The sequence below is a fragment of the Bradyrhizobium sp. CW1 genome (assembly GCF_023100665.1).
GTDB classification, from domain to species: Bacteria; Pseudomonadota; Alphaproteobacteria; order Rhizobiales; family Xanthobacteraceae; genus Bradyrhizobium; species Bradyrhizobium canariense_D.
Genome location: NZ_CP064684.1, coordinates 7797390 through 8028075 on the forward strand (window position 1 = coordinate 7797390; position 230686 = coordinate 8028075).

Annotated in this window: 197 protein-coding genes and 4 pseudogenes (2 of these 201 only partly in view); 94 read left to right on the forward strand and 107 right to left on the reverse strand. The window is 64.2% G+C overall.

Annotation, left to right across the window (positions count from 1 at the left end; all coding sequences use genetic code 11):
- The 8 genes from phoB to IVB54_RS37350 all read right to left on the reverse strand — a co-directional run.
- On the reverse strand, positions 1-190 hold the 5' portion of the coding sequence (phoB, locus tag IVB54_RS37315; protein ID WP_007597871.1) for a phosphate regulon transcriptional regulator PhoB. 518 nt of this gene lie to the left of the window's left edge; the window shows 190 of its 708 coding nt (coding positions 1-190); its start codon is at positions 188-190; the stop codon falls past the left edge of the window.
- 22 nt (positions 191-212) lie between these two features.
- The gene (gene phoU / locus IVB54_RS37320; protein ID WP_018456067.1) at positions 213-929 is read right to left on the reverse strand and encodes a phosphate signaling complex protein PhoU; all 717 of its coding nucleotides are present in this window, start codon (positions 927-929) and stop codon (positions 213-215) included.
- Positions 930-939: 10 nt separating this feature from the next.
- The gene (pstB, locus tag IVB54_RS37325; RefSeq protein ID WP_018456066.1) at positions 940-1761 is read right to left on the reverse strand and encodes a phosphate ABC transporter ATP-binding protein PstB; all 822 of its coding nucleotides are present in this window, start codon (positions 1759-1761) and stop codon (positions 940-942) included.
- A complete protein-coding gene (gene pstA, locus IVB54_RS37330) occupies positions 1758-2603 on the reverse strand; it encodes a phosphate ABC transporter permease PstA (protein WP_018456065.1) in 846 nt (281 codons plus the stop codon). Before pstA ends, pstB begins: the two co-directional genes overlap by 4 nt.
- Positions 2604-2607: 4 nt before the next feature.
- Positions 2608-3597, reverse strand: coding sequence for a phosphate ABC transporter permease subunit PstC (gene pstC / locus IVB54_RS37335; protein ID WP_018456064.1), 990 nt, complete (start codon positions 3595-3597; stop codon positions 2608-2610).
- 98 nt (positions 3598-3695) lie between these two features.
- Positions 3696-4709 carry a phosphate ABC transporter substrate-binding protein PstS gene (pstS, locus tag IVB54_RS37340; RefSeq protein ID WP_026233076.1) on the reverse strand — a complete coding sequence of 338 codons (1014 nt, stop codon included), beginning with the start codon at positions 4707-4709 and terminating at the stop codon, positions 3696-3698.
- A 143-nt stretch (positions 4710-4852) separates the two neighbouring features.
- Positions 4853-6151 (reverse strand): ATP-binding protein, encoded by a 1299-nt coding sequence (locus tag IVB54_RS37345; protein ID WP_018456062.1) that lies wholly within the window; start codon positions 6149-6151, stop codon positions 4853-4855.
- A 33-nt stretch (positions 6152-6184) separates the two neighbouring features.
- Positions 6185-7240, reverse strand: coding sequence for a lysylphosphatidylglycerol synthase domain-containing protein (locus IVB54_RS37350; RefSeq protein WP_018456061.1), 1056 nt, complete (start codon positions 7238-7240; stop codon positions 6185-6187).
- Between the two features lie 332 nt (positions 7241-7572).
- On the opposite strand from IVB54_RS37350, the gene IVB54_RS37355 reads away from it, so the two are divergent.
- The gene (locus IVB54_RS37355) at positions 7573-7722 is read left to right on the forward strand and encodes a hypothetical protein (RefSeq protein ID WP_018456059.1); all 150 of its coding nucleotides are present in this window, start codon (positions 7573-7575) and stop codon (positions 7720-7722) included.
- Between the two features lie 27 nt (positions 7723-7749).
- Here the strand turns inward: IVB54_RS37355 and IVB54_RS37360 are convergent, their stop codons facing one another.
- From IVB54_RS37360 to IVB54_RS37375, 4 genes are all read right to left on the reverse strand, one after another.
- The gene (locus IVB54_RS37360) at positions 7750-8682 is read right to left on the reverse strand and encodes a haloalkane dehalogenase (RefSeq protein WP_018456058.1); all 933 of its coding nucleotides are present in this window, start codon (positions 8680-8682) and stop codon (positions 7750-7752) included.
- A complete protein-coding gene (locus IVB54_RS37365) occupies positions 8679-9269 on the reverse strand; it encodes a TetR/AcrR family transcriptional regulator (protein WP_018456057.1) in 591 nt (196 codons plus the stop codon). The genes IVB54_RS37360 and IVB54_RS37365 overlap by 4 nt, the downstream gene beginning before the upstream one ends.
- Before the next feature lie 120 nt (positions 9270-9389).
- Positions 9390-9686, reverse strand: coding sequence for a membrane protein (locus tag IVB54_RS37370; protein ID WP_018456056.1), 297 nt, complete (start codon positions 9684-9686; stop codon positions 9390-9392).
- A gap of 2 nt (positions 9687-9688) precedes the next feature.
- A complete protein-coding gene (locus IVB54_RS37375; RefSeq protein WP_018456055.1) occupies positions 9689-11083 on the reverse strand; it encodes an OmpA family protein in 1395 nt (464 codons plus the stop codon).
- A gap of 164 nt (positions 11084-11247) precedes the next feature.
- On the opposite strand from IVB54_RS37375, the gene IVB54_RS37380 reads away from it, so the two are divergent.
- Together IVB54_RS37380 and IVB54_RS37385 are read left to right on the forward strand one after the other, a co-directional pair.
- On the forward strand, positions 11248-12306 hold the full coding sequence (locus IVB54_RS37380) for a polysaccharide deacetylase family protein (RefSeq protein WP_018456054.1): 1059 nt from the start codon (positions 11248-11250) through the stop codon (positions 12304-12306).
- 124 nt (positions 12307-12430) lie between these two features.
- Positions 12431-13231 (forward strand): SDR family oxidoreductase, encoded by an 801-nt coding sequence (locus IVB54_RS37385; protein ID WP_018456053.1) that lies wholly within the window; start codon positions 12431-12433, stop codon positions 13229-13231.
- Between the two features lie 110 nt (positions 13232-13341).
- Here the strand turns inward: IVB54_RS37385 and boxB are convergent, their stop codons facing one another.
- The 4 genes from boxB to IVB54_RS37405 form a co-directional block, all read right to left on the reverse strand.
- The gene (gene boxB, locus IVB54_RS37390; protein ID WP_026233075.1) at positions 13342-14778 is read right to left on the reverse strand and encodes a benzoyl-CoA 2,3-epoxidase subunit BoxB; all 1437 of its coding nucleotides are present in this window, start codon (positions 14776-14778) and stop codon (positions 13342-13344) included.
- A 123-nt stretch (positions 14779-14901) separates the two neighbouring features.
- Positions 14902-16590, reverse strand: a complete 1689-nt coding sequence (gene boxC, locus IVB54_RS37395) for a 2,3-epoxybenzoyl-CoA dihydrolase (RefSeq protein WP_247295966.1) — start codon at positions 16588-16590, stop codon at positions 14902-14904.
- A 72-nt stretch (positions 16591-16662) separates the two neighbouring features.
- The gene (locus IVB54_RS37400; RefSeq protein ID WP_018456050.1) at positions 16663-17484 is read right to left on the reverse strand and encodes an alpha/beta hydrolase; all 822 of its coding nucleotides are present in this window, start codon (positions 17482-17484) and stop codon (positions 16663-16665) included.
- Positions 17485-17536: 52 nt separating this feature from the next.
- Complete coding sequence (locus tag IVB54_RS37405) at positions 17537-19078, reverse strand: benzoate-CoA ligase family protein (protein WP_247295964.1); 1542 nt, start codon at positions 19076-19078, stop codon at positions 17537-17539.
- A 140-nt stretch (positions 19079-19218) separates the two neighbouring features.
- Between IVB54_RS37405 and IVB54_RS37410 the strand changes: the two are divergent.
- Positions 19219-20139, forward strand: a pseudogene (locus IVB54_RS37410) (helix-turn-helix transcriptional regulator); the annotation flags it as partial.
- A gap of 12 nt (positions 20140-20151) precedes the next feature.
- Entirely contained in the window at positions 20152-20544 is a 393-nt protein-coding gene (locus IVB54_RS37415; RefSeq protein WP_247364241.1) for a group II truncated hemoglobin, read from the forward strand.
- Positions 20545-20634: 90 nt separating this feature from the next.
- Here the strand turns inward: IVB54_RS37415 and IVB54_RS37420 are convergent, their stop codons facing one another.
- Positions 20635-21420: an IclR family transcriptional regulator C-terminal domain-containing protein gene (locus tag IVB54_RS37420; RefSeq protein WP_018456046.1), complete on the reverse strand. Its 786-nt coding sequence runs from the start codon at positions 21418-21420 to the stop codon at positions 20635-20637.
- 112 nt (positions 21421-21532) lie between these two features.
- Between IVB54_RS37420 and IVB54_RS37425 the strand changes: the two genes are divergently transcribed.
- From IVB54_RS37425 to IVB54_RS37435, 3 genes are all read left to right on the forward strand, one after another.
- The gene (locus IVB54_RS37425; protein ID WP_204513152.1) at positions 21533-22891 is read left to right on the forward strand and encodes an aromatic ring-hydroxylating dioxygenase subunit alpha; all 1359 of its coding nucleotides are present in this window, start codon (positions 21533-21535) and stop codon (positions 22889-22891) included.
- Positions 22892-23084: 193 nt separating this feature from the next.
- Positions 23085-24521, forward strand: a complete 1437-nt coding sequence (locus IVB54_RS37430; protein ID WP_247776991.1) for a glutamine synthetase family protein — start codon at positions 23085-23087, stop codon at positions 24519-24521.
- A gap of 293 nt (positions 24522-24814) precedes the next feature.
- Positions 24815-25180: a hypothetical protein gene (locus tag IVB54_RS37435; protein WP_039799580.1), complete on the forward strand. Its 366-nt coding sequence runs from the start codon at positions 24815-24817 to the stop codon at positions 25178-25180.
- A gap of 166 nt (positions 25181-25346) precedes the next feature.
- On the opposite strand, the gene IVB54_RS37440 is transcribed toward IVB54_RS37435, so the two are convergent.
- The 7 genes from IVB54_RS37440 to IVB54_RS37470 all read right to left on the reverse strand — a co-directional run bounded on the left by IVB54_RS37440 (position 25347) and on the right by IVB54_RS37470 (position 30672).
- Positions 25347-26060 (reverse strand): ABC transporter ATP-binding protein, encoded by a 714-nt coding sequence (locus tag IVB54_RS37440; RefSeq protein ID WP_018456043.1) that lies wholly within the window; start codon positions 26058-26060, stop codon positions 25347-25349.
- Complete coding sequence (locus IVB54_RS37445; RefSeq protein ID WP_018456042.1) at positions 26053-26820, reverse strand: ABC transporter ATP-binding protein; 768 nt, start codon at positions 26818-26820, stop codon at positions 26053-26055. Before IVB54_RS37445 ends, IVB54_RS37440 begins: the two co-directional genes overlap by 8 nt.
- A complete protein-coding gene (locus IVB54_RS37450; RefSeq protein ID WP_018456041.1) occupies positions 26813-27757 on the reverse strand; it encodes a branched-chain amino acid ABC transporter permease in 945 nt (314 codons plus the stop codon). The genes IVB54_RS37445 and IVB54_RS37450 overlap by 8 nt, the downstream gene beginning before the upstream one ends.
- A complete protein-coding gene (locus tag IVB54_RS37455) occupies positions 27754-28671 on the reverse strand; it encodes a branched-chain amino acid ABC transporter permease (RefSeq protein ID WP_007615745.1) in 918 nt (305 codons plus the stop codon). Before IVB54_RS37455 ends, IVB54_RS37450 begins: the two co-directional genes overlap by 4 nt.
- A gap of 309 nt (positions 28672-28980) precedes the next feature.
- Positions 28981-29199: a hypothetical protein gene (locus tag IVB54_RS37460; RefSeq protein WP_026233073.1), complete on the reverse strand. Its 219-nt coding sequence runs from the start codon at positions 29197-29199 to the stop codon at positions 28981-28983.
- A gap of 1 nt (position 29200) precedes the next feature.
- On the reverse strand, positions 29201-29860 hold the full coding sequence (locus tag IVB54_RS37465; RefSeq protein ID WP_018456038.1) for an acyl-homoserine-lactone synthase: 660 nt from the start codon (positions 29858-29860) through the stop codon (positions 29201-29203).
- Between the two features lie 83 nt (positions 29861-29943).
- Positions 29944-30672 (reverse strand): LuxR family transcriptional regulator, encoded by a 729-nt coding sequence (locus IVB54_RS37470; RefSeq protein ID WP_018456037.1) that lies wholly within the window; start codon positions 30670-30672, stop codon positions 29944-29946.
- A gap of 167 nt (positions 30673-30839) precedes the next feature.
- Between IVB54_RS37470 and IVB54_RS37475 the strand changes: the two genes are divergently transcribed.
- The 10 genes from IVB54_RS37475 (at position 30840) to IVB54_RS37520 (ending at position 40874) form a co-directional block, all read left to right on the forward strand.
- Entirely contained in the window at positions 30840-31016 is a 177-nt protein-coding gene (locus IVB54_RS37475; RefSeq protein ID WP_018456036.1) for a hypothetical protein, read from the forward strand.
- Positions 31017-31348: 332 nt separating this feature from the next.
- Entirely contained in the window at positions 31349-32287 is a 939-nt protein-coding gene (locus IVB54_RS37480; protein WP_018456035.1) for a LysR family transcriptional regulator, read from the forward strand.
- 143 nt (positions 32288-32430) lie between these two features.
- Complete coding sequence (locus IVB54_RS37485) at positions 32431-33309, forward strand: shikimate dehydrogenase (RefSeq protein WP_018456034.1); 879 nt, start codon at positions 32431-32433, stop codon at positions 33307-33309.
- A 55-nt stretch (positions 33310-33364) separates the two neighbouring features.
- On the forward strand, positions 33365-34495 hold the full coding sequence (locus IVB54_RS37490) for an ABC transporter substrate-binding protein (protein WP_247776992.1): 1131 nt from the start codon (positions 33365-33367) through the stop codon (positions 34493-34495).
- A gap of 97 nt (positions 34496-34592) precedes the next feature.
- The gene (locus IVB54_RS37495; RefSeq protein WP_018456032.1) at positions 34593-35468 is read left to right on the forward strand and encodes a branched-chain amino acid ABC transporter permease; all 876 of its coding nucleotides are present in this window, start codon (positions 34593-34595) and stop codon (positions 35466-35468) included.
- Positions 35465-36463 carry a branched-chain amino acid ABC transporter permease gene (locus IVB54_RS37500; protein ID WP_018456031.1) on the forward strand — a complete coding sequence of 333 codons (999 nt, stop codon included), beginning with the start codon at positions 35465-35467 and terminating at the stop codon, positions 36461-36463. Before IVB54_RS37495 ends, IVB54_RS37500 begins: the two co-directional genes overlap by 4 nt.
- A complete protein-coding gene (locus tag IVB54_RS37505; RefSeq protein WP_018456030.1) occupies positions 36460-37203 on the forward strand; it encodes an ABC transporter ATP-binding protein in 744 nt (247 codons plus the stop codon). The genes IVB54_RS37500 and IVB54_RS37505 overlap by 4 nt, the downstream gene beginning before the upstream one ends.
- Before the next feature lie 10 nt (positions 37204-37213).
- Positions 37214-37951 (forward strand): ABC transporter ATP-binding protein, encoded by a 738-nt coding sequence (locus IVB54_RS37510; protein WP_018456029.1) that lies wholly within the window; start codon positions 37214-37216, stop codon positions 37949-37951.
- Positions 37948-39006, forward strand: a complete 1059-nt coding sequence (locus tag IVB54_RS37515; RefSeq protein ID WP_018456028.1) for a Gfo/Idh/MocA family oxidoreductase — start codon at positions 37948-37950, stop codon at positions 39004-39006. Before IVB54_RS37510 ends, IVB54_RS37515 begins: the two co-directional genes overlap by 4 nt.
- Complete coding sequence (locus IVB54_RS37520) at positions 39003-40874, forward strand: sugar phosphate isomerase/epimerase and 4-hydroxyphenylpyruvate domain-containing protein (protein WP_018456027.1); 1872 nt, start codon at positions 39003-39005, stop codon at positions 40872-40874. The genes IVB54_RS37515 and IVB54_RS37520 overlap by 4 nt, the downstream gene beginning before the upstream one ends.
- A 169-nt stretch (positions 40875-41043) precedes the next feature.
- Here the strand turns inward: IVB54_RS37520 and IVB54_RS37525 are convergent, their stop codons facing one another.
- Positions 41044-42216, reverse strand: a complete 1173-nt coding sequence (locus IVB54_RS37525) for an ABC transporter substrate-binding protein (RefSeq protein WP_018456026.1) — start codon at positions 42214-42216, stop codon at positions 41044-41046.
- Positions 42217-42512: 296 nt separating this feature from the next.
- Between IVB54_RS37525 and IVB54_RS37530 the strand changes: the two genes are divergently transcribed.
- Complete coding sequence (locus IVB54_RS37530) at positions 42513-43775, forward strand: NAD(P)/FAD-dependent oxidoreductase (protein WP_018456025.1); 1263 nt, start codon at positions 42513-42515, stop codon at positions 43773-43775.
- Positions 43776-43939: 164 nt separating this feature from the next.
- On the opposite strand, the gene IVB54_RS37535 is transcribed toward IVB54_RS37530, so the two are convergent.
- Both IVB54_RS37535 and IVB54_RS37540 read right to left on the reverse strand, forming a co-directional pair.
- The gene (locus IVB54_RS37535; RefSeq protein ID WP_018456024.1) at positions 43940-45151 is read right to left on the reverse strand and encodes an ABC transporter substrate-binding protein; all 1212 of its coding nucleotides are present in this window, start codon (positions 45149-45151) and stop codon (positions 43940-43942) included.
- A gap of 44 nt (positions 45152-45195) precedes the next feature.
- Positions 45196-46416 carry a cytochrome P450 gene (locus IVB54_RS37540; protein WP_018456023.1) on the reverse strand — a complete coding sequence of 407 codons (1221 nt, stop codon included), beginning with the start codon at positions 46414-46416 and terminating at the stop codon, positions 45196-45198.
- A gap of 83 nt (positions 46417-46499) precedes the next feature.
- Between IVB54_RS37540 and IVB54_RS37545 the strand changes: the two genes are divergently transcribed.
- Entirely contained in the window at positions 46500-47006 is a 507-nt protein-coding gene (locus tag IVB54_RS37545) for a MarR family transcriptional regulator (RefSeq protein WP_018456022.1), read from the forward strand.
- A 359-nt stretch (positions 47007-47365) separates the two neighbouring features.
- On the opposite strand, the gene IVB54_RS37550 is transcribed toward IVB54_RS37545, so the two are convergent.
- Positions 47366-49216: a feruloyl-CoA synthase gene (locus tag IVB54_RS37550; protein WP_085357700.1), complete on the reverse strand. Its 1851-nt coding sequence runs from the start codon at positions 49214-49216 to the stop codon at positions 47366-47368.
- Between the two features lie 368 nt (positions 49217-49584).
- On the opposite strand from IVB54_RS37550, the gene atzF reads away from it, so the two are divergent.
- Complete coding sequence (gene atzF, locus IVB54_RS37555; protein ID WP_026233071.1) at positions 49585-51402, forward strand: allophanate hydrolase; 1818 nt, start codon at positions 49585-49587, stop codon at positions 51400-51402.
- A gap of 110 nt (positions 51403-51512) precedes the next feature.
- On the opposite strand, the gene IVB54_RS37560 is transcribed toward atzF, so the two are convergent.
- The 10 genes from IVB54_RS37560 to ugpB all read right to left on the reverse strand — a co-directional run bounded on the left by IVB54_RS37560 (position 51513) and on the right by ugpB (position 62539).
- The gene (locus IVB54_RS37560; RefSeq protein ID WP_018456019.1) at positions 51513-52235 is read right to left on the reverse strand and encodes a GntR family transcriptional regulator; all 723 of its coding nucleotides are present in this window, start codon (positions 52233-52235) and stop codon (positions 51513-51515) included.
- A gap of 4 nt (positions 52236-52239) precedes the next feature.
- Positions 52240-52632 (reverse strand): oxalurate catabolism protein HpxZ, encoded by a 393-nt coding sequence (gene hpxZ / locus IVB54_RS37565; RefSeq protein ID WP_018456018.1) that lies wholly within the window; start codon positions 52630-52632, stop codon positions 52240-52242.
- A gap of 1 nt (position 52633) precedes the next feature.
- Complete coding sequence (locus IVB54_RS37570) at positions 52634-54031, reverse strand: AtzE family amidohydrolase (protein WP_018456017.1); 1398 nt, start codon at positions 54029-54031, stop codon at positions 52634-52636.
- Between the two features lie 7 nt (positions 54032-54038).
- A complete protein-coding gene (locus tag IVB54_RS37575; RefSeq protein WP_018456016.1) occupies positions 54039-54218 on the reverse strand; it encodes a DUF4089 domain-containing protein in 180 nt (59 codons plus the stop codon).
- Positions 54218-55981 (reverse strand): ABC transporter ATP-binding protein, encoded by a 1764-nt coding sequence (locus tag IVB54_RS37580; RefSeq protein WP_247295952.1) that lies wholly within the window; start codon positions 55979-55981, stop codon positions 54218-54220. The genes IVB54_RS37575 and IVB54_RS37580 overlap by 1 nt, the downstream gene beginning before the upstream one ends.
- 103 nt (positions 55982-56084) lie before the next feature.
- Entirely contained in the window at positions 56085-56984 is a 900-nt protein-coding gene (locus IVB54_RS37585; protein ID WP_018456014.1) for an ABC transporter permease, read from the reverse strand.
- A gap of 2 nt (positions 56985-56986) precedes the next feature.
- Positions 56987-58000, reverse strand: a complete 1014-nt coding sequence (locus tag IVB54_RS37590; RefSeq protein ID WP_018456013.1) for an ABC transporter permease — start codon at positions 57998-58000, stop codon at positions 56987-56989.
- Positions 58001-58213: 213 nt separating this feature from the next.
- A complete protein-coding gene (locus tag IVB54_RS37595) occupies positions 58214-59836 on the reverse strand; it encodes an ABC transporter substrate-binding protein (protein ID WP_018456012.1) in 1623 nt (540 codons plus the stop codon).
- 260 nt (positions 59837-60096) lie between these two features.
- On the reverse strand, positions 60097-61044 hold the full coding sequence (locus tag IVB54_RS37600; protein WP_247338302.1) for an aminoglycoside 3'-phosphotransferase/choline kinase family protein: 948 nt from the start codon (positions 61042-61044) through the stop codon (positions 60097-60099).
- Between the two features lie 154 nt (positions 61045-61198).
- Positions 61199-62539 carry a sn-glycerol-3-phosphate ABC transporter substrate-binding protein UgpB gene (ugpB, locus tag IVB54_RS37605; protein ID WP_026233069.1) on the reverse strand — a complete coding sequence of 447 codons (1341 nt, stop codon included), beginning with the start codon at positions 62537-62539 and terminating at the stop codon, positions 61199-61201.
- Between the two features lie 186 nt (positions 62540-62725).
- Here ugpB and IVB54_RS37610 point away from each other — a divergent pair, with 186 nt between their 5' ends.
- The 10 genes from IVB54_RS37610 (at position 62726) to IVB54_RS37655 (ending at position 73835) form a co-directional block, all read left to right on the forward strand.
- Positions 62726-63721, forward strand: coding sequence for a TRAP transporter substrate-binding protein (locus IVB54_RS37610; RefSeq protein ID WP_026233068.1), 996 nt, complete (start codon positions 62726-62728; stop codon positions 63719-63721).
- A 54-nt stretch (positions 63722-63775) separates the two neighbouring features.
- Positions 63776-65806 carry an ATP-binding protein gene (locus tag IVB54_RS37615; protein WP_018456008.1) on the forward strand — a complete coding sequence of 677 codons (2031 nt, stop codon included), beginning with the start codon at positions 63776-63778 and terminating at the stop codon, positions 65804-65806.
- Positions 65776-67521 (forward strand): DUF3369 domain-containing protein, encoded by a 1746-nt coding sequence (locus tag IVB54_RS37620; protein ID WP_018456007.1) that lies wholly within the window; start codon positions 65776-65778, stop codon positions 67519-67521. The genes IVB54_RS37615 and IVB54_RS37620 overlap by 31 nt, the downstream gene beginning before the upstream one ends.
- 10 nt (positions 67522-67531) lie before the next feature.
- Positions 67532-68266: a response regulator gene (locus IVB54_RS37625; protein ID WP_018456006.1), complete on the forward strand. Its 735-nt coding sequence runs from the start codon at positions 67532-67534 to the stop codon at positions 68264-68266.
- 411 nt (positions 68267-68677) lie between these two features.
- Positions 68678-69289 (forward strand): sigma-70 family RNA polymerase sigma factor, encoded by a 612-nt coding sequence (locus tag IVB54_RS37630; protein ID WP_018456005.1) that lies wholly within the window; start codon positions 68678-68680, stop codon positions 69287-69289.
- A 312-nt stretch (positions 69290-69601) separates the two neighbouring features.
- Entirely contained in the window at positions 69602-70300 is a 699-nt protein-coding gene (locus IVB54_RS37635) for a cytochrome c biogenesis CcdA family protein (RefSeq protein ID WP_018456004.1), read from the forward strand.
- A 31-nt stretch (positions 70301-70331) separates the two neighbouring features.
- Positions 70332-70895: a thioredoxin family protein gene (locus IVB54_RS37640; RefSeq protein WP_018456003.1), complete on the forward strand. Its 564-nt coding sequence runs from the start codon at positions 70332-70334 to the stop codon at positions 70893-70895.
- 84 nt (positions 70896-70979) lie between these two features.
- The gene (locus IVB54_RS37645; RefSeq protein ID WP_018456002.1) at positions 70980-71954 is read left to right on the forward strand and encodes a hypothetical protein; all 975 of its coding nucleotides are present in this window, start codon (positions 70980-70982) and stop codon (positions 71952-71954) included.
- Positions 71955-72150: 196 nt separating this feature from the next.
- A complete protein-coding gene (locus tag IVB54_RS37650; RefSeq protein ID WP_018456001.1) occupies positions 72151-72744 on the forward strand; it encodes a L,D-transpeptidase in 594 nt (197 codons plus the stop codon).
- A 53-nt stretch (positions 72745-72797) separates the two neighbouring features.
- Positions 72798-73835, forward strand: coding sequence for an amino acid ABC transporter substrate-binding protein (locus tag IVB54_RS37655; protein WP_026233067.1), 1038 nt, complete (start codon positions 72798-72800; stop codon positions 73833-73835).
- A 192-nt stretch (positions 73836-74027) separates the two neighbouring features.
- On the opposite strand, the gene IVB54_RS37660 is transcribed toward IVB54_RS37655, so the two are convergent.
- Both IVB54_RS37660 and IVB54_RS37665 read right to left on the reverse strand, forming a co-directional pair.
- Positions 74028-75167 (reverse strand): acyl-CoA dehydrogenase family protein, encoded by a 1140-nt coding sequence (locus IVB54_RS37660; protein ID WP_018455999.1) that lies wholly within the window; start codon positions 75165-75167, stop codon positions 74028-74030.
- A 148-nt stretch (positions 75168-75315) separates the two neighbouring features.
- Entirely contained in the window at positions 75316-76530 is a 1215-nt protein-coding gene (locus tag IVB54_RS37665) for an acyl-CoA dehydrogenase family protein (RefSeq protein WP_085349645.1), read from the reverse strand.
- Positions 76531-76666: 136 nt separating this feature from the next.
- Between IVB54_RS37665 and IVB54_RS37670 the strand changes: the two genes are divergently transcribed.
- Both IVB54_RS37670 and IVB54_RS37675 read left to right on the forward strand, forming a co-directional pair.
- Complete coding sequence (locus tag IVB54_RS37670; protein ID WP_247776993.1) at positions 76667-77212, forward strand: carboxymuconolactone decarboxylase family protein; 546 nt, start codon at positions 76667-76669, stop codon at positions 77210-77212.
- Positions 77213-77303: 91 nt separating this feature from the next.
- A complete protein-coding gene (locus tag IVB54_RS37675) occupies positions 77304-77798 on the forward strand; it encodes a VOC family protein (RefSeq protein ID WP_018455996.1) in 495 nt (164 codons plus the stop codon).
- Here IVB54_RS37675 and IVB54_RS37680 read toward each other — a convergent pair.
- The gene (locus IVB54_RS37680; protein ID WP_018455995.1) at positions 77795-78307 is read right to left on the reverse strand and encodes a DUF2938 domain-containing protein; all 513 of its coding nucleotides are present in this window, start codon (positions 78305-78307) and stop codon (positions 77795-77797) included. The genes IVB54_RS37675 and IVB54_RS37680 overlap by 4 nt on opposite strands.
- Positions 78300-79172 (reverse strand): class I SAM-dependent methyltransferase, encoded by an 873-nt coding sequence (locus IVB54_RS37685; RefSeq protein WP_026233066.1) that lies wholly within the window; start codon positions 79170-79172, stop codon positions 78300-78302. The genes IVB54_RS37680 and IVB54_RS37685 overlap by 8 nt, the downstream gene beginning before the upstream one ends.
- A gap of 80 nt (positions 79173-79252) precedes the next feature.
- On the opposite strand from IVB54_RS37685, the gene IVB54_RS37690 reads away from it, so the two are divergent.
- The gene (locus tag IVB54_RS37690; protein ID WP_026233065.1) at positions 79253-79690 is read left to right on the forward strand and encodes a helix-turn-helix domain-containing protein; all 438 of its coding nucleotides are present in this window, start codon (positions 79253-79255) and stop codon (positions 79688-79690) included.
- Here the strand turns inward: IVB54_RS37690 and IVB54_RS37695 are convergent.
- Together IVB54_RS37695 and IVB54_RS37700 are read right to left on the reverse strand one after the other, a co-directional pair.
- Positions 79682-80926: an MFS transporter gene (locus tag IVB54_RS37695; protein WP_018455992.1), complete on the reverse strand. Its 1245-nt coding sequence runs from the start codon at positions 80924-80926 to the stop codon at positions 79682-79684. The genes IVB54_RS37690 and IVB54_RS37695 overlap by 9 nt on opposite strands.
- A gap of 174 nt (positions 80927-81100) precedes the next feature.
- Complete coding sequence (locus tag IVB54_RS37700) at positions 81101-82348, reverse strand: MFS transporter (RefSeq protein ID WP_018455991.1); 1248 nt, start codon at positions 82346-82348, stop codon at positions 81101-81103.
- Between the two features lie 207 nt (positions 82349-82555).
- Here IVB54_RS37700 and IVB54_RS37705 point away from each other — a divergent pair, with 207 nt between their 5' ends.
- Positions 82556-84622, forward strand: coding sequence for a prolyl oligopeptidase family serine peptidase (locus tag IVB54_RS37705; protein ID WP_026233064.1), 2067 nt, complete (start codon positions 82556-82558; stop codon positions 84620-84622).
- 116 nt (positions 84623-84738) lie between these two features.
- On the opposite strand, the gene IVB54_RS37710 is transcribed toward IVB54_RS37705, so the two are convergent.
- Positions 84739-85410 carry a DUF938 domain-containing protein gene (locus tag IVB54_RS37710; RefSeq protein ID WP_018455989.1) on the reverse strand — a complete coding sequence of 224 codons (672 nt, stop codon included), beginning with the start codon at positions 85408-85410 and terminating at the stop codon, positions 84739-84741.
- Between the two features lie 258 nt (positions 85411-85668).
- On the opposite strand from IVB54_RS37710, the gene soxX reads away from it, so the two are divergent.
- The 10 genes from soxX to IVB54_RS37760 all read left to right on the forward strand — a co-directional run bounded on the left by soxX (position 85669) and on the right by IVB54_RS37760 (position 93216).
- Complete coding sequence (gene soxX, locus IVB54_RS37715) at positions 85669-86022, forward strand: sulfur oxidation c-type cytochrome SoxX (protein WP_018455988.1); 354 nt, start codon at positions 85669-85671, stop codon at positions 86020-86022.
- Positions 86023-86060: 38 nt separating this feature from the next.
- Positions 86061-86552 carry a thiosulfate oxidation carrier protein SoxY gene (soxY, locus tag IVB54_RS37720; protein WP_018455987.1) on the forward strand — a complete coding sequence of 164 codons (492 nt, stop codon included), beginning with the start codon at positions 86061-86063 and terminating at the stop codon, positions 86550-86552.
- 15 nt (positions 86553-86567) lie between these two features.
- Positions 86568-86879, forward strand: coding sequence for a thiosulfate oxidation carrier complex protein SoxZ (gene soxZ, locus IVB54_RS37725; RefSeq protein WP_018455986.1), 312 nt, complete (start codon positions 86568-86570; stop codon positions 86877-86879).
- Positions 86879-87742, forward strand: coding sequence for a sulfur oxidation c-type cytochrome SoxA (gene soxA, locus IVB54_RS37730; protein WP_018455985.1), 864 nt, complete (start codon positions 86879-86881; stop codon positions 87740-87742). The genes soxZ and soxA overlap by 1 nt, the downstream gene beginning before the upstream one ends.
- Positions 87739-88056, forward strand: coding sequence for a hypothetical protein (locus IVB54_RS37735; RefSeq protein WP_018455984.1), 318 nt, complete (start codon positions 87739-87741; stop codon positions 88054-88056). The genes soxA and IVB54_RS37735 overlap by 4 nt, the downstream gene beginning before the upstream one ends.
- Positions 88057-88111: 55 nt before the next feature.
- Positions 88112-89863, forward strand: coding sequence for a thiosulfohydrolase SoxB (gene soxB / locus IVB54_RS37740; RefSeq protein WP_018455983.1), 1752 nt, complete (start codon positions 88112-88114; stop codon positions 89861-89863).
- Complete coding sequence (locus IVB54_RS37745; RefSeq protein ID WP_018455982.1) at positions 89860-90318, forward strand: hypothetical protein; 459 nt, start codon at positions 89860-89862, stop codon at positions 90316-90318. The genes soxB and IVB54_RS37745 overlap by 4 nt, the downstream gene beginning before the upstream one ends.
- Positions 90319-90588: 270 nt before the next feature.
- Entirely contained in the window at positions 90589-91626 is a 1038-nt protein-coding gene (locus tag IVB54_RS37750) for an MBL fold metallo-hydrolase (protein ID WP_018455981.1), read from the forward strand.
- Between the two features lie 76 nt (positions 91627-91702).
- Positions 91703-91876, forward strand: a complete 174-nt coding sequence (locus IVB54_RS37755; protein ID WP_018455980.1) for a hypothetical protein — start codon at positions 91703-91705, stop codon at positions 91874-91876.
- 131 nt (positions 91877-92007) lie between these two features.
- A complete protein-coding gene (locus tag IVB54_RS37760; RefSeq protein WP_247776994.1) occupies positions 92008-93216 on the forward strand; it encodes an MFS transporter in 1209 nt (402 codons plus the stop codon).
- A gap of 187 nt (positions 93217-93403) precedes the next feature.
- On the opposite strand, the gene IVB54_RS37765 is transcribed toward IVB54_RS37760, so the two are convergent.
- A complete protein-coding gene (locus IVB54_RS37765; RefSeq protein ID WP_247776995.1) occupies positions 93404-94762 on the reverse strand; it encodes an MFS transporter in 1359 nt (452 codons plus the stop codon).
- Between the two features lie 145 nt (positions 94763-94907).
- On the opposite strand from IVB54_RS37765, the gene IVB54_RS37770 reads away from it, so the two are divergent.
- From IVB54_RS37770 to IVB54_RS37785, 4 genes are read left to right on the forward strand one after another with little or no spacing between them, the layout of a single operon-like run.
- The gene (locus IVB54_RS37770; protein WP_018455977.1) at positions 94908-95561 is read left to right on the forward strand and encodes an ABC transporter ATP-binding protein; all 654 of its coding nucleotides are present in this window, start codon (positions 94908-94910) and stop codon (positions 95559-95561) included.
- Positions 95558-98020: an ABC transporter permease gene (locus IVB54_RS37775; RefSeq protein WP_018455976.1), complete on the forward strand. Its 2463-nt coding sequence runs from the start codon at positions 95558-95560 to the stop codon at positions 98018-98020. The genes IVB54_RS37770 and IVB54_RS37775 overlap by 4 nt, the downstream gene beginning before the upstream one ends.
- A complete protein-coding gene (locus tag IVB54_RS37780; protein ID WP_247295944.1) occupies positions 98010-99092 on the forward strand; it encodes a lipocalin-like domain-containing protein in 1083 nt (360 codons plus the stop codon). Before IVB54_RS37775 ends, IVB54_RS37780 begins: the two co-directional genes overlap by 11 nt.
- 27 nt (positions 99093-99119) lie before the next feature.
- On the forward strand, positions 99120-99506 hold the full coding sequence (locus IVB54_RS37785; protein ID WP_018455974.1) for an MAPEG family protein: 387 nt from the start codon (positions 99120-99122) through the stop codon (positions 99504-99506).
- 161 nt (positions 99507-99667) lie between these two features.
- Here the strand turns inward: IVB54_RS37785 and IVB54_RS37790 are convergent, their stop codons facing one another.
- The 3 genes from IVB54_RS37790 to IVB54_RS37800 form a co-directional block, all read right to left on the reverse strand.
- A complete protein-coding gene (locus IVB54_RS37790; protein WP_026233063.1) occupies positions 99668-100861 on the reverse strand; it encodes an ABC transporter substrate-binding protein in 1194 nt (397 codons plus the stop codon).
- Positions 100862-101167: 306 nt separating this feature from the next.
- A complete protein-coding gene (locus IVB54_RS37795; RefSeq protein WP_018455972.1) occupies positions 101168-104332 on the reverse strand; it encodes a multidrug efflux RND transporter permease subunit in 3165 nt (1054 codons plus the stop codon).
- On the reverse strand, positions 104329-105534 hold the full coding sequence (locus tag IVB54_RS37800) for an efflux RND transporter periplasmic adaptor subunit (protein WP_018455971.1): 1206 nt from the start codon (positions 105532-105534) through the stop codon (positions 104329-104331). The genes IVB54_RS37795 and IVB54_RS37800 overlap by 4 nt, the downstream gene beginning before the upstream one ends.
- 279 nt (positions 105535-105813) lie before the next feature.
- Between IVB54_RS37800 and IVB54_RS37805 the strand changes: the two genes are divergently transcribed.
- The 7 genes from IVB54_RS37805 to IVB54_RS37835 all read left to right on the forward strand — a co-directional run bounded on the left by IVB54_RS37805 (position 105814) and on the right by IVB54_RS37835 (position 114184).
- Entirely contained in the window at positions 105814-106968 is a 1155-nt protein-coding gene (locus IVB54_RS37805) for an iron-containing alcohol dehydrogenase (RefSeq protein ID WP_018455970.1), read from the forward strand.
- Between the two features lie 18 nt (positions 106969-106986).
- The gene (locus tag IVB54_RS37810) at positions 106987-108537 is read left to right on the forward strand and encodes an AMP-binding protein (protein WP_247295941.1); all 1551 of its coding nucleotides are present in this window, start codon (positions 106987-106989) and stop codon (positions 108535-108537) included.
- Positions 108538-108709: 172 nt separating this feature from the next.
- Complete coding sequence (locus IVB54_RS37815; protein WP_085361917.1) at positions 108710-110308, forward strand: ABC transporter substrate-binding protein; 1599 nt, start codon at positions 108710-108712, stop codon at positions 110306-110308.
- 35 nt (positions 110309-110343) lie between these two features.
- On the forward strand, positions 110344-111291 hold the full coding sequence (locus IVB54_RS37820; protein ID WP_018455967.1) for an ABC transporter permease: 948 nt from the start codon (positions 110344-110346) through the stop codon (positions 111289-111291).
- Positions 111292-111300: 9 nt separating this feature from the next.
- The gene (locus tag IVB54_RS37825; RefSeq protein WP_018455966.1) at positions 111301-112194 is read left to right on the forward strand and encodes an ABC transporter permease; all 894 of its coding nucleotides are present in this window, start codon (positions 111301-111303) and stop codon (positions 112192-112194) included.
- Positions 112194-113201: an ABC transporter ATP-binding protein gene (locus IVB54_RS37830; protein ID WP_018455965.1), complete on the forward strand. Its 1008-nt coding sequence runs from the start codon at positions 112194-112196 to the stop codon at positions 113199-113201. The genes IVB54_RS37825 and IVB54_RS37830 overlap by 1 nt, the downstream gene beginning before the upstream one ends.
- Positions 113198-114184 (forward strand): dipeptide ABC transporter ATP-binding protein, encoded by a 987-nt coding sequence (locus tag IVB54_RS37835; RefSeq protein WP_018455964.1) that lies wholly within the window; start codon positions 113198-113200, stop codon positions 114182-114184. Before IVB54_RS37830 ends, IVB54_RS37835 begins: the two co-directional genes overlap by 4 nt.
- Before the next feature lie 50 nt (positions 114185-114234).
- Here the strand turns inward: IVB54_RS37835 and IVB54_RS37840 are convergent, their stop codons facing one another.
- The 7 genes from IVB54_RS37840 to IVB54_RS37870 all read right to left on the reverse strand — a co-directional run bounded on the left by IVB54_RS37840 (position 114235) and on the right by IVB54_RS37870 (position 123003).
- Positions 114235-116208 carry an acetyl-CoA carboxylase biotin carboxylase subunit gene (locus IVB54_RS37840; protein WP_018455963.1) on the reverse strand — a complete coding sequence of 658 codons (1974 nt, stop codon included), beginning with the start codon at positions 116206-116208 and terminating at the stop codon, positions 114235-114237.
- Positions 116205-117821, reverse strand: a complete 1617-nt coding sequence (locus IVB54_RS37845; RefSeq protein ID WP_018455962.1) for a carboxyl transferase domain-containing protein — start codon at positions 117819-117821, stop codon at positions 116205-116207. The genes IVB54_RS37840 and IVB54_RS37845 overlap by 4 nt, the downstream gene beginning before the upstream one ends.
- 113 nt (positions 117822-117934) lie before the next feature.
- The gene (locus tag IVB54_RS37850; protein WP_018455961.1) at positions 117935-118801 is read right to left on the reverse strand and encodes a 3-keto-5-aminohexanoate cleavage protein; all 867 of its coding nucleotides are present in this window, start codon (positions 118799-118801) and stop codon (positions 117935-117937) included.
- 199 nt (positions 118802-119000) lie between these two features.
- Positions 119001-119801 carry an AraC family transcriptional regulator gene (locus IVB54_RS37855; protein WP_018455960.1) on the reverse strand — a complete coding sequence of 267 codons (801 nt, stop codon included), beginning with the start codon at positions 119799-119801 and terminating at the stop codon, positions 119001-119003.
- Between the two features lie 170 nt (positions 119802-119971).
- Positions 119972-120628: a glutathione S-transferase family protein gene (locus IVB54_RS37860; RefSeq protein WP_018455959.1), complete on the reverse strand. Its 657-nt coding sequence runs from the start codon at positions 120626-120628 to the stop codon at positions 119972-119974.
- On the reverse strand, positions 120625-121791 hold the full coding sequence (locus IVB54_RS37865) for an acyl-CoA dehydrogenase family protein (protein ID WP_247776996.1): 1167 nt from the start codon (positions 121789-121791) through the stop codon (positions 120625-120627). The genes IVB54_RS37860 and IVB54_RS37865 overlap by 4 nt, the downstream gene beginning before the upstream one ends.
- Before the next feature lie 75 nt (positions 121792-121866).
- Complete coding sequence (locus tag IVB54_RS37870) at positions 121867-123003, reverse strand: acyl-CoA dehydrogenase family protein (RefSeq protein ID WP_247776997.1); 1137 nt, start codon at positions 123001-123003, stop codon at positions 121867-121869.
- Between the two features lie 262 nt (positions 123004-123265).
- Between IVB54_RS37870 and IVB54_RS37875 the strand changes: the two genes are divergently transcribed.
- Both IVB54_RS37875 and IVB54_RS37880 read left to right on the forward strand, forming a co-directional pair.
- Positions 123266-124816 (forward strand): long-chain fatty acid--CoA ligase, encoded by a 1551-nt coding sequence (locus IVB54_RS37875; RefSeq protein ID WP_026233060.1) that lies wholly within the window; start codon positions 123266-123268, stop codon positions 124814-124816.
- Positions 124817-124889: 73 nt separating this feature from the next.
- Positions 124890-126110 (forward strand): ABC transporter substrate-binding protein, encoded by a 1221-nt coding sequence (locus IVB54_RS37880; protein WP_247295930.1) that lies wholly within the window; start codon positions 124890-124892, stop codon positions 126108-126110.
- Positions 126111-126160: 50 nt separating this feature from the next.
- On the opposite strand, the gene IVB54_RS37885 is transcribed toward IVB54_RS37880, so the two are convergent.
- Together IVB54_RS37885 and IVB54_RS37890 are read right to left on the reverse strand one after the other, a co-directional pair.
- Positions 126161-127672 carry a glycosyltransferase family 2 protein gene (locus IVB54_RS37885; protein WP_018455954.1) on the reverse strand — a complete coding sequence of 504 codons (1512 nt, stop codon included), beginning with the start codon at positions 127670-127672 and terminating at the stop codon, positions 126161-126163.
- 47 nt (positions 127673-127719) lie between these two features.
- Positions 127720-128491 (reverse strand): annotated as a pseudogene (locus IVB54_RS37890) (helix-turn-helix transcriptional regulator).
- Positions 128492-128674: 183 nt separating this feature from the next.
- Between IVB54_RS37890 and IVB54_RS37895 the strand changes: the two are divergent.
- The 5 genes and pseudogenes from IVB54_RS37895 (at position 128675) to IVB54_RS37915 (ending at position 136194) form a co-directional block, all read left to right on the forward strand.
- Positions 128675-130935 (forward strand): annotated as a pseudogene (locus IVB54_RS37895) (marine proteobacterial sortase target protein).
- Positions 130936-131124: 189 nt separating this feature from the next.
- Positions 131125-131694: a class GN sortase gene (locus IVB54_RS37900; protein WP_085361925.1), complete on the forward strand. Its 570-nt coding sequence runs from the start codon at positions 131125-131127 to the stop codon at positions 131692-131694.
- A 151-nt stretch (positions 131695-131845) separates the two neighbouring features.
- Entirely contained in the window at positions 131846-132826 is a 981-nt protein-coding gene (locus IVB54_RS37905) for a glycosyltransferase family 2 protein (protein WP_085361926.1), read from the forward strand.
- A 159-nt stretch (positions 132827-132985) separates the two neighbouring features.
- On the forward strand, positions 132986-135205 hold the full coding sequence (locus IVB54_RS37910; RefSeq protein ID WP_026233059.1) for an acetate--CoA ligase family protein: 2220 nt from the start codon (positions 132986-132988) through the stop codon (positions 135203-135205).
- A 158-nt stretch (positions 135206-135363) separates the two neighbouring features.
- Positions 135364-136194, forward strand: a complete 831-nt coding sequence (locus IVB54_RS37915; RefSeq protein WP_018455949.1) for an MlaD family protein — start codon at positions 135364-135366, stop codon at positions 136192-136194.
- A gap of 3 nt (positions 136195-136197) precedes the next feature.
- Here the strand turns inward: IVB54_RS37915 and IVB54_RS37920 are convergent, their stop codons facing one another.
- From IVB54_RS37920 to urtA, 9 genes are all read right to left on the reverse strand, one after another.
- Positions 136198-139317: an autotransporter domain-containing protein gene (locus tag IVB54_RS37920; protein ID WP_247295926.1), complete on the reverse strand. Its 3120-nt coding sequence runs from the start codon at positions 139315-139317 to the stop codon at positions 136198-136200.
- Between the two features lie 303 nt (positions 139318-139620).
- The gene (locus tag IVB54_RS37925; RefSeq protein ID WP_018455947.1) at positions 139621-140661 is read right to left on the reverse strand and encodes an aliphatic amidase; all 1041 of its coding nucleotides are present in this window, start codon (positions 140659-140661) and stop codon (positions 139621-139623) included.
- A gap of 40 nt (positions 140662-140701) precedes the next feature.
- Positions 140702-141076, reverse strand: coding sequence for a zinc ribbon domain-containing protein (locus IVB54_RS37930; protein WP_018455946.1), 375 nt, complete (start codon positions 141074-141076; stop codon positions 140702-140704).
- A gap of 90 nt (positions 141077-141166) precedes the next feature.
- Positions 141167-142396, reverse strand: a complete 1230-nt coding sequence (fmdA, locus tag IVB54_RS37935; RefSeq protein WP_007598072.1) for a formamidase — start codon at positions 142394-142396, stop codon at positions 141167-141169.
- 27 nt (positions 142397-142423) lie between these two features.
- Positions 142424-143113: an urea ABC transporter ATP-binding subunit UrtE gene (urtE, locus tag IVB54_RS37940; protein WP_018455945.1), complete on the reverse strand. Its 690-nt coding sequence runs from the start codon at positions 143111-143113 to the stop codon at positions 142424-142426.
- Positions 143114-143124: 11 nt separating this feature from the next.
- The gene (urtD, locus tag IVB54_RS37945; protein ID WP_018455944.1) at positions 143125-143880 is read right to left on the reverse strand and encodes an urea ABC transporter ATP-binding protein UrtD; all 756 of its coding nucleotides are present in this window, start codon (positions 143878-143880) and stop codon (positions 143125-143127) included.
- Between the two features lie 118 nt (positions 143881-143998).
- Positions 143999-145138 carry an urea ABC transporter permease subunit UrtC gene (gene urtC, locus IVB54_RS37950; protein WP_018455943.1) on the reverse strand — a complete coding sequence of 380 codons (1140 nt, stop codon included), beginning with the start codon at positions 145136-145138 and terminating at the stop codon, positions 143999-144001.
- Positions 145139-145155: 17 nt separating this feature from the next.
- Entirely contained in the window at positions 145156-146082 is a 927-nt protein-coding gene (urtB, locus tag IVB54_RS37955) for an urea ABC transporter permease subunit UrtB (protein ID WP_247776998.1), read from the reverse strand.
- 148 nt (positions 146083-146230) lie between these two features.
- Positions 146231-147490, reverse strand: a complete 1260-nt coding sequence (gene urtA, locus IVB54_RS37960) for an urea ABC transporter substrate-binding protein (protein WP_018455941.1) — start codon at positions 147488-147490, stop codon at positions 146231-146233.
- 175 nt (positions 147491-147665) lie between these two features.
- Between urtA and IVB54_RS37965 the strand changes: the two genes are divergently transcribed.
- Both IVB54_RS37965 and IVB54_RS37970 read left to right on the forward strand, forming a co-directional pair.
- Positions 147666-151037, forward strand: coding sequence for an ATP-binding protein (locus IVB54_RS37965; protein ID WP_018455940.1), 3372 nt, complete (start codon positions 147666-147668; stop codon positions 151035-151037).
- The gene (locus IVB54_RS37970; protein WP_247375822.1) at positions 151021-151950 is read left to right on the forward strand and encodes a response regulator; all 930 of its coding nucleotides are present in this window, start codon (positions 151021-151023) and stop codon (positions 151948-151950) included. Before IVB54_RS37965 ends, IVB54_RS37970 begins: the two co-directional genes overlap by 17 nt.
- A 213-nt stretch (positions 151951-152163) precedes the next feature.
- Here the strand turns inward: IVB54_RS37970 and IVB54_RS37975 are convergent, their stop codons facing one another.
- Complete coding sequence (locus tag IVB54_RS37975; protein WP_204513110.1) at positions 152164-153666, reverse strand: NAD(P)/FAD-dependent oxidoreductase; 1503 nt, start codon at positions 153664-153666, stop codon at positions 152164-152166.
- Positions 153667-153791: 125 nt separating this feature from the next.
- Positions 153792-154550 (reverse strand): trypsin-like serine protease, encoded by a 759-nt coding sequence (locus IVB54_RS37980; protein WP_018455937.1) that lies wholly within the window; start codon positions 154548-154550, stop codon positions 153792-153794.
- Positions 154551-154661: 111 nt separating this feature from the next.
- Between IVB54_RS37980 and IVB54_RS37985 the strand changes: the two genes are divergently transcribed.
- On the forward strand, positions 154662-155297 hold the full coding sequence (locus IVB54_RS37985; protein WP_018455936.1) for an HAD-IA family hydrolase: 636 nt from the start codon (positions 154662-154664) through the stop codon (positions 155295-155297).
- A gap of 41 nt (positions 155298-155338) precedes the next feature.
- On the opposite strand, the gene mtnA is transcribed toward IVB54_RS37985, so the two are convergent.
- The 3 genes from mtnA to IVB54_RS38000 form a co-directional block, all read right to left on the reverse strand.
- Positions 155339-156448, reverse strand: a complete 1110-nt coding sequence (mtnA, locus tag IVB54_RS37990) for an S-methyl-5-thioribose-1-phosphate isomerase (protein ID WP_018455935.1) — start codon at positions 156446-156448, stop codon at positions 155339-155341.
- A gap of 18 nt (positions 156449-156466) precedes the next feature.
- Complete coding sequence (locus IVB54_RS37995) at positions 156467-157342, reverse strand: S-methyl-5'-thioadenosine phosphorylase (protein WP_018455934.1); 876 nt, start codon at positions 157340-157342, stop codon at positions 156467-156469.
- 124 nt (positions 157343-157466) lie between these two features.
- Positions 157467-157739: a phosphopantetheine-binding protein gene (locus IVB54_RS38000; RefSeq protein ID WP_018455933.1), complete on the reverse strand. Its 273-nt coding sequence runs from the start codon at positions 157737-157739 to the stop codon at positions 157467-157469.
- 356 nt (positions 157740-158095) lie between these two features.
- On the opposite strand from IVB54_RS38000, the gene IVB54_RS38005 reads away from it, so the two are divergent.
- The 7 genes from IVB54_RS38005 (at position 158096) to IVB54_RS38035 (ending at position 167688) form a co-directional block, all read left to right on the forward strand.
- Positions 158096-159313: an acyl-CoA dehydrogenase family protein gene (locus IVB54_RS38005; protein WP_026233057.1), complete on the forward strand. Its 1218-nt coding sequence runs from the start codon at positions 158096-158098 to the stop codon at positions 159311-159313.
- A gap of 64 nt (positions 159314-159377) precedes the next feature.
- A complete protein-coding gene (locus IVB54_RS38010) occupies positions 159378-160358 on the forward strand; it encodes an amino acid--[acyl-carrier-protein] ligase (RefSeq protein ID WP_018455931.1) in 981 nt (326 codons plus the stop codon).
- A gap of 37 nt (positions 160359-160395) precedes the next feature.
- Positions 160396-161271 carry a hypothetical protein gene (locus IVB54_RS38015; RefSeq protein ID WP_026233056.1) on the forward strand — a complete coding sequence of 292 codons (876 nt, stop codon included), beginning with the start codon at positions 160396-160398 and terminating at the stop codon, positions 161269-161271.
- Between the two features lie 226 nt (positions 161272-161497).
- Positions 161498-164365, forward strand: a complete 2868-nt coding sequence (locus IVB54_RS38020) for a PAS-domain containing protein (protein ID WP_018455929.1) — start codon at positions 161498-161500, stop codon at positions 164363-164365.
- A gap of 192 nt (positions 164366-164557) precedes the next feature.
- Positions 164558-165535, forward strand: coding sequence for a tripartite tricarboxylate transporter substrate binding protein (locus tag IVB54_RS38025; RefSeq protein WP_018455928.1), 978 nt, complete (start codon positions 164558-164560; stop codon positions 165533-165535).
- Between the two features lie 154 nt (positions 165536-165689).
- The gene (locus IVB54_RS38030) at positions 165690-166175 is read left to right on the forward strand and encodes a tripartite tricarboxylate transporter TctB family protein (RefSeq protein WP_085349786.1); all 486 of its coding nucleotides are present in this window, start codon (positions 165690-165692) and stop codon (positions 166173-166175) included.
- Between the two features lie 4 nt (positions 166176-166179).
- The gene (locus tag IVB54_RS38035; RefSeq protein ID WP_247364267.1) at positions 166180-167688 is read left to right on the forward strand and encodes a tripartite tricarboxylate transporter permease; all 1509 of its coding nucleotides are present in this window, start codon (positions 166180-166182) and stop codon (positions 167686-167688) included.
- A 16-nt stretch (positions 167689-167704) separates the two neighbouring features.
- Here IVB54_RS38035 and IVB54_RS38040 read toward each other — a convergent pair whose 3' ends face one another.
- Positions 167705-169399, reverse strand: coding sequence for a bifunctional diguanylate cyclase/phosphodiesterase (locus tag IVB54_RS38040; protein ID WP_026233055.1), 1695 nt, complete (start codon positions 169397-169399; stop codon positions 167705-167707).
- A 220-nt stretch (positions 169400-169619) separates the two neighbouring features.
- On the opposite strand from IVB54_RS38040, the gene IVB54_RS38045 reads away from it, so the two are divergent.
- Positions 169620-169880, forward strand: coding sequence for a hypothetical protein (locus IVB54_RS38045; protein WP_026233054.1), 261 nt, complete (start codon positions 169620-169622; stop codon positions 169878-169880).
- Between the two features lies 1 nt (position 169881).
- On the opposite strand, the gene IVB54_RS38050 is transcribed toward IVB54_RS38045, so the two are convergent.
- The 3 genes from IVB54_RS38050 to mtgA form a co-directional block, all read right to left on the reverse strand.
- Positions 169882-170523 (reverse strand): hypothetical protein, encoded by a 642-nt coding sequence (locus IVB54_RS38050; protein WP_026233053.1) that lies wholly within the window; start codon positions 170521-170523, stop codon positions 169882-169884.
- A gap of 143 nt (positions 170524-170666) precedes the next feature.
- Positions 170667-170849 (reverse strand): 50S ribosomal protein L32, encoded by a 183-nt coding sequence (gene rpmF / locus IVB54_RS38055; RefSeq protein WP_007598106.1) that lies wholly within the window; start codon positions 170847-170849, stop codon positions 170667-170669.
- Between the two features lie 168 nt (positions 170850-171017).
- On the reverse strand, positions 171018-171692 hold the full coding sequence (mtgA, locus tag IVB54_RS38060; protein WP_018455922.1) for a monofunctional biosynthetic peptidoglycan transglycosylase: 675 nt from the start codon (positions 171690-171692) through the stop codon (positions 171018-171020).
- 160 nt (positions 171693-171852) lie between these two features.
- Between mtgA and IVB54_RS38065 the strand changes: the two genes are divergently transcribed.
- Both IVB54_RS38065 and IVB54_RS38070 read left to right on the forward strand, forming a co-directional pair.
- Positions 171853-172776, forward strand: coding sequence for a polyprenyl synthetase family protein (locus IVB54_RS38065; protein WP_085361935.1), 924 nt, complete (start codon positions 171853-171855; stop codon positions 172774-172776).
- Positions 172777-172783: 7 nt separating this feature from the next.
- Positions 172784-173476: a DUF1345 domain-containing protein gene (locus IVB54_RS38070; protein ID WP_018455920.1), complete on the forward strand. Its 693-nt coding sequence runs from the start codon at positions 172784-172786 to the stop codon at positions 173474-173476.
- Positions 173477-173492: 16 nt separating this feature from the next.
- Here IVB54_RS38070 and IVB54_RS38075 read toward each other — a convergent pair whose 3' ends face one another.
- On the reverse strand, positions 173493-175319 hold the full coding sequence (locus IVB54_RS38075) for a caspase family protein (protein ID WP_247295918.1): 1827 nt from the start codon (positions 175317-175319) through the stop codon (positions 173493-173495).
- 178 nt (positions 175320-175497) lie between these two features.
- Positions 175498-175926, reverse strand: a complete 429-nt coding sequence (locus IVB54_RS38080; protein ID WP_018455918.1) for a GFA family protein — start codon at positions 175924-175926, stop codon at positions 175498-175500.
- A 91-nt stretch (positions 175927-176017) separates the two neighbouring features.
- Between IVB54_RS38080 and IVB54_RS38085 the strand changes: the two genes are divergently transcribed.
- The 3 genes from IVB54_RS38085 to IVB54_RS38095 all read left to right on the forward strand — a co-directional run bounded on the left by IVB54_RS38085 (position 176018) and on the right by IVB54_RS38095 (position 179110).
- Positions 176018-176392 carry a nuclear transport factor 2 family protein gene (locus IVB54_RS38085; RefSeq protein ID WP_007598116.1) on the forward strand — a complete coding sequence of 125 codons (375 nt, stop codon included), beginning with the start codon at positions 176018-176020 and terminating at the stop codon, positions 176390-176392.
- A gap of 191 nt (positions 176393-176583) precedes the next feature.
- Positions 176584-177453 (forward strand): class A beta-lactamase, encoded by an 870-nt coding sequence (gene bla, locus IVB54_RS38090; protein WP_026233052.1) that lies wholly within the window; start codon positions 176584-176586, stop codon positions 177451-177453.
- Between the two features lie 49 nt (positions 177454-177502).
- Complete coding sequence (locus tag IVB54_RS38095; protein WP_018455916.1) at positions 177503-179110, forward strand: Na+/H+ antiporter; 1608 nt, start codon at positions 177503-177505, stop codon at positions 179108-179110.
- Between the two features lie 26 nt (positions 179111-179136).
- Here IVB54_RS38095 and IVB54_RS38100 read toward each other — a convergent pair whose 3' ends face one another.
- The 6 genes from IVB54_RS38100 to IVB54_RS38125 form a co-directional block, all read right to left on the reverse strand.
- The gene (locus tag IVB54_RS38100; protein WP_018455915.1) at positions 179137-179958 is read right to left on the reverse strand and encodes an N-acetylmuramoyl-L-alanine amidase; all 822 of its coding nucleotides are present in this window, start codon (positions 179956-179958) and stop codon (positions 179137-179139) included.
- Positions 179959-179961: 3 nt separating this feature from the next.
- On the reverse strand, positions 179962-181299 hold the full coding sequence (locus IVB54_RS38105) for a Rieske 2Fe-2S domain-containing protein (protein ID WP_018455914.1): 1338 nt from the start codon (positions 181297-181299) through the stop codon (positions 179962-179964).
- Between the two features lie 86 nt (positions 181300-181385).
- On the reverse strand, positions 181386-182282 hold the full coding sequence (locus IVB54_RS38110) for a TauD/TfdA family dioxygenase (RefSeq protein WP_204513101.1): 897 nt from the start codon (positions 182280-182282) through the stop codon (positions 181386-181388).
- A gap of 147 nt (positions 182283-182429) precedes the next feature.
- A complete protein-coding gene (gene ispG, locus IVB54_RS38115; RefSeq protein ID WP_018455912.1) occupies positions 182430-183713 on the reverse strand; it encodes a flavodoxin-dependent (E)-4-hydroxy-3-methylbut-2-enyl-diphosphate synthase in 1284 nt (427 codons plus the stop codon).
- A 12-nt stretch (positions 183714-183725) separates the two neighbouring features.
- Positions 183726-184679, reverse strand: a complete 954-nt coding sequence (locus IVB54_RS38120) for a DMT family transporter (protein ID WP_026233051.1) — start codon at positions 184677-184679, stop codon at positions 183726-183728.
- 35 nt (positions 184680-184714) lie between these two features.
- Positions 184715-185209: a transcriptional repressor gene (locus IVB54_RS38125; RefSeq protein WP_018455910.1), complete on the reverse strand. Its 495-nt coding sequence runs from the start codon at positions 185207-185209 to the stop codon at positions 184715-184717.
- Positions 185210-185366: 157 nt separating this feature from the next.
- Between IVB54_RS38125 and IVB54_RS38130 the strand changes: the two genes are divergently transcribed.
- The 3 genes from IVB54_RS38130 to IVB54_RS38140 are packed head-to-tail and all read left to right on the forward strand — an operon-like array spanning position 185367 to position 188578.
- Entirely contained in the window at positions 185367-185849 is a 483-nt protein-coding gene (locus IVB54_RS38130; protein ID WP_026233050.1) for a MarR family transcriptional regulator, read from the forward strand.
- The gene (locus IVB54_RS38135) at positions 185842-187017 is read left to right on the forward strand and encodes an HlyD family secretion protein (protein ID WP_018455908.1); all 1176 of its coding nucleotides are present in this window, start codon (positions 185842-185844) and stop codon (positions 187015-187017) included. Before IVB54_RS38130 ends, IVB54_RS38135 begins: the two co-directional genes overlap by 8 nt.
- Positions 187018-187021: 4 nt before the next feature.
- On the forward strand, positions 187022-188578 hold the full coding sequence (locus IVB54_RS38140) for an MDR family MFS transporter (RefSeq protein WP_018455907.1): 1557 nt from the start codon (positions 187022-187024) through the stop codon (positions 188576-188578).
- A gap of 38 nt (positions 188579-188616) precedes the next feature.
- Here the strand turns inward: IVB54_RS38140 and IVB54_RS38145 are convergent, their stop codons facing one another.
- From IVB54_RS38145 to pcaF, 6 genes are all read right to left on the reverse strand, one after another.
- A complete protein-coding gene (locus IVB54_RS38145; RefSeq protein WP_018455906.1) occupies positions 188617-189711 on the reverse strand; it encodes a phosphotransferase in 1095 nt (364 codons plus the stop codon).
- Positions 189712-189759: 48 nt separating this feature from the next.
- Positions 189760-191451, reverse strand: a complete 1692-nt coding sequence (locus IVB54_RS38150) for a methyl-accepting chemotaxis protein (protein ID WP_018455905.1) — start codon at positions 191449-191451, stop codon at positions 189760-189762.
- 208 nt (positions 191452-191659) lie between these two features.
- A complete protein-coding gene (gene pcaG, locus IVB54_RS38155; protein WP_018455904.1) occupies positions 191660-192250 on the reverse strand; it encodes a protocatechuate 3,4-dioxygenase subunit alpha in 591 nt (196 codons plus the stop codon).
- Positions 192251-192952, reverse strand: a complete 702-nt coding sequence (pcaH, locus tag IVB54_RS38160; RefSeq protein WP_018455903.1) for a protocatechuate 3,4-dioxygenase subunit beta — start codon at positions 192950-192952, stop codon at positions 192251-192253.
- Between the two features lie 91 nt (positions 192953-193043).
- Positions 193044-193937 (reverse strand): dioxygenase, encoded by an 894-nt coding sequence (locus tag IVB54_RS38165; RefSeq protein WP_018455902.1) that lies wholly within the window; start codon positions 193935-193937, stop codon positions 193044-193046.
- 192 nt (positions 193938-194129) lie between these two features.
- Complete coding sequence (gene pcaF / locus IVB54_RS38170) at positions 194130-195338, reverse strand: 3-oxoadipyl-CoA thiolase (RefSeq protein WP_018455901.1); 1209 nt, start codon at positions 195336-195338, stop codon at positions 194130-194132.
- Positions 195339-195554: 216 nt separating this feature from the next.
- Here pcaF and mutS point away from each other — a divergent pair, with 216 nt between their 5' ends.
- Positions 195555-198293 (forward strand): DNA mismatch repair protein MutS, encoded by a 2739-nt coding sequence (mutS, locus tag IVB54_RS38175; protein WP_026233049.1) that lies wholly within the window; start codon positions 195555-195557, stop codon positions 198291-198293.
- A gap of 103 nt (positions 198294-198396) precedes the next feature.
- On the opposite strand, the gene IVB54_RS38180 is transcribed toward mutS, so the two are convergent.
- The 6 genes from IVB54_RS38180 to IVB54_RS38205 all read right to left on the reverse strand — a co-directional run bounded on the left by IVB54_RS38180 (position 198397) and on the right by IVB54_RS38205 (position 204723).
- Positions 198397-200073 carry a PAS domain-containing methyl-accepting chemotaxis protein gene (locus IVB54_RS38180; protein WP_247777568.1) on the reverse strand — a complete coding sequence of 559 codons (1677 nt, stop codon included), beginning with the start codon at positions 200071-200073 and terminating at the stop codon, positions 198397-198399.
- 358 nt (positions 200074-200431) lie between these two features.
- The gene (locus IVB54_RS38185) at positions 200432-201241 is read right to left on the reverse strand and encodes a hypothetical protein (protein WP_018455898.1); all 810 of its coding nucleotides are present in this window, start codon (positions 201239-201241) and stop codon (positions 200432-200434) included.
- Positions 201242-201308: 67 nt separating this feature from the next.
- Complete coding sequence (locus IVB54_RS38190) at positions 201309-201818, reverse strand: OsmC family protein (RefSeq protein WP_018455897.1); 510 nt, start codon at positions 201816-201818, stop codon at positions 201309-201311.
- 69 nt (positions 201819-201887) lie between these two features.
- Complete coding sequence (locus tag IVB54_RS38195) at positions 201888-202673, reverse strand: ABC transporter ATP-binding protein (protein ID WP_247776999.1); 786 nt, start codon at positions 202671-202673, stop codon at positions 201888-201890.
- A 4-nt stretch (positions 202674-202677) separates the two neighbouring features.
- Positions 202678-203520, reverse strand: coding sequence for an ABC transporter permease (locus tag IVB54_RS38200; protein WP_247295993.1), 843 nt, complete (start codon positions 203518-203520; stop codon positions 202678-202680).
- A 231-nt stretch (positions 203521-203751) separates the two neighbouring features.
- Complete coding sequence (locus IVB54_RS38205) at positions 203752-204723, reverse strand: aliphatic sulfonate ABC transporter substrate-binding protein (protein ID WP_247295914.1); 972 nt, start codon at positions 204721-204723, stop codon at positions 203752-203754.
- A 187-nt stretch (positions 204724-204910) separates the two neighbouring features.
- On the opposite strand from IVB54_RS38205, the gene IVB54_RS38210 reads away from it, so the two are divergent.
- Positions 204911-207700, forward strand: a complete 2790-nt coding sequence (locus IVB54_RS38210) for a [protein-PII] uridylyltransferase (protein ID WP_085361945.1) — start codon at positions 204911-204913, stop codon at positions 207698-207700.
- A 24-nt stretch (positions 207701-207724) separates the two neighbouring features.
- On the opposite strand, the gene IVB54_RS38215 is transcribed toward IVB54_RS38210, so the two are convergent.
- Complete coding sequence (locus IVB54_RS38215) at positions 207725-208624, reverse strand: LysR family transcriptional regulator (RefSeq protein WP_018455891.1); 900 nt, start codon at positions 208622-208624, stop codon at positions 207725-207727.
- 189 nt (positions 208625-208813) lie between these two features.
- Between IVB54_RS38215 and IVB54_RS38220 the strand changes: the two genes are divergently transcribed.
- Positions 208814-209182 carry a nuclear transport factor 2 family protein gene (locus tag IVB54_RS38220; protein WP_247295911.1) on the forward strand — a complete coding sequence of 123 codons (369 nt, stop codon included), beginning with the start codon at positions 208814-208816 and terminating at the stop codon, positions 209180-209182.
- A gap of 94 nt (positions 209183-209276) precedes the next feature.
- On the opposite strand, the gene IVB54_RS38225 is transcribed toward IVB54_RS38220, so the two are convergent.
- The gene (locus tag IVB54_RS38225) at positions 209277-209807 is read right to left on the reverse strand and encodes a methylated-DNA--[protein]-cysteine S-methyltransferase (RefSeq protein WP_018455889.1); all 531 of its coding nucleotides are present in this window, start codon (positions 209805-209807) and stop codon (positions 209277-209279) included.
- A gap of 90 nt (positions 209808-209897) precedes the next feature.
- Between IVB54_RS38225 and IVB54_RS38230 the strand changes: the two genes are divergently transcribed.
- The 3 genes from IVB54_RS38230 to IVB54_RS38240 all read left to right on the forward strand — a co-directional run bounded on the left by IVB54_RS38230 (position 209898) and on the right by IVB54_RS38240 (position 213080).
- Complete coding sequence (locus tag IVB54_RS38230) at positions 209898-210260, forward strand: DUF1304 domain-containing protein (protein ID WP_231189569.1); 363 nt, start codon at positions 209898-209900, stop codon at positions 210258-210260.
- A gap of 135 nt (positions 210261-210395) precedes the next feature.
- Positions 210396-211622: an ABC transporter substrate-binding protein gene (locus tag IVB54_RS38235; RefSeq protein WP_026233046.1), complete on the forward strand. Its 1227-nt coding sequence runs from the start codon at positions 210396-210398 to the stop codon at positions 211620-211622.
- 231 nt (positions 211623-211853) lie between these two features.
- Positions 211854-213080, forward strand: a complete 1227-nt coding sequence (locus IVB54_RS38240; protein ID WP_085385519.1) for an ABC transporter substrate-binding protein — start codon at positions 211854-211856, stop codon at positions 213078-213080.
- 84 nt (positions 213081-213164) lie between these two features.
- Here the strand turns inward: IVB54_RS38240 and IVB54_RS38245 are convergent, their stop codons facing one another.
- Entirely contained in the window at positions 213165-213590 is a 426-nt protein-coding gene (locus tag IVB54_RS38245; RefSeq protein WP_018455884.1) for a DUF1330 domain-containing protein, read from the reverse strand.
- A 167-nt stretch (positions 213591-213757) separates the two neighbouring features.
- On the opposite strand from IVB54_RS38245, the gene IVB54_RS38250 reads away from it, so the two are divergent.
- Both IVB54_RS38250 and IVB54_RS38255 read left to right on the forward strand, forming a co-directional pair.
- Entirely contained in the window at positions 213758-215971 is a 2214-nt protein-coding gene (locus IVB54_RS38250; RefSeq protein WP_018455883.1) for a penicillin-binding protein 1A, read from the forward strand.
- 355 nt (positions 215972-216326) lie between these two features.
- The gene (locus tag IVB54_RS38255; RefSeq protein WP_247295909.1) at positions 216327-216986 is read left to right on the forward strand and encodes a hypothetical protein; all 660 of its coding nucleotides are present in this window, start codon (positions 216327-216329) and stop codon (positions 216984-216986) included.
- A gap of 175 nt (positions 216987-217161) precedes the next feature.
- On the opposite strand, the gene IVB54_RS38260 is transcribed toward IVB54_RS38255, so the two are convergent.
- From IVB54_RS38260 to IVB54_RS38275, 4 genes are all read right to left on the reverse strand, one after another.
- Positions 217162-218001 carry a SprT family zinc-dependent metalloprotease gene (locus tag IVB54_RS38260; RefSeq protein ID WP_026233044.1) on the reverse strand — a complete coding sequence of 280 codons (840 nt, stop codon included), beginning with the start codon at positions 217999-218001 and terminating at the stop codon, positions 217162-217164.
- A 217-nt stretch (positions 218002-218218) separates the two neighbouring features.
- The gene (gene phaZ / locus IVB54_RS38265) at positions 218219-219547 is read right to left on the reverse strand and encodes a polyhydroxyalkanoate depolymerase (protein ID WP_018455880.1); all 1329 of its coding nucleotides are present in this window, start codon (positions 219545-219547) and stop codon (positions 218219-218221) included.
- 121 nt (positions 219548-219668) lie between these two features.
- Complete coding sequence (locus IVB54_RS38270; RefSeq protein ID WP_247777000.1) at positions 219669-220487, reverse strand: ABC transporter permease; 819 nt, start codon at positions 220485-220487, stop codon at positions 219669-219671.
- Positions 220488-220596: 109 nt separating this feature from the next.
- On the reverse strand, positions 220597-221400 hold the full coding sequence (locus IVB54_RS38275; RefSeq protein ID WP_085349757.1) for an ABC transporter ATP-binding protein: 804 nt from the start codon (positions 221398-221400) through the stop codon (positions 220597-220599).
- Positions 221401-221505: 105 nt separating this feature from the next.
- Between IVB54_RS38275 and IVB54_RS38280 the strand changes: the two genes are divergently transcribed.
- Both IVB54_RS38280 and IVB54_RS38285 read left to right on the forward strand, forming a co-directional pair.
- Positions 221506-222816, forward strand: coding sequence for an ActS/PrrB/RegB family redox-sensitive histidine kinase (locus IVB54_RS38280; protein WP_018455877.1), 1311 nt, complete (start codon positions 221506-221508; stop codon positions 222814-222816).
- 103 nt (positions 222817-222919) lie between these two features.
- Positions 222920-223474 (forward strand): ActR/PrrA/RegA family redox response regulator transcription factor, encoded by a 555-nt coding sequence (locus IVB54_RS38285; protein WP_007598178.1) that lies wholly within the window; start codon positions 222920-222922, stop codon positions 223472-223474.
- Positions 223475-223594: 120 nt separating this feature from the next.
- Here IVB54_RS38285 and IVB54_RS38290 read toward each other — a convergent pair whose 3' ends face one another.
- A complete protein-coding gene (locus IVB54_RS38290; protein ID WP_018455876.1) occupies positions 223595-224083 on the reverse strand; it encodes an MmcB family DNA repair protein in 489 nt (162 codons plus the stop codon).
- 259 nt (positions 224084-224342) lie between these two features.
- On the opposite strand from IVB54_RS38290, the gene IVB54_RS38295 reads away from it, so the two are divergent.
- The gene (locus IVB54_RS38295) at positions 224343-226040 is read left to right on the forward strand and encodes an alpha-amylase family protein (RefSeq protein WP_018455875.1); all 1698 of its coding nucleotides are present in this window, start codon (positions 224343-224345) and stop codon (positions 226038-226040) included.
- Positions 226041-226198: 158 nt separating this feature from the next.
- On the opposite strand, the gene IVB54_RS38300 is transcribed toward IVB54_RS38295, so the two are convergent.
- On the reverse strand, positions 226199-227797 hold the full coding sequence (locus tag IVB54_RS38300; protein WP_018455874.1) for an alpha-amylase family glycosyl hydrolase: 1599 nt from the start codon (positions 227795-227797) through the stop codon (positions 226199-226201).
- Between the two features lie 171 nt (positions 227798-227968).
- On the opposite strand from IVB54_RS38300, the gene IVB54_RS38305 reads away from it, so the two are divergent.
- Complete coding sequence (locus tag IVB54_RS38305; RefSeq protein ID WP_018455873.1) at positions 227969-228649, forward strand: MBL fold metallo-hydrolase; 681 nt, start codon at positions 227969-227971, stop codon at positions 228647-228649.
- A 118-nt stretch (positions 228650-228767) separates the two neighbouring features.
- On the opposite strand, the gene IVB54_RS38310 is transcribed toward IVB54_RS38305, so the two are convergent.
- Both IVB54_RS38310 and IVB54_RS38315 read right to left on the reverse strand, forming a co-directional pair.
- The gene (locus IVB54_RS38310; RefSeq protein WP_026233043.1) at positions 228768-229934 is read right to left on the reverse strand and encodes a PHB depolymerase family esterase; all 1167 of its coding nucleotides are present in this window, start codon (positions 229932-229934) and stop codon (positions 228768-228770) included.
- Between the two features lie 147 nt (positions 229935-230081).
- Positions 230082-230686, reverse strand: a pseudogene (locus IVB54_RS38315) (MFS transporter) (it continues 801 nt past the right edge of the window).

Consider the following 230686-nt stretch of genomic DNA (forward strand, 5'->3'; position numbering starts at 1 on the left):
ATTCGATGCCTGACAGGCCCGGCAGCATCCAGTCGAGCACGATCAGATCGGGGATGTGCTCCTTGAGGCGGGTGTCGGCGTCGTCGCCGCGCATCACCGTCTCGACGTCATAGCCGTCGCCTTCGAGGTTGTAGCGGAGAAGCTCGGTCAGGGCTTCCTCGTCCTCAACCACCATAATGCGTGCGCCCATCGGGTCGTCGCTCCTTAAGTCTTCAGGTGTTCGGTACCGTGTTGGCAAAGGTCGTCATGTCGCCCTTCGGCCGCTTGTCGGTGATCGCCTGGCCCTCGATCATGTAGAACACGGTCTCGGCGATATTGGTGGCGTGGTCGCCGATCCGCTCGATGTTCTTGGCGCAGAACATCAGATGGATGCAGAACGAGATATTGCGCGGATCCTCCATCATGTAGGTGAGGAGTTCGCGGAACAGCGAGGTGCAGATGGCGTCGACTTCCTCGTCGCCCTTCCACACCGCCATCGCCGCCGGCAAATCATGCGCGGCATAGGCGTCCAGCACCGACTTGACCTGCTGCTGCACGAGGTCGGTCATGTGCTCGAGGCCGCGGAACAGCTTGAGCGGATGGAAGTCCGTCTCCAGCGCCGCGACGCGCTTGCCCATGTTCTTGGCGAGGTCGCCGATGCGCTCGAGATCGGTCGCGACGCGCATGGCGCCGACGATCTCGCGCAGATCGACCGCCATCGGCTGGCGGCGGGCGATGGTGAGCACCGCACGCTCCTCGATGCGCTTCTGCAGCGCGTCGAGCTCGGTGTCGATGGCGACGACGCGCTGGCCGAGCGGGACGTCGCGGCGGATCAGCGCGTCGACGGACTCGACGATCATGCGCTCGGCGATGCCGCCCATCTCGGCGACCAGGCGAGTGAGTTCCTGGAGGTCGGTGTCGAAAGCCTTTGCGGTATGTTCAGAACCCATGTCGCGTCTCCTAGCCGAACCGGCCGGTGATGTAATCCTGCGTGCGCCGATCTGACGGCGACGTGAAGATCTTGCTGGTGTCGTCGAACTCTATCAGCTCGCCGAGATACATGAAGGCGGTCTTGTCGGAGACGCGCGCCGCCTGTTGCATGTTGTGGGTGACGATAGCGATCGTGTAATCCTCGGACAGCTCCTGGATCAGCTCCTCGACCTTGGCGGTCGAGATCGGGTCGAGCGCCGAACAGGGTTCGTCGAACAGGATCACCTCGGGCCGCACCGCGACGGTGCGGGCGATGCAGAGGCGCTGCTGCTGGCCGCCGGAGAGCGACAGGCCGGAGGCGTTGAGCTTGTCCTTGACCTCGTTCCACAGCGCGCCGCCGCGCAGCGCCTTCTCGACGCGGCCGTCCATCTCGGACTTCGAGATCTTCTCATAGAGACGGATGCCGAACGCGATGTTCTCGTAGATCGTCATCGGGAACGGCGTCGGCTTCTGGAACACCATGCCGACGCGGGCGCGCAGCAAATTGAGGTCCAGCCTGGGGTCGAGAATGTTGGTCTGATCGAGCATGAGCTGACCGGTGGCGCGCTGGCCGGGATAGAGGTCGTACATCCGGTTGAAGATGCGCAGCAGGGTCGACTTGCCGCAGCCCGACGGACCGATGAACGCCGTAACGCGGTTGGCGCCGAGCGTCAGGTTGATGTTCTTCAGCGCATGGTGCTCGCCGTAATAGAAGTCCAGGTTACGCACGGTCACCTTGGGGGGCGCCTCGGGCAGCACCGCCGCGTGCGGCAGTCCACCGGACGCGCTCATCGACACGGAAAGATCACTCATTTTGCGGTCCTCTCGGCGCCAAGGATGCGCGCGAAAATATTAAGGGCAAGAACGGTCAGGGTGATGAGCAGCGCCCCGCTCCAGGCCAACTGCTTCCAATAGGCATAGGGGCTCTGCACGAAGTTGTTGATGGTCACAGGCAGGTTCGCCATCGTCTTGTTCAGGCCGAGGCTGAAGAACTGGTTCGATAGCGCGGTGAACAGCAGCGGCGCGGTTTCACCGGCGACGCGAGCGGTCGCGAGCAGCACGCCGGTGATGAGACCCGATCGGGCAGCACGATAAGCGATCCGCTTGATCACCAGCGAACGCGGCAGGCCGAGCGCCGAGGCCGCCTCGCGCAACGCGTTCGGCACCAGCAGCAGCATGTCCTCGGTCGTGCGCAGCACCACCGGGATCACGATGACCGCGAGGGCGAGCGAGCCTGCGATCGCCGAGAAGCCGCGCATCGGCACCACCACGGCGCCGTAGATGAACAGGCCGATGATGATCGAGGGCGCCGAGAGCAGGATGTCGTTGATGAAGCGGATCACCGAGGTCAGCCGGTCATTGCGGCCGTATTCGGCGAGATAGGTGCCGGCGAACATACCGAGCGGCGCGCCGATGCCGACGCCGATCACGGTCATGATCAGCGAGCCGACGATGGCGTTGAGCAGACCGCCCTCGTTCGATCCCGGTGGCGGCGTGTTCTCGGTGAACAGCTGGACATTGAGTCCCGCCAGCCCGTTGTAGAGCAGCGTGATCAGGATCAGCGCGAGCCAGGTGACGCCGAAGGCGGTTGCGGCGATGCAGAGCCCGCGGACGACGATGTCCTTGCGGCGTCGGCGTGAATAGATCGGATTCATGGCGCTAATTCCCCGCCTTCTTTTCCAGCCGCATCAGCATCAGCCGCGCCGCTGCGAGCACGAAGAAGGTCAGAACGAACAGCAGGAGGCCGAGCAGGATCAGGCCGGATTGGTGCAGGCCGTCGCTCTCGGCGAACTCGGATGCGATCGCCGCCGAGATCGTGGTGCCCGGCGCAAAGATCGATGACGAGATCCGGAACGAGTTGCCGATGATGAAGGTCACCGCCATGGTCTCGCCGAGCGCGCGGCCCAGCGCCAGCATGATGCCGCCGATGACGCCGACCCGGGTGTAGGGGATCACCACGCTGCGGACGACTTCCCATGTGGTGCAGCCGACGCCGTAGGCGGCTTCCTTCAGGACCGGAGGCACCGTCTTGAACACGTCGACCGAGATCGAGGTGATGAAGGGCAGCACCATGATGGCAAGGATCAGCGCGGCATTGAACAGGCTGAGATAGGACGGGGGACCTGCGAAGATCGCGCCCAGCACGGGAACGCCGTCGAAGATCTTGATCATGAAGGGCTGGAACGTGTTGGCCAGGAACGGACCCAACACGAAGAAGCCCCACATGCCGTAGATGATCGAGGGAATACCGGCGAGCAGCTCGATTGCCATGCCGATCGGGCGGCGCAGCCATTGCGGGCAGAGCTCGGTGAGGAAGATCGCAATGCCGAGACCCACGGGAATGGCGATCAGCATCGCGATGAAGGAGGTGACGAGCGTGCCGTACATCGGCCCGAGCGCGCCGAGCACCGGCGGATCTGCGGAGGGCGCCCAGCGCTGCGTCCACAGGAAGGAGACGCCGTATTCTTTCATCGCCGGGAAAGCGCCGACGATCAGCGAAATGATGATGCCGCCGAGGATCAGAAGCACCGAGATCGCGGAGAGCCGCGTAATCCAGTAGAAGGTAACGTCGCCGAGCTTGAACGCGCTCAAGGCCTTGGCGCGGTCATACGGTCCGGCGTCGTCGATTACATCGCTCTGAACGGCCATCTCTGCCACGCCGATCCCCTGTACCAAATAGTATACGTTTTTTGTTGGTCCGTGCCCCGGATGCAGCGCAGCGCATCCGGGGCACGAGCGTCGCGAACCTAGCTCTTGATGTCGGCAGCCCAGGTCTTCTCGATCAGCTGAACGACCGGATCCGGCATCGGGATGTAGTCGAGCTCTTCAGCCGCCTTGCCGCCGCTCTTGAAGGCCCAGCGGAAGAACTTGATGGCTTCCTGCGAGGCCGCCTTGTCGGTGGCGTCCTTGTGCATGAGGATGAAGGTCGCCGCCGTGATCGGCCAGGATTTCTCGCCGGGCTGGTCGGTCAGGATGACGTAGTAGCCGGGAGCCTTGGCCCAGTCGGCGTTGGAGGCGGCCGCCTGGAAGGCTTCGACGGTGGGCTGCACAGGCTTGCCGGCCTTGTTGATGAGACCGGTGTAGGTCAGCTTGTTCTGCTTGGCATAGGCGTACTCGACATAGCCAATCGAGTTCTTGGTCTGGCTGATGTTGCCGGACACGCCTTCATTGCCCTTGGCGCCGACGCCGACCGGCCACTCGACCGCGGTACCCTCACCGACCTTGCTCTTCCAATCCGCGCTGGCCTTGGCGAGGTAGTTGGTGAAGTTGAAGGTGGTGCCCGAACCGTCCGAACGGCGGACCACGGTGATGGCCTCCGAGGGCAGCTTCACGTTCGGGTTGAGCTTCTTGATCGCGGCGTCGTCCCATTTGGTGATCTTGCCGAGATAGATGCTGGCCAGCGTCTCGCCGTCGAACACCAGTTCACCGGGCTTCACGCCCTCGATGTTGACGACGGGCACGATGGCACCCATCACCATCGGCCACTGGACGAGGCCGTCCTTCTCGAGCTGCTCGGCCTTGAGCGGCGCATCGCTGGCGCCGAAGGTCACGGTCTTGGCCTGGATCTGCTTAATGCCGCCGCCGGAGCCGATCGACTGGTAGTTCAGACCGTTGCCGGTCTCCTTCTTGTAGGCGTCGGCCCATTTGGAATAGATCGGGAACGGGAACGTCGCGCCGGCTCCGGTGATGTCGGCAGCAAAGGCCGCCGTCGTCGATGCGGCGACAATGCCAGCAGCGACGAGTGTTTTGAGGAAATTCATGCTGGTCTCCATACAGGGGAGCGAAGCGCCATCCGCGCCCGATCGCGCTCCCCGTGCCGCCCCTTTAGGAGCGGACAGCTGAGCTTTTACGAAGGTTTGGTGACAGTCGGATGACAGTGTTAAGCAGCTGAAATCGCTGGAATTTAGCTCAGAGCCGCAGGCTTGCCCTGGGGAAAACAGGCGGTGAAAGTGGCGCCCTGTTTGGGCACGCTTTCGATCAAAAGCCGGCCGCGATGACGGTTAAGAATATGTTTCACCAGCGACAATCCCAGGCCGGTGCCGCCCTGCGAGCGGCTGTCGCCGACATCGACCCGGTAGAAGCGCTCGGTCAGCCGCGGCAGGTGCTCCGGCGCGATGCCGGGGCCGAAATCCCGGACCAGCACCCGGATTTCCTGAGTTCCATCAGGGGCCGCGCCTGATATCAGCGACACGATAATGCGTCCACCGGAGGCGCCGTATTTGAGCGCGTTCTCGATCAAATTCTCGAACAGGCGGAGCAACTCCTCGCGGTCCCCCGCGATCAGCACCGGGGTCTCGGGCAGCTGGGTCTCGACCTCGACCTGGCGTTCCCGCGCCAGCGGCTCGAGCCCATCGGCGACCTGCAAGATGATCGGCAGCAGGTCGACCAGGGTGTCGGGCCGCACATGGGCCGACAGCTCCACCCGCGACAGCGACAAGAGATCGTCGATCAGGCGCGCCATCCGGGTGGCTTGGTTGTGCATGATGCCGAGGAAGCGCTCGCGCGCCTTGGGATCGTCCTTGGCCTGGCCCTGGAGCGTGTCGATGAAGCCGGACAGCGCGGCCAGCGGCGTGCGCAGCTCGTGGCTGGCATTGGCGACGAAATCGGCCCGCATTTCCTCGACCCGGCGCAGCGGCGTCTGGTCGTGAAAGGTCATCAGCATGCATTTGTCGGCGCCGCCAAAGGTGGTCGGCACCGGCACCGGCGTGATGGTCAGCTCCATCCAGCGATCGACCGGGACATGGTCGAGATAGGTCGCGCGCCGCGGCTCGGTGGTCGCGATCGACTCGCGCAGCGCCGTGATGATCTCGGGCGAGCGCAGCGCGAACTGGGCGAGCTCATTCCGGCGCAGTGCCGGCGCGAGCTGGGCGGCTGCGGCGTTGAGATGGATGACGCGGCCGGCGCGGTCGAGCAGCACCGCGGGATCGGGCATGCCGGCGACCACTGCGGCGACCGCCGCGCTCTCGACCGGGTTGACGCGGCGGGTCTCTTCGCGCGAGGCGGCGGTATCGTGCAGGCGCCACGGGATCAGCGCTGCGGCCGCGATGCAGAGGAACACCGCAATCGCATGCAGCGCCGATAATTCCCCCAGCGAGACCACCACGGATAGCGCGAGCGCCGCGGCGATCAGGATGACGGTCGAGTGCCGCAGCCGGTCGGACCAGGGCGGGGAGGAGGGAGAAGTTGGGGCGTCGATCGCCATCGGGGCGGGCTTCTCCAAAAGGCCTTGCGCCGGTCAGGCGCCGCTGTCGCTGCGCTTTCTCACGTAAGCGGCTTCAGGCGCGGGGCCGGGGTCGAGCTTGAGCGCAGCCTGCTGCAGGCGCTTCGATCGTGCGCCGATGATAACTTCGCGAAACGTCAGCAAGATTACAGATATGACAAAAGGGGACAGATAATAGAGGACGCGGAACAGCAGCATCCCGCCCAGCAGCTCCTCGCGGTCCATCTGCCAGAGCCCGACCAGCATCGCCGCGTCGAACACGCCAAGGCCTCCGGGCGAATGGCTGGCAAAGCCGAGCAGCGTGGCCGAGACGAAGATCACCGCGACCACCACGAAACCGAGATTGGGCTCGTCAGGGACCAGCACGTACATCGCGAGCGCGCAGAAGCCGAGATCGATGATGCCGATCGCGATCTGGAGCAGCGTCAGCGGGCCGCCCGGCAGCATCACGGTCCAGGGCCCGCGGCCGACCATGCGCGGCTGGGTCCAGACCCAGACCACGTAAGCGACCAGTCCGACGATGATCATCATCGCCAGCATCCGGTTCAGCCAGGGCGGAAGCATGTCGATCGAGGCCGCGGCTTCCGGATGATAGGAGATGCCGAGGCCCAGCACCGCGGCATTGCCGAGCCAGAAGGTCAGGCCGGCGAGGAAGCAGATCTTTGCGACGTCGATCGCGTTCAGGCCATAGGCGGAATAGATGCGGTAGCGCACCGCGCCGCCGGTGAAGACGCTGGCGCCGACATTGTGGCCGATCGAATAGCTGGTGAAGGCAGCGAGCGCGTTAATCCGATAGGGCACGTGGGGATGGCCGATCGCGCGCACGGCGAACAGGTCGTAGAAGGTCAGCGTGAAATAGCCCGCAGCGACGAACAGCGCCGCCATCGCGATCTGGCTCGGCTCGGTGCTCTTGATCGCTTCGAGGACTTCGTTGACATCGATGCCGCGCAGCATGTGGTAGAGCACATAGCAAGCGATGCCGATGACCGCGACGCTGATCACAACTCCAAGCTTATGCAGGATTTGCTTCTGGCGCAGAAACGACATCGCCCTGCGTATGGCTTCCAGCATCTAAACCTCGAACAACGCTTCAGCGGCCAGGGTGGCCGGCGAACAGGCGGACGACACGCAGGCACCCGACGAATCCTCGCCGGCGGCTCCGGCATCGCGCATGCCCCCTGCCCCTCCACTAGCGCGTTTTGGGGCGGAGTGGAATTCGACAATTCGAACAAAAAGTCGTGGCTTCAAGGTTTTAGGCAGGTTGCGGGCTCCTGATGCACGGTTTGGCGCTTTCGGCGGCAAGCCTGACGCGAATCTCCATGGCCATCCTGGCGCAGACGCCATGAAGTTTTGATGATTTCGGCCGTACAATGTTCCGTCACGGCTTAAGTCGAAATCAATCTATGGGCGGGATTTCGCTGTTGAAAGAGGGTCGCGCCGCGCGCGGCCGCTGCGGCGCGCACGATTACGTGGCCGACGGCTCGCGCTCGATCATCCGGTTGCACTGCGACATCACAGACGTCATTGCGGCCGCCCGCCAGCGGCCGCGATGAGCACGTCGTTCGGAGGTAGCGTTCTGCTCAGGCCGCAAGCTGCGGGCGCACTGCCTCGATGCCCGCGATCCAGCCGGCGACGGAGCGCCCGATCGCCTCGGGGTGATCCTCCTGGAGGAAATGCAGGCCGGCGCCGAGACGAACCAGCGCGCAGTGCTTCAGGGAGGCTGCAAACCGTTCGGCAAATTCCGGTGAGACCAGAGCTCCGGGCTCGCCGGTGAACAGGAGCTTTGGATAGAACGACGCGGCCAGCGCTGCATGCGCGGACTGCAGAGCCTGATAAACGTCAGCGGGCTCGCCTGCGATCGGCAGTTCGCGCGGAAGTGCAAGAACGGGCCGGCGGCTCTCTGGTGTTGGAAACGGCGCGCGATAGGGCGCCATCTCGTCATCGCTGAGCTTGCGGACCATGCCGCCGGGTAGCACGCGCTCGACGAAGGCATTCGCCTCGAGGATCATCGCCTCGCCCTCGCCCGGCGTCCTGAATTTACGGAAGGCCGCCCGCGCCGCCTCGGCATGCTCCTGCTCTGCGGCAACCTCGGTGTCGTGGAAGTCCTGCCAGGTCGGCATCGGACGAATGAATTCCATGAAGGCAAGGCCGCGCACGAAATCCGGCCGGCGCGCCGCAAGATGAAATGCGAGCGCCGTGCCCCAATCCTGCGCGACCAGATAGGCCGACGTAATGCCGCGCTGTTCGATGAAGGCATCGAGATAGCGGACGTGGTCGAAGAAGCGATAGGCGATGTTGGGCTTGCCGGACTGACCGAAGCCGATGTTGTCGGGCGCGAGGCAATGCGCGACCGGTGACACCAGGGGCATGATGTTGCGCCAGATGTGCGAGGACGTCGGATTGCCGTGCAGGAAGAGCGCGACCGGCGCGTTCTGCGCGCCTGCCTCACGATAGGCCATGCCGCTTCCGAGGACGGACGCTTTGCGAAGCTTGATGTCGATCTGCTTGGTCATGTCAGCTCCTTGAACACGGTTTGGAATGCGATGCTCTTGAAACGTTCGAGCGCTTTGGGATTGCGGTCGACCTTCATGCGCAGGATCGCGCCCTGCCAGGACGCGAGCAGGAAGTCTGCGAGCTCCTCGGGCTCGAAATCGGATGCGATCTCGCCGCTGGTTTGGGCATCCCTGATGCAGGCGGCGAACGGCATGCGCCATTCAGCAAAGATGGCCGCAAGGCGCGCGCGCAGCATCTCGCTGCTGCCGGTCGCCTCCAGACTGAGATCGCCGATCAGACAGCCGCGGCCGTAGCCGTCCGCTTCGAGCCGGCCAATGATGATGTCCAGGTAGCGCTTCAGCCGAGCCCGCGGGGTCAGCGAGGTGTCGTCGAGCGCCTCGGCGACCAGCCCCCTTGTGATCTCGAAGTAGCGGTCGAGCACCTCGGAGGCGAACGCTTCCTTGGAGCGGAAATGATTGGTGAAGGACCCCTGCGGCGCGCCCGCAGCAGTGGTGACGTCGCGCACGCTGGTGCCGTGATAGCCGGTCCGAAACATGACCTTCAGGCCGGCGTCGAGAATGGCGTCTTTGAGCGAGGGCTTGGGCATGGCGTTATAATACGTACGTACGTATTATTGTCAAGCGCGCTTTGTCGCCCTGGAAATCTGATGGCAGCGCAAGTTGATGAGCGCGATAGCGGGCGCGCGTTTGCCTCTCAGCTCAGCCGCTCAGGCCGGTGGCATGCTGCGCGCGACCACACGGTCGCGCAGCCAGGCGCCGATGCCGCCGCCGACGAGGTAGCAGGCGAACATGACCAGGCCGAGGTCGAGCCAGTAGCCGAAGCGACCGGGGACCACATGCGCGAACGAGGCCGCGACCAGGCCGGCAACAAGCACGGCGAGCCAGCGCGCGGTCACCTTCGAGGTGCCGTTGCCGCGTTGGACCACCGAGATCCAGCCCATGCAGAAGCCGAGCAGCAGCGAGCCGATCAGCCAGCCCAGATGGAACGAGACGAGATAGGGCATCGTCACCTCACCAGAAATTCGATGCGGCGGTTCTGCGCCTTGGCGTCTTCGCTGTCATTGCCGGCGACGGGCTGCGTGCTGCCGTAGCCGACCGCGGTGAACCGGTTGCCAGGCAAGCCGGCCTTGACCAGGTAGTCGATCACCGCCTTCGCGCGCTTCTCCGACAGTGCCTGGTTGAAGGAATCCTCGCCGTCGGCATCGGTATGCCCGGCGACCTCGATATTGGTGGTGGGACATCGCAATGCCGTCTCGATCAGATGATCAAGAATGCCGGCGGAATCCGGATCGATCTCGGCGCGCTTCGCCCCGAAGCGAATCTTGGCCTTGGCCAAGAGCTCGGAGAACAATTGCTGGCACACGGTGCCGTCGACCGGCCCGGCCGCGGGTTTCACCGTGATTTCCGGCTTGTACTGCCAGTTTTTCGGAAAATCCTTGCCGAGGCCTGCGCGGATGTCGTTGGCGGCACCTTCATAGAGCGCATCGCCCGACAGCTTCACCTCGCGGTCGGACACGACGAGCGTGCCGGTCGACAGTCGCGACAGCGCGCCGAGCGCTGCGACCACGGCGGGGCTGAAGGAGCCGGGCGCGCCGACGCTGGCCTTGAGATTGTCGACAACCTTTTCGTTGAAGAATTTCCGCGACGCGCTGGTGGCGATGGCCGCGTGGACATTGTTGTCGGGAACATAGCCGGTCAGCGTCACCGTCGCGGCCACCGGATCCTTGTAAGCCTGGAACACGTAAGGCGGCGCCTTGACATCGTTGGCGGCGATCGAAAAGCCCTCGGGCAGGTTTTTAAGGGCCGCTGCGACCGCTTCGCGGCCGCCGAGATCGCGCGCCATCCCTGACAGAGTGACTTTGGTGTCTGTGATCGTGATCTTGCCGTCCTTGAGCTTGCCGATCTGGTCGAGCAGCAGCATCGCAGCCGCCTCGAACCGCGGCGGTGCGCCGCGGGCCAAACCCATCTGATCGGCCACCTCGGTGCCGCCGACCTCCTTGCGGGCCGCCTCGGTCAGGCGGCCCTTCATCGACGGCAGGGGCGCGGAGCCTGACAGCGTCACCCGCACCACGTCGCGCTCGGCGTTCCAGACGAAGGGCTTTGCCTCGGGCACGAGGCGGGTCCGGTCGTCGACCAGGCGCACGCCGGGGACGGTCTCGACCGCCACAACAGCGTCGCGGCGCCCCTCCTCAGAAAACGCGTCCGCAGCCAGGCTGACGTCGCGGCCATCCACCGCGATCCGGGTCTTGTCCAGAACGGTATCCTTTAGCGCCGCCGAGCTGCGGGCGGAAAGGTCCGCCTCGACCGGCAAAGTGTTATTCCAGGCCGCAAATCCCCACATGACGGCCAAGGGGATCAGCCCCGGCCACCATTTGCTGGCCCACCTGAAAAGCTTGTGCATTCGACGACCCGAACTCTGGAACCGGAGACAAAACAAACCCTTGGCAGGCTGTCAAACCGGAAATGACGCCCTTCCGAAGGCCGGGCCTGGACAATTGGAATAACTTTTTCTTCAAGGGTTCTTCCGTAAGTTGAAAGCGGAATGCCAAAGTCCGCCAGCGGGTCATGAAACAACTCCGTAACAACGTCATCCGCGCCGGGCTGGAAGCACTCTATTTCAGCGGCGCCCACCACCTGTTGCGTCCGCTTTTGTCGGGCGTCGGCGCCATATTCATGCTGCATCACGTGCGGCCGGCCCGCGGCGCGGCGTTCCAGCCGAACCGGCATCTCGAAGTCACCCCCGAATTCCTGCGTGCCACACTGCGCCACCTGCGCGCGCGCGAGATCGACATCGTCAGCATGGACGAGCTGCACGAGCGGCTGGTGCGGCGCCGGTTCGACCGCCGCTTCGCCGCCTTCACGCTCGACGATGGCTATCGCGACAATCTCGATTTTGCGCTGCCGGTTCTGCGCGAATTTGACGCGCCCTTGGCGGTCTATGTCGCCAGCGATTTCGCGGAGGGGACGGGCCGGCTGTGGTGGGAGGCGCTGGAGGCCGTGATCGCCAAGACCGAGCAGATCGAGGTGACGATCGGCAATGCCGCGCTGCGGCTCGATGCGACGACGCCAGCCGCCAAGCAGGTGGCGTTCGATCGCCTGCACGACTGGTTGCGCGCACTGCCCGGCGAGCACGATCTCAAGCGCGAGATCGAGGCGCTCTGCACGAAGTACGGCGTCGACATGGCCGCGCTGTGCCGCAGCCTCTGCCTGTCCTGGGACGAGGTGAAGACATTTGCCGCCGATCCCCTGGTCACGATCGGCGCGCATTCCGTCAGCCATTGCAATCTCGCCAAGCAAAGCGAAGCGATCGCCACGCAGGAGATGGCCGTGAGCCGCGCGCGGATCGAGCAGGCGCTCGGCCGCAACGTTCAACATCTGGCCTATCCCTATGGCGATCGCGAGGCGGCGGGCGAGCGTGAATTCGTGCTCGCTGCATCCGCCGGCTTCAAGACCGCGGTGACGACGCGGCCCGGCATGCTGTTCGCCGAAGACGCCGGCCGCATGACGGCGCTGCCACGGGTCTCGCTCAACGGCAATTACCAGGACACGCGGATTCTGCCGGTGCTGACCTCGGGCGCCGCGACCGCGATGTGGAACGGCTTCCGCAGGATCGCGGCGGCTTAATCTCTCCGTCTTGGCTGCCCGAACTCGGACGTCGCATGGCGAAAGCCAGGACGACGATGCGGCACTTTCCTTGACTCCCCTCCCTACCCCGCTCAAAACGTCGCCAAACACCAAGGGAGGCACCATGTTCAACGATCTGTTCTCGCTCAAAGGCCGCGTCGCGCTGGTGACCGGTGGTTCGCGCGGCATCGGCAAGATGATCGCGGCGGGATTTCTCAGCGCGGGAGCCGCGAAGGTCTACATCACCGCGCGCAAGGCAGGACCTTGCGAGGCCACCGCGAGAGAGCTGTCAGGCCGATATGACGGTGAGTGCATCGCGCTGCCGATCGACATCTCGACCGTCGACGGCTGCGACAGGCTCGCTCGCGAAATCATCAAGCTGGAGCCGAAGCTCAACATCCTCGTCAACAATGCAGGGGCTGCCTGGGGCGCGGAGTTCGACGAATTCCCCGAAAGCGGCTGGGACAAGGTGATGGACCTCAACGTCAAGTCGCTGTTCTTCCTGACCAAGGCGCTGGCCAAGCCGCTGCGCGCGGCGGCTTCGCATGAGCGGCCCGCCAAGGTCATCAACATCGCCTCGGTTGACGGCATTTTCGTCAATCCCGGCGAGACCTACTCCTATGCCGCGAGCAAGGCCGCGGTGATCCATTTGACGCGGCGCATGGCGACGAAACTGATCAAGGACAACGTCAACGTCACCGCGATCGCGCCCGGCGCGTTCAAGTCCGACATGAACCGGGCTGCGCGCGACCATTCGGACGAGGTCGCCAAGCGCATTCCGGCGCGGCGGATCGGAACCGACGAGGACATGGCCGGCGTGGCGATCTATCTCGCCTCGCGCGCGGGTGACTACGTGGTCGGCAACACCATCGCGGTGGATGGCGGCGTGGTGTACGCGAACGCGGGGCTGGAGATCGCGGGGTAGGCGGGGGCGCGTCAGCACGACGCCCTCACCTCACACTCCGGTGTAGTCCCGGCCTTCGCCGGGACGACAGGTGAGTATGTAGCGCGGCCGTCGCGCCTCGCTGGCGGCCCTTACGACTCGATCCTCACATATTCGAAATCGCCGGGCTTGTTGTCGATGCCGACTTTCGGCGGTGAGATCCAGGAGGCGAACTGGCCGGTCTCGGTGACGGGCTGCATCAGCGAGGTGATGAAGTCGCCGTCCGCGGTCGAGGGCAGCCATTCGTCCTTGCGCTTCGCCCAGGTGGCATCGTCGATCAAAATGCCGTCGGGCGTCGCGTGGATGCCCTTGAACTCGCCGATATGGCGGTGGAAGGCGACGTTGGGCAGCTTGAGCTGAAACTGGTAGCCCGCGGTCGAGATCACCTTGTTCCAGCGCAGCATGCCCTTGACGCAATCCTGGCTGTAATCGTCGCGCAGGCGCATGTTGAGCGCGGTCAGCGCCGGCTCGTCGACGAGCTTGATCTCACCGTCGATGAACTTCAGCACCGGATAGGTGGCGTTCTTGAGCTGATGATCGTCGTCGATCTGGGTCTCGTGATAGCGACCCTTGATGCCGGTGTTGAAGGCGTTCGCCGCGTTGGTCGAGACTTCCGAGCCAAACAGATCGAGCGACAGCGTATAGTGCAGGTTCAGCTTCTTCTGAATGGTCGGCAGGTCGATCACGCCGAGCGCGCGGACCTTCGCGATGTCGGTGGGATCGGTGATGCCGGCTTCGCGCATCGCATCGCAGGTGCGCTGCACGACGCGGGTGATGCCGGTCTCGCCGACGAACATGTGGTGCGCTTCTTCCGTCAGCATGAAGCGGCAGGTGCGCGACAGGGGATCGAAGCCGGACTGCGCAAGCGAGTGCAGCTGCATCTTGCCGTCGCGGTCGGTGAAGTAGGTGAACATGAAGAAGGACAGCCAGTCCGGCGTCGCCTCGTTGAAGGCGCCCAGCATGCGCGGCGAGTCGGCGTCGCCCGAGCGGCGGCGCAACAAATCGTCGGCCTCTTCACGTCCGTCGCGACCAAAGTACTTTTGCAGCAGGTACACCATCGCCCAGAGGTGACGGCCTTCCTCGACATTGACCTGGAACAGATTGCGCATGTCGTACAGCGAGGGCGCGGTCTTGCCGAGATGGCGCTGCTGCTCGACGGAGGCGGGCTCGGTGTCGCCCTGGATCACGATCAGACGGCGCAGCATGGCGCGATACTCGCCCGGGACTTCCTGCCAGGCCGGCTCGCCAAAATGCTCGCCGAACGGCACGACGCGGTTCTCTTCCTGGGGAGCAAGGAGAATGCCCCAGCGATACTCGGGCATCCGCACATAGTCGAACTTGGCCCAGCCGCGCGGATCGACCGAATAGGCGGTGCGCAAGTACACCAGCGATTCCTGGAAGCCTTCCGGCCCCATGTCTTTCCACCAGTCCATGTAGCCGGGATGCCAGCCTTCCAGCGCCTTGAGCACCTGGCGGTCTTCGGCCAAATTGACGTTGTTCGGAATCTTGGTCGAGTAGTCGACGTTCATGATGTTCATGGAAGACCTCCCGTGTGGGACTAGTTCATTAAATCGCGGGCATCGAATTGTGGGATCGCGAATAGCGAGGCGAATGACGTCTCTATTCGCTATTCGCCACTCTCCATTCGCGCTCTACACTCGCGTCATATCGAATTTCGGCTTCTGGCCGCTGCCGTAGCGGCGCAGCGCGCCTTCCTCGCCGACCGCGTTGGGGCGCTGGAAGATCCAGTTCTGCCACGCGGTGAGGCGCGAGAAGATCTTCGATTCCATCGTCTCGGGGCCGACGAAGCGCAGGTTGGCTTCCATGCCGGTGAGGCTGTCGGGCGAGAAGCTGGCGCGCTCCTCCAGGAACACGCGGACCTCGTCGTCCCAGTCGATGTCGTCGAGTGCGAAGGTGACGAGACCGAGCTCTTCGGCCTGCTCGGCGTCCAGCGCGGTGCCCGTCGTGGCTTCCGCGCGTTCCACATCGGACGGATCGGCCTGGAAGCGCGACTGAAGCCGCGTCAGGCCATGGCTCATCGGATACGGGCCAAAATTCATCGCTGACAGTTCGATCGACGGCGGCGGGCGGTTGTCGCCCTGGCGCGTGCCGATCAGCATGTAGGAACGGTCGGCGGCGAAGACGAGCTCGGCGAGCGTGCCGGCGAAGCAGGAGCCGGGCTCGACCAGCGTCACCAGCGTGCGCGAGGTGACGTCGATGCGCTTCAAGACACGCTTCCAGTAGTGCCTGATTTCGTTGACCAGCCAGTGCGCCTTGTTGGCTTCGAGGAAGGCGTCGCAGGCGAGCACATGGGCGCGGTCGCCGTGACTCTTGAACACCAGCATCGCGATCTCGAGCTCGTTGATACGCAGATGCAGGATGGCGTCGTCGAGTTCGCGCGCGACCTGGAGCGGCCAGAACGCGACACCCTGCGCCATCATCCCGTCGATATCGGCGGGCGGCGCGGCTTCAGGCGCCTTGATCGAGATCGTGGCGATGCGGGCGGCGCGGTCGACGTCGACGGTGACAAAGCCGTAGCGGATGCTCGTCTCATCGATGATGCGCTTGAGCGGCGTCAGCGCGATGCCCTTGCCGCTGCCCTTGCGCTTCGAGGCCTGGGCGAATTCCCTGGCGCGCTCGGCAACCTTGCCTTCGAGCTTGCTGTTCGGCGCGATCTCGTCGACCAGGCGCCATTGCACGGCGCGCTTGCCCTTCACGCCTTCTTCGATGGTGCAGAAGAAATCGGCGTGATCGCGGCGCACCTTGCGCTTGTCGACCACACGCGTGAGGCCGCCGGTGCCCGGCAGCACCGCCAGCAGCGGCACTTCGGGCAAGGCGACGGCGGACGCGCCGTCATCGGCAAGCATGATGTAGTCGGTGGCGAGCGCGAGCTCATAGCCGCCGCCGGCGGCCGAGCCGTTCACGACGGTGATAAAGCGCTGGCCGGAATTCTCCGACGAGTCTTCCATGCCGTTGCGGGTCTCGTTGGTGAACTTGCAGAAATTGACCTTGTGGGCATGCGTCGAGCCGGCGAGCATGCGGATGTTGGCGCCGGCGCAGAACACGCGGTTCTTGGCCGAGCGCATCACCACGACCTTCACCTCGGGGTGCTCGAAGCGCAGGCGCTGGACCGCGTCGGCAAGCTCGATGTCGACGCCGAGATCGTAGGAATTGAGCTTGAGCAGATAGCCCTCGAACAGGCCGCCATTCTCGTCGACGTCCATGGTCAGGGTGGCGACGTCACCGTCAACCGCGAGCTTCCAGTGCCGGTAGCGGGACGGCTCGGTCTGGAAATCGATGAATGTCGCGCCGCCTGCGAGGCGCCGATCTTCCTCGGCCATGGGCCACCCTTGAGTTCGTCTTGGTTTACCGTTAGATGCACAATAATGCATATTGTTGCGCGCGTCTAGACTTTAACGGCCCATACATGCATTTTGTTGCATGTCCTCTCCTAGGGCCGCTGCTGCAAATTGCTCAATCGCGTGAAGCGTCGCTCCCGGAGCTTCGCGATGCGGAGAATGCGCCGCGCCTGACATGACTTTCAAATCGACCGGGCAATAGCATTCGTGCTGCGCGATCTCGGCCTGACGCAGCGTCCCGTATTGGTCGTCCACGCCTTGAAGGATCAGGACGGGAACGCGGATATAAGCGAGATATTCCGAGATATCCCAGTCGCGGAATTTGGGATCGAGCCAGGCGGCGTTCCAGCCGTAGAAGGCGTTGTCGACGTCCGTGTGCCAGCGCGCGAGCTTTGCCTTCAGGTCGGTGGTCTCAAATGCCGTCTTGATGTCCGCAATCGACTTCACCGAGATGTCCTCGACGATGAAATGCGGCGCGATCAGTACGAGGCCGTTCAGGCGATGATCCTGATGCGCGCCGGCATAGATCGTCGCGATCGACGCGCCGTCGGAATGGCCGAGCAGCAGGCCACGCCTGAAGCCGATCGCGTCGAGGATCTTCGGCAGCACGTCGAGTGCCTCGCGCTGCATGTAGTCGAGCGGCCGCGGCAGCGCGACCTTGCTCGACTGGCCGTAGCCCGCGCGCGAATAGACGAAGATGCCGGCGGAGGTCGCCTCTCGCAGCTTCTCGGGGAAGTCACCCCAGAGCCCGACCGAGCCGAGGCCTTCATGCAGCATGACGATGGTCGGTGCATCGGCGGATTGCGGCGCCAGCCATTTGTATTCGAGGCTGGCGTCGCCGATGCTGAGGAAGCCGGTGGGGGCGAGGTTGGTCATGCTCTGTCGCTCTTCTCTCTCCGTCGTCAAGCCCGGCCATGACGACCTGTTGTCAATTCGCCCCGTCCCGCAGCTTGAACCGCTGGATCTTCCCCGTCGCCGTCTTCGGCAAGGAATCCACCACGTCGATCCAGCGCGGATATTTCCACGGGCCGATCTTCTGCTTGACGTGATCCTTAAGCATCTCCTGCAGGCCCGCCGTCGTCGCGCCGGGGCGCAGCACGACGAAGGCCTTGGGCTTCAGCAGACCTTCCGGATCGGCTTCGGGCACGACGGCAGCTTCCAGCACGGCGGGATGCGTGATCAGCGCGCTCTCGACCTCGAAGGGCGAGACCCAGATGCCAGAGACCTTGAACATGTCGTCGGCGCGGCCGCAGAAGGTATAGCGGCCCTCGGAATCCCTGACATATTTGTCGCCGGTGCGGGTCCACGGCCCCTCGAACGTGCGGCGGCTCTTGTGGCGCTGGTTCCAGTACCCCTCGCCGGCGGAGGGCGCATCGACCAGGAGCTCGCCGACCTCGCCGTCGGCGACATCCTGTCCGGCCTCGTTGACAAGCCGCACCGCATAGCCGGGCACCGGTTTGCCGGAGGAGCCGTATTTGATGTCGCCGGGCGCGTTCGACAGGAAGATGTGCAACAGCTCGGTCGAGCCGACGCCGTCGAGAATATCGACGCCGAAGCGCGCCCTCCAGCTGTTGCCGACGGACTCCGGGAGCGCCTCGCCGGCCGAGGTGCAGATGCGGAGCGACTTGCCGCCGCGCTCGCTCTTCATCGCTTCGTCGTTGAGCATCGCCGCGAACAGGGTCGGCACGCCGTAGAAGATCGAGGGATTGTAGCGGTTCATCAGGTCGAACATGCGTGCGGGCGTCGGCCGTTCGCTGTTGAGCACCACGCTGGCGCCGACCGACATCGGAAAGGTCAACGCATTGCCGAGGCCATATGCGAAGAACAGCTTTGCCGCGGAAAGACAAACGTCGTTCTCGCGAATGCCGAGCACCTGCTTCGCATAAGTGTCCGCGGTCGCCTGCATGTTCGAATGGATGTGCCGCACGCCCTTGGGCATGCCGGTCGAACCTGAGGAATACAGCCAGAATGCCGGTTCGTCGGAATGGGTGGCGGCGGTGGTGAACTGATCGCTCTCGTCCGCAATCTCCTCGGCGAGCTGCTTGTGGCCGTTCTGTTTGGCGCCGGAGACCACGACATGCTCCAGATCCGGCATGCGGCCGACGACGTCCTTGATGACGGGATAGAGCGCTTCCGAGACGAACAGCACGCGCGCGCGGCAATCGGCGAGGATGTAGGCGTATTGATCTGATGTCAGCAGCGTGTTGAGCGGCACCGGCACGATGCCGGCGCGGATCGCGCCCAGAAACACGATCGGGAAGTCGACCGTATCCAGCATGATCATGGCCACGCGCTCTTCGCGGCGGCCCCCGAGCCGGCGCAGCATGTTGGCGGCGCGCCGCGTTTCGCGCTGGAGCTCGCCATAGGTGAGGCGTGAGACGGTGTCGTCGAAGGCGAGCTTGTTGCCGCGTCCCTCCTCGACGTTCCGGTCGAGCAGCCAGGTCACCGCGTTATAGGATCCCTCGCTCACGGACTTCTCCCCTGAATTTAGAATTATAATTCATAGAAAGACACCGCCTCGGCTTGCTGTCAATGCCAGCAGGCACTATGTTTCATTAATACGCGCCGCAGGACCTCTTTAAAAGAAGACATCCGCTCAAGCAGGCCCATGATCCGCAGTCCATGACCGACAGTCCCGACGCCGAATCCCGATTTCTCGAACAGCTCGGCCAGCGCGTGCGCACCATGCGCGCGCTGCGCGGCATGTCGCGCAAGGTGCTCGCTAAGGTATCAGGAATATCGGAGCGCTACATCGCGCAGCTCGAAAGCGGCAAGGGCAACGTCTCCATCGTGCTGCTGCGCCGCGTCTCCGACGCGATGGGCGCGCATCTCGAAGACCTGCTTCCCTCGGCCGATCCGACCCCGGACTGGCAGATGTTTCGCGATCTCCTGCGCAAGGCGACGCCGGCGCAGGTCGCACAAGCAAAAGATCTGCTCGCAGGCGGCAGCGCCTCCGCGCCGCGGGGCGCGCCGTTCTGCGGCATCGCGCTAATCGGCCTGCGCGGCGCCGGCAAATCGACGCTTGGGCGGATGCTGGCGAAGAAGGTCGGCTGGAGCTTTGTCGAGCTCAACAAGGAGATCGAGCAGCAGAACGGGCTGTCGGTCGCCGAGATCATCGCGCTCTACGGCCAGGAAGGCTTTCGCCGCATGGAGCAGGCGGCGCTGCAGCAGCTGCTCGCGCGCAACGAGCTGATGGTGCTGGCGACCGGCGGCGGCATCGTCTCCGAACCTCTGACCTTCGACCAGATCCTGTCGTCGTTCTACACGATCTGGCTGAAGGCCGAGCCCGAGGAGCACATGGCCCGCGTCCGCCGCCAGGGCGATTTGCGCCCGATGGCCGACGACCGCTCCGCGATGGCGGAGCTGCGCAACATCCTCTTGAGCCGCGAGCCGCTATATGCGCGCGCGACGGCGGTGGTCGACACGGCGGGGCTGTCCGTCGATGCCGCCGCGGCGCGCCTGGTTGATGCGGTCCGGCCGGTGCTGCAGAACGAAGCGCGCAGCTTCGGGCTGCGCAGCGTCGCGCTGTAGGTCCGAACTCCCATGACCGAGAGCGACGTCGCAATCGCCATGTTCGAGCGGATCGGCGGCAGCGCCACGATCGATCGACTGGTCGATCGCTTCTACGACCGGATGGATACGCTGCCGGAGGCGAAGATCATCCGCGCGATGCATGCGGACGACCTCGGCCTGATCAGGGATGTGCTGAAGCGCTATCTCACCGAATGGACCGGCGGCCCGAAACTCTATTCGGTCGAGAAGGGCCACCCGCGGCTGCGCCAGCGCCACATCGGCTTTGCCATCGGCGATGCCGAGCGCGACGCGTGGATGCTCTGCATGCGCGGTGCGCTGGAGGAGACGGTTTTGGACGCCGCAGCGCGGCAGGACCTCGACAAGGCGTTGTCCGGCCTCGCCGACTGGATGCGCAACCGCTAGTGATTTTTGCACGGGCGCGTAGCCCGGATGAGCGAAGCGACATCCGGGTCTTCACGATGACTTTCCCGGGTATCGCTTCGCTCACCCGGGCTACAAGAGTTGCGACCGCAACGCCTCCGCGCCCTCACGCAACAGCGGCAAAAATCGCTCGATCAATTCCTGCGCCGGCACGCGATCGACGTGCGCGCCCATGTTAATGGCGGCGACGATCACGCCGTCGTAGCGGCGGACGGGGACCGAGATCGAGCGGAAATGCGGCTCGGCCTCGCGGTCCACCAGCGAATAGCCCTGCGCGCGATCGGCGACGGTGCGCGCGAGCAGCACCTTGGGATCGGTTACCGTCTGCGGCGTCAGCGCTTCGCGCTTCGTCGCCGTCAGGCGCGCAGCAAGCTCGGCATCGTCGAGTTGACCGAGCATGGCGCGGCCGACCGAAGTGCAGAAGGCCGGAAGCCGGTAGCCGATTTCCAATCCGCCCGAGAACATCCGCGCCGGACTGCTGCGCGCGATGAACACGACCTCATCGCCGTCGAGCACCGCGAGCGAGGAGATTTCGTTGGCCGCTGTCGCGACGCGGTCGAGCACCGGTTGCAGGACCGTGACGAGTTGGCTCGACCGCAGATACGACGCGGCGAGTGTCAGCACATGTGGCGTCAGCGAGAACAGCTTCCCGTCGCCACTGACGAAGCCGCCGCGCTGGAGCGTGAACAGCATGCGCCGCGCGGTGGCGCGGGGAAGCTCAGCGGCACGGGCGAGATCGCTCAGCGTCATCGGGCCGGCCGTGATGCCGAAGCATTGCAGCAGGCGCAGCCCGCGATCGAGGCTCTCGACGAAATCCGTCGCGCGTTCGTCGCTCTCGCTTCGCTTCAGCTTGGGCATGGTGTCGGGTCATTCGTGCAAAATAGTGCTTGCTGCCGCGTCAAGGCATGCCATAATTCGCCCATTCGTTCAATAGGCGAACAAACGCCATTCCATAAAGGATGCACTCGCCATGATGAGCCAGGAGCAGAACGACCTGATCACCCGCACCGGTGCGAAGGACCCCTGCGGGAAGCTGATGCGAAGCTACTGGCAGCCGGCGGCGCTGGTGGACGAGCTCGACGGCGATCGACCGATCCGTCCCGTCAGATTGCTCGGCGAAAGCCTGGTGCTGTTCCGCGACGAGACGGGGCGTTACGGCCTGATCGATCGCCACTGTGCGCATCGCGGCGCCGATCTCGCCTTCGGACGGCTCGAGCATGGCGGCCTGCGTTGCGCCTTCCATGGCTGGCTGTTCGACGCCACCGGGCAATGCATCGAGACGCCGGCGGAGCCGAAGGACTCAAAGCTCTGCCAGAACATCCGTCAGCGCTCTTACCCTGTGGTGGAGAAGAGCGGCATCCTCTGGGCTTATCTCGGCGAGGGCGAGCCGCCGGCATTTCCCGAGCTCGACTGCTTCGTCGCGCCCGGCACGCACACCTTCGCGTTCAAAGGCCACATGGCCTGCAACTGGCTCCAGGCGCTCGAAGTCGGCATCGACCCCGCGCACGCCTCCTATCTGCATCGCTTTTTCGAGGACGAGGACACCTCGACGGCCTACGGCAAGCAGTTCCGCGGCACATCGGCAGGCAGCGACTTGCCGATGACGAAGATTTTGCGCGAATACGACCGCCCGATCATCAATGTCGAGCACACCGAATACGGCCTGCGGCTGATCGCGCTGCGCGAGATCGACGAGGAGCGCACCCATGTGCGCGTCACCAACCAGCTCTTTCCGCACGGCTTCGTCATCCCCATGAGCACGGAGATGACGATCACACAGTGGCACGTGCCGGTCGACGACGAGAACTGCTACTGGTACGCGATCTTCACCAGTTATTCGAACCCCGTGGACAAGCAGAAGATGCGCGACCAGCGGCTCGAGCTCTATGAGCTGCCGGATTACAAATCGCGCAAGAACGGGACGAACGATTACGGCTTCGATCCGCACGAGCAGCAGACGGCGACCTATACCGGCATGGGCACCGACATCAACGTCCACGACCAGTGGGCGGTGGAATCGATGGGCGCGATCCAGGACCGCACCCGGGAGCACCTCGGCACGAGCGACAAGGCGATCGTGCAGTACCGGCGCCTGCTGCGGCAGGAGATCGAGAAGGTCGCAGGCGGCGAGAAGCCGATGCTGCATCTCGACGAGGCCACCGCACGTTCGATCCAGGGTCCGGCGACCATGGACGGCATCGGGCCGACCCGAGGCTGGGAGATCTACTGGATGGAAGTCGACGTCAAGCGCCGCCGCAGCGCGCCGTGGACGGCGCCGGTGCCGAAGGAGATCGCGGACAACGTGCATCGCCTGACGGCGGCGGAGTGATAATGCAGTTCGCCGCTAGCGAGGCGAGACGGCGGCTCCACATTCTCCGCTGTCATGCTCCGCGAAAGCGGGGCATCCAGTACGTCGCGGCCTCTCGTGAACACACGGACGTCTCTGGAATACTGGATCGTCCGCCTTCGCGGACGATGACAGTGTGCGCTATACTCTCGCCGAGCAAGAAGGAACTGCCAAAGTGACTTTCGTCGCGCGTCATGCGCTGTGGTCGGATGAGCAGAAGGACGCCGCATTGCGCGTGCGGCGCATCGTCGACGAGAAGAATCTCGAGGTCATCCGCCTCGCCTTCCCGGACCAGCACGGCATTTTGCGCGGCAAGACCATCGTCGCCTCCGAGGCGATCGCCTCGCTGGAGAGCGGCTGCTCCATCACCACCACCATGCTCGCCAAGGACACCTCGCACCGCACGGTGTTTCCGGTGTTCACGTCAGGCGGCGGCTTCGGCATGAAGGAGATGGAGGGCGCGGCCGACGTGCTGATGGTCGCCGATCCCACGACGTTTCGCGTTTTGCCATGGGCGCCAACCACGGGCTGGGTTCTCTGCGACCTCTATTTCAACGACGGCCGTCCCGTGCCGTTCGCGACGCGCGGGCTCTATCGCAAGGTGCTCGACGAGCTCGCAAGTCGCGGCCATGATTTCGTGGCAGGCCTCGAGGTCGAATTCCACATCTTCAAGCTCGACGATCCGCATATGCGCCCGGAGGATGCCGGCCAGCCCGGCACACCGCCTTCGGTGAGCCTGCTCAGCCACGGCTATCAATACCTCACCGAGCAGCGCTTCGACCAGATGGAGCCGGTGCTGGAGATCTTGCGGCGTGACATCGTCGCGCTCGGTCTGCCCTTGCGCTCGGTCGAGGTGGAGTTCGGGCCGAGCCAGTGCGAATTCACCTTCGCCCCGAAGAAAGGCATTGAGCCCGCGGACAACATGGTGCTGTTTCGCTCTGCCGTGAAGCAGATCGCGCACCGCCAGGGCTATCACGCCACGTTCATGTGCCGGCCGAAGCTGCCGAACCTGTTCGCGAGCGGCTGGCATCTGCACCAATCGGTGGTCTCGCGCGCGAGCGGCGAGAACCAGTTCATGGCCAAAGACGGCGGCGAGCCGCTCAGCGCGTTCGCCCGCGCCTGGCTTGCGGGCCTGCTCGACCACGCCCGCGCGTCGACCGTGTTCACCACCCCGACCATCAATGGCTACAAGCGCTACCGCTCCTATTCGCTGGCGCCGGACCGCGCGATCTGGGGCCGCGACAATCGCGGCGTGATGATCCGCGTGCTCGGCGACGCCGGCGACGCCGCCACGCGCCTGGAAAACCGCATCGGCGAGCCCGCCGCCAATCCCTATCTCTACATGGCCTCGCAGATCCTCTCCGGCCTCGACGGGGTCGACCGCAAGCTCGATCCCGGCCCGTCGGCCGACACGCCTTACGAAACCAAGGCGCCGCTGTTGCCGAAATCGCTGCGCGACGCGGTCAGCGCGCTGAAGGACGATCCGTTCTTCCGCGAAAAGCTCGGGCCTGAGTTCGTCGATTATTACACCCACATCAAGAATGCCGAGATCGACCGCTTCCTGTCCGAGGTGACCGACTGGGAGCACCGCGAATATTTCGAGGTGTTTTGAGCCAGACACGCCCTCACCTCCCCGTGAGGCGACTTCGTCCGCTCAGTTCCGACGACATTTCACCGCTCCCGACGAAGCCATTTTCCAAGGCCCACGAAAACCGCCGGAAAGACGGGCGATGTAGATTTGCTCCGTGATCAACAAAGGAGTTCGGTCATGTGGGGTCATCTGTTCAGTTTGATCTATCGCCTGTCCTGCCGCGCCACTCTGATTGAGATCGGGGCGGGTCGCTCGTCGCGATAGAGGCCCAGCGGATTTAGGTAAGAGCGATTGACTAGCGAACGGAGGGTGTCATGCGAAAGCTGATCCTGATCGCGGCAATGTCGCTGCTGGCAAGCCAGGCCTATGCCGGCGGACCACGGAGCCTTAGCCTTGCGGCGACAAATGCGAGCCAGCAGACCGCCGAGCCGGGAACGACAGCAGCCACGCCGCCACAAGCTCCGGCGGCAGCACCCACGAATGTCCAGACGGCGACCACGGCCGCAGCTTCAACGTCTCCGGCAGCGACTGCGACGACAACCGCGATCGCTCCGGCCGCAACTCAGTCCAGTGCCGCGCCGATTGCCAGCACAAGAGAAATGACCAAGCCGAAACGTCGCCAGCCATCCACCGAGGCCCGCGTGATTCGCGAACTGCATCGGCACGGGATTTACTGGTGATTGCCAATGTCGTCCTGGCGAAAGCCAGGACCCATTACCCCAGGGAAAAGTTGTCGCACGCGGCTGCTAACCGCCAATCTTCGCCAAACTGAATTCGGTGGCTATGGGTCCTGGCTTTCGCCAGGACGATAACGTATGAGCGGCGCCCAGCATCGCGCCCTCACCCTCAAATCCCTAGATATTTGTGCTGCAGATCCGGCTCAGCCAACAGCTCGTCCGAGGTGCCGCTCCATACCGTCTTGCCGCGCTCGATGATGGTGTGGCGGTCGCAGATGCGGGCGAGGTGGTCGACGTTCTTGTCGACGACCAGGATCGACTGTCCCCGGCTCTTGAGCAGCGACAGGCAGCTCCAGATCTCTTCGCGGATCAGAGGCGCCAGGCCTTCGGTCGCTTCATCCAGGATGAGCAGCTTCGGGTTGGTCATCAGCGCGCGGCCGATGGCGAGCATCTGCTGCTCGCCGCCGGAGAGCTGGTTGCCCATATTGGAAGCGCGCTCGGCCAGGCGAGGAAACATCACGTAGATCGCCGCCAGCGTCCAGGGATTGCTGCTGCCGAAACGATCGGCCGCTGCCGCGACAAGGTTTTCGCGCACGGTGAGGTTCGGGAAGATCTGCCGCCCCTCGGGGACGAGGCCGACACCGAGTTGCGCGATCCTGTAGGACGGCTGCGTCCGCACTTCCGAGCCCGCAAAGCGGATGCTGCCGGCGCGCGCCGGCGTCAGGCCCATGATGGATCGGATGGTCGTGGTTTTGCCCATGCCGTTGCGACCCATCAGCGAGACCATCTCGCCTGATTTGACCGACAGGGACAAGCCGAACAGCACCTGGGACAGGCCGTAGCAGGTCTCGATGCCGTCGACCTCGAGCAGCGTGTCATCCATGGTGCGTCACCACATGGGCCTCGCCGAGATAGGCGCGCTTGACGTCCTCGTTCGCCCGAATCGCGGCCGGATCGCCGGAGGCGATGACGCGGCCATAGACCAGCACGGAGATGCGGTCGGCGAGCGCAAACACCGCCGGCATGTCGTGTTCGACCAGGACGATCGAGACCTCCTTGCGCAGCTCCTGGAGCAGCTGCACCATGCGCTGGGATTCGGTGACGCCGAGTCCCGCCATCGGCTCGTCGAGCAGCAAAAGTTTCGGCTTGCTTGCCAGCGCAACCGCCAGCTCGATCTGGCGACGCTCGCCATGACTGAGCCTGGACACCAGGACATCGGCACGATGGACGAGACCGACGCGATCGAGCGCGGCATGCGCGGCATCGCGCAGGCCCTTCTCCTTGCGTGCATCGGCGAAGAAGCGGAACGAGGTGCCGGCATGCGCTTGCGCCGCGAGCGCGACATTGTCGGCGGCGGTGAAATCGAGCAGCAGCGAGGTGATCTGGAAAGAACGTGCCAGGCCCAGCGCGCAGCGGCGATAGGCCGGCAGATAGGTGATGTCGCGCCCCGCCAGCGAGACGCTGCCGGAATGCGGCTCCAGATGCCCTGTGAGCTGGCTGATCAGCGTGGTCTTGCCGGCGCCGTTCGGGCCGATGATGGCGTGCAGCTCGCCTGCCGCAACGTCGAGCGAGACGTTGTCCGTCGCAATGATGCCGCCGAAGCGGCGCACCAGCCTGTCGACGCGGAGCAGCGGCTCAGCCACGATTGAGCCTCCCGAGCAGGCCCATGATGCCGCCGCGGCCGAACAGCACGATCAGCAGCAGCAGCGGACCCATGATCAGCGCCCAGTATTCGGTGAGCTGCGACAAGAACTCTTCCAGCAACAAATACACCACCGCGCCGATGACCGGACCGAACAGCGTGCCCATGCCCCCGAGGATCACCATCACCATGAGGTCGCCGGAACGGGTCCAGTACATCGCGGCCGGGCTGACGAAATCGGTGTTGTTGGCGAGCAGCGCGCCGGCGAGGCCGCACATCATGCCCGAGATGACGAAGCAGACCAGCTGGTAGCGTTTCGAGGGAAAGCCGATCGCCTGCATGCGCTGCTCGTTGGAGCGCAGGCCCTGCAGGACGAGGCCAAAGCGCGAATTGACGATGCGCCAGATCAGGAAGACCACGCCGAACAGGCAGGCGAGGCAGAGATAATAGAATTGCGTGCGGTTCGACAGATTAATCAGCCCGGAGAAGTCGCTGCGCTTGTAGACGGTGAGGCCGTCATCGCCGCCATAACGCGCCAGCCCCGAGGCGACGTAATAGGCCATCTGCGCGAACGCCAGCGTGATCATGATGAAATAGACGCCGCGGGTGCGCAAAGACAGCGCGCCGATCACCAACGCATAAAGCGCGGAGGCCGCAAGCGCGACCGGAAACTGGATGAAGCCCGAGCCCACGCCTTCCTGCGCCAGCATGCCGACCGCATAGCCGCCGATGCCGAGATAGGCGGCGTGGCCAAAACTCATCATGCCGCCAAAACCCATGATGAGGTTGAGGCTCGCGGCCGCCAGGGCCAGGATGACGATGCGGGTGAGCAGCGTCAGGATGAAGATGTTGCCGGATGCTTGCGAATAGAGCGGCAGCAGCACGAGACCCGTCAGCAGCAGGACCGTGACGACCTTGCTCACAGTGAAAGCCTTCATCGGCGGTTGGCCGGAAACAGCCCCTCCGGACGCACCACCAGCACGATAGCCATCAGCAGATAGATCAGCATGGAGGACAGCGCGGGCGCGGCGGTGGAGGCCGCGGCGCCGCTCAGCACCTGCCGCAGCAGATTGGGCAGGAAGGCGCGGCCGAGGGTGTCGATCATGCCGACGAAGATCGCGGCCAGGAACGCGCCGCGGATCGAACCGATACCGCCGATCACGATGATGACGAAGGCGAGGATCAGAATGTTCTCGCCCATGCCGATCTGCACGGTGAGGATCGGCGCCTGCATCAAGCCGGCAAGGCCCGCGAGCGCGGCACCGAGACCGAACACCAGGGTGTAGAGCAGCTTGATGTTGATGCCGAGCGCACCGATCATCTCGCGATTGGAGGCGCCGGCCCGGATCAGCATGCCGATGCGGGTGCGCATCACGCCGAGATAGAGCAGCAGCGCAACCAGCAGCGCCACGACGATGATGGCGAGGCGATAAGCGGGATAGTGAATGCCCGGCAGGATCGGCACCGGCACGGTGAGCCAGGCCGGCAGCGGCAGCGCAAGGCCGGCCGGCCCCCAGATCAGCCGCACGGCCTCGTTGAAGAACAGGATCAGGCCGAAGGTCGCGAGCACGTGGTCAAGATGGTCTCGTCCGTAGAGATGCCGCAGCGCGGTCATCTCGAGCACGATGCCGAGCACGAGCGTCGCGCCGAGCGCCAATAGCGCACCGAGCAGGAAGCTGCCGGTCCAGGCTGCGAAGGTCGCGGCGAAATAGGCGCCCATCATGTACAGCGAGCCGTGCGCGAGGTTGACGAGATCCATGATCCCGAACACCAGCGTCAGGCCGGCGGCGAGCAGGAACAGCAGCAGGCCAAACTGCAATCCGTTCAAGAACTGTTCGACGACGAGCAGCATCAAAACTCTTTCAGGCGCACGCAGGTTCGCGCCGATGTTCGAACACGGTCGCCATCAGTGAAAGAGCTCCCCCTGCCTGGACAAGGCGGAAAAATGGGTAATGGCAGTATCGTTCCGAGGCAAGAGCGATTCGACACCCAACATGCACTTTGTTGCATGCCGATGCATCCGATCGGTCCTGGCCCTGCAATCGGTCTTGCAAGAAGACTGCCGCGCAGGATGGGTCAACCTGCCGCACCCAAACGGATCACCCTCCCTCCGTTGCGGGAGAGAGGGTGTGAATTCGTCGCAACGTGTGGATGGAGACGCCTAGTGCGACGTCATCTGCCGGCGAAGGTCATCCGGCTCGGCAAGCACGCTGTTGGCCGTCGAGGCCTCCAGCGCCGCCATCCGGAACAGATAGGCGAGCGTCGCCAATCCGGTGTCTTCCGCCATCTGCGCGAGTTCGAGCGCCATGTCGGACATGTAGCCCAGATTTTCGTCCTTGATCTGCGCCATGATCTGGCTGTCCCGCATCATGTTCGACATCTCAGGCGCTCTTTCGTTGCGCGGCAGCGAGGCCGCAGAGGTTGGCAAGGGCGATGCAATTGATACGCGGACCGTCCTGTTGGACGATGGAAGGCACGCCGATGCGATCATGCAGGGCATCGAGCGTCTCGCGGAGAATGTCGATCGTCGCCGCCATGGTCCATGCGTTCTCCACCAGTGCCGGCAGACCGAGCGGGGTCACGACGAAGCCGGCCTCATGAAAGCGCGGCAACCACCAGGTTTCCATGATCGCGCTGACCTGCGCGATCCCCTGACCGAGGCAGAACTCCTGCACGGCCGCCATCAGTTGCAGGTTGAGCGCGCCGTCGCGGCGATCGCGCACGACGAAGTAGCGCGACCATTCCCAGACCAGAGGATCCACCGGGTAGCCGCGCACCGCTGCCAGATGGGGAAAGACCTCGCTCATCATCGAAGGCTTGGTGGTCGGGTAGAGCCGGTGACCGCCGATGACGCGGCGTCCCTCCAGCGCAAGCAGATAAACGGTGTCCTCGTCGTCATAGGAATCGATTTCGCGGCAATCCGGCCTGCGCAGCGTCTCCCAGCGCCGCTCTTCGACGAAGATGTCGTGCCGCAGCCGAAAATGCTGATCGAGTACATCTTCGTAAAGGTGGCGATTTACTGCAGAAATGGCGTGAATCATGAAAACCCCCATTCATCCTCAATGGAGGGCACCCTCTGCGAAAAGAGGATGGTTCGGTATTGGGAAATTTCCCAGTACGTCGCTTAGGGATTGATGATCTTGTTGCGAATCGCCAGTGCTACCGCATGCGTACGGTTGACGGCTCCGAGCTTGCGCCCGGCGGTTGCAAGATGCTCTTCGGCGGTGCGCTGCGTGATGTGCAGGATCTCGCCGATTTCCCAGGCCGATTTGCCCTGCGAGGCCCAGGCGATCACCTCGCGCTCGCGCGGGGTGAGGCGTGCCGAGGGATACGGCGCTGGATCGAGCAGACGGCGAATGTGGTCGAAGCCATACATCGCCATCAGGTGCAGTGCCGGCTTGCTGCGGGGATTGAGGTCGAGATGGACGCCCCCGAGCGACACCGCGGCCTCGTAGCCGGTGAGTCCGTGGATCGGCACAATGAAGCCGCGCGTCATGCGAAAATCGGTGGCGCGGTTCATCACCTCGGCCGCGTTCGGCTCGAGCTCCGCATCATAGGGTGCTTCCGACCATTCGAACGGGTTGACTGACTGGCGGCACAACCGCACCACCGGGTCGAAACGGTCGTAGTTATTTTCGGTGTAGAGACCAAACCAGCCCGCGGGCCAGCGCTTGGCGAGCACCATCTGTGCAAACTGTTGGTCGGGATTGGGCAACCCCGTCACGATGATAGTTTCAAAACCGAAGCGACCAAAGGCCGATTCGAGCGCATTCATGGCGTCGGGCACCTTGCGATAGGCCCCAAGCCCCTCGATGAAGTCGAGCGCTTCCCGGCCATAATCCACGGCGGACATCGGTGCGTTTCCTGACCCTCGCTGTGCGATATAGCACGTCTTGGGGCACTGCCTCAATTCACGGATTCCGTAGTTTCCCGGTATCCCATTGACCCCGAAGGCTTAATCTACTTGTGGAAGAAGGGACGTCAAGATACACCTACAATGTCTGAAGCGGGGAAACCACGATGGAAGACGAGGACATCGCCCTCAACAGCGTGCTCGGCCTGGAACTCAACCGCGTATTTTTCGCCGTCCGCGAAACGGCAAACAAGCAGAAGATCATCGAGTTCGCACGCGGGGTGCTGCAAAGCGAGCGCAGCAAGCCGGCAGAGAGCGCCACGCCGGACGGACCGGCGAGCTAGCACGCAATTGCTGTGAGCGCACGAACGGTCCGTTCGGCGCCATGCCTTCCTCTGATCTGAACCGAACAACCGAACGCGAATGTTTCCTTCCTTCTCCCCTTGTGGGAGAAGTGGCATAGGCGGCCTTCGGCCGCCGTTCTTAAAACAAAACGCCGACGCTTCGCATCGGCTATGGCGCCGGATGAGGGGTTGTTTCCACGCGTTCAAATGCGCGAGGCTCGTGCGTGGAGAGAACCCCTCACCCGCCTCGCGCTATCGCGGCGATCCGCCCTCTCCCACAAGGGAAGAGGGAAAGGCAGCGCCGACCACGATTACCTTCGGATGCCCAGGACATGATGACGCTGCGCCAGGTTGAAGTGATCCGTGCCGTGATGGTGACGGGCACGATCGGCGGCGCGGCGAAGCTGCTGAACGTTTCGGCGCCGGGCATCAGCCGCCTGGTGAAATATACCGAGCGCTCGCTCGGCATCCGCTTCTTCCAGCGCCAGAACGGCCGCTATTTCCCGACGCCGGAAGCCGAGAACATCTTCGAGCAGATCAACGGCGTCTACAAGAAGGTCGACGACCTCTCCGAGATCATCTCCAAGATCGGGCGCGGCGGATTGTCGGAATTGCGCATCGGCTCGGTGCCGAGCATTTCGCAAGTCATGGTGCCGCGCGCGATCGAGCGGGTCCGGCGGCGCTATCCGGATTTGGGCATCGACATCAACATCCTCAAGCTCGAGGAAGCCATCGACTATCTCATGCTCGGCCGCGGCGAGTGCGTGGCGATGAGCTATCGCCTGGAGCATTCCGGGCTCGACTTCATGCCGCTCGCCTCGGGCGAGCTCTATTGCATCGTGCCGCCGGGCCACGAGCTCGCCGGCCGCAAGCAGGTCTCCGCCGCCGAGATCACGCGCTATCCGCTGATCGGCATCGATCCCAATGATCCCTACGGGCGGATCATGGCCGAGATCTTCGCGCGCCACCGCCTCGAGTACAACATCACCATCCGCGCCCGCTTCGGCACCACGGTCTGCGCGCTGGTGAAGGCGGGGCTCGGCATCGCCATCATCGACCAGTTCACGGTGGCCCATGGGGGCTATCCCGGCATCGAGCTGATCAAGATCACCGAGCCGACGCGATTCGACACCTATATCGCGGTGAAGCGCGGCGCGCCGCTGTCGCTTCATGTCGAGTATTTCATCGAGTCCCTGCGCGCGGAGATGCGCGCGGTCGAGCCGTCGCGGGGCAAAGGCAGGGCCGCGCCGCCACGGGCGCGGAAGAGATAACATTATGTTAGGTTTGCAGCACAAAAGGGTAATTGTGTTAGGCCGAGGAAAGGCTATCGTTCCTGGGGGAAGCCCCTTGGAATTGGGCGGATCTCCCCGCTAAAGGCCGGGATCAAACGCTCCCAACGAGACGATAGCGAACCATGTCAAAGCGCGGACCCGCCGCACCCAAAAAGCTCCTGACCGGCCTGATCGGCGCACCCATCGCGCATTCTGCCTCCCCTGCCATGCATGAGCGCGCCGCGGAGGGGCTTGGGCTGCGCGGCCATTACCAGCTCATCGAGGTCGCCGGCGCCGACGCGGGCGGGCTCCGCATGATGCTCGAGGGCGTGCGGCGGCTCGGCTTTGCCGGCGTCAACGTCACTTTTCCCTACAAGGAGGCGGTGGTCCCGCTGCTCGATGAACTGGCACCGGGTGCCGCCGCCATGGGGGCGGTCAACACCGTCGTCGTCAGGAACGGCCGGCTGATCGGCCACAACACCGACACGACGGGCTTTGCGCGCGCCGTCGCGCCGCTGCTGGCGGCCTCTGGAAACGCAGTCGCCGTGATCGGCACCGGCGGCGTCGGCAAGGCGATCGCGTTTGCCCTGGCGAGCCTTGACGTGACCGACATCCGTATCTTCGACAGCGAGCCGGCACGCGCCGAAAAACTCGCCGCGCTGCTCGACAAACAGGGTGGCGCCAGGGTCGCCGCAAGCGTCGAGGCCGCGCTCGACGGCGCAACGGGCCTCGTCAACGGCACGCCGGTCGGCATGCTGCCGAACCGGGAAACGCCGGTCGCGCCGACGCTGCTACGTCAAAACCTGTGGGTCGCCGACGCCGTCTATTCGCCGCTGATCACGCCGCTGCTGGCGGCTGCCCAAGCCAAGGGCGCGCGGATCATGACCGGACGGGAGCTTGCGATCTACCAGGCCGCCGACGCTTTCGAACTGTTCACTGGCCTTGCCCCATCCACCGAGATCATGGGAGAGGCATTCGACGAGGTGATGGCGGCACGAAGCTCGGCCTATCACGCAGCGTAACCGAAACGGCCGGACACAAGGCCGCGGACACCATCACGAAACAGGAGGAGAAACCATGAAATCGACTTTGCTGGCGGGCGCCCTGCTTGCCTTCGCGACTGCAACCAGCGTGCACGCCCAGGCGATCAAGCTCGCCGACGTCGCCGAGCTTTCCGGGGGCGGCGCCACCGTCGGCACCAACTGGAAGAACGGCATCGACCTCGCGATCGAGGAGATCAACGCCAAGGGCGGCGTGCTCGGCCGCAAGCTCGAAGTCACTCATGCGGATTCGCAATCCAACCCGGGCGTCGCGCGCGCGCAGGTGCAGAAGGCGCTCGACGCCGAGCCCTATGTGCTGCTCGGACCCGGCTATTCCGGCTCGGTGAAGGTGACCGCGCCGCTGGCGGCCGAAGCCGGCATCGCGCAGATCATGGGTGGCGAAGCCGCCGAGCTGACGCAAGGCGGAAACAAATTCCTGTTCCGCACCTCGTTCGGCCAGCAATCCTCGATGCCGAAGGTCGCCAAATACATTCACGACGACATGAAGGCGAAGTCGGTCGCCGTGGTCTGGGTCAACAATGACTTTGGCCGCGGCGGCCGCGATGTCGTCGTCAAGGAGCTCGACCGTCTCGGCTCCAAGGTCGTCGCCGATCTCTCCACCGAGGCGGGCCAGGCCGATTTCGCCGCCGACGTCGGCAAGATCAAGGCCGCCAATCCCGACGCCGTATTCGTCTATTTGAACGAGGAAGAGAGCGCACGCATCCTCAAGGAGCTGAAGCGCCAGGGCGTCACCGCACCGCTGATGGGCGAGACCACGCTGATCGGCCAGAAGGTGATCGAGCTTGCGGGCGATGCCGCCAACGGCGCGCGCGGCCATGTCGGTCTCACCACCGACGCGCCGGTCGACCTGATCAAGGCGTTTCGCGACAAGTTCGCGAACAAGTACAATTACGTGCCCGACCATAACGGGCTGAAAGGCTATCTCGCGGTCTACATGGTGAAGGCCACCACCGACAAGATGGGCAAGGTCGATTCCAAGGCGTTCGCCGACACCCTGCATGGCCTGACCATCAAGGCCGCCGACGAGCCGGGCATCTTGATGGACGTCACCTTCAGCGAGACCGGCGACATCGACCGCCAGAGCTTTCTGGTCGAGGTGGTCGAAGGCAAGCAAGTCGTGAAGCAGGTGCTGCCGAAGGTGAAGTGAGGTCTTGCCCTTCTGCCTCGCCCCGCCCTTCGCGGGGAGAGGGAGAAGGACGAGCGAGGAGAGCGGGGAGACAGAGCGCGAGCGCCGAGAGGGGAAAATGTCCAATCTGTTCGATCTTCTGGTCGCTGGACTTGCCACCGGCGCGATCTATGCGCTGGTCGCGGTCGGCTTCACGCTGCTGTGGCAGACCTCGCAGACCATCAATTTCGCACAAGGCGAGTTCGTGATGCTGCCGGCGTTCCTGATGCTGGCGGCGATGCATGCCGGCGCGCCGTTCTGGCTCGCGATCATCCTCGGCATCCTGCTTTCGATGCTCCTGCTCGGCCTCGCCTTCAAGATGCTGCTGGTGGATCCGATGTTGCGCCATGGCGTGCTGCCGCTCGCGATCGCGACCATGGCGCTCGCGATCGGTCTCAAGGAGGCCGTAAAGCAGTTCTTCAGCGCCGAAGCCTCACCCTTCCCCTCGATCGTGCCGACCGGCGACGTCTCCATCCTTGGCCATGCCGTCTCGCTGCAAAGCATCGGCGTCCTCGTCCTCGCCATCCTTGCCGTCTTCGGCTTGACTGCGCTTCTCAACCGCACCTCGCTCGGCCACCAGATGCAGGCGGCGGCGCAGAACCCGACGGTGGCGCGCATCATCGGCGTCCCGGTCGAGCGCATGATTCTCCTGACTTTCCTGATCAACGCGTTCCTGGTCGCTCTCGCCTCGCTGTTGATCACGCCGATCTACCTCGCGAAATTCACGTCGGGCGAGGTACTGGGCCAGGCCGCCTTCATCGCCGCGATCGTCGGCGGGTTCAACCAGGTGCGCGGCGCGATCGCAGGCGGCCTCCTGATCGGCGTGCTCGACAATCTCGCGGCCGCCTATGTTTCAACGCAGTACCGCGCCGCCGTGCCTATGATCTTCCTGATCGCCGTCATCCTGTTCCGACCGCAGGGCTTGCTCGGCCGTGCCGAGGAGCGCACCGTATGAGCGGCTTCGCCAAACCTCTCAAGATCGCGTTCGGCCTCATCGTGGTCGCTGCGCTGATCGTTGTCCCCATGAACTTCAACCGCTATGGCCTGTTCATCCTGAGCCAGTGGGCGGTGATGGCCATCGCCGCAATGGGCCTCAACCTCACACTCGGTTATGCCGGCCAGGTCTCGCTGGCGCAGGGCGCCTTCGTCGGCATCGGCGCTTACGCCGCGGCGATCATGACCACGCATGGCTGGCCGCTGCCGGCGGCGATCGTCGTCGCGATCGGCTTGAGCTTCGCGGTCGGCTGGGTGCTCGGCTATCCCGCGCTGCGGGTGCAGCATCACTACCTCGCCTTCGTCACGCTCGCCTTCTCCACGCTGGCCTTCCTGGTATTTCGCAACGAGAGCTGGCTCACCGGCGGCATCTACGGCATCTCCAATATTCCGCGTCCGCACATTTTCGGCATCGCGACCAACAAGCCGCTGCCGTTCTACTATGTCTGTCTCGGCTCGCTCGCTATCGTGTCGCTCGCGGTGTGGTGGCTGATCCGCTCGCCGTGGGGCCGCGCCTTCATGGCGCTGCGCGAAAACCCGCTGCGGGCGCAGTCGCTGGGCGTCGACACGCGGCGCTATACGCTGATGGCGTTCGCGATCGGCTCGGCGCTCGGCGGCGTCGCGGGGGCGCTCTATGCGCCGCTGACGCAATATATCGATCCCGTGCCGTTCAACCTGTCGCTCTCGCTCGACCTCCTGATGATGGTGATCGTCGGCGGCGCCGGATTCTTCCTGGGTCCGTTCCTCGGCGCGATGATCGCGGTGCTGTTGCCGGAGTGGCTGCGCTTCACCGAGGGCTATTATCTGATGCTCTACGCGATCGCGGTGATGGGGCTGCTGATCTGGTCGCCGACCGGCATTTTGGGAATCCTCGACCGCTATCTCGCCGAACGCCGCACCAAGGCGGCCTCCGCCCAGCGCGCCGTCGCAAAGTCCCGGCTGGAGACAGTGCAATGAGCGCGGTCCTCGAAGTCACCGACATCAAGAAGAATTTTGGCGGCATCAGCGCCGTCGGCGGCGTCTCTTTCGACGTCCGCGAGGGCGAGATCCTCGGCCTGATCGGCCCGAACGGCTGCGGCAAGTCGACCCTGTTCAACTGCATTCTCGGCCAGCTCACGCCGAGCGGCGGCGAGGTCAAGCTCGACGGCAAGGTCGTCACGGGCTTGCGACCCGCCGAGCTCAACAAGCTCGGGGTCAGCCGCACCTTCCAGCTCCTGCAGGTGTTCCCCAAACTCTCGGTGCGCGAGAACCTGATCCTCGCAGGCCAGGAGCACCAAGGCAGCATGGCCTCGCGCCTGGTCGGCCGCTCCGATGCCGGACTGACGGAGGCCGCCAACCAGATGATCGGCTTTTTCAAGCTCGATCATCTCGCCGACGAGCCGGCCGGCGGGCTCTCCTACGGCCAGCAAAAACTGCTCGACGCCGCCATGGCCTTCATGGGCGGACCGCGCCTGGTGCTGCTCGACGAGCCAGCCGGCGGCGTCAACCCGTCGATGTTGACGGATCTGAAGGAGCGGCTGGTGGCGATCAACCGCGAGAAGAACGCCACCTTCGTCGTGATCGAGCACAACATGGAATTCGTGATGTCGCTGTGTTCCCGCGTGATGGTGATGGCGGAGGGCAAGGTGCTGGCGATGGGACGACCGGACGAGGTGCGAAAGAACCCCGCCGTGATCGAAGCCTATCTCGGACATTGAGGAACCAGCCATGAGCGATCCGATCCTCTCGGTTCACAATCTCGTCGGCGGCTACGGCAAGATGACGATCCTGAACGGCACCACTTTCGCCGTGCCGCAGGCCACCATCACCACCATCATCGGCCCGAACGGCGCCGGCAAGTCCACCGTGTTCAAGGCGATCTTCGGCCTGCTCAAGCTGCGTGAGGGCAAGATCAACTTCGCCGGCCGCGACGTCACCCATTTGAGCCAGCGCGCGCTGCTCAATGCCGGCATCTGCTACGTGCCGCAGGGCCGCAACATCTTTCCCGAGCTGTCGGTGCGCCACAATATCGAGCTCGGAGGCGTTTCGGCGGGCAAGGGCATCGACCTGCAGAGCCGGATCGAGGCCGCGCTCGACCTGTTCCCGGCGCTGCGGCGGAAATCGACGCAGCAGGCCTCCACGCTATCCGGCGGCGAGCAGAAACAGCTCGAAATCGCCCGCTCGCTGCTGCTCGAACCGAAGCTCGTTCTGATCGACGAGCCCTCAATCGGCCTGTCGCCACTGATGGTGCAGCAGACTTTCGACATCCTGAAGAGCTTGCGCGACCGCGGTGTCACCATTCTGATGATCGAGCAGAACGCCCGCTCGGCGCTGGAGATTTCCGACATCGGGATCGTGCTCGAGCTCGGCCAGACCCGCATGGTCGACAAGGCGGAGCGCATCTTGAACGACCCGCGGATCGGCCAGCTCTTCCTCGGCGGCGCCATGGAGGAGAGCGCAGCATGAGCGCGCCAAGGCGCATCGCCGTTGCCGGCGCCGGCCTGATCGGCCGCCGCCATATCGAATTGATCAACGCTTCACCAGACTGCGTGCTGGCGGGCATCGCCGACCCTTCGCCTGCCGCAAAAGAGTTCGCGCAGACGCGCACCACACCCTGGCATTCGGATCACCGCACGTTGCTGGCGCAGGAAAAGCCTGATGGCCTGATCATCGCCTCACCGAACGCGCTGCACTTCCAGATGGTGCTCGACTGTGCCCAAGCCGGCGTGCCCGCGCTGATCGAGAAGCCGGTGACCGATACGGTCGCGGCCGCGCAGCGCCTGTGCGCGGCGATCAGGCGGACCGGCGTGCCGATGCTAGTCGGCCATCACCGCCGGCACAATCCGATCATCAAGGCCGCACGCGAGACGGTGGCGACCGGCAAACTCGGCCAACTCACGGCTGTGGTCGGACTGTGGCTCCTGAAGAAGCCCGACGATTACTTTGATGTGGCGTGGCGGCGCGAGCATGGGGGCGGCCCGCTGCTCATCAACCTGATCCACGACATCGACAATCTCCGATTCATCTGCGGCGAGATCACCGAGGTGCAGGCGTTGACGTCGAACAAGGTTCGCGGTTTCGCCGTCGAGGACACCGCCGCGTTGCTGCTGCGCTTCGCCAACGGCGCACTGGGAACGGCGACCGTGTCGGACGCAACGCCGGCGCCATGGAGCTGGGAGCTGACCTCGGGCGAGAACACTGCGTACCCGAAGCGGGATCAGCCCTGTTACATCCTCTCCGGCACCGCGGGCTCGCTGTCCGTGCCGAATATGGAGCTTTGGTCCTACGCGCGAGAGCCCGGCTGGCACGCGCCGCTGTCGCGCGAGACCATCACGCCGCCGGCATTCGATCCATTGGCCGAGCAGCTCCGGCATTTCCTCGCCGTGATCGCGGGCCATGAACAACCACTGATCGCGGTCGAAGACGCAATGGGCACACTTGCGGTCGTCGAAGCCGTCAGCGAAGCGGCACGCACGGGCCAGAAGATATCGCCGGGCCAAATCATGGAGCAGGCAGCATGACCAAACGCTCGATCGCAACGGTCTCACTCTCCGGCGCTCTCGACGAAAAGCTCCGCGCCATCGCATCCGCCGGATTCGACGCGGTCGAGATTTTCGAGAACGATCTGCTGTCGTTCGGCGCAGGTCCGCGCGACATCGCAAAGCTCTGCGGGGACCTCAATCTCGAGATCTGTGCGTTTCAGCCGTTCCGCGATTTCGAAGGCATGCCGGAGCCGCAGCGTTCGCGAAACTTTGCCCGCGCCGAACGCAAGTTCGACCTGATGCAGGAGCTCGGCACCGATCTGCTGCTGATCTGCTCCAACGTGTCGCCGGCCGCGCTCGGCGGCATCGACCGCGCCGCGGATGATTTTCGCGAGCTTGGCGAGCGCGCGGCCAAACGGTCTTTGCGCGTCGGCTACGAGGCATTGGCCTGGGGACGCCACGTCAACGATTACCGCGATGCCTGGGAGATCGTGCGGCGCGCCGATCACCCCGCGATCGGTGTCATCCTCGACAGCTTTCACGCACTGGCCCCCGGCTTTCCGGTCCGCGCGATGCCCTCGATCCCCGGCGACAAGATCTTCCTGGTCCAGCTTGCAGATGCGCCGAAGCTCGAGCTCGACATCTTGTCGTGGAGCCGGCACTTCCGCTCCTTCCCCGGCCAGGGCGACCTGCCGGTCGGCGAGTTCATGGCGGCGATCGCGGCGACCGGCTATGCCGGGCCGCTGTCGCTGGAGATCTTCAACGACCAATTCCGTGCCGGCTCGGCCGTGCAGACCGCGGTCGACGGCCTGCGTTCGCTGATCCTGCTGGAGGACCAGCTTGCACCGGATTGGCCAAAGCTCATCGGCGAACCCTTGGCGCCCAAGCCCAAAAGTCGCGGCACGGGATTCATCGAGTTTGCCGTCAACGAGACCAAGGCCGGCGAACTCGCCCGCCTGCTCGCGCAGCTCGGTTTCCGCAAGACCGGCAAGCATCGCAGCAAGGCGGTGGAGCGCTGGTCGCAAGGCAAGGTCGAGCTCGTCGTCAACTCCGAGACCGACGGCTTTGCGCATTCGCACTACGTGACGCATGGCCCCGGCGTCTGCGCCATCGCGCTCGATATCGACAATGCCGGCCTCGTTATGCAGCGCGCCGAAACACTGAAAGCGCGCACCTTCTATCAGCCGGTCGGGCCGGGCGAGCTCGAGATTCCCGCGATCCACGGCGTCGGCGGCAGCCTGCTTTACTTCCTGGACCAGGCCGGCAAGAACTGGGACACGGATTTCGAACAGGTACCGAGCGACGCTCGCGCGGACGCCCTGCTGGCCGTCGATCACATCGCGCAGTCGATGCCCTATGACGAGATGCTGTCGTGGCTGCTGTTCTACACCGGCATCCTCGACCTCAAGCGGCTGCCGCAGATGGAGATCGCCGATCCCAGGGGCCTCGTGCAAAGCCAGGCCGTCATCAACGGCGACCAGAGCCTGCGCTTCGTGCTCAACGGCTCATCCGCCAACCGCACGCTGCCGGCCCGCTTCATCTCGGAGTTTTTCGGCTCGGGCGTGCAGCACGTCGCATTTACGTGCCGGGATATCTTTGCGGCAGTCGCGGAGATGCGCAAGCGCGGCGCGGATTTCCTGGATATCCCGGATAATTACTACGACGACGTCGAAGCCAAATACGACCTCGCACCCGAGCTGATGAGGCAGCTGCGCGCCAACCACATTCTCTACGACCGCGAGGGCGACGGAGAGTTTTTCCAGGTCTACACCCACATCTTCGACGAGCGGTTTTTCTTCGAGATCGTGGAGCGGCGGGATTATCAGGGCTTCGGCGCGGCCAATGCCGGGATCAGGCTTGCCGCGCAAGCGCGCGAGGTGCGGCCCGCGAGCATGCCGCGCGTGTAGCTTACTTTCCCTCTCTCCTTGTGGGAGAGGGTGGCTTGCCGCAAAGCGGCGAGACGGGTGAGGGGTTCTCTCCGCGAGACCTTACTTTTGAATACGCGGAAACAAACCCCTCATCCGGCGCTTCGCGCCACCTTCTCCCACAAGGGGAGAAGGGGTATCGTGCTTGTGGCTACTTCATCGCGCATTTGTCGTGGAAGCGATCCTGGTCGTTCTCGACGATGGTCGCGACCGTCTTCAGCGAGAGCTGGCCTTCGCCGTCCTTGACCACGTCCTGGAGGTAGAAGTTCTGCACCGGGATGTGGTTCTTGCCGTACTTGAACGGGCCGCGCAGCGACTTGAAGTTGGCCTTCTCCATCTCGGCCTTCATCGCGTCCTTCTTGCTGGTGTCGCCCTTCACCGCGACCACGGCGCTGTTGATGAGCTGGGCCGCGTCGTAGGCTTGCGCGCCGTAATAGGTCGGACGCAGCCCGGGGTACTTCTTGCGATAGTCGGCGACGAAGCGCTTGTTCTGCTCGTTGGGCAGATCATTCACCCATTCCTGCGCACCGGGCACCCCGAGCGCGTTCTCCTTTTGCAGCGGCAGCGACAGCTCGTCGACGGTGAAAGCCGTGTAGAGCGGCATCGTGCTCTTCAGCCCGGCCTGCGCATATTGGTTGAGGAACTGCACGCCGGCTGCACCGGGATAGAACACGAAGATCGACTCGGCACCCGAGGCCCGCGCCTTGGAGAGCTCGGCGGAGAAGTCGAGCTGGCTCGGCCAGACCGTGTATTCCTCGCCCTTGACCTCGCCCTTGAACGTGCTCTTCACGCCCGCCAGCATGTCCTTGCCGGCGGCGTAGTTCGGGCCGATCAGGAACACGCTCTTGACGCCCTTCTGGTTCATGTAGAGGCCCATGGCGGCCGGCGTCTGGTCGTTCTGCCAGGAGGTCGAGAACACGTAAGGCGAGCAGAGCTCGCCCGCGAGCTGCGACGGACCGGCATTGGCCGAGATCAGGAAGGTCTGCGAGTCCACGGCGGTCTTGAGCGAGGCCAGCAGCACGTTCGACCAGATGTAGCCGACGATGAAGTCGACCTTGTCGGACTGCACCAGCTTCTCGGTCTTCTGCTTGCCGACGTCGGGCTTCTGCCCGTCGTCCTCGTAAATCACCTCGACCGGCTTGCCGTCCATCTTGCGGCCGATGTGATCCAGCGCGAGCTCGAACGAATTGCGCATGTCGTTGCCGATCACGGCGGTCGGGCCGCTGAAGGTCGAAACGAAGCCGATCTTGATGGTGTCGCCGGCGGATGCCGGGCCTGCCAGCACCAGCGCCGCTGCGCCCGCCAGCCAGAATGCCGTCCTCATAACCACTCCCCTCCATATTATTATGCCCGGAAGCAGGGTGATTGCCGCCCCGGGGTCATCTCTATTGAACGCAAAATCTGTCGCGCCGCCAATGGTTCAGCGCCCGCCCTGCACCATATTTCGCCCCGAACGGCGATAGCAAGAAATATAATTCTACTTACTTCGGCTAAGGCTGCGGCGCTTTCTCGCGGGCGCGATACATCCGGCCTATGCCTCGATTGACGACGGCTATTGGACCGCGGCGCCTGATCAGCGTTTAGATGAGGATAGAGCCGCGAGATTCGGAGGGGCGCATCATGACCACGACACCGCACCGCGTCGTCATCGTCGGAGCCGGTTTCGGCGGGCTGGAGGCGACCCACCGGCTCGCCGGCAGCCCGGTCGAGATCACGCTGATCGACCGCCGCAACCATCATTTGTTCCAGCCGCTGCTCTATCAGGTCGCCACCGCCTCGCTCGCCACCAGCGAGATCGCCTGGCCGGTCCGGCACCTGATGCGCGACCGGCGCGATGTGACGACGCTGTTTGCGACGGTCAGCGGCGTCGATGCCGACAGGCGCTGCGTGCTGATCGACGACGGCAGCGAGGTGCCTTACGACACGCTGGTGCTCGCCACCGGCGCGCGTCACGCCTATTTCGGCCACGACGAATGGGAGCAATGGGCGCCGGGTCTTAAAACACTGGAGGACGCGACCACGCTGCGCCGTCATATCCTGGTGGCGTTCGAGCGCGCCGAGCGTGAGACCGATCCGGCCAAACGCGCGGCACGATTGACTTTCGTCATCGTCGGCGCCGGCCCCACCGGCGTCGAACTCGCCGGCACCATCGCCGAGATGGCGCACCACACCTTGCCAGCCGACTTCCGCAACATCGACACCAACAAGGCGCGCGTCGTGCTGATCGAGGCGGGTCCGCGGGTGCTGGCAGGCTTTCCAGATGATCTCTCGGCCTATGCCCAGGCCTCGCTGGAGAAGATCGGCGTCGAGGTCGTGCTCGGCCAAGCCGTCACTGAGATCAACCGCGAGGGCGTGGTGTTCGGCGGCAAGCTGCTCGAAGCCAAGACACGAATCTGGGCCGCCGGCGTGCGCGCCTCGCCCGCGGCGGAATGGCTGGGCGCACCGGCCGATCGCGCCGGGCGCGTCCAAGTGGAGGCCGATCTTACGATCCCCGGTCATCCCGAGATCTTTGCAATTGGCGACACCGTTTTGATCAACGCCTGGGACGGCAAGCCTGTGCCCGGCATCGCGCCGGCCGCCAAGCAGCAGGGCCGTCACGTGGCCGAGACCATCAAGGCCCGGCTGCGCCAGGAGCCGACAGGCCCGTTCCGCTACAAGCACTCCGGCAGCCTCGCGCAGATCGGCAAGCGGCTCGCGGTGATCGACTTCGGCCGCATCAAGCTGCGCGGCACCATCGCGTGGTGGATCTGGGGCATCGCCCATATCTACTTCCTGATCGGCTTGCGCCATCGCCTCAGCGTCGCCCTGAGCTGGCTCTGGATCTACGCCCGCGACCAGCGCGCTGCGCGGCTGATCACGCAGGGATCGAGCAAGGTGGTGTAGGGCTTCTTCTTCCTCTCCTCGTTCTTACGGCGAGAGGGTTGGGGTGAGGGGCCTCTCCGCGAACGAGATATTGGTGAGACCTGTACCCCCTCACCCGGATCGCAAGAGCGATCCGACCTCTCCCCGCGAGCGGGGAGAGGTTAAGTGAGGCGCGATCGCCGCCCCTACTTCACCAGCTCGCACCCACCTTCCGCGAGCGGTCGAAACGCCTGCTCCGCAGAGATCGTCGAAACCAGCTTGTAATAGTCATACGGATATTTCGACTCCTCCGGCTTCTTCACCTCGAACAGATACATCGGATGCACGACGCGGCCGTCCTGGCGGATCGTGGTGTCGCCGAACAGCTTGTCCTTGCCCTTGAACTTTTTCATCTCGGGCACGGCATCCTTGGCATTGTCGCTGCCCGTGACGGCGACCGCGTTGAGATAAGCGAGCGTGGAGGCATAGACCCCGGCCTGGTTGCCGCTCGGCATCTTGCCGTTCATGCCGGGCCGCGCCGCGAAGCGCTTGGCGAAGGCGCGGGTGTCGTCGTTCATGTCCCAGTAGAAGGCCTCCATGAGCTGGAGCCCTTGCGCGACCTTGATGCCCATGCCGTGGACGTCGTTGATGAAGAGCAGGAAGGCGACGAGTTTTTGTCCGCCCTGCTGTATCCCGAACTCGGCCGCCTGCTTCACCGCGTTGATGGTGTCGCCGCCGGCATTGGCGAGCCCGATCACTTGGGCCTTCGAGCCCTGCGCCTGCAACAGGAAGGACGCGAAGTCGGACGTGCCGAGCGGATGCTTGGAGGAGCCCAACATCTTGCCGCCATGCGCCTCGATGTATTTCTGGGCTTCCGCCTCGATGCCCTTGCCGAGTGCGTAGTCAACCGTGAGGAAATACCAGTCCTTGCCGCCGCGCGACATCATCGCGGCCGCCGTGGTGTTGCCGGTCGCCCAGGCGTCGTTGACCCATTGGATGGTGTTGGGCGAGCAGGCCTTGCCGGTGAGATCGGAGCTCGCGGTGGACGACGCGAGGAACGTCATGCGGCTATCGCGCAGCAGCGTGTTGATGGAGAGGCCAACGGCCGAGTTCGGCACGTCGACGATGGCGTCGACGCCCTCGACATCGAGCCATTTGCGCGCGATTGCATTGCCGACGTCGGCCTTGTTCTGGTGATCGGCATAGACGATCTCGACCTTGATGCCCTTGCCGCCGCCGTTGAAATCCTCAGCGGCCATGCGCGCGGCCTCGACCGAGCCCATGCCGTTGGTGTCCTGGAAAATGCCGGAGATGTCGTTGAGCACGCCGACGCGCACGACATTGTCCGAGATCTCGGCATTTGCCGCGCCGCCAATCAGGCTCGCGGCCAGCGCAAGCGTCCACTTCAAGTTCTTCATTGTTCCCTCCCCTGTCGTATTTGTTGTTTGCGATGACGACAGCGTCAGGCTGGCGTGATGCGCACAGGCAGGCTGTCGAGCCCGCGCAGCGTGTTGTTGAAGCGGCGCTGCGGCTCGCCCATGATCTCGATCTTTGCGATCCGGCGGGCCAGCGCCGCGAGCATTGTCTCGCCTTCGAGCCGCGCGACCAGCTGGCCGACGCACATGTGAATACCTGAGCCATAGCCAACATGGCCGGACGTGCGGCGGGTTATGTCGTAGCTGTCGGGCTTGTCCCAGCGCCCCGGATCGCGATTGGCAGCCGCCAGGAACATCAACACCTTCTCGCCCTCACCGATGGTCGCGCCTGACAGTTCGACTTCGCGCGTGGTCGTGCGGAAGAAGGTCTGCACCGGGCTTTCAAAACGAACGGCCTCCTCGAAAGCGTTGCGCGCCAGCGTAAAATCGTTGCGCAGGCGCTGCCACTGCTCAGGGAAGCGCGCGAGACAGTAGACCGCTGCACCGATGCCGTTGACGGTGGTGTCGAGGCCCGCTGACAGAAGCGAACGCACCAACAGCGGCGCTTCGGTCGCGGTGATGGCACCCTCGCCGACATGGGCGTGGATGCAGGCGCCGATGCCGCCGGGCGTGAGGCTGTCCCGCTGGCACTGCTCGGTGACGTAGGCCTGGTGAGGCGCCGAGCGCGCGATCGCCTCGTTGCGCAACTGGTTCGGCGGGCCGAAGGCGTTGAACACCAGGCTCGCATAGGGAATGAGATTCTCGCGTCCCTCAGGCTTAAGCCCGAGCGCATCTGGGAAGATCGACAGCGGATAGGCCTCGGCAAGGTCCGTGATGGCATCGAAGTTGCGCTTCTCCAGCAGCGCGTCCACACGCTCTTCCGCTGCCGCGGCAAAGCGGTCGCGCAGCCCCTTCATCACCGTCGGCGACAGCACCTTTGAGAGCACGGCGCGGGTGCGGGTGTGCTCGGGAGGATCGGCCTCGAGGATCAGGCTGGGCGGCCGCCACGGCGTCTCCTTCGCGAAATCGGCGAGGCCGACGCCACGACTGGAGCAGAACGTTGCGGGATCGTTCAGCACGGCATGAACTTCGGCATAGCGCGCCACGCCATAGACGTTCCACTTGTCGAGATAGACGACAGGTCCCGCCTCCCGCAGCAGCTCATGCGTGGGATAGGGATCGGCGAAAAAATCCATCGCGAACGGATCGACGTCGAGATGCGGGACGGCCGACGAACCGCTAATTTCCTGGGAGCTGGAAGTGCTCATGGAAGTCCTCCCTCATTTTGATCTTGTGAAAGGGCCGCGCTTACCTTTAGGTCTCCAGACACGCCGCGAGACAGAATCCCGACATGCCGCCGCCTTCGACCAGAGCCCGCCAGAAACCTGCGCCCGCCGAGACGGGACCGACGCTCGATCTTGACCGCTACGTCCCCGCGTTCATCACCTTCATCGCCAACAAGCTCTCGAACAGCGCCACCGCGTTCTATCAGCGAGAGTTCGGCGTCAACGTCACGGAATGGCGGATCATGTCGCTGCTCGCGATCGAGCCCGGCATTCCCGCCTCGCGCATCTGCCACGTCATCGGTTTCGACAAGGGCCCGGTGAGTCGGACGCTGGCCGGCCTGGAAAAGCGGGGGTTGATCTCGATCCGTACCGATCCCAATGACGGGCGCACCCATTCGATCTCGCTGACGGCGAAGGGCCGCGCCATCCATGACAAGGTGATCGTCGCTGCATTCGAGCGCGAACGGCGCCTGTTGTCCTGCCTGGACAAGGACGAGCGCGAGGTGCTGATCGACCTGTTGCGCCGCCTGCATGAAAATCTCGGCGCGGTGACCGGCAGCACCGAGACCTGACGGGCCACACAGCGGGCGCTGAGCCCTGTCATTTCCAGGCATGCGCCAACATTCGCCGGCGGCACCCTCTCTGCCGAGCATAGCTTCCTCCGATCCGACGCGGCGGTTCCTCCCGCCGTCATCCGTGTCTGGAACGGTTCGCATAAATTAGTTGCTTGGGCAACAAAAGAATCGTGCAGCATAATGCGGCAGGGCGGCTGGCGTAGTTGGGTTTGCCGAGCTCTCTTGTCCCGGACGCGCTGCAGCGTGAAACGCTGCTGCGCAGAGCCGGGATCCAGAGATGCCAATCACGAAGAATGGCCCCGGCTCTGCAGCGCATCACTGCGTGCTGCGCTGCGTCCGGGGCACAGGCCCAAGCGCTACAGACCGATCCACTCGCCCGGCGCATCGTCATCCAACCGCGCCACCGCATCGGCACGGCGCGTCAGCACCGCGCGCTGGTTGATGTAGCCCTTGTCGGTGATCTCGCCGCCGTCGACCGACGGCGGCTCGGCGAGCAGCAACGCGCGCGTGGCGTGGCCGGAGGAGTTGGCGCCGTGTTGCTTCAGTTTCGCCAGCCCCCGCGCGATCGCGGCTCTGATCTTCTCATGCGCGAGCACGTCGTTCACGCCTGCGGTCTCGGGCAGGCCGGCATGCGCGCGGCACGCAGCGATGTTCGGAAACACCAGGAAGCGCACCTCGTCGCCGCCGTGGCCGGTGACGACGATGTCCTGCGCGAGCGGCGCCAGCGCGGCGATGCCGGCGAGGCGCAGTGTGCCGACACTGACCCAGGTGCCGGAATTGAGCTTGAAATCCTCCGCGACGCGGCCGTCAAAGAATAGGCCGCGTTCGGGCCGGTTCGCGTCGGCGAACTTCACGGCATCACCGATGAGATAAAAGCCCTCGTCGTCAAAAGCCTGCCTGGTCAGCTCCGGCGCCTTCCAATAGCCCGGCGTGACGTTGGGGCCGCGCACGCGCACCTCCAGCTTGTCGCCGGAGGTAACGAGCTTCAGTTCGGTGCCGGGAATGGGCACGCCGATATTGCCCGAGCGCTCCGCGAGGAAATGGCAGTCGGTGGCCAGCGGCGACGTCTCGGTCGAGCCCCAGGCCGAGACCATCGGCATCGCGCGGCCAACAGTCTTGACGGAGAGTTCTTCCAGCGCATCCCAGAGATTCTGCGGCAGCGCCGCACCGGCGTAGAACGCGAATTTCACCTCGCTGAAGAAGCGGCGACACAGCTCCTCGTCGCCGCGCAGCGCCGCGATCAACATGTCGAAGCCGCGCGGCACGTTGAAATAGACCGTCGGCATCACGCTTCTGAGGTTGGCGAGCGACATCGCAAACAGACCGGGCGCCGGCTTGCCGCCGTCGATATAGAGCGAGCCGCCATTGCGCAGCACGAGATTGAAATTGTGGTTCGCGCCAAACGTGTGGCTCCAGGGCAGCCAGTCGAGAATGACCAGATCGTCGCGCGCCCGTTCGAGAAAAGTCCAGGTCTGCGCCTTGGCCTGCTGGCTGGACGTCAGCATGCGCTGGGTGTTGATCACGGCTTTCGGCGTGCCGGTCGAGCCCGAAGTGAACAGGAGTTTTGCGATCGTATCGGGCGTCACCGCGGCGAAGGCCTTTGCGACGTCGGGGCTCTCGGGCGTTGCCGCGATAGTGCGAAAGGCCAGCGCATCGGCATCGTCGGCATTGCCGCTGATAATCTGCGCGCTATGCAGCGGCTTGATCGCGGCCAGCGCCGCCGCAAACGGCCTCGTCGCGGAGACATAGATCGCGGCGGGCTCAAGCAACGCGATCATGCTCTTGAGCTTGTCGAAGTCCTTTGACATCAGGGAATAGGCCGGCGAGATCGCCGCCGAGGGCACGCCGACATGCTGCGCCGCCAGTGCCAGCAGCGCATGATCGATGCTGTTGTCGGAGAGGATCGCGAGCGGGCGCTCCGCGCCGAGACCGTGCGCCAGAATCCAGGACGCCGCCGCGCGCACCTGGCGCAGCGCCTGCGCATAGGTAACGGTGCTCCATGGCGCTTCGGCACTGCTGCGCTCGGCGAGGAAAATCGCGTCGGGCCTCTGCCGCGCCCATTGCTCCAGCCAGTCGCCGACGCAGCGCGCGCCATCGCGCAGAGGCTCGGGCGAGCGCAGCACGATGCTGCCGTCGGCGCGATGCTCGGCAACGGTTCTGGGTGTCGCAAACAGGCTCGAAGCATCACCGCGTGGGGCGGCTGTCATGGTTTCCTCCTCGCCCGGAAGCCGGGACCGGTCGCAGCCTCGTCGCGGACCGCGTTGGCCAGCATGTTGGCCACGACAATTGTTGGGGCGCAAGCTGGGGCCAGGTGGGACGGCCCGCCGCCGTTCAAAGGGCTGGTCGCCGCGCATCCGCGGCATGGATTGCTGGCTGCACCTGATCTAGCTGCCTATTATTTGCGCAAATGCTCGTAACAGGGCGCTGACACGAAGGTCCGCCGGAGCTCGAAATATCCCACAAGCCACTGATCTCTCGGTAATATCCGCAGCACTTGTCCTGCCCGGATTCTGTACACAATGGCACATCGCTTGCTTCGATCGGGGTGAAGAGACGTAGCCGGAGATTTGTCGCCATGAAGGCTGAAATGGGGGCTGAGCAGCCTGAAACGGTCGCCGCGATCGTGGCCGCGCATCGCGCGGGCACGCTCACACCGGCGCAGACGGTCGCGCGCACCTATCAGCGCATCCGCGACCACAACGACCCCGCCGTCTTCATCAGCCTGCGCGACGAAAAGGACGCGATCACGGAGGCCGAGAAGCTCGCCACCAAGGACGCCGCCAGCCTGCCGCTCTATGGCGTGCCGGTCGTGGTGAAGGACAATATCGACGCGCTGGGATTTCCGACCACCGCGGCGTGCCCGGCCTTCTCGTATACCCCGACACATGATTCGACCGCGGTGCAGCGGCTGCGCGCCGCCGGCGCGATCATCATCGGCAAGACCAATCTCGACCAGTTCGCGACCGGCCTTGTCGGCGTGCGCTCGCCCCACGGCATCCCCAGAAACGCGATCCGCGAGGACCTCATTCCCGGCGGCTCGAGCTCGGGATCGGCCACCGCCGTCGGCGCCGGGCTGGTGCCACTGTCGCTCGGCACCGACACCGCCGGCTCAGGCCGCGTGCCGGCGATGCTCAACAACATCGTCGGTCTCAAGCCGAGCCTCGGCATGATTTCGACCGCTGGCCTGGTGCCGGCCTGCCGGACGCTCGACTGCATCTCGGTATTCGCTTTGACGGTCGACGACGCCGCGCTGGCGCTCTCCGTGATGGCAGGTCCCGATCAGGCAGATCCGTTCTCGCGCGACCGGCCGCTTGGCGCGATCACCCCGCTCCCGGCAAACCTGCGCCTGGGCGTGCCGCGCAGCGGACAGCTGATCTTCTTCGGCGACAAGAAGGCGGAAGCGGCTTACGCCGAGGCGCTGAAGCGCTGGACCGCGCTTGGGGCAACGCTCGTCGAATTCGACCTCGAGCCGTTCTATGAGACGGCCCGACTGCTCTACGAGGGACCGTGGGTGGCCGAGCGCTATCTCGTGATCCGCGACCTGCTCGCCTCGGCACCGGAGGCGATCCATCCCGTGACGCGCGAGATCACCGCGGCCGGTGCGCGGTTGACGGCGACGGACACCTTCTCCGCGCTCTATCGTCTGCAGGGCCTGCGCAAGATCGCCGAACGCACCTTCACCAATATCGACGCGCTGGTGCTGCCGACGGCGCCGACGGCCTATACGACCGCGCAGGTGCGGGCCAATCCGGTCGAGCTCAACAGCCGGCTCGGCACCTATACCAATTTTGTCAATCTGCTCGATCTCTGTGGTCTCGCGCTGCCGGCGGCGATGCGCGCCGACGGCATCCCGTTCGGCATCACAATTCTTGCACCCACCGGGCACGATGCGCTGCTCGCCAGCATCGGCCGCGTGTTCCACGCCGATACCAAACTGACGCTTGGCGCAAAGGGCGTCGTGCAAGCCGCGCTGGCGCCGCTTGCCGCAAGCGGCGTCGACGAGATTCCCATCGCCGTGGTCGGCGCGCATCTGTCCGGCATGGCGCTGAACGGCGAACTGAAAGCGCTGAACGGCCAGCTGATCGAGGCAACCAGGACCGCGGCGGACTACAAGCTCTACGCATTGAAGACCACGCCGCCAAAGCCGGGCATGCTGCGCGTCGAGGCCGGCAAGGGCGCGTCGATCGAGCTGGAAATCTGGTCGCTGTCGTCGTCCGCCTTCGGCAAGTTCGTCAACGCGATTCCCGCGCCGATGGCGATCGGCACGGTGCGGCTGGCCGATGGCCGCAGCGTGAAGGGATTTCTCGTCGAGCCCGAGGTGCTGGGCGAGGCTCGCGACATCACCGCGTATGGCGGCTGGCGGAAGTATATGGCGGAAGCTACGACAGCGTAGGTCTCGTAGGTGGGCAAAGCGAAACGTGCCCACCATCACCGTCAGCTTGGGGAGATGGTGGGCACGGCGCTTTGCGCCTTTGCCCACCCTACGCAACCGTGCGCGCGCCCCTAAACCGACACCGCGTAGATCTCGTACTCCCCGCGCACCAGCTCGATATGCGCGCGCATCGCGGCGGCGGCGCCCTGCTTGTCGCCGCGCATGATGGCGACGACAACGCGGTCGTGCTCGGCTTGCGACTTGGCGAGACGGCCGAGATTGCGGAACTGGGCGCGGCGAAACGGCTGTACGCGCACGCGCGTCGCCAGCGTGATCTCGGCGATGTAGCCGTTCTGCGATCCCGCATAGATCGCGTTGTGGAAGCGCTCGTTGACCTCGTGGAAGCGCTCGGGATTGCCGGCGTAGCTCAACACCCGCAGTTCTTCGTGGATGGCTTCCAGGCCGTGACGCTCAGTGGCGGACATGCGCTCGGCGGCAAGACCCGCACACAGCGCCTCAAGCTCCGCCATGGCCTCGAACATGCCCGTCAGCCGTTCGAACGAGGGCTGCGCCACCACCGCGCCGCGATGAGCGCGCGCTTCGACGAGGCCGCTTGCCACGAGCTGACGCAGGGCTTCCCGCACCGGCGTGCGCGAAACGCTGAAGCGGCGCGCGATGTCGGTCTCGTCAAGCGGCGCACCGGGTGGCAGAGCTCCGCGCACGATCTCGTCGGCGAGCTGCAGGCGCAGCTCCTCGGCGCGCGTGACCTTGTGCGCTGACGGCGCCCCCCGGTCGACACGCGGCACCGCCGGTTCGGCCGGCAGCGCTCCGGGCGGAAGATCGTCAAGCGTCATACGGTCAGGTCTCTTTCGACTCGTCGATGATGCTGACATGGGCGGCGACGACGCGCCAGCCCTCCGGGAATTTTACCCAGGTCTGCATCTGCCGGCCGACCTTGCCCGGCATCGTGTCGCGATAGAACAGGGTGGAGGCAACCGCGGTGTCGCGGCCATAGCTGGTGATCACGGTTTTCGCGGTGCGGCGATTGAGGCCGACCGCCGAGCGGCCGGCGCGAAAGCCGGAGATTGCTTCATAGCCGTAGAGGTTCTCGCCGATGCCATAGCGCAGCGTGCGGGGATCGTTGCGGAAGAGCTCGCCGAGCACGGCGACGTCGTTGGTGATCAGGGCCTGCTCATAGCGCTCGAACGCAGCTTTGACGTCTGCGATCACCTCGGGGAGATCGATCTCCATCTCAAAATCCTCTTGGGCTGGGCGCGGCGGCAACACCCATCTTCTCCAACGCGAACGCGACGCGCAGCGCGATGTCCTCGCGCCATGGCGCGGCGATGATCTGCACGCCGATCGGCAGCGGATCGAGCGGCACCGGCACGGCGACCACAGGCAGGCCGATGAACGAGATCGGCTGGGTGTGGATGCCGATATTGGCGCGCACCGGCATCTCGACGCCGCCAAGATTGAAATTGACCTGGCCGAGCTTCGGCGCGGTGCATGGCGTCGCCGGTGCGATCAGCACGTCGACGGATTTGAAAATCTCGGCGAGTTGCGCGCGATACCAGCGGCGGAATTTTTGCGCGCGGTCGACCAGGGGCGCCGGCACCATGGCGCCCGCAATCAGCCGGTCGCGCACGGCGGGATCGAAATCGTTCGGCCGCTTGCGCAGCCGATCGAGATGCAGCGAGGCGCCCTCGGTGGTGGTGATGACATAGGCCGCCGCGCGGGCGCGCGCAGCTTCGGGCACGTCCACCACGCGCGTTGCGCCCAGCGCCTTGGCGACGCGGCTGACGGCTTCGACAGCTTCCGGAAACAAATTGGTCTGGAAGTACCCGCCGGCGATCGCGATGCGCAGGTCGGACACCGGATTGGCAAGCAGCGGTGTCGTCGGCTCCAGACCACGTGTGGTGGTGCAGGCGGCATCGTCGGCATCCGGTCCCTGCATGGCGTCATAGGCCAGCGCGAGATCGGTGGCGGAGCGCGCGAACGGGCCGAGATGATCGAGGCTCGCGACGAACGGGAAAGAGCGCGCACGCGAGAGCCGGCCATAGGTCGGCTTCAGGCCGAAGATGCCGCAGAACGAGGACGGCACGCGGATCGAACCGTTGGTGTCGGAACCGAGCGCGATCGGCACCAGCGCGCCACCAACGGCGCTGCCCGAGCCGCCGGAGGAGCCGCCGCTCATCCGCGTCGTATCGTGCGGATTGCGCGAGGGACCGTCATGGACGTTCTCGCCGGTGAAGTCATAGGCGTATTCACCCATGTTGAGCGCACCGACCAGCACGGCGCCGGCCGCTTCCATGCGCTCGATCAGCGTGGCATCGCGCGTGGCGGGTGCGCGATCGCGGTTGATCTTCGAGCCTGCGCGCGTGGCGAGGCCTGCGACGTCGAACAAGTTCTTCACCGCGAACGGCACGCCGGCCAATGGGCCGACGGACTTGCCGGCGGCGATATCGGCATCGATTGCGCGCGCTTTGGCGCGGGCGCGATCGGCGGTGATGTCGGTAAACGCATTGAGGATGGTGTCGTGCTGCTTGATGCGCGCAAGCGCGGCTTCGGTCGCATCGAGCGCGGACATCTTGCGGCCCGCAACCGCGCTCGCGATCTCGGAGGCCGTCATCTCTGGCTTGGTCGTCATGGCGGCGTCAGACCGTGAACACGGGCGCCGGCTCGGTCTCGTCCGGCAGCGCGAATTCGTCGACGAGGCGGCCGAGCCGCAGCGAGACCTCGAGATTGGCGCGGATGGACGCCCTCCATGCTTCCTCGACGGGCAACGCCAACGCTTTGGTGACAGCGTCGATATAATCGTCCAACGGTTCGGCCATCACGCTCCCAAACAAGCTCTCAGTGTGCGCTCTGTCTGCAGCGGCGGATGCGGGATCGCCGTCAGCAGCTCCTTGGTGTAGTCGTCCTGCGGATCGCTCAAGACCCGCTCGGAAGATCCTTCCTCGACGATTCGACCCGACCGCATGACAATGACACGATCGCACAACAAGCGCACTACGTTCAAATCATGCGAGACGAACAGATAACTCATACCTAGTCGGGCCTTGAGGTCCTGGAGCAGATTGAGGACCACGGCCTGGACCGAAACGTCGAGCGCGGCGGTCGGCTCGTCCAGGATCACGAGTTTCGGGTGCAGGGCGATGGCGCGGGCGATGCCGACGCGGGCTTTCTGGCCGCCCGACAATTGGTGCGGGAAGCGATCCAGCAGATTGTGCGGCAGGCCCACCATGGTGGCGAGCTCCTCGCAGCGGGCGCGGAGCGCGTCGCGCCCCCTGACGTCGCCGAGCTGCATGATGGGATCGGCGATGGCACGCACGGCGGTGAAGCGCGGGTTGAGGCTGTCGGTCGGATCCTGGAACACCATCTGGATGCGGCTGCGCTGCGGCAGCCGGGCAAAGCCGGCGGGCGCGATGCCGCCGATGTCCTCGCCGTCGAACTGGATCAGCCCCGAGGTCTGATCCAGCAGCCGCATCACCATCATCGACGTGGTCGATTTGCCGCAGCCGGACTCGCCGACCAGGCCGACGCTCTCGCCGTGACCGATCGAGAAGCTGATGCCGTCGACGGCGCGGAACACGTCCGGCTCGACCGGCGGCTTGCGGCCGAACAATTTGCCGAGCGTGGCGGTGGCGCCCTGGCGGGGATATTCCTTGACCAGCTTGTCGATGAGGAGAAGGGGCTGCCCGCTCTTCCTGGCCTCGTCCTGCGAAGCCTGATGGATGGCCCGGTCAGGCCCGGCCACGACGGCTGAGCCTTCCTCCTCCGGCAACAGATCCCGCAGGCTCACGCCGAGCCGCGGCGTCGCGCGCATCAGCTTCTTGGTGTAGGGGTGCTGCGGGTTGGCGAAGATGTCGGCGGCCTTGGCGGTCTCGACCACCCTGCCCTTTTCCATCACGACGACGCGGTCGCAATAAGCAGCGGCGAGGCCGAGATCGTGCGTGATCAGGATGGTGGACATTGCCTTGCGCTTGGTCAATTCCACGATCAGATCCATCACCGCCTTCTGCGTGGTGACGTCCAATCCGGTCGTCGGCTCGTCCGCGATCAGTAGCTGCGGATTGCAGGCGAGCGCGAGCGCGATGACGACACGCTGGCACATGCCGCCTGACAATTCGAACGGATAGGCGTGATAGCGCTCGCGCGGGCGGGCGATCTTGACCTGCTCCAGCGCCTCGATCGCCTTCTCGCCGCGGTCCGAAACCATGGCCTGCTGGACATGGGTGCGCAGCACGTCCTCGATCTGGTCGCCGACCTTCCGGATCGGGTTGAGCGCGGCGCGCGGATTCTGGAAGATCATCGAGACTTCGCGACCGCGCAGATCGCGCATCTGGTCTTCGGTCGCGGCCTTGACGTCGATGCCCGAGAACATCACCGAGCCTTCGGCGATCCGCCCCGCACGGTCGAGAATGCGCATCACCGCATACGACGTCACCGATTTGCCGGAGCCGGACTCGCCGACGATCGCAAGCGTCTCGCCCTTGGCGACGGAAATGTTGACGTGCTGCACCGCCTTGACGATGCCGCGGCGGGTGGTGAATTCGACGGTAAGGTCCTGGACGTCGAGCAGCGGCGGGGCGGTCATGGGCACCTCCCAACTAAAAATGGCGAAAACAACCCCATGCACAGTAGAATGAGGTTGATTTCATTGGGGAATTTCGAGCGAAAAAGTACGCCTAACCCAGCCATCACGTCCTCCGCTGGGGGTCGACGATGTCGCGCAGGCCGTCGCCGAGGAGGTTGAAGCAGAACACGGCGATCATCAAAGCGAGGCCCGGGAATAGCGCGATCCACCATTCGCCTGACACCATGAAGCCGGCGCCTTCGGCGACCATGATGCCCCATTCGGCCGTCGGCGGACGGACGCCGAGGCCGATGAAGGAGAGACCGGCGGCATTGAGGATGGCGTAGCCCATGGTCAGCGACATCTGCACGATCATGATCGGCATGATGTTCGGCAGGATATGCACGAGCAGAATGCGGAATTCGCCGTTACCGGACAGACGCGCGGCCTGCACGAAGCCGGCGTTACGGCGGACATTGGCTTCGGCGCGCGCAACGCGGGCGTAGAGCGGGAAGTTCACGATGGCGGTGGCCAGGATGATGTTCTGCACGGTGTTCCCCAGCGCGGCGACGATGCCCATGGCCAGCACGAACAGCGGGAACGCCATGATGGTGTCGGCGACGCGGCCGACGATGCGATCGGTCCAGCCGCCGAAATAGCCGGCCGCGATGCCGGCGAGCCCGCCCATCAGGAACACCAGGGCGACGGAGGCGACCGCGATGAACGTATCGAGCCGCGTCGCCACCACGACCCGGCTGAAGATGTCACGGCCCAATTGATCGGTGCCGAACCAGTGCGCGGCCGACGGTGGCTTCAGCGACGCCACGGTGTCGGACGCCAGCGGGTCATACGGCACCACATAGGGGCCGAAGATCGCGGCAAGGAGGATCACGATCAGCAGCGCGAATGCAAAGCCGGTGACCTTGTTCTCGCCGAGCACGTAGCGGGTCTGGTCGAGGAGCGCGACGAGACCCGACGTGCGCGCGGGGCCGACGGGTTCAACAGCAGGCGCAACGGTGCTCATGATTAGCCCTCCAACCGCACGCGCGGGTCGATCACGCCATAGAGAATGTCGATCACGAGATTGAGCAGCACGTACATCACCGCCATGGTCAGCACGAACCCCTGCACCGGCGCGAAGTCCGACGAGATCAGCGCTTCGACGGCGTAAGAGCCGATGCCTGGCCAGGCGAACACTTTCTCCACCAGCACGTTGGCGCCGAGCAGGAACGAGAACACCATGCTCAGCGTGGTGATGACGGGGAGCATCGCGTTGCGGAAGGCGTAGGTGACGATGACGGTCGCCGGCGACAGGCCGCTGGCACGCGCGGTGCGCACGAATTCGGAGGACAGCACCGCCAGCATCGAGGCGCGCGTCATGCGCGCGATCGGCGCCAGCGAGAAGATCGCAAGCGTCGTCGCCGGCAGGATGAGCTGGCTGCATGCCGAACGGAACGCCTCGAAGTCGCGCGCGATCAGGGTGTCGATCAGATAGAAGCCGGTCACTGTCGGCGGCGCGCTGTAGAACACATCGAGCCGGCCGAGCGGCGCGGGCGACCAGCCGAGCCGGAAATAGAACACATAGACCAGCACCAGACCTGTGAAGAACACCGGCAGCGAGACGCCGGCCGTCGTCGTCACACGGCAGAGATGGTCGACCCATGAGCCCGGCCGCGTCGCCGCCAGCACGCCGAGCGGAATCGCGATCACGACCGAGACGATGAGGCCGAGCAGCGTCAGCTCGGCGGAGGCCGGCAGGCGGTTGCGGATCTCGGCTGCGACCGGCTGGCCGGTCGTGAGCGAGTTGCCGAAATCGCCATGGGCGAGATCGTTGGTGTAGCGAAAGAACTGCTCGATCAGCGGCTTGTCGAGGCCGAGTTTTTTCCGGATCTGCTCGACGGCTTCTTTCGTTGCGGCGGGGCCGGCGAAATACGCCGCGGGATCACCGGGCAATGCGCGGGTCAGCAGGAAGGTGACGATGACGACCCCGATCAGCGAAGGAATCGCGAACATCAGGCGCTTGCCGATCATGGTCAGCATGGCGACTTCCTCTTGCGCGTTGAATGAACCCGACACGCGGCCACTCGCTCCGCTGCGTTCCCTCCCCCCTTGTGGGGGAGGGCTAGGGAGGGGGGTGGCTCCGGGAGAGATCGGAGTTTGTGGCTACCCCTCTCCCTAGCCCTCCCCCACAAGGGGGGAGGGAGCCTGAAAAGCGTGCTCACCTCACTGCGAAGGACAGCGCCCGCCATCCCCTTACCCCTTCGCCATCGCGCGATAATCCAGCCTCCGGTGGAACCAGTATTGGTAGCCGCTGATGTTCTTCTGCATCGCGACGTTGACGAACGGCTGGTACAGCGGGATGCGCGGGATGTCGCTGTAGGCGAGGTCGACGAAGCCCTTCACGTCGGTGTCGTAGGTCGCGGTGTCGCCGGTCGCGGCGGCCGCGCGTGCGCCGTCGATCAGCTTGTCCATCTCCGCCGACTTGTAGCTCATGGTGTTGAAGACGGAATTATTGCCGTGATAGCACCAGTAGAAGAAGTATTCGGGGTAATCGAGCCAGCCCGAGAATACGTTGGTGAAGAGCGGCATTTCCTTCTTGTTCAATTCGGTGCGCCAGTTGGCGCCGGGCACCTTGTTGATGGTGGTCTTGATGCCGATCTGGGCCAGGCTCTCCTGCACCAGCACGCAGAGCGGCTCGTTGACGCCGGCGAAGTTGAGGTCGAACGAGATCGTGGTCTCGAAGCCGTTCGGGTAGCCGGCCTCGGCCAGCAGCGCCTTCGCCTTGTCCATGTCGGTGTTGTATTTGTGCGGCTGCGGCCAGGCGACTTCGGTTGGCTTGTCCTTGGGCGCGCCGAACATCGGGTTAGCCAGCCCGAACATCACCGCGTCCATGATCTTCTGATAGGGAATCGCGCAGGCGACCGCCTGACGTACCTTGGGATTGTCGAACGGCGGCTTGGTCACGTTCATGCCGATATACTGGATGCCGTTGGAGAACGGCAGCGACACCACGTTGAGCTTGCCGCTCGCCTTCATCTCCTGGAAATCCTTGAACGGCAGCTCATAGGAGATGTCGGCGTCGCCGCGCTCCAGCAGCGCGCGGCGATTGCCGGCCTGCGGCACCATGCGCCAGATCACGCGCTTGATCTTCGGCAGCGGGCCGCCGACCCAATCGTCGTTGCGCTCCATCACCACTTCGGTGCCGGCGGTCCACTTCGTCACCTTGTAGGCGCCGGAGCCCGCGGTCTGCTGCTTGGTGAATTCGAGTCCCCAGGGATCCTTCTCGCTGGCGTTCTTCTTCACCAGCTCGGAATTGATGATGCAGGGCACGATCACCGCGAGATCGGGGATCGTCAGCTTGTCCTTCTTCAGGAAGTCGACACGTACCGTGTAGTCGTCGATCACGACGAACTGCTCGGGTTTCGTGAGCGAGCCCGCGCTCATCTGGAAGGTGGGGAATCCGCCGACGCTGACGGCTCGGTCGAGCGACCACTTCACGTCCTTGGCGGTCACAGGCGCGCCGTCGTGGAATTTGGCGTTCTTCTTCAGCTTGAAGGTGACCGACCTGTCGTCGATCTTGAAGTCCTCGGCGAGTTCGCCCTTGAACTTGTCGCGGTCGTAATAGGGCACGCCGCCGGGGCCGGTCTTCATCTCGTGGCTGAGCAGGCGGTCGTAGCAATTCCAGGACACCTCATAGCCGGGCACGTTGGTGCCGACGCCGTGGATATCGAGATTGTTGGGGCCGCCTTCCGAGACGATCAGCAGCGTCTCCGAGCGCGCATCGGCCTTGGCCGACGAGATCACGGACGGCATGGCCGGAAGCGCCGCGCCTGCGGCCAATCCGGAAACGGACTTGAGGAAATCGCGGCGCTTCATGGAATGGCTCCAACACAAAAGTTTTCTGGTTGGAACTGGATTCGCAAGGTTCGTGCCAAGGCTTAAGCAAGGATTAAACCAGCATAAGCCTATGAAATGTTTATAGGAAAAGGCTGCTATCCGGGCCGTCGATCAGAAGCCAAGCCGTCGGACATTGCATACAAACAGGTATATTTGCCTAAAAAATATGCTTCGAGAATACCAGCCTATTGCGTGAGCGCGTCTCGCCCCTAGGTGGCGCGGCTATCGATCGCGGCCCGTCACCCCGGCCAGATCAGTTCCTGAAGTTCGACCAGATCATCCGCCTGCTCCTGCCAGCCCTCGATGCAGATGTGGCTGTTGAGGTCGCTGGCGCGATGCAGCAGCATCAGGGCCATCAGCCGTCGCTTGAGCGCGAAGTCGAGCTTCGCATAGCCAAAGCCTTCGAGCAGGTTGCGCACCCTGCCCGGCCGGCCCGCTGCCATGAAGGCGCTAGGGCCGAGCAGATCGTAGTCCCGCCATCCCGCCAGCACGTCGCCGAAGTCGAACAGGCCGGCGAGAGACCATTGATCGTCGTGGCGGGCGAGCAGGAAGTTCTCCGGAATGTATTCGCCGATCAGGATCACCGGCGACGCATCCATCGGAATGAGCGCGGCCGCATCACGCAGGAGATCGTCGAGGCCGGCGAGGAATTTCGGCGCCAGGCCGAGACGCGTGTGCCGCGCCTTGCAGCCCTGCATCTGGGCCCGCATGAAGTCGTCCCAGCGCGGCTGGATCTGCGCGAGTGAGCCGAGCGGCGCGCGCTGCACGGCGGCGATGGTCTCGCCGATCTGTCGCAGCACGCGCTCCTTCTGCGCTTCCGGCAACGACGGCCAGACCTCCGAGCCGAGCGTGCCGGCAAGGCGCGTGATGATCAGATAAGGCCAGCCGTCGCGCTCGCCTTCCGCGACGATCTCGGGAATTGGCAAGTCAATGCGACCGGCAAGCTGGGCCAGCGAGCCGTGCTCGGAGACGAACTGCGCGCGGAGCAGCGGCGGGAAGATTTTCAGGATCAGGCGATCGCCGAGCCCGACCACGAGATTGGTGCCGGTGGCAAACACGTGCGGCGCGCTGGCATCGAGATCGTGGCTGCGGGCGATGTCGAGTGCGATCGGCAGCCATCGCGGAGGGTCGGCGCGAAAGGCGCGAAAGCTTGCCGCGTCGGCGAGGTGGGGGAGTGGCATCGACATCGTAACCTAACGGCTGTTGAGCTCGTCATGCCCGGGCTTGTCCCGGGCATCCACGTTCTTCGTGCTGCGGCCAAGGCGTGGATGGCCGGGACAAGCCCGGCCATGACGCTGTGGAACGGCCTTGCGCCTTAACGCCGAGCTACCATCCCTCCCCCTACCTATCCGGGCTGGCGCGCTCGAACTGGCGCAGGATCTTGTTGCCGCGTTCGACCGCAGCATCGAGCGCGGCTTGCGCGCTCTTGCGGCCGGCAAAGGCCTGCTCCAGCTCGTCCTCGATCGCGCCGCGGATCAGCACGAAGGAGCCGAGCCGGATGCCCTTTGAATTCTCCGTCGGCGGATGCAGCGTGATCTCTTCGAACGACATCGCCGAGCCCGGATTGCGCTCGTAAAAACCTTGCGCGCGCGTCAGCTCGAAGGCGGCGCGGGTGACAGGCAGATAGCCGGTGTTCTGGTGCCAGGCGGCCTGCACGCCGGGCTGCGACAGATAGGCGAAGAATCGTGCCACGCCTTTGTATTCCTCGCGCGGACGGTCGCGCAGCACCCACAGCGTGGCGCCACCGATGATCGAATTCTGCGGCGCACCCTTCACGTCGGGCCAATACGGCATCATGCCGTAGCCAATCTCGAACTTCGAATTCGCCTTGATGTCGGCGCGCGTCGCCGAGGAGCCGATGAAGATGCCGCATTCGCCGTTCTGGAAGCGCGGCTCGGCCGACTGGCCGCGGCCGCTATAGTCGAACACTTTCGTTTTCTGCCACTCGCTGAGCTCGGAGACGTGACGCACGAGAGACGGATTGTTGATGGTCAGCTCGGCATCCAACGCGGCAAAGCCGTTCGCCCGCGTTGCCAGCGGCAGATTGTGGAAGGCTGAAAAATTCTCGACATGGATCCAGGACGGCCAGGAGGTGGTGAAGCCGCACACCGCGCCGCGATCGCGCAGGCGTTTTGCAGCAGCGCCAAGCTCCGGCCAGGTCTTCGGCGGCGCCTCCGGATCGAGCCCTGCGTCGCGGAACATGGTCTTGTTGTAATAAAGAATCGGCGTCGACGAATTGAAAGGGAAGGACAAGAGATTGCCGGCCGCATCGGTGTAGTAGCCGGAGACCGCGGGAAGGTAGTCATTGAGCGAGAACGGCTCCTTCATGTCCCGCATCAGGCTGAACACGGGATAGATCGCGCCCTTGGCCGCGGTCATGGTGGCGGTGGCGACCTCGTTGACCTGGACGATCGCGGGCTGGCTGCGCGAGCGGAAGGCGAAGATCGCGGCCGTCACCGTCTCGGTGTAACTGCCCTTGTAAGTTGGCACCACGCGATAATCCGGCTGCGAGGCGTTGAAGTCGGAGGCGAGCTTTTCCAGTTGCCGGCCGAGTTCGCCGGACATGGCGTGCCACCACGCGATGTCGGTCGCGGCACGCACCGGCGCGGCCAAGGAGAGCGCCGCAAAGGCGGCGACGACCTGCAAAAGGCGCGATGCTGAAGTCACGATGGCTCTTTCCATGCCGCACCGACGAAAGCGGCTGCCCCTGCTTAAGGCGCGGCATTTGCGGTTTCAACCGGGAATGAGCCCCGGCCGCGCCGCACAATCACGTCGAGGCGCCCGGCGGGATGGCCTTCCCACGACCATCTGCTAGATTGCATTGAACCTTTTCCTCCCGCCATAGACTCCACCACTGAGGGGTTGAGTGTGCCAGTGTTGAACCGTGCCGAACGCACGCGGACCGGGGTGGTTTTCGTCGCGCTTTTGATCGCCCTCTGCGCGACGGGAGCTGCTGCGCGTGAGTTCCGCGCCGCCGACACCCAGACCGAGGATTATCCGACCGTGCAGGCGCTGCGCTACATGGGCGCCCTGATCGCCGAGCGCAGCGGCGGTCGGCACGAGGTCAAGGTCTTCCACTCCCGCCAACTCGGCGAGGAGAAGGAGACCATCGAGCAGACCCGGGTCGGTGCGATCGATCTCAACCGGACCAATGTGGCGCTGATCGGCAATTTCGTTCCGGCGATGAACGTGCTGGCGATGCCGTTCCTGTTCCGGTCCATCGAGCACATGCAGAAGGTGCTGGACGGGCCGATCGGCAGCGAGATCCTCGGCAGCTTCGAGCCCTACGGCTTCGTTGGCCTCGCCTTCTACGATTCCGGCGCGCGATCGATCTACAACGGCGCCCGCCCGGTCAGAAACGTCGCGGACCTCAAGGGATTGCGGATCCGGGTGCAGCAGTCGGAGTTGATGAGCCAGATGATCCGCGCGCTCGGCGCGGAGCCGGTCGAGATGCCCTATGGGCAGGTGCTTGCCGGGCTTGCCAACCACCTGATCGACGGCGCCGAGAACAACTGGCCATCCTACGTGACGACGGACCATTACAAACATGCCGGCTATCTCGCCCTCACCGAGCACACCATGAGCCCCGAAGTGCTGGTGATTTCGCTGAAGGCCTGGAAAAGCCTGTCGGCCGACGAGCAAACCATCTTCAGGGAAGCCGCACAGCGCTCCAGCCGCTTCATGCGCGAGAAATGGCGCGACCTGGAGGAGCAGTCGCAGCGCAAGGCGGAAGCAGCGGGCGTCACCATCGTCAGGGATATCGACCGCAAGCCGTTCGAAGACGCGATGGTCGCGATCTACGCCAAGGCCGGGCAGGATCCGGCCGCGGCCGCGCTGATCGAACGCATTCGCAAGGTGGAGTGAGGCCTCTTGCCCGGGCTTGGACACAGCGAGCATGCAGACAGGTCGCCCGGCCCGATGGGGCGGCTGCGCGCGCGGCTGGTCGGCGTGCTCCGGGCGGTGCCGATCCGTTGGCGCATCCTGTCGATCGCGGCGCTGAACTCCGCCGTGGTCATCGTGCTGGTCGGGCTGATCTGGAACGGCTCGCAGGTGCTCGGCTCGGCCTGGGACGACGTGCGCCAGGTGCGCGAATCCGACCGGATTCTGGCGCTGCTCGAAAGCGAGACCGGGCGGCTGCACAATCTGATCCACCGCTACATCAACCAGCCGAGCCCCGACCTGTTCGCCGAGATCCTGCTGCTGCGCGAGGCCGTGCTGGGGACGCTGACCAATCGCGCCGCCAAGGACCCGATGCTGTCGGGCTCGGTCGAGGAGCTGGAGCGCACCACCGACCGCTTCCTCAACGGCTTCGGCGAGCTGCGCGGCGTGCAGGCCACCATCGCGAAGACCTACGAGGATCAGGTGCAGGGACCGGCCAGGGACATGGCCGGCCTTTACTCCATCATCGAAGGCGCCACCGGCCATCGCGACGCGCTGATCTGGCCTTCGCTGGGCAAGTCGCGCGAGGCCTTCACCGCGATGCTGGTCGCGGCCAATTCCTACTATCTGTCGCTGTCATCGGGTGCGGCCGACGACGCCCGCCGCAACACCGAGACCATCGAGAAGACCATCCCCGTGATGATCGATCTCGCCGACAACGACCTCCAGCGCATGGCGCTGCGACGACTCGCCGCCCGGACCGCCGCGCTGCGCGAGGGTTTTGCAAAGCTCTCCGAGCAGCTCACGAACCGTACCGAGCTGCTGCGCAACACCATCGACGCCAACCAGGCCGAGGCGATCGGCGCCATCGACGATCTCTCCACCAAGATGCGCCAGCGCGAGCAAAAGGCGCAGGAGACGTTCGACCGCACGCTGGCGGACATTTCCCGTCGCGTTCTCTCCATCGCCGTGATCTTCCTCGGCATCATCCTCACCGCCGGCGTGCTGATCGCGCTGTCGATCCGGCTGCCGCTGCAGCAGATCATGGCGGCGATGCGCGCGATCACGCTCGGCGACCTCGGCCGCGAGGTGCAGGGCACGCGCGCGCGCGACGAGGTCGGAGCCATGGCGCGCGCGGTGGAAGTGTTCCGCGAGAACGCCATCGCGAAGCGCCAGACCGAGGACGAGCTGCGCGCGTCCAAGGAGAAGGCCGAAAGCGCGCTGCTCGAGCTCAACGCCGCGCAGCAGAATCTGATCGATGCCGAGAGGCTCGCAGCCCTCGGCGGCCTCGTCGCCGGCGTCGCGCACGAGGTCAACAACCCGATCGGCATCAGCCTCACCGTTGCGTCGAGCTTTGCCCGGCGCACCGAAATCTTCGAGGCCCAGCTCAAGGGCGACGGCGGCCTGCGCCGCTCGCAGCTGGAAGAATTCGTGCAGTCCTCGCGCGACGCCTCGCAGCAGCTCGTCGCCAATCTCCAGCGCGCCGGCGAGCTGATCCAGTCGTTCAAGCAGGTCGCGGTCGACCGCTCCCATGCCGAGCGGCGACAGTTCTCACTGAGCGAAGCCACCGAGCAGATCATCGCGAGCCTGCGGCCGGTGTTGAAGCGGTCGCCGATCACGCTCCATGTCGACATGCCCGAGGGGCTGCTGCTCGACGGCTATCCCGGCTCCTACGGCCAGATCCTGACCAATTTGTTCCTCAACGCCGCCAACCACGCCTTTGCCGACGGCCGCGCCGGCACGATCACGATCTCGGCGCGGCCGCGCGGGGCCGACGACGTCGAGATCATCTTCACCGATGACGGGGCCGGCATGACCTCCGACGTGCAGCGCCAGGCCTTTGACCCATTCTTTACCACCAGGCGCAATGAAGGTGGCACGGGACTCGGCCTCCATATCGTCTATAACCTCGTCACCCAGCAGCTCGGCGGTCGCATGATGCTGGAATCCAAGCTGGGACAAGGCACTACTTTTCGCATTATCATGCCCCGGGTCGCCAAGGGCGGCGGGCAAAGCACAGAGACTGACGGGACTTCTCAATGGCCGAACAGGACGATGTCCTCCACCTGATCGACGACACCGGTACCGCATCGGAGGATGTTGACGCCCGGAAATGGAAGATCGCCGTCATCGACGACGATCCGGCCGTGCATGACGGTACGCGTTTTGCGCTCTCGGACTATTCCCTCAACGGCCAGGGCCTGGAGATCCTCTCCGCCCATTCCGCGGCCGAAGGTCGCAAGCTGATGGCCGCGCACAACGACATCGCCGCCGTGCTGCTCGACGTCATCATGGAGACGGACGTCGCCGGCCTCGAGCTGGTCGAGTACATCCGCAACGAGCTCAAGAACGAGACGGTGCGCATCATCCTGCGCACCGGACAGCCCGGTCAAGCGCCTGAACGGCGCGTGATCGTGCAGTACGACATCAACGACTACAAAGCGAAGACCGAGCTCACCGCCGACAAGCTGTTCACCTCGCTGACCGCGGCGCTGCGCTCCTACCAGCAGCTCGAGCGCATGCTGCAGACAAGGCGCGGGCTCGAGATCATCATCGACGCGGCTTCGACGCTGTACGATTTCAAGTCGATGCAGCGGCTCGCCGAGGGCGTACTGACCCAGCTTGCCTCGCTGCTCAACGTCGATTGCGCCGGTATCCTGGTTTTGCGCGACAATGGCGGCATCGACCCCGAGCTCTCGGTGCTCGCCGGCAGCGGCTGCTACAGCCGCTTCATCGGCACCACCTCGTCGAAGGCGCTCGACCCCGATCTGCGCGCGATGGTGGAAGCCGCGTTCCAGGGCCGCAAGAACGAATTCGCCGACCACCGCAGCGTGATCTATTTGCGCACCGGAAGCGGCCGCGAGGTCGTGGTGCTGCTGCAGGCCGAGCGCGAGCTGTCCGAGACCGACCGCTCGCTGGTCGAGATCTTCTCCAGCCGGCTCTCGATCGCCTTCGACAACGTCATCCTCTACCAGCAGCTCCAGGCCGCCAACACCCAGCTGGAAGACCGCGTCGCCCAGCGCACCCGCGCGCTGATGCAGGCCAACCGCCGCCTCTCGGCGCAATGGCTGCGGCTGCAACGCGCCAACGGCTTCAAGAACGAAATCCTCGGTACCGTTGCCCACGATCTGAAGAATCCGCTCGGCGTCATCCTCGGCCGCACCGAGATGCTGAAGGAGTTGATCTCGACCGGCGCGTCGTCAGGCGGCGTCGTGGCCCAGGTCGATCACATCCGCGATGCGACCAAGCGCCTGACCACGATGGTCGATCATCTGATCTCGGATGCGATGGCCGATGCCTTCGACATCACCATCCGCCGCGAGCCCGTCGACGTCGCGGCCCTGGTCAAGGAGGTCGCCGAGGCCAACCAGCCGCTCGCCGTCAACAAGCAGCAGGCGATCAGCGTCACCGCGCCCGTCAACGTCGTCACCATGTGCGACACCGACCGCATTCGCGAGGCAATCGACAATCTGATCAGCAACGCCATCAAATACTCACCGATCGGCGGCAAGATCGGCGTCGTCGTCAGCCATGAGGGCGGCGACACCATCGTCCGCGTCAGCGACGAGGGCGCCGGCCTGTCGCCGGAGGATCTCGGCCGCCTGTTCGGCCGGTTCCAGCGGCTGTCGGCAAAACCGACCGCCGGCGAGAGCTCGACCGGGCTTGGGTTGTCCATCGTCAAGCGTATTATCGACATGCACGGCGGCGAGGTGACCGCCGAGAGCGAGGGCCCCGGCAAGGGCTCGACCTTCACCATCACCCTCCCCGCGACCGAAATTTCGTGATCTCAGGACCATGACCCAAAGCCAGCACATCATGATCGTCGACGACGAGGCCCCGGCCCGGGAGATGGTCGGCGATTACCTCAAGATGCACGGCTTCACCGTGACGCTGTGCGACGGCGGTAAGTCGTTGCGGACGGCGATCGACGGCAGCATGCCCGACCTCGTCGTGCTCGACCTCAACATGCCGGAGGAAGACGGGCTCTCGATCATCCGCGACCTCAAGAGCCGCATCAACGTGCCGGTGATCATGCTGACGGCGACGGCAAGCCCGATCGACCGCGTCGTCGGCCTCGAGCTCGGCGCCGACGATTACGTGGCCAAGCCGTGCGAGCTGCGTGAGCTGATGGCACGCATCCGCTCGGTGCTGCGCCGGAGCGCGCCGGCGAAAGCCGTGGCGGACGCGGCGGCTGCGAAATCGGACAAGGAGCAATTGGTACGGTTCGGGACCAAGTGGCTCGATCTCGAAGCGCAGGCCTTGCGCGACGACGAGGGCAACGAGCACCCGCTGACCGCATCCGAGTTCGGGCTCTTGAAAGTGTTCGCGGCCAATCCGAAGCGCGTGCTGTCGCGCGAGCGCCTGCTGGAATTGGCCAATGCCCGCGACGCCGAAGCCTTCGACCGCGCCGTCGACCTGCGCATCATGCGCATCCGCCGCAAGATCGAGCCCGATCCGGCAAAACCCGCCGTGATCCGCACCATCCGCGGCGGCGGCTATTTGTTCTCGCCGGCGGGTGAGAAGGCGTAGGGGCTCCATTGTCGTCCTGGCGAACGCCAGGACCCATTACCCCAGGCAGAGATTGTGGCGCGAGCTGGCAACCACACGTCTCCGCAAAACGTCTCCCTGGGGTAATGGGTCCTGCATCGGCGCTCGCTTTGCTCGCTTGTCCAGGACGACACGGGGAGTGCGAACGCAAAAGCCCGAAATACGTTCCCGGCGCCTCCGCTGGCGGCCTAATCCCCACCCCCGTATTTTCCGTACCTTGAAATTCCACGCTTTTTTGCCCCGAATGTTTCGTCGCGGCTAATTCGACGAAACAATTTGTCGGCGCACGAAACCATTTTCCGCTTTTCGTGCAGACGTCCCGAAACGTTGGCTCATTAACACTTTGGTCCAAGGAAACGCCGCTCGGTTGCGGCGCTACGGGGAGCCAAGTCAATGCCGAACGTCATCGCCATCAACGCCCAAGCCAGCCAGAGCATCATTGCCGCTCAGGCGACCTCGGACGACATGCTTCTCGAAAGCATTGCCGACGGCAACCGGACGTCCATGCACATCCTTTATTGCCGGCACAATGTGCGCGTCTACCGCTTCATCCTGCGGATCGTGCGCGACGCGACTACGGCGGAAGACCTGGTGAGCCAGGTGTTTCTGGACGTGTGGCGGACCGCCGGCCAATTCCAGGGCCGCTCGCAGGTTTCGACCTGGCTGCTCTCGATCGCCCGCTTCAAGGCGCTGACTGCGATGCGCCAGCGCCGCTTCGAGGACATCGACCAGGAAGACGTGCGCCAGATCGCCGATGGTTGCGACACGCCGGAGACCTCGCTCGACCGCAGCGACACCAGCGCCATCCTGCGCGCCTGCGTCCAGAAGCTGTCGCCCGCGCATCGCGAGATCATCACGCTGGTCTACTACCACGAGAAGTCGGTGGAGGAGGTCGGCCAGATCATCGGCATCCCGCAGAGCACGGTGAAGACCCGGATGTTCTACGCCCGCAAGCAACTGGCCGAATTGCTTAAGGGCTGTGGCGTCGAGCGCTTCGCCGCCTGAAATTCAGATATTTCAATGGGATAGGCCATTGGCTTTGGCCCTATCTCGGACACGGAAGTGTTACCGCCGACGAAACAATTGAAACAAAGCACAACATCAGGCGGAAAAACTTCCCTCCTATAAAGCTCACATACGGTTTCGTTAAACCTCCCAAGACCTCCAACGACCCGGACGGGATGCCCCCCTCCGGGTCGTTTTGTGTTTGGAGCAGACAGCTGCGGCAGCAGCACTCCCGTCACGAAGGCGTGACGCGGCGTAACGACTGCCTCGCTCATCCCGAACTGCCCTCGTGACCCTCTCCACGAGTGCCCCATGCTCGAACTTCTCTTCGCTGCCCTCGCCGGCATCCTCACCATCGCCGCGCCGTGCACGCTGCCGATGCTGCCGATCCTGCTCGGCGCCTCAATCGGCCGCAGCTCGCATCTTCGTCCGGCGATGATCGCGCTCGGCTTCGTCATCTCGTTCTCCGCGACCGCGCTGCTGCTCGGCGCCATCACGCGGCTGTTTAATTTCGATCCGAACGTGCTGCGCGAAGCGGCCTCGATCCTGCTGCTCGGCTTCGGCCTGTTGATGCTGTGGCCGGCACCGTTCGAATGGCTGTCGATCCGGCTCAACGGCTGGCTCGATCTCGGCAACTCCAGCGCCACGCAGCGCGAGGGCGCACTCGGCGGGCTCGTGCTCGGCACCACGCTCGGCCTGGTCTGGACGCCCTGTGCCGGCCCGGTGCTCGGCTCGATCCTGACGCTGGTCGCAACGACTGAGAAGGCGACCTGGGCCGGCACGCTGCTGATCGCCTACGCCATCGGCGCGGCGATTCCCATGCTGGCGATCGCCTATGGCGGGCAGGCCGCGACCACGCGCGTGCGCAGTCTCGCGCGCATTTCGCCACGGCTGCAGCAGGGCTTTGGCGTCGTCGTGATCGGCTTCGCGCTCGCCGCCTACTTCCAATACGACACGCTGATCGTGGCGTGGCTCACCGGCTTCTATCCCACCGGCCAGATCGGCCTGTGATCATCCCTCAGCTTCACCGGAGGATCTTTCCATGACTTTCAAACTGCTCGCCGTCTCCGCCGCACTGATCGGCATCGCCGTAACAGGCGCCGTCATCCCCGGCATCTGCGACGAGGCCGCGCGCGCTGTCCCTGTCGTCACCGCCGCCGCCAGCCAGGACACCGCGCCCGACTTCGCCGGCATCAACAACTGGTTCAACTCGAAGCCGCTTAATATCGCCGATCTCCGCGGCAAGGTCGTGCTGGTGGACTTCTGGACCTATGGCTGCGTCAACTGCGTCAACACGCTGCCGCACGTCACCGATCTCTATGCCAAGTACAAGGACAAGGGCCTCGTCGTGGTCGGCGTGCACACGCCGGAGTTCCCGTTCGAGCGCTCGGCCTCCAATGTGCAGGCGGCGCTGAAGCGCCACGGCATCACCTATCCGGTGGCGCAGGACAATGATTCCAGGACCTGGAACGCTTACCGCAACCGATATTGGCCGGCGCAGTACATCATCGACCAGAACGGCAAGATCGTATTCCAGCACGAGGGCGAAGGCCGTTATGACGAGATCGACCGCACCGTGGCAAAGCTGCTGAACGCCAATAGCTGACGCCCGGCACGGGTCGCGCCCTTGTTGCTTGACTCCACGGACCCGTCCGTGGAGTTTCGCGGGCCACGTAATCAGCCGCCCGCGATGGACGACGCCACCAACAGCACCGACATTCGCCTTCGCGAGGGCGCCTCGATTGCGCAGCGGCTGGTCATGTCCGGCTTTGCGGCTGCCGTTGCGCTGTGCTTCACGCCGGGCCTGTTCACACACGATCCCCTGGAGGTGATCATCTCCGTGGTCGCGCTGCTCGTTGGAGCAGCGTTCGTCGCTATCATCATGCTGGCGCCGGCGGTGGTGTGGATCATCACGCCGGACGAGATCTTGATCGGCGAGCAGCGCCCGTTCGGAAAACTGCGGACGCGGATCGTCGCCAAGGACGACATCAAGGGATTGCAGGTTCCCGGCAGCAAGAGGGCGAAAGCCCGCTTTCAGCTGGCCTTCACGCTGGCCTCCGGAGAACGCCTGACCTCGCCGCCGATCTCCGACGTCACCCATGTGCACGACACGGTGGCGCGGATCGCCGCGCAATTCGACGTCCCCGACGTCGAGTCTCCGGTCAATCCGCTCGATGCCAGCAATCCCGAGATGCGTCTCGGCGACCCCCTCGAGCCGTTCTCGAAGAGAGACATCAGGATCGTCGCACTGATCGTCGTCGCATTGTGCGCCGTTCCCTACGCCTACAGGCTCTGGCGTGGCCTGTCGCCCGGGTCGGTCGACATCGTGCTGCTGCCCGTCGGCGCGCTCGCCGCTTTTGGCGTTTCCCGTTATGCCAACCTTGTGACCGGCGCGTTCTGGATCATCCGCCAGGGCGATATCCGGATCGAACGCCTGTGGGGCGACGGCACGTTGCGCGCCGACCACATCGAAGGGCGCGACGTCAAGACGATCACGGTCGAGCGCCGCGGCCGCTCCGAGGACGAGCACTGCATCGTCGTGATCCGATTGCAGTCAGGACAACGGTTTCGCAGCCCTCGCATCGGTTCGAGGCCTGAGGCCCGGGCCGTGGGGACGGAGATCGTCCGGCGGCTCGGGATCGCGGCTGAGAATAACCAGATCTGACAGGCCGCGCGCGGTGAGGATGCTGCGACCACTGCTTTTCGCGCCATCCCCCGTTTGTGGCATTGCGCGCGGTCCGTCAAAAAACCAAAGCATTCTCGTGACATATGGTCTAAGGGTGCCTTGAACTTGCCATGAAGATGGCCCTGAGATTTGATGGTTCCAGATGATTTGGCTTTGGCCGCGGGGAGAGCTTGAAATGACGGATTTTCGTCGCCTGACCGGGGTGTTTGTGGCTGCGATCGGCCTGATCCTGTCCGCGCCCCACGCCTACGCCCAGCAGCCCGACCGCGGCGACGAGCCGGGCCTGGTCGCCGACGATGCCTATGAGCTCGATCCGGAATGGCAGAAGCAGGTCGTCTACTTCCGCACCACCGAAGCGCCCGGCACCCTCATCATCTCGACCGCCGAACGGCATCTCTATCTGGTGCAGCCTGGCGGTCGTGCGATCCGCTACGGCATCGGCGTCGGCCGCGACGGTTTTCAGTGGCAGGGTCTGGTGAACATCACCAACAAGAAGGAGTGGCCGGACTGGACGCCGCCGCCGGAGATGATCCAGCGCCAGCCTTATCTGCCGCGCTTCATGGCCGGCGGCCCCGGTAATCCGCTCGGTGCGCGCGCCATGTATCTGGGCACCACGGTCTACCGCATCCACGGCACCAACCGGCCCGACACGATCGGCACCAAGGTCTCCTCCGGCTGCTTCCGGCTCGTCAACCGCGACGTCGCCGATCTCTACGATCGCGTCCCTGTCGGCACCAAGGTCGTCATCCGGCAGAAGCCCGAACTCTGATCTCCTCGCATTAGCGAATATTCCTTTTCCCGATTTTTCGAGAGAGCAACATGATGCGCACTTTTCGTGGCGGCCTGCTGATCGGGCTCGCAGTCGCCGTGCTGGTCGCCGTCCTGGCCATCATCTATGAATTCTACGACACCCGCACGTTGAAGCGCACCGTCCGCCGCGGCGAAGTGCTGTGCGGCGTCAACAAGGGCCTGCCGGGCTTCTCGATCCCCGACGACAAGGGCAACTGGACCGGCTTCGACGTCGATTTCTGCCGCGCGGTGGCTTCCGCGATCTTCAACGACCCGAGCAAGGCGAAATTCGTCGCGCTCGATGCCAACGAGCGCTTCAAGGAATTGCAGAGCCGGAAAGTGGACATCCTCTCGCGCAACTCGACCTGGAGCATGGCGCGCGAGCTCGACTACGATCTCTATTTCCCCGCGGTCGCCTATTACGACGGCGCAGGCTTCATGCTGCCGCGCGCGCGCAACAAGGAGACCGCGCTGGACCTGACCGGGAGCAAGGTCTGCGTCCAGACCGGGACCACCACGGCGCTCAACGTCGCGGATTACTTCCGTGCCAACAACATGAAGTATGAAGAGGTGAAGTTCGACAAGCTGGACGACGTCGTGAAAGCCTACGACACCGGCAAATGCGACACGCTCTCCGCCGACGTCTCCCAGCTCTACGCGCTGCGGCTGAACCTGTCGAAGCCCGGCGACAGCATGATCCTGCCGGACATGATCTCCAAGGAGCCGCTCGCCCCCGTCGTGCGCCAGCGCGACGACGACTGGATGATGATCGTGAAGTGGACGCTGTACGCGATGATCAACGCCGAGGAGCTCGGCGTCTCCTCGGAGAACATCGACGAGGCCCTGAAGTCGAAGAAGCCGGAAGTGATGCGGCTGGTCGGCACCGAGGGCAATTACGGCGAGCAGCTCGGCCTGACCAAGGATTGGGTGGTCCGCATCATCCGCCACGTCGGCAATTACGGCGAGATGTACGAGCGCAACATCGGCGAGAAGTCGAAGCTGAAGATCCCGCGCGGCATGAACCAGCTGTGGAATGCGGGCGGCGTGCAGTACGCGCCGCCGGTGCGGTAAGAGGTCTTTGTCGTCCCGGCCTAGTGCGCAATTGCGCACGGGGGGCCGGGACCCATAACCACCATCGGAAATTGTAGCGGCAGCTAGCAACTCCGAGTCTTTCTCAAACTGCTCCCTGGGGTTATGGGTCCCGGCCTTCGCCGGGACGACACCTCTATTCGAGGCGCAGCTGTGCCCATTGGTACCCTCGCCTCAATACCCCCGCGCCCTTGCCAGCTGCTCGGTGTGGTAATTGGCGTCGCCGAACAATTCCTCGCACACGCGCGCGCGCTTCATAAAGAAGCCGATGTCGAACTGGTCGGTCATGCCCATGCCGCCATGCATCTGCACGCCTTCCTGCACCGCGCGCGTGGCGGTGGTGCCGGCGCGGGCTTTCGCCACTGCGACGGCTGACGCCGCCTTGGCGACGTCCGTATCGAGCGCTTGCAGCGCCTTCATCACGGCGGCGCGGGTGATCTCGATATCGACATAGAGTTCGGCGGCGCGGTGCTGCAGCGCCTGGAATTCGCCGATCAGCTTGCCGAACTGCTTGCGGCTCTTCAGGTACTCGACGGTACGGTTGAACACCTCTTCGCTCAGACCCACCATTTCGGAGGCCACTGCGCCCCGCCCGATATCGAGCACGCCGTGGAGCAAGCCGGCTCCCTGGTCGACTTCGCCGAGCACGCTGTCGGCATCGACCTCGACATTGGCAAGCTCGATCCGCGCCGCATTGTGCGCGTCGACCATGATGGTGCGCTCGATCGCAACGCCCTTGGCCTTGGGGTTGACCAGGAACAGCGTCAGCCCCTCGCGCTCGCCGGCTGAGCCGGCCGTACGCGCAGCGACGATGAGGAGATCGGCAACGTGACCGTCGACCACCAGCGCCTTGGCGCCGGAGAGTTTGAAGCCGTTGCCGGCGCGCACGGCCTGGAGGCTGGTCTGAAGCGGGCGGTGTTTTGCGCCCTCGTCGATCGCGAGCGTCGCGAGCAGGGAGCCGTTGGAAATCTTCGGCAGATACTCCGACTTCTGCGCGGCATTGCCGCCACGGTTCAGTGCCGAGGCCGCGACCACGCTGGTTGCGAGGAAGGGCGAGGGCATCAGCGTGCGGCCGATCTCCTCCATCACCACCCCGGCCTCGACATAGCCGAGGCCGCTGCCGCCGAACTCTTCCGGCACCAGCAAGCCGGCAAAACCCATCTCGGCGAAGGAATGCCAAAACTCCCTGGAGAAGCCGATGGGGTCTTTGCTATCGCGCAGATGCCGCAAATGCGACACCGGCGCCTTGTCGCTGATCAGCCCGCGCGCGCTGTCGCGGAGCATCGATTGTTCTTCGGTGAGGACGAGGGCCATGTGCAATGTCTCTAACGTCTGGCGGAATGCATGTCTGTTGTTGTCATTCCGGGGCACGCGAAGCGTGAACCCGGAATTTCGAGGTTCTCAGGTGCGCAACCGCGCACCTTAGTTCGGTCCTGCGGACCGCCCCGGAACGACGCTGGGGTTACGCCCCCGGCAAATCGAGGATGCGCTTGGCGACGATGCCGAGCATGACCTCGGTGGTGCCGCCCTCGATCGAGTTGGCCTTGGTCCGCAGCCAGGCGCGCGGACGCGCTCCTTGTTTCGAACGCTCGCTCTCCCATTCCAGCGCATCGACGCCGCCGGCCGACATCAGGATCTCGTAACGGCGCTTGTTGAGCTCGGTCCCGTAATATTTCATCGCCGACGAGAACGCCGGATGGGCCTGACCGGCCTTGGCGAGATCGACCGCGCGCTCGGCGCAGGCGCCAAGGGCCGCTTCGTCGACGTCGAAGCTGGCGATGCGGCCACGCAGCATGGAATCGTCGAGCCGTCCCTGCGCATCGGTGCCGACGGAATCGGCCGCAATCTGGCCCAGCGGACGGCCGACGCCGCGCTCGCCCATGCCTGATATCATCGCGCGCTCATGCTGGAGCAGATATTTTGCGACGTCCCAGCCGCGATTGACGGTGCCGACCACATGCGATTTCGGCACGCGGACATTGTCGAAGAAAGTCTCGCAGAACGGCGAGTAGCCGGAGATCAGGAGGATCGGTTTGGTCGTCACGCCCTTCGAGGTCATGTCGAACAGGATGAAGCTGATGCCGTCATGCTTCTTCGCGGCGGCATCGGTGCGAACGAGGCAGAAGATCCAGTCGGCGTAGTTGGCATAGGAGGTCCAGATCTTCGACCCCGTAATGATGAAATCATCGCCGTCGCTCTCGGCGCGGGTCTGCAGCGAGGCGAGATCGGAGCCGGCGTTCGGCTCGGAATAGCCCTGACACCAGCGGATCAGGCCCGCGGCGATCTTTGGCAGATGCTCCTTCTTCTGGGCATCGTTGCCGTATTTCAGCAGCGCCGGCCCGAGCATCCAGATCCCGAAGCTCGACAGCGGGGGCCGCGCGCCGATCCTGGCCATCTCCGCGCGCAGCACCTTGTGCTCCGCGGCGCTTAAGCCCCCACCGCCATATTCCTTCGGCCAGTCCGGTACGGTCCAGCCCTTGTCGCGCATGCGTTCGAACCAGATGCGTTGCGGCTCGGACGAAAATTTTGCGTTACGTCCACCCCAGAACACGTCGGCGTCGGACGTCGCGGGCTTGCGCATTTCCGGCGGGCAATTGGCTTCCAACCAGGCGCGCGTTTCGCTGCGGAATGTTTCGAGATCGGCGGTCTCAGTCTCGCTGGCCCTGGAGTCAGTCATAGGTCGTTTCCAACAATCTATGTCGGTTTGTTGGGCGCGACTCTGGGCCAAGCTCCCGCGGAATTCAACCACTTCCGTGTCACGCATCCGCTATAGTCGCCGCCACGGCGAGCTTGAAAACAAAGAGGAAACAACAATGCGCCTGAAGCTTCTTTCGCCTGGCGAAATGAACGAGAGCCAGCGGCAGACCTATGACGAGTCGATTGCCGGCAAGCGCGGCAGGCCGCCGGCACCGATGATGGCCTGGCTCAACAGCCCCGACATGGCCCGTCACGCCACGCGGCTCGGCGAGGTCCTGCGTTACGATACGATATTTCCCGCGAAACTTTCGGAGATCGCGATCCTGGTGACGGCGCGGCACTGGACCGCCCATTACGAATGGTACGCGCACAAGCGGCTGGCGCTTGCGGGCGGCATGGACCCTGACATCATCGACGCGATCCGCGACCGCCGCACGCCCGTCTTCGACGATCCCAGGGCTAAGATGATCTACGACGTCGCAAAATCGCTGCATGAGGGCCACGGCGTCGAGAAGGGCCTCTATGAAGAGGCGGTGAAGCTGCTCGGCGAGCGCGGCGTGGTCGAGGTGATTGGTCTCTGCGGCTATTACACGCTGGTGTCGATGACGCTGAACACGTTTGAGTTCGAGCTGCCGGAGGGCGAGGTGCGGGAGCTGTCGTAAGTTGCCTATCCGGAAACGCTGGGTTTCGGGATCGGCCGGTAGCACTGTCCCGAGGCCGGACTTATGTGGAGTTCATCAACGGAGCAGCCGCATGTCGCAAAACCAAGCCGTCGCCGCCGGCACCAGGATCGGCCACGTCCATCTCAAAGTCGCCGATCTCGATCGCGCGCTGGGCTTCTATTGCGGCGTGCTCGGTTTCGAGCTGATGCAGCGCATGGGCTCGGGCGCGGCCTTCATCTCGGCCGGCGGCTATCACCACCACATCGGGCTCAACACCTGGGAGAGCAAGGGCGGCTCGCCGCCGCCGCCTGATGCGACCGGGCTCTATCACACCGCGATCCTCTATCCGACGCGGCCGGCGCTGGCGGATGCGTTGCACCGCGTGCTCTCGGCCGGCATTGCGCTCGACGGCGCCAGCGACCACGGCGTCAGCGAGGCGCTGTATTTGCGCGATCCGGACCAGAACGGTGTGGAGCTGTATTGGGACAAGCCGCGGGAGCAATGGCCATTCGGGCCGGACGGCAAGCTTTCGATGTTCACGAAGCGGCTGGATGTGGAGGAGCTGCTGAAGCAGCGGGAGGCCTAGTCCGCACCTCGCCACTGCACGAGCCTCAGGACCCATCCGGCCACATAGAGCCCGACGCCGAACACGGCATGCGTGAGTAGCGTGTTGAGACGCGCCACGTTGGGACGTGGCGCGTGATGGGCTGCAATGCCGAGGCCCATGCCCGGCTGCATGATCAGGAAAGGTGCCGCCACGCTGCCGATTCCGACGATCAATGCGGGGCCGACACGCGGGGAATGCAGCCAATCGAGCCCCCAGATCGCCAGCAAGACGGCCGCGAACGCAATGCCGATCAGGTAGTGCGCGGCCCACCCAATCAGGCGCTCGCGTGGAGCCGGATCGGGTGCCGCGATCTTAAGGTGCCGATACTGTCCGCGCGCGAGCAGGATGAGCCAGCGACCTAGGAGTCCATAGTCTAGCGATGGGATTCCAAGAACATGCGCGCGGAGAACTGCCCAACCATCGATCACGGCCGTTGCACCGGATCCGATCAAGGCGGCGCCGACCAGAAATTCAATCATTTCACCCATTCGAGACCTCGCCTGCCGCGTCGGTTGAAGCCCGCGCCTGGATCATCCAGCATGCGGCGGTAAAACGGATCGCATCTGCCTCCACGTAGGGGGCGAAGGCGGGCCGCACCGCATCCACGACCCTTTCGCGCAATCCCCTGTCGGCGTCCTGCAGGATCGTTCCGACGGGTCCCAGCCAACCGACATAGCGAGCGAGTTCGCTGGCAGGAAAGCGGCATGGAATATCCACCGGCCGGATGTCGATCTCGGTCCAGCCGCTCTCCAGCAGGATGGTCCTGACCCGATCTTTGTCAGCGAAGGCGAACTGCCCCGGACCGCCGGATGGACGGGCAGGCATATTCGGCAGAAGGGGCGCGGCGGCTCGTTCGGCCGCCGTCATGAACGGATTCTCCGCTGCGCCCCGCCATGCAACGACGGCGAGCCCGGCGCCTTCGGCGGCAGCGCGCCTCAGATTTGCGAAGGCCGCAACGAGGTCTTCGAAGAACATCACGCCGAGACGTGAAATGATCGTATCGAAGCTCGCCGGGTCGAATTTATGGTGCTGCGCATCGGCGCAGATAAAGCTGGCCGAGGTGCCTTCGCGCTCGGCGCGGGCCAGCGCCGCCCCGATCATCGGCGCGGAGATGTCGATGCCGACCACACGGCCGCCTTGCCCGAGCTTTCGAGCGACCGCAACGGTCAGACCACCAGTGCCGCAGCCGACGTCCAGAACGCGACGATTGGAGCCGGCAGGAACGGCCTCGCACAGCGGCCTCTCGAATTGCTTGAACATCTCATCCAGGATGTCCTGGGTCTCGACCCAGGCGCGTCCGGCGGGACCATTCCAAAGCCTCATCTGCTCAATCGCCTTCTGCATAGCGTCCATGATGGTTTCCCCTTTCGTCTTGCCTTGGCGGCGTTGGACGCGGCATACTGCCAGTTCAAGTGAACTTGAGGTCAAGAGGCGTGATGACGATCGATATCGCCGAAGTCGCACGGCGCTCCGGTGTTCCGGCGTCGACGCTGCGATTCTATGAGGAAAAGCGGTTGATTGCCCCGATCGGCAGGCGCGGCCTGCGCCGGCTGTTCGATCTGGAGATCCTGGATCGCCTGGCGCTGATCGCGCTGGGGCGCGCGGCGGGCTTCTCGCTCGATGAAGTTGCCCGGATGTTCGCACCCGACGGAAGGCCGCGTATCGACCGGCGGAAGCTTGCCGCCAAGGCCGACGAGTTGGACCGAACGATCCGCAAGCTTATCGCGATGCGCGACGGCCTGCGCCATGCCGCGGCCTGTCCGGCGCCAAGTCACATGGAATGCCTGCATTTTCGCCGCCTCATGCGGGTCGCGGCATTGGGAAAGGCGAGGTCGCCCAAGCGGGCACCGCGCGCGCCGCGATCAGACTGAAGCGGTCGATCGCCTTGTGTGCCCCCGCACCATGATCAACGCCGCGGCCACCAGCTCCAGCGCAATACACAGATAGAACGGCAGCTCATAGCCACCGGAGAAATCGCGCAGAAAACCGACCACGCCGGGGCCGAACGCATAGGTCACCTGGTTGATCGCAGTGTTGAGGCTGATCAGCACGCCGAACGAGGCGGAATCGAATTCCTGCTGCACGATCAGCGACGGCAGCGTGATGAGATTGCCGACCGAGAAGCCGAATAACGCGCAGGCGGCGATCAGCACGTAATCATTGTGCAAATTGATGACGACGAGAAGCGCCACGGCCTGGCTCAGAAACGACAGCGCCGAGGCGAGCCGCTGGTTGAGTCGGTCGATCACCAGCGAGAACAGCACCCGGCCGATCACCGCCATCGCGGTCAGCACCGCAACCGCGACGGCCGCGCGCTCGCGCCCGATCACGGGATCGAGGAACGAGATCAGGTGGACGATGAAGCCGACCTGCGCGAACAGCACCAAAGCAAAGGCAATGGTCACGGTGAGGAAGCCGACATCGCGCAACGCCTGGCTACGAATCTGCGCCGACGATTGCGGCTTCGTTTTCGTCGCGGCGCGCCGGCCATGGAGATCGGGCGGGCGGCCGACGACAATCAGGATCACCGGCACGAGCAGTACCAGCATGGCGCCGGCGACGATAAACATAGCGCTGGCGAAGCCGACATGGCCGATCAAGCTCACCAGCAGCGGCACGCCGACGATGCCGCCGAAGCTTGCGCCGTTCAGCGCGAGGCTGATCGCCATGCCGCGCTTCTGGTCGAACCACAGGCTGATCGTGTTGGTGATCATGGCCAGGCTCGTGCCGGCCCAGCCGAAGGCGAGCACGGCGTTCGCGAGATAAAGCTGCCACGGTTCGCGCACCGCGCCGATCGCGACCGCCGCGGCCGACATCGCCAGCGTCCCTGCGATCAGGCCGAGGCGCGGGCCGTACTTGTTGACGGCTTCGCCGACGAAGACGACGAGCAGCGCGCCGAACAGATAGAAGAACGTCGTGGCCGACGAGATCAGCGAGGCCGACCAGCCGTGCGCACGCTGGAGCTCGGCGACATAGACGCTCTGGCCGTAGAAGCCGAGCCCCCAGCCGAAGGTCGCGAGCAGGAAGCAGACCGCAACGATGCGCCAGCCTTCGTAGCGGAGAGAGGATTCGTCGACGGATCCGTCGTGTCGAGGGTTATCGAGCATGCCGCTTACTCCGTCATGCCCGGACTTGTTCCGGGCATCCACGTTCTTCGATCCGCGCGCTCAAGACGTGGATGGCCGGGACAAGCCCGGCCATGACGACATCTAGTAACCTTCACCAGAAAATCACTTCGACCTGGATCGAACTATCAACGCTGCTGACAGCCTCCCGCCATCTCAGATCGCATCCGGGAACTCGCCCATGGCCGCGTCGAGCCGCGCTTTGCGGCGACGGGTCCAGGACGCCAGCGAGAGCACGGCGAGACCGAGCAGCACCGGCGGAAACACCACCATGTTCACCGCGGACCAGCCGTAACTGGCGAGCAGTTGGCCGGACGAGAACGAGCCGATCGCCATCATGCCGAACACCAGGAAATCGTTGAAGGCCTGCACCTTGTTGCGCTCCTGCGGCCGGTGCGTCTCCAGCACCAGCGCCGAGGCGCCGATGAAGGAGAAGTTCCAGCCGACACCGAGCACGATCAGCGTGGCCCAGAAATGCATCGCGGTGATGCCGGACAGGCCGATGCCGGCCGCGCCGGCCTCCAGCAGCAGGCCGGCGGCAACGATCTTGCGCGCGCCGAAGCGGGCGATCAGCGCGCCCGTGAAGAAGCTCGGCCCGTACATGGCGACGATGTGCCATTGAATGCCGAAATTGGAATCTGAAACGCTCAAGCCGCACAGCTTCATGGCAAGCGGCGCCGAGGTCATCACCAGGTTCATCATGGGGTAGGAGATGACGCCGCACAGCGCCGCTGCGATGAAGCGTGGCTGGGTCACGATCTCGAGCAGCGGCCGCCCGCCATGAAGATCGGCCGGCGCCGGTTTCGGCATGTCGACCCCGGCGACGATGCCCATCGCGATGAGCGCGACAGCCGCCTGGACCAAGAAGCTGAAGGCGAAGAGATAAGGCTGCCAGACATCCATGGTCCATTGCACGAGCTGCGGACCGAGCACGCCGGCGAACACGCCGCCCGCCATTACCCAGGACACCGCCTTGGGTCGGTACGCCGCGCTGGCGCCGTCGGCGGCAGCGAAGCGATAGGACTGCGCCACCGCGCCGTAGAGGCCGCCAAGAAAAGTCGCCAGACAGAACAACGGAAACGAAGCGTGCAGGATCGCGAAGCAGCCGAGCAGGCCGGTGAGCGTACCCAGGCCCGTGCCGATGATGAAGGCCCAGCGGCGGCCGAAGCGACTCGATATCGCGCCGGTCGGCAGCGTGCCGGCCGCAAGCCCCAGCACGTACATCGACAGCGGTACCGTCGCGAGCGACATGTCGGGTGCAAGCGTCGCACCGACGATGGAGCCGGTGGCGAAGATCACCGCCGAATTGGCGCCGGTCAGCGCCTGCGCGGCAGCAAGGCGCACCACATTGGCGCGCACGCGGGCGTCGGCGGCGACCTCATTGGCTGCAGTCACATCCAGCATCGGCATTTCCGCCCCAACGGGCTTTTAAGTGCTTTCAAGGGCTCGCTTGATTCCCGGCACTATGGCGGGACGCGGGAGGGCGGGCAACCGGCGCAAACGGGCGCAGGCCATGTCTCTGACGCAATCGGGCCGATGATAATGGGCCGCGCACTTGACGGCTTGCGCTCGATCAAATCCTATCCGCCGCGACCTTCCGGAGTTTCGTTCATGTCCGTCGACGACAGGCCTACGCTCAGCGCTCCTGACGACGATCCCTGGCTCTGGCTGGAGGAGATCGAAGGCAAGCAGGCGCTCGATTTCGTCACGCGGCAGAACAGCCTGACACTCGACGCGTTCGGCGGAGCGGCCTTCGCGCGCGATCGCGACATCCTCGCGGCGATCTACGATCGTCCCGACAACATTCCCTATGTCAGCCGCCGCGGCACCGAACTGCACAATCTCTGGAAGGACGCCACCAACCCGCGCGGCCTGTGGCGGAAGACTTCCCTCGCGGAGTTTCGCAAACCGCATCCGACGTGGGAAATCATGCTGGATGTCGACCAGCTCGCGGCACGCGAAGGCGAGGACTGGCTGCTGAGCGGCATCACCACGCAGCCGGGAAGCGCGCGCGCCATTTTGGGGCTGTCGCGCGGTGGCAGCGATGCCGTCACCTTGCGGGAATTCGACCTCGACACCAAGAGTTTCGTTGCGGACGGATTTGCGCTGTCGGAAGCCAAGGGCGGCGCCGATTGGCTCGATGCCGACACGCTGCTGCTGTCGAGCGCCCATGGCGAAGGCATGGCGACGAGCTCGGGATATTCCCGGACGGTTCGACTGTGGCGGCGCGGCCAGCCTGTCGATCAGGCGCAGGTGATCATCGAGACCACGGCCGATCATATGGCGATCTCCGGCATCGTCGACGACACCGCTGCGGCCCCGCGCAGCTGGATCGTCGACCAGATCGACTTCTTCAATCATGCGCTCTGGCTGCGCGACGCAGACGGTGCGACGACGAAGCTCGATCTGCCGACCGGCATCTGGTTGCAGGCGCATGGCGACTGGTTCGCGATGAAGCTGCGCGAAGCCTGGTCGATCGAGGGCAAGACCTATGCCGCCGACACCGTGCTCGGCATGTCGCTCTCGGCGTTCCTCGCCGGCAGCCGCGATTTCGCGGTGCTGTTCGAGCCGGAACCTCGCCGCGCCCTGCAAGGCCTGTTCTGGACCGGAGGCAAGCTGGTGCTGTCGATCCTCGACGAGCTCCAGCCGCAATTCGAGATCTGCACGCCGTCGGCCACAGGCTGGAGCCGCGCGTCGCTCGGCGGCCTGCCGCAGATCGGCGTCGTCGACATCTGGCCGCTGGATCGCCATCCCTCCGAGAGCAATGGCGACCTGCTTGCCAATGTGCAGGATCCGCTGACGCCGCCGTCGTTGCTGCTGATCGAGCGCGGCGTCGCGAGCCCGACCGTCTTGAAGCAGGCGCCGAAAACATTCAACGCCGACGGCCTCGTGGTGACCCAGCACGAAGCGATCTCGACCGACGGCGAACGCATCCCCTATGTACAGACCGGCCCCGCCGGCGAGACCGGCGATGCACCGGTCTATATGAGCGCCTATGGCGGCTTCGCCCATTCGGTGAAGCCGTATTACAACCCGTCGCTCGGCAAGCTGTGGCTGGAGCGTGGCGGCACCACGGTGCAGGCGAATTTGCGCGGCGGCGGCGAATTCGGCACGCGCTGGCACGATGCCGGCCGGCTCGCCGGCAAGAAACTGTCGCACGACGATTTCGCCGCCGTTGCCGCCGATCTCGTCCGCCGCGGTGTGACGACGGCAAAGCGCATCGCCGCGCAGGGCGGATCGAACGGCGGCATCCTCATCACCAACATGCTGGTGCGATACCCCGAACGTTTCGGCGCGCTGTTCTGCACCATCCCGCTGATCGATATGCGCCGCTACACGAAGCTGCTCGCCGGCGCGAGCTGGATCGCGGAATATGGCGATCCCGACAAGCCCGAGGAGTGGGACTGGCTCAAGTCCTACTCCGCCTATCACAACGTCAAGGCCGGCCAGCCGTATCCGCCGATCCTGATCGCCACCACGCGACGCGACGACCGTGTCCATCCCGGGCATGCGCGCAAGATGGCGGCAAAGCTCCAGGCCATGGGCTACGAGGCCTGGTTCTACGAGCCTGAAGCCGGTGGCCACGGCTACGGCAAGGACAACAAGGAGCGCGCCGGGTTCGAGGTGATTGGCTTTCGGTTCTTAAAGGACAAGATCGGGTGGAAGGACGAGGGCTAGCGTTTGCGGCGCTGACATCTCCGCACGGTCATGGCCGGGCTTGACCGGGCCATCCACGCCTTAGCTGGTGCACGAAGAACGTGGATGCCCGGGACAAGCCCGGGCATGACGACCTCCTATCGCGCGAATACCAAGGTCAGATTGTTCGCGGGCATGTCCATCGTATCGACAAGGCGAAGACCAACGCCGCGGGCAAGCGCCTCGACATCGGCGATGTCACGCACGCCCCAGTCGGGATTGCCTTCACGCAGGGAGGTGTCGAACACCGCATTGCTGAGCGCGATGTGCTTGCCGCCGCGCTTGAACGGGCCGTAGAGGAACAGCTTGCCGTCGGCCCGCAAATAGCGGCCGGCGCCGGCGAACAGACCCTCGGCGACGCTCCATGGCGCGATGTGGATGACATTGGCGCAGAACAATGCGGCAAGACTCGACGGCCCCTGCCCGCTTTTCATCTCCGGGCACCAGTCCGGATCGGTGAGATCGATCCGCAGCGGCGAGCGGATGTTTTTGAGACCTGAATGAACGCGCCAGGCCTCGATGCTCTTGAGGTGGCGCTGGTTGAGATCGCTGGGCCACCAGATCAGGCCGGGCGTGTGACGGGCGAAGTAGACCACGTGCTGGCCGGTTCCGCTGCCGAGCTCGACCACGTTGCCGGTGCAGCCGGCGAGATGCCGTTCCAGTGCCGCCCAGAGCGGCTCGTGATTGCGATGAAATGCCGGCGCATCGAGCCGCCCATCCGACTCGACCCGACCGCCATCCCTGCCGAATTCGACGACATATTCAGCCAAGTGAGGTCCCCTTGAAAAAACGAGAACGCGATGAAAACAGGTTGAGCGCCCAAACGCTCAGGAAACAGCCGGCCCGCGCCACGGTCCCTAACTCTCGGACCAAGCCGGCTGAACAAATAATCTCTTTAGTTGCAATCGGGAAGATATTAACTCCATTTTGTCGCGTGGATAGTCTTGATTGTCAGGCGGCGCCCTTTGTGCTTTGGAACGCTTCTATTTCGTAATCGAGACCATCGCATAACGCCTCGGAATAACGCCTTGACCGCCTTTTCCCGGACGCCCGTTCTGTTCATCTTGCTGGCCATTGCAGCCGGCCTCGCCACCCCGGCGTGGGCGCAGTCCGCTGTGGCCGACGGCCAGAAACTCGCTTTCGACCGCGGCAAGGGCAATTGCCTGACCTGCCATGTCATCAGGGGTGGCGACCTGCCGGGAACGATCGGGCCGGAACTGAAGGACCTCAAGGCCAAGTACCCCGATCGCAACGAACTGACCGCGATCATCTTCGACGAGACCAAGCGCAATCCGCAGACCATGATGCCGCCGTTCGGCCGGAACCGGATTTTGACCGAACAGGAGATCAGCGCGATCGTTGATTTCCTGCAGACCCTGTGACTTCAGGCATGCCACGAGATTTGGTTGGGAGACCAGAGATGACCACACTCACCGGCCCAAGCGCGACGCGGCGCCTGATCCTTCAGGGCGCAGCCTCGGTCGCGTTGCTCGGCCTCGGCAATCTGCCGTTCGGCGCCGCGCCCGCGCGCGCCGCGGCCAACGACAAATATCCGGAAGAGGCGTTCAAGCAAAAGAGCGAGGCTGACGCCATCAAGGCGCTCTACGGCAAAACCGCCGAGCCGTCCGACAAGGTCAAGCTGGACGCCCCCGAGATCGCCGAGAACGGCGGTGTGGTGCCGATCTCGGTGACGACGACACTCGACAAGGTCACCTCGATTTCATTCTTCGTGGCCGAGAATCCCAGCGCGCTGGCCGCCAGCTACAGGATTCCCGAAGGCACGATCCCTGCTGTCGCCAACCGGCTGAAGATGGCCAAGACCACCAACGTGGTCGCGATCGTGGAGGCCGACGGCAAGCTCTACAGCGCGACCAAGGAGGTCAAGGTCACCGTCGGCGGCTGCGGCGGCTAAGCGAGGAAGATCGAGATGGCATCCAGCATTCGCGTCCGCGCCACCACCAACGGCGACATCACCGAGGTGCAGGCGCTGATCCAGCACCCGATGGATACCGGCTTCGTCAAGGACGCCAAAGGCGAACTGATCCCGGCGCATTACATCCAGCAGCTGAAATTCGAATGTAACGGCAAGGACGTCTTCGTTGCCGATTGGGGCACCGCGGTCTCGAAGGACCCCTACGTCAAGTTCAGCTTCAAGGGAGCCAAGAAGGGCGACGATCTCAAGGTCTCCTGGACCGATAACAAGGGTGCGTCGGACACGACCACTGCGAAGATCTCGTGATGAAGGCCCGCACCACCATCCTGCTTGGTTCGTTGAGCGCCGCGCTCGTCGCGTTGGCCCTCACCTCTCCACGCGTGGTGGCGGCCGACAAGGTCGATCCCATCGCCGATGCCAAGGCGTTCCAGAACTTCTTCTTCCAGAAATTCCCTGATGTGAAGCACGAGGATTTCGTCAACGGTCCTTATTCCATGAACGAGGACATGAAGCGGCAGTGGCAGGAGAAGGAGGAATTCCCGCCCTACGAGTTTGCGCTCGACGCCGGCAAGGAGATGTTCGCCACCCCGTTCAAGAACGGCAAGACCTATGCGGACTGCTTCCCGAACGGCGGCATCGGCATCCGCCAGAACTATCCTTATTTCGACGAGAAGGAAGGCAAGGTCGTCACGCTGGAGCTGGCGCTCAACCGCTGCCGCGAGGCCAATGGCGAGGCGCCCTATTCTTACGTCAAGGACGAGATGGCCTCGCTCACGGCGTACATGGCCTTCACCTCGCGCGGCAAGCCGATGGACATCAAGATCCCCGACGATCCTCGCGCGCTCGCGGCATTCGAGAACGGCAAGCGCTATTTCTACACCCGCCGCGGCCAATTGAATTTCTCCTGCGCGAGCTGCCATGTGCAGAGCCCGGGTGAGCGCATCCGCGCCGAGATCCTGGCGCCGGCGCTTGGCATTCTGAACGCGATGCCGATCTACCGCTCCGAATGGAGCGGCATGGGCACCACCAGCCGCCGCTTCGTCACCTGCAACAGCCAGACCCGCGCGGTTCCGCTGGAGCCGCAGGCGGATGAATATCGCGACGTCGAATATTTCCTGTCCTACGTCGCCAACGGCCTGCCGATATCGGGACCGGGAGCGCGGCCATGAAGCTGTCACTCCCTTTCGTCCGGCTGCTTGCCTTGCTGCTTACCCTCGGGCTCGCGCCGGCGGCGCGCGCGGCAGATGAGGCAGACTACAAGGCGGCCTTTGCCGCCGCCGAGGCCGCCTCCAAGGAGGCCGCCGGCATGCGCAACCAATGGACCGTGACCGTCTCGACGCTGGCCGCCGCAAAGAAGGCGGCCGATGGCGGCGATTTCGACCGCGCCGTGGCCGCAGCCAGGGAGGCCGAGGCGCTGGCGAAGGCGTCGATCTTCCAGGCGATTTCCGAAAAAGAAGCCTGGAAGGCGATGGAAATCCGTTAGACTGTTCGCTTGTGCAACAGCCTTGCGACCGTGAGAGGGCGCGGAGAATTTCTGGATGGCGATCCGCCGCCGCGATTTCCTGAAGAATGCAGGCCTTGCTGCCGCATCGCTGAGCCTGCCGCGGCTTGCGCTCGGTGCTGAGGCTGCGAGCATTTACGACCTCGAACGGTTCGGCAATGCGCGCATCCTTCACCTCACCGACACGCATGCGCAACTCAATCCAGTCTATTTTCGCGAGCCCAGCGTCAATATCGGGATCGGCGAGATGGCGGGACGGCCGCCGCATCTGGTCGGCCGCGCCTTTCTCGACCGTTTCGGCATCAGGCCCGACAGCGCGGATGCCTATGCCTTCAGCTGCTTCGAGTTCGAGAAGTCCGCAGGCCGCTTCGGCAAGCTCGGCGGCTTCGCCCATCTGAAGACGCTGATCGACCGCTTGCGTGGCGATGTCGGCGAAAAACGCTCCGTGCTCGTTGACGGCGGCGACCTCTGGCAAGGCTCGGGACTTGCCAACATCATGCAGGGCCGCGACATGGTCGAGGCCGCAAACCTGCTCGGTGTCGAGGCGATGACCGGGCATTGGGAATTCACCTATGGCGAGCAGGCGCTGCGCGACAATCTCGCGCGCTTCAGGGGCGAGTTTCTGGCGCAGAACGTTTTTCTCACCGAGGAAGCCGCATTCAATGATGCCCCGGCCTTCGACAAGGCGACGGGACGCGTGTTCAAGCCCTCCGTGATCAAGGAGCTCGGCGGCCATCGCGTCGCGATCGTCGGCCAAGCCTTCCCTTACGTGCCGATCGCGCATCCCAAACGGTTCACGCCGGACTGGTCCTTCGGCATCCGCGAGGAAGAGCTCCAGAAGCATGTCGACGGCCTGCGCGGCACCGACAAGGTCGATGCGGTCATCCTGCTGTCGCATAACGGCATGGACGTCGATCTCAAGCTCGCAAGCCGCGTCACCGGTATCGACGTCATCCTCGGCGGCCATACCCATGATGCGATCCCGCAGCCCATCGCCGTGAAGAATGCGAGCGGCACGACGCTCGTCACCAATGCCGGCTCCAACGGAAAATTTCTGGCCGTGCTCGATCTCGCGCTCGACAAGGGCAAGGTCGGCGACGTCAAATATCATCTGCTGCCGGTCTATTCCGAGCTGTTGAAACCCGATCCCGGGATGGCCGAACTGATCGGCCGGTTGCGGGCACCCTTCGTCACCGACTGGTTGGAGAAGATCGCGACGCCCGATCGCCTGCTGTATCGACGCGACAATTTCGCCGGCCCGGTCGACGAGCTGATCTGCAGCGCGCTGCGCACCGAGTTCGACGCCGAGATCGCGCTGTCGCCGGGCTTCCGCTGGGGCGTCACCGGACTGTCCGGCCAGGCACTGACGATGGAGGATTTGCTCGCGGAAACCGCGATCAGCTATCCCGAGACCTATGTGCAGGAGATGACCGGCGCGGAGATCAAGGACGTGCTGGAAGACGTCTGCGACAACCTCTTCAATACCGATCCCTATTACCAGCAGGGCGGCGACATGGTGCGCGCCGGTGGGCTCAGCTACACCTGCACGCCGACGGCGACGATCGGCAGCCGGATCTCGGAGCTGAAGCTCAATGGCGGCAAGGCGCTCAGTGCCAGCCACCGCTACAAGGTCGCGGGCTGGGCCTCGGTCAACGGCCAGCAAGGCGCGCCGGTGTGGGATGTGGTGGCAAAATATCTGCGCTCGGGCCGGATGTTTCAGGAGCGGCTCGGCTCCGGCGTCACGCTAAAGGGCGTCGAGGGTAATCCGGGCATCGCAGGACAGGGATGATGCGGTCGCAAACCCTATCCGCGATGCTGCTGGCGCTGTTCGCCTGGGCGGCGATGCCACCGGCTTTCGCGCAGCAGGTGCCGCTCCAGGACAAGCCGTTCGCCGAGCACAAGATCGTGCTGCAGCTCTCCGATGGCGATGCCAGGAAGCAAGCTCTGGTGCTCAGCGTCGCCAACAATTTGCTGAAGGCCTACGACCCCGACAAGGTCGCAATCGAGGTGGTGGCGTTCGGTCCCGGCATCGACCTCCTGTTCACCGGCAGCGAGCGCCGCAAGCAGGTCGAGAGCCTGATCGCGCAAGGCGTACGCTTCGACATCTGCCTCAACACTGTCGACACGATCGAGCGGGAGACCGGCAAGCGGCCGGAGTTCATCCCTGCCGCTACGCCGGTGCAGGTCGGGGTCGGGCAGATCCTGTTCCTCAGCGAGAACGGATACACGGTGGTGAGGCCCTGAGCCTTTTGTCGGGGCGAAGCGTCGCGGCATACTCGGTGTCATCGCCGGCGAAGGCGGGCGATCCAGTACTCCGAGACCGCGAGGGGTACGGGAGGGCGCGGCGTACTGGATTCCCCGCCTTCGCGGGAATGGCAGCCGTGGCTAGGTGACGCCCACCCGCCCGTCACAGGAATAAAAATCTTCCAAATTTTCTTGCTTACACAGTGAATTGCTTCTCTTGTAAGCCCGAAATGTAATAGAATCTCGGGGTAGTTCACGCCGGGTCTTGCCATGATCTTCCGCCAGCTCTTCGACAGTGTTTCGGGCACCTACAGCTATCTCCTGGCGAGCCGCGCCGGCGGCGAGGCGCTGATCCTCGATCCCGTGCTGGAGAAGGTCGACCGCTACTGCCAGCTCCTGCGCGAGCTCGATCTCAAGCTGGTCAAGGCCGTGGACACCCATCTGCACGCCGACCACGTCACCGGCCTCGGCGAGCTGCGCGACCGCACCCATTGCATGACCGTGATGGGCGACCAGACCAAGGCCGACGTGGTGGCGATGCGGGTTGCCGACGGCGACAAGGTGACGATCGAGGGCCTGTCGCTCGACGTGATGTACACGCCCGGCCACACCGACGACTCCTACTCCTACTTGATGGGCGACCGCGTCTTCACCGGCGACACGCTGCTGATCCGCGGCACCGGCCGCACCGATTTCCAGAACGGTTCGTCGCGCGCGCAGTACGATTCGATCTTCAACCGCCTGCTCAAGCTGCCCGACGAGACCATGGTGTTCCCGGCGCATGACTACAAGGGCGACACCGTCTCCACCATCGGCGAGGAGAAACGCTACAATCCGCGGCTCCAGGTGCGCTCGGTCGACGACTATATCGAGCTGATGGCCAATCTGAAGCTGCCCAATCCGAAGATGATGGACGTCGCGGTGCCCGCCAACATGCATGTCGGCCTGCACCAGGAGGAGCTGGAGAAAGAGGGCCGCGTGCTCCGCGCCGTCGAGGCGATCCGCAGCCTCGGCCGTCCCGATATCCTGCTGGTCGATTTGCGCGAGACCAATGAGCGGATGAAGCACGGCATGCTCGAAGGCGCGCTGCATACACCCTATCCGTCCGTTGAGGACAGCCTCAAGCCCGGCGGCATGCTGCGCGAGGTCGCGGCCGCCACCGGTCGCCGCGTCGTGTTCTTCTGCGCCTTCGGCGAACGCTCTGCGATGGCTGTCGCCGCCGCCAAGGAGGCCGGGCTCACCAACACCGCCCACATCGCCGGCGGCATCGATGCCTGGAAGAAGGCCGGCGGGCCGGTGGTGCACTGACCGCCTTGAGATAAGTCAGGAACTGCACATATCTTCCGGATAGGTTTGGGCGCAGCATCACTGTCCGGGACCAGCCATGGCCAAGATCGGCAAGCCGAGCGCGCCGCCCAAAATTGCGGACGACGCGCCAGCAAAAGACAAGGCGAAGAAGCCTCAGCCTCCGCGCGACACCGAAGACGATGATTACGAAGACGGCGACATCGCGACACCAAAGCGCGACCGCTACGGGCCGGACGACGAGCCGTTTTGAGGGGCTCGTCTCTTGCCACGCTCTCAACTGTCGTCCTGCCCCGCGCTACTGCCATGCGCCTGCGTTCATGGACAAATAACCGCTCTGCCCGATAGTTTGCGCGTCTCCAAAGGACGTGAAACGGAACTGCAATGGTCGACGTTCTCGCCGCACCGCAGCAAGGCAAGGCGGACAGCGCGCTACGCACGCTGACGGGAATTTCGATCGCGCATTGGGTCAGCCATTTTCATCTGCTGGTCCTGCCGATGCTGTTTCCCTTCCTCAAAAATCAACTCGGCGTCGGCTACGTCGAGCTCGGCTTCGCGCTGACCGTGTCGGCCGTGGTGTCGGGGCTGACGCAGGCGCCGACCGGCTATCTCGTCGACCATTTTGGCGCGCGAAAGATTTTGCTGGGCGGCCTCACCCTCGGCGGCCTCGCGCTGATCCTGCTTGGCCTGCATCTCAGCTACACCTCGCTGATCGCCTGCGCCGTGCTGCTCGGGCTCGCCAACAGCGTCTACCATCCCGCCGATTACGCCATCCTCGCCGAGCACATGGACGAAGCGCGGATGGGCCGCGCCTTCTCGATCCATACCTTTGCCGGCTATTTCGGCGGCGCGGTGGCGCCGGCGATCGTCGCCGCGATGGTCATCGTGTCAGGCGGTGTCAGTGCGCTGATCGCATCGGGCGTGATCGGCGTTCTGGTCGCGGTGTTGCTGGTGACCATGAACATTCCCGATGCCGGCGCGCACAAGACCAAGCCAGGCACCGAGAACGCACCCAAACAGGCCGTGATCACGCCGGCGCTGATCACGCTGACGGCACTGTTCATGCTGCTCAGCCTGTCGGTCGCCGGCATCAACAATTTCGGCGTGGTGGCGCTGATGAGTGGCTATGGCGTGACCTATTCCGCGGCCAATGTCGCGCTCACCGCCTTCCTCGGTGCAAGCGCCGCCGGCGTGCTCGCGGGCGGCTTTCTTGCCGACCACACCGAGCGCCACGGCTATGTCGCCGCCGCCTGCTTCGCCGCGAACGCGGCGATCGTGCTGCTGATCGCGCTGGTCACGCTGCCGGGCTGGGCGCTGACCGCCACGATGGCGGCCGCGGGATTCCTCTCCGGCGTGATCGCGCCTTCGCGCGACATGCTGGTGCGCAATGCAGCACCTCCCGGCGCGGCGGGGCGCGCCTTCGGCATCGTCTCCACCGGCTTCAATCTCGGCGGCATCGTCAGCCCGCTGTTGTTCGGCTGGATTATGGACCAGAGCGCGCCGCATTGGGTGTTCGGCGCATCCGTGATCTTCATGGTCCCGACGGTGGTGCTGTCGCCGTTCACGGAGCGGAAGCGGCAAATCGCGGCTTGAGCAACAAACTCAATTGTCGTCCCGGCCTAGTGCGCAATTGCGCATAGGGGCCGGGGGTCCATAACCACGAATCGGAGTTGTGGCGCAAAGCTGCCAACTCCAAGTCTTCGCCAAACTAAAAATCGTGGTTATGGATCCCGGCCTTCGCCGGGATGACAGTTGTGATTGGGTTGGCTGAAGTGGCCCCTTACGTCGGCGACACCGCGCTCTTCAGCGGCGCTGCCTGCGGAGCAGCTCCACCGGTCAGCCTGGCCTTTTCCGTGTTGGGCCAGAGCAGGAGCAGCCCGAGCGCACCGGAGCCGACCATGATCGCGGCGTTGATGGTGAAGCCGGTCATGTAGCCGTCGAGCATGCTGCCGGCGCGCTGGATTACGCTGCCCATCACGAGCGGCGCGATGATGCCGGAAAGCGTATAGAGCGCACCGTAGATCGCGAGAACCGCGCCGCGCTGCGACGTCGGCGTGAACTCGCCGAGCATGGGCGGGCAGACGACGTAGATCGCGCCGCACAGGCCGGAGCCGACCACGAGCAGGGCGATCTGGAGGCCGGCACCTTGGACGTGCGGCATCATCGCGAGGATCAGGCCGCCGACGATCAGCGGCACAGAGCCGAGCACGCCGCGGGAGATCCGCGACGTGTAGCCGCGTGCCAGCATCACCTGCGAGATCCAGCCCGTGAGAATGACGATGGTCGCCCCGAACACCCAGGGCAGGATCGAGACGAAGCCCGCCTGAGACTGCGAGAAGCCGAGGCCCTTGACGATGAAGGGCGTGAACCAGGTGAGCCCGAGCGACAGCGCCCAATAGGCGCCGAAGGTCGCGGTCACACAGCCGATGAAAGTGCGCGATGTCAGAAGCTGGAGATAGGGTATTTTCGGTTCGATCACGGCCGATGCGTGGGTGTCCAGCGGGCCTTCCTTGCCGAGTGCGAGCCAGGCGGCGACCCAGATCAGGCCGACGATTCCAAGCGCACCGAACGCATAGTGCCAGGAATGATTGACGATGATCCAGTTCAGCGCCGGGACCGCCAGGATCACGCCAAAGGCCGAACCTTGCGACAGGATTGCGGTCGGCATCGTGCGCTTCTCGTCGGGGAACCATTTGTAGACTGCGTGCATCGCCACCGAGGCCGCCGGGCCTTCGCCGGCGCCGAGCACGATGCGGCAGATCAGGAGTGTGGTGAAAGAGACGGTGCCGACCATCGGAAACTGCGTCAGCGCCCAGATCACCGCGAGCGTCAACAGCACCCAGCGGGTCGGTACCTTGTTGACGATGAAGCCCACCACGATCGCCGAGATCGAGAACAGGAAGAAGAACGACGAGCCGAGCAAACCGAACTGCTCGGGCTCGAGCTTCAGCTCGGTCATGATCGGAACGCCCGCGAGACCGACGACGATCTTGTCGGCGAAGTTCACCAGCATGAAAAGAAACAGGAGAAATGTAACGGTCCAGGCGCCCTTTGGCGTTTGCTTTTGCGTTTCCTTCGACGTTTCCTTGGACATCCCCGTCATCTTGCCCGCCGCGGGCTGCGTTGCCTGAGCGCTCATCGTTCTCCCCGTCGTCCCTTTTTGGCACTTTTTTGATGTGGTCCTCTTAGGAGCTAACAACGGCTTCAATACCAACGCAACCCGGCATTTCCGCAGCAAGTGTGCTACGCAGCAATTCCGCAAATTCCGTCCGGCGCCATTCATCGTGCTGAGCATCCGAAACCTCTCCAAGACGTTCTCTTCGGCCGGTGAGCCGGTCCATGTCCTGCGCGGCGTCGATCTCGATCTCAAGGCCGGCGAACGCGTCGCACTGACCGGCGAGTCCGGCAGCGGCAAGAGCACACTGCTGCACCTGATCGCAGGGCTCGATGCCGCCGATGGCGGCACGATCCGACTGGAAGACACGGAGGTCACCAAATTGTCCGATGCGGGACGCGCGGGCCTGCGGCGCGACCGGATCGGCCTGGTGTTTCAACAATACAATCTGATCCCGAGTCTGTCGGTCGGGGATAATCTGGTGTTTCAGGCACGGATCGCCGGCCGGTACGACGAGGCTTGGTACAAGGAGCTGATCGAGCGTCTCGGGCTTGGCGGCCTGCTCAAGCGTTATCCAGAACAATTGTCGGGCGGACAGCAGCAACGGGTCGCGATTGGCCGGGCCCTGGCGACGAAGCCGTCGTTGCTGCTGGCGGACGAGCCGACCGGCAATCTCGACGAGGCCACCGCCGAGGACGTGCTGGCCTTGACGCGCGACCTCGTCACGCGCACCGGCTGCGGCTTTCTGATGGTGACGCACAGCCTGCATCTGGCCGCCGCACTCGATCGCCACGTCAACCTGCATGCCGGGCGGATCGCATGAGGCGCGCGCTCTGGGTCCTCGCCGTGCTGCTCAGCCATTGGCGGCGCCACAAGATGCAGTTCGCGACGCTCCTGATCGGGCTGATCGCGGCGACTGCGCTGTGGAGCGGCGTGCAGGCGATCAACCAGCAGGCCCGCAGCGCCTATGACCGCGCCGCGGCAACCTTCGGCGGCGCGCGCACGCCGATGCTGGTCGCGCCTGATGCCGCGACTTTTCCGCAGGAGCTGTTCGTCAAGCTGCGCCGCGCCGGCTGGCCGGTCTCGCCGATGCTGGAGGGACGGGTCCAGGTCAACGGGCGCTCGGTCCGGCTGCTCGGCATCGAGCCGGTGACGCTACCGGTCGATGTCGGCAACGCACCGCGCCTCGGCGCCGCCGATCTGAGCAGCTTCGTGGCGCCGCCGGGCCAGACGCTGGTGGCAAAGGAAACGTTGACCGACTTGCAGGAGCGGGAAGGCGCAGCGCCGCCGATCAGCAACGGCGCAATACTGCCGCCGCTGCGCGTGCTGCCGCAGCTCGTGCCCGACGTGCTCGTGGTCGATATCGGCGTGGCGCAGCGGCTGCTGAACAAGCCGGACCAGATCTCGCGGCTTCTGATCGGCAAGCCCAAGGGCAAGCCCGCGCCCTTAGCGAGCGTCGTCGGCGACCGCTTACAGCGGGTTGAGCCGGATGCGGAGACCGAGCTGGAGCGTCTCACCGACAGCTTTCACCTCAACCTCACCGCGTTCGGCCTGCTGTCGTTCTTCGTCGGTCTTTTCATCGTCAATTCAGCCGTCGGCCTCGCCTTCGAGCAGCGGCTGCCGATGCTGCGCACGCTGCGGGCCTGCGGTGCCTCGGCACGACTGGTCAACACCGTGCTGGTGGTCGAGCTCGTGGCGCTGTCGCTGGTCGCAGGCCTGATCGGGCTCGCCTGCGGCTATTTCATTGCAGCCGCGCTCTTGCCCGACGTCGCAGCATCCCTGCGAGGGCTCTACGGCGCGCAAATCCCGGGGCAGCTCAGCTTGCGTCCCGAATGGTGGCTCGCCGGGATCGGCATCAGCATTGTGGGCGCGCTTGTTGCCGCGGCGACCAGCCTGATCAAGGCTGTCAGGATGCCGGTGCTGGCGACCGCGCAGCCGCGCGCCTGGCAACAGAGGCAGAGCCGTTGGCTGATCCTGCAGAGCGGGGCTGCCTGCGCCGTGTTCGCCGTCGCGCTGTTGCTGCTCCAGTACGGGCAATCGCTGATCGCGGGCTTTGGCGTGCTGGCAGCGCTGATGCTCGGCGCGGCGTTGATCTTGCCGGCCTTCCTCGACATCATCCTGCAAACCGGGCAGCGTTTCGCGCGAAAACCGCTCGCGCTGTGGTTCTGGGCGGACAGCCGGCAGCAGCTCTCGGGATTGTCGCTGGCGCTGATGGCGCTGCTGCTCGCGCTCGCCGTCAATGTCGGGGTGTCCACCATGGTGGAAACGTTCAGCCGCACCTTCATCGGCTGGCTCAACGGGCGGCTCGCAGCCGACGTCTACATCAGCGCCTCCGACAATGCGAAAGGCGTCGCGATCCGCAACTGGCTGAAGGAGCGCAGCGATGTCCAGGCGATCCTGTCGGGCGGACGTGCCGAGGCGCAGGTGCAGGGCCAGCCGGTGGAACTGCTCGGCCTGCCCGATCACGCGCTCTATCGCGAGCGCTGGCCGCTGCTCGAAGCCGCACCCGGTGCCTGGACACAACTCATACCCGGCAATGCCGCTTTCATCAGCGAGCAGCTGAGCCGCCGCCTCAACGTCCGCGTCGGTGACGTCGTTGACGTCCCGGCGCCGGGCGGGACCTGGGAGCTCGACATCGTCGGCATCTATGCCGACTACGGCAACCCCAAGGGACAGCTGGCGGTGAATGTCGCGGCGCTGATCCGGCATTTTCCGCAGACGCCGCAGACGCGCATCGGTCTCATCGTCGCGAAGGAGAATATCCCCGGTCTGATCGCGGCGCTGCAGAAGCAGTTTGCGCTGGACGACCGCAGCGTCGCCGACCAGGCGACGGTGAAGGCGGAATCGATCCGCATCTTCAACCGGACCTTTGCGGTGACCTCGGCGCTGAACGCCTTCACCCTCGGCGTCGCCGGGATCGCGCTTCTGACCAGCCTTCTCACACTGGCGAACTCGCGCCTGCCGCAGCTTGCGCCGCTCTGGGCGATCGGTATCACGCGGCCACGCCTTGCCGCGATCGAATTGACCAAGACGCTGTCGGTCGCGCTGTTCACGTCTCTGCTGGCGGTGCCGCTCGGGCTGCTGGTGGCGTGGTGCCTGATCGCGATCGTCAATGTGAAAGCGTTCGGCTGGCGGCTGCCGTTCCATGTATTTCCGTTGCAACTGGTCGAGCTGGTGGCAGTCGCGCTGTTCGCCTCGTTGCTTGCCACCCTGCCGCCGATGATCCGACTTGCCCGGATGCAGCCGGCGAGCCTCGTCAAGGTGTTTGCCAATGAGCGCTGATGGGATTTCGCGGCGCACCTTCGCCGGCGGCATCGCCGCGCTCGCGGCAGTCCGCCGCGCAGGCGCGCAAGGCTATGCCGGGCTCGGCGAGACAGCCGACGGCTTTGCCAAGGTCACGCCGGGGAAGACGTTCGCCTTTCCGGACGATCACGGGCCGCATCCGGAGTTTCGCATCGAATGGTGGTATCTCACGGCGAACCTCGTCGATGCCAGCGGCGCGGCTTGCAGCCTGCAATGGACGCTGTTCCGACAGGCGACGCAGCCGGGGCCGCAGGGCGAAGGCTGGGCCAATCAACAGGTGTGGATGGCGCATGCCGCGGTAACGCGCGCCGACACCCACCGCTTCAACGAGCTGTTTTCCCGCGGTGGTGTGGGACAGGCCGGAGTCACGGCGAAACCGTTCTCGGCCTGGATCGACGATTGGGAGATGAACGGATCCGAGCGCACCGAAGATCGCGCTTTAGCGCCGCTGACGCTGAAGGCCTCGGGCGCCGACTTCAGTTACGTGCTGACGCTCGAGGCCGATCGTCCGGTGGTGTTGCAGGGCGCCGGCGGCTACAGCCGTAAATCGGAGCGCGGTCAGGCCTCCTATTATTACAGCCAGCCGTTCTATCGCGCCCGCGGCACGCTCACCATCGACGATAGGACGGTCGATGTTTCCGGCCAGGCCTGGATGGACCGCGAATGGAGCAGCCAGCCACTCGATGCCGACCAGACCGGCTGGGACTGGCTGTCGCTGCACCTGTCATCCGGTGACAAGCTGATGCTGTACCGGCTCCGGCAGAAGGACGGCAAAGATTATCCGTTCGGCAACTGGATCAGCGCGATGGGCGAGACGCAGATGATCGCGGGCGACGACATCCAGATGATGCCGAAAGCGACGGCTGAGGTCGCGGGACACAAGCTCCCGGTGGAATGGCAGATCGCGATCCCCTCGCGGTCGTTCTCGATCCAGTGCAAGCCGCTCAATCCACAGGCGTGGATGGGGACCGGTTTTTCCTATTGGGAAGGGCCGATCAGCTTTGCCGGTACGCATGACGGCGTTGGCTATCTCGAGCTGACCGGGTATTGAACCGGGACCTCTTCGAAGGGACTAGCGATGCATCACCTCACCGCCCTCGTCACGCTGCTGGCGATCCTGTTCTACTTCTTCACCTCCATCAACGTGTCGCGCTCGCGCACCAAAACCGGCGTCAAGGTGCCGGCAATGTCGGGCCATCCGGATTTCGAGCGCGCGTTCCGGATCCAGATGAACACGCTGGAATGGATGCCGATCTTCCTGCCGTCGCTCTGGCTTTTCGCGATTTACATCAGCGATTCCGGCGCAGCGGCGATCGGCGCGGTCTGGATCGTCGGCCGCATCGTTTACTTCATCGGCTATTCGAAGGCCGCCGCAAAACGCGGCCCGGGATTTTTTATTCAGGGTATCGCGGCCATTGCGCTGTGGGCGGGGGCGCTGGGGGCGGCGGTGCTGCGACTGGTGTGAGGCAGCCGACATACGGCCACTTGCCCCGCCGTCGTCCTGGCGGAGGCCTGGACCCATAACCACAGGACACGGTTATGGGCACGATGGCGGCGACAGCTTGTTTCAACAAGCGGCTGTCGGGGTAATGGGTCCTGGCTTTCGCCAGGACGACATAGAGATCCTCACTTCGTCAGCGGGCAGCCGCTCTCCTTGGCAGTGAAGAACGCCTTCTCGCCGGGAACGACCGCGAGCTGCTTGTAATAGTCCCAGGGCTTCTTCGATTCCGCGGGCTTCTTGACCTCGAACAGATACATGTCGTGGACCATGCGGCCGTTCTCGAGCACCTTGCCGCCTTGCGCGAAGTCGTCGTCGACCGGCAGCTCCTTCAGCTTCTTGGCGACCGCATCCGGATCCTTGGACCCGGCGGCCTTGACCGCCTTGAGATAGCTCAGCGTCGCCGAATAGGTGCCGGCCTGGATCATGTTCGGCATCCGGCCGGTGCGCTTGAGAAAGCGTTCGCCGAGATGGCGCGTGCGGTCGTTGATGTCCCAGTAATAGCCCTCGGTCAGCACCAGGCCTTGCGCGGCCTGCAAGCCGAGGCCGTTCACTTCGGCGAGCGTCATCAAGAGGCCCGCGAGCTTCTGGCCACCGGAGACGATGCCGAACTCGGACGCCTGCTTGATCGAATTGGTGGTGTCGAGGCCGGCATTGGCAAGGCCGACGATCTTCGCCTTCGAGCTCTGCGCCTGGAGCAGGAAGGAGGAGAAGTCCGAGGAGTTGAGCGGCACGCGCACCGAACCGAGCACCTTGCCGCCATTGGCGGTGACGATCTCGCTGGTGTCCTTCTCCAGCGCGTAGCCGAAGGCGTAGTCCGCGGTGAGGAAGAACCAGCTGTCGCCGCCGGCCTTGGTCAGCGAGCCGCCGGTGCCGACACCGAGCGCGCGGGTGTCATAAGCCCAGTGGAAGCCATAGGGCTGGCAGGCATCGCCGGTGAGGCGCGAGGTCGCAGCGCCGACGACGATGTCGATCTTCTTCTTTTCCTTGGAAAGCTCGTGGATCGCGAGCGCGACCGATGAGGTCGTCAGCTCCGTGATCATGTCGACGTTCTCGACATCGTACCAGCGGCGCGCGATCGAGGTCGCGAGATCCGGCTTGTTCTGGTGGTCGGCGGTGACGAGCTCCACCTTCTGGCCCAGCACCTCGCCGCCGAAATCCTCGATCGCCATCCGGGCGGCCTCGACCGACCATTTGCCGCCGTAATCGGCGTAGACGCCGGACTGGTCGTTGAGGATGCCGATCTTGACGCCTTGCGCAGAGGCCGGCGCGGCCAGCAGCAAAGCCGAAATTGCGACAGCGGCCAAAAGTGCTGATTTCATCTGTTAGCTCCCAGCAGTTTTCTGTTTTGAAATCGCGCGGATACTAGTGAAGAACCCCGGCGGTGCCCATCCATTGCATGTTGGTCGTTAGTATGAAGGGCGTGCCAAGCAAACGGCGTCGTCCCGGCCTAGTACGCAATTGCGCACGGGGGCCGGGACCCATACCGCGGAATCCCTCGGTTGCGGTCGGTAGGAGTACCGAACGACGAATCTTCACTAAACCACGTTCGAGGGTTATGGGTCCCGGCCTTCGCCGGGACGACAGCGTGAATATTGAAGGGTCGGTGGCGCGCCATTTGATACTTATCAGCCCACCGCCTTCGGCTTCCCCTCGTTCTTCCCCTCGGCCAGGTTCCGCACCACCACATAGAAGATCGGCGTGAACAGAAGCCCAAACAGGGTGACACCGATCATGCCGAAGAACACGGCGACGCCGACGGCTTGCCGCATCTCCGAGCCCGAGCCGGACGAGATCACCAGCGGCAAGACGCCGAGGATGAAGGCGAAGGACGTCATCAGGATCGGCCGCAGGCGCAGGCGGCAGGCGTCGATCACGGCCTCCAGCCGCGGCTTGCCTTCTTTCTCGATGTCGCGCGCGAACTCGACGATCAGGATCGCGTTCTTTGCCGCCAGCCCCACCAGCACGACGAAACCGATCTGGGTGAGGATGTTGACGTCCTGCCCCATGATGCGCACGCCGATGGTGGCCGCCAACAGGCACATCGGCACGATCAGGATCACCGCGAACGGCAGGGTCCAGCTGCCGTATTGCGCGGCAAGCACCAGATAGACGAACAGCACGCAGATCGGGAATACGTAGAGACCCGCATTGCCGCCCGTGATCTGCTGGTAGGACAGATCGGTCCACTCGAAGCTGAAGCCACTCGGGAGGGTGTCGTCGGCGAGCTTCTTGATCGCGTTGAGCGCGGTGGTCGAGCTGGTGCCCGGCGCCGGCTCGCCCTGCAGCTCGGAGGCCGCGTAGAGATTGTAGCGCGCGACGCGGTCAGGGCCGGAAACGTCCTTGAACTCGACCACGCTGCCGAGCATCACCATGTCGCCGGAGGCGTTGCGCGTGCGCAACCGCGAGAGATCGCTCGGCTCTTTCCGGAACGGGAAGTCGGCCTGCGCGGTGACGTGGTAGGTGCGGCCGAACAGGTTGAAGTCGTTGACATAAGTCGATCCGAAATAGGTCTGGATCGTGTCGTTGATGCCGGCGATGGGAACGCCGAGCTTCTGCGCCTTGGTGCGGTCGATGTCGACGAAGAGCTGCGGCGTATTGGCCGAGAACGGCGAGAACACGGAGGGAGCGAGCAGCGAGGGCGATTTGCGCGCCGCGGCGACAAGCTCGTCAGTAGCCGCGGCGAGCATCTCCGGCCCACGGCCCTGGCGGTCCTGGATGCGGATGGTGAAGCCGCCACCGGTGCCGATGCCGGGCACGGCCGGCGGCGGAATCACGATGATGAAGGCACCCTGAATCGCGGCCAAGCGTTTGCGCAGCTCGACCGTGATGGCGTTCGCAGACAATCCTTTCTTGATCCGCGCCTCGGGCTCGTCGAACACTGGGAAGAGCGCCGCCGCGTTGCCGGCCTGCGTCCGCGTCGCGCCGGAGAAGCCGGCGAAAGCGGCCACGCGGATGATACCCGGCGTATCCAGCGCGATCCGCTCGATCTCGCGCACGACCTCGGTGGTGCGCGCCAGCGAAGCGGCGCCCGGCAATTGCACGGAGATGATGACGTAGCCGCGGTCCTGCGCCGGAATAAAGCCTTGCGACGTGGTGGCGATCAGCCAGCCGGCGCTGCCGATCAGCACGACGTAGATCAGGATCATCACCGCCGAATGCCGGATCACGAAATTGGCGAGGCCGGCGTAGCCATGCGCGAGACGGTCGAACACGCGGTTAAACACGCCAGTGAAAGCGTTCCAGCCGCGTGCAACAAGATTCCAGCGCGCGGGCGGCCGTTTCTCCTCGTGGGGGACGAGGAGAAGCGAGGCCAGCGCCGGCGATAGCGTCAACGAGCAGAAGCAGGAGATTGCGGTCGCGACCGCAATGGTGACGGCGAATTGCTGGAAGAACTGACCCGAAATTCCGCCCAGAAATGCGGTCGGGACGAACACCGCGCACAGCACCAGCGCGATCGACACCAATGCGCCGCCGACCTCCTCCATGGTCTTCAGCGCGGCATCGCGCCGGCTCATGCCATGCTCGAGATGCCGCTCGACATTCTCGACCACCACGATGGCGTCGTCGACCACGATACCGACGGCGAGAACGAGCCCGAACAGCGTGAGATTGTTGATCGAGAAGCCGAGCGCCGCCATCACCGCGAAGGTGCCGACCAGCGAAACCGGAATCGCGATGATCGGAATGATCGCGGGACGCCATCCCTGCAGGAACACCAGCACGACGACGACCACGAGCAACATGGCCTCGTAGATGGTCTTGATCAGCTCGTGGACGGACTGCGCGATGAACTCGGTCGGGTTGTAGCCGATATTGAAGTCGAGGCCTTTCGGAAAGGTCTCCTTCAGCTTCGTCATGGTGTCCGAAATGTTCTTCGCGGTCGCGAGCGCGTTCGATCCCGGCCGCTGCGTCACCAGCATGGCGACCGCCGATTTGCGCAGCAGGAAGCTGTTGGTGGAGTAGGCGAGAGCACCAAGCTCGATACGGGCGACGTCGCGCAGGCGCACCGTGCGGCCGTCGGAGCCGGCCTTGATCAGGATGTCCTCGAACTGCTTCTGGTCTTTCAATCGCCCGGTGAAGGTGAGGTTCGGCTGGAAGGCGCGGTCGGCGATCGGCGGTTCGGCGATCTGGCCGCCCGCGATCTGCACGTTCTGCGCGCGGATCGCGGCGAGCACCTCGGTTGCGGTCAGGCCGAGATTGGCGATCCGGTCAGGATCGAGCCATAGCCGCATCGAATAATCGCGCGCGCCGAAGATCTGGATGTCGCCGACGCCGTCGATCCGCAGCAGCTGATCGCGGACCTGGAGCAGCGCATAGTTGGAGATGTAGAGCTGGTCGAACGTGTCGTCGGGCGACAGCATGAACACGACCATCAGGATGTCGGGCGAGTTCTTGCGCGTGGTGACGCCGTTGCGCTGAACCTCTTCAGGCAAACGCGGCTGCGCGATCGCAACGCGGTTCTGCACCAGCACCTGGGCTTTGTCGAGATCGGTGCCGAGCTTGAAAGTGACGGTGATGGTGAGCTGGCCGTTCGAGGTCGCCTGGCTGTAGAGATACAGCATGTCCTCGACGCCGTTGATCTCCTGCTCGATGGGTGCGGCAACCGTGTCGGACACGGTCTGCGCGGAGGCGCCGGGATATTGCGTGGTGACGACGACGGTCGGCGGCACCACTTGCGGATATTCGGAGACCGGCAGCGTGGTATAGGCCAGCGCGCCGACGATCAGCAGCACGATCGACAGCACCATCGCCAGGATGGGCTGGTTGATGGAGAGACGGCCAAGATTCATGATTTGCCACCGGCGGGCGCTGGTGCCGTCTGCGGTGCGACCTTGGCACCGACGCGGGCGCGCTGGATGCCGTTGACGATGACGCGGTCGTCCGCCTTCAATCCCTCGCGGATCACGCGCAGGCCCTCGTCGAGCGGTCCGAGCGTCACGGGACGCGCCTCGACGGTGTCGTCCGGCTTGACCACGAACACGATCTTGCGGGACTGGTCAGTTGCGACCGCAACGTCGGGGATCAGCAGCGCTTCATAGGGCGCGCTGCCGATCAGTCTGATACGCCCGAACTGACCGGGCAGGATCGAAAGATCGGTGTTCTTGACCACGGCGCGGCTGCGCAGCGTGCCGGTGGAGACATCGAGGCGGTTGTCGAGGAAATTGATGCTGCCTTCACGGGATGGTTTCGTCTCGCCGGCGAGCGTCACCTGCACCGGGTTCGCCGTATCGCGCGAACTCGGGCGGCGGCCTTCGAACCACAGCTTGCTGTATTTGATGAAGGTCGCCTCATCCATGTCGAAATAGATATAGATCGGGTCGAGCGTCACGATCGAGGTGAGCAGCGTCGACGTTCCGGTATCGCTGCCCTGCACGAGATTGCCAGGGCTGACAAGGTGGCGGCTGACGCGGCCGGTCAGCGGCGCCGTCACATGCGTGAATTCGATATTGAGCTTGGCGACTTTGAGCGCACCCTCGGCCTGTGTTTCGGCAGCGTGCGCAGCCTGCAAGGCCTGACGGCGCTGATCGACCACCTGCTCGGAGACGGCGCTGGTCTGCACCAGGCTCAAACCGCGATCGAGCTCCCGCTTTGCAAGCTCCACCTTGGCACGGGCATCGGAAAGCTGCCCCTCGGCCTGCGTGGCCACCGCCTCGAACGGACGTGGGTCGATGACGTAGAGCAGATCGCCCTGACGCACGATGGCGCCATCCTGGAATTCGACAGAGTTGACGAACCCGCCGACGCGCGGGCGGACCTGCACCTCCTCCATCGCCTCGAAGCGGCCGGTGAACTCGTCCCAATCGGTGACGGTGCGCTTGACCGGTTGGGCGACGGTTACCGGCGCCGGCGGGGGAGCGCTCGCTTGCGAGGCCGGCTGGCCGCAACCGGTGAGCACGAACGCCGCGGCGAGAAGGCCGACGATGGCGTAAGGCCGAGGCGAAACGAAATCGTGCGTTTTGACAAATTGCTCGCTTCCGTCCGGTCCAGTCATCCCAGGTCCTCGCATCAAAGCCGCGGAAAAAGCAGGGTACGCCTGTACCCGCGGGCGCCACAAGATGGGTGGCAATGATGAACTCTTCAAGACCAAAGCGCAGGCAATGCTCGGAGGAATGCCCTGGCCGGATGACGGGTTGACAGGGCTTGTTGGCCTCTCCCCGTAAGCCGGGAGAGCAAGCGGAGAGTGCGTTAGCGTCTTCGCACATGACGGGCGGAGCCGGCTCGGCTAGATTGCTCCTCATAAAACAAGACGAATTGTCCGGGGAGGACAGGCGTGCACCAGGGACGTGTCGTTTACGGCGCGATCGAGGAAGTCGTGTTCGGCCACCCCGCGGCCGAGGCCGTGGTCGCCCAGATGGACCGGCTGGGGACGCGCCGCGCCTTCCTGATGGTCTCGGGCACGCTCAACCGGCAGACCGACGAAATCGCCAAGATCAAACAAGCCCTGGGCACAAATTGCGCGGGCGTCTTCGATGCCATGCCGGCGCACACCCCGCGCGAGGCGGTGATCGCCGCCACCAATGCGGCGCGCGAAGCGGGCGCCGACCTGATCGTCACCGTGGGCGGCGGCTCGATCACCGACGGCGCCAAGGCGGTGCAGCTCTGCCTCGCCAACGGCATCGACGATGTCGACGGCATCGAGCGTATCCGCGTGCACAAGGGCGTCGCGCCCGAGATGACGGCGCCGACCGTGCGTCAGATCAGCGTGCCGACCACGATCGCCGGCGGCGAGTTCAGCTCGATCGCAGGCGTCACCGACCGCACCGCCCATGTGAAACAGATGCTACGGCATCCGCTCAGCGTTCCGCGCGCGACCATCCTCGATCCCGCCATCACCGTGCACACGCCGGAATGGCTATTCCTCTCGACCGGCATCCGCGCCATCGATCATTGCGTCGAGGCGATCTGCTCGCGCGAGACGCACCCCTATGCCGACGCGCAATCGGTGAAGGGCCTCGCCATGCTCGCCGACGCGCTGCCACGGGTGAAGGCTGACCCTGCTGACCTCGACGCGCGAATGGATGCGCAGATCGGCACCTGGCTGTCGATGGGCGCGCTCGCCGCTGGCGTGCCGATGGGCGCGAGCCACGGCATCGGTTACGTGCTGGGCGCAGCCTTCGACGTACCGCATGGCTACACCTCCTGCGTCATGCTGCCGGCCGTGATGCGCTGGAATGCGCGCGACAATGCCGAGCGCCAGATGATCGTCGCGGCCGCAATGGGCTTTCCCGGCCACGCGGCAGCCGATGTGCTCGATGCCTTCATCCGCTCGCTCGGCATGCCGCGCAGCCTCGCCGATGTGCGCGTCTCGCCGGAGCATTTCGACGCCATCGCGGACGCTGCGATGCGCACGAACTGGATCCCGCGCAACCCGCGCAAGATCGACAGCCCCGCTCAAGTGCGCGAAATCCTGCTTCTTGCCGCATGATCCAAAGCCGGAGGACTGATGTACCCAGGTCAGCATGCCCGCCTGCGCCCACTCCAGCCCGCCTTCATCATGGCGACGACCGGCGAGGCCGTCACCTATCGCGAGCTCGATGCGCGCAGCAATCGGCTGGCGCACCTGTTCCGCAAGTATGGCCTGAAGCGGCTCGACCACTACTCGATCTTCATGGAGAACAATTCCCGCTACCTCGAAGCCTGCGGCGCGGGCGAGCGCTCCGGCCTCTACTACACCTGCATCAACTCGTTCCTGACGCCGGGCGAGTTCGCCTATCTCCTGGTCAACAGCCAGTCGAAAATCCTGATCACGTCGGTTGCGAAGCTCGATATCGCCCGCGAGGCGATCAAGGTCTGCCCCGACATCAAGCTGTGCATCGTCGCCGACGGCCCGGGCGAGAGCGAGCGCATCGTCGGCCTCACTGAGGTAACCGCCGACCTGCCGAAGACGCCGATCCCGGATGAATGGCTCGGCACCGCCATGCTGTATTCATCGGGCACGACGGGACGGCCAAAAGGGATTCTGCGGCCGCTTCCGGAGGAGCCGCCGAAACACAATCTGCCGTTGTTCGATTTCCTGACAAAGCTTTGGCACTACCGCGAGGGCATGATCTACCTGTCGCCGGCGCCGCTCTATCATTCGGCGCCGCAGGCCGCCGTGAACCTCACGATCCGCATGGGCGGCACCGCGATCATCATGGAGAATTTCGATCCCGAGCGTTACCTCCAGCTCGTCGAGCGGTGGGGTATCACTCACACCCAGTTGGTGCCGACGATGTTCTCGCGCATGCTCAAGCTGCCGGAGGAGGTGCGCACGCGCTACGACCTGTCGTCGCTCGAGATCGCGATCCATGCCGCCGCGCCCTGCCCCGCCCTGGTCAAGGACGACATGATCAAATGGTGGGGACCGATCATCCACGAGTACTACGGCGCGACCGAAGGCCTTGGCTTCACCGCCTGCGACAGCGCGGAATGGCTCGCCCATCGCGGCACCGTCGGCAAGGTCCTGCTCGGCGATCTCCACATTCTCGACGAAAACATGAAGCCATGCCCGACCGGCACGCCGGGTCAGGTCTGGTTCAAGACGGCCTCGCCATTCGAATATTTCAACGACCCGGAGAAGACCAGGGAAGCGCGCTCGGCCGACGGCAGCATGAGCACGGTCGGCGACGTCGGCTATGTCGACGAGGATCGTTTCCTTTATCTAACGGACCGCGCGACCTTCATGATCATCTCCGGCGGCGTGAACATTTATCCGCAGGAGTGCGAGAATCTGTTGATCACCCATCCGAAGGTTGCGGACGCCGCGGTGTTCGGCGTGCCCAATTCCGATCTCGGCGAAGAGGTGAAGGCGGTGGTGCAGCCGATGCCCGGGGCCGTGCCGGGCGAGGCGCTCGCCGAGGAGCTGATCGCGTTCTGCGGGGCGTCGCTGTCGCGGCAAAAGGTGCCGCGCTCGGTCGATTTCGAGAAGGAGTTGCCGCGGCTGCCGACGGGGAAGCTGTACAAGCGGCTGCTGCGGGACCGGTATTGGGGGAACAAGGCGTCAAGGATTGTGTGAAGGGCCGCTGTCGCCGGAGAAACTTCCCTCTCATCGTGAGAGACACCCCTGCGGCCTTCCGTCGTCCGAATTGCCGAGAGAGTAGCGGACCTTGACGGTTGCCTCACCGCGCACGCGCCGCTATCGTCGGGACAAACAGGCCGCAAAAGGCCGATGTCCAGGGAGGACGAGGATGCGGAGCGTACGGGCGCTCGCCGCGACGGCGGCGCTATCTTTGCTTGCGTTTTCGAGCGTTGCACTCGCCAGCGAGCCCAAGCAGGGCGGCATTTTGCGGATGTACCACCGCGACAGTCCCGGCAATGCCTCGATCCACGAAGGCGCGACCTACTCGCTCAACGTTCCCTTCATGCCGGTGTTCAACAACCTCGTCATCTACAAGCAGGACGTGGCGCAGAACAGCATGGACACCATCGTGCCCGAGCTCGCCGAGAGCTGGGCCTGGGTCAACGACAACAAGACGCTGACCTTCAAGCTACGCCAGGGCGTGAAGTGGCACGACGGCAAGCCGTTCACCTCGGCGGACGTCAAATGCACCTTCGACATGCTGATGGGCAAGTCGCAGCAGAAGTTCCGGCAGAACCCGCGCAAGAGCTGGTACGAACAGGTCAACGACGTCTCCACCAACGGCGATCTCGAGGTCTCCTTCAATCTGAAGCGGCCACAGCCTTCGCTGCTGGCGCTGCTCGCCTCGGGCTACACGCCGGTCTATCCCTGCCACGTCTCGCCCGGCGACATGCGCACGCACCCGATCGGCACCGGGCCGTTCAAGTTCGTCGAGTTCAAGGCCAATGAATCGATCAAGCTGACCCGCAATCCCGACTATTGGCGCAAGGGCCGGCCCTATCTCGACGGCATCGAGTTCACCATCATCCCGAACCGCTCCACCGCGATCCTCGCGTTCGTCGCCGGCAAGTTCGACATGACCTTCCCGACCGAGGTGAGCATCCCGCTGCTCAAGGACGTCAAATCGCAGGCGCCGAACGCGGTCTGCGTGGTCGAGCCCAACAATGTCGCCACCAACATCATCGTCAATTCGTCCGCGCCGCCGTTCGACAATATCGACATCCGTCGCGCCATGGCGCTGTCGCTCGACCGAAAGGCCTTCATCTCGATCTTGTTCGAGGGCCAGGGTGACATCGGCGGCACCCTGCTGCCGCCGCCGAATGGGCTGTGGGGGATGCCGAAGGAGATGCTCGAGACCATTCCGGGCTACGGCCCCGACATCAACGCCAACCGTGAGGAAGCGAAAAAGCTGATGCAGAAGGCCGGCTATGGGCCGGATAAGCATCTCGCCGTCAAGGTCTCGACCCGCAACATTCCGGTCTACCGCGATCCTGCGGTGATTCTGATCGATCAGCTCAAGAGTATCTATATCGACGGCGAGCTCGACGTGGTCGAGACCGCAAACTGGTTCCCGAAGATCGCGCGGAAGGATTACATGCTCGGGCTCAATTTGACCGGCAATGCCGTCGACGACCCCGACCAGTCCTTCTACGAGAACTATTCCTGCGGCTCCGAGCGCAACTACACCAATTACTGCAACAAGGAGATCGAAAAGCTGTTCGACGTGCAGTCCCAGGAGACCGACATTAACAAGCGCAAGAAGCTGGTGTGGGACATCGACAAGAAGCTGCAGGAGGACGTCGCCCGCCCGATCATCTTCCACGCACGTACCGGCAGCTGCTGGCAACCTTACGTCAAGGGCGTGACGGTGATGTCGAACAGCTCCTACAATGGCTATCGCTACGAGGACGTCTGGATGGACAAGTAGCGCGGGCGGCTGACGGGTTCGACGGGAGGCGATGCATGTTTGCCTATCTGGTGCGGCGCCTGTTGCTGATGCTCCTGACCCTGTTCGGGATCTCGATCGTCATCTTCTTCCTGCTGCGCATCGTCCCCGGGAATATCGTCGACATCCTGTTCGCCGCCGCGGGCTATGTGGACCCCGCCGACAAGGCCAATCTGGAGAAGGAGCTCGGCATCGACCAGCCGCTGGTGGTGCAATATTGGCACTGGATCAGCGGCTTCCTGCGCGGCGATTTTGGCTACTCCTACGTCTCCGAGAAGCCGGCGCTCCAGGAGATCCTGCCACGGATCCCGATCACCGCACGGCTCGCGGGCCTGGCGCTGTTGTTCTCGACCTCGATCGGCATCCCCCTTGGCGTGATCAGCGCGGTGAAGCAGGGAACGAGGCTCGACTACGCATTGCGTGTGGTGAGCCTCAGCGGATTGTCGCTGCCTTCGTTCTGGCTTGGCCTGCTCATCCTCACCGCCTCGGTGGCGATGTTCAACCAGATGCCGATCTTCAACCCGAATCCAGCGACTTGGCTGGAAGCGTTTGCGACCTATGCCGTGCCCGCCGCAGCCGTCGGCTTCCGCAGCGCGGCACTGACCATGCGCATCACGCGATCCTCGATGCTGGAGGTGCTGCGGCAGGACTATATCCGCACCGCGCGTGCCAAGGGCGCATCGGACGCCGCTGTGAACTATCAGCATGCGCTGAAGAATGCGATTCTGCCCGTCATCACCGTGATTGGCATCGAAGCGGCGTTCCTGATCGGCGGCCTCATCGTGACGGAGACGGTGTTCAACATCCCCGGCGTCGCGCGCTTCCTGGTCGAGGCGATTCGCTGGCGCGATTATCCGATCGTGCAGAACCTGGTGATGCTGATTGCCATCGTCGTGGTGAGCGCGAATTTCATCGTGGACATGCTGTACGCGGTGTTCGACCCGCGTATCCGGTACACGGATTAGGAGAACCTGTTGGCTGCGATCGACTATGACGTTGAACTGAGGCGCGCCGGGGCGCACGCGACCGTCGGCTGGCGGCGCGTGCTGTTTTTGGCGCAGCGGCATGTGCTGGGCGCGGCCGGGCTCGTCATCATGACCCTGTTCGTGTTCACCGCGATCTTCGCCGACTTCATCGCGCGTTACGATCCGCTGACGATCGATGCCGCTCGGGCACTGGCGCGTCCAAGCCTGGCACACTGGATGGGCACGGATTCCTTCGGCCGCGATGTCTTCAGCCGCATCATTCATGGCGCGCGGATCTCGCTCGCGGTCGGCATCGGCTCGACGGCGCTCGGCGGCAGCATCGGCGTGATCGTCGGCCTCACCTCCGGCTATCTCTCCGGCTGGGTCGATCTCGTGTTCCAGCGCGTCTCCGATGTCCTCCAGGCGCTGCCGCTGCTGGTGCTGGCCCTGATCATGACCGCGGCGCTTGGGCCGTCCTTGCCGAACGTCATCATTGCGATCGCCATTCCGCTGATCCCGACCGTCTCGCGCGTCATCCGCGCCAACACGCTGGCGCTGCGCGAGCTGCCATTCATCGAGGCCGCCAAGTCGATCGGCATGAGCGAGGTACGCATTGCGCTCCGTCACGTGCTGCCGAATACGCTGGCGCCGCTGATCGTGCTTGCGACGGCCCAGCTCGGCTCGACTATCCTCACGGAAGCCTCGCTCTCCTTCCTCGGCCTCGGCATTCCCGAGCCGTACCCGTCGTGGGGGCGCATGCTCTCTGAATCCGCCGCCGAATATGTCCGCACGGCGCCATGGCTGGTGATCTTCCCGGGCATCGCCATCAGCCTCGCGGTGTTCGGCGCCAATCTGTTCGGTGACGCCTTGCGCGACATCCTCGATCCCCGGCAGCGCGGCTGATGGCTGAGAACTCCGATCTCGTGATCGAGGTGAAGAACCTGAAGACGGTGTTCTTCACCAACTCCGGTCTGTTCAAGGCCGTCGATGATGTTTCCTTCACGGTGAAGCGCGGCGAGACGCTGGCGATCGTCGGCGAATCCGGCTGCGGCAAGAGCGTCACTGCACTATCGCTGATGCGGCTGGTGCCGGATCCACCCGGCCGCATCGTCGGCGGCTCCGTCACGCTCGAAGGCACCGACCTTCTGACGCTGGACGAAGCAGAGATGCGTGCCGTCAGGGGCAACCGCATCTCGATGATCTTCCAGGAGCCGATGACCTCGCTCAATCCGGTGATGCGGATCGGCGACCAGATCGTCGAGACCGTGCGGCTGCACCGGAACATGTCGAGCAAAGAGGCCCGGGGCATCGCAATCGAGATGCTGCGCCTGGTGCGCATCCCCGAGCCGGCTCGGCGCGCGCGGGAATATCCGCATCAGCTGTCCGGCGGCATGCGCCAGCGCGCCATGATCGCGATGGCGCTGGCGTGCCGGCCGGTGCTGCTGATCGCGGACGAGCCCACGACCGCGCTCGACGTCACCATCCAGGCGCAGATTCTGGCGCTGATCCTAGACCTTCAGAAAGAGCTCGGCACCGGGCTCGTGCTGATCACGCATGATCTCGGCGTCGTCGCGCAGACCGCGCAACGCGTCATCGTGATGTATGCGGGACGCAAGGTCGAGGAAGCGAGCGTCGAGGCGCTGTTCGCCGCGCCAAAGCACCCCTACACGCGCGGATTGATGGCATCGATCCCGGCGGTGCCGGCGCCCGGCGTTGCCGCGCCGGCACGGTTGAACGAAATTCCCGGCACCGTGCCGTCGCTGGTGGGGCTGCCCAAAGGTTGCGCGTTCGCGCCACGCTGCAAGCTCGCGATCAAGCGCTGCGAGGCCGAATATCCGCCGCTCATCGATTGGGGCGGCGGCCATCTCGCGGCCTGCTGGCGCGCAGCCGAAGTGGCGGAGGTGGCATGACCGACGCACTGCTCGAAGTCACCGAACTCAAGAAGCACTATCCGGTGCGCGCCGGCGTGTTGCGCCGACAAATCGGCACAGTGCATGCGGTCGACGGCGTCTCGTTTTCGGTTGGGGTCGGGGAGACGCTGGGCCTTGTCGGCGAATCCGGCTGCGGCAAGTCGACGGTGGCGCGCAGCGTGCTGCGGCTGGTCGAGCCGACCTCGGGCCAGATTCGCCTCGAAGGCGAGGACATCACGCATCTCTCCAAGTCCGCGCTGCGGCCACACCGTCGTTCGATGCAGATCGTATTCCAGGATCCTTTCGCCTCGCTCAACCCGCGCATGACTGCCGGAGACATCGTGGGCGAGCCGCTGTTCGTGCACGGGCTCGCGACCGGCAAAGCGCTGGAGGCACGTACCGCACAGCTGTTCGAGCAGGTTGGCTTGCGGCCCGACCAGATGCGCAACTTCCCGCATCAATTCTCCGGCGGCCAGCGCCAGCGCATCTGCATCGCCCGCGCGCTGGCGCTCGGGCCCCGCCTGATCGTCTGCGACGAGCCGGTCTCCGCGCTCGATGTCTCGATCCAGGCGCAGGTGATCAATCTCCTGATCGATCTGCAACGGCAGCACGGCTTCTCCTACCTCTTCATCGCGCATGACCTCGCCGTGGTCGCCCATATCAGTCACCGCGTCGCCGTGATGTATCTCGGCCGCATCGTCGAGATCGCGGACAAGGACGAGCTGTTCCGCAATCCGCGCCATCCCTACACGCAGGCCCTGCTCGCCTCGGTACCGGTCGCCAACCCGCTCGCCAAAAAGCTCGTGCCGCTGGTCGACGGCGACGTGCCAAGCCCGGTCAATCCGCCGCCGGGCTGTGCGTTTCACACCCGCTGCCGGTATGCGATGGAGCGATGCAGGACGGAACGACCGGCGTTGGTGGACGCGGGGGACGGGCACCAGGTGGCGTGCTTGCTCAATGGCGGAACGGGGCGGAGCCAGTAGCTCCGCTGTCGTCCCGGCCTTCGCCGGGGCGACGAGTTGAGCTTGCCGCCCTACTCAGCCCCGATCTCCGCCACGATCCGGCCCGTTGTCACCTGCTCGCCCTCGGCGACGTCGATCGCGGCGACGACGCCGTCGATGCCGGCCTTGTGGACATGCTCCATCTTCATCGCTTCCAGCGTCATCACCGGCTGGCCGGCAGTGACGCGGTCGCCCGGCTTGACCAGGACGGCAACGACGCGGCCGTTCATGGCAGCGCGAACCTTGCCGTCTCCGTTGCTTGCGGCCGCCTTCGGCGCGGCGAGGGTGAGATCGGTCGCCGCGAGCGGGATGCCGCGGCGCTGGAGGTGGAGCCGGTCGCCGTCGCGCAGGAATTTGGCACTGTCCATCACGCCGTCATGGCGGAAGCGAATCACGTCGAGATCGAGTTGGTCGATCTCGAACTTGTCTTGCCGGCCGTCCCTGGCAACAATGTAGCTGCCATCGCGCTCGCGCCAGACTTCTAGCTCAAGCGCCTGGCCTGCGATCTCGATTTTCGCCGGCAGCGGGAACGTTGCCGCGAGGCTCCGTCCGCGGCGCCACGACGGTGCCTGGGGGTTCGTGACGTAGAGCAGCAGGCCGGCCAAGGCCATGTCGAATGCGGCGTCCGCGCGCGGCGCCAGCAGCTCGTCGCGATGGGCACCAATGAACGCCGTGGTCGCCTCGCCTTTGGCGAAGCCGGGATGACGCAGGCATGACATCAGGAAAGTCTGATTGGTAGTCACACCAAATCCGGTCAGTTGCTCCAGGCCGACGATCAGCCGCCCCCTCGCCTCCTCGCGGGTCGCGCCATGGCCGATCACCTTCGCGATCATGGAATCGTAGAACGGCGGAATCTCGGAGCCCGATTGCAGCGCATGTTCGACGCGGATGCCATCCGGCACCTGCCAGCGCGCCATGCGCCCGGACTGCGGCATGAAATCCTGCGCGGCGTCCTCCGAGCACAGCCGCACCTCGATGGCGTGGCCTGTGAAGCGAATGTCCTGCTGCTTGAGCGGCAGCGACTCGCCGCGCGCGACGCGCAGCTGCAATTCGACGAGATCGAGCCCGGTGATGGCCTCGGTGACGGGATGCTCGACCTGGAGACGCGTATTCATCTCCATGAAGTAGAATCCGCCGCTCGCATCGAGCAGAAATTCGAGCGTGCCGGCGCCCTCGTAACGCAACGCCTTCACCGCGGCGACCGCGACCTCGCCCATCTTCGCACGCAGGTCGGGCGTGACTGCGGTCGACGGCGCCTCCTCGATTAGTTTCTGGTGCCGCCGCTGCACCGAGCAGTCGCGCTCGCCAAGATGGATGGCGTTGCCATGGCTGTCGCCGAACACCTGAATTTCGATGTGACGGGGATTCTGGATGGCGCGTTCGAGGATCACCGTGGGATCGCCAAACGCCGCCTTCGCCTCGGACCGCGCGCTACGCAGTGCCTCGGGGAACGAATTGGCATCCGCAACGAGCCGCATCCCGCGTCCACCGCCGCCGGCGACCGCCTTGATCATCACGGGAAAGCCGATCTCTCTCGCCTCCGCGAGCATGACTTCATCGCCCTGATCGGCGCCCTGATAGCCGGGCACGACGGGCACGCCGGCCTTTTTCATGATCTCCTTGGCACCGGCCTTGTTGCCCATTGTCTCGATCGCCTGCGGCGACGGGCCGATGAAGACGAGGCCGGCATCCTTGCAGGCTTGCGCAAACTCCTCGTTCTCGGCGAGGAAGCCATAGCCGGGATGAACGGCATCCGCGCCGCTGGCCTTTGCGGCCGCTATGATCGCGGCGATGTTGAGATAGGACTGCGCCGGCAGCGCTTCGCCGACTCGCACGGCCTGGTCGGCCTGTTGCACATGAAGCGCATCCCTATCCGCATCCGAATAGACCGCGACGACGCCGAGGCCGAGCTTCCGCGCGCTGCGCATCACCCGCAGTGCGATCTCGCCGCGATTGGCGATCAGGACCTTGAAGAACGGCCGGTGCTGCACTGATCCGTTCCTCATGGGCGGGCCACCGAGAATTGCATGCGCTGTGGGCTCCGCGCGTCACCTTCACGACAGATCGCGAGCACTTCGGACAGCACCGCGCGGGTGTCGCGCGGATCGATCACGCCGTCGTCGAGCACGCGCGCGCTGGTCGAGAACACGTCCATCTGGCCGTCGAACACGCCGACGATCTGCGCCTTCATGCCATCGAGCTTTTCTTTTTCGACCGGCTTGCCGCGACGCGCGGCTGCGGCTTCGGTGACGATCGCCATGGTCTCGGCGGCCTGCTCACCGCCCATCACGGCAGTCTTGGCGTTGGGCCAGGAGAAGCAGAAGCGCGGATGGAAGCCGCGCCCGCACATGCCGTAATTGCCGGCGCCGAACGAGGCGCCGCAATAGATGGTGATCTGCGGCACTGTCGCCGACGTCACCGCCTGGATCATCTTGGAGCCATGCTTGATCATGCCGGCTTCTTCGTAAGCTTTGCCGACCATGTAGCCGGTGGTGTTGTTCAGATAGAGCAGCGGCGTTCGGGTTTGGCAGCACGCCTGGATGAAATGCGTCGCCTTGTTGGCACCGGCCGGATCGAGCGGACCGTTGTTGGTGATGATGCCGATGGTCTGGCCCTCGATGCGGGCATGGCCGCAGACGGTGGCCGGGCCGTAGTTCGGCGCCATCTCGGTGAAGTCGGAATCATCGACGATACGTGCGATCACCTGCTTCATGTCCACGGAGCGCTTGTGGTCCATCGGCATAATGCCGAGCAGTTCGTCTTGATCGTAGCGCGGCGGCTTATATTCCGCGCTCGCCCTGCCCGGCCGTTCCCATTCCAGCGCCGCCATGATCTCGCGCGCGATGCGCAGGGCGTCGCGGTCATCCTCGGCGAGGTAGTCGCCAAGTCCCGACACCTGCGTGTGCATCTCGGCGCCGCCAAGCTCCTCTTCGGTCGCGATCTCGCCGGTGGCGGCCTTCAGCAGCGGCGGCCCGGCGAGGAAGGCGCGGGTGCGGCCACGGACCATGACGATGTAGTCGGACAGGCCGGTCTGATAGGCGCCGCCGGCGGTCGAGGAGCCATGGGTTACGGTCACGACGGGCAGGCCCGCTGCGGAGAGTCGCGCGAGATTGCGGAAGATGTTGCCGCCGCGGACAAAGTCTTCGACGCGGTAGCGCAGGAGATTGGCGCCGGCGCTTTCGACCAGCTGGACGTAAGGCAGCTTGTTCTCCAGCGCGAGCTCCTGCACGCGTATCGTCTTGTCGAGGCCGTAGGGCTGAAGCGCGCCGGCATCGATGCCGGAATCGTTGGCGCTGACCATGCAACGGATGCCCGAGACGAAACCGATGCCGGCGATGACGCCGCCGCCGGGGACGCTCTTGTCCGGATCAGATACGTCGAACATGTAGCCGGCGAGCGTGGACAGCTCGATGAAGGGCGCGCCGGGATCGAGCACCAGCGCGACGCGCTCGCGCGGCAACAGCTGGCCGCGCTTGTGGAAGCGGTCTTTCGCCGCGGCTGATGCCGCACGCGTGCGCTCTTCCAGCGCGCGCATGCGGTCGATCAGGCCAAGCATGCCGTCGCGGTTGGCGCGATAGGCGGCACTGCCGGGAGAAATCGTGTTTTCGAGAATGGACATAACTCAATCCTGCTCGTCATTGCGAGGAGCAAAGCGACGAAGCAATCCAGGCGCATCCATGGAAAGATTCTGGATTGCTTCGCTTCGCTCGCAATGACGGTTGAGGCGATAATTTACCTATTCGTCCCAAAAATCTTTCGCGCTTCCGCCGGGCTCGCGATCTCGCGGCCGGCACGGCGGGCGCAGGCGGCGATGGCGTCGATCAGCTGGCCGTTCGACGTTACCTTCTTGCCGTCGGCGAGATAGAAGGCATCTTCGAGACCGGTGCGCAGATGACCGCCGAGCTCCGCACAGCGCTGGTGCAGCGGCCAGATTTCTTCGCGGCCTATCGCGGTGACCTGAAATTGCGCCTCGGGACGCTTCAGCTTGATCAGGATCGGCAGCAGATCGGGATCCGACGGCATGCCGGAGGCGACGCCCATCACAAAGTTATACTCGAGCGGGCCCTTGTACATGCCGACCTGGCGGTACATGCCGACGCAGCGGACGATGCCGACGTCAAAACATTCGAATTCGGGGATGGTACCGACCGCGTTCATGACGTCGAGATAGTCCTTCACCTTCTCGACCGCATTGTCGAACATCATCGGCGGCCAGGCCCAGCTGTTGTCGGCCTTCACCTTCAGGTAATTTAGCGAGCCGGCATTGCAGGCCGCGATCTCCGGCCTGGTCTCGCGGATACAATCCAGCGCACCGTTGTAGTTCGGCCCGGAGACGCCGGAGGTGTGATTGATGATCACGCCAGGGCAGGCTTCGCGAATCGCCTGCTGGATCTCCTTGCTGACGCTGACCTCCCAGGACGGCAGATGCCCCTTGTCCGGCGCCTGCTGACGCAGATGGATGTGCATGATGGACGCGCCGGCATCGAACGCAGCCTTGGCCTCGCGCGCCATCTGCTCGGGCGTGACAGGCACGTTGTGCTGCTTCGGGTCGGTGAGCACGCCGTTCAGCGCGCAGGTGATGACGGCCTTGTCGCTCATGCCTTGAATGTCTCGCACGTTGATAATTCAACGTTTGCGATCATGTGATGGGCGGCAGGCGGCTTCTTGCGCGGAGAAGCTGGAAAAAGGCGATAAACCGTAGGGTGGGCAAAGGCGCTCTTGCGCCCTTCCCACCATCTCTCAATACCTCGCGAAGATGGTGGGCACGCTTTCGCTTTGCCCACCCTACGAGACGACGCTAGCTCGCCTCCGCCAGCCTCACGGTCTCGCTGCTGCGATAGATCGCGAGATCGCGCGAGCCGACGAAGATCGCGCGCGGCTTCAGGCCGTAGAAGCGGCGGATCGAGTGGCTGAAATGGGTGGAGTCGGGATAGCCGATGTCCTGCGCGAGATGGGCGAGGTTGAGGTCCTGGTTGGCGAAGTGCAGCAGGTGACGCGCCCGCTTCCAGGCGCGGAAGGAGCGGAACGAGATGCCGGTCTCTTCCTTGAACAGATGCAGGAAGCGCGAAGCGGAAAGTCCGGCCTCCGCCGCGCATGTGTCCGCCGTCACGGGTTCGCCCGTGAAGCGGCCGATACGGGCGACCGCACGCGTCACGCGGGGGTCGAGCACGCGGCGCGGCAGCGCCTCGCCAAAACACATCTGGTCGAATTCGGCGGTGGTGATGTCGCCGTAGCGACGCTGGCGCAGCAGCGTGTAGGCGGCGAGGATCTTGCGGGCATAGACGGCCCTGTCGGGTCCGGTGAGCCGCTCGGCCAGGACCTCGATCACGCCATCGGGCATGCTCTCCGGCTCCAGCGTCACGCTGATCGCGGTGCGGTAGTCGCTCGCAATGGAATGCCGCTGGTTCGGTAGGGTAACGAACAGCTCGCCGGTGGCGAGCGCATCATCGATCGTCAGATGCAGACTGCCCTTCACCGCGACATAGACATGGCAGCAGCCGGGCGTCCGCTTGCGGGGGCGGCCGAGCAGGCCGGCATAGAATACCCGCTCCGGCGTGATCAGCATCAAATGGTCGGATTCGCGACCGTTATCTTCCATTGGGATCCTCCTCGCGCGGCTCTTTGGCCGCTGCGGACGGAGGTCACCTTAGCGGAAATCTGGGCGCTGTCACGGCGGGATAGCGCTATCATGAAGCGCAAAACAGCGGCAGTCCCGACGACCCGGAACTCCCGGCAACATGGCCGTCCCGGCTTTCGCCAGAACGACAATCAGGCCCTCACCCTTGGCGCCACGTTCTGCTCGACGCCGGCCTGTTGCTCCGCAGCAACCGCGCGCTTGAAACCATCCCGTTGCTGCAAGCGTGCCCAATAGGCTGCGACATTTGGCCCAAAATCCTTGGCAAGCCCGATAGTATCGGCGAGGCGGAGCGCGTAACCGATCACGATGTCGGCGGCAGTGAAGCGGCCCGCGCACAAGGCCTCGGTATTTGCGGTGGCTGCCTCGACGGCGCGCAGGCGGCCCAAAAACCATTTGGCATAGTCGCCGGCGACCTGCGGATTGCGGCGCTCTTCCGGCTCGAGCTGGGTGTATCGGAGCACCAGCGTCTGCGGGAAGGTTAACGTGGCGTCGCTGAAATACATCCAGTTCACGAACGCGCCATAGGCGGGATCTTCGGGTCCGACCATCAGTGGCGTCGGTCCATGCTTGATGCCGAGATAGTGGCAGATGCCGGAGGACTCGGTCATTTTCGTCTCGCCGTCGACCATGAAGGGAATCGTGCCCAGCGGATTGAGCGCGAGATACTCCTTGGCGAAGACCCGCGGCGGGAACGGCAGCATCTTGAGCTCGTAGGGCAGCCCCATCTCCTCCAGCATCCAGAGCGGACGGAATGAGCGCGCGGCGTCGCAGTGATAGAGCGTGATCATCGGGAACTTCCTTTGCTGCCGGGCAGCGTCCCCATCATCTTGCACAGGACCATCAGCATGACCTCGTCGGCGCCGCCGCCGATCGATGTCAGACGGCTGTCGCGATAGGCACGGCTGACCGGCGTCTCGTTGGTAAAGCCCATTCCACCCCAATATTGCAAGCAGGCGTCGGTAAGCTCGCGGCCGAGTCGCCCGGCCTTCAGCTTGGCCATGGTCGCAAGTTTCGTGACATCCTCGCCCGCCACAAGCGCCTCTCCGGCACGGTAGATCAGCGCGCGCAACAGCTCGACCTCGGTCTGCATCTCCGCGAGCTTGAAATGAACGACCTGGTTGTCGAGGATCGACTTCCCAAAGGCCTTGCGATTGCGGGTGTATTCGATGGTCTCGTTGATAATGTATTCATGCGCCTTCAGGCAGGCGGCCGCACCCCAGAGCCGCTCCTCCTGGAACTGGATCATCTGGTAGGTAAAGCCCTTGCCCTCCTCGCCGATCCGGTTGCGCTTGGGCACGCGGACATTGTCGAAGAAGATCTGCGCGGTGTCGGAGGAACGCATGCCCATCTTGTCGAGCTTGCGCGCGACCGTGACGCCCTTGGTCTTCATGGGCACACAGATCAGCGATTTGTTGCGGTGAACGGACCCGTCGCCCGTATTGGCGAGCAGACAGATCCAGTCGGCCTGGGTGCCGTTGGTGATCCACATCTTGCCACCATCGATGACGTAATCGTCGCCGTCCCCGCGCGCATTGGTCTTGATCGAGGCCACGTCAGAACCCGCGCCGGGCTCCGAGACGCCAATGCAGGCCACATAGTCGCCAGAGATCGAGGGCGCCAGGAATTCGCGCCGCACTTCATCGGAGCCGAACCGCGCCAGCGCAGGAGTCGCCATGTCGGTCTGCACCCCGATCGCCATCGGCACGCCGCCGCAATTGATCGCGCCGAGTTCCTCCGCCATCATCAGCGCATAGGAATAGTCGAGGCCGGAGCCGCCGAATTCGACCGGCTTGTTCAGCCCGAGAAAGCCGAGCCTGCCCATCTTCCTGAACAGCTCGTGCGCCGGGAAGATGTCGGCCTTCTCCCATTCATCGACATGCGGATTGATCTCGTTGGCAATGAATTTTTGCAAGGAACGGCGGATCTCGTCGTGGTCGGCGGTGAACAGCATCTTGTTAGCCCAGTTCTTGGTATCTCTGAGGTGCTCGTCATGGCCGGGCTCGTCCCGGCATGACGGAGAAAGAGGTCACAACCCCATCTGCCGCGACGCGAGATCCTTCATGATCTCCTCGGTGCCGCCGCCGATCGCGTTGACCTTGACCTCACGGTAGATGCGCTCGGCCTTGATGCCGCGCATGAAGCCGGCGCCGCCAAAAATCTGCACCGCTTCCGAGGCGCAGAACGCCATGGTCTGGGTCGCCTGGTTCTTCATCATGCAGATTTCGGCGACCGGGCTTTCGCCCTGCTCCAGCCGCCAGGCCAGCATCTCCAGCATCGCTTGCGATGCGGCGACCTTCTGCGCCATGTCGACGATCTTGTGGCGGATCACCTGGTGCTGCGCGAGCGGCTTGCCGAAGGCCTTGCGCTCCTTGGCGTAGGCAATGGCCTCGTCGAGGCAGACGCGCGCGAACGCGGTGCAGCCCGCCGCCATGCCCATGCGCTCGCTGTTGAAATTCCGCATGATGATCTTGAACCCCTGGCCTTCCTCGCCGATCAGGTTTTCCGCCGGTACGCGGCACTCGTCGAAATGCAGGGTCGCGGTGTCGGAGGCCCACCAGCCCATCTTCTTCAGCTTTGTCCGGGACAGGCCGGGCGTATCCCCCTCGATCAGGAGCAGGCTGACGCCGCCGGCGCCCTCGCCGCCGGTGCGCACCGCAACGGTCAGATAGTCGGCACGCATCCCGGATGTGATGAAGGTCTTCTCGCCGCTCACGACGTAGTGATCTCCGTCGCGCCGCGCCTTGGTGCGGAGGCCCGCGACATCAGAGCCGCCGCCCGGCTCGGTGATCGCGAGCGCGGAGATTTTCTCACCCGCGAGCACCTGAGGCAGCACGCGCGCCTTCACCTCGGGGCGCGCGGCCCGCGCGACCGGCGGCGAACCGATCGTATGGCTCATCAAGCTGGCGCTGACACCGCCGGCGCCAGCCCGCGCCAACTCCTGGCTGGCGACGATCCTCATGAACTGGTCGGCGGCGATCCCGCCATATTCCTCGGGGAAACCGAGTCCCAAGAGCCCGATCTCGGCCGCCTTGCGATAGAGCGCGCGGGGGAATTCACCGGCCTCATCCCACTCGTGGGCGAAGGGCGCAATCTCCTTGTCGACGAAGCGGCGCATCACCTCGCGAAAGGCGTCATGCTCGGCGGTATAGAACGGGCTCATCATCGCACTCTCGCCTTGCTGGCGGATTCGTCTCGTCCACCATGGCCGGAACCTTGGCGGCTCACTTGCGCGGAGTGGCTGGCCGAGCCCCGCTCCAAGCAAGCTCGCTCTAGCAACTCAACGCAAGACGATTTTCATCGCTCGCGCGCCAACTCCGGATCAAAAAAAGGATGGTGCACAAACTCCGGCTGGCCCTTGGGCCATGCCGGGCATGGTGCATGGCAATAGGGACGCGGGCGGCACAAGTCCGCCGAGGGAGGAATTCTTGGCCGTTCGTTACTACGACTGGATCGCCCACCATGGCCGCCGCACACCGAACAAGATTGCGGTGATAGACCTCGCGAGCGAGCGCCGCTTTACCTATGCGCAGCTCGACGCGCGCATCTCGCGTCTCGCGTCATTTCTGCGCCATGCGCTGAAAGTCTCGCGCGGCGAGCGGGTCGCGGTGCTGGCGCTGAACACGACCGATACGCTGGAGGTGCAATTCGCCTGCGGGCGGTTAGGTGCGATCTTCGTGCCGCTGAACACCCGCCTCACCGTTCCCGAACTCCAGTTCATCACCGCAGATTGCGCGCCGAAGGTGATGATCCACGACACCGATCTCGCCGAAACGGCGCTGGCCGTGGCAAGGCTCTGCGGCATTGCGACGAGCCTGCTGCTTGGCCCCAGCGGGACTTATGAGGCCGGCATCGCCGCCGCAAAGCCACTCGAGAAAATCGAGGAGGTGACCCTCGATGACGTCTCGACCATCATGTACACCTCGGGCACAACGGGTCATCCCAAGGGCGCCACCATCACCCATGGCATGACCTTCTGGAATTGCGTCAATCTCGGCGGCCCCGCCTGCATCGGGCCGTCCTCGGTGCTGCTCACCGTGCTGCCGCTGTTCCACACCGGCGGCCTGAATTGCTACACCAATCCGGTGCTGCACGCCGGCGGCACCGTGATGATCATGCGCGCCTTCGATCCCGGCACGGCGCTCGGCCTGATCAACGATCCCGCACAGGGCATCAACGTGTTCTTCGGCGTGCCCGCGATCTACCAGTTCATGGCCCAGCATCCGGCGTTCGCGACCACCGACCTCGGCCGGTTGATCGTGGGAGGTGTCGGCGGCGCACCAATGCCGGTGCCGCTGCTCAAGGTGTGGGAGGCGCGTGGCGTCGCACTCCAGCAGGGCTACGGCATGACCGAGACCTCGCCGGCCGTGCTGGTGCTCGACCGCGAGGATGCGGCACGGAAAGCCGGCTCCGCCGGCAAGCCGGTGCTGCACACGGAAGTGCGCATCGTGCGTCCTGACGGCGGCGACGCCGATGTCGGCGAACTCGGCGAGCTCTGGGTCAAGGGACCGAACATTACGCCCGGCTACTGGAACAGGCCGGAGGCGAACAAGACGTCGTTCACCGATGGCTGGCTGCACACGGGCGACGCGACACGCGTCGATGAGGAAGGTTTTTATTACATCGTCGACCGCTGGAAGGACATGTACATTTCCGGTGGCGAGAACGTCTATCCGGCCGAGGTCGAGAACGTCCTGCACCAACTCGACGCTATCGCGGAAGCCGCCGTGATCGGCATTCCCGATCCGCAATGGGGCGAGGTTGGCCTCGCCATCGTCGCGGCCAAGCCCGGCCAGCGGTTGACCGAGACAGATGTCTTCGCGCACTGCGCGGCGAATCTCGCGCGCTTCAAATGTCCACGCCAGGTCCGCTTCGTCGATGCGTTACCCCGCAACGCCACCGGCAAGATCCACAAGCCGACCTTGCGCAAGGAATTCTCAGGCGCCTCGGAAGTCGACAAGAAAGCCGCCAACGCCTGATCAAAGCGCCCCTCTCGCGGGCACTTTTCTTTTTGACGTGCGTGTTCCAACCCAGAAAAGCCAAGGAATTTTCATGAACAAGAAACTCTCCCTGCTCGCCGCAGCAACGGCGCTGATGCTGCTGACAGCCCAAACCGCGTATGCGCAAAAGGCGTACGACACCGGCGTCACCGACACCGAGATCAAGATCGGCAATGTCGAGGCCTATTCCGGCCCGGCTTCCGCCTACGGCGTCATCGGCAAGACCGAGGAAGCCTATTTCAAGATGATCAACGATCAGGGCGGCATCAACGGCCGAAAGATCAATTGGATCTCCTACGACGACGGCTACTCGCCGCCTAAGACCGTTGAGCAGATCCGCAAGCTGATCGAGAGCGACGAGGTCTTCCTGGTGTTCAACGCGCTGGGCACGCCGACCCAGACCGCCGTGCAGAAGTATCACAATTCCAAGAAGGTGCCGCAGCTGTTCCTCGCCACAGGCGCCAGCAAGTGGAATGACCCGAAGAACTTTCCCTGGACGATGGGCTTCCAGCCCAGCTACCGCGTCGAGGCACAGATCTTCGCGAAGTATATTCTGAAGGAGAAGCCGGACGCGAAGGTCGCGATTTTTTATGCCAACGACGATTTCGGCAAGGACTACCTTGCCGGCATCAAGGACGTGTTCGGTGACAAGGCATCGAAACTGATCGTGGCCGAAGAGAGCTACGAGACGTCGGAACCCTCGATCGATGCTCATATCGTCAAGCTCAAGGGCACCGGCGCCGATGTCTTCGTGAACATCGCCACGCCGAAATTCGCGGCGCAGGCGATCAAGAAGATCGCGGAGCTGGAGTGGAAGCCGATGCATCTCATGACCGATGTCTCGGTGTCCATCGGCGCGGTGATGAAGCCTGCCGGCCTCGAGGCATCCGAAGGGGTGCTGTCGGCTGGTTATCTGAAGGATGCGTCGGATCCGCAGTGGAAGGATGATGAGGGCATGAAGAAGTTCATGGTCTTCGTCGACAAATACATACCCGGTGCAAATATTTCGGACGCCAATCTGGTTTACGCCTATGCCGCAGCCCAGACCATGGTGCAGGTGCTGAAGCAGGCGGGCGACAATCTGACCCGTGAGAATGTGATGAAGCAGGCAGCGAGCCTCAAGGACTTCGTGCCCGACACACTGATCCCGGGCATCAAGATCAACACCTCCGCCACGGACTTCGCGCCGATCGAGCAGCTCAAGATGTGGCGGTTCAAGAAGGGCCAGTGGGAACTGTTCGGCGATATCATCAGCGCCGAAACGGGCGGCTAGTTCGACTGAGAGCAACAGCCTGAATCGACCGAATAGCGGCCGAAGGGCCGCTATTCTTTTCCAGCAAGCGACGGCGCTGTTCCCGCGCTTTCAACCTCGATCATGTCGTCGCCGACGTCGATGCCCGCGATCGGCAGGCCGAGACGACGCGAATCGCCGACGCCCCTGAACATGGGGCATGCCCAGGCGAGGGTGGCGATGCCTGACGGCGGCAGATCGAGGCTCAGCCTGTAGCTGTCACAACCGGTCACGACCGCTTCGGGGCGGATGGCCGTGCCATCGACATAGAATCGCGTGTCTATCGTATCTAGCGGTGCGCGAAGTGCGGGGCTTCGAACGCGGACAATGGTGCGGCCCGGCTTCCCCTTGATGCGCACGGCTGCCTCTGGTTCGCTCCAGCGGAAAGTGTGACCGGCAGAGAACTCTTCGGCATGGAATCCGATCTGCGCGACAACGCGCTCACCAAGGAGCCCGTCAACAGGTCCCGCATCTCGTCCGAGACGGTGAATGCAATCGAGCCTCTGATGCCGGATCAGCGCGGCGATGTATCGCCGCATCCATCGCGCGATCGCATCGCTCGATCCGGCGGCCGTCACAGCGACCAGCACGGCCCGCGCGTGCCATGCCGCCAGCCGCGCGAAACCGCGCGCGCCGAGACCGCCGAGCAGCGCCGGCACGGCCCAACGCCATACCGCCAGCCATTTCTCGCCAGGCCCTCCCCCGCCGTCACCGAGGCTGGAGCGCAGGAGCGCGTTCAGTGCATTGCGGGCGAGCGACGCGCCGGCCTCGCTCCGCGAGCTCCACTCGACCGGAATGTCGAGCAGCTCGCTGCCGGCATCGTTGCGGGCCTCGCTCAGATAGCGAATCTCGCCTTGCACGAAGTCGAGCGTGAATTGCTTCAGCTCGCCGATCTCACCGACATAGTAGTGATGGAAGCGCGCCTCCTCGAGATAGCCGATGGAATGACCTCTCGCGTGATAGGCGGCGGCGAGCACCCATTCGGCGAAATGACCGAGCTCCTCGCGCAGGCCGCCGCATTCCCGGTAGACGTCGTGCCGCGTCACGAAACACTGATCCAGGACCTTGCGCCAGGGATGCTGCTTCATACCGAACTCGATGTCGGCCTGGTACATGGCGGCCTCTGCCACGGATAACCGGTTATGGCAGATCGGGATCGAACGGCAGGAAAAGCCGGCCCAATCGGGATGAGCATCGATCGCGCGAATGCAGAGTTCGATCACGTCGGGTTCGGGCCGGCAGTGCGATTCCGTGAAGAACAGATAGCTGCCGCGCGCCTTCGTCGCGCCGAATGCGCAGAGCCCGATGTCGTGTTCGGAATCGGTGAATTCGAGGCGAGCCCTGTTGCCGGCCAGCGCCTTCAACTGCTCGCGTGCCGTGAAATCCGGAGGCACGACCAGAATGATCTCGTAGAGCGATGTGTCGGCAGTTTGCGACGTCCAGCCGAGCCAGGACATCTCCCACTGCCCGCGGTGAGATTCGAGCGGGATAATGATTGAGAACAGCGGAGATTCGCCGTCGTAGAGTGCGGACGCGTCCTGCATGTCCCCTTATAGACGCATGCTCGTCATTCCGGATAATTTCTTGCGGGCTATACCGACAGAAACAGCGCGAACGATTCTTCCACCGTTAGGCGCAGAAGCTTTTGGTACAATTCGTGGTTAGCATCGCCGGGCGCGACCCGACCCAGCGAGGGCTTCGCGAAGTTTCGGAGCGGCACATAAGCGATCGGCGCTGCGATCGGCGTCAGCTGCGAGCCGGGACCGGCGCGGAGCGTCGAGATGATCCCGTACATCTCGCCGGCGACCGTCGGCCGCGACACAGTGATCACGCGATGCTGGCCGTGCTTGATGATGACGAGATAGATGAAGCCGGCTGATGCGGCACGGCGACCTCGCCGGTGTGTTCATAGGCGGCATCGGTCCGCTCGCCCTCGCGGAACACCAGTGAAGAGACCTTCGGCTCCCAGACGATCTCGGTGCGGTAGGCGAAGATCGCGTCCTTGTCGCCGAACGACGGTCGCAGCGTGATGTAGACGTCCTCGAGCCACGTCACCGCGCGATGGGCATAGGAGCCGAGGCTGTCGGGCGCGACATCGTTTGCGGCCGGAGGCGTCACTACGGCGGCGCTTCTGCGCAGGGAGACGCCCAGCGCCTGCTCCAGCCGCACCGTGGTCGCCAGCGTGAACGGCCGTCGGCCGCCGAGCACCTTCTCCAGCGTCGACAGGCTGAGCTTGGCCTGCTCGGCCAGCGCCTGCCGGGAGATCCGGCGCCTGGCGAGCGCTCCTCGCGAATGGTCTCCGCGATCTCGCGGCTCTGCTCGTCCGACAGCTGCTTGTCGGTGAATTTGTCCTGCGTCTGCATCGTGGCCCTGCTCCAGGACGACATCCTAGCAGGACGGACAAACCAGCACAAAACCGCACTTCGCCATCTCGGAGGCGGCCGGCCGGGCCGGCCGTGGCGGAACATTGCCGATCATTCTGCTCGCGAAATCGGGCCGTCCCGGCGGATGCTCGGGGCCAGCAAACATGCTCGGGAGCAGGCCAAATGGATACTTTTGACACGACGGACAGCAACGAACACCCTTGGCTGGGCAGACTGATCGTGGTCGGACTGTTCCTTCTGGCGCAGGGCATCGCGGTGATGCTGGTCGCCTTCGTGGCCCTGCTGGTGAGCTTCGAGCCGGGCTGGTCGGCGACGACGGAGCAGGCCAGCCTGCTCCAGCCCGGCGATGCCAAATCCGGTTCTCTCCTCCTCAAGGAGGATGGCGCCTACACGGAAGCGATCCGCCTCGGCATCGACGTCGACATCACGGTGTCGGGCCCGACACTGCGAGCACGAGTCACCCAAATCTTTCGCAACCCGACGAAGGACTGGGTCGAGGCGACCTATGTCTATCCGCTCCCCGCGGACGGCGCCGTCGATTCGCTGAAGATGGTGGTCGGCAACCGCGTCATCGTCGGGGACATCAAGGAGCGGCAACAGGCGCGCATGATCTACGAAGAGGCGCGCCGCGCCGGCCAGAAGGCCGCGCTCACCGAGCAGGAGCGGCCGAACATCTTCACCAACTCGGTCGCCAATATCGGCCCTGGCGAAACCGTGCTGGTGCAGATCGAATATCAGGAGCCGGTGCATCAATCCGGCAACGAATATTCGCTGCGCCTGCCGCTGGTGGTCGGGCCGCGCTACAATCCGGCGCCGATCGTCCAGAGCGTCGATTTCCGCAACGATGGCTCCGGCTGGGGCGCGACCAACTCGGACCCGGTGCCGGACCGCGACCGCATCTCGCCGCCCGTGCTGGATCCCGCCAGGAATGCACCGGTCAATCCGACCAGCATCACGGTGCGTCTGAACGCCGGCTTTGCGCTCGGCGAGTCACGAGCCCCCATCATAACGTCAAGGTCGCGAGCCCGGACAATACGATGCGAATCGTCTCGCTTGCCGACGGTGCCGTGGCTGCCGACCGCGATTTCGAACTGACCTGGAAGCCAGCGGCCGTGAAGGCGCCGTCGGTCGGCTTATTTCGCGAGCGCGTCGGCGACGCCGATTATTTGCTTGCCTTTGTCACCCCGCCCGCCGCCGAGCAGGCGACGCAGAAGCCGCGGCCGCGCGAGGTGATATTCGTGATCGACAATTCCGGCTCGATGGGCGGCACGTCGATCGTTCAGGCCAAGGCGAGCCTCACCTACGCGCTCTCCCGTCTCCAGCCGACCGACCGTTTCAACGTCATCCGTTTCGACGATACCATGGACGTGCTGTTTCCGGTCTCCGTCGCGGCGGATGCCGAGCGTGTCGGTGAAGCCACCTCGTTCGTCAGCGCGCTGCAGGCGCGTGGCGGCACCGAGATGGTGCCGGCGATGCGGGCCGCGCTGACCGACAAGCTTGGCGACGCCGGCATGGTTCGCCAGGTCGTATTCCTGACCGACGGTGCGATCGGCAACGAGCAGCAATTGTTCGAAACGATCACGGCGATGCGCGGCCGCTCGCGCGTGTTCATGGTCGGCATCGGGTCGGCGCCCAACACCTATCTGATGACGCGCGCCGCCGAGCTCGGCCGCGGTGCCTTCACCCATATCGGCTCCGTCGAGCAGGTCGAGGAGCGCATGCGCGGCCTGTTTGCCAAGCTCGAGAACCCGGCCGTGACCGGGCTGAGCGTAAAGTTCTCCGAAGCGAAGGCCGACGTCACACCGACGATCATTCCCGACGTCTATCGCGACGAGCCGCTGGTGCTGGCGGCAAAGCTCGACACGCTTGCGGGCTCGGTCGAAATCAAGGGCCGCGTCGGTGACCGCCCATGGTCGGTGACGCTGCCGCTGCAAAATACGGCCGAAGGCAACGGCCTGTCGAAGCTTTGGGCCAAGCGCAAGATCGCCGATGCCGAAGTGGCGCGCACCCTGCGCGAAATGACGCCCGAAGACTCGGACAAGGCAATCCTGGCACTGGCGCTCGACCATCAGATCGTCACGCGGCTCACCAGCCTCGTCGCGGTCGACAAGACGCCGAGCCGTCCCGAAGGCGAGCCGCTCAAGCCCAGCGAATTGCCGATCAACCTGCCGGCCGGTTGGGATTTCGCGAAGGTCTTTGGCGAACGACAGCAGGTCCCAGCGCAGCTCCGCGAGCGTCACGCCGATGCACGCAACCAGCCGGCCACGAGGCGACCGACGCCCGCTGCACCGGATGCGATCCGCCTGCCCAAGACCGCGACCTCGGCCGAGCTGAAAATGACCGCAGGCCTGATCTTGGTCGTGCTCGCCCTGATCCTGTTCGTGTTCAAGCGGCGTCAGTCCTTGCTCACTGACGCCGCTTGAGAGAGGAGCCCCCCGAACTCCTCTGTTAGCGCGCGCGGCTGCCCGTCCCACACACCAACGGCCGCGCGCGCCTTTTTGAACTCGCCCTCTCACCTTCGTCATTGCAAGCGAAGCATCCAGAAACTCATCCACGGAGACAGTCTGGATTGCTTCGTCGCTTCGCTCCCCGCAATGACGGGAATTAGTACAATGCCGCGCATCATCTCTCCCCTCGCTCTCGCCCTGATCGGCATCATCCTGTTCGGCGACGGCGCCTACATCCATGCCAAAGCATGGCTCGCGCAGGTGCTGCTGGAGCGCGCATTCGACCAGAGCGTTGCGACCGGCGAGGTGGTCAGGCCATGGTCATGGGCCGATACTTGGCCGGTTGCGCGAATCGAGGTGAGGCGGATCGGCGCCCGCGCGATCGTACTGGAAGGCGCGAGCGGCCAGGCGCTCGCTTTCGGGCCCGGCCATATCCGCCAAACGGCTGACGCGGGCGAGCGGGGCGTTGCCGTATATGCAGCGCACCGCGACACTCATTTCCGTTTCCTGCGGAATGTCGCCATTGGTGACCTGATCGACGTCACACGCAGTGATGGCAAGCACTTTCGTTTTCGCGCGGATTCCTCCGCTGTGGTTCGCTTCGATGCCTCGGGGATCGATCCTGCGGCACGGGCAGCCGAACTCGTGCTCGCGACCTGCTGGCCGTTCAACGCCGTCGCGTCCGGCCCCGAGCGCTACATCCTGCATGCTACCCTGATCGGCACTGATGAATAGCGGTTCGCAATCGATCCGCACCCCCCTCTTGAATCCGCCCGACCTGTAGGGACAATGCCGCTCGATGGAACCCCTGAACCGGCGCCGTCGACCGCAGACCCATCAGAATGGCCTATTGAGCATTTCCGCTGTAATTTGCGAGAAGACGGTGATGGATGAGGAGTTCAGGCAGCGTCTCGAACAGCTGGAAAGCCGCGTCGCGCTCCTGGAGAGGAACCAGGATCTTATCGCCGCCGGGCAAAGACGCTCCTCGCTTCGGAGCCTCTGGCGCCGCCCGCCGATGTGGACCTTCGAGCAATATCCGCCGCGCCTGCTCAACCTGACGGCTTTCCCGCGAGCTCCTGCGATCCATCCGGGCGCGCCCAGAATCGCGATGGTCACTCCGAGCTACAACCATGCGCAATATCTCGGCGCCACGATCGACAGCATCGTCAGCCAGAACTATCCGGACCTGTATTATCACGTGCAGGACGGCGCCTCGATCGACGGCACGCTCGATCTCCTGAAGAGGCGCGGCGATAGCCTGAGCTGGAGCAGCGAACCGGACAAGGGGCAATCCAGCGCCATCAATCTCGGCTTCGTCGGCGCCGAGAGCGAGATCATGGCCTATCTCAACAGCGACGACGTGCTGCTGCCCGGGACACTTGCGTATGTCGCAAATTACTTCATCGCACATCCGCGTGTCGACGTCGTCTACGGCCATCGCGTCTTCATCGATCGCGAGGGACTCGAGGTCGGCCGCGCCGTGCTGCCGCCTCATGACGGCAAGGCGTTGCGATATGCCGACTACATTCCGCAAGAGACGATGTTCTGGCGCAAGCGCGTATGGGACAGGATCGGGCCGATCGACGAGAGCTTACACTACGCGATGGACTGGGACTTCATCCTGCGGGCGCAAGCCGCAGGATTCAAATTTGCACGCTTGCCGCGATTTCTCGCCTGCTTCCGAATCCATGACGCACAAAAGACGGCATCGACCTATGCGGTCGGCGTCAGGGAGATGGGCATCCTGCGGCGACGCATTCTCGGCTTCGAACCGACACAGATGCAGATCCGGCGCGCCATCGCTCCTTATCTGGCGAAGCAGCTGGCCTATCACTACGCCTACAAGCTCGGCATCCTGCGATACTGAACCACGGCGCGAGCAGTGATCCCAAAATGTCGATCACCAGGGCTTGGCGCGCGCTCATTCCACCGCACGGCATACCCGCCCACGTGGTTGCCAGTCCGAAGAACTCGCCATAGAACAGAGTGACGCACCGCCAACAAGAACAACAGGTGAGGTCACACCATGGAAGCTCGCGTATCTGCCGCCTCAGCTTCATCGCGCCCATGGTCTCCGCCGCCCGATGCCAGCGACATCGTCAAGGGCATCCACGCCATGCTGCATCCGCGCAACATCGTGCTGGTGGGCGCGACCGACAAGCCCGGCAACTATGCCGAGCGCATCTGGAACAATTTGGTCAAATACGGCTACGAGGGCGGGCTCTATCCCGTCAATTCCAAGCGCGACACCATCTGGGGTGTCCCCTGCTACAAGGACTTTGCAAGCCTCCCGGAGAAGCCCGACCACGTGCTGGTGCTGGTGCCGGCGCGCTTTGCCGTGCAGGTGATCCGCGATGCCGCCGCGGCCGGCGCGCGCTCGGCCACCATCGTCACCTCGGGCTTCAGCGAGTTGCAGGACGAGGAAAGCCAGAAGCTCGCCGCCGAACTGCAAGCGGCCGTGCGCGAGACGGGATTGGCGGTCACCGGCCCGAACTGCCTCGGCAATTTGAGCGCGGGCGAAAAGCTCTTCACCAATATCGACGACCGTATCGTCACCATGGAACAGGGCGCGGTGGCGATTGCCGGGCAATCCGGCGCCATCGTCATGGCGATCCGCCAGGCCCTGGAAGATCGCGGCGTCGGGGTCGGCTACATGGTGACGACCGGCAACGAGGCAGGGCTCGAGACGCCGGACCTGATGCGCTATTTCGCCGAGGACCCAAGCATCAAGGTGATCGTGGTCTACCTCGAAGGCGTGCGCAACACCAAGGCATTCCGGGACGCCTGCAAGGCGGCGCGCGCCGCGAGCAAACCGGTGATCGCGCTCAAGCTCGGAGCGTCCGAGGGCGGCCGCGCGGCGGCGATGGCACATACCGGCGCGCTCGCGGGCTCGATCGAGACCTTCGACGCCATTGCAACGCGCGAAGGGGTCATCAGGGTCGGCGGGCTCGACGAGCTGATCGAGACCACCGAATGTTTCGTCCACGCCGCAGTGCCCAGGGGCGACCGGCTCGCCGCAGTGACGCTATCCGGCGGCAAGCGCGGCATGCTGATCGACGCCTTCGATGCAGAAGGCCTGAATTTTGCACCACTCAGCTCGCATGTCGGCTCGGAGCTGGCAAAGATGCTCGGGCCGGGCTCGATCGTCGGCAACCCGCTCGACGCCGGCTTTGCCGCGGTGGTCGATCCCTCCGTCTACATGAAATCGATCGGGCTGATGATCGACGACCCCGATATCGACATCGTCATCATCGATGCCGAGCTGCCGAAAGCGCCGCACGAGCTGCGCGAGCGCAATCTGCGCATCGTCGACGAGATGGCGAGCCGGGCCGGCAAGCCGGTGATCTATATCAGCGCGATGTCGATCGGCTTCACGGAGTTCACCAAGACCTTGCGCAAGTCGCTGCCGCATCTCGCGGTCATGCAGGGCATGGATCGCGCGGTGACTGCGATCAAGTCGCTGCTCGACTACGCCAAGCTGCGCAAGGAAGTGCCTGATATCGTCTCCAGCTCGAAGCCTGCAGCGCGCGCCGTGCTTGAGAAGGCGCTGAAATCGGCAATTGGCGCCGCGCTCGACGAGGTCGCCTCCAAGAAGCTGCTGAAGGCCTATGGCATCCCGATCTCGAAGGAGGCAATCGCACAGACGGCAGCCGAGGCCGTGAAGATCGCCAAGCAGATCGGCTTCCCCGTCGTGGCCAAAGTCGTCAGCGCCGAGATCCTGCACAAATCAGATATCGGCGGCGTGGTGCTGAATCTCAACAACCCGGCCGCGGTGAAGAAGGCGTTCGCCGACATCACCGCGCGGCTGAGCAAGCTGAAGGGCAAGCCGAAGCTCGACGGCATCCTGATCGCGCAACAGGTGAAGGCAGATCTGGAACTGGTGGTCGGCGCCTCCCTCGATGCCGAGATGGGCCCGGTCGTGCTGTTCGGCACTGGCGGCATCGACATCGAGCTGATGAAGGACGTCGCGCTCGCCGGCGCGCCGCTGGACGAGGCTGAGGCTCGACTCCTGATCGGCCGCACCAAGGCCGGTATCAAGATGCGCGGCTATCGGGGCAAACCGGCCTTGCACGAGGCCTCCGCGGTGAAGGCGCTGGTCGGCCTGTCCAACCTGATCGCGGATGCTGGCGACCGGATCGCCTCGATCGACGTCAATCCGTTCCTGATCAATGCCAAAACAGGCGTCGCCGTCGATGCCCTGATCGTGCTGAACAATGCTGCGGCCAAGAACACCGCCGGGCATTGATGTCGCTGAGGGCGGTTTAGCGCAGCGTAATCCGCCAATCCTTGCGACAAAACGCGAGAGGAAGTGGCGGGTTACGCTTCCCTAACTCGCCCATCCTATTATTGCGGCCACGCCATCATCCTTCCAACTTCCCCGCTTTGGCCGTAAAATCATCCCGCATGGCACGCGCGAGCAATCTGGTGATCGGAACGGCGACGCTGGCGGTGATCGCCGTGGCGTTCGGCGGCGTGCTCGGCGTGCAGAAATGGCGCACCCTCCAGAGCCGCAGCCAGTTGCGCGTGGTATTCGAGGGGGGCTCCGCCAGCGGATTGCGCCGCGGCGGACCGGTCAATTTCGATGGCGTCCCCGCCGGCCAAATCCTGTCGATCAAGCTGGACAATCCGCGCAAGGTCGTGGCCCTGGTGATGCTCGACAATACCGCGCCGATACGCAAGGACACCGTCGCGGGCATCGAGTTCCAGGGCCTCACCGGCGTCGCCGCGGTCTCGCTGATCGGCGGCGCGCCCTCGGCGCCGCCAGTGCCGCTGGACTCGGACGGCGTCCCCGTGCTGACCGCCGATCTCAGCGATGCCGAATCGATCGTCGACACCCTGCATAGCGTCGACCGTACGATCGTCAGCAACGCCCCGGCGATCAAGGAAGGCCTGCGCACGTTCGAGAACTACACCGCCGATCTCCGGAGCAAGGGCGGCGAAATCGATTCCGTCATGGCCAGGGTCGACAGCGCCTTCGCGGGCTTCGACAAGGCGGTCACAAAGATCGAAGGCGTGGTGCCCGGCTTTGCCGACGGCAAGGCGGATGAGCTGTTCGAAAAGATCCAGGGATTGCACGAACTCGCCGACACCATGAAAAAGAAATCGGCGAACTTCCTCGATGACATCCGTCGCTCGCTGCTCGACGTCAGCGAAGCCGCCAACAAGATGAGCGGGACACCCACGCCGGCCGCCGCTCCGCGACCGCCCCGGAAGCCGGCGCAGCAGAAACGGTAGCGCCTACCACGCGTAGCGGACGACGCCCTTGCCGGCGTAAGAGCGGGTGACGTTCGAGAACTCGCCCTCGAAAGTCGCCGACGCAGACCAGCCGTTCATCCAGCTCATCTGCACCGCCGCTGTGGTCAGCGCGGAATCGTGTGCTTGGGCGGCGCCGTTCACCACGAACGCCGATCCCGGCAACGTTTGGAAGACCGCACCGATGGTGCGATCCGGATTGTAGTCATGCGCCCAGGCGACGCGGCCGCGCAAGGTTATCAGGCCGCCGGCTGCGGCAAAGGACTTGTCCGCGCGCAGGCCGAGTTCGGTGCGGGTGCTGGTCACGTCCTTGGCGGCATAATTCAGCGCGAAGACGTTGCTGCCGACCACAGCGAACTCCGAATAGCTCGGAAGGCTGAACACGGTGGCCTGGAGCGCCGCATAGGGGGTGAGGCCGATCCACTGCCAGGCATAGCGATAGCCGCCCTCGACACGGCCCGAGAGCGCGTTGGCGTTGAACTGCGCACGCAATTGATCCACGCCGGCGGCGGTGACGATGCGATTGGTCGTGACGTCCTGCCAGCCATAGGCCAGCGCGGCCGTGACATAGGCCGGTCCTGCGTTGTGACGCACGAAGGCGCCGGCCTGGAACAAATCCGAGCGGCCCCAGCCGAGCCCGGTGACATTGAAGCCGGTGCCGCCGCCGGCGAGCGCAAAACCTACGATCGTCGACGGCGAGAAGCGATAATCCAGACCAACCGCCGTGCCGTACACGCTGCTGGTGGCGTTGTTCGAGCCAAGCGCCGCATTGCCGTCAGTGGCCTGCGAGCCGCCATAGCCGGCGGCCCAGACGTCCCAGCGCTGCTCGAATGTCAGCGGCGGTGCCTTGCGGTAGATCGAAGCAAGGGCTTCGTTCGCGTTCTTGCGGGTCGCGGCATAGGCAGTCGCGTTCGTCTCGTCGGCATAGGGCGTCGCGCCCGGTGCGCCGCCGCGTCCCGCGCTGAAGACGTCGGTCAACAAGCCGATAAATTGGTTCATCGCATTGAACGTCGTCTGCTGCGATCCCGTCCCTGATTCGCCGGAGGCTTGCGTCAGTCCCGTCGGCGAGAGATTCGCCAGCACCACGGGAAGGCTGCCGGTGTTGTCGAAGTAGTGCGTCAGAATGTTGGCGACATTCTGCTGGTTGATATTGAGGCCGCCGCCATAGCCCAGCGCGAGATCCAGGAAGACGTTGTTGGGGTCGTAGCTCAGGGTCGCATGCAGGTTCGATGACAAACCCGCGACGACCGGATTGAAGCTGTCGGGCAGCGTGCCCGCGTTCAGGATCGTGTAGTGCTTCGCGATCGAGCCGGTCGGTACGACGACGACCGTGGCGCCGGCGAGCGTCGCCGTTCCCGTGACGACCGCGACGCCGTTGCTGGTGCCCGAGACCTGCACCATGTAGTGCGACGCCGACGTAAACGAGAGATCACCGGACACGTTGAGCGTCCCGGTGGGACTGCCCGGTGCTAGCGTACCGCCGTTGACGGAGATGGAGCTTCCGACCGTGCCGACGCCACCGAACGTGCCGCCGGCCGCGACACTCACATTGCCATTGATGGTGCCGGCCAGCGTGAGCGTGCCGCCCAGCACGTTCCAGTCCTGATTACCCGTGCCGGTCACCGTCCAGGTCGAATTGTCGACCTTGTTGAAGGTCGAGAAGCCGTCATACTGAAGAAGGGGACCGATCAGGTCGAGGTTGAACGTATCCTTGCCGATGCCTCCGAGCTGGAACGTGTCGACGCCAGTGCCGAGCACCAGGCCGTTGATGATGCTGCCGGGTCCTAGCGTCAGCGTGTTGGGGCCGCAGACACAAAACTCGATTGCAGCGATTCCGGCCGCAGCGTTGATGGTCCCGGAGTTGAAGACGTTGGCCCCGCCGCTCACGCTGATGCCGACGCCGCCAGCACCGACGGTGATGGTTCCGGTATTGACAACGTGGTTTGTCGTTGTGAACGAGCTCACGTCGATGCCGAAGCCGGAATCGCCGACCGTGATCGTACCTCTGTTGATGATGGTGTTGGAATCACCGAGAGCTACGATGCCCTCGGCGAAATCGGCCCCTGTGATCCGTCCATTGTTGCTGATCGTGGAGGACAGGCCCGTAAACGCGATGCCCGCACCGCCCAGACCCACGCTGATCGTCCCGTTTTGGTTGATCGCGACCCGATTGCCCTGCACCGCAATGCCGGCGGACGTGCCATCGCCCGACTTGATCGAGCCACTATTGGTGACCTTGGCGTCATCACCGAACAAGGCGATGCCGGCACCAAAGTCGCCGGCCGTGATTGCGCCGAAATTGCTGACGATTTGAAAACTACCCTGCATAAAGATGCCAGCGGCACCCTGCCCGACCGAAATCGTGCCGGTGGCGGTGTTGGTGACCGTGTTGTTATCCATGGTCGCAACGATGCCGCCGGAGAAGCCGGAGGAATCGCCGACCTTGATCGCGCCTGCATTGGTCACGGTCGTGCCACCGAACGAAGCGAAAATCCCGATTGAATCATCGAGTCCGGTGATCGTGCCCGTCGCGGCGTTGGTGATCGTGTTGCTCTGGACCGCGAAGATGCCCGCGCCCGACGCGCCGATGGACAGCGCACCGCTGTTGCTAACGCTATTGTTGTTTCCTACCGAGATCGCGCTGCCGTGGTCGCCGGTGGTGACGGTCCCGGCATTGATGATGATGTTGTGATCGAGCGCGGAGATACCGAGGCCGTTATCAAGCACCGTGATGGCGCCGTTGTTGGTCACGGTGTTCGAATTGCCGCCATTGATGCCGGTGAGGCCCGAGCCCGCCGCCACCGTGCCGTTGTTAGTGATGACGTTGGTGTCATTGACGTTGATCGCCGCCGTGCCGTTATCGTTGACGCTGGCGCCAGTCAGCACATTTACGGTCAGATTGGTGACGCCGCCGCTTGCCGCAAAGCCGTCGGCATCGGTGCCGCTACAGGTGACGGTCTGCCCGCTTGCCGCCGGGTCGGGCGCGCAGTCCGCCTGCGCAGGTGTCGCCGATAGGCCGAGGCTGAGAACGACCGCCACGACAGACGAAGCGACCGCGGCAAGGCGCAGCCCAATCCGACCAGCCTTCGGCGGCCCAAATTCCACTTTGATGCCCTCAGTCCAGCGCTCCCCAGCGGCGCCGCCGGCAAACTAGGCCGCCGGGCCCCTCCGTGGAACTACGGAATCGGCGGAATCGCTGGGGGACAGCAAAACCGGACTGATTCAGCGGACCATGTTGCACCAGAGGCACGCTTTTCCGGCGCAGCCTGGTCGATCCACGACGTTTGCGTGTGCGGTTCGGTCGCAGTATTGACCGTCGTTCACATCAATGACTGATCATCTGGGGCGGCGCCGCGTCCCAACGGGAGCGAGCGGCACGCCTTCACACACACTGATTTGGGCAACGGCTTAGTAATTGGTGGGCGCCGCTTCATTCGGGATGCCGTCGATCGGGCATTCGGCGGTACCGGGCGTCGCGCGCGTCATCGCCTCGACCATGTCCCGGGTGCCTTCGGGATCGGCGATCCAGTTCTTGTAGAAATCATAGGGGCAGACGGCGAGGCCGCGCGGGCTTTCGCCGGAATTGATCATGCCGGTGTAGCCGCGGTGGACCAGCTTGTAGAGATGGTTCTGCGACTGGCCGTTGCGGCGCGCATCGCGGATCAGATGCTTCGACAGCTGGGCATATTGGATGCCGTAGTCCTCCTCGCCGCACTCGCCGAGGGTGCGGCCGTCGAAACCGATGATCGCGGAGTGACCGAAGTAAGAATAGACGCCGTCGAAGCCGGCAGCGTTGGCGACCGCGACATAGACATTGTTGGCCCATGCCATCGCTTTTGAAATCAGGATCTGCTGCTCCTTGGCCGGATACATGTAGCCCTGGCAGCGCACGATCAGCTCGGCCCCCTTCATGGCGCAGTCGCGCCAGATCTCCGGGAAGTTGCCGTCGTCGCAGATGATCAGGCTGACCTTCATCCCTTTCGGGCCGTCGGAGACATAGGTGCAATTGCCGGGATACCAGCCCTCGATCGGCACCCACGGCATGATCTTGCGGTACTTCTGCACGATGTCACCCTTGTCGTTCATCAGGATCAGGGTGTTGTAGGGCGCCTTGTGCGGATGCTCCTCGTGGCGCTCGCCGGTGAGCGAGAACACGCCCCACACCTTGGCCTTGCGGCAGGCCTCCGCAAAAATCGCGGTCTCTTCACCGGGCACCGCGCAAGCGGTCTCATACATCTCCTTGGAGTCGTACATGATGCCCTGGGTGGAGTATTCCGGGAAAATCACCAGGTCCATGCCGGGAAGGCCGGTCTTCATGCCCACCACCATGTCGGCGATCTTGCGGGCGCTGTCGAGCACCTCGGCCTTGGTGTGCAGGCGCGGCATCTTATAGTTGACCACCGCGACGCCGACGGTGTCGTTGCTGCTGGAGATGTCACCGTGAAGCATTTGAATTGCTCCTCTACTCTGTTTGAGATTGCCGCGTGAATCAGTGACTGATCATCCAGGGCCGCGCGGTGGGAAAACCCTTGGCACCGCTCCTGGTCTTGGTCACCAGCCGCGCCGGCTTGTTCTTATCCGGCGCGTTCTTTGACGAATTCTTGCCCGTGGAGCAGCAGCCGCAACCGGGGCCATGCGAGGCCTTGTATTGCGCCAGCGTCTGCGGCGCGTGCGTGCTGCGCTCGTTGGCGGCGTGAGCCTTGCGCGTCTCCGACGGCATGCAGAAGAAGTTCGGGGCGGTCAGAATCACGCGGGGCGCCATGATTTCACATTGCGGACAGGCTTGCGGATCGTCGCATTCGGCCATCGGGCGCATATCCTTGAACGGACCGCAATCGTCACAGAGATATTCATAGACCGGCATCGCATCATCCCTACGCTGTTGTCTGTGAGAGAACTGTCGCGGCGGATGCGGGGCGGCAGATACGCCGTCTCGCATCCGGTCGCGCAGGGATTACTTGTCCGGCGATATCGGCATCTGGATATCGCCCTTGATGTGCTTGATCGGACCTGCCGAGGACGGCATCACGTCGAAGTCGAAGATTTCCGTCGGCAGCCATAATGTGGCACAGGCATTGGGCACGTCGACGACGCCGGAGATGTGCCCCTGAACCGGTGCCGTACCAAGGATCGAATAGGCCTGGGCGCCGGAGTAGCCGAACTTCTTCAGATATTCGATCGCATTCAGGCAGGCCTGGCGGTAGGCGATGGTGACGTCGAGATAGTGCTGCTTGCCGGCCTCGTCGACCGAGATGCCTTCGAAGATCAGATAGTCCTTGTAGTTCGGTGTGATCGGCGACGGCTTGAAGATCGGATTCTTGACGCCGTACTTCGCCATGCCGTCCTTGATCACCTCGACCTTCAGATGCAGCCAGCCGGCCATCTCGATCGCACCGCAGAAGGTGATCTCGCCGTCGCCCTGACTGAAGTGGAGATCGCCCATCGAGAGACCGGCGCCGGGCACGTAGACCGGGAAGTAGATCTTCGAGCCGCGCGAAAGGTCCTTGATGTCGCAATTGCCGCCATGCTCCCGCGGCGGCACGGTGCGCGCGCCTTCGGCTCCGATCTTGTCCTTGACCTCGCCCTTGGCGCGGCCGCCATGAGCGGTCGGCGCGAACGGCGGATTGGCGAGGCCGGGCACACGGGTCGGATTGGTTGCGATCAGCTCGGCCTCGCGCTTGTTCCAGGTGTCCAGCATCTTCGGATCGGGGAGACAGCCGATCAGGCCGGGATGGATCAGGCCGGCGAAGTTGACGCCCGGAATATGCCGCGACGAGGTGTAGAGACCCTTGATGTCCCAGATCGACTTCTGCGCCAGCGGGAAATGATCCGTAAGAAATCCGCCGCCGTTCTGCTTGGAGAAGAAGCCGTTGAAGCCCCACATGCTCTCCTTCATCGGGCCAACGTCGAGCAGGTCGACGACGAGGAGGTCACCGGGCTCGGCGCCCTTGACGCCGATCGGGCCGGAGAGGAAGTGCACGATCGACAGATCGATGTCGCGCACGTCGTCGGCGGAATCGTTGTTCTTGATGAAACCGCCGGTCCAGTCATAAGTCTCGATGATGAAGTCGTCGCCGGGATTGACCCAGGCCACGATCGGAATGTCGGGGTGCCAGCGGTTATGCACCATGTCATTTTCATAGGCCGACTTGGTGAGATCGACCTTGATCAGTGTCTCTGGCATCGAGAGGCTCCCCTTTTACACGGTTGGTTAGACGGACAGATATTTCGAGACCTGTGCGGCATCGACGGCGCCGCGCGGATCATCACGGACGATCTCGCCGTTCTCGATCACCAGCACACGGTCGGCGATATCGAGCGCGAAGCTCAGGACCTGCTCGGACACGACGATTGAAAGCCCCTTCTCGTCGCGGATGTGCTTGAGCGTGCGCGCCATCTCCTTGATGATCGACGGCTGGATACCTTCGGTCGGCTCGTCGAGCAGCAGCACTTTTGGCTTGGTCGCCAGCGCACGAGCGATCGCGAGTTGTTGCTGCTGGCCGCCGGAGAGATTGCCGCCACGGCGGTCCTTCATCTCCAGCAGCACCGGAAACAGTTCGTAGATGTCACCGGGCACTTCGGTTCCGCCGGAGACCACGAGGCCGGTCTCGATGTTCTCCTTCACCGTCATGGTAGAAAAGATCATGCGGCCTTGCGGCACATAGGCGAGCCCCTTGGCCACCCGCTCGTAGCTCGGCAGGCTGCCGAGCTCGGCGCCGTCCATGGTCACCGAGCCACTCTTGGCCGGCAGGATCCCCATCAGCGATTTCATCAGCGTGGTCTTGCCCATGCCGTTGCGACCCATGATCGCCACGATCTCGTTGGGCGCGACTTTGACGTTGAGCCCGTGCAGCACCTCGCTCTGGCCGTAGGCGACGTGAAGATCAGAAATAGCCAGCATCGTCGCGCTCCTTAGTGACCGAGATAAACTTCGACGACCTTGGGATCGTTCTTCACCTTTTCCATGGTGCCTTCCGAGAGGATCTGGCCCTGGTGAAGCACGGTGACCTTGTGCGCGATGTCCTCGACGAACTTCATGTCGTGCTCGATCACGAGCACCGAGCGGTTTTTGATGATGCGGTTGAGCAGCTCGGCGGTCTTGGTGCGTTCGGACACGCTCATGCCGGCGACGGGCTCGTCCAGCATGAGCAGGTCAGGATCCTGAATCAGCAGCATGCCGATCTCGAGCCATTGCTTCTGGCCATGACTGAGCTCGGAGGCATAGGTGTTGAGCTTGTCCTTGAGGAAGATCATCTCGGCAACCTCTCCGACGCGTGACCTCACCAGCTGGTCACGCTGGAACGTGAGTGAGCCGAATACGGTGCGGCCGCGCGGAAACGAGATCTCGAGATTCTCGAACACGGTGAGGTCTTCGAACACCGACGGCGTCTGGAACTTGCGGCCGACGCCGGCCTTGACGATCTCGTTCTCCTTCAGCTTGGTCAGCTCGGTCCCGCGAAACTGGATCGAGCCTTCGGTCGCCTTGGTCTTGCCGCAGATCAGGTCAAGCACCGTGGTCTTGCCGGCCCCATTGGGGCCGATGATGACGCGGATCTCGTTCTCCTCGACGTAAAACGAGAGATCGTTGACGGCCTTGAAGCCGTCGAAGGAAACCGTCAGCCCGGAGACCGCGAGCAGGAATTCCTTGGGCTGATGACCGACGAGCATGATCTATCTCCTCACTGCCAGCGTGGCATCGGCATCGCGATGACCGACGAGCATGACCTATCTCCTCACTGCCAGCATGGCATCGGCATCGTGATGACCGACGAGCATGATGGTCTCCTCACTCTGCTGGTGCGCCGTCGGCAACCGAATTGTCGCTCCAGCCCGGCTTCTTGCGCGAGGCGAAAAGGCGGTCGACGCGCGGCTGCACATAGTCGGCCCAGAGCCCCGACAGGCCGTTCGGGAAAGCGAGCACGACCGCGATGAACAGCGCGCCGAGACCAAACAGCCAGAGTTGCGGAAAGGATTCCGACAGGCTGGTCTTGGCGAAGTTCACCAGAATGGCCCCCCATATCGCGCCAAAGATCGACATCCGTCCGCCGACCGCGGTGTAGATCACCATCTCGATCGACGGCACGATGCCGACAAAGGACGGCGACATGAAACCGACATTGAGCGCGAACATGGCCCCGCCGATCGCGGCGAAAACCGCGGCCATACAGAACGCAAAGATCTTGAAGTTGGCGACGCTGTAGCCGGAGAAGCGGACGCGGTCCTCCTGTTCGCGCATAGCCACCAGGATGCGGCCGAGCTTGGTCAGGCGGATGAACTGCGCGATGCCGATGCAGGCGAACAGCAGCACCACTTCGACGAAGTACAAGATGACCTTGGCGTGGTCGGGCCGGATGTCCCATCCCTTGAGGGTGCGCAGGTCGGTCATGCCGTTGATGCCGCCGGTGTAGCCCTGCTGGCCCACGATCAGGATGGTGAGGATGGCCGCCACCGCTTGGGTGATGATGGCAAAGTAGGTGCCGCCCACGCGCCGCTTGAACATCGCAGTGCCGATGATCAGCGCGAAGATGCCGGGGACCAAGATGATGGCGAGGATGGTGAAGGCGAGACTGTGAAACGGCTGCCAGAACAGTGGCAGTGACGTGATCTGATTCCAGTCCATGAAGTCCGGGATGCCTGGCGTCGACTGGATTTTGGTATTTTCGACGCTGGAGGCCTCCAGCTTGAGGAACATCGCCATGCAATAGCCGCCGAGGCCGAAGAACACGCCCTGCCCCAGACTGAGAATGCCGCCGTAGCCCCAGCACAGCACGAGACCGAGCGCGACGAAGGCGTAGGTCAGATACTTCGCGACGAGGTTGAGACGGAACACATCCAGCGAGAGCGGCAGGATCACGAACAGCACGGCGGCCAGCACGAGGAAGCCCATGAGCTCGGATCGATTGAAGAAGCGTGAGTTGATGACCATGACTTGCCTGCTTCTTGTTATTTGCGGACCTTGAGGGCGAAGAGACCCTGCGGCCGCAGCATCAGGATTCCGACAACGGCAAGCAGCGTCAGCACCTTAGCCATCGAGCCCGACAGGAAGAACTCGAGGGTGGATTGGGTCTGCGAGATTGAGAAGGCCGATGCGATGCTGCCGAGCAGGCTTGCCGCGCCGCCGAACACGACCACCAGGAACGTATCGACGATGTAGAGCTGTCCGGAGGTCGGCCCGGTCGAGCCGATCATGGTGAAGGCGCTCCCAGCGACACCGGCAATGCCGCAGCCGAGGCCGAAAGTGTAGCGATCCACCTTTTCGGTGTTGATGCCGACGGCACCGGCCATGATGCGGTTCTGCACGACGGCGCGCACCTGTCGACCCCAGCGCGATTTGTACATCACGTAGGCGACGCCGACAGTGATCAGGACGGTGAGGCACATCACGAAGACGCCGTTGATCGGCACTTCGATGCTGTCGGTCACGTGCAGCGAGCCGAGCATCCATTGCGGCAGCTCGACGCCGACCTCGCGCGCGCCGAACACGGAGCGATAGGCCTGTTGCAGGATCAGGCTGAGGCCCCAAGTCGCGAGCAGCGTGTCGAGCGGGCGCTTGTAGAGATGCCGTATCAGCACCCATTCCACCAGCATCCCCAACGCACCGGATGCGACAAAGGCCAGGATCATCGCGAGGAAGAAATAGCCGCTGAACAGGCTCGGCAAATAGGATTGGAAGAAGCTCGAGGTCATCCAGGTGACGTAGGCCCCAAGGATCATGAACTCGCCATGGGCCATGTTGATGACGCCCATCTGGCCGAAGATGATCGCAAGACCCAGCGCCATCAGGACGTAGACGGAGAACAGGATCAGTCCTGCAAAGCCCTGCATGACGAAGATGGAGCCAAGGTCACCAAGCGAGTAGTCGCCGAACATCGATGTCCTCCGTCGGGAAAGGGTCCCGCGTCGCGAGCAGGTTCGCGACGCGGGGGTCTTGGGCGTGGATTTGCGGTCCACGCCAGGGAGAGGTTTTGCCTGAGAGGGAAACGGCGACGAACGCCGTGACTAACTGATAGATCTCGTCTTACTGGTAGCCCTTGGGGAACGGATCCGGCTCGACCAGATCGGCGGTCTCGTAGATCAGTTCGAACTGGCCATCGAGCTTGGCGCGTCCCACCCGGGTCTTCGACCAGAGGTGATGATTTTCGTGGATGCGCACATAGCCTTCCGGAGCGCCCTTGAACTCGATGCCCGGCGACGCCGCGGCGATCTTGTCGATGTCGAAGGAGCCCGCCTTCTCCACCGTCAACTTCCACAACCACGGTCCGAGATAGGCAGCCTGGGTGACGTCTCCGATCACGGTCTTCTCGCCCCACATCTTCTTGAACGCAGGAACGAAGGTCTTGTTGTTCGGATTGTCGAGCGACTGGAAGTACTTCATGCAGGCATAGGCGCCCGCGATGTTCTCGCCGCCAATGCCGTCGATCTCGTCTTCGGTCACCGAGATCGTGAGCAGCGCCTGCTTGGAGAGGTCGATGCCGGCCGCCTTGAGCTGCTTGTAGAACGCGACGTTCGAGCCGCCGACGACGTCGGTGAAGATCACGTCGGGCTTGGTCAGCTTGATCTTGTTGATGACCGAATTGAACTGCGTATTGCCGAGCGGATAATACTCTTCGCCGACCACCTTGCCCTTCAGCACGTTCTCGACATGCTTGCGCGCAATCTTGTTCGAGGTGCGCGGCCAGATGTAGTCGGAGCCGATGAAGAAGAACGACTTGGCGCCCTTCTCCTTGGCGATCCAGTTCAGGCCGGCGAGGATCTGCTGAGTGGCTTCCTGACCTGTGTAGATCACGTTCTTGGACTGCTCGAGACCTTCGTAGAAGGTCGGGTAATAGAGCATGCCGTTGTACTGCTCCATGACGGGCAGCACGGCCTTGCGGGACGCCGAGGTCCAGCAGCCCATGATCGCCGCGACCTTGTCGTTGACCAGCAGCTTCTTGGCCTTCTCGGCAAAGGTCGGCCAGTCGCTGGCGCCGTCTTCCTGGATGAACTTGATCTTGCGACCGAGCACGCCGCCCATGGCATTGATCTGCTCGATGGCAAGCTTTTCGGCTTCGATCGAGCCGGTCTCGGAGATGGCCATGGTGCCGGTCGCCGAATGCAGGATGCCGACCGTCACCTCGGTGTCGGTGACCGCGAGACCCGTGGTGTTGACTGCCGAGGTCGCTGGGGCCTGCGCAAAAGATGCTCGCGGTAGCATGGTGATGGCCGGCACGGCCGCCATTCCCATCAATAATTTGCGCCGGAGCGGCGATAACAGGCCCTTGTTCGCTTCGTCTGACATGAGCACCCCACTGTTGTTCGAGGACACGCGATTGGTGCCGTGAGGATGGCTCGAATTTGTGCACTGCAAGCATACGCAAGATCGCGTATACTGCACCGCAAAATGACGACGTAGGCTTTTGGTACGGATTTTGCGAGGGGGTCCGGCGCGTTCGGGAGTAGGAGTGGGGGCTGAAGTGGCAGGGCGGCAGCGAATAGATCGCGTCAGGCGCCAGTACAACCAATGGGTCGCCAACCAGACGCTGGAAGACTACGCGCTGCGCTTCACCGCCAAGAGCGCGCGCCGGTGGTCCGCTGCCCGCGTCGCCAACACTGCCCTGGGCGCCATCTCCTTTCTCGCGCTTGAGGCGATCGGCGGCACCATCACCCTGAATTACGGGGTTACCAACGCCACCGCCGCGATCCTCGTCGTCTCCATCATCATCTTCTGCTGCGGCGTCCCGATTGCCTATTATGCCGCCAAATGCGGCATCGACATTGACCTGCTCACCCGCGGCGCCGGCTTCGGTTATATCGGCTCGACCGTCACGTCGCTGATCTACGCCTCCTTCACCTTCATCTTCTTCGCGATCGAAGCGGTGATCCTGGCCACGGCGCTCGAGATGTGCTTCGGCATTCCGCGCCCGATCGGCTATCTCATCAGCGCGGTCGCGATCATCCCGCTTGTCACCTACGGCATCACGCTGATCAGCCGCTTCCAGCTCTGGACGCAGCCGATCTGGATCATCCTGCACATCCTGCCCTTCGCGGCGATCGCCTGGGCCAACCCTTACTCGTTCACGGAATGGCGCAAATTCGCCGGCGAGCACGGCGACCCCAGCGGACATTTCGATCTACTGCTGTTCGGCGTAGCATCCTCCGTGGTGTTTTCGCTGGTGGCTCAGATCGGCGAGCAGGTCGACTTCCTCAGGTTTCTGCCGCGCGACCGCCGCACCTCGCGAACGTCGTGGTGGGCCGCCCTGCTGATCGCGGGGCCCGGCTGGATCATCTTCGGCGCGCTGAAATTGCTGCTGGGCTCGTTTCTCGCCTTCTTCGCGCTGAGCCACGGCCTCTCCAGCGAGCTGGCGGCCGAGCCTGCGCACATGTATCTCGAGGCGTTTCGCTACGTGTTGTCGCAGCCGGACATGGCTCTGGCACTCACCGGCGCGTTCGTGATCCTGTCGCAGCTCAAGATCAACGTCACCAACGCCTATGCAGGCTCGATCGCCTGGTCGAACTTCTTCTCGCGTCTCACTCATAGCCATCCGGGCCGGGTCGTCTGGCTGGTGTTCAACGTGATGGTGGCCTTGCTGCTGATGGAGATCGGCGTCTACAAGGCGCTGGAGCAGACGCTCGCGCTCTACTCCAATGTCGCGATCGCCTGGGTCGGTGCGCTGGTCTCTGATCTCGTGGTCAACAAGCCCCTCGGCCTGCGCCCGCCGCAGATGGAGTTCAAGCGCGCCCATCTCTACGACATCAACCCGGTCGGCGTCGGCGCGATGACGATCGCGACCATCGTCTCGATCGCGGCATTCTACGGCCTGTTCGGCTCGACCATGAAAGCGCTCGCGGCCTTCGTCGCGCTGACGGTCGCCTTCGTCACCGCGCCCGTCATCGCCTGGCTCACCGACGGAAAATATTACATCGCGCGCAAGCCGAAGAGGAGTTGGGCCAACATCGAATCGATCCAGTGCTGCATCTGCGAGCACCATTTCGAGCCGGAGGACATGACCTCCTGTCCTGCCTATGCCGGCCCGATCTGCTCGCTATGCTGCTCGCTCGATGCGCGCTGCCACGATTTGTGCAAACCGCATGCGCGCGCGCAGGTGCAGTTCGCCGACGCACTCGCCAGGATCTTGCCGCAGGCGATCTATCAGCGGATCAACTCGCAGTTCGGCCACTACATCGGTGTGTTCGTGGTCTCCGCGGGCCTCGTCGCGCTGGTGCTGGGGCTGATTTACCTCCAGAGCTCGGTCAGCGTGCCTGGCGAGAACATGCTCGTCTCCAACGTGCTCTGGAAGGTGTTCTTCTCGCTCAGCATCATCATCGGCGTGGTGGCCTGGCTGTTCGTGCTGGCGCAGCAGAGCCGACGGGCCGCCGAGGCCGAGACCCGACGCCAGACCACGCTGCTGATTCAGGAGATCGACGCCCACAAGCGCACCGATGCCGAGCTCCAGCGCGCCAAGGAAATCGCAGAATCCGCCAACCTCGCCAAGAGCCGCTACGTGGTGGGCCTGAGCCACGAGCTGCGCTCGCCGCTGAATGCGATCAGCGGCTATGCCCAACTCCTGGAGCAGGACACCACGCTCAACACCAAGCCGCGCGACCAGGTCCGCGTCGTCCGCCGCAGCGCCGATCACCTCTCCGGCCTGATCGACGGCATTCTGGACATCTCCAAGATCGAGGCGGGGCGGCTGTACCTGTCGCGCGACGAGGTGCGCCTGACCGAATTCCTCGACCAGCTCGTCGGCATGTTCCGCCTTCAGGCCGCGGCCAAGAGCATCGACTTCGTGTTCAGGCGGCCGGCGCATTTGCCGGTCGTGGTCTATGCCGACGAGAAGCGGCTGCGCCAGGTGCTGATCAATCTGCTGTCCAACGCGATCAAATTCACCCAGGTCGGCAGTGTGCAGTTCGTGGTGCACTATCGCAGCCCGGTCGCGGAGTTCGAGGTGATCGACACCGGCCCCGGCATCCAGGGCGACGATCTCGAACGCATCTTCGCACCTTTCGAACGTGGCGCGCTCGGTGTCTCGCAGCCGCAGACCGGCACGGGGCTGGGCCTCACCATCAGCCGGTTGCTCGCCGGCGTCATGGGCGGCGACATCAAGGTCTTGAGCACGGTCGGCAGCGGCAGCACGTTCAAGGTCAAGATGCTGCTATCCGAAGTCACCAATCCGCAGCGCATTGCGCCGGTGGAGGCCCCGATCTCGGGCTATCACGGCGCGCGCAAGACCATCCTCATCACCGACGACGATCCCGTGCATCGCGACCTCCTGCGCGAGGTGTTGACCCCACTCGGCTTCATCCTGCTCAGCGCGCCCGACGGGCCTGGCTGCCTGGCGCTAGCCCAGCACTGCCGGCCTGATCTGTTCCTGCTCGATATCTCCATGCCTGGCATGGACGGCTGGACGGTGGCGGAGACGCTGCGCGCCAGCGGCCACCATCAGGCGCGCATCCTGATGGTGTCTGCCAGCGCGCTCGAGGCGCACGGCACACCGCTGGCACAGCCTTTCCACGACGGCTACCTGATGAAGCCGATCGATATTCCCAGGCTTTTGGAAAGTATCCGCCAGCTTCTCAAGGTCGAATGGCAATACGGCTCGGAGGAGATCGCGGTGCCGCTGTGGCGGCCGGAGAGCGGCTCGCGGCCGCCTGTACGACACATCGAGGCTCTGATCGGGCTCGGTCAGATCGGCTACGTCAAGGCTATCCAGTTGAAGCTGGACGAGATCGGCAGTGAGCACCCTGAACATGCCGACTTCGTCGCGGAAATGCGGTCGCTGATCGACCGCTTCGATCTCGGCCAGTACATGGCCACATTGAAGACGTTGCATGCGTATGAGCACTGAGTTGAAAAAGCGCGACGTCGCGCTCGTTGTTGACGACTCCCCGGAGACGCTGCGGCTGCTCACCGACGCGCTCGACAGCGCCGGGATGACGGTGATGGTGGCGCTCGATGGCGCGGCCGCGATGCGTATCGTCGACCAAATCACGCCTGACATCGTGCTGCTCGACGCTGTGATGCCGGGCATGGACGGGTTCGAGACCTGCCGCCGCCTCAAGCGCGATGCGGGCCTTGCCAATGTCCCGGTGATATTCATGACGGGGCTCGCCGAGACCGAGCACATCGTGCGCGGGCTGGAGGCCGGCGGCGTCGACTACGTGACCAAGCCGATCGTGATCGAGGAGATGCTGGCGCGGATCCGCGTTCATCTCGGCAATGCGCGGCTGACGCAAAGCGCACGCGCCGCGCTCGATGTCTCCGGCCGATTCCTGTTCGCGGTCAACCGCCAGGGCAAATTGTTGTGGGCGACCCCGCAGGCGCAGAAGCTGCTGGCGGACCACCACGGCGCGCAGGCCGACGACGATTTCGTCCTGCCGGTATCATTGCTGCAATGGCTGGAGCAGGCGAAGGGCAAGGGCAGCTCGAAGTCTCAGGCGGCTTCCTTGCCCGACAATCCTCAGCTCCGGCTGTACTACATGGGCGAGACCGCACCGAACGAGTTCCTGCTGCGGCTCTCCAGGGAATCCGGCACCGCGCCGCCACCCGAGTTCACCAGCGAGCTCGGCCTCACTACCCGCGAAGGCGAGGTGCTGGCCTGGCTCAGCAAGGGCAAAACCAACCGCGACATCGCGCAGATTTTGGGCTTGAGCCCGCGCACGGTCGACAAGCATCTCGAGCAGATCTACTCCAAGCTTGGAGTCGAGAACCGGACCGCGGCTGCGGCGATTGCAACGAATGCGACAAGAAGGAATTCGTAGTCTTGCTCCGAGTGAGTTGGGATGTGACTCAGCACACCGTGTCGTCCCGGCGAAGGCCGGGACCCATAACCCCAGGGAGTGATTTGGCGAAGACTAGTCGTTCGGACTAGCACCGTCCGCAATCGATAGGCCTCGCTGTATGGGTCCCGGCCCCCGTGCGCAATTGCGCACTAGGCCGGGACGACGTTGCAATGCTTGGTTAGCGCCTAGTCCTCACCCGTACACAAACTCCCCGCCATCCAGATTCGTCTTCGGGATCTCGTCCTTTTCGGTCCAGTAATCCTGGCTGTGCTGCCATTCCGGCTTGTCGCCGCGCTTGGGCAGCAGGTCCATGTTGCGCATCATGTAGCCGGGATTGAAGTTTTCCGGATCGATCCAGGGCAGGATCGGCATGTTGTGGTCTTCGGCGCGTAACTTGACCTCGACCTTCTTCTTGCCTTTGGCCTTCATGTGACCGAGCAGGCGGCAGACGAAGTCAGCGACGAGATCGACGCGCAGCGTCCAGCTGGCGCGGAAATAGCCGAAGACCCAGACCATGTTCGGCACGCCCGTGAACATCATGCCGCGATAGGTGACGGTGTCGCCGAAAGCGAGCGGCTTGCCGTCGACCTCGAAGGCGATGTCGCCGAGCGCCGCGAGATTGAAGCCGGTTGCGGTGACGATGACGTCGGCCTCAAGCAGCTTGCCGGATTTGAGCTGGATGCCGTTCTCAACGAAGAACTCGATCTCGTCGGTGACGACGGACGCCTTGCCGCTGGCGATGCCCTTGAACAGATCGGCATCGGGCACGAAGGCGATGCGCTGCCGCCACGGCCGGTAGCTCGGCGTGAAATGCGTGTCGACATCGTACTCCGGACCGAGCACTGCGCTGATCTGCCCGATCAGCTCCTTTTTCACCTGCTCGGGTTTTGACAAGCAAAGCTTGGTGAACGCGTCCTGCTCGAACAGGATCTTGCGGCGAACGATCTCGTGGATCCAGGCCTCGTCGACCTGCAGCCGGCGCAGCTCCTCCGCGATCTCGATGGCGTTGCGGCCGAGACGGAAATAGGTCGGCGAACGCTGCAGCATCGTGACATGCGCGCATTTGTCGGCAATGTTCGGCACCAGCGTCGCCGCCGTCGCGCCGGAGCCGATCACGACGACTTTCTTGTTCGCGAGGTCGATATCATCAGGCCAGGTCTGCGGATGAACGATGCGGCCCTTGAAGCGATCGGTACCTTTCCATTCCGGCGTATAGCCTTCCGAATGGCGGTAATAGCCCTGGCACATCCAGAGGAAGTTCGCAGTGAATGTTTTCGCTTCGCCGGTGTCGGTCGTCACCGCCTCGATAGTCCAGAGGTTTTGCTCGCTCGACCAGCTCGCCGAATTGATCTTGTGCTTGTAGCGGATATGCCGCGCGATATCGTTTTCGTCGATCACCTCGTTCATGTAGGCGAGGATTTCCTCGGCGGTCGCGATCGGCGGCCCGACCCAGGGCTTGAAGCTATAACCGAAGGTGTGGAGATCGCTGTCGGAGCGGATGCCGGGATAGCGATGCGTGGTCCACGTGCCGCCGAACGTCGCCTGCGTTTCCAGGATGACGAAGCTCGCACCCGGAAGCTGCTTGGTCATGTGATAGGCGCTGCCGATGCCCGAGATGCCGGCGCCGACGATCAGCACGTCGAAATGTTCAGAAGCCTGTTTGGCCGTGGCGTGACTGCGAACAGCGACATTCATTGTTGCTTCTATGCCTTGCTTGTTTTTGTGGCCGCCCTTGGTTGGGCGGCGCGTTTCCTCCGCGACGGACATGGTCGCCCATCGCGCTTCCGCTTCAAGATGACATAGATCGGGTCGCGGTCAAATCACAGCGCCGCACCCCAGCTCCGCGCGGTCTGCAAGATCCAGTCGCGATAGAGCGTGAGCGGCGTAACACCGGTCAGCCCGCCGCAGCCGGCGGCTCCGTTCGGCCCCGTGGACCAGCTGATGACGCCGACGAGCACGGATCCGGTCGGCTTGTCCTCGAACACGGGACCGCCGGAATCGCCGGTGCAGGCGCCAATTCCGTCGCGAACACCGTTGGTTACGGGGTCGACCAGCCGGATCTGGAGCGTGCCGGGCTGACCCGTCGCGACGAGGCCGGCAACACGCGTCGCGCCGCCACTCTTGCCCTCGCCACGCACGGTGACGCCGATACCGGCGACGACGAAGCGGCTGCCGACTTGGATCGGAATATTCGGCGCGCCGACGGGCACCGTCGATTTTCCCTTGAGTGGAATTTCCAGCTGCAGCAGCGCCACGTCGGCGGTAGCGCGATGCGCTTGCATTGCCTGCATGTTGAAATTCGGATGGATCGCGACGGTGCGGACATTCAGCAGTTGCGGCTGCCCGTCGGTGCCGCGATCGACGATCTTGTAGTCCGCGCCGGGTTGCACGCAGTGGGCGACGGTAAGCACCAGCTTTGGCGCAACGAGGGTGCCGGTACAGAAATTGCCGCGCGAGCCGACGATCGTGACGACGGCGCGCGCGACGCCATCGGCCTGGGGCGTGCCGCCACCAACGATGGCATAAGCGGGCGTGGCGAGCGGCAGCGCGATCGCAATGAGGGTTACGAGCTTCTTCATGGGAACACGCTTTGGTGTTGACGTCGGTGACAGCATTAGGATGGCTTCGGACTGGCCCTTGCCGATAGCGCATGCTAGCGCTCTTGGAAAGGAATTGACGAGGGCGGGATCTTGACGATCGAGGCTGTGATCTTTGATTTTGGTGGCGTGCTGACGAGTTCGCCGTTTGAAGCGTTCACGCGGTTCGAGACAGAGCGTGGCCTGCCCATCGACATCATCCGGCGCACCAATGCCGCCAATCATCTGGAAAATGCCTGGGCCAAGTTCGAGCGCGCCGAGGTCGATATCGACACGTTCGACAGACTGTTCGCGACGGAATCGCTGGCGCTCGGCGCGGAGGTGCGCGGCCGCGACGTGCTGCCGCTGCTTCAGGGCGATCTGCGCCCCGAGATGGTCGAAGCGTTGAAGCGCATCAAGGCGCAATTCAAGACCGGCTGCATTACCAACAATCTGCCGGCCAATGCGATCGGCAGCATGACCGGGCGCTCACTCTATGTCGCCGAGGTGATGGTGCTGTTCGACCATGTCATCGAGTCCGCCAAAATCGGCCTGCGCAAGCCCGACCCGCGCATCTATCAGCTGATGGTCGAAACGCTGAAGGTCGATCCGAAGAATTGCGTCTATCTCGACGATCTCGGCGTCAATCTGAAGCCGGCACGCGAGATGGGCATGACGACGATCAAGGTCACCAGCGGCGCCCAGGCGATCGCCGGGCTCGAGGCCGCGACGGGATTGAAGCTGAGCTAGAGCGTCATTCTCCGTCATTGCGAGCTATCGCCGAGCCAGAACTACTCCGCCGCAGCTGCGATCCGCTCCGGAAACGCCGCGGCAAGTGAGGCGCGATCGGGCTTCAGCACGCCGCGCTCGGTGATGAGGCCGGTGATGAGCCGTGCCGGGGTCACGTCGAAGGCATAGTTCGCGACCGGCGAGCCCTCCGGCACGATGCGCACGGTCTCAAGCCTTCCGTCCGCGGTGCGGCCGGTCATGTCGGTGACTTCCGTGCCGCTGCGCTGCTCGATCGGGATGTCGCGGATGCCGTCATCAACGGCGAAATCGATCGTCGGCGACGGCAGCGCGACATAGAACGGCACATTATTGTCGTGAGCGGCGAGCGCCTTCAAATATGTGCCGATCTTGTTGCAGACATCGCCATTGGCGGCAACGCGATCGGTGCCGACGATGGCGAGATCGACCATGCCGTGCTGCATCAGATGCCCGCCGGTGTTGTCCGGAATCACCGTATGCGCCACGCCGTGATGGCCAAGCTCCCAGGCCGTGAGCGAGGCGCCCTGGTTGCGCGGCCGCGTCTCGTCGACCCAGACGTGGATCTTGATGCCGCGCTCGTGCGCCAGATAGATCGGCGCCGTCGCCGTGCCCCAGTCGACGGTCGCAAGCCAGCCGGCATTGCAATGGGTCAGCACATTGACGGTCTCGCCCGGCTTCTTCCTTGCGACGATCGCCTCGATGAGTTTCAGGCCGTTGCCGGCGATGCCGCGGTTGATCTCGACGTCCTGCTCGACGATCTCGTCGGCGCGCGCATAGGCGGCCTCCGCGCGCTCCAGTGCATCGATCGGCGCGAGGCTCGCGCGCATCTCGTCCAGGGCCCATTTCAGATTGATCGCGGTCGGCCGCGCCACCACGAGCGTGTCGTAGGCGCGCTTCAGGCCGGCGTCGGAAGCGTCCTCGCGCATCGCCAGCGCCATGCCGTAAGCTGCGGTCGCGCCGATCAGTGGCGCACCGCGCACCAGCATGTCGCGGATGGCGAGGGCCGCGTCCTCGCATGAGGTCAGCTTCGCAACGATGAACTCATGCGGCAGCCGGCGCTGGTCGATCGCTCCGACCGACCAGCCGTCGCGCTCACGCCAGATGCTGCGGAAATGCTTGCCGTCGACCTTCATGGGATTCTGCCTTTCGTATCACGTTCGCAGGATGCGCCCGGCCACCGCGTCGAGCTTCTTCAAGAGCTCGGGATCGCGCGCCTCGGGCGCGGTGATCAGCGCGGTATCGAGCGCGCGGTCCGAGCCGATCGGGCACGGCTCATGCTCGCGCGGGAAGTCTTTCGCCAGCCGCGCCACCAGCGCTTTTGCCTTGTCGGCGTTCGAGCTCAGAACGCGGATGATGTCCTGCACGGTGACGGCGTCGTGATCAGGATGCCAGCAATCGAAATCCGTCACCATCGCGACGGTGGCGTAGCAAAGCTCCGCCTCACGCGCGAGTTTCGCCTCGGGCATGTTGGTCATGCCGATTACGGAATAGCCAAGCGTCTTGTAGGTCATGCTTTCCGCATAGGTCGAGAATTGCGGTCCCTCCATGCAGACATAGGTGCCGCCGCGCGCAAACGCGATGCCCTCGGCTTCGGCCGCCGTGGCAAGGTGGATGCGCAGCCGCGGCGAGACCGGGTGCGCCATCGACACATGCGCGACGCATCCCCTCCCGAAGAACGAGCTCTCGCGTTTGTGGGTACGATCGACGAACTGGTCGACGAGAACGAAGGTTCCCGGCGGCAGTTCCTCCCTGAACGAGCCGCAGGCCGACAGCGAGATCAGGTCTGTGACCCCTGCGCGCTTGAGGACGTCGATATTGGCGCGATAATTGATGTCGGAGGGCGACAGCCGGTGGCCCTTGTCGTGGCGCGGCAGGAACACGATCGGCAGGCCGGCAATCGAGCCGCGCCGCAGGGGTGCCGACGGTTCACCCCAGGGACTCCTGATCACCTCTTCGCGAGCGTCCTCCAGCCCCGGCAGATCGTAGATGCCGGAGCCGCCGATGATGCCCAATACCGCCTGCGTCATGCCTGCTCCACCCCGTTCGCGCCATCGCGATTCCGTGGAGAAGCTATGCCAGTTTTACGTCGGTTTTGGAACGGGTGATGGGGTCAAGAGGTGCCGTCAGGAGAACGCGCGCCAGCACTCCCGGCTATGCCGCGGCCGCCGACCGCAGCTGGGTCGCGACCATGCGCTCCAGCGTCTCGACGGACTGGAAGTTCTCCGGTGTGATCTCGACCTGGGGAATCGTGAAGTCGAATTCGGCTTCGACGCCGAGCATCAGATTGACCATGTCCATCGAGGTCAGGCCGACGTCGACGAGCTTGGCCTGCGGCGTGACCTCAGCGGAGAGCGAGTTCTGCGCGAGGATGCCCTTCACCAGCTTGATGATGCGATTGCGCAACTCGGTATCGAAAGCCTGCATCGGTAAATTCCCATCTGTCGACAAAGGTCGGACCGGTTGCCGGCTACGATGGGCACGGCGGGCCGATCCCGCAATGGACGCCACCATTACTTCGCGTTTCTTAGTAAACGATGACTCAGATTGTTGGATTTCCGGCTTCTTACAGATCCCTAACGCGATCGCGGAAATCCGGACGAGGCAAACAACCCGAACTTAACTGTTCGTTCGGAATTGGGCTTTGTTTACCCTCTATTTCATCGACGAATTTGAATTAAATCCGTAGCCTCATCTCATAAGCAAAGATGGTCGAAGGAATCGCTCAAGCGGCATCGCGAATGATGCCGGCGATCCTGAACGGCAAACCGGAGGCGGACGATATGAACGTGCGTGAAGCAGTCCTCACTGTCGACGAGACGCAGACGAGCTTTCTCGAGCATGGTCCCTCTCTCATTGAGCGCGCCGCCCGCACCGCCACCGTGGCGGCTGCCGACGCAGACGGGGTCGATCGCGATGCCCGCTTCCCCCACAAGGCTTTCGAGGTTGCGCGTGAGCAGAAGCTGCTCGGCGTCATGATCCCGGCCGAGTTCGGCGGCTTCGGTGCCTCGATCCACGACGCCACCGACGTCTGCTACACGCTCGGACGCGCCTGCGCCTCCACGGCGATGATCTACGCCATGCACACCACGAAGGTCGCCTGCGTCGTCAGGCACGGCCACGGCATCCCCTGGATGGAAACCATGATGCGCCGGGTCGCACGCGACCAGTGGCTGCTCGCCTCCTCCACCACCGAAGGTCAGAACGGCGGCAACATCCGCGCTAGCGCCGCCGCCGTCGACGTCGCCGGCGACACTGTCTCGCTGCTGCGCGACGCCACCGTGATCTCCTACGGTGCCGAGGCCGACGGCCTCGTGACCATCGCCCGCCGCGCCACAGACGCTTCTGCGTCCGACCAGGTGCTGTTGGCGCTCGCCAGGGACGATTATTCGCTGAAGCGGACGCTGGGCTGGGAAACGCTCGGCATGCGCGGCACCTGCTCGACCGGTTTCGAGCTGAAGGTCGACTGCCCCACCGACCGCGTCTTCCCGGAATCCTACGACAAGATCCACGCCCAGACCATGACGCCGTTCGCGCATCTGTGCTGGTCCTCGGCCTGGGCTGGTATCGCTGCAGCCGCCGTTACCCGTGCGCAGGCCTTCGTCCGCAAGGCGGCCCGCACCTCGGGCGGACAGATGCCTCCGGCAGCCGCACATTTCACCGCCGCCAAGATGTCGCTGGCCAAGCTGCGGGCGCTGATATCGGCCAATATCGACGCCTTTGCTCTCGCCGAGCACGATGAACGCGCGCTCGGCTCGCTCGACTTCCAGTCTTCGATCACGCTTCTGAAGGTGCAGGCCTCGGAGCTCGCGGTCGAGACCGTGATGCATGCGATGCGCACCGCAGGCCTTTCCGGCTACCGCAATGACGGCGAGTTCACGATGGGCCGCCACCTGCGCGACGTGCTGTCGTCGCCGATCATGATCAACAACGACCGCATTCTGGCCAATGCCGCAACATCGACCCTGATGAGCGGCGTGCCGACAAGCCTTCGGGACTGACGAGCTTTCGAGACCGACGTGCCTTCGTTCAATAAGAATAATTTCAGATAGCAGGAAGCCGACAATGAACATTGCTGTTCTCCCCAACTCGCCTGAGACCGCGCCGCAGATCGCGGATCCGCTCGATCATCTCGCCGATAAGCTCTTTCATCCGATGGGCTCGGACGGCGTCTACGCCCGCACCGCGCTTTATGAGGGCATCGTCGAGCGGCTCGCCGCGCTGATCACGAGCCATCGCGAGGCCGGCACTGAGGTGATGCGCTTCCCGCCGGTGATGAGCCGATCTCAGCTTGAGAAGTCCGGCTACCTGAAGAGCTTTCCGAACCTGCTCGGCTGCGTCTGCAGCCTGCACGGCACCGAGCGCGAGATCAACGCCGCGGTAAGCCGCTTCGACGCCGGCGGTGACTGGACCAGCTCGCTCTCGCCGGCAGACCTCGTGCTGTCGCCGGCGGCCTGCTATCCCGTCTATCCGATCGCGGCGAGCCGCGGCCAGTTGCCGAAGGGTGGCCTGCGCTTCGACGTCGCCGCCGACTGCTTCCGCCGTGAACCGTCAAAACATCTCGACCGGCTGCAATCGTTCCGGATGCGGGAATATGTCTGCATCGGAAGCCCCGATGACGTGGCCGATTTCCGCGAGCGCTGGATGGTGCGCGCGCAGGCGATTGCGACCGATCTCGGTCTCACCTTCCGCGTCGACTATGCCAGCGATCCGTTCTTCGGCCGCGTCGGTCAGATGAAGGCCGTGAGCCAGAAGCAGCAGCAGCTCAAGTTCGAACTGCTGATCCCGCTGCGCTCGGAAGAGCAGCCGACCGCCTGCATGAGCTTCAATTATCACCGCGAGCATTTCGGCACGACGTGGGACATCAAGGACGCCAATGGCGAGCCGGCCCACACCGGCTGCGTCGCTTTCGGCATGGACCGGCTGGCGGTCGCCATGTTCCACACCCACGGCACCGACCCTTCCGCCTGGCCCGCCAAGGTGCGGGAGATCATGGGCCTGCAGCCGCAGATCGCGGCCGATGCCCACGGCGAAGGCTGGCGCTAACGGAACGAGGCCGGTCATTTCCACGGGAAAGACGAGCGTGATCCACACCAAGGTCCGATGCCGCGAGATCACCGAGTCCGACGTCGATGCGGTCGCGGACTTGCTGACGCGCGGCTTCGTCGGGCGCTCGCGCGGCTATTGGATCCAAGGCCTGCGCCGGCAAGCCTTCCGACCGGTACCGGATGGCTACCCGCGCTTCGGCTACATGCTCGACAATGACGGCACGCCGGTCGGCGTGCTGCTGCTGATCTACACGGCGCGGAGGGACGGCGATGAGACCGCCATCCAGTGCAATTTGTCGAGCTGGTACGTCGATCCGGCCTACCGCAACTACGCCCCGCTCCTGACCAAGATCGCGCAGCGGCACAAGGACGTCACCTATCTCAACATCAGCCCGGCGCCGTGGACCTGGCCGATTATCGAGACGCAGGGCTTTCGCGCCTATTGCAGGGGTATATTCTTCTCCGTGCCTGCGCTGGCGCGCGTCCCACGCTGGAGCAAGATCGAGGTCATCTCGCAGCACGCCAAAACGATCGACGGGCTTTCCGATGCCGAGACCGAGCTCTTGACGCGGCATGCGCGCTACAATTGCCTCAGCCTCGTCTGCCGCACGCCGAAGGGAGCGTTCCCCTTCATCCTGCAACCGGTGCGCATCCGCCGTGGCATCATTGCGCCGCCCGCGATGAAGCTGATCTACTGCCGCAACGCGGCCGAGTACACCGAATGCGCGGGCCGCATCGGCCGGCTGCTGCTGCGGCTCGGCAAGATCGCGGTCGCCGTCGATTCCAACGGCTCCGTTCCCGGCCTCGTCGGCATCTACACCGAGCGTCGCGGCCGCAAATATTTCAAGGGCCCGCACCGGCCGCAGCTCGCCGATCTCACGGATACGGAACTCGTGCTGTACGGGCCGTAGGCCCGTTTGGACCAGACATTCGATGTCCATCCGGGCCTAAGGCGCAATTGCGCAGGCCGACCGGCGCGACGCTACCTTGCACCCCCCTCCACATTGGCAGCATCTCTGCATCACGGTCACCCTCCGTAAACTACGGCGCTTAAGGGAATTTTCCCGCCTGTTCGCTAGCCTCGGCGGCTGAATTGCCCTGCGTTAAGTCTATTGCCCGCCGAGACCCCGCCGCCCCATGACGTCGATCCGCGACAACGAGCTTGATGCACGCCGCGAGCAGGGCCCGAAGGCCCTGGTCGGGCTGAGCCAGCTTGCACTCGACCACATGGAACAGGGTGTCTGCGTCTACGATGCCGGCAACCGGATCGTGCTGGTCAATCAGCGCTATCTCAGCCTGTTCAACATGTCGGCCGAAATCGTGCGGGTCGGCACGAGCTACCGCGACGTGCTCGCCCACAGTGTGGCCCTCGGCAACATCCCCGCGGGGGAAGTCGACGCACTCTATGCCGCGCGCCTGGCGCGGATCGCAGCCGGCCAGCCGTTCCGGACTCAACAGACACTCGCGAGCGGCCTCGTCATGGCGCTCGAGCTGAAGCCGCTTCCCGGCGGCGGCTGGATGACGATCTGCGACGACGTCAGCCGCCTCGCCCGGCTCGAGGCGGAGCTGCGCGTGCAGACCGAGCGCAGCCAGCACGCGCTCGCCAACATGGCGCACGGCTTGATCATGTACGATGCCGACAGCCGCGTCGTCGTCTGCAACGAACGTTTCCTGAATCTCTATAACCTCGACCCGGAAATCGTGAAGCCGGGCGTCTCGCATTGTACGGTCATCGAGCATTGGATGTCGCGCGGCAACCTGCCGGGCATGCCGGGCGAGGAATTCCACGACACCAGGCTGGAGGACGTGCGCACCAGGAAGGAGAAAACCCTGCTGGTGATGCGCTATGACGGAAGGATGGTGCAGGTGGTTTCCCGTTTTCTGCCCGACGGCGGCTGGGTGACGGTGCACGAAGACGTCACCGAGCGGCTGCAATACGAGGAGATGCTGAGGCACCAGAACTTCATGCTCGATGCGGCGTTGGAGAACATGGCGCACGGACTCGCCTTCTACGACAGCGAGATGCGCCTGCGCGTCTGCAACACCACCTACCGGAAGATCTATCGGCTCTCGCCGGAGGAAGCCAAGCCGGGCACGCATCTCGGCGAACTGATCGAACGCTCGATGGCAAACGGCGCGTTCTCTTCCGAGTATAGCCCGCGACACCTCCTGGAGGCCGCCAGCGCAAGGATCGCCGACCGCAACTCCTCGCCGATACGCCGACGGATGTCGAACGGCACCACGATCTCGGTGCGCTATTGCGCCCTGGCCGAGGGTGGTTTTGTGGCCACCTACGAGGACATCACCGAGCGCGAGCACGCAGTCGAGCAGTTGAGCGAGCAGTATCGGCGGTTCGACGCGGCCCTGAACAACATGAGCCAGGGCCTGTGCATGCTCGATTCGAGCTTGCGCGTCATCGTCTGCAATCGGCGCTACATCGAGATGTACGGACTGTCGCCCGAATTGGTGAAGCCGGGTGTGTCGATGCGCGAGATCATGGAGCACAGCTGCGAGCTCGGCATCCATCCAAACACCACCGCCGCGCGGCTCTATGCCGACTATGTCGAGAGGCTGCGCGAGGGCGAGCACACACTGCACCGCTATTTGGGCGACGGCCGCATCATCAAGCTCAATCACAAGCGAATGGAGCATGGCGGCTGGGTCGTCACCTATGAGGACGTTACCGAGCGCCACAAGGCCCAGGCCCGCGTTGCGCATATGGCGCGGCACGATTCGCTCACCGACCTGCCCAACCGCACGCTGTTCCGCGAGAAGATGGGCGAGGGGCTGAACCAGGTCGCAATCGCAGGTGGCGCGATGGCCGTGCTGTGCTTCGACCTCGATAATTTCAAGACCGTCAACGACCGCCTCGGACACGCGGCCGGCGACCGGCTGTTGCGCTGGGTCGCGGCGCGGCTGCAGGAGAATGTCGGCGAGCACGACACCGTCGCGCGGCTCGGTGGCGACGAGTTCGCGGTTCTCCAGCGCGGACCGCAGCCGCAATCGGCGGAAAGGCTCGCACGCCGCCTGGTGGAGATCATCGGTCACCCGCCGCCGCTGGAGAACCAGTCGATCCATGTCGGCGTCTCCGTCGGCATCGCAATCGCTCCCGATCACGGGCTCGATGCCGACGAGCTGATGAAATGCGCCGACCTCGCGCTGTACCAGGCCAAGGCCAAGGGGCGCGGCGCCTATCAGCTGTTCGAGCCCAAAATGGAGGAAGAGGCGCGCAGCCGGCACGCGCTCGAGCACGATCTGCGCGGCGCGCTGGAGGCCCGTGAATTCCACCTGGCGTTCCAACCGCAGGTGCGGCTCGACACCACCGAACTTACCGGCTTCGAGGCGCTGCTGCGCTGGAAACATCCCTCGCGCGGCCTCGTCCCGCCGGCCGAATTCATTCCGATTGCGGAAGAGAACGGGCTGATCGTTCCGATCGGAGAGTGGGTGCTGCGCACAGCCTGCGCGACCGCCGCGACCTGGCCCGATCTCACGGTCGCGGTGAACCTGTCCCCGGTGCAATTCCGCTCGCGCGGGCTGGTGACGATGGTGACGAGCGCGCTTGCGGAGGCCGGCTTGCCGCCGCATCGGCTCGAGCTCGAGGTCACCGAGACGGCTCTGCTCGACGACAGCGAGGCCACGATCGAGATCCTGCACCAGCTCCGCGCGTTGGGAGTGCGCGTCAGCCTCGACGATTTCGGCGTCGGTTATTCTTCGCTGAGCTATTTGCGCAAGTTTCCGTTCGACCGCATCAAGATCGACCGCTCCTTTGTCGGCACGCTCGGCGAAAGTCCGGAGAGTGTGGCGATCGTCCGCACCATCGCCAGCCTCGGCTCGGTGCTCGGCGTCGAGACCACGGCGGAAGGCGTGGAGACGATTGAACAACTCGACTTCGTTCGCGAATGCGGCTGCACCGCCGTTCAGGGATATTATTTCGGCAAGCCCTGCCCGGCCGCGGAAGTCGGACGCATGATCGAGACGCTGAGCGCAGTCCGCCGCGTGGCGTAAGGGCTCAGCCGAAGCCAATTCCGTATCTCGGTACGCCTCCAAACGACCAATTGTCGCACGTGCGCTTTTCGGCGAGATCACCGTATCGCGCCCGCGCAATGCGCTTTTCTTCTCCCATGATTTCGGGGACAATCCCGTCATAACAATGAGAAACGGCGGCCCGAACGAGGCCACCGCGAGGGAGGAGTTTCGATGTCTCGATACGGGCTGAAGACCTTTGCCATTGCCGCCATGCATGCCGTCGTGAGCGCGCTGCTCGCAACCGCCGCGGGTGCACAGGATTATCCCATCAAACCGGTAACGCTGATCGTTCCATGGCCGGCCGGCGGATCGACCGACATCTCGATGCGCGCGATCGCCGACAGCGCGTCCAAGGTCCTGGGGCAGCCCATCGTGATCGACAACAAAGCCGGTGGCGGCGGCACGGTTGGACCAGCCACCATGGCCGCGGCTGCGAAGCCGGACGGCTACACCATCTCACAGCTTCCGATCACCGTCTTCCGCCTGCCCCTGATGCAGGAGGTCTCGTGGGATCCGGCAAAGGATTTTACCTACATCATACATCTCACCGGCTACACCTTTGGCGTAACCACCAGCGCGGAGTCGCAATTCAAGTCCTGGAAAGACGTGGTCGAGTTCGCGAAGGCAAATCCGGGCAAGGTGACCTACGCGACGCCCGGCACCGGCACCTCGCTTCATATCGGCATGGAGCAGATCGCCGCGATGTCCGGCATCAAGCTCACGCAGGTGCCGTTCAAGGGCGGGGCAGAGACCAACGCCGCGGTACTCGGCCAGCACACCATGCTGCAGGCCGACTCCACAGGTTGGCGACCCTTGGTCGACGCCGGAAAGCTGAAGCTTCTCATGGTGTGGACCGGCGCGCGATCACCGAACTATCCTGACGTGCCGACGCTGAAGGAACTCGGCTATCCCATGGTCTATGATTCCCCGTTCGGCATCGCCGGCCCCAAGGGCATGGATCCCAAGATCGTCGCCAAGCTGCACGACGCCTTCAAGAAGGCAGTCGAGGATCCCGCAGTGATTGCCACGCTCGCCAAATACGACATGGTGCCGAGCTACAAGAATACCGAGGACTACAAGAAGTTCGTCGTCGAGGTTACGGAATCGGAGCGCAAGGTGATCGATACGCTCGGGCTTGCGAAGAAGTAGTATTGAGCCACTTTCGTGTTCCGGGCGTGGTGCAGCGCTTCTCCAGCGCTGCACCACAGAGCCGGGATCTACCTTTGCCACGCATCTATCGATCCCGGATCTGCAGCGCACCGCTTCGCGCCGCATAGCGTCCCGGCACGGCCGAGAGGTATTGATGAACGACCAAACCACCGTCAAACTCCGCCTCAACAACTCCGAACTCTGGGGTGGGTTGATCGGGCTCGCACTCGGCGGCTTCGTGATCTGGCAAGGCTTAAAGCTCAAGCTCGGCACCATCAACGACCCTGGCTCCGGCTACGTGCTTTTCTACACGGGCATCCTGATGTGCGTGTTCGCGGCCAGCATTATCATCTCGGCCATCACCGAGGGCGGACCAACGCTGGCTTCGCGCTGGCAGAACGTGAGCTGGAGCAAGCCGTTACTCGTCATCGTCTGCCTTACCGCGTTTTCCTTTGCCCTTGAGCCGCTGGGATTCCTGCTGTCATCGATCCCGCTCATGCTGCTTTTGTTGCGCTTGATCGATCCCTTGCGGTGGACATTGGCGATGCCGATCGCCGCTCTGGCACCGCTCGGCATGTGGTGGATGCTCAAGCGACTGCTGCTGATCCAGTTACCCTCCGGCCTATTCGGGATCGGCTGATCGCATGGATACGCTTCTCAACGTCGCGCATGGGTTTGGCGTCGCTCTCCTGCCGATCAACCTGCTCTACTGCTTCATCGGCGTCTTCATCGGCACGCTGGTCGGCGTGCTGCCGGGCATCGGGCCGATCTCGGCGATGTCTCTGTTGCTTCCGGTGACACTGTCAGGAACGCCGGAATCCGGCATCATCATGATGGCGGGAATCTATTACGGCTCGATGTATGGCGGCTCGACGACCTCAATCCTGGTCAACATTCCCGGCGAGGCGGCTTCCGTCGTGACCTGTATTGACGGCCACCAGATGGCGAAGCAGGGTCGTGCCGGCCCCGCGCTGGGCATCTCAGCCTTCGGCTCGTTCATCGCCGGCACATTTTCACTCGTTGCACTGATGCTGCTGGCGCCTCGGCTCGCCAACATCGCCATCGCGTTCGGCCCTGCCGAATATTTCAGCCTGATGGTGCTCGGCCTCGTCGTGCTCACCTTCCTCACGCAGGGATCGATGCCGAAAGCGCTTCTGATGGCATGTATCGGCGTCGTGCTCGGACTGATCGGGCTCGACAGCATCACCGCGCAGCCGCGGCTGACATTCGGCCGCATGGAGCTGATCGACGGCATAGGACTGGTCCCCGTCGTGATGGGCCTGTTCGGCGTCGCCGAGGTGCTGCTCAATACCGAGCAGGTGATCAAACGCGACATCATCAACGCCAAAATCACGCAGCTGCTGCCCAACAAGGCCGATTGGCAGGCGAGCGCCGGCCCGGTGGCGCGCGGCACGTTACTTGGCTTGCTGCTCGGCATTCTCCCGGGCGGCGGCGCGGTGGTGGCCTCGTTCGCGTCCTATGCGCTGGAGAAGCGGCTGTCGAAGACGCCGGAGCGCTTCGGCCATGGCGCAATCGAGGGCGTAGCGGGTCCCGAATCCGCCAACAACGCGGCGGCCGGCGGCGCGTTCATTCCGCTGATGACCTTGGGCATCCCGCCGAATGTGGTGATGGCACTGCTGCTCGGCGCCTTCGTCATCCACGGCCTGCAACCGGGGCCGCTACTGATCACGCAAAACCCCGGCCTGTTCTGGGGCATCGTCGCCAGCATGTATATCGGCAACGTCATGCTGCTGATCCTCAATCTGCCGCTGATCGGCATGTGGGTGCAGCTGCTCAAGTTGCCCTACAACATCCTGTTCCCGCTGATTATCCTGTTCACGATCCTGGGCGTTTACTGCTCGAGCAACAATGTGTTCGACGTCTACGTGATGATCGCGTTCGGGATCATCGGCTATTTCATGCGCAAGCTCGGCTTCGAGCCCGCGCCGCTGGTGCTGGCGTTCGTGCTGGGACCGATGATGGAGAACAATCTGCGCAAGTCGCTGATCCTGTCGCAGGGCGACCTCTGGACCTTCGTGCAGCGGCCGATCTCGGCAGCGTGTCTTGCGCTCGCGCTGGTGCTGCTGATGGCGCCGCTATTACCCGCGCTGCGTAAGAAGCGCGAGCTCGTGGCGCTGGATGAGGGCGCGTGAGGGATTGGCAGGTGTCTCAGCCTGCCGCGGGCAGCACGTTATCCGGCGGCGCGCCCCAGGGGCGGTCGGCTGAGGCGAGCCCGATCAGGCGGCCCTGGATGTAGTCGCAGCCCCAGTCGCGCAGCATGTTCGCAGCTTCTTCGTCCTGCACCCATTCGGCCACCGTCTTGATGTCGAGGCGGCGGGCGAGGTCGATCAGGGTCTGCACGAAGGCGCGGTCGTCGGCGGAACGGGTGATGTTCTGCACGAAGGCACCGTCGATCTTCACGATGTCCACGCCCAGCTTGCGCAGATTGCGGAACGAGGTGTAGCCGGCGCCGAAATCGTCGATGGCGATGCGGCTGCCGAAATTCTTCAGCCGGGTGACGAAGCCGCGCACATCGTCGATGTCCTGGATCGCGACGGTTTCGGTGATCTCGACGATCAGCCGCTCGGCAACGCCGGGATGGGCACGCATCAGCGATTCGATTCCCGCCCACCAATCCGGATCCATGGTGGTGTCGGGCGAGATGTTGAGGCTGAGGCAGATGTCCGGCGCGGCCGCGAGCTCGGCGACCACGAGCTCGAGCACCCGGTGATCGACCAGGCGGATCAGGCCGAGGCGTTCCGCAACCGGCACGATGTCGGGCGCGAGCAGCACCTGGCCGTCGCCCTGGTCCATCCGCACCAGGCATTCGTGAAAGGCGCAGTCGCGCGAAAGGGCGGCAACTACCGGCTCATAGGCAAGCTTGATGCGGCGCTCATTCAGTGCGGTGACGATCTCGTCGGTGACGCGGATGTTGACGCGGCGCTGGGCGTCGCGCGCGGCATCCGGGCGCCAGGCTGCGAACGAGCCGACGCGGCGTTGTTTCGCGGTGTCCAGGGTCTCGTGGGCGCGATTGACGGCTTCATCGGCGTTGCGGGCATAGCGCGGCACGCTGACCGCGCCGATCGAGGCGGTGACCGACACCGGTCCGGATTTGGTCGGCACCACCTCGTCGCGAATGCCGGCGAGGAAACGTTCGGCAGCCACGTTCATGTCATCGACGGTGCAGTTCTTCAGGATCAGGCCGAACTTGTTGCCGGAGAAGCGGCCGAGCACGTCGCCGCCGCGCAAGCGCGCGCGAATGCGCGTGGCGACGTCGAGGATCACGGCGTCGGCAACGTCGAAGCCGAAGGCCTCGTTGACACGCGCGAGATGATCGATGCCGACCAGCATGAAGGCCGCGGTCGAGCGGAAACGGGTCGTCTCCTCGATGGCCTCGGCCAGCGCGGCGATCAGATGCGAGCGATTGAGCTCGCCGGTCAGCGGATCGAGCCGGGCCAGCTTCGTCAGTTCCTCGTCGCGGGCATGGCGTTCATTGTTGATGCGGACGGAGCCGATCGCACGCACCGGGCGACCGTCGGGGCCGGCGAACCAGCGGCCGGTCTCCTCGATCCAGACCATGGGATCGGCGGCGCTCATGCGCACGCCGTACTCGACCCGGTAGGGCGTGCCGTCGGCGCCATGCACGGCTGAGGTCTGCGCCAGCGCGGCGGTCCGCATTGATTGCGCGGGCTCGATCAGCCTGGCGAATTCGGCGCCGGTGGCCAGCCGTTCGGCGGGAATTCCGGGAAAGATGGCGCTGACCTGCTCACCCCAGACGATGGCATCGCTGGCGATGTCCCAGGCGAACACGGCCTGGCCGAGGGCAGCCAGGATGTCGGAGGCTTGCGGCAATGCGGGGGTCAAAATCGCCTCGTTTCGGGACAGCGGGGAGTCCTGAGCCGGCACAGGATAAAGCCAGATTCGCCATTGACCCTAGGCAAAGTTGATAAACAATTTGGAAACCACGTTTCCTCGCTCGCAGGAACCGAAGCGGCTCACCCGGCATAGGCCTTGCGAGTACATGACACGCACCGGCGCCAGCGTCTCGAAACGCGACAATCTAGGCCGGTCAACGGTGATTGCGATGTTGAGTACTGGTCAACTGGACGTGGCGGACAACGGCACAGGCTCGGCCCTGGTGCCGCTGATGCCAGTTTTGCAGTGGGTCCACAAGGCCCCGCTGCCACGCCCCGATCCCAGCTTCGTCGCCCAGCTCATCGCCAATGCCGAGCATCTGCCCCAGGCGAGCCGGCTCCGCCGCGCTTCTTCCGAGGATGCGCAGGTCGCCTATGGCAGCAAGCGCCCGCTTCCGAGCGTTAGCGCGCGCACGCGGCAGGTGGCTTGAATCAGCGCGGCGCGTCGGGAGACGGCTGGGTGCCGTTGCCCGGCTGCAAATGAGGCGAGGGAATTTCCGGCGAGGGCGCACTCACAGGCTTCGGCGCCGGGTGATCCATCAGCACGGATTCGGCGACCGATTGTGCCGTGGGCGCGGGCGGCTCCGCCGGAGCTGGTCGCGGAGCGGACACTGGCTCGAACTTGGGCTCGAACTCATCCGCCGGCGTCTCGGCCTGGCGCTTGGTCTTGCGGGGCGCCGGCACCGTCGTTTCGGCGACATAAGCGACGCGGCGGCGGGTGCGCTGGGCGATGCCGCCGAGGAAATCGGCCATCGCGAGCAGCACCAGAAGGAAATAGGTGGAGTTGCCGAATTTCGGCCACATCACGAATTCGGCCGCAGCCGCGCCGAACACGATCAGCGACAGCAGATGATCCATCAGGAATTTCGAGCCGGGCCGCGCGCCCTTGACCACTTCGAGCAGCAGCAGCACGATACCTAGCGCGAGCATCACGTCGGCGAGCGTGACCGGCCAGGCCTCGCCCGTGATCATCGGCACTTTGAACAGCACGTCCGCAAAGGACACGCTCGGCATCAGGAATGCGATGATGTTGTAGACCGCGAGCGGGATCAGGAGCAGCGGGAAACCGACCATCGGCGAAATGCCTTCTCGATCAAGATATCCAGACAGGACAATGCGGCGGCGATGCATTCGCTCCGCCGCCGTCACTGTCATATCTCATGGGTGGGCCGAAATCAGGCAGGCCCGATCGTCCTGCCCACAGAAAGGTCCCGAACTCAGGACTCTTTCTTCTTCAGGACCTGACGGCCCTTGTACATGCCGGTCTTGAGGTCGAGATGGTGCGGACGACGCAGTTCGCCGGAATCCTTGTCTTCCACATAGGTCGGCTTCTTGATGGCGTCTGCCGAGCGGCGCATGCCACGACGGGACGGCGAGGTTTTTCTTCTCGGAACGGCCATTTCAATATCCTCTAGGGATTGGTGTTTTGGGGCATCGTCCGCGAGGGGACGGCTCAGCACCCGCAAACCGAGGCGAGCTGAATGCCGGTCAAGGCCGGGCTTATAGAGGAAGGCCTGCCTTAAATCTAGGGCTCTGGGCCGGAAAATGCGCCCGAAAAGGACCGGAAATCAGCGATTCTCCCGCCAGCAGGTCGAAAGTGAACTCGCCTGCGCTCGCGCCACATAGGTCCCGGCCAGCCGCCGGACACCCGGTCCCGGCGTCCTGGCGCTGCGTTTGACCGGATTCGGCAGGATAGAGGCTAGAAGCGCGGCCTCCCGGGGGGAGAGGTTCGCCGCCGACTTGCCGAAGGCATAGGCGCTGGCGGCCTCGGCCCCAAACTGGCTCTGCGGGCCGAGCTCGGCGATGTTGAGGTAAATCTCCAGGATCCGTGCCTTGGGCAGGACGAGATCGATCCACAGCGCCAACGGGAATTCCAGCGCCTTCCGGACGAAGTCCCGCCCCTGCCAGAGGAACAGGTTTTTCGCCACCTGCTGGGTGATGGTGGAAGCGCCCCGGAACGGGGTGCCGTCCTCCTTCGCATCGTCGATCGCCTCACGCAGCGCACCCCAGTCGATGCCGTGATGCTTGCAAAAATGGGCGTCCTCGGCCGCCACCACCGAGCGTGGCAGCGAGGGCGACATCGCCGCCAGATCGATCCATTCCCGCTGCATCGGCGCACCCCGCAGCGAGCGCCAGATCATCAGCGTCGAAACGGGATGGCCGGCACGGTAGAACGGCGCGACGACATAGGGCGCGAGAGCCGCGACCGCGAGCACCAGGAGAAGGGTTTTGACGACGCGCAAATCAACCTTTCCGGCGCAGAACGAAACGGGGCCACGGGCCCGGCATTAAGTCTGTGATAATTCGGGCCTTTTCCAGCACTTTTTAGGCCTTCCAAACGATTGACTGAGGCGGGCGCATAAAGGATTGTCCCGCCGAATTTTAGTTCTGGAGCCCTTCTTGATGACCGGCACGTCCCCGTCCGATTTCGCCAAACGTCTGGACAAGACCGCTGATGACACCGAGGCCCTGCTCGGGCGCCTGCTGTCGGACGACATCCTGCCCGATGAGATCGCCCGGCCCAAGCGACTGATGGACGCAATGCGCTATTCGAGCCTCAACGGCGGCAAGCGCCTCCGGCCCTTCCTGGTGGTCGAGAGCGCGGCCGTGTTCGGCGTGTCCCGCGAAGCCGCGCTGCTCGTCGGTGCGGCGCTCGAATGCATCCACTGCTATTCGCTGATCCATGACGATCTGCCGGCGATGGACAATTCGGACCTGCGCCGCGGCCGCCCGACCCTGCACAAGAAGACCGACGACGCGACCGCGATCCTCGCCGGCGACGGCCTCCTGACACTCGCCTTCGACATCATCACCCGCGACGAGATTCATCGCGACGCCAATGTGAGGCTTTTGCTGACCCGCGCACTCGCGCGCTGCGCCGGCATCGGCGGCATGGTCGGCGGCCAGATCCTCGACCTCGCCGGCGAAGGCCGCTTTGGCGGCAACGAGCCGATCGACGTCGCCCGCATTCAGCAGATGAAGACCGGCGCGCTGCTGCGCTACGGCTGCATCGCCGGCGCGATCCTCGGCCAGGCCTCGCAAAAGGAATATCAGGCGCTCGACGATTACGGCCGCGCGCTCGGCGAAGCCTTCCAGATCGCCGACGACCTGCTCGACGTCGAAGGCGATGCCGCCGCGCTCGGCAAGCCTGCCGGCGCTGATGCAGCGCTCGGCAAGACCACCTTCGTCACCCAGCTCGGCATCGAAGGCGCCAAGCAGCGCGTGCGCGATCTGCTCGCGCGCGCCGACAGCGCCGTGTCGATCTTCGGCGAACGGGCCGCCGTGCTGCAAGCGGCTGCGCGGTTCGTGGCCGAACGGAAGAGCTGATAGCGCGATGGCGGGCGGCAGCAAGGAAGACCCCGCCCTCGCCCGCTTTCGCAAGATGTCGCGGCCGATGCGGCTGATTTATGCGCGTCCGCGGACGTTCATGTCGCTTGCCGTTGGTATTCTCGTCTGCCTGCTCATCCCGGGTTCGCACCGGCTGGTCACGCGGCTTGTGTTCGGCTGGGATGCGTTGATCGCCGTTTATCTGGTGCTGGTCTACGCGATGATGCTGTGCAACGACCACCAGCACATCCGCCGCGCCGCAGCGATGCAGGACGACGGTCGCTTCGTGATCCTGCTGGTGACGGCGATCGGCGCCTTCGCCAGCATCGCCGCGATCGTCTCCGAGCTTGGAACGCCGCATCGCGGCGGCCTGGAGCTGAGCATCGCAATCACCACCATCGTATTGTCATGGGCCGCCGTGCACACAATCTTCGCTCTGCATTACGCGCATGATTATTACCGGCACGCCACGCCGGGCGGCCTTCAGTTTCCCAGCGGCGACAAGGAAGACCACGCAGATTACTGGGACTTCGTCTATTTCTCGTTCGTGATCGGCATGACCGCGCAGGTCTCCGATGTCGGCATCTCCGACAAGACCATCCGCCGCACCGCCACCGCGCACGGCATCGTCTCATTCATCTACAACACGGCCTTGCTGGCGCTGACGGTCAACATCGCGGCGAGCGCGATCTCGACCTGAACTCATTTCCGCAATCCTAGTTACAGACCTCGGCATTGCCATCGTTGCCCGGGCCGCCGCCGCCGCGATATTCGAGATGGCAGCCGCGGTTGACCGCACGACAGCCACTGTTGTTGCAGAATAGCTGTCCGCCACTCGAGCGGCGGCTGGCGCCAGCGGCAGCAGCGATGCCCGCAGCGCCACCAAAGCCGCCGGCCGCTCCGGCAGCCTCACCGCCGGCCTGACGACGCTGCCGTGCGGGACGCTCGTCGCCGTCGTCCCGCTTGGCGGTCGCAGGCTTGGCGGTCGCAGGCTTGGCGGCACGCTGCTTCTCGCACTCGTTGTCGTCGTTGAGCGCATAGCCATCACGGCAGACGATCTTGGTGCATTTGTCGCCGTCGGTCTTGAAGCCGTGCTCGCAAACCAGCGGACAGACGCGCGACTGTTTCGACTTGACCGTGTCGAGTGCATCGGTGCTCGCCACCTTCACGTCGAGCTTGGTGCCGGCATAACGGTTGAACTGCGATAACGACCGCTGCGCGGATGTCGTCCAGTTGCCGTCGGCGGCGCCGGAGAAGCAGCCGACGCGGCCGAGCTCGGTCTGTACCGAGCGGCTGAGATCGGCCGGCGCGATGGCCGGCGTCAGCGAGGCGACGTTGGTGCCGGCAGGGCCCGCCGTGCTGGCGGGCGCTGCACTCGGCGCCGCGGCGGCGAGATTGACGCGCTGCTGCTCGGCAGCGGCCGCCTGCTGCTGCGCCTGCTCCTTGGCCTTTTGCGCCGCAAGCTGTATCTGCTCGGCGGCCTCCGCATCGGCGGCTGCCTTGGCCTGCGTATCCTTCTGCGCGCCAAGTGCGGCAAGACGATCGCGCTCGGCCTCGGCCTGTTTCGCCTTCTCGGTGGCCGCCGCATGAGCCTGCTCGGCGCCGATTTTCTCGAGTTGCAGCTTGGCAAGGCTCGCATAGAAGCCGTCGGGATGCTGGGCGAGAAAGGCCTCCCACGCCGGCCGGTTGCCGACCTGGAGCGCGAGCTCGTAATCGCGGCGGATGTCGGCCTGAGGGTTGGGCGCAGCGGCAGCCGCAGCGGTCACCTTGACCGGCACCAGCGGCACGTCCTCGCCGCCGAGCGAGCCATAGACGAACGGCTCCTGCTTATTACCTGTCGACTTGAGCACGTCGTCGCGCACGAAGCCGAAGGCACGGCGGACGTCTAGGCCGGGCCTCGTCAGATGCTTCGACAGCGCCACCGTAAAGGGGCTGTTCGCACCGTCGCCATCCTGCGCCGTGAAACCGGCCTTGGCCGAATAGGCGATCAGCGTGTTCGAGCTGGTCGGCTCGACCTGGGCGAGGCCGCGGCCGACGCCGCGCGAGGCGATCGTGCGCTTCATGGTCTTGCCGAACGGATTGTCACGGCAGGCATCCAGGATCACCAGGCGAAGCTGCTTAGCCGGTTCGACCGCGACCAGGACGCGGTCGAGGGAGAGCGCCTCGTCAAAGACGTCGGTGTCACGCTCCAGCTTGGCGTCGACAGGGATCAGATAGTTCGAGCCTTCGACCTCGAGGCCGTGGCCGGCATAATAGACCACGGCGATATCGGCATCGCGGGTCCGGTCGGCGAATTCGCGCAGCACACGCCGGGTTTCCTGCGCCGTCAGGTCGTGCCGGGAATCGACGATGTCGAACCCGGCCTCCTTCAGCGTCCGGGCCATCACCGAACCGTCATTGACGGGGTTCGTCAGCGACGGCGCATGCTGATAGGCGGAGTTGGCGATCACGAGCGCGACGCGCTTTCCGGCGAAAGCAGGCCCGGCGCCGAATAGCAGCGCGACGGCGAGGAGGACTGGGCAAAGTCTGAGCAATTTGCGCATGACACGACTTCCGATTTCGGGGCGATTCGCGCCCTTTGGGACGGCTTTAGCAGGGTCCGTCACGGACGCTTGTAACGGAGGTCACGAAGATGGCGCCGGCGGCAAGCCGAAAGGTCCCCTTGTTCGTCGCGCCAGTCCGGCCGCGGTTCGCCGCCAAACAGGTGCGCAGCAGGTTCCCTCAGACATCCCCGATGTGGCCCCGATATTGCGGCAGATTATCCGTAATCTCGTGCCAGGGCGCCTTCGACCCCACGAAAATGTGGGCGCTCGGTCGGATCGAGGGGGCATCGACCAGGGTTCCCATGGCGACGTGGACCCATTTTCCGTCGCGCACCCGGGAATAAAGCAACGAGCCGCAGCGGGCGCAGTGGGCGTCGTGGGTGGTTTCGTCACCGTAGATGGTGAGCTGGTTCTCGCCTCTGACGATGCGGAGCTTGCCCTGCTCGATGCCGGCGAACGGCTTGAAGGCAGCGCCGGTGGTGCGGCGGCAATTCGAGCAATGGCAGTTCATCGCATAGGAGAACGCGTCCGCTACCTCGTAGCGCACGGCGCGGCAGCAGCATTCGCCGATCAGGAAGGGAGCGTTCGAATTCTCTGATCCGGTCATCACAGCGTCCCAGCAAATGGTACGGACACCATAGCGCATTTTGACGTGTACGACTAAGTTCGCCCTGAGCCATCATTCAAAGGGATGACCCATGAGCCAGAACCGTTCGAGCGTCGAAGCCGTCGTGCAATCTTACTTCGACGGACTTTACGAGGGTGATGCCGAAAAGCTCGGCGCCATCTTCCATCCCTCCGCCGATTTGCGCTGGGTCGAGAAGGGCGAGCTGCAGGTGCTGACCGTGCCGGACTGGCTCGACCGCGTGCGCAAGCGCCCCTCCGGCAAGGCCGAAGGCAAGCCGCGCGAGGATTTCATCGTCACGATTGACCGTTCGGACGACAAGACCGCCTTCATCAAGGTCCGATGCCAACTGCCGCCGCGTTTTTTCACGGACTATCTGGTGGCTATGAAGCTCGCCGATGGCTGGCAGATCGTATCGAAGTCTTACCGGTATGATCTGCGAGAGTGAGGGGCCTAATCTTCCGCTGCCCGAAATCGGGCACACTCCTCCCACATCCTCCGTCATTGCGAGCGCAGCGAAGCTAGCCAGAGTCTTTCCGCGGAGGAAGACCGGATTGCTTCGCTGCGCTCGCAATGACGATGCGGATGGAGTGCATGCCGCATCTCTCCTCCGCCCCCGTCTCGCTCAAAAGGTCCACCATGCTTCTCGACCGCCGTTCGCTGCTCGCCTCGCTGTACTGGATCGCCGCCTCCCCCGCGCTCGCCGCAGACGCGCAGCCTGAGCTCGAAACCTATGAGCGCGAGAGTGGCGGCCGGATCGGGGTCTATGCCGAGAACCTCGCGACCGGCGCAAGGCTCGCCTGGCGCGCCGACGAACGGTTCGTCATGTGCTCGACATTCAAGGCTTCGCTGGCGGCATGCGTCCTGGCGCGGGTCGATCGTGGCGAGGATCAGCTTGCGGCCATGATCCCGTACGGCAAGGCCGACCTGCTGGAGTACGCACCGGTCGCCAAGCAGAACATTGCCGCCGGCGCAATGTCGGTCACCGAGATGTGCAAGGCGATCGTCGAGCTCAGCGACAACACCTGCGCCAATTTATTGCTGGCGCGGATCGGCGGTCCCGCCGCACTCACCGCGTTCTGGCGGTCGCTCGGCGACACCGCCTCGCGGCTCGACCACAACGAGCCCGAGCTCAACCGCTCACCGCCCGGCGATCCCCGCGACACCACGACGCCGGCGGCGATGGCAGGCAATCTGCGCCGGCTGCTCACGGGCGAGGCGCTGTCGGCCACCTCGCGCGCGCAGCTCACGGAGTGGCTAGTGGGCTGCAAGACCGGTGCGAACCGGCTGCGTGGCGGGCTCCCCGCAAGCTGGAAGATCGGCGACAAGACCGGCAACAACGGCAAGGACGCATCCGGCGACATCGCGGTGGCCTGGCCCAAGCCCGATACGAAGCCCGATGCACCGATCCTGATCGCGGCCTATACCCAGGGCGGCACGCCGAGCGCGGCGCAGATCGAAACCGTGTTCGCACGCATCGGCCGCATGGTGGCCGAACGGCTGGCGTAAAGCCGCACGCATTGACGTTGCGACCGCTTCCGGGTGAAGACAGACCATCATGGAAGCGAAATTTCAGACCTTTCTCATCCTGCTCGCCGTGCTGGCGGGCACCGCGCTTGTCGCGCGCCGCTTCAACATCGCGCCCGCCATTCTGCTGATGCTCTCAGGTGTCGGCCTTGCCTTCGTGCCGGGCATGCCAGCGGTCGAACTGCCGCCGGAACTGGTGCTGCTGATGGTGCTGCCGCCGCTGATCTACTCGGCGAGCGTCGCGATGAGCTGGCGCGAGTTCAAAAAGAATCTTCGCCCGATCGTGCTGCTGGCGGTCGGTGCGGTGATCTTCACCGCGGCGTTGGTCGCAACCGCCACGCATTATTTCATCGGCCTGCCCTGGACGATCGGCTTCCTGCTCGGCGCCATCGTCGCGCCGCCCGACGTGGTGGCGCCGCTCGCGATCGCGCGCCGGCTGCATCTGCCGCGCAGGCTGATGGTCATCCTCGAAGGCGAAGGGCTCGCGAATGATGCCACCGCTCTGATCCTCTACCGCTTCGCGCTCGCCGCAATCATGGTCGGGCAATTCTCGCTGCCTCTGGCAGGCGGCGAGTTCTTGCTCATCGTCGCCGGCGAGATCGCCTTCGGCATCGGCGTCGGTTGGCTCTCCCTGCGGTTCCGCAAATGGTCGGGAGACCCGCAGGTCGAGCTGACACTGTCGCTGATCACGCCCTACGTGTCCTACTGGCTGCCCGAGCATCTCGGCGGCTCCGGCGTGATCGCCACCGTCGCCTGTGGCCTCTATGTGAGCTGGAATGGCCCGCTGCTGATCTCGGCATCGACGCGCCTGCAAGGCATCTTCTTCTGGGACCTCGTGATCTATCTGATCGAGGGCTTGCTGTTCCTGCTCACCGGATTCCAGATGCGCGCACTCTACGAGAAATCGAAGGCGTTCCCGCTCGACGACATCATGATTGCGACTGCCGTGGTGCTGGCGGTGGTCGTGATCGCGCGCTTCGCCTGGCTCTATCCCGCGACCTATCTGCCACGAATGCTCAGCAAGTCGCTGCGTGCGCGCGATCCGTCACCACCATGGCAATGGCCGTTCGTGCTTGCGCTCACCGGCGTGCGCGGCGCGGTGTCGCTGGCGGCAGCACTGGCGCTGCCGTTCACGCTGCCGGGCGGCGAGGCCTTCCCGTTTCGCGACCTGATCCTGTTCGTCGCGTTCGGCGTCATCTTCATCACACTGATCGGCGTCGGCCTCACGCTGCCCCCCGTGGTTCGTTGGCTCGGTGTCGCGGAAGCCGGTCGCAACGAGCATGCCGCCGAGCACGAGGCCGAGATCGCGGCACGGCGCCAGGCCCTCGACGCGGCGCTAAAGTCGCTCGACGCGCTGACCGAGGAAAAGGACGTGTCCGACGAGGTGATGCGGCTCCTGCGCGCCCGCCACGAGATCCGGGTCAACCAGCTGCCGGACTCGCTCGATCCCACCCACCACGACGTCTCCGCCGCCGGCACCGCCCTGACCCGCCGTCTGATCGCCACCGAGCGCAAGTTCATCCACGAGCTGCTGCGCGAGGGCCAGATCACCGACGAGACGCGGCGGCGGATCGAGCGCGATCTGGACCTGGAGGAGGCAAGCTTGGCAAACCGGGAGTACCGGGGAGGGCCGCTATAGATTCCCGTCATTGCTAGGGGCGCGAACTACCGCCTCTCGCAAAATTCCCTCATCGCCACCGCCACGGCGCCCGCAATGATCTCCTGCCGCTCCGGGGAGTTCATCGCCATCTCCTCGTCGCGGTTGATGATGGAGCCCGCTTCGAGCAGCACTGCGGCGCTGCGGGTCTGCGAGAGCACAACGAGCCCGTCATAGCGGTAGACGCCGACATCCTTGTCGAGCAATTGGCGCCGGTAGCGGCCCATCACCGGCAGGGTGTACTGGCTGGCATAGTGCAGGTCCTGCTGCTTCAGCTGCCTGCCGATCATCCGGGCCAGCATCAGGCTGGCGGCGAAGTGCGGATTCCGCTGCGACACGAACAGAGAGTGGCCCGAAAAGCGGTCGCTGAAATAGCTGTTCGCGCCGTCGAACTCCCAGCTCCCGAGCAGCTTGTCCGGCACCGAATCGTGATGGATCGACAGGAAGAGATCGGCCCGGGCGTCATTCGCGGTGCTGACGCGCTTGAACAGGCTCGGCCGCGCCTTGCCGTCCGTGACGAGCAACCGGGTCGCGGCAAAGCCTTCGGCCTTGAGCCTCGCCGTAATCAGACTTGCAAGCCGGAAGTTGAAGCCGAACTCCGTGTCGTTGCGCGCGCTCAACGCGCCGTAGGAGTCCGGGGTGTGCCCGACATCCACGAGGATCCGGAATTTCGACAGCTCACACTTGACCGGCGCGTGCGGCGGCTTGGGTTTCGCGATTTTCCGCGCGATAGCAGCATGACCAGAGTCTGCAGGCGCCAGCGACCATAGCAAGATCGACGCGACCAGCGTCGAGACGAGACTTGCGATGATGCTGCGCGGCTGTCCCAAGTACTACTCCGCTGCCGCTGTTCGCGGCCGGCCGACAAAGCCTGTGACGTCACCGAAACGCTCCAGCATCACCGCGGAAAGGTCCTTGGCCTTGCTGGTGACGCAGGCGCCCGAGCGCACGGCATGGCGATCCTGATGCGCGGCCTGCGGCGGCGGCTCGCCCTGCTGAAGCGCCCGCGCCAGCTCCATCACGACTTTCCGGAAATGCATGATACCGAGATCGGTCGGACCGAGATGCTCGCGGGTGCGGTCGGCGATCGGGCCCTGGCTGTCCTGCACGGCCGCATCCTGTTCGGAGACGCCCTTGATGCCGGTGTAGCTCCTGGTCTTCTGCATCTTGCGGTCGATCAGATAGTCGTTGCCCTTGTGGCGCAGCGGCACGTAATTGTCGCCAACCTCCGCGATCACGCCGTTGCCGCGGTCAAAGACGTCGCGCTCGGCTTGCGTCAGCGGCCGTTCCGGATTCCAGGCATAGGTGTAGATCCAGCAATTGGTGTCGGTGACGGGCACGAAAGTCTGCCCAAAGATGTTCTCACCCGGCATCGCGCTCGGGGCATAGGCGTGGAACGGCATCAGAAATTGCGCAATGCGCCAGTAGATGTTGTCGCCGCCGGTGAGCCGCCCGCCGGCGATGGTGAGGCCCGCTGCGTGCGCGGCGATCTTGATCACAGGGCGCGGATCCTCCGCGATCCAGCGCATGTGATCGCTCGACATCCGCGCGATCGGATTCACGAAATGCTTCTTGATGTCCAGGATCTCGTTCTCCTCCTTGTCGAAGGAGAGATGGGCGAAGGTGAAATGCGCGGTGTCGATCGAGCCTTCCAGCGCCTGCACCCAGTTGCAGTCCTGCCATTTCTTGCTGACATAGCGGTGCGAGGCCGGCAGCAGTGCCATTTCGAGATCGGGCAGCTCGGGCATCGCATCCGCGGGACCCATATAGGCCCAGATCATCTCGCCCCATTCGCGCGCCGGATAGGATTTGATGCGGATGAGATCCTTGGCGTTGAGGTCGGGATAGGAGGTCGGCATGTCGACGCAGCGGCCGTCGGTGTCGAACTTCCAGCCGTGATAGACACAGCGGATGCCGCATTCCTCGTTGCGCCCGAGCCAGAGATTGGCGCCGCGATGCGGGCAGTATTGATCGATGATTCCGACAACGCCGCGCGTATCGCGGAAGGCGAGCAGCTCCTCGCCGAGAACGATGATCTTCTTCGGCTCGCCGTCGGGTTCAGGGAGTTCTTCGGACAGCAGCACAGGAATCCAGAACCGGCGCAACAATTCGCCCATGCCCGTACCAGAGCCCGACTCGGTCAGGAATTTGTTGTCCTCGGCGCGGAGCATGGAAAATCCTCCCGACGGTCGTTGTTGCCGGCAAGATTGGCGCGGACGCGGGAAGACGTCAACGCGGAACGCGGCGCGCAGGCCGGTTAAACCGGCCGCTCCCCCTTCACCGTCACGCGCGTGCCGGAGCGCGTGTGCGGCCAATAATCCCACATCGCGCGGTGCTGGGTGCAGCGGTTGTCCCAGAACGCGATGGCATTCTCTGTCCAGCGAAAGCGGCACTGGAACAGCGGATTCTCGGCGTGCTGGTAGAGATAGGCAAGCATCGCCTCGCTCTCGTCGCGCGGGATGCCGTTGATGTGGCGGGTGAAGCCGCGGTTGACGTAGAGCGCCTTCTTGCCGGTGACCGGATGCGTGCGCACCACGGGATGCTCGGCACTCGGATAGGACGGGCGGTCGGCGACGCCGTAATTGGCGTAGAGCCCGCGATAGATCGGCTCGCCGTCATGCAACGCAGTCAGCCCGTCGAGATAGGCCTTCATCCGGTCCGACAGCGCCTCGTAGGCCGCATACATGTTGGCGAACAGCGTGTCGCCGCCGCGCGGCGGGCACTGCTTGATGTAGAGGATCGAGCCCATCGGCGGCTCGTGATCGCAGGACACGTCGGAATGCCAGCCCTCGCCATTGGCCCGCGGCGAATTCGCATCCGCATAGATCTTCATCAGGGCCGGGTCTTCATCCTCATGCGGCGCGGCGGGATGGAAATGCAGCTCACCGAACTTGCGGCCGAAGGCGAGATGCTGTTGTGGCGTGATGTGCTGGTCGCGGAAGAAGATGACGAGGTTTTCGGCAAGCGCGCGGTGGACCTCGTCCATCTGCCGGTTGGAGCGCGCATCGTCGGAGACGAGCTTGCCGATGTCGACGCCCGAGATTTCCGCGCCGATGATCGGGGTCAGCTTTTCGACCGCGATGGTCTCGTAAGGCGCGCCGTCGTCCGTCGCGTGGCGATAGCGCGGGCCCTGCTTGCCGGCGAGTGAGCTCATGGCGTGTCTCCCGATGCATTCTTGCTTGGGAGCATCGTAGCAATGTAGGGCGGCTTAGCGAAGCGTAACCCGCCACTTCGCGCCTGCAAAAATAAGGCGGGTTACGCTTTCGCTAACCCGCCCTACGATTCCTGATCTGGAGCAGAACTATTCCGCCGCGGTCACCGGCACCTTGGCGCCCTGGCCGTAGCGCTGCTCGATGTAGTCGATCACGAGTGCTTTGAAGTCGGCGGAGATGGTCGGGCCGCGCAGGGTGCGGAACTTCTTGCCGTCGACGAACACCGGGGCAGCCGGCGCCTCGCCCGTGCCCGGCAGCGAGATGCCGATATTGGCGTGCTTGGATTCGCCGGGGCCGTTGACGATGCAGCCCATCACCGCGACGTTGAGCTCTTCCACGCCGGGATATTTCGTCTTCCAGGTCGGCATCTCGTCGCGGATGAAACCTTGGATCGAGCTGGCCAGTTCCTGGAATGTGGTCGAGGTGGTGCGGCCACAGCCGGGGCACGCCGCAACCAGCGGCACGAATGTGCGGAAACCCATGGTCTGCAAGAGCTCCTGGCCGACCTGCACCTCGCGGGTGCGGTCGCCGCCGGGCTCCGGCGTCAGCGAGATGCGGATGGTGTCGCCGATGCCCTGCTGCAACAGGATGCCGAGCGCGGCCGAGGACGCCACGATGCCCTTGGTGCCCATGCCGGCCTCGGTCAGGCCGAGATGGATCGCGTAGTCGGAACGGCTGGCGAGATCCTGATAGACCGCGATCAGATCCTGCACGGCCGAGACTTTGGCCGAGAGGATGATGCGATTCTTCGGCATGCCGAGTTCCTCGGCGCGCGCGGCCGAGAGCAGCGCGGATTGCACCATGGCCTCGCGCGTCACCGCGCGCACGTCGCGCGGATCGGGGGAGGCGGCGTTCTCGTCCATCAGCTTGGTCAAGAGCTCCTGGTCGAGCGAGCCCCAATTGGCGCCGATGCGCACCGGCTTGTTGTTCTTGTTGGCGATCTCGATGATGTCGGCGAACTGGGTGTCGCGCTTGTCCTTGAAGCCGACATTGCCGGGATTGATGCGATATTTGGCGAGCGCCTCGGCGCAGGCCGGATAGGCGGCGAGCAGCTTGTGGCCGATATAGTGAAAGTCGCCGATCAGCGGCGTGGTGATGCCGCGCTTGAGCAGGCCGTCGCGGATGTGCGGGACGGCAGCGGCGGCCTCCTCGCGGTCCACGGTGATGCGGACCATTTCGGAGCCCGCGCGGGCGAGCGCTGCGACCTGGGCAATGGTGCCGTCGATATCGGCGGTGTCGGTGTTGGTCATTGACTGCACGACGATCGGGGCACCGCCGCCGACGGCAACGTCGCCGACCTTGACCTGGGTGGTCTTGTGCCGGGGCGCGGGGCCCGCGACGTCGGAATCGATGGTTTTTTCGAGCTTGTTCATGGCGTCCAAATATCAGGTTTTGGTGACGTTCAGCAATGCATCGCGCGGCGCCGCAGCGGATTGACTGGGACGGTTAACCAGAAAAAGCCCAGCAATGACAAGGAGGGCGGCAGCCCCGAATGTCAGGTTCAGCGTGTCGTGCATGATGAAATAGCTACCCACCACGCCAAACAAAGGGGTGATGAAGGTAAAAGCCGACAATTTGCTGGCCGAATAGGTCTTCACCAGCGCGAACCAAAGCGTGAACGTGGTTCCCACGACCCAGATCGCCTGGAAGGCCATCAGGCCCAGCGACAGCGGCGACGGCGTGTGGGGGATGGTCTCCCCGAACAGCCAGGCGGCCAGCCCCAGGATCGGGATCGAGGTCGCGACCTGATAGCCCAGAGCCTTCTCGGGCGCCGCGAAGCGCAGCCGCGTGCCCTTGGCAACTAGCGTGGTCGCCGCCCACAGCGCGGCGCCGCCGACGATCATGAGATCGCCGAGCAGGACATGCGAATCGACGTTGGGCTGCGGCACGCCGATCGCGAGCGCGACACCGGCAAAGCTGATGGCGAGCCCCAGCCATTGCGTCCCGCCAAGTCGCTCGCCGAGCACCTGGTAGGAGCCGAGCGCGACGAAGAACGGCGCGGTGTAGAGGAACACGACCGCCCGCGATGCTGGTGTGAACCGCAGGCCCTGGAAGATCAGCACGAACTCGATGCCGAACATCAGTCCGGCGATGACGCCGGGCTTCCAGGTGCCGTCGCGCTCGAAGAATTTAACGCCGCGCAAGCTGCCGATGATGAACAGCACCGGCAGCGCGCCCATCGAGCGGAACGTGGCCTGAAGCATCGGCGGAATGTCCGGCAGCACCAGCTTCACGGCGATCTGGTTGAACCCCCAGGTCAGGCACAGCATGAGCATCAGGGCGATGGCGCCGGCACTGAGGGGACGACCGGCGGACGGTATGGCTTGAGGTGAGGACATTTCTTCCTAAAAACCGGCTTTGCGCCGTTGTTGCTCTATGCGGCTTTCTGACAATGCGCACAAACGCCCGTGATTTCCACCACCGACAATTTGGGAGCGAAGCCTGAGCTGCGCGCGGCGGCGTTGAGGTCCTTGGCGAAGGATGCCGACGGAATCTCACCGACCAGGCCGCAGCGCTCGCAGATCAGGAACGTCACCGCCGAGATCGCGTCGTGGTCGTGAGCGGCGCAGGCGAGATAGGCGTTGCGGCTTTCGATCCGGTGCACGAGGCCGTTGGCCATCAGGAAATCGAGAGCACGATAGACCGTGATCGGCGCCGGCCGCGACATCGACTTCGCCAGTTCGTCGATGACCTCATAGGCGCCGAGCGGCCGGTGGCTCGAGAGCAGCGCCCCCAATACATGGCGGCGTATAGGCGTGAATTTCTGCGCGCGCTCTCCGCAAACGGCCTCGGCATGCGCCAGCGCATCCGCGGTGCAGCGGCCGTGATCGTGATCGGGCGCGGGAAATGCCGGTTTTGCGAGGGTCATGCGACCGGCGTTCTAGCATTTCGAAAGGGGAACCCAAAGCAGGACCGGCGATGCGGCCAGCAGCCATGCTCGGCCTGCGGGACAGCGTCCCGCAAACCCGCCATGAAATAATCATAAGCTTGCTTATTATATTGCAAGCTTATTGGAGACCAAGCTCATGAGCCCAGGGCCCGTGGACCAGAACTTCCTGTTTACGCTCGCCGAGCTCTATCGCCTGCTCCGGGTCTATGCCGACAAGGAAGCCTCGCGCTTCGGCATCACCCGCGCGCAATGGGCGGTGCTGGCCAAGGTCGAGCGCAGCGAAGGCATGAAGCAGTCGGAACTCGCCGAGCTTCTCGAGGTGCAGCCGATCACGCTGACGCGCCTGATCGACAAACTCTGTGACAGCGACTGGATCGAGCGACGCAACGATCCTTCGGATCGCCGCGTCAAGCGGCTGTACCTGAAGAAGGCCGGGCGGCAGTTGCTCGGGCGGATGAGCGGGCTGAAGTCCGAGCTCACGGCCAACGCGCTCGACGGCATCACTCCGGCGGACGCCCATCGCCTCCTCACCCAACTCGAAACAATCAAGGAAAACGTGCGGTCCGCGATCCAGAGCAGCGGAGCGGAACAAGCGCGTAAGGAGCAACGCTATGGCTGATCAGGTTCTCAAGTTCCAGCCCGAGCAGAAAATCGACGGCGGCAAGCCCACCAAGAAAGCCGGCACCGATCCGCGCCGCCGCCTGGTGGCGGGCCTGCGCCGCTATCGCCGCGTGCTGCTCCTGGTTGTGCTGCCGCTCGTCGTCGCGGTTGCCGGCTTCACCTTCTATCTCAATGGCGGCCGTTACGTCGGCACTGATGACGCCTATGTCGGCGCGCAGAAAGTGCTGGTGACCCCTGATATCTCCGGCAAAATCCAGAAGGTCGTCGTCAAGGAAGGTCAGGTCGTCAAGCACGGCGACGAGTTGTTCGAGATCGACCCCGCTCCGTTCCGTCATGCGTTGGAAGAAGCCAAAGCGCAACTCGCCCAAGCCCGCATCACCTATGACAATCTTGTTGCCAACATCAAGATCTACGGTGACATGCTCAATCTTGCCCAGCAGGGCATGGACCTGAAGCAGCGCGACGTCGAACGCAAGCAGTCGCTGGTGAAGAACAATTACGGCTCGCAGCTCGATCTCGACAACGCGTCCAATGCACTGGTTACCGCCGGCGCGCAGGCGCAATACATCAAGCAGCAACTCTCCAATGCCAAGACCCAATTGCTGGGGAATCCCGAGTTGCCGCTGGAGCAATTCCCCGCCTACGCGCAAGCGAAAGCCAAGCTGGACGATGCCCAGCGCAACCTCGACCACACCGTGCTGCGCGCGCCGATGGATGGCGTGGCAACACAGGTCGAACAGATCCAGCTCGGCCGCTACGTCGCCGCCGGCACGCCGGTGTTCTCCATCATCGACGTGGCCCATCCCTGGGTCGACGCCAATCCGAAGGAGAGCGACCTCACCTACGTCACCGAAGGACAGCCGGTCACGCTCGAGGTCGACGCGTTCCCGAACCATACCTTCAAGGGCAAGATCGGCTCGCTCTCGCCCGGCACCGGCGCGCAATTCGCGATCCTGCCGCCGCAGAACGCCAGCGGCAATTTCGTCAAGGTGGTGCAGCGCGTGCCGATCCGCATCTATTTCGACGAGACCGACAAATACGTACGCAAGCTGAAGGCCGGCATGAGCGTTTACGCCACCATCGACACCGGCCACCAGCGCTCGCTCGCCGGTCTGCTCGGCCTGTCGGCGACCGCGAGCCAAGACAAAGATCAGGACAAGGACTAATCCTATGGCGGAGTCCAATCCCGCCCTTATGGTCCCCGGCCTGCGCCGGAACATGGTGACGATCTGCGCCATGACGGCAACCATCATGCAGGCGCTGGACACCACCATCGCCAACGTCGCCCTGCCCTACATGCAGGGCACGCTGTCGGCTTCGCAGGACCAGATCAACTGGGTGCTGACCTCCTACATCGTCGCCGCCGCGATCATGACGGCACCGGTGGGCTGGATCGCCAACCGCTTCGGCCGCAAGCGCATCTTCATCATCTGCTCGGCCGGCTTCACCATGGCATCGGTGCTGTGCGGGCTTGCGCAGGACATCAACCAGATGGTGATTTTCCGCCTGCTGCAGGGCGTGTTCGGCGCGGCCCTGGTGCCGTTGTCGCAATCGGTGATGCTCGACTATTACACGCTCCAGGAACGCGCCAAGGCGATGTCGATCTGGGGCATGGGCGTAATGATGGGGCCGATCATGGGTCCCTCGCTCGGCGCCTGGCTGACCGAGACTTATTCCTGGCACTGGGTGTTCTTCGTCAATTTGCCGTTCGGCGCCATCACCGTGATCGGGCTGATCATCTTCATGGACGAGACCCGGAAGGATCTCAGTCTCAAGTTCGACTGGTTCGGCTTCGCGGCGCTGGCGGTCGCGATCGGGTCGCTTCAGCTCGCGCTCGACCGCGGCGAGCAATTGGGCTGGCTCGAATCGGGTGAGATCCTTGCGGAGTTCATCGTCTCGGCCGTCGCCTTCTACTTCTTCATCGCGCATTCCTTCACGACCTCGACACCGTTCATCCGCTTCGGGCTCTTCAAGGACCGCAATTTCGTCACCGGCTGCGTGTTCATGGTCGTGATGGGCCTCGTGCTGTTCTCGACCATGGCGCTGGCCTCCCCCTATATGCAGAACGTGATCGGCTATCCCATCATCACCGCGGGCCTGCTGCTGGCGAGCCGCGGCTTCGGCACCTTCTTCGCCATGATGCTGGTCGGCCGCATGATGCGTTACATCGAAGCCCGCACACTGATCATCACCGGCCTGACGCTGACCGCGGGCTCGCTGTTCCAGATGACCGGCTGGACCGATTTGACCCAGGTGCCGGAGATCGTGACCGTCAGCGTGATCCAGGGCTTCGGCTTCGGCCTCGTCTTCGTGCCGCTTTCGACGGTGGCATTCCTGACCTTGTCGAATGAGCTGCGCACCGACGGCACCGCGATGTTGACCCTGATGCGCAACGTCGCGAGCTCGGTGGGCATTTCCGTCGTCATCGCCCAGCTGACACAAGGCACGCGGCGGACCTACGCGATCCTGTCCGAACACATCAACCCGTTCAACCATGCGCTCCAGATGCCCAGCGTCAGCGGCATGATCAATCTCTCCACCGACGCCGGTCGCGCCATGGCCGATCGCATGGTCAGCGTGCAGGCGCAGATCATCGCCTTCGCGCACGACTACGAGCTGGTGATGTTCTTCATCCTCTGCACCATCCCGCTCGCCCTGCTGATCGGCTCGACCAAGGCCACCCTGCGCAAGCAGGCGGCGGGGCCGGAACATGCGGTGATGGAGTGATGCCTTCGCCGGGACGACACCGATGATGTTGCGCGCCTCTACCCCAAAATCTCCTCGCAGCCCAGATCCTCGACCGCCATCATCACCCGCTCCAGATTATTCCACCAGATCACCGGTGGGATGTTGATGCTCCACTGCCAGACTGGCTTGGTGATGTGCCACAGCACCGACCGCCGATAGTCCTGGTCGAGCGCGCCGCGCGTATAGCCGCTGACACCGTGCGCCATCAGCATCTCGTGATAGCGATTGAGCAGCGGGCGTTCGAGCGCCTGCCGGCGCTCTGGATACCATTGCGTCGCCATCATATAGGCAAGGTCGTGGGTAGGAACGTTGATGCGCCAATGATCGAAATCGAAAATGCGCACAGCGTCAGCGATGCCCGCGCGTGGCAGCAGGAAATTCCAGGTATGGGCATCGCCGTGAGCGATGGTCACATGGCGATGCGAATGGTAGCGTTGCAACAGTTGCTCGGCCTTGTCGATGAAGCGCCGATACAGGGTCCGCCGCTCCTCACTGAGGCGATCACCAAGCAAATCGGCGAAGCGGTCGTAATGGCCGGCGAATGTCTCTATCAGACTCGCCGTATCATCAAGGCTCATCCAGGTGCCGATGGTGTCGCCGAGACCCGCATGGTCCCACCAAGATGCATGCCAGCGGGCGAGCGCCGTTACGATCGCCATCGCCTGATCGCGTGAGGGCGGCAATGGCCAGTCAGCTGCAACGTCATGGCTGTCGGTGAGATCTTCGAGCAGCAGATGCCAGTCCTGGCTCTCCTCGTCGAAATGCCCATCGTAGCAGCGCGGCACGATGTGCGACGGCATATTTGGCGCAAGGCGGGTGTAGAAGGCCACTTCCTGCCGACCAGAATTTGCCAGCGACTTGGCGTAGGCCGGATTCGGGATCTTCAGGATGACAGAGTGCGGGGACCCGGCTGCTTCCCCGACATAGCGCAGCCCAAGTCGGATAACGTGCGACACCATGGCGGGGTATTGGTGCAGCACCTTCACCTCGCGCACGGCGCCCGCATCCAGCACGCCGCCCCTGCGTAGCGCAGCGGTCAGTCGAGCCCGCTCAACGACCGCCGGCAGTTGTGGAGGTGTCATGGACGCCACGATGCCCTCGTCCCGGACCATACTGCACAATCACACCCCCCGGCACCAGCAATAGGCATCGCGCCGGGCTCAGGCCGCCGCTGTGGAGTCGCGCACCGTCCGGACCACGACCGACCGAAGCTGCTCGAGATTGGCCGCCATGCCGGCGATCGCCTGCCTGACCTCCGCGGCGCGCTCGTTCACGGAGGCGGCGTCGCGGCTGACATCACCGATCTTGGCCGAGACCTCCTTCGCCGCGGAAGTCGATTCGGAAATCGACCGCGTGATCTCGCGGGTCGCGGCGTCCTGCTCTTCCATCGCGGCGGCAACCGAGGTGGCGACGCCGTCGATCTCGACGATGTGGCCTCCCATGGTTTCGACGGCGTCGACGGCGGCTTGCGTCGAGGCCTGGATCTCGGCGATCAGCCGCGCGATCTCCTCGGTGGATTTGGCGGTCTGGTCGGAGAGGGATTTCACTTCGGCGGCGACCACCGCGAAGCCACGGCCGGCCTCCCCGGCGCGCGCCGCCTCGATCGTGGCGTTGAGTGCCAGCAGATTGGTCTGGCCGGCGATGCCGCCGATGAGGTCGGAGACCTCGGCGATCTTCTTCACCGATCCAGCCAGCGTCTGGATGGTCGAGCGCGCCTGTTCCCGACCGGCGACCGCCGATTTTGTAACCGTGCTGGTCCGCGCGACCTGGGTTGCGATCTCGCGGATCGAAGCACTGAGTTCTTCAGCTGCGGCCGAGACGGTCTGCGAGCTGCCGAGGGCCTGGGTGGAGGCGGCTGCGACCGCCTGCGATTGTGTCGAGAGCGACCTTGCGATCTCGGACAGACTGGAGGCGGCACGCTCCACGCCTTGCGTCGCCGCGCTCGCGGTGTCGACCGAGCGGCCGGTCTCGCGCTCGACGGTTTCGGCCATCTGATGCAGGGCCTCACGCTTGGCGAGCGCCGCCTCCTGCTCCTTCTGCAACTGCTCCTCGCGCAGGCGGAAATTCTCGACCGCGGACTGCTTGAACACCAAGAGCGCACCCGCCATCGAGCCGACCTCGTCCTGCCGGTGCGCGAAAGGAATGTCGGCGGCGAGATCGCCGGTCGCGAGCTTTTGCATCGCGCTGGTCATGCGCACGATCGGGCGCATCACGCCGAAGGCGACGCCGAGCAGGCCCGCCGCAATGAAGGCGAGGACGGCGGCGGAGACGCCGAGGAGGATGTAAAGCATCGAGCTGTCGCGGTCCGCGGCCAGCTTCTCCATGTCGGCATTCTGCTTGTTGGCGCTCTCGACGATGCTGTCGATGACGGCGCGATGCGCGGTATAGGCCTCCTTGAGCTGCGCGTAGGCCCGCTCGGAGACGGCCGTATCCTTGGCCTTGAGGGCGGGGAGGAGCTGGTCGGACAACAGCTTCCAGAACTTCTGCACCTCGGCGTCGGATTTCGACACCAGGGTCGTCTTCAGGTCGGCCGAGAGGCTGGAGGTGACCCAGAATGCCTTGCGCTCGTCGTAATCCTTGCGGAGCTGGGCCAGGCGTTCGGCATGGGCCGCCAGCTGGTCGGGCTCGCGCATGGCGAGCGTGGCCTCGAGGTAGGCCTCGATCACATATTCCGGCGGCGGCAGGATGTCGGCGATGAGATCGTTTCCGAGCTTGATATCAGAATAGAGCGGACCGCCGACCTTGAGCTCTTTCAAGGCGTAGAGGCTGGTCGAGACCACGGCGGTAAAGCCGATGGCCAGAACGATGCCGAAAGCAATGATTGCGGAAGAAAGCGAAAGACGAATTTTCATGGAAAAATCCAATGGGCCGCGCTGAATCCCACGGACCCTAAAGGATTACGGTAAACACGGGATTGCATCGCGCGGAAATTGCATCGCGCGAACTCCGGAAAAATACGGGAAATGGCGTCAGGTCAACAGTTTCGGGCAGCGAAGCTTGGGCCCGTCCTCCGCTGTCGTCCCGGATCGGCGCTCCGCCTGTCCGGGACGGCGCTGGGGGTCACACGTCGAAAAATACCGTTTCGTTGTCGCCCTGGAGCCGCAGGTCGAGCCGGTACACCGGCTTGCCGGCCTCGCGCACGGCCGTCAGCGTGGCGCGACGGTCGGCAGGCACCACCGCCAGCACGGGATCGGCGGCATTGCCGGCCTCGTCACTGAAATAGATGCGGGTATAGAGATGCCGCAGCATGCCGCGACCAAACACCGCAAGCAGGACATGCGGTGCCTGCGGCTTGCCGTCGGGATCGGGCACCACGCCCGGCTTGATGGTTTCAAAGGAATAATTGCCGTCCTTGTCGGTGCCGCAACGGGCAAAGCCGCGGAAGCTCGCATTCGGCAGCGCGCGCTTGTCCTGCGGATCCGCGAAGCGCCCCTGCGCGTCGGCCTGCCAGATCTCCAGCATGGCATCGGGCACAACGACTCCGTCGCCGTCGAACACGCGGCCCTCGATCCGGACGCGATCGCCGGTGACGTCGGGCGTCAGCGTCGAGTTGGTGAACGCATCATTCCAGGCATACTCGCCGGTCGGCGTCAGGCCGTATTTGAAGAACGGGCCGACGGTCTGCGACGGCGTGATCCCATTGTCCTGCACTTAATGGTTCTCCATAGGGGTGGCGTTCTTGCCGCGCAGCACGATGTCAAAGCGGTAACACAGCGCCCATTCGGGCTGGGTGTTCTCGAGATCAAATGACGACACCATCCGCGCCCGCGCCTTCTCGTCCGGCACCGAATTGAAGATCGGATCGAACGGGAACAGCGGATCGGCCGGGAAGTACATCTGCGTCACGAGACGCGTGACGAAGGAATGGCCGAACACAGAGAGATGGATGTGTGCGGGACGCCAGGCGTTATGATGGTTGCCCCAGGGATAGGCGCCAGGCTTGATGGTGACAAAGCGGTAGTAACCGGAGACGTCGCTCACGGTGCGGCCGGCGCCCGTAAAGTTCGGATCGAGCGGAGCCGGATGCTGGTCGCGGACGTGAACGTAACGGCCGCAGGAATTGGCCTGCCAGATCTCGACCAGCGAGTTCGGCACGCCGCGGCCGTCCTCGTCGCGCACATGGCCGTGCACAATAATGCGTTCCCCGAGCGGCTCGCCGGTGTGTTGGGTGGTGAGATCATTGTCGCCCTCGCGAACGGTCTCGTGGCCGTAGACCGGGCCGGTCAGCTCCGACAGCGTATGGCGCATCGGGATCAAGGGTTTGTTCGGCGCACGCTTGACCGAGCTTTTGTACTCGGGCGACAGCGGCAGCGGATGCGCCGTGTTGCTGTCGACGGGATAGATGAATGTCATTGGCGAACTCCTCCCCGGCCCTTTTCCGACCGGTCAACGCTTCCGCCAATCATTATAGGATATAACTAATTGGGGGAAGCGGCTTTGAGCCCTATTTGATCGGCGGACGCGGCAGGACGGCCTCGCCGGCTTCGAGCCGATAGACATGGTCCAGCGAATACCAGGGCGTCGCGACGTCGCGCTCGGTCGGATGTGGCGTGTCATGGCGCAGGAACTTGCCCATCAGCGCTTTGGTCACGCCGAACTGCACGTCACTATCGATATGCGGGTCGGCGGGGTCGTAGACCTGCGAGATCAGCACCTTGAATCCGGGCTTGAAGACCAACGCGTGCAGGTGCGCGGGACGATAGGGATGCCGCTTCTGCGCCTCCAGGAGGCGGCCGACCACGCCGTCGGTCGGAATGGGATAGCCGACCATCATCACGGAGCGGAACGAGAAGGCTCCGTCCTGGTCGGTCGTAAACTTGCCGCGCAGGTTCATGTCGGCCTGCTCGGGGTCCTGGTTTTCATAGAGACCAACCGGCGACGCGTGCCAGACGTCGACCTCGGCGCCGGCGACGGGACGGCCGTCCTTGTCCACGACGCGGCCGTTGACGAACAGCGGCGCGCCTGGGGTCTCGGAGCGGACGATCGATCCGCCATTTTCCACCCGCGGCGAGTTCAGCCGCCAGAATGGTCCGAGCAGCGACTGGTCGGTCTCCGTGTTGCCCTCATCGCCATTATTCAGCAGGCACACCAGCGGCGAGACGCCGAGCGAGCCTGCCATCAGCACGACCTCATTATGCGTGTCGGTCGAGAGCTTGCCGAGTTCGGCGATAACAGCCGTGGCGTCGCGGAATTCCTTCTCGGTCAGGCGAACGTCGCGAACAAAACCGTGCAGATGCTTGACCAGGGAGACCATGATCTGGCGTAGCCGTGGATCGGATGTCTGCTCCATCACCGCCAAGGCCGCGGCCGTGACGTCCTGCTCGCGCGCGATGATCATGGGATGCTCCCTCACCTTGCGTCATGGCCGGGCTTGTCCCGGCCATCCACGACCTTCTTCTCGCGGCACCAAGAACGTGGATGCCCGGGCCTTCGCCTCGCCGAAGAGGCTTCGGCCTCGCAGGCGGGACAAGCCCGGGCATGACGAGTCTGGGGCACCCGGCTCCGGGATGACGGCACGCTGCGCGTCCCGTCAGTTCAGCTTCTCGATGGCGACCGCAACGCCCTGGCCAACGCCGACGCACATGGTGGCGAGCGCGAGCTTGCCGCCGCGCTTCTCCATGCCGTGCACCGCGGTGAGCGCGAGGCGCGCGCCACTCATGCCGAGGGGATGACCGAGCGCAATCGCGCCGCCATGCGGATTGACGAAATCGGCATCGTCGGCAACGCCGAGCTGGCGCATGCAGGCGATACCCTGCGAGGCAAAGGCTTCGTTGAGCTCGATCAGGTCGAAATCGCCGATTTTCTTGCCGAGACGTTCCATCAGCTTGCGGGTGGCCGGCACCGGGCCGATGCCCATGATGCGCGGCGGCACGCCGGCGGAGGCGAGGCCGAGGATGCGCGCGCGCGGCGTCAGGCCGTGCTTCTTCACCGCAGCCTCGGACGCCAGGATCATCGCGGCGGCGCCGTCATTGACGCCGGAGGCGTTGCCCGCGGTCACCGTGCCGGGATTGCGCACGATCGGCCTGAGCTTCGTCAGGGCTTCCAGCGTGGTCTCGGGACGCGGATGCTCGTCCTTGTCGACGGTGACAGGGCCGGCCTTGCCGCCGGGAATGGTGATCGGGGTGATTTCTTCGGCGAAATAGCCGGCCGCAATCGCGGCGCCCGCGCGCTGCTGCGAGCGGATCGCGAAGGCGTCCTGATCCGCGCGCGAGACCTGGAATTCCTCGGCGACGTTCTCGCCGGTCTCGGGCATCGCGTCGACGCCATACTGCGCCTTCAGCAGCGGATTGATGAAGCGCCAGCCGATCGTGGTGTCGAAGATCTCAGCCGAGCGCGAGAACGCTTCCTGCGCCTTGCCCATCACGAAGGGCGCGCGCGTCATGGATTCGACGCCGCCGGCAATCGCAAGCTCGATCTCGCCGGAACGGATAGCGCGGCCGGCCGCACCGACCGCATCGAGACCGGAGGCACAGAGCCGGTTCAGGGTCTGGCCTGGAACGGAATCCGGCAGGCCCGCAAGCAGGAGCGCCATGCGTGCCACGTTGCGGTTGTCCTCGCCGGCCTGGTTGGCACAGCCGAAGAAGACCTCGTCAACCTGTGCCCAATCGAGATTGGGGTGCTTGGCCATCAGCGCCTTGATCGGGGCCGCCGCCAGGTCGTCGGCACGCACCTTGGCGAGCGACCCGCCAAAACGGCCGATCGGGGTCCGCACGGCATCGCAGATAAAGACGTCACGCATGGTTGTTCTCCCTGAATGCCGCGATCCGGCCTAAATTCTTCAATGTCGACGGAGTTTTAGGAGGGCGCCCGCGGCAGGTCAATTGACCGATACGCGCGTGTTCCGACGGGTGTGCACGCGAGTTGCGCATGCCGCGGTGCGGACAACGTGGAAAACCTCCCCTCTCCGCCCAAAGCGATAGGAGCGCGGGGCGAAATTTTGTAGGTTGCGCCGCCCATGACAATGCAACAACCGATCCCTGCACCGCCTCCCGACGATACGCCCGCGCCGCAGGCGGAAGCTGCCGCGCGCGTCACGCCGATGATGGAACAGTACCTTGAAATCAAGGCGGCACATCAGGGCCTTCTGCTGTTCTACCGGATGGGCGACTTTTACGAGCTGTTCTTTGAGGACGCCGAGATCGCCTCCAGGACACTCGGCATCGTCCTGACCAAGCGCGGCAAGCATCAAGGCGCCGATATCCCGATGTGCGGCGTGCCAGTCGAGCGCTCCGAGGACTATTTGCACCGGCTGATCACCGCCGGGCACCGGGTCGCGGTGTGCGAGCAGACCGAGGATCCCGCGGCGGCGAAAGCACGCGGCAACAAGAGCGTCGTGCGCCGCGGCGTGGTGCGCCTGGTCACGCCGGGCACGCTGACCGAGGACACGCTGCTCGACGCGCGCGCCAACAATTACCTGCTGGCGCTCGCGCGCGCGCGCTCATCGGCGGGCGGTGACCGCTTTGGCCTCGCCTGGATCGACATCTCGACCGCCGAATTCACGGTGACGGAATGTTCGGGCGGCGAACTCGCCGCCACGCTGGCGCGGATCAATCCGAACGAGGTGATCGTCACCGACGCGCTCTATAACGACAGCGAGCTCGGACAGACCCTGCGCGAGCTGCCGGCGGTGACGCCGCTGACCCGCGACGTCTTCGACGGCGCCACTGCCGAGAAGCGGCTGTGCGACTATTTTGCCGTCGCGACCATGGACGGACTGTCCCAGCTCACGCGGCTGGAAGCCACTGCCGCCGCCGCCGCCGTCACCTATGTTGACCGCACCCAGGTCGGCAAACATCCGCCGCTGTCGCCGCCCGCGCGCGAAGCCTCGGGCGCGACCATGGCGATCGATCCCGCCACCCGCGCCAATCTCGAACTGACGCGGACACTCGCCGGCGAACGCCGCGGCTCGCTGCTCGACGCGATCGACTGCACGGTGACCTCGGCCGGCTCGCGCCTGCTGGCGCAGCGGCTTGCCGCGCCGCTGACCGATGCGGCGGCGATTGCGCGGCGGCTCGATGCCGTCGGCAGCTTCGTTGCCGACTCGGCCGCGCGCGAGGACATCCGCAGCATCCTGCGCGGCGCCCCGGACATGTCGCGGGCGCTGGCCCGTATATCCGTCGGCCGCGGCGGTCCGCGTGACCTCGCCGGCCTGCGCGATGGCATCATCGCCGCCGACCAGGTGCTGACGCGGCTTGACGAACTCGACCAGCCGCCGCAGGAGATCGCCGTCGTGATGGCGGCGCTGCAAAAGCCATCGCGCGAGCTCGCGGCGGAATTCGCCAGGGCGCTCGACGATCAACTGCCGCTGATCAAGCGCGACGGCGGGTTCGTTCGCCAGGGCTATGAGCCTGCGCTGGACGAAACGCGAAATCTGCGCGACGCCTCGCGCCTGGTGGTGGCCTCGATGCAGGCGCGCTACGCCGACAACACGGGTGTGAAGGGGCTCAAGATCCGGCACAACAACGTGCTCGGCTATTTCGTCGAGGTCACCGCGCAGCACGGCGACAAGCTGATGTCGGCGCCGCTAAACGCAACCTTCATCCACCGCCAGACGCTGGCCGGCCAGGTCCGCTTCACCACCTCCGAGCTCGGGGAGATCGAAGCCAAGATCGCCAATGCCGGCGACCGCGCACTCGGGCTCGAGCTCGAGATTTTCGAGCGGCTCTGCGCCAAGGCTTTGGCCATCAGCGAGGAACTGCGCGCCGCCGCTCACGCCTTTGCGCTGCTCGACGTCGCGACGTCGCTTGCCAAGCTGGCGATCGACCAGAACTATGTGCGGCCCGAGGTGGACTCGTCTCTCGGCTTTGCGATCGAGGCGGGCCGCCATCCCGTGGTCGAGCAGGCCTTGAAGCGCAATGGCCAGCCGTTCATCGCCAATGCCTGCGATCTCTCGCCGGGCCCTGCGCAAAAATCCGGCCAGCTCTGGTTGCTGACCGGTCCGAACATGGCGGGTAAGTCGACCTTCCTGCGCCAGAACGCGCTGATTGCGTTGCTCGCCCAGATCGGAAGTTTCGTGCCGGCGACACGCGCGCGGATCGGCATCATCGACCGCCTGTTCTCGCGTGTCGGCGCCGCCGACGATCTCGCCCGCGGCCGTTCCACCTTCATGGTCGAGATGGTCGAGACCGCTGCCATCCTCAACCAGGCCGGCGAGCGCGCGCTCGTGATCCTTGATGAAATCGGCCGCGGCACCGCGACCTTCGACGGCCTCTCGATCGCCTGGGCCGCAATCGAGCACCTGCACGAGAGCAACCGCTGCCGCACGCTGTTCGCGACGCATTACCACGAGCTGACGGCGCTCTCCGCCAAGCTGCCGCGGATGTTCAACGCGACCGTGCGGGTGAAGGAATGGCAGGGCAATGTCGTGTTCCTGCACGAGGTGTTGCCGGGTTCGGCCGATCGCTCTTACGGAATCCAGGTCGCCAAGCTCGCGGGCCTGCCGCCGGCCGTGATCACGCGCGCCAAATCGGTACTGGCGAAGCTGGAAGCCCAGGACCGCGGCCAGACCGCGCGCGCGCTTGCTGACGATCTGCCGCTGTTCGCAGTGCCCTCGCGCGCCGCCGCAGAAGTCACACCGCCGAGCGAGGCCGAACTGCTGATGGACGCGGTGAAGGCGCTGCATCCGGACGAGATGTCGCCACGCGAAGCGCTCGATGCGCTGTATGCGTTGAAGGCCAAGCTGCCGAAGCAGTGACGGTGCCGCAGGGTGGGTGAGCCGAAGGCGTAACCCACCACCTTTGTCAGCGCGCGAGAAGTGGTGGGTTACGCTTCGCTAACCCACCCTATGCTTCTGAACGCTACGCCCTCGCCGCGATCGCCGCCACTTCCGCTGCGGCGCGCTGCATGCTGGTCGACATCTCGTTGGTCACCGTGCTCTGCTCTTCGATTGCCGCGGCCGTCGACGTCACATATTCGCTGACGTTGCTGATGGCCGTCTTGATCGAAGCCAGGGCGGTGACGACGTCTCCAGAGATGCCGTTGAGGGTACCGATCTCAGCGCCGATCTTGTCAGTGGCCTGCTTGGCTTGGTTGGCGAGGCTCTTGACCTCCGAGGCCACCACCGCAAAACCCCGACCGGCTTCACCGGCGCGGGCGGATTCGATGGTGGCGTTGAGTGCCAGGAGGTTGATCTGCCCGGTGATGTTGTTGATGAGCTCGACGATCCCGCTCATCGCCAGCGCCGCTTCAGTGAGGCGCTGGGCCTGGGCATCAGCGGACGCGACCTGCTCCACCGCGCTCATCGCCGTCTCGCGCGATTTGGTCATGGCCTCGGAAATCTCCCGCACCGAGGCGTTCAGCTCTTCCGATCCGGCGGCGACCGATTCCATCATGCCGCGGACGCGCTCGTTGCCCATGCGGACCAGCACCTGTTTCGTGACGTCGGTCGCATATTTCACGACCTTGAACGGCTTGCCGTTGAGATCCATGATCGGATTGTAGGAGGCCTGGATATAGACCTCCCTGCCGCCCTTGCCGATGCGCTTGTATTCGGCCGCCTGATACTGGCCGCGGTTGAGCGCCGCCCAGAACTCGCGATAGCCATTGCCATCGCGCTCCGAGGGCTCGACAAACATGCTGTGGTGCTTGCCCTTGATCTCAGCCAGCGAATAGCCGAGGGCGCCGAGGAAATTGGCGTTGGCGGTGATGATCGTGCCGTCCATGTTGAACTCGATCACCGCCTGCGCCTTCTCGATCGCCGTGATCTGGCCCGCAAGGACGGCATTCTTCAGCTTCTCCGCCGTGACGTCGGTCGCGAACTTGGCGACGCCGAAGGGCTTGCCGTTCTCATCGAGTAGCGGATTGTAGGAGGCGAGAATCCAGACCTCGCGGCCGCCCTTGCCGATGCGCTTGAACTCGCCAGCCTGGTATTCGCCGCGGTTGAGCTTGGCCCAGAACTCGCGATAGGCCGCGCCGTCGCGCTCGGCCTGGGGCATGAAGAGGCTGTGATGCTTGCCCTGGATCTCGGTCAGCGAATAGCCAAGCGCGTTGCAGAAATTCTCGTTGGCCGTGACGATGGTGCCGTCGAGCTTGAACTCGATCACGGCCTGGGCGCGGCCGATAGCGGCGATCTTCGAAGACTCCGTCATGCTCCGGATCTTCTTCTCGGTGATTTCGGTCGCAATCTTGGCGACCATCACCGTCTTGCCGTTGCCGTCGAGCACCGGATTGTAGGATGCTTCGATCCAGATCTCACGGCCGCCCTTCGCGATCCGCTTGAACTCGCTTGCCTGATACTCGCCGCGGTTCAATGCAGCCCAGAACGCCTTGTACTCGGCGCCGTCGCGCTGGTCGGCCGGCATGAACATGGCGTGCTTCTTTCCCTTGATTTCGTCGAGGGAATAGCCGAGGGCGTTCAAGAAATTCTGGTTGGCGCTCAGGATCGTGCCGTCCATGGCAAACTCGATCATGGCCTGCGAGCGGCCGATGGCGGCGAGCTTAGCATCCGCGTCGTTGCGGGACTTGCGGCCAAACATCATTGAATCTCCAAAATCATTAAATTGCGAGACGGGATCAGGTGACGTGACGGCGCGGCACACGCGCTGAATTCCAATCGAATTCCGCCGGTAAAACTCGCGTTGCGAAGACCAAGGCGGATACGCAAGATGATTCAGTACCCATAAGATTCGAATAAAGTGCTAACGAATTCTGGGAAAAGCGATCGCCGACAGAGCAGCCTAAAGCTGCACGACGGTAGGCCTTACACGCTGCTCGGTCGGCGCTGTCACTTGAATGCTTGGTCCTTCAGGAGTTTGAAGGAAAGCGTCTCGCGATCGGTCATGGCGAGTTTTGCTACGGAAGTATCCGGCGACGCCGCGCCGCATGTCCGTAGTGTCACGGCGCTTGCCGCGCCTTGTGCTGCGTACGCCGCCCGATCCCCCACAGCGTCAGATTCCAAACAATGCAGGTGGCGAGTGCAAGCCCAAGACCGACGGCGGAGCCGAACCACGCCACCGCCACGTGCAACACCGCGATCGCCATTCCGAATCCGAGCAGCCCCCAAGCCGAATTGGCCAGCACCGCGGCGGTCGGCGGACCGCCGATTCGCGGATGCAGGATCACCATGATGCTGGAAAACACCACCGGATACAGCGCGATGATGCCGCTGATCCGGGGACCGACCCAGCCCGAGGTCGAGACGACGATTGCGACGAGGGTCGCGACCAGCGCGGCCCGCATCGGCACGTCATACCAGCGCCGCGTCACCAGCGGCATCTTTACATGGCGATAGCCCGCGAGCAGCGGAATGCAGATGCCGAACGCGATCAGATTGGCGGCGAGCCCGGCGGTGAGCGGCCAGTCGAACTGCTTGATGATCGAGGCGAACACGATCCAGACCGCGACCGCGCTTCCGCAACTCACCAGAAGGCTGCGCCGCTGCGCCAGCACCACATAGGTGAGACACATGAAGATCGTCGCGGCATTGACCGGCAAGCTCGACAGCGCGCCCTGCGCGATGAAGGCGGCATCGTGGTCGAGCGCGAGGAAGACGTAGGATGGTCCGGCCGAAACCGGCAAGGTCGCGACCAGCGCGCCGATCACCGGCCCTGAACGCTCGGTGATGATCGACGCCGTCACGACGAACGCCGCCGCGACCATCATGCGCAGAACGAGGATGAGGATGAGGTGGAGCTCGGGGGACATTTTTTTCTTTTGTCGTCCCGGGCTTCGCCGAGACGACACGAATTGTTCGGCGAGCGGCCTTCGCTCGCTACATCCGCTGCATCGACACCGAGACCTTCGGGCCGTTCTTGATGGTCTGATAGACCACGCAGTAGCGCTCGGTGAGCTTGAGCAGCAGGTCGAGCTTGTCTTGCGGCGCATCAGTATCGACGTCGAAGCGCAGACGTATCTCGGCGAAGCCGACCGGCGTCTCCTTGTCGACGCCGAGCGTGCCGCGGAAATCGAGATCGCCCTCGGCGTAGACGTTGCCGGTCTTCAAGGGTACCTCGATCGCGGTCGCGACCGATTTCAGCGTGACGCCGGCGCAGGCGACCAGCGCTTCGAGTAGCATGTCGCCCGAGCAGAGCTCGAGGCCGGAGCCGCCGGTTGCGGGATGCAGGCCGGCCATTGCGATGGCGCGGCCGGTCTCGACCTTGCAGGCGATGCCCTCGCTGTCGGTCGAGCCCTTGGCCCTCAACGTGATCATCGCGGTCTTGGGGTCGGTCTTGTAGCGCTCCTTGATCGGGGCCTGCATCTGGCGCAGTGCTGCGGCGTCCATTTTGTCTCTCCCGGGAAAATCGTCTCTACGAAGTACCGGCTTGCGATGTACCGGCTCGGAGCGAAATTGTCACCACCACATGGCCTGACCGCGACCCTGGGTTGCGTCACGGTCGGGCACGCTGCGGTCGAGCGAACGATCGAGTGACGTCAGCACACTTCGCTTGAAATTCTCGAACAGCGGCGAATTGCGGTCGCGTGGCCTGCCCAGGTTGATCTCGATCTGGTCGAACAGCCGGCCCGGCCGCGGCCGCATCACCAGCACGCGGTCAGCCAGCACCACGGCCTCGTCGACGTCATGGGTGACGAGGATGAGCGTCGGCCGCGTGTCGGCCCAGAGATCGAGCAGATGATCCTGGAGGTCCCTGCGGGTGAAAGCGTCGAGCGCCGAGAACGGCTCGTCGAGCAAGAGCACCTCGGGCTGCGGCACCAGCGCGCGGGCGATCGCGACGCGCTGTGCCTGCCCGCCCGAGAGCTCGCGCGGCCAGGCCTGCGCCTTCTCGGCGAGCCCGACACGCTCGAGCGCACGCGCCACCTTTTCACGCCGCTCGGTCGCGGGCCCATCGGCAAGACCAAAGCCGATATTGTCGGCGACGCTGAGCCAGGGCAGCAGCCGCGGCTCCTGGAAGATGATGCCGATCTTGGCATGCGGCGCGGCGATCGCCTCGTTGTCCAGCGTCACCGTGCCCGAGCTTGCGCGGTCGAGGCCCGCGATGGCGCGCAGCAGCGTGGACTTGCCGCAGCCCGAGCCGCCAATGATGGCGACGATCTCGCCTTGCCTGATCTCGGCGGAGAAGCGCGCCAGCGCCTGCACGCCGTTGGGATAGGTCTTGCTGACCCGGTCGAGCGCCAGCATCGCCTTATGCTCCCGTTGTACGCCCAAAGGCGTCCTGCCAGCGCAGGAAGGGCGCAGCCGCGATCTCGATCAACCAATCCGTGAGCTTGCCGAGGATCGCGAAGATCACGATGGCGGCGAGGATCTGCGCGGGCTTGCCGAGCTGCTGGCCGTCGAGCAGGAGATAGCCGAGGCCTTCGGACGCGCCGATCAGCTCGGCCGCCACCACGAACATCCAGCCCAGACCAAGACCGACGCGCAAGGACACGACATAGGCCGGCAGCACCGCGGGCAGCAGGATACGGCGGATCATGGCAGGCCCGGAGAGACGGAATGTGCGACCGACCTCGACGATCTTGCGATCGACGATGAGGATCGCGCCCATCACGCCGAGATAGACCGGAAAGAACACGCCGACTGCGATCAGCGCGATCTTCGAGGTCTCGAAGATGCCGAGCCAGAGGATGAACAGCGGCACCCAGGCCAGCGACGGGATCGCGCGCAGCGCCTGCACGGTCGGGTCGAGCAGCCGCCGCGCCAGCGACCAATAGCCGGATATGGCGCCGAGCAAGGTCCCCGCGACCACGCCGAACGCAAAGCCAAGGCCGACACGCCACAGCGTTGCGGCGATGTGACGGAACAGTTCGCCGGAGCGCGCAAGATCAACGACGGTGGCGAACAAGCGCGAGGGCGGCGGCACCAGCCGGCCGTTGGACCAGCCGGACCAGACCACGAGTTCCCAGCCAAGCGCGAGGGTCAGTGGCAACAGCAATCCCAGCGTCGGCCCCGCATAGCGCGACAGCCGCGAGGGCGCGGCGCTCTCGGCCGGTTCCGTAGTCTGTTGCAGGACTGGCGCGTCAGAGATCATGGCCGGTAGGAAGCGCGTCCTGTGCGAGATTGCAAGGGCGCGCGGCATTCTCGGCGTCGTCCCGGACAAGCGCAGCGAAGCGGAGCGCAGATCCGGGACCCCTAACCACGGGAAGGCGTGGCTACGGTGACTCGGAGTTGCCCCTTTGGCGCCAAACCACTTCCTGTGGTTATGGGTCCCGGGCTCGCTTCGCGCCCCGGGACGACGACCGAGTTTGCCGCCCGCCTGCCTTTAATTCGTCGGCAGCGGGACCTGATCGTCGATCAACGCATCCAGCGTCGCCTTCACATCGACCTTGGCGTCGACGACGCCGGCCTGTTGCAGGGCGAGGCCCGCGGCGAGGATCGATTCGCGCTGGGGCGCGCCGATGCGGCTGTGGGTCAGCTCGGTGCGCTCCTTGAGTTGCTTGTCGACGACAGGCTCCGGCAGCTTGGTCACGGCGATGAAGGTCTTCTTGAGCTCGTCGTAATTCGCGAGCGAATATTTGCGCGCCTCTTCGTACACCGCGAGCACGCGGCGGGCGGCGTCCGGATAGTCTTTCAAAAACTGCTCGCGCACATTGAGGATGCCCCAAGTGTTGGCGTCGGCCTTGCGATAGAACAGTTTCGCGCCGTCCTCGACCTCGGCCTGCGCCATCATCGGATCGAGCCCGGCCCACGCATCGACGTCGCCGCGGATCAGCGCGGTCTTGCCGTCGGCGTGCTGGAGCAGCACCGGCGTGATGTCCTTTTCGGTGAGACCTGCGCCAAGCAATGCGCGCACCAGGAAGATGTGCGGATCGGTGCCGCGCGTCACCGCGACCCGCTTGCCCTTGAGATCGGCGACATTAGCAATCTTGGAATCCTTTGATGTCACCAACGCCGTCCATTCGGGACGCGAATAGACGTAGATCGACTTGATCGGGTTGCCGTTGATACGCGCGACCAGCGCCGCCGAGCCCGCGGTCGAGCCGAAGTCGATCGAGCCCGCATTGAGGAATTCGAGCGCCTTGTTGGAGCCGGCCGACTGCACCCAGGTGACGGTGATGCCGTCCTTGGCGAACTCCTTTTCCAGGAGTCCCTTCTGCTTCAGGACCATCGACACCGGATTATAGGTCGCCCAGTCGATACGGATTTCCTTGAGCGGATCCGCCGCCCGCGCCGCGGGGGACATGGCAAGAGCGACCGCTCCCGCCAACAGTATGCGTCGTGTAATCCTGGTCATGCCCGACCTCCTCAAAACTTCATTGTTTTTCAATGAGTTAGATCTAGAAATCAACGAGAAAATCCATCCCTCGAAAGCGCGCCGGCTGAGAACAGCTTTGCCCAAAGCCGCACCTTTCCAGCATGGAACGACTATTGCGAGAGAATGGCGGGTGACAGCGCCGGCCGCCTCTTATATCCGGTGAGACATGGACAGCGTCGCGACTGAACACAAGGCCGAGGTGGACGATCGCTTCGACACCGCGCGGATCACCGCCGCGGTCGATGCGCTTGCCGAGAAGCACCAGGGACGCGAGGACGCGTTCCGCACGGCCATGGCGCAACTGCTCAAGGCCGAGCTGATTGCCTCGCGCGCTGCGGCACAGACGATCCTGCTGAAGGACCGTCATGGCCGGCGCTGCGCCGAGCGACTGTGCCACGTGCAGGACGAGATCATCCGCATCCTGTATTCGGCCGCGACCCGCCATCTCTACCGCTCGCCGATTCCGAGCGGTGCCGAGCGCATGGCAGTGGTGGCGACCGGCGGCTATGGCCGCGGCCTGATGGCCCCCGAGTCCGACATCGATCTGCTCTTCATCCTGCCCTACAAGCAGACCGCCTGGGGCGAGCAGGTCGCCGAGGCCATTCTCTATTGCCTCTGGGACATGGGGCTGAAGGTCGGTCACGCCACGCGCTCGGTCGACGAGTCGATCCGGCAGGCGCGCGGCGACATGACCATCCGCACCGCGATCCTGGAGACGCGCTTCCTTACCGGAGACCGGCCGCTCTATGACGAGCTGGTTGCCCGCTTCGACAAGGAGGTCGTGCAAGGCACCGCGTCCGAGTTCGTCACCGCGAAACTCGCCGAGCGTGAGGAGCGGCATCGCCGCGGCGGCCAATCGCGTTATCTGGTCGAACCCAACGTCAAGGACGGCAAGGGTGCGCTCCGCGACCTGCACACGCTGTTCTGGATCGCGAAGTACGTCTACCGCGTGAGCGACACCGACGAACTGGTCGACCGCGGCGTGTTCGACGCGCAGGAATACCGCACCTTCCGCCGCTGCGCCGACTTCCTCTGGTCGGTGCGCTGCAATCTTCACTTTTACTCCGGTCGCCCTGAAGAGCGCCTCTCCTTCGACCTCCAGCGCGAGATCGCGGTCCGGCTCGGCTACACCTCGCATCCCGGCATGCAGGACGTCGAACGCTTCATGAAGCACTACTTCCTGGTCGCCAAGGAAGTCGGCAACCTCACCGCCATCCTCTGCGCCAAGCTCGAGGACCAGCAGGCCAAGCCCGCGCCGGTGCTGAGCCGGATGATGGCGCGGCTGCGCCCCACCGCGGTGAAGCGGCGAGTGCCCGACAGCGACGACTTCATCGTCGACAACAACCGCATCAACGTCGCCGCGCCCGACGTGTTCAAGCATGATCCGGTCAATTTGATCCGCATCTTCCGCCTGGCGCAGAAGAACAATCTCGCCTTCCACCCGGACGCGATGCGCGACGTGACGCGTTCGCTCGGCCTGATCAACGCGCAGATGCGCGAGAATCCCGAAGCCAACCGGCTGTTGATGGAGATCCTGACATCCGACAACGCGGAAATCGTGCTGCGGCGGATGAACGAGACCGGCGTGCTCGGCCATTTCATCCGTGCCTTCGGCAAGATCGTCTCGATGATGCAGTTCAACATGTATCATCACTACACCGTCGACGAGCATTTGATCCGCTGCGTCGGGTTCCTCCAGGACATCGAACGCGGCGGCATCGAGGAATTCGCGGTGGCGAGCGACCTGATGCGCAAGATCCGGCCGGAGCATCGCTCCGTGATCTACATTGCGACGCTGCTGCACGACGTCGCCAAGGGCCGGCCCGAGGATCACTCGATCGCCGGCGCCAAGGTGGCGCGACGGCTCTGCCCGCGGCTCGGCTTCAGTCCGGCCGACACCGAGCTCGTGGCCTGGCTGATCGAGGAGCATCTGACGATGTCCACGGTCGCACAGTCGCGCGATCTCTCCGACCGCAAGACCATCGAGAATTTCGCCGCCGTGGTGCAGTCGGTCGAGCAGATGAAGCTCTTGACGATCCTGACCACCGCCGACATCCGCGGCGTCGGCCCAGGCGTGTGGAACGGCTGGAAGGCGCAGCTCTTGCGCTCGCTGTACTACGAGACCGAACCGGTGCTGACGGGTGGCTTCTCGGAGGTAGACCGCGGCAAGCGGCTCACGGCCGCGTATGCCGAATTCCGTAACGCCTTCGCGGAATGGCCGGCGGAAGAGCTCGACGCCTATATCGCCCGGCACTATCCGGCCTATTGGCTCAAGGTCGAGCTGCCGCGCAAGATCCGCCACGCGCGCTTCGTCCGTGCCAGCGAGCAGGCGGGCCACAAGCTCGCGATCAATGTCGGCTTCGACGAGGTGCGTGGCGTCACCGAGCTGACCATCTTCGCCGCCGACCATCCCTGGCTGCTGTCGATCATCGCAGGCGCCTGTGCCTCGGCCGGTGCCAACATCGTCGATGCCCAGATCTACACCACGACCGACGGTCGCGCGCTCGACACCATCTCGATTTCCAGGGAATACGACCGCGACGAGGACGAGGGACGGCGCGCCACACGCATCGGCGAGATGATCGAGGACGTGCTGGAAGGCAAGCTGCGTCTGCCCGAAGTGGTGGCCCGGCGCACCGTGCGCGGCAAGGCGCGGCCGTTCGTGATCGAGCCGGAAGTGACCATCAACAACCAATGGTCCGACCGCTACACAGTGATCGAAATGTCCGGCCTCGACCGCCCCGGGCTGCTCTACGAGCTGACCACCGCGATCTCGAAGCTCAACCTCAACATCGCCTCGGCCCATGTCGCGACCTTCGGCGAGCGCGCGCGCGACGTGTTCTACGTCACCGATCTCCTGGGCGCACAGATCAGCGCGCCGACACGTCAGGCCGCGATCAAGAGCGCGCTGACCCACGTGATGGCCGGCGACAAGGCGGTTCAGCCAGCGGCCTGACTTCTCTCGTCATTCCCCGCTGAATCATCGCGCCGACTTTTGTTCGGAGAATCGCAGCGCGTTCACCAGCGCAGACAGCGTCGCCGGTTGATGCCGACGACTGGGATAATACATGAAGAAGCCCGGAATTGGCGGAGTCCAATCCTCCAGCACCCGGACAAGGCGGCGCTTCGCAACATATTCGGCGACCTGCTCTTCATAAGCGAGTCCCACACCAACCCCGGCGAGCGCCGCCTGGATCACCAGGTGGGTATCGTCAATGATGAGTGGGCCGTTCACGTTGATCGTGACCGACTTTCGTCCCTGCTGAAACTCCCACCGATATGGTCCACCCGCAAGACGCAGCGTAACGCACCGATGATCGTTCAGATCCTTTGGTTTCTTGGGGATGCTTCGTGAAGCGAAATAGCTTGGCGAGCCCACTACCGCCAATCGCAGTTCGGGCGTGAGGCGAACCGCGATCATATCCTTTTGAATGTACTCGCCAAGCTGGATACCGGCATCGAACTCGCCTGCAACAAGGTCCACGGGGCCAGTGACGGTAACAACGTCCAGAACGATGTCCGGGTAGGACTCAGCGAAAGCTCTCAACCGCGGCAACAACACCATCACGGCAGCTGATCGTGACATTACGATTCGGAGACGACCTTCGGGTCGCTGCCGAACACTTCGGGCCTTGTCGAGGGCGTGACGAATTTGCTCAAGCGCCGGAGACAAGTCTTCCAAAAGAGCTGCCCCCGCAGCGGTTGGCGCAACGCTCTTGGTTGTTCGAGCGAGCAGCTGCAGCTCAAGCCGTTGCTCAAGCCTCCGGATTGTGTGACTCAAGGCAGACTGAGACACACCCAGCTTTATCGCAGCGCGCGTAAAGCTTCGTTCACTGGCCACGATTGCGAACGTCGCGAGCTCGTTCAATTCGTTTGTCATCGTCTATGAATATCGATCATAAGCCCATGCCGCGCAAGTCGGCTGGCTTCATAAACAACTATGCCGTAGGCTCCCACCCGCAATTCGACGACCTACGGTGCTTTTCTGCACGGGCGCCAGGCTGACGCTCGGCACGGCTGGCCGGGCCGGGCCGCATGAATGCCCGGTGTAACGGCTTTGAGGATGACAATGAATACGGACGTTCCCGCCTTGCACTCCCTTGCGCAAACCTATTTCGATGCTGCCTATGAAATGGATGCCGAGAAATTTGCATCCATATTTCACCCCTTGAGTTCCGTGACGAAGGTCGCCGAGGACGGCAACGTGGGCGTGACGCCGATTGCGACCTGGCTGGCAGCGGTCCGCGACATGAAAGCTCCAAAGCAACAGGGCTTCGAGCGAGACGATCAGATCCTGTCGACGGATGTTGAAGGAGAGCTCGCGCTTTTGAAGGTGAAATTGCGCATCCCGCCGCGTTACTTCACAGACCTGTTGTCGTGCTTGAAGGTGAACGGGACCTGGAAGATCGCGCAGAAAGTAATGACGTCGAACGTCTGATGGATTCGGTCACGGCGGGGGAGAGCGGCCGAAGGCTCGCTCGACGGCCCATCGCCGGCCGCCGCCAATCGCTCAACCGTTGTCAAACAGGCGCTTAGACCGCCACGCCTTCATGCCGCAGCAGCCAGCGCTTGCGCTCGAGGCCGCCGCCATACTTCACCAGAGAACCATCGGCGCCGATCAGGCGGTGGCACGGCAGCACCACGCTGATCGGATTGGAGCCGTTGGCATGGCCGACGGCGCGAATGGCTTTGGGCGTGTCGATCCTTGCGGCGAGCGCGCCGTAACTCATTGTGGTGCCGGCAGGGATTTGCGCCAATGCATTCCAGACCTTCTGCTGGAACGGCGTGCCGGCGATGCGCCAGGCGATGTCTGAGAGCTGGCCGAGATCGCCGTCGAAATAGTCCGACAGCGCAGTCCGCATGGCCGCGGGCGCGGGCTGGTCACTCAGGTCCACCAGACCGTAATGCAGGCGCAAGAGCTCGCGCATGCGGTGCTCGTAATCCTCCCAGTCGAGCGCGCGCAAGGCGCCCTCAGCGTCGGTGATCAGCAGCGCGATCCCGATCGGCGTCGCCAGCCGATCGAGGCCGAAGCTTACAGGCGGTTTGGTCGGTCGCGCGGGCATTGCGGCACCATTGCATCGAAACACGCCATCGCACTTGCCACGCCAGCCGTGCTAGCGTCCACCCGAAAGCTGACGCTGGGGGAGCTCAACTTGATCTGGATCGCGAATATCCTGGTGGCGCTGGTCGCCGCACTGCACGCTTACTTCCTGATCCTGGAGATGTTGCTCTGGGACAAGCCGCAGGGCTTGAAGGTTTTCCGCAACACGCCGGAGAAGGCAGCGATCACCAAGGTGCTGGCCGCGAACCAGGGACTCTATAACGGTTTCCTGGCCGCCGGCCTGGTCTGGGGGCTGGTGCACGGCAATCCGGCCTTCGCGTTCCAGATCAAGGCGTTCTTCCTGCTCTGCGTGATCGTGGCCGGCGCTTATGGCGCGGCGACCGTCAGCACGCGGATCCTGATCGTGCAGGCGCTGCCGGCGGCGCTCGCGCTGTTGGCCTTGTTCCTGACCTGAGATGCCATAGCGCGGCACCGCGATCCTTGCGCGGCGCCTGCCGTTCCTCCACAATCTCCGACAGCGATGGCGACCGTTGGCAATCAACGGGACAAGACCGTCGGTCGGAAATTCCGTCAGGAGGAACAAGCCCACATGAGCAATCGCAGAGCCTTCATCACCGCCACGGCGGCGCTCGCCTTCGCGTTCTCCGCCAACCAAGCTCTCGCCCAGAAGAAATACGACACCGGCGCGAGCGACACCGAGATCAAGATCGGCCAGACCGTGCCGTTCTCCGGGCCCTATTCCGTCTACGCCAATATCGGCAAGACCCAGGCCGCCTACTTCAAGATGATCAACGATCAGGGCGGCATCAACGGCCGCAAGATCAATCTGATCCAGTATGACGACGCCTATTCGCCGCCGAAGACGGTCGAGCAGGTGCGCAAGCTCGTCGAAGGCGACGAGGTGCTGTTCACCTTCCAGATCATCGGCACGGCCGCGAACGCTGCCGTGCAAAAATATCTCAACGGCAAGAAGATCCCGCAACTGCTGGCCTCGACCGGCGCCGCGCGCTTCAACGATCCGCAGAACTATCCCTGGACCATCGCCTATAATCCCAACTACGTGTCCGAGGGACGCATCTACGCCAAGTACATCCTCAAGGAGCATCCGAACGCCAAGATCGGCGTGCTCTACCAGAACGACGACATGGGCCGCGACTATCTCGCCGGCCTCAAGAGCGGTCTCGGCGACAAGGCCGCCAGCATGATCGTCGGCGAGGTGTCCTACGAGGTCACCGATCCGACGGTGGACTCGCAGGTGGTCAAACTGAAGTCGTTGGGCGCCGATCTTTTCTATGATGCCTCGACACCCAAATTCGCGGCGCAGGCGATCAAGAAGGTCGCCGAGCTCGGCTGGACGCCGGTGCACATTCTCGACATCAACGCGAGCCCGATCTCGGCGACGTTGAAGCCGGCCGGTCTCGACATCTCCAAGGGCATCATCTCCACCCAATACGGCAAGGAGCCCGGCGATCCGCAGTGGAAGGACGATCCGGGCGTGAAAGCGTTCTTTGCCTTCATGGACAAGTATTTCCCCGAAGGGGACAAGCTCAATACCGTCAACACCTATGCTTATTCAGTCGCCGAATTGCTGACGCAGGTGCTGAAACAGTGCGGCGACGACCTGTCGCGTGAGAACGTGATGAAGCAGGTCGCTAACATCAAGGACTTCACCCCGAGCTTCGCGCTACCCGGCATCAAGATCAACACCGGGCCGAACGACTACCGCGTCAACAAGCAGATGCAGATGATGAAGTTCAACGGCGAACGCTGGGAGCTGTTCGGCCCGATCATGGAGGATGCGGGTCCAGCGGGTTAGCCTCTCGGATATCTCATAGGGCGGGTTACGCCCGGCGGACTGCACTTCGCGCATCCGCCGGCGCTGCCCACCTTACAAACCTGCTGCGCAGCCGCGCATGCTACGAACTGCGGGCGCACGCCCAAACTTGCGTTGCAACAACGCCTCATCCACTATCGCCGTCAGCGGTGACATCAGGTGCGCACAGGCGCACCTGATTGATCACCGGCAACAAACATTGAGGAAATGCGAATGAGGAATGGAATGCTGCATCTGGCCACGGCAACGGCGCTGACCCTGGCGCTATCGGTCTCGGCGGCCAATGCCCAGAAGAAATATGATCCGGGGGCCAGCGATACCGAGATCAAAGTCGGCCAGACCGTGCCGTTCTCGGGACCGGCATCGGCCTACGCGTCGATCGGCAAGACCCAGGCCGCCTATTTCAAAATGATCAACGACCAGGGCGGCATCAACGGCCGCAAGATCAATCTGATCCAGTATGACGACGCTTACTCGCCGCCAAAAGCAGTGGAGCAGGTGCGCAAGCTGGTCGAGAGCGACGAGGTGCTCTTGACCTTCCAGATCATCGGCACGCCATCGAATGCGGCCGTGCAAAAATATCTCAACTCCAAGAAAGTGCCGCAGCTGTTCGCGGCCACCGGCGCCTCGAAGTTCACGGACCCGAAGAACTTTCCGTGGACGATGGGCTACAACCCTAACTATTTCGTCGAGGGCCGCATCTACGGCCAGTACATCCTGAAGGAATATCCAAACGCCAAAGTCGGCGTGCTCTATCAGAACGATGATCTCGGCAAGGACTATCTGAACGGCATCAAGGCCGGGCTCGGCGACAAGGCCGCCAAGATGATCGTCAACGAGTCCTCCTACGAAGTCTCGGACCCGACCGTCGATTCGCAGATCCTCAAGATCAAGGATGCCGGCGCCGATCTGTTCTTCAGCGCCAGCACGCCGAAGCAAGCGGCGCAGGCGATCAAGAAGATCGGCGAGATCGGCTGGAAGCCGGTGCAGATCGTCGACATCAACGCCACCTCGGTCGGCGCGGTGATGAAGCCTGCCGGTCTCGACGCCGCCAAGGGCGTGATCAGCGTCAATTACGGCAAGGATCCGCTCGATCCGACCTGGAAGGACGATGCCGGCCTGAAGAAGTATTTCGACTTCATGGCGAAGTACTATCCGGACGGCGACAAGGATTCGAACTTCAATACCTACGGCTACGGTACCGCCCAGCTTTTGGCCCACGTGCTGCAGCAGTGCGGCGACAACCTGACGCGCGAAAACGTCATGAAGCAGGCGGCTTCGCTGAAGGACGTGACCAGCGATATCGCCCTGCCCGGCATCAAGGCCAACACCTCGGCGACCGACTACCGCGTCAACAAGCAGCTTCAGATGATGAAGTTCAACGGCGAACGCTGGGAGCTGTTCGGCCCGCTCCTGGAAGATGCGGGTCCGGCGGGTTAGTTTTCTCGGAGCAAGCAGGTGAGGCGTGGATGGCCGAGTCAAGCCCGGCCATCCACCTTGAGGAGGGAGTTCCGCCGACGCCGCTCAGGCCGGCACCTCGCCAAAGTTCTTGCCCACCGGCAGCACCGCGTGCCGAATGAGCCGTGAATCCTCCACGGCGGCCTGCCTGTGCTTAACCGCTTCGCGATAGACGGGATCGCGGATCATCTCGACGAACGCGGCGACGCTTGGGTATTCGGCGATGAAGCAATGGTCCCAGCGCTCAGTCTCGGGGCCGATCAGCATCAACTCGAATTTGCCTTGCCAGACGATGCGGCCGCCGAGGCGTTCGAACACCGGGCCGCTCTCGCGGCCATAGGCCGCATAGGCTTCCGCGCCGCTCGCCTTGCGGCCATCTGGATAGGCTGCCTCCTTGCGTAAGCGCACCAGGTTGAGCATGTGGATCGGGCCGGGACGGTCGTTGTCCCGGAACTGCGCGAAAATCTCCTTGGTTGGATCGATGTGGCCCATCTGAGTTTCCTTTTCTTTTATGCCGGCGATCCTAGCTCTGCCGACCTCCCAGCGGAACTGCGGCCAGCGAATGCCGCACCTCCTAATCGCGCGTTAAGCTCTGGGTAACCGGGCCTTAAACAGCGACCGCTAGCGTGCGGCGGGGCGGGCTGACCGGGCGTTTGCGTATGGGGTTGGGAAAGAAAAAGGGTGGGCGGAAGGAGCCGTTGTTCGGCTTGCCTGCGGCACTCGCCGATCTGCGCCTGACCGCGGCCGACCGCATTCCTGGCGGCGATGAGAAGCCGAAGAAATCAACGAAGTCATCTGCCAAGCGCAAGAGCGAGGATGCCGGCGACGAGCCGCCGCGCGAGCGGAAGGCGCCAGCCGGCCGCGGCAGCCCCAAGCGGCGATCGAAGTCACGCATCGGCGCGAGCCTTGGTCGCCTGGTCTATTGGGGCGCGGTGCTGGGCCTATGGGGCGCCATCGCCGTGATCGGCGTCGTGATCTATGTCGGCGCTCATCTGCCGCCGATCCAGTCGCTGGAAATCCCCAAGCGGCCGCCGACGATCCAGATCGTCGGCATGGACGGCAGCATGCTGGCGCAACGCGGCGAGATGGCCGGCGCCAACGTCTCGCTGAAGGATCTGCCGCAATATCTGCCCAAGGCGTTCATCGCCATCGAGGATCGCCGCTTCTATTCGCATTTCGGCATCGATCCCGTGGGCATCCTCCGCGCGCTCGTCACCAACGTGCTCCATCGCGGCGTGTCGCAGGGCGGCTCGACGCTGACGCAGCAATTGGCGAAAAACCTGTTCCTGACCCAGGAGCGCACCATGGCGCGCAAGCTGCAGGAAGCGGAGCTCGCGATCTGGCTGGAGCGCAAGCATTCCAAGAACGAGATCTTGGAGCTCTATCTCAACCGCGTCTATTTCGGCTCCGGCGCCTACGGCGTCGAGGCCGCCGCGCAGCGCTATTTCGGCAAATCGGCCAAGAACGTCACCGTCGCGGAAGCGGCGATGCTGGCCGGTCTCGTCAAATCGCCCTCGCGGCTCGCGCCCAACCGCAACCCCGAGGGCGCAGAAGCGCGCGCGAAAATCGTGCTCACGGCGATGGCGGATGCCAAATTCATCACCGAAGCGCAGGCGCAGGCCTCGATCGGCCAACCCTCCTACAATGTGAAGCCGGTCGGCGCCGGCACGGTCAATTACGTCGCCGACTGGATCGGCGAGGTGCTGGACGATCTGGTCGGCCAGATCGACGAGAGCATCAAGGTCGAGACCACGATCGATCCGAAGCTCCAGAGCGTGGCGGAAGCCGCCATCATCGACGAGCTCGCGGCCAAGAGCGTGAAATTCAATGTCAGCCAGGGCGCACTGGTGGCGATGACGCCCGACGGCGCGGTTCGCGCCATGGTGGGCGGGCGGAACTATTCCGAGAGCCAGTACAACCGCGCGGTCACCGCCAGGCGCCAGCCGGGCTCCTCGTTCAAGCCGTTCGTGTACCTGACCGCGCTCGAGCAGGGGCTGACGCCCGACACGGTCCGCCAGGACGCGCCGATCGAGGTCAAGGGCTGGAGGCCTGAGAACTACACCCACGAATATTTCGGCGCGGTGACGCTGACCCAGGCGCTCGCGATGTCGCTCAACACGGTCGCCATTCGCCTCGGCCTCGAGGTCGGGCCGAAGAACGTGGTGCGCACCGCGCACCGGCTCGGCATCTCCTCGAAACTCGAGCCCAACGCCTCGATCGCGCTCGGCACCTCCGAAGTCTCGATGGTCGAGCTGGTCGGCGCCTATGCACCCTTCGCCAATGGCGGCTTCACGGCGACGCCGCATGTCGTCACGCGGATCAGGACGCTCAGTGGCAAGCTGCTCTACATGCGCCAGGCGGACGAGCACAACCAGGTGGTCGACCCGCGCTATGTCGGCATGATGAACGCGATGATGCGGGAAACGCTGATCAGCGGCACCGCCAAGAAGGCGGAGATCCCGGGCTGGCCAGCGGCCGGCAAGACCGGCACCAGCCAGGACTACCGCGACGCCTGGTTCATCGGCTACACCGCCAACCTCGTCACCGGCGTGTGGCTCGGCAATGACGACAACTCGCCGACCAAGAAGGCCACCGGCGGCGGCTTGCCGGTCGAAGTCTGGTCGCGCTTCATGCGCACAGCGCACGAGGGCGTGCCGGTAGCAGCCTTGCCGAGCTCTCCAGGTGGCTGGGGCCTGTCGAACCTGGCGCAGGCGACGTCGCAGGTGTCGCCGCCAACAGCGGCAGCGCCCGGACCCGCACCGGCCAGCAACGGCGGCTATCGCCCACCCCCCACGCGCGCCAATGCGCGACCGGAGGCAGCCGCAGGACTCGATGGCTGGCTGATGGACCGGCTGTTCGGCGGGAATCGCTAGCGCCGACCTGAGGTCCGGGTGACCTCAAAACAAAAACAAGCGAAAACAACCCCATGCACAGTAGCCGAGGATAACGAAATCAACGGCTTGCGTGAGGCGCAAGACGGCTGATTCTGACAGCAAAGCCATTTGACACCTCGGGCAAAACAGAACCGTTCCGCCATCATCCCGAACGCGGCCGCTATCTCGGCTCTCCCGGTTCGCCACCGGTGTCGTCTTCGGCAAGTCCTGCCTACCATGGCAAAATCGGCCGATCCCCGCAGCTCCCGGAACGCAAAAACACCAGTCTCTTCAAGCTCCGGTCGGCGGCCCGGGATTTGCTCTCACAGGTTGAGCAAGTATCGGAGAGCGTTCCATGATGTCGGGTGTATCCAGCGCGGCGTTGCCTCATCTGCGACCCGCATCAACGTCCGCTTCGAATAGGACATCGAGTCTTCAGCCGGCGGGACCGGATGCGACTGATGCTGCGACCGACGGCTTTCGGATTGACGTCTCGCAGGTCAAGCCCCTGACAGGCGCCAAGTCGATATCGGCGGCGGACAATCCTCACCTGCGCGACCTCATGGCATCGAACTGGCTGATGACCCATGACACGAGCGCAACTCAGTCGGTCGTCTCGGACGATGCCCCTGAGAACACCTATGCTCAGGTGAAGGTCGACGGCAAGGTGGTCGCCACCCTGTACAATGGCGGGTCCTCAACGATGACCAACGAGGCGGCTGGAAAGATCGGCAAGCTGGAGGATCCACCCGATCTGAGTGGACCGGATCTGGCGCAGTGGCGGGCCGACAGATACGCCGAGCGGCTCGGTGGCACCGTTGAAAAAGCTTCCACCGCGATCACGCAATCGCAATGGACCCCGCGTGAAAGCAGCTCCGCAACCTATAGCCGCGATCAACTCGACGCAGCCTTCCAGGCGATGCTGGCCGAGGGCCAGAAGGCCGGCGTGCAATTGCAGTCATCCTATCTCGCCTCGCGCACGCAGCCGGGGACAAGCGCGGATGTCAGCGCCTGAGCAGAGGGATGAATTGAGTACGCGCGGACGTCGCTGCATTCTCAACTGTCATTCCCGCGAACGCGGGAATCCAGTACGCCGCGGCCTCTCGGTTCAATAACAACCGCCTCGGAACACTGGATCGCCCGGTCGAGCCGGGCGATGACAGCGTCAGATGGAGGTTGGCAGCGAGGGCCTAATCCTCGACCCCGTAGCGGTGCAGGTCGTTGCCGTACGTATCGAGCCACTTCTTGGCGCGCTCCATCGACGGGCAGACCTTGCCGCAGACGCGCCAGAACCGCGCCGAGTGGTTCATCTCAACGAGATGGGCGACCTCGTGGGCGGCGAGATAGTCGAGCACGTAGGGCGGCGCGAGGATCAGGCGCCAGGAGAACGACAGCGAGCCGGCCGAGGTGCAGGAGCCCCAACGACTGGATTGATCGCGGATCGAGAGCCGCTTGACCTTGACGCCGAGCTCGGCGGCATAGGATTCCGCCGCACGCTGAAGGTCGCGGCGAGCCTCGCGCTTGAGGAAGTCGCTGATGCGACGGTCCGCATGCTCGACGCCGCCGGCGACGCAGAGAATGCGCTCCCCGCTGTCGCGCACTTCCGTCCACACCGTACCGCGCGTGCCGGCGCGATGAACGATGCGATGGGCCGTGCCGCGAAGTGGTATCACTGTGCCAGGCTGGAACGGCGCGGCCTTCGGCAAACGGCCGAGACGTGCCGCGATCCACGCGCCGTGGCGCTGCGCGAAGTCTTTTGCTTCGGCGAGCGTGCCGCGCGGCGGCATGGTGAGGATGGCTTCGCGATCGCTCGGATGAATTCTGAGCGTGTAACGGCGCGCGCGGCGATGCCGGCGCAGTCGAATCGCAAAATATTGCGATCCATGGGTGATCAGGAGGGTCTTCGGCTCGTGGGGCCGCCGATAGAGGAGTGCGCGAGTGGCCATGTCTGTCAGTCCGGGGGGCAGGAGAGCGCCCGGATTCTGCCATAACCGCCGCCAGGGAAAGCGCTCGGCGCAAAAACAAATCATTTGCCCAATATACAGGGGTCTGGCGTCCGGGAGACCCTACGGACTGGGGTTGGAACCGGCTTTTTTCGCCCCCGTTCGGCGCATGTGGCACCCCCAAGGGGTGAGGTTGGACTCACTCCTACAAAGCTACCTAAATACCGCGAATCTAGCGGGAACTCGCCCCTGTCGGAGCCTCCGACAGGGCGTCGATTTTCAGCGGGAAAGCCGAAAAACGCGATTATTCGGCCGCGAGAGCCTGCAATGAGCTCGGATTCGCCGCCGAGACCATGAAGTCGTGGATGCGCGGCACGATTTCCGATTTGAAGCGCGAGCCATTGAACACGCCGTAATGTCCGACGCCCTTCTGGACGTAATGAACGCGGCGGTGATCGGGAATCGAGCTGCACAATGTGTGCGTTGCTTCGGTCTGACCGATGCCGGAGATGTCGTCGTTCTCGCCTTCGACGGTCATCAACGCGACGCGCGTGACCTTGGAGGGATCGACGCGTGTTCCACGATGGGTCATCTCGCCCTTCGGCAGCGAATGCTTCACGAACACGGTGTCGACGGTCTGCAGGTAATACTCGGCGGAGAGATCCATCACCGCGAGATATTCGTCGTAGAAGTCACGATGCTTGTCGACGAGGTCGCCGTCGCCCTTTACCAGGTTGGCGAATAGCTGCTTGTGGGCATCCATATGCCGGTCGAGATTCATGCTGATGAAGCCGTTGAGCTGCAAGAAGCCCGGATAGACGTCGCGCATCATACCCGGATGCGGGAACGGCACCTTGGTGATGACGTGGTTGCGGAACCAGTCGATGCCGCGCTCCTGGGCCAGGTTGTTCACCGCAGTCGGATTGCGCCGGGTGTCGATCGGGCCGCCCATCAGCGTCATCGAGGTCGGCACAAAGGGATCGCGTAGCGCTTCCATAATCGAAACGGCAGCGACGACGGGAACCGAGGGCTGGCACACCGCCAGCACATGCGTGTTGCCGCCGAGGACATGCAGCATCTCGATGACGTAGTCGATGTAGTCGTCAAGATCGAAGCGGCCGTCGCTGAGCGGCACCATGCGGGCATCGGCCCAATCGGTGATGTAGACCTCATGCGCCGGCAGGAAAGCCTCGACGGTACCGCGGAGGAGCGTCGCGTAATGGCCGGACATCGGAGCGACGATCAGCACGCGTGGATGCGGACTGCGCAGTGGACGGGCGAACTTGCGATCGAAGTAGAGCAGGCGGCAGAACGGCTTTTCCCAGACCGAGCGGACCTCGACGGGAACGCGGATGCCGTTGACCTCGGTGTCGTTGAGGCCCCATTCCGGCTTGCCGTAGCGGCGGGTGGTGCGTTCGAACAATTCGCAGGCCGCGGCAACCGACTTGCCAACCTCGGTGCGTGCCCAAGGGTTCAGCGGATTCTGAAACAGGAGCTTGGTCGCGTCCGTGATCGCACGCGCCGGATTGAGAGAGGCTTGCCCCATCTCGTACATCCAGTACATCGGCGTCGTCAGGACAGGACTGCCTTCGGCCACCAGGGGCGGCGCCCCGCCAAACTCACCAATCGGCATCGCTATATTCCTCTTCGCATCGCAGCATACTGCCGAATGCGTAATATTGCGTCAATGCATGGTTCCGTACATCTACGTGGCCGAGGTGCCCAAACCGGGCAGAATCCACGAGAAAGTGACGTTATTCGCCGCCTGACAGCAGCGAGCCCTGCATCCTGGCGCTGCGCAAAAGGGCAAGGAATGCCCCAAAAGATGCAAGCAACAGCACCGCGTTGATGGCCAACGCGCTCAGCATCAGATCGGTCCTGAAGGTGTTTTCGATCAGCAGCGCGCGCATCCCTTCGAACACGTAGGTCGGCGGCAGCGTCCAGGCGATGTATTGCAACCAGACCGGCAGCACGCTGACGGGATAGTAGACGCAGGCGAGCGGCATGATGCCGAACATCAAGGTCCAGACGATGCTCTCGGCGCCGAGGCCGTTTCGCAGCACCAGTCCGGAGACGAAAATGCCGACCGACCAGCTCGTGAAGATCAGATTGCAGAAGAACGCGATCAGCGGCACGCCGAGCGCATAAACATTGAAGTGAAACAGGAATAACGCGAGCAGCGTCATGGGGATGACGCCGATCGCGAGCCGGATCAGGCTCATGATCATCAGGGACAGCAGAAATTCGATCGGCTTCAACGGGCTCATCATGAGATTGCCGAGGTTGCGCGCCCACATCTCTTCCAGGAACGAGATCGAAAAGCCGAGCTGCCCGCGAAACAGGATGTCCCAGAGAATGACGGCGCCGATCAGGGTGCCGCCGGCACGCGCGAAGAAGTGGGCATTCTGCGCGATGTAAAGCTGCAGAAAGCCCCAGGTGATGACCTGCAGCGCCGGCCAGTAGAGCAGCTCGAGCAGCCGCGGCCAGGACGACAGCAACAGGTACCAATAGCGCAGGATCATCGCGCCAATGCGGTGGACGGAGATGCCGCGGTGGAGGGAGAGTTCGGTCATTGCGGCACCGCGTAGCCCGAATGAGCGAAGCGATATCCGGGACCTTGCTGGCGGCGTTCCCGGGTATCGCTTCGCTCACCCGGGCTACGGTCGCAACATACGGCCTGGCTCATCGTGCCACCTCCTGCGCGCCGTTCACCCTTCCGCGCGCGACGTCCAGAAACACCTCTTCCAGCGTGGTGCGGTTGTAGCGGGCCATGATGGCTTCGGGCGTATCGTCGTCCTCGATACGGCCGCGCTTCATGATGATGACGCGATCGCAGAGCCGCTCGACCTCGAGCATGTTGTGCGACGCCAAGAGGATGGTGGCGTTGTTCGCCATGCGATAACGCTCCAGATGCCCCCGGACCCAGTCGGCGGTGTCGGGATCGAGCGAGGCGGTCGGCTCGTCCAGCAACAGCAGCTCGGGCTGGTTGATCAGCGCCTTGGCAAGCGCAACGCGCGTCTTTTGTCCTGCGGAGAGCTTGCCGTTGGCGCGGTCGATGAACTCGGTGAGATCGAGATCGTCGGCGAGCTCAGCGATGCGATCGGAGAGGTTCTTCACCGCATAGAGCTTGCCGAACACCGTGAGGTTCTGACGCACCGTGAGCCGCATCGGCATGTCGACATAGGGGCTCTCGAAGTTCATCCGACCCAGCACGGACGCGCTGTCCTCCGGCATCCGATGCCCGAGCACCTGCACGCGGCCGGAGGTCGGCAGCACGAGGCCCATGATCGTCGCGATGGTCGTGGTCTTGCCGGCGCCGTTGCCGCCCAGCAGCCCGGTGATGCTGCCGCGCGGAAGCGAAAAGGAGATGTCGTCGACGGCGCGGGTCTGCTTGTAGACCTTGACCAGGTGATCGACCGCGATTGCCGCGGAGAGGCTGCGATCCGCGACAGTCGGCCAGCTTGAAGCCTTGTCATTCTCCGTCATGCTGGGCGTTCTTCTGCTATTGCAGCGGAGAGCGCAAGGCTTGTAATCCGGCGGTTCCGTGAGCCGCGCGCTTGTGATCGAGAAGGCACCGCCCCATTGGCCGAAATGACCGAACTTGCCGCTTCCGACTTTCGCCCCGCGCAGCGGCATATCCGCCTGGATACGATCCTGCGACTGCGCTGGCTCGCGGTGCTCGGCCAGCTCGCCGCGATCTTCATCGTGGCGCAGGGGCTGGAATTCAATGTCGAGATCGTTCCCTGCGTCAGCATCATCGCCCTGTCGGCGGCGCTCAATCTGGCGCTCCAGACCGTGTCCAATCCGCTGCAGCGGCTGGAGCCGATGCAGGCGGCCGGACTGCTCGCGCTCAACATCGTGGAGCTGGCGGGTCTCCTGTTCTTCACCGGCGGACTCCAGAACCCGTTCTCGTTCCTGTTCCTCGCGCCCGTGCTGATCTCCGCGACGGCGCTGCCGGCCCGCTTCACCTTCGGCCTCGGCGTGCTGGCTGTCGCCTGCGCCTCGGTCCTGTTCTTCTTCCATCTGCCGCTGCCCTGGGATTCTGATGATCCGCTGGTGCTGCCGCCGATCTATCTCGTCGGCGTCTGGCTCTCGATCGCGCTCGCGATCGGCGTGACCAGCCTCTACTCGTTCCAGGTCACCGAGGAGGCGCGCAAGCTCGCCGACGCGCTGGCCGCGACCGAGCTGGTGCTGACGCGCGAGCAGCATCTGACCCAGCTCGACGGCCTGGCCGCAGCCGCAGCGCACGAGCTCGGCACGCCCCTCGCGACGATCTTCCTGATCTCGCGCGAGCTGGAGAAGACGGTGAAGGAGCCGAACTTTGCCGCCGACCTGAAGACCCTGCGCGAGCAGACGCAGCGTTGCCGCGACATATTGAGCAAGATCACCCAGCTCTCCTCCACCGGCGCGCCGTTCGACCGCATGAAGCTGTCGGAGCTGATCGAGGAGGTGGTGGCGCCGCACCGCGATTTCGGCGTCGATATCAAGGTGCGCATCGCCGTCGCCATCGTGGCCGAACCGGTCGGCTCGCGCAATCCGGCGATCCTCTACGGCGTCGGCAATATCGTCGAGAACGCGGTCGATTTCGCCCGCACCACCGTCGAGGTGAATGCGTGGTGGAACAAGGACACAATCGAGCTCGTGATCTCCGACGATGGTCCCGGCATTCCGCCTGACATCCTGAACCGGATCGGCGAGCCCTATTTGTCGCGGCGGCGCAGCAAGGACGAAGGCGGCGGCCTCGGGCTCGGCGTGTTCATCGCGCGCACCTTGCTGGAGCGCACCGGCGCCAAGGTCTCGTTTACCAACCGGACCTTTCCGGACCATGGCGCAGTGGTCCAGATCACGTGGCCGCGAGACCGTTTTGAGGCTATCGAGACCTTCGAAGAAACAATAGGATAGGCCGCGACCTTGCGTCGCACAACGGGGCCGATCGACCATTGGCGCCCTTGGCACCGCCCGATTGCGCCGCCATATGTAGACGCGCTGGAGAGAGGACCAAACCTTGAACGCCATCGCCGAACTGAACGAACAGACCGACCGCTCGCTGCTGATCGTGGAGGACGACAAGCCGTTTCTGGAGCGGCTGTCGCGCGCCATGGAAACGCGCGGCTTTGCGGTGACGTCATGCGACACCGTCTCGGACGGTCTGGCGCAGATCGGCAAGGCGGCGCCGGCATTCGCCGTGGTCGATCTGCGGCTCGGTGATGGCAACGGTCTCGACGTGGTCTCGGCGCTGAAGAAGAAGCGCCCCGACGCCCGCGCGATCGTGCTGACCGGCTATGGCAACATCGCCACCGCCGTCACCGCGGTGAAGATGGGCGCGGTCGATTATCTCTCGAAACCCGCGGACGCCGACGACGTCGTCGCGGCGCTGCTGTCGACCGGCTCGGACAAGTCCGAGTTGCCGGCGAACCCGATGTCGGCCGACCGCGTGCGCTGGGAACACATCCAGCGCATTTACGAGATGTGCAACCGCAACGTCTCGGAGACGGCACGCAGGCTCAACATGCATCGGCGCACGTTGCAGCGGATTTTGGCCAAGCGCGCGCCGCGATAACGGTGCCGTAGGGTGGGCAAGGCGCAAAGCGCCGTGCCCACCATGTCTGCTTCAATCTTTGACCTGGATGGTGGGCACGCTCCGCTTTGCCCACCCTACGGCATCGCGCTCGCGGCGCCGCTATTCCCAAAACTCCGCATGCCCCTGCGGATCGACCAGCCGGTTGATCCGCAACGCCGCCGCCATGGCGAACCGCACCGTCATCTGCTTGCGCGTGGCCGCAGCGAGCTTGTGCTCGGGCGCCTCGCATTGCAGGTGCGCACCATAGGCATCCGCGATGATCAAGCCGGTATCTTGCGGAAAGATCTCGCAAGGCAGGTCCTGCGTGAAGGCGAAGAACAGCCGGTCGCAATGCGCCCGGTATTCGTGCCATTTCTGATCGGCGCGCAAATCCTCCACCGACGATTTGATCTCGACGATCCAGACCTCGCCGCGTTCGTTCAGCGCGACGAGATCGGCGCGTCGCCCCGAGGGCAGCGGCAATTCGCTGATGCAGGTGAAGCCGAGCGAGCGCAGCAACCGCGCCGTCCCGCGCGCGATCGCCAGCGCCGTCTCGGATTGTCGGCGGTCCGGCGGCGGTACGAGGGCAATGCGGGCGGTGTTGTCCATCGGGGGAGGATAGCCGATTCCTCCGTCGTCGTCCTGGCCTAGTGCGCAATTGCGCACGGGAGCCAGGACCATGACCCCAAGGGATCGTTGGTGCACGAGGGGATCACCACCAGTCCTCGTCAAATTTCGGCCTGTGGTATTCGGTCCTGGATCTGCGCTTCGCTTGTCCAGCACGACGGCGGGGTACGGAACCGCTCTCGCTCTTAACACTTATCACGCAGCCGCCGCACCTCGGCGGAACCACCGAGGCTGCGCGCGCATGATCGACGATCTCTGGTACAAGAACGCCATCATCTATTGCCTGTCCGTCGGCACCTATATGGACGCCAACGGCGATGGCATCGGCGATTTCAAGGGCCTGTTGCGCCGGCTCGATTATCTGCACGGCCTCGGCATCACCACGATCTGGCTGATGCCGTTCCAGACCTCGCCCGGCCGCGACGACGGCTACGATGTCGCGGATTATTACAGCGTCGATGCCCGCTACGGCACGCTCGGCGATTTCGTCGAGTTCACTCATGGCTGCAAGCAACGCGGCATTCGCGTCATCATCGATCTCGTCGTCAACCACACCTCCGACCAGCATCCCTGGTTCAAGGCGGCGCGGAGCGACAGGAATTCGCCCTACCGCGATTGGTATGTCTGGTCCGACAAGAAGCCGGCCAACGCCAATCAGGGCATGGTCTTTCCCGGCGTTCAGAAATCGACATGGACGCGCGACAAGGAAGCCGGCGCCTGGTACTTCCACCGCTTCTACGATTTCCAGCCCGACCTCAACACCTCGAACCCGCGCGTGCAGGCCGAGATTTTGAAGATCATGGGCTTCTGGATCCAACTCGGCGTCTCGGGCTTTCGGATGGATGCCGTGCCTTTCGTCATCGCGACCAAAGGCGCCAAAGTGAAAAAGCCGGCCGAACAATACGACATGCTGCGGACGTTCCGTGAATTCCTGCAATGGCGGCAGGGCGATGCCATCATCCTCGCCGAGGCCAACGTGCTGCCGAAGACGGACATGGAATATTTCGGCCGTGATGCCGACCGCATGCATATGATGTTCAATTTCCAGGTCAACCAGCATCTGTTCTATGCGCTGGCCTCGTCCGATTCCCGCCCGCTGGGGAAAGCGCTGAAGGCGACCAAGCCGCGGCCCGCCTCGGCGCAATGGGGCCTGTTCCTGCGCAATCATGACGAGCTCGATCTCGGGCGATTGACCAAGGCGCAGCGCGACACCGTGTTCAAAAGCTTCGGTCCTGACAAGGACATGCAGCTCTACGACCGCGGCATTCGCCGTCGCCTGGCACCGATGCTCGGTGGCGACCGCCGGCGGCTCGAGCTCGCCTACAGCCTGATGTGCACGCTGCCGGGAACGCCCGTGATCCGCTACGGCGACGAGATCGCGATGGGCGATGATCTTTCGCTCCCCGAGCGCAATTGCGCGCGCACGCCGATGCAATGGTCGACGGAGCCGCATGGCGGCTTCACCACCAGCGACAAGCCGGCCTTGCCCGTCATCGACGAAGGACCGTACGGCTATCCGCACGTCAACGTCGCCAAGCAGCGGCGCGATCCCAACTCGATGCTGAACTGGACCGAGCGCATCGTCCGCATGCGCAAGGAGGTGCCGGAGATCGGCTGGGGCGATTTTTCGATCATCGCGACGCGCGATCCCGCCGTGTTCATCATGCGCTATGACTGGCGCAACAATTCCGTGCTGTTCGTGCACAATCTCGACGAGAAGCCGCGCGAGATCGCGTTCTCGGCGGGGCTGCCAGGCGAGGCCGGCGCGCACCTGATCAATCTGCTCGCGGAGGACCACAGCCACGCCGACAAGCGCGGCCAGCACCGCGTCGTGCTGGAGCCCTATGGCTATCGCTGGTACCGCGTCGGCGGATTGGACTATCTGTTGAAGCGGAGCGATATCGACGGGACGGTGCGAGGGAACAAGCATCCGGGGTAGTCAGTGCGACCACGCACTCCGTTGTCGTCCTGGCGAAAGCCAGGACCCATTACCCCAATAGGTGATTGTTGTACGAAGCTATCACCACGAATCTTCGTCAAACCACTCCCTGGGGCAATGGGTCCTGGATCTGCGCTTCGCCTTGTCCAGGACGACGGTCAGGGTGGCGTGATGATCACGCCCTCGTTGCCGCGCAGATCCAGCACGCCTTCGATCCGCTCTCGCTCGCGATCCAGGAATGTCGACAGCAGAATCTCGCTGCCGAACCTGATCGCGCTGGTGGTGACCGCGATCGGCTCAGGGCCGAGATTGAGCACCACGGTCACCGCCCTGCCCTCGGCCTCGCGGCGATAGATCAGGAGATCGCCTTGCGCGGCAAGCGGATGATAGTCGCCCGCGACCAGCGGCGGACAGCCCTGCCGCAACGCGATCAGACGCTTATAGAGCGTCAGGATCGAACGTGAATCGGCCTCGAGATCGACGACGTTGTTGCGGATGTGATCCTCCGGCAGCGGCAGCCATGGCCTGACGTCCGAGAAGCCGGCGAAGTTGGAAGAATCCCACTGCATCGGTGTGCGGCAGCCGTCGCGGCCGACACCGATGCCGGGCACGTTCTTCTCGAAGGGGTCGCGCACGTCCTCGGGCGCGATCGCGAGCTGATGCATGCCGATCTCGTCGCCATAGTAGAGCGTCGGCGTGCCACGCAGCGTCAGCAGCAGCATGGCGGCGACGCGGGCCTGCTCCGGCCCGACGCGGCTTGCGACGCGTGGACGGTCATGATTGCCGAGCACCCAGTTCGGCCAGGCGCCCTTCGGCAGCGCCTTCTCGTAATCCTCGACGATTTTCTCGATCGAGCGCGCGCTCCAGAAGGTCGAGAGCAGCGCGAAGTTGAACGGCATCTGCGCGCCGGTGAGATCGTTGCCGTAATAGGCCATGAGGCGATGCAGCGGCAGATAGATCTCGCCGATCAGGACGCGGGCATCATAGGCATCCGTGACGCGGCGCATCTCGGCGATGACGTCGTGCACCTCCGGCTGGTCGGTGGAATATTGCGTCATTATCTTTTCGTTCGGCGGCCGGCCCTCGGCATAATGCGGATTGGGCGGGTTGTCGCGGAACTCGGCGTCCTTAATCAGATGCCAGATCACGTCGACGCGAAAGCCGTCGACGCCTTTCTCCAGCCAGAACCGCATCACGTCATAGATTGCCGCGCGGACATCGGGATTGCGCCAGTTGAGATCCGGCTGCTGGGCGAGGAAGGCGTGATAGTAGTATTGGCCGGTGGTCTCGTCGAACTGCCACGCGCTACCGCCGAACTCGGACAGCCAATTATTCGGCACGCCGCCACCCTCGTCCGGGTCGCGCCAGATGTACCAGTCGCGTTTGGGATTGTCGCGCGAGGAACGGCTCTCGACGAACCAGGGATGCTGGTCCGAGGTGTGGTTCGGCACGAGGTCGAGGATCAGCTTAAGGCCGTTGTCGTGCGCGGCGGCGAGAAGCGCATCGAGATCCGCCATCGTGCCGAACAGCGGCTCGATGCCCGTGTAGTCGGAGATGTCGTAGCCGAAATCGGCCATCGGCGAGGGGAAGATCGGCGACAGCCAGATCGCGTCGACGCCGAGCGATTTCACATAAGGTAGCCGCTGCAAAATGCCGGCGAGATCGCCGACACCGTCGCCGTTTGAATCCTGAAAGGAGCGCGGATAGACCTGATAGAAGATGCCGTCGCGCCACCAATCGCTGCCGCCCTGAGCCATGCGGGAAATCCATCCAAAACTGCTTGTTGCGCGGGAGAACGCGGAAGGAGCGCTCCGGTTCAAACCAGCAGGCGAATTGGGACGGCCGTGTGACGATGTCTGCGGTTGTTCCCAGGCCCCGGGGAGAAATCTTTTGCTTGGCGGCATGGCAAAAATCGGCATTGTGGCGCCATGACCGAGCAAAACGAGACACAAGCTGAGGCCAGCGCGAAGGCAGGCGCGATCATCGTCCCCGTGACGCTGTTCGAGCAGAATTGCACCATCATCTGGGACGAGCCTTCCAAGAAGGCCGTGGTGATCGATCCCGGCGGCGACGTGCCGAAGATCCTGGACGCCATCAAGCAGACCGGCGTCACCGTGGAGAAGATCTGGCTCACCCACGGCCATATCGACCATGTCGGCGGCGCGGCCGAACTGCGCGACGAGCTGAAGGTGCCGATCGAGGGCCCGCACGTCGCGGACAAATTCCTGCTCGACAACGTGGTCGAGAGCGGCGCGCGCTTCGGCATGACGGGGGTGCGCAATTTCGAGCCGGACCGCTGGCTCGACGAAGGCGACAGCGTGGCCATCGGCGATCTCCAGTTCGAGATCTATCATTGCCCCGGCCACTCGCCCGGCAGCGTGGTGTTCTTCAACAAGGACTTGCGCTTCGCCCATGTCGGCGACGTCCTGTTCGCGGGCTCGGTCGGTCGCACCGATCTGCCCGGCGGCAGTCACGCGACGCTGATCGACTCGATCAAGACCAAGCTGCTGCCGCTCGGCGACGATGTCGGCTTCATCTGCGGCCATGGCGCCGGCTCGAGCATCGGCCAGGAGCGGATGACAAATCCGTTCATCACCGGCGAGATGTGAGCGCCTATTCCGCGGCGTCTGCGAACGCCGCGGGCTGGCTCAGGTTGCGGTCACCCCATTCGCGGATCGCAGCGACGACGGGCACAAAACTCCTGCCTTATCGGCGCGACGGCCTGAGTTACTTCATCAATCCCGCGGCCGTGAGCGCGCGCGTAATGATCTGGCCGAGATCGAAGCCGCGGGCCTCCTCGCGCTTCGGCTCGGCCGGCTCTTCGGCGATCGCGGCGCGGATCGAGCGCGCCAGATGCGGCGCGGGCGAGCGGGCCGGCGTCGGCTTTGCCTCCGCCTTCTTCGCAGCGTCGGGAATCCAGCCGGTGAGGCCGAAGAATTTGGCGATGTGATAAGACGAGGAGATGCCGGCCTCGATCAGGAACGCGCCTTCCACGCCATAGCGCTGGTCGTTGTCGGCAAGGCCGAGCGGCGTGCCGTGGGCCATGTCGGTGATGGCGTAGGACTCGACGAGCGTCTCGCCGTCCTTGTTCCACCAGGCCTGGCGCGGATAGCCGTCGATGTCAGTTTCCGCCATCGGCGCCTCGGGCAGATCGTGCAGGTCGAGCCATTGCTTGACGATCTCGTTGGCATTGCCGGGATTGACGGTGCGATCGGCGCTGCCGTGCCACACCGAGATCCTCGGCCAGGGCCCGCGATGATTCGAGGCCCGCCGCACCAGATCGCCAAGTTCACGCGCCGGCCGCTCCGGGGAATGAAACATGCCGTCGAGCGCCTCGCGCAGATTGGTCGCGATGCCGTAGGGAAGTCCCGCGATCACCGCACCGGCCGCGAAGACTTCAGGGTAGGTCGCGAGCATCACCGACGTCATGCCGCCGCCGGCCGACAGGCCCGTGATGAAGATGCGCTTGGGATCGACGCGATGCGTTTCCGTCATATGCGCGATCATCTCGCGAATCGAACAGGCCTCGCCACTGTCCCGCGCCGTGTCTTCCGGATGGAACCAGTTAAAGCAGGTGTTGCTGTTGTTGATGCGCTGCTGCTCGGGCATCAACAGCGCGAAGCCGTAGTGCTCGGCGAGCGTCGACCATCCGGCACCGAGGTCGTAGCTTGCCGCCGTCTGACCGCAGCCGTGCAGCACGACGACGAGCGCGCGCGGCTTCTGCAGTTGCGGCGGCACGAACGCGAACAGGCGCAGATTGCCGGGATTGTCGCCGAAGCCCGTGACCTCTTGCAACGGACTGGACGCATCGGCGCTCCGGCCAAACTCGGCGAAGCGCAATCCGTCCAGCTTTGGCAGACGTCTCAAGAGATCGACATTTCTGGTTAACGACACGGCAGCTCCTAGCAGGCGACGTTCAACGTCCACCCAAACCAAATAGTTGCTGCAGCGCAAAATAAAAAGACCGTGTGCTGTCGATGAGGTGCTAAATCTCAGGAAAGCCTGCAGAAATCAGCACGCATTAACCGCAATGCCTCAACTTCATGCAGATACCCGGCGCATCCACGCCAGGAATGCGGCGCAGATCATGATTAATGTTGCGAACAGTGCGAGCGAGACGAGAAATCCTGCGCGCGCTGATTGCACCGCTTCGACGGCGAAAAACATGGCGCCGATTGCGGCCACTCCGGCCGCATTTCCGACTTGCGCCGTGGTGCCGTACATGCCGGAGGCAGAACCGGCGGCCACAGGCTTCACCGTCGAGAGCACCGCGCCGGAGAGCGGCGCCATCACCAGCCCCTGACCGTAGCCGAACACGATCATGGTGAGCGCGAGCAGGAGCGCGGACGGCGCGTCGACAGAGAACGCGACCAGCGCAAGGGCCGCGAGGCCCGCGATCTGAAGCGCGCAGCCTTCGATCAAGACCCTGGTGCCGCGATGGCGCGCCCGTGCGCCACTATGGCGCGAGGCCACGACGAAAGCGAGCGCGAGCGGAATGAAGGCCATGCCGGCCGCGAGCGGCGGGATTTCAGCCCTCGCTGCATGAACAGCGTCATGACCAGATAGAACGAGAGATTGGCGGAGAAGAAAAAGAACGCCGCGCCAAGGCCGCGCAGGAAAGCGGCGTCCGCCAGCAGCGAGAGATC

Excerpts from the sequence above, each read along its gene's own strand:
- IVB54_RS37500 (WP_018456031.1), top strand. The coding sequence starts at position 35,465 with ATGAGCGGCTTCGCCAAACCTCTCAAGATCGCGTTCGGCCTCATCGTG.
- bla (WP_026233052.1), top strand. The coding sequence starts at position 176,584 with ATGCTTCTCGACCGCCGTTCGCTGCTCGCCTCGCTGTACTGGATCGCC.
- IVB54_RS38190 (WP_018455897.1), bottom strand. The coding sequence starts at position 201,818 with ATGGACGCCGCAGCACTGCGCCAGATGCAGGCCCCGATCAAGGAGCGC.
- urtA (WP_018455941.1), bottom strand. The coding sequence starts at position 147,490 with ATGTCAGACGAAGCGAACAAGGGCCTGTTATCGCCGCTCCGGCGCAAA.
- IVB54_RS38120 (WP_026233051.1), bottom strand. The coding sequence starts at position 184,679 with ATGTCCTCACCTCAAGCCATACCGTCCGCCGGTCGTCCCCTCAGTGCC.
- IVB54_RS37865 (WP_247776996.1), bottom strand. The coding sequence starts at position 121,791 with ATGCTGTTCACCGCCGACCACGACGAGATCCGCCGTTCCTTGCAAAAA.
- IVB54_RS37425 (WP_204513152.1), top strand. The coding sequence starts at position 21,533 with ATGATGAGCCAGGAGCAGAACGACCTGATCACCCGCACCGGTGCGAAG.
- IVB54_RS37385 (WP_018456053.1), top strand. The coding sequence starts at position 12,431 with ATGTTCAACGATCTGTTCTCGCTCAAAGGCCGCGTCGCGCTGGTGACC.
- IVB54_RS37490 (WP_247776992.1), top strand. The coding sequence starts at position 33,365 with ATGAAATCGACTTTGCTGGCGGGCGCCCTGCTTGCCTTCGCGACTGCA.
- IVB54_RS38305 (WP_018455873.1), top strand. The coding sequence starts at position 227,969 with ATGACCGAGCAAAACGAGACACAAGCTGAGGCCAGCGCGAAGGCAGGC.
- IVB54_RS37670 (WP_247776993.1), top strand. The coding sequence starts at position 76,667 with ATGCGCCTGAAGCTTCTTTCGCCTGGCGAAATGAACGAGAGCCAGCGG.
- IVB54_RS37365 (WP_018456057.1), bottom strand. The coding sequence starts at position 9,269 with ATGCCCAAGCCCTCGCTCAAAGACGCCATTCTCGACGCCGGCCTGAAG.
- IVB54_RS38240 (WP_085385519.1), top strand. The coding sequence starts at position 211,854 with ATGAGGAATGGAATGCTGCATCTGGCCACGGCAACGGCGCTGACCCTG.
- IVB54_RS38145 (WP_018455906.1), bottom strand. The coding sequence starts at position 189,711 with ATGGTCCGGGACGAGGGCATCGTGGCGTCCATGACACCTCCACAACTG.
- IVB54_RS37455 (WP_007615745.1), bottom strand. The coding sequence starts at position 28,671 with ATGCTGCTCGTCGTCGAACAGTTCTTGAACGGATTGCAGTTTGGCCTG.
- rpmF (WP_007598106.1), bottom strand. The coding sequence starts at position 170,849 with ATGGCCGTTCCGAGAAGAAAAACCTCGCCGTCCCGTCGTGGCATGCGC.
- IVB54_RS37850 (WP_018455961.1), bottom strand. The coding sequence starts at position 118,801 with ATGAGCGACAAGGCCGTCATCACCTGCGCGCTGAACGGCGTGCTCACC.
- IVB54_RS37910 (WP_026233059.1), top strand. The coding sequence starts at position 132,986 with ATGGAAGCTCGCGTATCTGCCGCCTCAGCTTCATCGCGCCCATGGTCT.
- IVB54_RS37380 (WP_018456054.1), top strand. The coding sequence starts at position 11,248 with ATGAAACAACTCCGTAACAACGTCATCCGCGCCGGGCTGGAAGCACTC.
- IVB54_RS37585 (WP_018456014.1), bottom strand. The coding sequence starts at position 56,984 with ATGAGCACCGTTGCGCCTGCTGTTGAACCCGTCGGCCCCGCGCGCACG.
- IVB54_RS38005 (WP_026233057.1), top strand. The coding sequence starts at position 158,096 with ATGAACGTGCGTGAAGCAGTCCTCACTGTCGACGAGACGCAGACGAGC.
- IVB54_RS38260 (WP_026233044.1), bottom strand. The coding sequence starts at position 218,001 with ATGATTTGTTTTTGCGCCGAGCGCTTTCCCTGGCGGCGGTTATGGCAG.
- pstA (WP_018456065.1), bottom strand. The coding sequence starts at position 2,603 with ATGAATCCGATCTATTCACGCCGACGCCGCAAGGACATCGTCGTCCGC.
- mutS (WP_026233049.1), top strand. The coding sequence starts at position 195,555 with ATGACAATGCAACAACCGATCCCTGCACCGCCTCCCGACGATACGCCC.
- IVB54_RS37745 (WP_018455982.1), top strand. The coding sequence starts at position 89,860 with ATGATGCGGTCGCAAACCCTATCCGCGATGCTGCTGGCGCTGTTCGCC.
- IVB54_RS37475 (WP_018456036.1), top strand. The coding sequence starts at position 30,840 with ATGGAAGACGAGGACATCGCCCTCAACAGCGTGCTCGGCCTGGAACTC.
- IVB54_RS37840 (WP_018455963.1), bottom strand. The coding sequence starts at position 116,208 with ATGAGGAACGGATCAGTGCAGCACCGGCCGTTCTTCAAGGTCCTGATC.
- IVB54_RS37735 (WP_018455984.1), top strand. The coding sequence starts at position 87,739 with ATGAAGCTGTCACTCCCTTTCGTCCGGCTGCTTGCCTTGCTGCTTACC.
- urtD (WP_018455944.1), bottom strand. The coding sequence starts at position 143,880 with ATGCTCGTCGGTCATCAGCCCAAGGAATTCCTGCTCGCGGTCTCCGGG.
- IVB54_RS37785 (WP_018455974.1), top strand. The coding sequence starts at position 99,120 with ATGCATCACCTCACCGCCCTCGTCACGCTGCTGGCGATCCTGTTCTAC.
- IVB54_RS38215 (WP_018455891.1), bottom strand. The coding sequence starts at position 208,624 with ATGACAAACGAATTGAACGAGCTCGCGACGTTCGCAATCGTGGCCAGT.
- IVB54_RS38290 (WP_018455876.1), bottom strand. The coding sequence starts at position 224,083 with ATGGACAACACCGCCCGCATTGCCCTCGTACCGCCGCCGGACCGCCGA.
- IVB54_RS38125 (WP_018455910.1), bottom strand. The coding sequence starts at position 185,209 with ATGACCCTCGCAAAACCGGCATTTCCCGCGCCCGATCACGATCACGGC.
- IVB54_RS37540 (WP_018456023.1), bottom strand. The coding sequence starts at position 46,416 with ATGAGCACTTCCAGCTCCCAGGAAATTAGCGGTTCGTCGGCCGTCCCG.
- IVB54_RS37885 (WP_018455954.1), bottom strand. The coding sequence starts at position 127,672 with ATGCAGGACGCGTCCGCACTCTACGACGGCGAATCTCCGCTGTTCTCA.
- IVB54_RS37480 (WP_018456035.1), top strand. The coding sequence starts at position 31,349 with ATGATGACGCTGCGCCAGGTTGAAGTGATCCGTGCCGTGATGGTGACG.
- IVB54_RS37495 (WP_018456032.1), top strand. The coding sequence starts at position 34,593 with ATGTCCAATCTGTTCGATCTTCTGGTCGCTGGACTTGCCACCGGCGCG.
- IVB54_RS38085 (WP_007598116.1), top strand. The coding sequence starts at position 176,018 with ATGAGCCAGAACCGTTCGAGCGTCGAAGCCGTCGTGCAATCTTACTTC.
- IVB54_RS38135 (WP_018455908.1), top strand. The coding sequence starts at position 185,842 with ATGGCTGATCAGGTTCTCAAGTTCCAGCCCGAGCAGAAAATCGACGGC.
- IVB54_RS38295 (WP_018455875.1), top strand. The coding sequence starts at position 224,343 with ATGATCGACGATCTCTGGTACAAGAACGCCATCATCTATTGCCTGTCC.
- IVB54_RS37675 (WP_018455996.1), top strand. The coding sequence starts at position 77,304 with ATGTCGCAAAACCAAGCCGTCGCCGCCGGCACCAGGATCGGCCACGTC.
- IVB54_RS37765 (WP_247776995.1), bottom strand. The coding sequence starts at position 94,762 with ATGAGCGCTCAGGCAACGCAGCCCGCGGCGGGCAAGATGACGGGGATG.
- IVB54_RS37615 (WP_018456008.1), top strand. The coding sequence starts at position 63,776 with ATGGGGCGGCTGCGCGCGCGGCTGGTCGGCGTGCTCCGGGCGGTGCCG.
- soxA (WP_018455985.1), top strand. The coding sequence starts at position 86,879 with ATGAAGGCCCGCACCACCATCCTGCTTGGTTCGTTGAGCGCCGCGCTC.
- mtnA (WP_018455935.1), bottom strand. The coding sequence starts at position 156,448 with ATGAAGGTCGACGGCAAGCATTTCCGCAGCATCTGGCGTGAGCGCGAC.
- IVB54_RS37435 (WP_039799580.1), top strand. The coding sequence starts at position 24,815 with ATGCGAAAGCTGATCCTGATCGCGGCAATGTCGCTGCTGGCAAGCCAG.
- phaZ (WP_018455880.1), bottom strand. The coding sequence starts at position 219,547 with ATGCCGATTGGTGAGTTTGGCGGGGCGCCGCCCCTGGTGGCCGAAGGC.
- pstB (WP_018456066.1), bottom strand. The coding sequence starts at position 1,761 with ATGAGTGATCTTTCCGTGTCGATGAGCGCGTCCGGTGGACTGCCGCAC.
- IVB54_RS37625 (WP_018456006.1), top strand. The coding sequence starts at position 67,532 with ATGACCCAAAGCCAGCACATCATGATCGTCGACGACGAGGCCCCGGCC.
- IVB54_RS37845 (WP_018455962.1), bottom strand. The coding sequence starts at position 117,821 with ATGTCCATTCTCGAAAACACGATTTCTCCCGGCAGTGCCGCCTATCGC.
- IVB54_RS37680 (WP_018455995.1), bottom strand. The coding sequence starts at position 78,307 with ATGGGTGAAATGATTGAATTTCTGGTCGGCGCCGCCTTGATCGGATCC.
- IVB54_RS37760 (WP_247776994.1), top strand. The coding sequence starts at position 92,008 with ATGGTCGACGTTCTCGCCGCACCGCAGCAAGGCAAGGCGGACAGCGCG.
- IVB54_RS38235 (WP_026233046.1), top strand. The coding sequence starts at position 210,396 with ATGAGCAATCGCAGAGCCTTCATCACCGCCACGGCGGCGCTCGCCTTC.
- IVB54_RS38185 (WP_018455898.1), bottom strand. The coding sequence starts at position 201,241 with ATGTCCCCCGAGCTCCACCTCATCCTCATCCTCGTTCTGCGCATGATG.
- IVB54_RS37465 (WP_018456038.1), bottom strand. The coding sequence starts at position 29,860 with ATGATTCACGCCATTTCTGCAGTAAATCGCCACCTTTACGAAGATGTA.
- pstC (WP_018456064.1), bottom strand. The coding sequence starts at position 3,597 with ATGGCCGTTCAGAGCGATGTAATCGACGACGCCGGACCGTATGACCGC.
- IVB54_RS38200 (WP_247295993.1), bottom strand. The coding sequence starts at position 203,520 with ATGATCTCTGACGCGCCAGTCCTGCAACAGACTACGGAACCGGCCGAG.
- IVB54_RS37980 (WP_018455937.1), bottom strand. The coding sequence starts at position 154,550 with ATGAAGAAGCTCGTAACCCTCATTGCGATCGCGCTGCCGCTCGCCACG.
- IVB54_RS37810 (WP_247295941.1), top strand. The coding sequence starts at position 106,987 with ATGTACCCAGGTCAGCATGCCCGCCTGCGCCCACTCCAGCCCGCCTTC.
- IVB54_RS37420 (WP_018456046.1), bottom strand. The coding sequence starts at position 21,420 with ATGCCCAAGCTGAAGCGAAGCGAGAGCGACGAACGCGCGACGGATTTC.
- IVB54_RS37595 (WP_018456012.1), bottom strand. The coding sequence starts at position 59,836 with ATGAAGCGCCGCGATTTCCTCAAGTCCGTTTCCGGATTGGCCGCAGGC.
- IVB54_RS37830 (WP_018455965.1), top strand. The coding sequence starts at position 112,194 with ATGGCTGAGAACTCCGATCTCGTGATCGAGGTGAAGAACCTGAAGACG.
- IVB54_RS38030 (WP_085349786.1), top strand. The coding sequence starts at position 165,690 with ATGAACGACCAAACCACCGTCAAACTCCGCCTCAACAACTCCGAACTC.
- IVB54_RS37995 (WP_018455934.1), bottom strand. The coding sequence starts at position 157,342 with ATGACGCAGGCGGTATTGGGCATCATCGGCGGCTCCGGCATCTACGAT.
- IVB54_RS37525 (WP_018456026.1), bottom strand. The coding sequence starts at position 42,216 with ATGAGGACGGCATTCTGGCTGGCGGGCGCAGCGGCGCTGGTGCTGGCA.
- IVB54_RS37780 (WP_247295944.1), top strand. The coding sequence starts at position 98,010 with ATGAGCGCTGATGGGATTTCGCGGCGCACCTTCGCCGGCGGCATCGCC.
- urtE (WP_018455945.1), bottom strand. The coding sequence starts at position 143,113 with ATGCTGGCTATTTCTGATCTTCACGTCGCCTACGGCCAGAGCGAGGTG.
- IVB54_RS38300 (WP_018455874.1), bottom strand. The coding sequence starts at position 227,797 with ATGGCTCAGGGCGGCAGCGATTGGTGGCGCGACGGCATCTTCTATCAG.
- IVB54_RS37660 (WP_018455999.1), bottom strand. The coding sequence starts at position 75,167 with ATGGCCCTCGTCCTCACCGAAGAACAATCGATGCTCCGCGACAGCGCG.
- boxC (WP_247295966.1), bottom strand. The coding sequence starts at position 16,590 with ATGGCCGAGGAAGATCGGCGCCTCGCAGGCGGCGCGACATTCATCGAT.
- IVB54_RS37905 (WP_085361926.1), top strand. The coding sequence starts at position 131,846 with ATGGATGAGGAGTTCAGGCAGCGTCTCGAACAGCTGGAAAGCCGCGTC.
- IVB54_RS37855 (WP_018455960.1), bottom strand. The coding sequence starts at position 119,801 with ATGGAAGATAACGGTCGCGAATCCGACCATTTGATGCTGATCACGCCG.
- IVB54_RS37650 (WP_018456001.1), top strand. The coding sequence starts at position 72,151 with ATGACGGATTTTCGTCGCCTGACCGGGGTGTTTGTGGCTGCGATCGGC.
- IVB54_RS37360 (WP_018456058.1), bottom strand. The coding sequence starts at position 8,682 with ATGACCAAGCAGATCGACATCAAGCTTCGCAAAGCGTCCGTCCTCGGA.
- IVB54_RS38255 (WP_247295909.1), top strand. The coding sequence starts at position 216,327 with ATGATGTCGGGTGTATCCAGCGCGGCGTTGCCTCATCTGCGACCCGCA.
- IVB54_RS38140 (WP_018455907.1), top strand. The coding sequence starts at position 187,022 with ATGGCGGAGTCCAATCCCGCCCTTATGGTCCCCGGCCTGCGCCGGAAC.
- IVB54_RS37580 (WP_247295952.1), bottom strand. The coding sequence starts at position 55,981 with ATGACCGCCCCGCCGCTGCTCGACGTCCAGGACCTTACCGTCGAATTC.
- IVB54_RS37350 (WP_018456061.1), bottom strand. The coding sequence starts at position 7,240 with ATGCTGGAAGCCATACGCAGGGCGATGTCGTTTCTGCGCCAGAAGCAA.
- phoU (WP_018456067.1), bottom strand. The coding sequence starts at position 929 with ATGGGTTCTGAACATACCGCAAAGGCTTTCGACACCGACCTCCAGGAA.
- ugpB (WP_026233069.1), bottom strand. The coding sequence starts at position 62,539 with ATGGAAAGAGCCATCGTGACTTCAGCATCGCGCCTTTTGCAGGTCGTC.
- IVB54_RS37415 (WP_247364241.1), top strand. The coding sequence starts at position 20,152 with ATGACCGAGAGCGACGTCGCAATCGCCATGTTCGAGCGGATCGGCGGC.
- IVB54_RS37685 (WP_026233066.1), bottom strand. The coding sequence starts at position 79,172 with ATGGACGCTATGCAGAAGGCGATTGAGCAGATGAGGCTTTGGAATGGT.
- IVB54_RS37915 (WP_018455949.1), top strand. The coding sequence starts at position 135,364 with ATGGCACGCGCGAGCAATCTGGTGATCGGAACGGCGACGCTGGCGGTG.
- IVB54_RS38035 (WP_247364267.1), top strand. The coding sequence starts at position 166,180 with ATGGATACGCTTCTCAACGTCGCGCATGGGTTTGGCGTCGCTCTCCTG.
- IVB54_RS37575 (WP_018456016.1), bottom strand. The coding sequence starts at position 54,218 with ATGGCCGAACCGTTGGACGATTATATCGACGCTGTCACCAAAGCGTTG.
- IVB54_RS37800 (WP_018455971.1), bottom strand. The coding sequence starts at position 105,534 with ATGACTGGACCGGACGGAAGCGAGCAATTTGTCAAAACGCACGATTTC.
- IVB54_RS37520 (WP_018456027.1), top strand. The coding sequence starts at position 39,003 with ATGACCAAACGCTCGATCGCAACGGTCTCACTCTCCGGCGCTCTCGAC.
- IVB54_RS37450 (WP_018456041.1), bottom strand. The coding sequence starts at position 27,757 with ATGAAGGCTTTCACTGTGAGCAAGGTCGTCACGGTCCTGCTGCTGACG.
- IVB54_RS37545 (WP_018456022.1), top strand. The coding sequence starts at position 46,500 with ATGCCGCCGCCTTCGACCAGAGCCCGCCAGAAACCTGCGCCCGCCGAG.
- IVB54_RS37400 (WP_018456050.1), bottom strand. The coding sequence starts at position 17,484 with ATGACCAACCTCGCCCCCACCGGCTTCCTCAGCATCGGCGACGCCAGC.
- IVB54_RS37835 (WP_018455964.1), top strand. The coding sequence starts at position 113,198 with ATGACCGACGCACTGCTCGAAGTCACCGAACTCAAGAAGCACTATCCG.
- IVB54_RS38195 (WP_247776999.1), bottom strand. The coding sequence starts at position 202,673 with ATGCTGGCGCTCGACCGGGTCAGCAAGACCTATCCCAACGGCGTGCAG.
- IVB54_RS37470 (WP_018456037.1), bottom strand. The coding sequence starts at position 30,672 with ATGTCCGCCGTGGATTATGGCCGGGAAGCGCTCGACTTCATCGAGGGG.
- IVB54_RS38075 (WP_247295918.1), bottom strand. The coding sequence starts at position 175,319 with ATGCGCAAATTGCTCAGACTTTGCCCAGTCCTCCTCGCCGTCGCGCTG.
- IVB54_RS38130 (WP_026233050.1), top strand. The coding sequence starts at position 185,367 with ATGAGCCCAGGGCCCGTGGACCAGAACTTCCTGTTTACGCTCGCCGAG.
- soxY (WP_018455987.1), top strand. The coding sequence starts at position 86,061 with ATGACCACACTCACCGGCCCAAGCGCGACGCGGCGCCTGATCCTTCAG.
- IVB54_RS38250 (WP_018455883.1), top strand. The coding sequence starts at position 213,758 with ATGGGGTTGGGAAAGAAAAAGGGTGGGCGGAAGGAGCCGTTGTTCGGC.
- IVB54_RS37370 (WP_018456056.1), bottom strand. The coding sequence starts at position 9,686 with ATGCCCTATCTCGTCTCGTTCCATCTGGGCTGGCTGATCGGCTCGCTG.
- boxB (WP_026233075.1), bottom strand. The coding sequence starts at position 14,778 with ATGAACGTCGACTACTCGACCAAGATTCCGAACAACGTCAATTTGGCC.
- IVB54_RS37560 (WP_018456019.1), bottom strand. The coding sequence starts at position 52,235 with ATGACGCTTGACGATCTTCCGCCCGGAGCGCTGCCGGCCGAACCGGCG.
- soxZ (WP_018455986.1), top strand. The coding sequence starts at position 86,568 with ATGGCATCCAGCATTCGCGTCCGCGCCACCACCAACGGCGACATCACC.
- soxB (WP_018455983.1), top strand. The coding sequence starts at position 88,112 with ATGGCGATCCGCCGCCGCGATTTCCTGAAGAATGCAGGCCTTGCTGCC.
- IVB54_RS38165 (WP_018455902.1), bottom strand. The coding sequence starts at position 193,937 with ATGATCATCGCGCGCGAGCAGGACGTCACGGCCGCGGCCTTGGCGGTG.
- IVB54_RS38020 (WP_018455929.1), top strand. The coding sequence starts at position 161,498 with ATGACGTCGATCCGCGACAACGAGCTTGATGCACGCCGCGAGCAGGGC.
- IVB54_RS38275 (WP_085349757.1), bottom strand. The coding sequence starts at position 221,400 with ATGACGGAGAATGACAAGGCTTCAAGCTGGCCGACTGTCGCGGATCGC.
- IVB54_RS37900 (WP_085361925.1), top strand. The coding sequence starts at position 131,125 with ATGCCGCGCATCATCTCTCCCCTCGCTCTCGCCCTGATCGGCATCATC.
- IVB54_RS37645 (WP_018456002.1), top strand. The coding sequence starts at position 70,980 with ATGGACGACGCCACCAACAGCACCGACATTCGCCTTCGCGAGGGCGCC.
- IVB54_RS38225 (WP_018455889.1), bottom strand. The coding sequence starts at position 209,807 with ATGCCCGCGCGACCGACCAAACCGCCTGTAAGCTTCGGCCTCGATCGG.
- IVB54_RS37880 (WP_247295930.1), top strand. The coding sequence starts at position 124,890 with ATGAACAAGAAACTCTCCCTGCTCGCCGCAGCAACGGCGCTGATGCTG.
- IVB54_RS37550 (WP_085357700.1), bottom strand. The coding sequence starts at position 49,216 with ATGACAGCCGCCCCACGCGGTGATGCTTCGAGCCTGTTTGCGACACCC.
- IVB54_RS38205 (WP_247295914.1), bottom strand. The coding sequence starts at position 204,723 with ATGACCAGGATTACACGACGCATACTGTTGGCGGGAGCGGTCGCTCTT.
- IVB54_RS37345 (WP_018456062.1), bottom strand. The coding sequence starts at position 6,151 with ATGGCGATCGACGCCCCAACTTCTCCCTCCTCCCCGCCCTGGTCCGAC.
- IVB54_RS37440 (WP_018456043.1), bottom strand. The coding sequence starts at position 26,060 with ATGGATGACACGCTGCTCGAGGTCGACGGCATCGAGACCTGCTACGGC.
- hpxZ (WP_018456018.1), bottom strand. The coding sequence starts at position 52,632 with ATGGAGATCGATCTCCCCGAGGTGATCGCAGACGTCAAAGCTGCGTTC.
- pcaF (WP_018455901.1), bottom strand. The coding sequence starts at position 195,338 with ATGCGTGACGTCTTTATCTGCGATGCCGTGCGGACCCCGATCGGCCGT.
- IVB54_RS37775 (WP_018455976.1), top strand. The coding sequence starts at position 95,558 with ATGAGGCGCGCGCTCTGGGTCCTCGCCGTGCTGCTCAGCCATTGGCGG.
- IVB54_RS38045 (WP_026233054.1), top strand. The coding sequence starts at position 169,620 with ATGTTGAGTACTGGTCAACTGGACGTGGCGGACAACGGCACAGGCTCG.
- IVB54_RS38210 (WP_085361945.1), top strand. The coding sequence starts at position 204,911 with ATGGACAGCGTCGCGACTGAACACAAGGCCGAGGTGGACGATCGCTTC.
- IVB54_RS37820 (WP_018455967.1), top strand. The coding sequence starts at position 110,344 with ATGTTTGCCTATCTGGTGCGGCGCCTGTTGCTGATGCTCCTGACCCTG.
- IVB54_RS37930 (WP_018455946.1), bottom strand. The coding sequence starts at position 141,076 with ATGCCGGTCTATGAATATCTCTGTGACGATTGCGGTCCGTTCAAGGAT.
- ispG (WP_018455912.1), bottom strand. The coding sequence starts at position 183,713 with ATGAACAAGCTCGAAAAAACCATCGATTCCGACGTCGCGGGCCCCGCG.
- IVB54_RS37515 (WP_018456028.1), top strand. The coding sequence starts at position 37,948 with ATGAGCGCGCCAAGGCGCATCGCCGTTGCCGGCGCCGGCCTGATCGGC.
- IVB54_RS38080 (WP_018455918.1), bottom strand. The coding sequence starts at position 175,926 with ATGACCGGATCAGAGAATTCGAACGCTCCCTTCCTGATCGGCGAATGC.
- fmdA (WP_007598072.1), bottom strand. The coding sequence starts at position 142,396 with ATGCCAGAGACACTGATCAAGGTCGATCTCACCAAGTCGGCCTATGAA.
- urtC (WP_018455943.1), bottom strand. The coding sequence starts at position 145,138 with ATGGTCATCAACTCACGCTTCTTCAATCGATCCGAGCTCATGGGCTTC.
- IVB54_RS38070 (WP_018455920.1), top strand. The coding sequence starts at position 172,784 with ATGGCGGGCGGCAGCAAGGAAGACCCCGCCCTCGCCCGCTTTCGCAAG.
- IVB54_RS37815 (WP_085361917.1), top strand. The coding sequence starts at position 108,710 with ATGCGGAGCGTACGGGCGCTCGCCGCGACGGCGGCGCTATCTTTGCTT.
- IVB54_RS37695 (WP_018455992.1), bottom strand. The coding sequence starts at position 80,926 with ATGCTCGATAACCCTCGACACGACGGATCCGTCGACGAATCCTCTCTC.
- IVB54_RS37600 (WP_247338302.1), bottom strand. The coding sequence starts at position 61,044 with ATGTCGATGCCACTCCCCCACCTCGCCGACGCGGCAAGCTTTCGCGCC.
- IVB54_RS37530 (WP_018456025.1), top strand. The coding sequence starts at position 42,513 with ATGACCACGACACCGCACCGCGTCGTCATCGTCGGAGCCGGTTTCGGC.
- IVB54_RS37460 (WP_026233073.1), bottom strand. The coding sequence starts at position 29,199 with ATGTCGAACATGATGCGGGACAGCCAGATCATGGCGCAGATCAAGGAC.
- IVB54_RS38180 (WP_247777568.1), bottom strand. The coding sequence starts at position 200,073 with ATGTTTGGCCGCAAGTCCCGCAACGACGCGGATGCTAAGCTCGCCGCC.
- IVB54_RS37860 (WP_018455959.1), bottom strand. The coding sequence starts at position 120,628 with ATGATCACGCTCTATCACTGCGACGCCGCGCGCTCATTCCGTCCGCTC.
- IVB54_RS37655 (WP_026233067.1), top strand. The coding sequence starts at position 72,798 with ATGCGCACTTTTCGTGGCGGCCTGCTGATCGGGCTCGCAGTCGCCGTG.
- IVB54_RS38095 (WP_018455916.1), top strand. The coding sequence starts at position 177,503 with ATGGAAGCGAAATTTCAGACCTTTCTCATCCTGCTCGCCGTGCTGGCG.
- IVB54_RS37590 (WP_018456013.1), bottom strand. The coding sequence starts at position 58,000 with ATGCTGACCATGATCGGCAAGCGCCTGATGTTCGCGATTCCTTCGCTG.
- IVB54_RS38280 (WP_018455877.1), top strand. The coding sequence starts at position 221,506 with ATGACCGAACTTGCCGCTTCCGACTTTCGCCCCGCGCAGCGGCATATC.
- IVB54_RS37700 (WP_018455991.1), bottom strand. The coding sequence starts at position 82,348 with ATGCTGGATGTGACTGCAGCCAATGAGGTCGCCGCCGACGCCCGCGTG.
- IVB54_RS38025 (WP_018455928.1), top strand. The coding sequence starts at position 164,558 with ATGTCTCGATACGGGCTGAAGACCTTTGCCATTGCCGCCATGCATGCC.
- IVB54_RS37705 (WP_026233064.1), top strand. The coding sequence starts at position 82,556 with ATGTCCGTCGACGACAGGCCTACGCTCAGCGCTCCTGACGACGATCCC.
- IVB54_RS37505 (WP_018456030.1), top strand. The coding sequence starts at position 36,460 with ATGAGCGCGGTCCTCGAAGTCACCGACATCAAGAAGAATTTTGGCGGC.
- IVB54_RS38110 (WP_204513101.1), bottom strand. The coding sequence starts at position 182,282 with ATGAGCTCACTCGCCGGCAAGCAGGGCCCGCGCTATCGCCACGCGACG.
- IVB54_RS37970 (WP_247375822.1), top strand. The coding sequence starts at position 151,021 with ATGCGTATGAGCACTGAGTTGAAAAAGCGCGACGTCGCGCTCGTTGTT.
- IVB54_RS37635 (WP_018456004.1), top strand. The coding sequence starts at position 69,602 with ATGCTCGAACTTCTCTTCGCTGCCCTCGCCGGCATCCTCACCATCGCC.
- IVB54_RS37925 (WP_018455947.1), bottom strand. The coding sequence starts at position 140,661 with ATGCTTCACGGTGACATCTCCAGCAGCAACGACACCGTCGGCGTCGCG.
- IVB54_RS37535 (WP_018456024.1), bottom strand. The coding sequence starts at position 45,151 with ATGAAGAACTTGAAGTGGACGCTTGCGCTGGCCGCGAGCCTGATTGGC.
- IVB54_RS37665 (WP_085349645.1), bottom strand. The coding sequence starts at position 76,530 with ATGACTGACTCCAGGGCCAGCGAGACTGAGACCGCCGATCTCGAAACA.
- IVB54_RS37750 (WP_018455981.1), top strand. The coding sequence starts at position 90,589 with ATGATCTTCCGCCAGCTCTTCGACAGTGTTTCGGGCACCTACAGCTAT.
- IVB54_RS38010 (WP_018455931.1), top strand. The coding sequence starts at position 159,378 with ATGAACATTGCTGTTCTCCCCAACTCGCCTGAGACCGCGCCGCAGATC.
- IVB54_RS37570 (WP_018456017.1), bottom strand. The coding sequence starts at position 54,031 with ATGACGACCAAGCCAGAGATGACGGCCTCCGAGATCGCGAGCGCGGTT.
- IVB54_RS38220 (WP_247295911.1), top strand. The coding sequence starts at position 208,814 with ATGAATACGGACGTTCCCGCCTTGCACTCCCTTGCGCAAACCTATTTC.
- IVB54_RS38065 (WP_085361935.1), top strand. The coding sequence starts at position 171,853 with ATGACCGGCACGTCCCCGTCCGATTTCGCCAAACGTCTGGACAAGACC.
- IVB54_RS38105 (WP_018455914.1), bottom strand. The coding sequence starts at position 181,299 with ATGCTCCGCGCCGAGGACAACAAATTCCTGACCGAGTCGGGCTCTGGT.
- IVB54_RS37620 (WP_018456007.1), top strand. The coding sequence starts at position 65,776 with ATGGCCGAACAGGACGATGTCCTCCACCTGATCGACGACACCGGTACC.
- IVB54_RS37510 (WP_018456029.1), top strand. The coding sequence starts at position 37,214 with ATGAGCGATCCGATCCTCTCGGTTCACAATCTCGTCGGCGGCTACGGC.
- IVB54_RS37790 (WP_026233063.1), bottom strand. The coding sequence starts at position 100,861 with ATGAAATCAGCACTTTTGGCCGCTGTCGCAATTTCGGCTTTGCTGCTG.
- IVB54_RS37630 (WP_018456005.1), top strand. The coding sequence starts at position 68,678 with ATGCCGAACGTCATCGCCATCAACGCCCAAGCCAGCCAGAGCATCATT.
- IVB54_RS37870 (WP_247776997.1), bottom strand. The coding sequence starts at position 123,003 with ATGATGAGCCCGTTCTATACCGCCGAGCATGACGCCTTTCGCGAGGTG.
- IVB54_RS38000 (WP_018455933.1), bottom strand. The coding sequence starts at position 157,739 with ATGCAGGCTTTCGATACCGAGTTGCGCAATCGCATCATCAAGCTGGTG.
- pcaH (WP_018455903.1), bottom strand. The coding sequence starts at position 192,952 with ATGACATTCATCTATCCCGTCGACAGCAACACGGCGCATCCGCTGCCG.
- pstS (WP_026233076.1), bottom strand. The coding sequence starts at position 4,709 with ATGAATTTCCTCAAAACACTCGTCGCTGCTGGCATTGTCGCCGCATCG.
- IVB54_RS38050 (WP_026233053.1), bottom strand. The coding sequence starts at position 170,523 with ATGGTCGGTTTCCCGCTGCTCCTGATCCCGCTCGCGGTCTACAACATC.
- IVB54_RS37485 (WP_018456034.1), top strand. The coding sequence starts at position 32,431 with ATGTCAAAGCGCGGACCCGCCGCACCCAAAAAGCTCCTGACCGGCCTG.
- IVB54_RS37795 (WP_018455972.1), bottom strand. The coding sequence starts at position 104,332 with ATGAATCTTGGCCGTCTCTCCATCAACCAGCCCATCCTGGCGATGGTG.
- atzF (WP_026233071.1), top strand. The coding sequence starts at position 49,585 with ATGAAGGCTGAAATGGGGGCTGAGCAGCCTGAAACGGTCGCCGCGATC.
- IVB54_RS37375 (WP_018456055.1), bottom strand. The coding sequence starts at position 11,083 with ATGCACAAGCTTTTCAGGTGGGCCAGCAAATGGTGGCCGGGGCTGATC.
- IVB54_RS37355 (WP_018456059.1), top strand. The coding sequence starts at position 7,573 with ATGGGCGGGATTTCGCTGTTGAAAGAGGGTCGCGCCGCGCGCGGCCGC.
- IVB54_RS38245 (WP_018455884.1), bottom strand. The coding sequence starts at position 213,590 with ATGGGCCACATCGATCCAACCAAGGAGATTTTCGCGCAGTTCCGGGAC.
- IVB54_RS38150 (WP_018455905.1), bottom strand. The coding sequence starts at position 191,451 with ATGAAAATTCGTCTTTCGCTTTCTTCCGCAATCATTGCTTTCGGCATC.
- IVB54_RS37975 (WP_204513110.1), bottom strand. The coding sequence starts at position 153,666 with ATGAATGTCGCTGTTCGCAGTCACGCCACGGCCAAACAGGCTTCTGAA.
- IVB54_RS37755 (WP_018455980.1), top strand. The coding sequence starts at position 91,703 with ATGGCCAAGATCGGCAAGCCGAGCGCGCCGCCCAAAATTGCGGACGAC.
- IVB54_RS38270 (WP_247777000.1), bottom strand. The coding sequence starts at position 220,487 with ATGACCGAACTCTCCCTCCACCGCGGCATCTCCGTCCACCGCATTGGC.
- urtB (WP_247776998.1), bottom strand. The coding sequence starts at position 146,082 with ATGTTCGGCGACTACTCGCTTGGTGACCTTGGCTCCATCTTCGTCATG.
- IVB54_RS37640 (WP_018456003.1), top strand. The coding sequence starts at position 70,332 with ATGACTTTCAAACTGCTCGCCGTCTCCGCCGCACTGATCGGCATCGCC.